The following is a 230,686-nucleotide window of genomic DNA, read 5'->3' on the forward strand; positions in this document are numbered from 1 at the left end:
TGCCGTGAATTTCAACAAATTTCAGACATTTTAGTTTCCCATCGAAAGTTAAACATATGCAAAAACTAACTCCCTTCGTAATTAGTTGCCTTTTAGTTTTTGGTGTTGCGGCTTGTGATAACGCTTCTAAAACAAGTGAATCTGCACCTGCTAATCCTAATGAATCTCCACAAGCACCAAGCGTACAAACAACAGAGGCTTCTCAAAAAGACGCGCAAAGTGAAGTCCGCAGAAGACAACTAAATGAAGATATTCGCGCCCGCGAACAGCGCAATAATGCTACTGGTGGCGATACAAATAGAGCTACAGGTGACCTAGCAAGTGAAGTTCGTTCTAAGTTGGAAGCTAATATACCCAATGGTCAACTAACAGTTGATGCTGCCAAAGATGGGACTGTGACAGTAGGAGGAACCGTAAACAATCAGCAGCAATTAGCTAAGATTGAACCTTTATCTAAACAAATTAAAGGTGTTAAAACTGTAGTTAATAAAGCAACAGTTAAACCAGCAACTAAATGAGGTAGTTATAGCTGAGTAGGCAGCTAAAAGTAGACTTACAGCAGATTTAAATTTTCCTTTTTTTTGAAGTAAACTAGACTCAACTATATCTGGAAATAATTCTGCTGTAAATATTCCTACTCAGTCTGACTAAAACGAGCTTTTTTATCGTAAATCAAAAGATTTAAAGCTCATAGATCTAGAGGTAGATTCAATCTTAGATATGAATTTTAAGCTAGCTAAAGATGTTTTTAATTTTAAATTTTTAATGCTTATTTAATCACTTTTTAGTCACAGTATTAGGCTTAAAAATGAAGACAAATAATTGACAAATTATAAATCTAATAGTTATTATTGACACTCAATCGGTTATAGAAATCCCTGTAATTGCTAAAAACTAAAACTATGGAAACCCAACAACAGCAACTTGAATCCATTAATGTATCTTCATCGCAAGCTACCCTAGCACTTGAAGGTATAGACACTACAAACTTGCCAAAACTACCACCTGCAACCGAAACTGAATCGGAATTGCAGCGAATTAATAGACAAGTTTCTGAATTTTTGGAACAACTGCCCACTTACTTAGGTAGCTTTTTTAAAGATTACAAGCAAGCTCTAATAACTGTTGGTTTAATTTTTGCAGCGATCGTTACACTTAAGATAATACTAGCGGTACTTGATGCAATCCATGATATTCCATTGCTCTCACCAACTTTTGAGTTAATTGGAATTAGTTACGCTACTTGGTTTGTTTCCCGTTATTTAGTTAGGGCTTCCACTCGGCAAGAATTATCCAATGAAATTCACTTGTTGAAAAACGAATTTCTTGGCAGATAAATTTTTAAATTAGTAATAAGCAATATCCCCGACTTCTTTGAAAATTCGGGGATATATGGCTTGTTACAAGTTTAATTTAATTTTACTGTGTCAACTTAGTTACATCTAAAGATAGAGAAAAATGATCCATTGTCTAATTTAAATCACTTCTAAAGATAGTAGATTGGAAATGAAAAAGAACCTAGTCTAGTTTTAGAAGTTATTCAATACATTCTTTAACGAGGACATAATTTATGGCTAATGAAGCTGTTAAAAAAGGTATAGATTCATCCGATCGCGCCGAAGCAGATTCATACGATCGCGGCATTATCCCAGCAGAAACAGCTGCTCGGATGGAAAGAGAAGGAGATAAGTACAAAACACTCCCCACAGAAGAAAGGGAAGCTAGTTCTCCTACCGACGATCAAACCGATCCAGAAAGTATTCGCACCACTGACGGTTACACTGTAGACAAAGAAGGTTTGTTGAATAACTATGCAGTTGAACCCGAAATGTACTACGAAGAACCGGGTGATGCACGCAAACAAGCAGCAGAAGATACGGCAGAACGCATCGAAGAACTTGGAGAAATTAATCAGGACGAGGAAGGCAAATTAACTGATAAGGGTGACAACCGCGGTAGAGGTCCAGGAGTAATTTAATTACAACTACTATCTTTTTGCTGGATGCAATTACACCTAAGAAGGCAAAATAGGCTGTTTTTAGAGGCGCAACGATTGTTGCGCCTCTACTTATACGAGAAAATATAGCTGCAATCTCAGTTAAATTAACTACCTGAAAGGATAAGGCAATATCGTTCAAGACTGGAGGTCGCTGCTTGGATCTAATGCCGCTGGAAATTACATGGAGAGTTAATGGCACTGGTACGGTAACAACTGGGCGAGGCTTTATGTAATCAATACTCTTACCCATTTCAATACCTTAGGATCTTTATCATAACGATAGGTAATGCCGTCTTTATTAGTGATAGTTTCCCCTTTGCTTGCCTTACTTCTAATAGTAGTAACAGAATAGTCGGTTAATTGGTTCATTTCTTTATGAGACAACCCTGTGACTGTGCTTGTTTCTGATGGAATTAGAGATTTATCTTGAGACGAATCATCTATTTTTATTTGAGGATTTGTGGAAGGAAAAGTGACAATTGCTTTTTGAGTCCGATAATCCCGTACAGTTACAATTTGCCAACTGGAATCTTGTGAAAGTTCCAAAACCCATTGATGATAATCAAACAGGCTTTCTCGATGGCCAACACTAATAAATGTTGTTTTCGTCTCTTGTAACTGTTGATATAAACTTCCTTCATTTTTTAAATCTAAAGCACTCGTTGCTTCATCTAATATAGTGAAACTAGGATGAGTAACTATTAGTCGTGCGAAAGCAAGGCGTTGTTGTTCTCCCAATGATAATATGTTCTCCCAAGGAACTTCTGTATCAAAGCCATCGACTCGACTTAGCAAGTTTTGCAGATTAACTTGTTGGAGAACCTCTTCGAGTTCCGCATCACTCATCTGACGATTCGTATTAGGGTAAAGTAACTGTTCGCGCAAAGTTCCCAAAATAATATAAGGACGTTGGGGTAAGAATAAGACTTGTTCTAAAGGAGGTCGCATCAAACGACCAGTCCCCGCGTTCCACAAACCAGCGATCGCTCTTAATAGGGAACTTTTACCTCGACCACTCGGCCCAACAATCAATAAACCTTCTCCCGGCTGAACGGACAATGACAAATCTTCGACGATTACCTGTTCATAGTTGGGCGTTTGTAAGGTGACATTTTCAAAAGCGAAATGATTTTCTTCTATTGTTTTAATGGTACTGACCTTCGCTGGTTGTTTGGTAACATCTTCCAAAGCATCTGAAAACTCAGCTAAGCGCTCAACGTAACTCGAAAAATTTCCCGAAGTGCCAAATGCAGTTATTAGTTCTCCCAAAGCAGTAGCAAACATAAAGCTAGCTACACTAGCTTGTCCAACTTGTCCGAAATCAATTTCACCTTTAATATATAAAGGTGCAAGTATGAATAACATAAAAAGTTCGATGGCAACCTGATATGCTCTGTTAAAAATATCCCTATTTCTCTCCCAATCAATCTTGCGTTTACTGTTTGTTATCAGCTTACTAAATCGGCGCTCAATTATATTTGATTCCTGTTGCTCTCCCTGAAAAAAGGCTATCGATTCAGCGTGATTGCGAACATGAGTTAAGCAATAATTGTAGTCAGCTTTAGATTCTATTTCCGCTTGATTAATACTATTTAATTCCTGATTTAAGTAGACAGCAATGAAATTGCCCATAATCGTATAGATAACCAGAGCAACAGCAATCTGTTGGGAAATTGTCCAGATAATTATTGCAAAAGTTATCATTTCCAGTACTTTCTCTAAGAAAGTAGCTGAAAAATTGAGAGCATTACTAGTAATTGGTTCAATTTCTTGAGATAGTCGTTGATCGGGATTATCAATATCAGTTTTAAAATTAATTTTATAATAAGCACGATTGCTTAAATATTTATCTAAAATTTGATTATTAAGCCATTTGTACCAATCAAGAGCAATTTGTTTTCTAACAAATCTAGAAAATCCTAATAAAAGCGTTACCAAGACAAGTCCAGCAGCATAAAAGTATATACTATTAATAAATTTAGAATAATCTTTTTCTTGAAGGATGATATCGACAAGATAGCGATTAAGAAAACTATTAAAAGCAGTTACACCTACAAATGCGATTATTAGTAATACTAGGAGAATAAGCATTGCCCATGCACGAATTACGTCTGAGAATGCTCTTTGTCCTGGCTTTGTTGGATACCAGTAAGGGCCAGCGATCGTTTTGACATTTTCCCAGAATTGGGTAAAATCTGAAAAAATATTTCTTGAGGGCTGAGCTTGAACAACTTGGGTTGGCATATTTGAGAAATCAATTAAAATCTTTGATCAACTTTAATACTTTTTAGTGCTAAATAATCAGTAATAAGTATCGAATGACTAACCCCACTCAGTGCTAATTTTTCAACTGATATTACCCAATTGTTGAGTGCGGCTCAAAGCAGCAAGCACTGCATTAGAGATGACAGTTCGCATCCCACCTTTTTCTAATTCGTAAAGACCAGCAGCAGTCACTCCCCCAGGACTCGTTACCTTGTTTCGTAAAACTGCTGGATGTTCATGAGTCTGAAACATCAGTTCTACACTACCAGCAATCGTATGCAATGTTAGTTCTTCGGCTTGTGTCCGAGTTAAACCTATTTGAACCCCAGCATCAATCATCGCTTCGATGTACAAAAATACAAATCCCGTCCCCGCGCTACTCAAAGCCGTTGCCATATCGAGGTAATGTTCATTTTGAGTAGCAAATTCCTTACCTAATGCTTGTAAAATGATTTGAGTGTGCGATCGCTGTATTTCTGTCACACTTGATGATGCACTCCACACTGTAGTCCCATGACCAACTTGTACTGCAATATTGGGCATTGTACGGACAACAGCAGGATGATTTAACCCTTGGCACAGAGATGAAATACTCGCTCCACTCACAATACTAATTACTAAAGCATTAGGTGGAATTTTATCCTTAAGCATACCCAGAACCTCTGCCAAAACCTGCGGCTTCACCGCCAATATCACAATAGATGCGCCAAGAATCGCTTCTATATTGGAGGTTGTAGTACGTACTCCATATTCCCTTTCTAAATGAAGGCATCGCGGACAAACTGGATCGCTGACTATAATTAAATCGGCTTTTGGAACAATTTTCGTTGATAACAATCTACTAATTATCATTTCGCCCATCGTACCACCGCCGATAAAGGCAATTTGTAAATCTTCGAGCATATCTTCTCCCTATTATCTAAGTCATTTGATATATTGGCATCAAGATAGATTAGGTTGAATCACAGCTTTTAATACAGAGCCTTGCTCTACATCTGCCAGTGCTTGATTAATTTCTTGTAGTGTGTATGAACGGCTAATTATGCTTGACCAAGCAATATTTCTACTGGGATCGCTATGACGTTTTAGTAATTCAATCATTGTATAAAAATGGCTGAAATCAATTCCCCAAGTTCCGCGAATATCAATATGTTTTAGATTAATTTCTAGGTGGGGATTGATGAGAATTTCACCCGTATTTGTGTAATGTCCGACAATGACATAGCGACCTCCATTTCTCGTCATATTCAAGCCCTCTTTGACGGCAATAGGAATGCCTGTGGCTTCAATAGTGACATCAGCACCGTGTCCGTTTGTCAACTCCAAAACTCGCTCAATATGTTGTCGTGGATCGTCAGCCTTAATTACTAAGGTTTCATCGACACCGAAGGATTTAGCAACCGCTAATCTACTCTCAAATTTATCAATGACAATCACTTTACCCGCACCTGAGAGCAAAGCGAGAATTGCCGCACTCAAACCCACAGGTCCAGAACCCTGAACCACGACAACATCACTAATTTGAATCTGCGCTCGGTCGATAGCGTGTAGTGCAGTTGGTAAAGCACATCCCCCAGCAATGAATTGCTTTGGTGAGACTTCTTCGGGTAAAGTGAGAACTTTCACCCCTGGTTTGAGGTAAATCAGTTGAGACCAACCACCCAGCAACCCATCTTTAGCGGAGTAGGTGACACCATAAACTTTGCGTTGGGGACAGCGAGTGGATGCTTTGGCTACTAGACAATACCAGCAGTTGTAACAGGTTTCGTGGACATCGAGAAAGGTGGCGATCGCTCCAGGCTGAATTAATTTACCATTAACATCACTAACTGCTCCACCTGTTTCCACCACACGACCAACTGAGAAATGTCCAGGGATGATGGGATATGGTACTCCCTCTAAACGCCCATGTAGTAAATGTACGTCAGTTCCACAAACCTCAGAATATAAGGTTTCAAGAATGATTCCACCCTTTTCTAGAATCGGGTCTGGTAATTGTTGGACTTCAACGGGTTGATTAGGTGCAGTCATTACAGCTGCTAAGGGCATGAATTACTTCCTCACTATGTTTACCAAATTGCTTCTTACTGCTAATCTTCAAGACCACAAAATAATTTCACCGTTAGGAAGTAATCCGATCGCAGAGGTGAAAGTTACACGTTGTCCATCCATCGGCTCAACAGTGTGAAAATTGCGTGTATTGAAAACGAACACATCTCCTACATAAGGTTGGAAGGCGATCGCGTCTGCATCTGCAATTACTGTATCACCATAGCCGTAGGAATCGAGTTTGTATTGGTCATCTCCTGGTTGCCACTGGCGATCGTAAATACGTGTTTTGCCATAATTATTGGGAGAAAACTTTAAGTACAAATTCCAGGAAAGCTGAGAAACAACTGTAGCAATTTCCCATTCAGATTGTTCTAACGGAGCATAATCAATATGAAGTTGAGTACCCTGCTCTATTTTTCTGATTAGTCCTGCATAATAACTACCATAGAATGGTTCCGAAGCAATTCGCACAGTCGCGCCTGTACACTCTCGAATTTTCGTCATTAAGCGTTCTAATGGATTGAAAGAGGCTGCCATAATGCAATCTCTTAATTTAGTTGTGCGTTCTACTGCTTGAAAATAAGCGGACTTACTAATGCGATTATACTCAAACACTGTGATCCCAATTCTTTCAATCTTGGGATTCACATTTTGATAGCAGTCAAAGTTGAACAATTCAGCCTGAGCAACTAATCTCTCACACTCTTGGGGTGTGGCAAATTCTTTTAATCGAATTAAAGGAATTCGGTTTTCCAATAGCTTTCTTAAAGACTCTGTAGTTAAGGGATACTCTTGCTTATTGTCCCAAACCTTGGATTTAATTTGGTTAGAAGTAGCAGTCATAATACAGTTCCTCACATTTAAATTTTAACTAAAATGAACTCACTTAATATCTACAGGATATGTGTTAGATAAGAACTTGATAGGCCGAATCTGACGATCTAAATCAGGTTTATATTCATTACCTGTAACTTCTTGTGTTTGCTCAATACAAACTTTCAACTGTTCCGCTAAGACCTGAACGTGGGGCAGATTCATCATTGTCACATGATTACCTGGGACAAAATGGACATCCACTGGTTCGGCAGAAAATTTGCTCCAGCCCCAGTACAAATCCTGCAAAATATCAGAAAGTACTTCACTATTAGATTCATCAATATTGACGACATTCTCCTTGGCGCGTAAGAGAGTAATTTTGGTTGGATAAACCTCTTGTGGTACATAATTAACTACAGCGTTAGCTTTGAGCAATTGCACCATATTATTAAGCTGCATAATTTCATCGTCAGGAGGCAAGATATCAGCATCTTTTAATCTTTCTAAAACATATTTCAACTGATCTTCCCAAACCATAGATTGAAGAGTATCAACAGAACAATCCATGTTTTTGCCGTAAACAACTTCGATTGTGTTTGCTAATTCAGCCAACCATTTAGTGTTATCCAAATCAAAAGCTGATGGATTTTTCTGATGAAATGGTGCTGTAGTATCAAGAATGGCAACTAAAGCAACCTTATGACCTTTACGAAGTAACTGCTGCGCCATTTCAAAGGCTAATTTACCGCCAAAAGAATGCCCTGCTAAAAAATATGGACCCTGTGGTTGAACAACTAAGAGTGTTTGAAGATAATGGGCGGCTACATCCTCAACTTGGGTAATTAGTTCTTCTCCTTCACCAGGAGCAATTGCTTGGAAACTGTAAAATGGTTGGTCTGAACCCAGATAACGGGCTAAATCATACAAGTAAAAGGGATAGCCCGCAGCCCCTGGAAGACAAAACAAAGGTGGCTTAGAACCGTGCGGCTGAAGTGCTACCAAGGGAGATCCGCTCTTAGAATCTGAATCGAATGGTACAATGGTTGCCAATTGTTCAATAGTTGGATTTTGGTAAAGGCTGGCGATCGCAATATTTTTACCAAACTGCTTTTTAATTTGAGCCATTAAGTAAGGAGTTAAAAGAGAGTGACCACCGAGGTCAAAGAAATTATCTTTTACTCCCACCTTGTCAACTTTCAAAATTCTTGACCAGATTTGCGTTAGTTCCAGTTCTACTTGGTTGCGTGGAGCAATATATTTGTCTGAATTACTGCTGTGTAAATCTGGTGCAGGCAATGCACGGCGGTCTACTTTGCCGCTGGGAGTTAGTGGCATTGATTCCAACATTACAAAAGCGCTTGGCACCATGTAGTCTGGTAGCTTTGCTTTCAGGAATTGCCGCAGTTCGCTGATTGTGGGTGTAGAATTCTGATGTGCTACCACGTAAGCAACTAGCCTTTTATCACCCGGAGTATCTTCGCGGGCAATGATACAACATCCCTCCACATCTCCATGCTGGCTCAGTACTGCTTCAACTTCTCCCAATTCAATGCGGAAGCCTCGCACCTTAACCTGATTGTCAATACGTCCCAGGTATTCAATGTTGCCATCTGGTAAATAGCGGGCTAAATCCCCTGTTTTGTAGAGGCGTGAATGCCCGTTAGTGCTAAAGGGGTTGGAGATAAATCTCTCTTGTGTTAACTCTGGCCGGTTGAGGTAGCCTTGCGCCAAAGAGACACCACCAATGTGCAATTCTCCTGCTACACCCACGGGTACAGGCTGTAGGTACTGATCTAGGATGTAAATTTGCGTGTTAGCAATGGGACGACCAATAGGAGGTAGTAGCGGCCAAGTCTCTACTGAGTTATTCAGAGTAAAAGTGATGATTACATGGCTCTCCGATGGCCCGTAATGATTGTGCAAAGTACAATCATTTAATTTGCTTAACCATTGAGAAATCGTGGGAGTAATTTGTAACTGTTCCCCAGCAGTAATGATTTCCCGCAGATGACTATTAACTAATTCACCACCAACAGCGACTTCAGCTAGTTGCTGTAAGGCAACAAAGGGAACAAACAGTCTCTCAACAGCTTTTTCTTGGAGAAAACCTAACAAAGCTGAGGTATCTCGGCGCAATTCCTCCGTAATTAAAAACAATCTACCTCCCGAAAACCAGGTAGAAAACATTTCTTGGAAGGAGACATCAAAGCTAATAGGAGCAAATTGCAGCGTTTTTGCTCCAGTGGAAATTGTATTATTTTGCAGTTGCCACAGAATCAGATTACAAAGAGCAAGCTGACTCAAGGCTACACCTTTAGGCTTACCTGTAGAACCAGAGGTATAAATTACATAAGCTAAATTAGTTGCTTGCACACCAGAGATGAGATTATCCTGACTAGACTGAGAAATCAGTTGCCAGTCAGTATCCAAAAAAACTTGGCTTGCTTGATGCTGAGGTAATCTGTCGAGGAGTGAATGTTGGGTTAGCAACACTGAAACTTGAGCATCTTCTAACATAAAAGCCAAACGCTCTTGAGGGTAGTTTGGATCGAGTGGCACATAAGCTCCACCAGCCTTGAGAATGCCAAGTAGTCCTACTACCATCTCTAGCGATCGCTCTACACAAATGCCTACCAGCACATCTGCTCTCACTCCCAAAGACTTCAGGTAGTGCGCCAACTGGTTAGCACGGCAGTTTAACTGCTGGTAAGTGAGTTGTTGATTGCCAAACTCCACCGCCACTGCATTGGGTGTACGCTCTACTTGCTCCTCAAACAACTGATGGATAGATTTATCACGGGGATAATCCACCTGAGTATTGTTCCATTCAACTAATAACTGCTGTTGCTCTGTCTGTGACAGCAAAGGCAATTGCGAAATCCGCTTCTCTGGGTTAGTAACAATTCCAGAGAGCAATGTCATAAAATGTCCAGTCATCCGTTCAATTGTGCTGGCATCAAATAAGTCAGTGTTATACTCCCATACACCCGCCAGTCCATTACCAGTGTTCTGTATTGATAAAAACAAATCAAACTTGGCAGTTGCGCTTTCTACTGGCAAAGAACTGATAGTTAAATCAGCAAGCTCTATCTCAGATATAGGCACATTCTGGAGGGCAAACATGACTTGGAAAAGTGGTGTATGACTGAGATCCCGTTCTGGCTGCAATACTTCTACTAGCATTTCAAAAGGTAAGTCCTGATGAGCATAAGCATCTATTGCCATCAATCGAACGCGACCAAGTAATTCGTTAAAGCTGCGATCGCCTGATAAGTCAGCACGTAACACTAAAGTATTGACAAAAAAGCCAATTAACCCTTCAATTTCATTACGATTACGGTTTGCAATTGGCGAACCCACCAAAATATCTTCCGTACCTGTGTAGCGGTAAAGTAAGGTATCAAACGCTGCCAACAACGTCATAAAGAGAGTACAACCTTGCTCCTGGCTCAATTTTGTCAGCTTATTGCTTAACTCAACTGAGAGTGCAAACTCTTGATGTCCACCAGCGAAAGTCTGCACAGATCCTCTGGGTCGATCTGTTGGTAGGGACAACAAGGCTGGGGCAGCTTTTAGTTGTTGTTGCCAGTAACTTAGTTGAGTTTGCAGTACCGAGCCTTGCAACCAATTTCTTTGCCAGATAGCAAAATCTGCGTACTGAATCGACAGTGGTGTTAAAGGTGACGGCTCACCTTGAGAGTAAGCGTTGTACAGTGCTGCTAGTTCTTGAATAAACACACCCATTGACCAGGCATCAGAGACAATATGGTGCATACATACACTCAAAACGTGTTCTGTCTCGGATAGCACAATTAATGTTGCCCTAACTAATGCTTGGTTTGCTAAGTCAAACGGTTGACTAGCCTGTTGTTGCACTAATTGCCTTAAAGCTATTTCTTGCTCGTTTGTAAAATCCTTGAAGTCAACAATTGATACAGTCTCCTGTTCCCTGTTCCCTGTTCCCTGTTCCCTTCTCGTTTGAATAAGTTGAGTTGGTTGTCCATTAACGGTTACAAAGTTGGTGCGTAAGGCTTCGTGACGATTAATGATTTCATACAAGCTTTGTTCTAAAGCAACTTGATTAAGTGTTCCGACTAGACGCAAAGCCATAGGAATGTTGTATATGGCACTGTTCGGCTCGAACTGGTCTAAAAACCAAAGACGCTGTTGAGCATAAGACAGTGGTAATTCTGCATTCTCTGCCCTTGGTAAGATGGGTGGAGAAACCAATTCTAAGTCTTGTTGCTGCAATTGCTCAATCGAACGCGCCAATTCGGTAACTGTTGTTCTGGCAAAGAACTCACGCAATGGTAGTTCCACTTTGAAAATGTTGCGGATACGTGAAACTAGTTGCGTTGCTAGCAATGAGTGTCCCCCAAGTTCAAAGAAGTTATCATATATGCCTACTTGGTCTACTTTCAGGGCTTGTGTCCAAATTTGCGTCAGGATTTCTTCAATCGGAGTGCGCGGGGCAACAAAACTTATTTCTAGTCCCTCACGAGAGTCTGGCGCTCTCAATGCGCGACGGTCTACCTTGCCGTTGGGAGTCAGAGGTAAAGACTCTATCATCACAAAAGCATGAGGTATCATGTATTGTGGCAGTTGACTAGAAAGAAACGATCGCAACTGGCTGATTGTAGGTGGATGCTGTTTATGTCCTACCACGTAGGCAACTAAGCGTTTATCACCTGGATGATCTTCACGGGCAATAATACAAGCTGTCTGCACATCGCTATGTTGGTTCAGTAATTCTTCAATTTCTCCCAATTCGATACGGAAGCCGCGGATTTTTACCTGATTGTCGATGCGTCCCAGGTATTCAATGTTGCCATCTGGTAAATAGCGTGCTAAATCTCCGGTTTTATATAATTTACTCCCTTCTGCCTTCTCAAACGGATTAGGAATAAATTTTTCTTTTGTCAACTCTGGACGATTAAGGTAGCCTCGTGCCAACCCCAAACCACCAATGTGCAATTCACCTGGTACACCAATCGGTACTGGTTGCAGATATTCATCTAAAATATAAACCTGGACATTGGCGATCGCCTTACCAATAGATATTTTATTGTCATCTTCAGTGCATTTTGCGATCGTGGCACAGACACTAGCTTCTGTTGGCCCATAGGCATTGAAGAAGTTTCTGCCAGCAGACCATTGTCTGATTAATTCAGCTGAACAAGTTTCTCCCGCTACAATAATTGTTTGCAGTGCCGGAAGTTCCGACCCAGGCATAACTGCTAACGCCGATGGTGGTAGGGTGATATGAGTAATGCAATGACTTTGTAATTGCTCAATTAATGGCTTCCCTGGTAGTAGAGAGTCTTTTGTTCCCACATACAGCGTTGCACCTGAACCCAAAGCCATCAAAATTTCTGAGATGGAAGCATCAAAACTGAAGGAGGCAAACTGAAGAACGCGGCTATCCGAAGTCAAGCCAAAAGTTTGAATCTGAGCTTGGGCTAGGTTGCATAATCCCTTATGCTCAACCATGACACCTTTAGGTTTACCTGTAGAGCCTGAAGTGTAAATCAGATTAGCTAGATGAAAAGCTTTGACTCCACTGATTGGGTTATCTTGATTGTTTTGGGCAATTTGTTGCCAAGCTTCATCTAAACAGATAAGTTTTGCTTGATGCTCAGGAAGTCTTTCAATAAGTCGCTGTTGAGTCAACAGTATAGAAACTTGAGCATTTTCTAACATGAAAGCCAAACGCTCAGTCGGATACTCTGGGTCAAGTGGTACATAAGCTCCGCCTGCCTTGAGAATCCCCAACAGTCCCACCACCATATCTATTGAGCGTTCTACACAAATAGCCACTAGCGTATCTGGTTTTATACCCAGAGACTGCAAGTAATGAGCTAAATAATTAGCGCGACAATTTAATTGTTGGTAAGTCAGTTGTTGATCTTCAAACACCACAGCTATAGCATCAGGTGTACTCAAACATTGCTCCTCAAACAACTGATGAATACACTTATCAACAGGATAATCTGCTTGAGTATTGTTCCATTCAACTAATAACTGCTGTTGCTCTGTTTGTGACAGCAAAGGCAATTGCGAAATCCGCTCCTCTGGATTAGCAACAATTCCAGAGAGCAATGTTACAAAATGCCCACTCATCCGCTCAATTGTGCTGGCATCAAATAAGTCAGTGTTATATTCCCATATCCCCACTAGTCCAGCAGCTGAGTTGTGCATTGATAAAGTTAAATCAAACTTAGCAATTGTGCTTTGGGGTGGCAAAGAACTGATAGTTAAGCCAGCAAGTTCTACTCCAGACATGGGCGTATTCTGGAGGACAAACATCACCTGGAATAGTGGTGGATGGCTGAGATCCCGTTCTGGTTGTAACGCCTCAACTAGCATTTCAAATGGCAAATCTTGATGAGAGTATGCTCCTAGAGCTATTTGCCGAACGCGAGAGAGTAATTCGTTAAAACTGGGATTGCCTGATAAATCAGTACGCAACACTAAAGTATTGACAAAAAAGCCAATTAACCCTTCAATTTCACTGTGTTCGCGGTTTGCAATTGGCGAACCCACCAAAATGTCTAATTGTCCTGTGTAACGGTAAAGTAGGGTATCAAAGGCTGCCAATAACGTCATAAAGAGAGTACAGCCTTGTTTCTGGCTCAGTTGTGTCAGTTGATTACTTAACTCAACTGAGAGTGCAAACTCTTGAATTGCGCCAGCGAAAGTCTGTACAGCAGGTCTTGGTCGGTCTGTGGGTAAGGACAACAAGACTGGTGCATCTTTTAGTTGTTGTTGCCAGTACGAGATTTGATTTTGCAGTACCTCCCCTTGCAACCACTCTCTTTGCCAGATGCCAAAATCTGCGTACTGAATCGGCAGTGGTGTTAAAGGTGACGGTTCACCTTGAGAGTAAGCGTTGTACAGTGCTGCTAGTTCTTGGATAAACACACCCAATGACCAAGCATCAGAGACAATATGGTGCATACACAGTAACAATATGTGTTCTGTCTTGGACAGCACAATTAATGTCGCTCTGATTAATGCTCCCTCTGCCAAGTCAAAAGGCTGAATCGCTTGTTGTTGCGCTAATTGCTGTGTAGCGATTTCTTGTTGGCTTGGTGGCAGATGTTCGCACTCAACTACTGTTACTGTCCAATTAATTTGTGTTTGAATGATTTGAGAAGGTTTTCCATCAATCGTAATGAAATTAGTGCGTAACGCTTCATGGCGATCGATAATCTCTTGGAAGCTTTGTTCTAAAGCAGCCCGATTGAGATTTCCCACTAGACGCAAAGCTAAGGGGATGTTGTATATAGCACTGTTCGGCTCTAACTGGTCTAAAAACCACAAACGCTGTTGAGCATAAGATAGGGGTAATTCTTCAGTCATCATCTTTTGCTCCTTGGTAGAATGCGTGGAACAGTTAGGTCTGAGTTTTGTTGCTGTAACTTGCCGATTGATGGCGCTAATTCAGCGATGGTCGGGGTATTGAACAATTCGTGTAAAGGAAGTTGGACTTTAAAGCGATCGCGGATGCGTGAAAGTACTTGTGTTGCTAGTAGCGAGTGTCCCCCAAGTTCAAAGAAGTTATCGTGTATGCTTACTTGCTCTACTTTCAGCACTTGTGACCAAATTTGTGCCAGCATCTCTTCTATAGGGGTGCGTGGGGCTACATATTTTTCTGTGCGTTCACTATGTAAATCTGGTGCGGGTAAAGCGCGGCGGTCTACTTTGCCGTTGGGAGTGAGTGGCATTGATTCCAACATCACAAAAGCGTTTGGCACCATGTAGTCTGGTAGCTTGGCTTTCAAGAATTGCCGCAGTTCATTGATTGTGGGTGTATGCTGATGCGGCACGACGTAGGCAACTAAGCGTTTATCACCTGGATTGTCTTCGTGGGCGGTGACTACAGATGCCTGCACATCGTCATGTTGGTTCAGTAATGCCTCAATTTCTCCCAACTCGATGCGGAAACCGCGAATTTTTATTTGATTGTCAATGCGTCCCAGGTATTCAAGATTACCATCAGGCAACCATCTGGCTAAATCGCCAGTTTTGTAGATTCGTTCTTTTTTACCAAATAAGTCGAGTTCGATGAATTTTTCAGCTGTGAGTTCAGGACGGTTGAGATAGCCACGGGCTAAACCATCGCCGGCAATACAAAGTTCCCCAGGAATGCCGGGAGGCAGGAGTTGGTTTTGGTTGTCTAAAATGTAAATACGTACATTGGCAATTGGCTGTCCAATTAATAAATCGCCCGCCAGATCCCTTTTTCCAGTTGCTTCGTAAACACAACACCCAACAACCGCTTCTGTCGGCCCATATTCGTTAATCAGGCGGGTATCAGGAGCATGAGTCAACCAGGGAATTATTTGGTTAGCGTGTAATGTCTCACCGCCTAGAACAAAGGCATTGACACGATTCGGCATGGTATCAGGCTCAATTTGCTGATTGAGTATTTCCAGATGCGAAGGTGTGATTTTGACGAGCGATAGATGATTGTTTTGTTTAACAATGTCTGCTAGAAGCTGCAATTCTTGTTTTTCTCTTACCAAGATGGTGGTACGCCCACAAATTAGAGGGAGGTACAGTGATGTAATGGTTGCATCAAAGCTAAGAGAAGACTGCACAGGTGTACCTTGTCCTTCTGCTACTGCGTAGTAGCCTTTAGCCCAGTGTAAATAGTTACTTAAACCCCGATGCAGTAGTTCTACTCCTTTGGGTTGTCCTGTAGAGCCTGATGTATAGATTACATAAGCTAAATCATCGGGTTGACTTTGCCGACTGGGGTTTTCTGTAGATTGGTTGGCAAAGTTATCGCGATCTAAACACAGTATCAAAGGGGATTGAGCAAGAGTTTCTTTGTTGTCAACGCCTTCTGCGATCGCACTCAAGTCTTTGAGTTGACTATGGGTGAGCAAAACCTTTGCCCCACAATCTTGCAGCATGAAACGAATTCGCTCTTGTGGGTAGTTCGGGTCAATTGGCACATAAGCTCCACCCGCCTTGAGAATGCCCAACAATCCGACAACCATTTCTATTGAGCGTTCCACACAAATACCCACCAGCACATCTGCTCTCACTCCCAAAGACTTCAGGTAGTGCGCCAACTGGTTAGCACGACTATTCAATTGCTGGTAAGTGAGTTGTTGATTTTCAAACACAACTGCTACTGCATCGGGTGTTCGCTCTACTTGCTCCTCAAACAACTGATGGAGACACTTATCTAGTGGATAATCTGCCTGAGTATCGTTCCATTCCACTAATAATTGATGCTGTTCGACTTCTGTCAGGAGGGGCAATTGTGAGATTTGCTGTTCTGGGTTAGCAACAATTCCTTCGAGCAATGTCACAAAATGCCCACTCATGCGCTTAATTGTGCTGGCATCAAATAAGTCAGTGTTATATTCCCATACACCCACCAGTCCATTAGGTGTACTGAGCGACTCGTGCCGAGCGGAGCCGAGGTAAGTCGAAGTACCAGTGTTCTGCATTAGTAAGGTAAGATCAAACTTGGCAGTTATGCTTTCTGCCATCAATGGAGTGACACTCAATCCAGGCAACTCTACTTCAGACAAAGGAACATTCTGGAGGGCAAACATCACTTGGAACAATGGTGTATGACTGAGGTCTCTGTGTGGTTGCAATGCTTCCACCAGTATTTCAAAAGGCAAATTCTGATAAGTGTATGCCTCCATTGCCATTTCTCGAACGCGACCCAGTAATTCACTAAAGCTCGGATTCCCTGCTAAGTTGGTACGCATAACTAAGGTGTTGACAAAAAAGCCAATTAACCGTTCTATTTCACTGCGATCGCGGTTAGCAATTGGCGAACCCACCAAAATGTCTTCTGTACCTGTGTAGCGGTAAAACAGGGTATCATAAGCTGCCACCAACGTCATAAAGAGAGTACAACCTTGCTCCTGGCTCAGTTTTGTCAGCTTATTGCTTAACTCAACTGAGAGTGCAAACTCTTGATGTCCACCAGCGAAAGTCTGCACAGATCCTCTGGGTCGATCTGTTGGTAGGGACAACAAGGCTGGTGCATCTTTGAGTTGCTGTTGCCAGTAATTTAGTTGGCTTTGTAGTACGCCTCCTTGCAACCATTGTCTTTGCCACAGTGCAAAATCTGCATACTGAATCGACAGTGGTGTTAAAGGTGACGGCTCCCCTTGAGAGTAAGCGTTGTACAGTGTTGCTAGTTCTTGAATAAACACACCCATTGACCAGGCATCAGAGACAATATGGTGCATACACACTAAAAAGATGTGTTCTGTCTCGGACAGCACAATTAATGTCGCCCTAACTAATGCTTGATTTGCCAGGTCAAAAGGCTCAATAGCTTGTTTTTGCACTAATTGCTGTGTAGCAATTTCTTGTTCAGTTGTTGATAAATGCTTTAAGTCAACTACTGTTACTGTCCAATTCCTTTGTGTTTGAATAAGTTGAGAAGGTTTGCCATCAACTGTAATAAAGTTGGTGCGTAAGGCTTCGTGGCGATTAATGATTTCATACAAGCTTTGTTCTAAGGCAACTTGATTGAGTATTCCGACTAGACGCAAAGCCATAGGAATGTTGTATATGGCACTGTTTGGCTCTAACTGGTCTAAAAACCATAAACGCTGTTGAGCATAAGACAGTGGTAATTCTGCATTCTCTGCCCTTGGTAAGATGGGTGGAGAAACCAATTCTAAGTCTTGTTGCTGCAATTGCTCAATCGAACGCGCCAATTCAAAAACTGTTGCTGAGGTAAACAATTCACGCAATGGTAGTTCCACTTTGAACCAGGTGCGGATACGTGAAACCAGTTGTGTTGCTAGTAGTGAGTGTCCGCCAAGTTCAAAGAAGTTGTCATGAATGCCTACAAGCTCTAGTTTCAGCACTTGCGCCCAAAGGAGTGCCAGCATTTCTTCAATCGGAGTGCATGGGGCGACATATTTTTCTAGTATTGTGGTGTCTAAGTCTGGTTTTGGTAGGGCGCGGCGGTCAACTTTGCCGTTGGGAGTCAGGGGTAAGGATTCCAAGATGACAAAAGCACTTGGCACCATGTACTCTGGCAACTTTGCTTTGAGGAATTGCCGTAGTTCGCTGATTGCGGGTTTACAGTCCTGATGTGCTACCAAGTAAGCAACTAAACGTTTATCACCAGGATTATCTTGACGAGCAATAACACAAGATGCTTGCACATCCTCATGTTGGCTCAGGACTGCTTCAATTTCTCCCAACTCAATGCGGAAACCACGTATTTTTACTTGATTGTCAATTCGTCCCAGGTATTCAATTGTGCCATCGGGTAAATAGCGGGCTAAATCCCCTGTTTTGTAGAGGCGATTAGAATTAAAGGTTTCCCCTCTGCTTCCCTGCTCTCCTGCTCCTCTGCTTCTTCTAAAGGGGTTAGAGATAAATTTCTCTTGTGTCAATTGTGGGCGGTTAAGGTAGCCTTTTGCTAAACCTAAACCACCAATATGCAATTCTCCTGCTACACCTACAGGAACTGGTTGTAAGTGTGAATCTAAAATGTAAAATTGAGTGTTAGCTATGGGACGACCAATGGGTGCGATTGCGCGGAGCGCAGCGCCAGAGGCGATCGCATTTCTAGCTTCTAGTTGCGTTGACTCATTCCTAAGTTGGCAAATACTCGACCAAATTGTTGTTTCTGTCGGCCCATAGAGATTCCATACTTGAGCACCAGTTTCTAGTAATTGATGGGCTAATTGAGGTGGTAAGGCTTCTCCCCCACACAAGAGTTTCATTCCCAACTGTTGAGTAGATAAGCCAGAAGCTACCAGCATTTGCCAAGTCGCTGGAGTCGCTTGCATCACCGTTGTGCTTGAGTGCTGTAACTCTAGTAACAGCCTAGCACCATCCTTAGCGACTTCACGCCCAACTACTACTACCTTTGCTCCTACCACCAGTGGCAGATATAGTTCCAAAGCCGCAATGTCAAAGGATATGGTAGTAACGGCACAGAAAGTATCAGAGTGAGTTAATCCTGGACAATGACTCATGGAAGCTAAAAAGTTGACTACACTGCTGTGGTTAACTTGAACTCCTTTTGGCTGGCCTGTGGAACCTGAAGTATAAATTACATAAGCCAAGTTTTCTGGTTTGCTGCCAGTAAGTGGATTTTCTCGACTGTGTTGCTCAATGAGTTGGCGATCGCTATCCAAACATACTACCTGTGCGGTATGCTCTGGCAAAGATTCCAATAATGATTGCTGAGTTAACAACACTGGCAGCGCCGCATCATCTAATATGAAACTCAAACGTTGTTGGGGATAGTCTGGGTCAAGTGGCACATAAGCCCCACCCGCTTTGAGGATGCCCAGTAATCCCACAACCATTTCTATGGAGCGCTCCACACAAATACCCACCAGCACATTTGCGGATACTCCCAAAGACTGCAAGTAATTTGCCAACTGGTTAGCGCGACAGTTTAATTGGTAGTAAGTAAGTTGTTGGTTTTCAAATATAACCGCTACAGCATCGGGGGTGCGCTGAACTTGCTCTTCAAATAACTGATAGATGCACAAATCTTGGGGATAATCTACCTGAGTATCGTTCCACTCCACTAATAACTGATGCTGCTCAATTTGTGTCAGCAGGGGTAATTGTGAGATTTGCTGTTCTGGGTTAGCAATAATTCCCTCAAGCAATATCTGAAAATGTCCAGTCATCCGCTCAATTGTGCTGGCATCAAATAAGTCAGTGTTATATTCCCATATACCCACTAGTCCAGTAGCAGTATTCTGCATGAATAAATTTAAATCAAACTTTGCAGTTGTGCTTTCTGGCATCAATGGAGTGACGCTTAACCCAGGCAACTCTACTCCAGACAAAGGCATATTCTGAAGTGCAAACATCACTTGGAACAGTGGTGTATGACTGAGGTCTCTTTGTGGTTGCAATGCTTCCACCAGCATTTCAAAAGGCAAATTCTGATAAGTGTATGCCTCCATTGCCATTTCTCGAACACGACCCAGTAATTCACTAAAGCTCGGATTACCTGCTAAATTGGTACGCATCACTAAGGTGTTGACAAAAAAGCCAATCAACCCTTCTATCTCACTGCGATCGCGGTTAGCAATTGGTGAACCCACCAAAATGTCTTCTGTACCTGTGTAGCGGTAAAGCAGGGTATCATAAGCTGCCAACAGCGTCATAAAGAGAGTACAACCTTGCTTTTGACTTAGTTGGATCAATCCTTGACTGAGTGGCTGTGAGAGCGCAAACTCTTGATGTGCGCCAAAGAAAGTCTGTATAGCAGGTCTTGGTCGGTCTGTGGGTAGGGACAACAAGGCTGGTGCATCTTTGAGTTGCTGTTGCCAGTAATTCAGTTGGCTTTGTAGTACGCCTCCTTGCAACCATTGTCTTTGCCAAATGGCAAAATCTGCATACTGAATCGGCAGTTGTGCTAAAGGTGACGGCTCACCTTGAGAATAAGCGTTGTACAGTGCTGCTAGTTCTTGAAGAAACACACCCATTGACCAGCCATCAGAGACAATATGGTGCATACACACTAATAAGATGTGTTCTGTCTCGGACAGCACTAGTAATGTCGCCTTAACTAATGCTTGATTTGTCAGGTCAAAAGGCTCAATAGATTGTTGTCGCGCTAATTGCTGTGTAGCGATTTCTTGTTCAGTTGTTGATAAATGCTTCAAGCCAACTACTGTTACTGTCCAATTCGTTTGTGTTTGAATAATTTGAGAAGGTTTTCCATTAACGGTTACAAAATTAGTGCGTAAGGCTTCGTGGCGAGCAATAATTTCATGTAAGCTTTGTTCTAGGGCAACTTGATTAAGAGTTCCGACTAGACGTAAAGCTAAGGGGATGTTGTATAAGGCACTGTTCGGCTCGAACTGGTCTAAAAACCACAGACGCTGTTGAGCATAAGACAGTGTTAATTGAGCATTCTCTGCCCTTTGTGTGATGAATGGTGTAGAAAGTTCTAAGTCTTGTTGCTGCAATTGCCCAATCGATTGCGCCAATTCCGCAACTGTTGATCTGGCAAACAATTCACGCAATGGTAGTTCCACTTTGAACCAGGTGCGGATACGTGAAACTAGTTGCGTTGCTAGTAGTGAATGTCCTCCAAGTTCAAAGAAGTTATCATGTATGCCTACAATCTCTAGTTTCAGCACTTGCGCCCAAAGGAGTGCCAGCATTTCCTCAATGGGTGTGCGCGGGGCGACAAATTTTTCTAGCAGTGTGGTGTCTAAGCCTGGTTTTGGTAAGGCGCGGCGGTCAACTTTGCCGTTGGGAGTCACGGGTAAGGATTCCAAGATTACAAAAGCACTTGGCACCATGTACTCTGGCAGCTTTGTTTTGAGGAATTGTCGTAGTTCGCTGATTGCGGGTTTACAGTCCTGATGTGCTACCAAGTAGGCGACTAAACGTTTATCACCAGGGGTATCCTCATGAGCGATGACACAAGATAACTGCACATTACTATGTTGGCTCAATACTGCTTCAATTTCGCTCAACTCAATGCGGAAACCACGTATTTTTACTTGGTCGTCAATGCGTCCAACGTATTCTATATTGCCGTCATTTAAATAGCGTGCTTTATCCCCAGTTTTGTAGAGGCGGGAATGTGGTTCATTACTAAAAGGGTGGGGGATGAATTTTTCTTGTGTTAACTCTGGACGGTTAAGGTAGCCTTTTGCTAATCCTGCACCACCAATATGCAATTCTCCTGGTACACCTACAGGTACTGGCTGTAAATAAGAGTCCAATATATAGATTTCAACATTGGCTATAGGGCGACCGATGGGTGGTGAAATATTATCATCCCGCCCATTAGAAACTACTAGTCCTGAAGTTGCGACAACAGTATTTTCAGTTGGGCCATAATTATTCACTACCTGGAAAGGGAGTAAACCTGATGGATATCGATGAAGCTTATCCCCCCCAGTTAACATAGTTCGCAAAGTTGTATTTTCTGGCCATTCCAGAGACAATAATTGCTCTGCCATTGGTGTTGGTAGAAAACTGATAGTGATCTTTTTCGATCGCAACCAATCTTGCAAATCTACTGGGGATAGAAGAATTTCAGGTTTGACTAAATATATACTTGCTCCTGCGGTCAGGTAAGGCCACAACTCCCATACAGCAGCATCAAATGCTGTTCCTGCTAGCTGAGTAGCTTTGTCTAAGGTCGTGATTTTAAAAGTACGTTGATGCCAAAACACCAAATTTAGCAATCCTTGATGGGCAATCAGCACTCCCTTGGGTTGACCTGTAGAACCGGAAGTATAAATCACGTAAGCCAAGTTAGCTGCTTGTGTCTCAGTGATGAGATTATCCTGACTTAACTGAGAAATAAGCTGCCAGTCAGCATCTAAATAAACACGCTGTGCAGTATGCTCAGGCAATCTGTCGAGGAGTTTCTGCTGAGTCAGCAATACTGAAACTTGAGCATCTTCTAACATCAAGCGCAAACGCTCGGTAGGATAGTCTGAAGCAAGTGGCAAATAAGCGCCACCCGCTTTCAGAATCCCTAGCAGTCCCACCACCATTTCTAAGGAACGCTCTACACAAATACCCACTAGCACATCGGCTTTTACACCCAAAGACTTGAGGTAGTGCGCCAACTGGTTTGCGCGACAGTTTAATTCGTGGTATGTAAGATGTTGATTTTCATACACCACTGCTACAGCATCGGGAGTACGTTCAACCTGTTCCTCAAATAACTGATGAATACATTTATCTTGGGGATAATCTACCCCTGTATCATTCCACTTTAGTAATAACTGCTGTTGTTCAATTTCTGTTAGCAGAGGCAATTGTGAAATCTGCTCTTGAGGATTAGCAACAATTCCTTCGAGCAATGTTTGGAAATGTCCCCTCATCCGCTCGATTGTGCTGGCATCAAACAAGTCAGCATTGTATTCCCACACACCCACCAATCCAGTTGCAGTATTCTGCATTGATAAAGTTAAATCAAACTTGGCAGTTGCGCTTTGGGCTGGTAATGAACTGATAGTTAAGCCAGCAAGCTCTACTTCAGATATGGGCGCATTCTGGAGGACAAACATCACCTGAAACAGTGGCGTATAGCTGAGGTCACGTTGTGGCTGCAATGCTTTTACCAACTCCTCAAAGGGCAGGTCTGGATGAGCATAAGCTTGCAGTGTCAGTTGCCGCACTTGACTTAGCAATTGCTGAAAACTGGGGTTGCCAGATAAATCGGTACGTAATACTAAAGTATTGACAAAAAAACCAATTAACCCTTCAAGTTCCAAGCGATCGCGGTTAGCAATGGGCGTACCCACTACAATGTCATCGGAGTCTGTATAGCGATAAAGCAAGGTGGCATAAGCCGCAAACAGCGTCATGAATAGGGTGGCTCCCTCTTGCCTAGTGAAATTAGCGATCGCTTCACTCAGTTCAACTGAAAATTTTCCATATTGAATTTCGCCCCGAAAAGTTTGAATCGCTGGTTTTGGTCTGTCTGTGGGTAATTCTAGTAAGGTAGGAGCGTTTTTGAGTAGTTGCTTCCAGTAATCAAGCTGCGTTTGGAGTACTTCTTTTTGCAACCATTTTCGTTGCCAAATAGCAAAGTCGGCATACTGAATTGGTAGCTCAGGTAGCTCTGGGGACAAGTTATTGCAGATGGCTGAGTAAATGGTTGCTAACTCGCGCATCAATACACCTATTGACCAACCATCTACTACAATGTGGTGTATTGTTAGTACCAAAGCGTGTTCTACTTCTGTGAGTTTAACTACAGCAGCTCGGATTAAAGGAGAACTAGCAAGGTCAAAGGGTCGATTAGCTTCAGTTGTGGCTAATTTTTGGCAAGCTATTTCTCTTTCACTTTCAGGTAGTTCTGATAGGTCTACTATTGGCACACTTAAAGTTAAGCTGTCAGTAATTATCTGGACTGGCTGCTCGTTGATGGTGCGAAAGTTAGTACGTAGGGCTTCGTGGCGATCGATAATTTTGTTGAGGCTTTGCTCTAATGCCACGACGTTCAATTTACCGTGAAGTTTTAGGGCTGCTTGTTCGTTGTAGGAGGGGTTATCTGGTTCCAACTGGTTTAATAACCAGAGTCGTTCTTGGGCAAAAGACAGAGGTAAGTTCTGAGGGCGATCGGCTTTGATCGGGGGAAAATCTGTATCGGTGTCCGCATTTTTGTTGTGCAGCAAGAAGATAAGTTCTGCTTTATTTTTAGCTAATAAGCCACGAGTTTCTAGTGTCAATACCCCTTTTGGAGCATTAACACGCAACTGTTCACCTTCAACCCACAACTTTACACCCTGTTTACTAAGATCAACTACCAATTGTTCGATATTCACAGAAACATTACCTCTACGTCAGCTAATTCGTAATTTAAAATTATTTGTTACTCAAATTGTTATTTCTTCTCTCTCACCTGCGCCAAAGCTTGTATCTGGATCTATTTGTTTTTCTAGCTTTGGTGCTATTTCAGCTATTGTGGGTGACTCAAATAAATTTGCTACAGATAATCGGATATAAAAAGCATTTCGTATTCGTGATAAAACTTGAACGGCTATTAAAGAATCTCCTCCTAATTTAAAAAAGTTGTCATGGATTCCCACCTGTTTAATTCCCAATAATTCTTCCCATATATCGGCAATTTTTTGCTCAATCTCATTACGGGGAGCTAGATAAGAATTAGGCAAATCAGGTCTTGAGTGAAGTGTAGATAATTTTTCTGGATGAAAAATATCCGGCTTTCTTTGTAATGAAATCTCTGATTTATGGTTATTCTGTTCTAGCCTAGATTTTATGCTAAATGCGTCTGATGCAGAAGCTTGAGGCAATGGCAATAATTTGATCACCTGTTCCAAACTTGAGTGCAAAATAGAGTTATAGTAAGTATTTAAGGGAGATTCTGAATATGAACCCTTGTTTTCTTTTTGGTAAACCATTTCATTGAAAATTTCTAAGGGTTCTTGTTCAACAACAATAGCAGCTAAATTTTCACCACAGCGTTGCACTAAATCTAAATCTACTAAAGATGAAGTAGCAAACCTCGCTCTAACTTCTTCTAAATATTCGTTAATATAATCTTGTGAACATGGCAGTAGCCCAGTAAATAACCCCTCCTGTTCTTGTAATTGTCCTTGCTCAACTAATATTTGCAACCATCTAGAAAACAATTGCTGATAGCGAGGAGCAATATGGGATTGCACCAACAAATTCTCCAAAGAATACTTTTCTTCGGCATTGCTAAAAGCCCCTAATTGTCTGAATGCAGAGTTGATGTAGGCTGTACATAAACGATTCAACCACTGTATGTTTTCCTGATATGTTAACTCGTTGAGTTTTGCATTTCTAGTATTTGCTTGATTTTGACCTCCTTGTACAAGCGATGTCCATAATTGTGATGGTGTGGGTAATGCTTGCAACTGTCCCCAAGCTGTTTTTTGTGGCGGGTCAATCCAATAACGTTGGCGCTCAAAGGGATAAGTCGGTAAGGGAAGGCGGTAATGCTCCTGGTGACTATAGAATCCAAACCAATCTATATTGACTCCAGCCAGCCAGAGTTGACCTAATGTAGTCAATAAAACATGATTATCAGATTGTTTTTCTTGAGGATGACGTATCGAAGTCAACACCGTTTGTGCAGCTGCTTTGTCTGGATGTCTTTTGACTAATGTCGTTAGTGTATGTCCTGGCCCCACTTCTAGTAAGACTTGCTCAGGTGTTGCTAATAATTTCTCGACACCTTGGGCAAACAGCACTGTGGAACGCAGATGTTGAGCATAGTAGTCGGGATTTGTGGCTTGGGTAACTGTAATCCAATTACCAGTCAGGTTGGAAATATAAGGAAGTTTTGGGGGATTTAAAGTAACTTTTTTGACTCGTTCTGCAAATGCCTTTAAGATTGGTTCCATCATTTGCGAATGGAAGGCATGGGAAGTATGCAGTTGGCGACATTCAATCCCTTGAGCAGCAAGCTGATTTTGTAGTGTATCTACTGCTGCTGTGGAACCGGAAACTACACACTGGGAGGGTTGATTAATCGCTGCAACAGAAAGTTCTGGCCCTAGTAGGGATTTTATCTTGTCTGCGGGTAGTGGAATTGAAAGCATGGCTCCAGTAGGCAATTGCTGCATCATCTGTCCGCGTGCTGCTACCAGAGATAAGGCATCTTCTAGGGAAAAAACTTCTGCGAGAGTTGCTGCTACATACTCGCCAATACTGTGACCGATCGCAGCTTGTGGCTCCACTCCATAAGACTGCCATAATTTAGCTAGAGCGTACTCAATTACAAAAATAGCAGGTTGAGCAACGGCTGTTTGTTGAAGTTGCTTTGATGCTTCATCAATCGTTTCCTCACTGGGATAAAGTATGTGACGTAAATCTAGCCCTAGTAAGGGTTTAAGAATTTCTGAGCAATAATCAACTTGTTCTTTAAATACTGTCTCAGTTTCATAAATTTCTCGCGCCATGTTCACATACTGAGAACCTTGACCGGGAAACATAAAGACAACAGACCGTTCTGTAATCTCTGTATAATTGGTAGAAACTTGTTGTGCCTCTAAACTACCAAGACTTTTGACAGCATCTTCTAAGTCTTGACAAATCAACATCCGTCGGTAATTAAAACCCCGCCGACCACTATTGAGGGTATAAGCTACATCGCCTAAATTAAGTTCTGGATGCTGTTTTAAATGCGCGATTAAATTAGCTGTTGCTTGCTCAAGCGCACTCGCAGTTTTAGCCGACAGACACAACAGAAAATATTTACTTTTAATTTTTGACTTTTGACTTTTGACTTGTACTGGTGCTTCTTCTAAAATTACATGAGCATTAGTACCCCCGATACCAAAAGAACTAACTCCAGCACGGCGAGGGGTGTTATTTGTTTTCCATTCAGTCAGGGTTGTATTGACGTAAAAAGGACTGTTGGCAAAATCAATTTTGGGATTTGGTGTCTCGAAGTGCAAACTCGGAGGCAGCATTTTATTTTGCAGTGCTAATACAGTTTTAATCAAACCTGCCACACCTGCTGCTGTATCTAAATGTCCTAAGTTGGTTTTTAACGAACCAATAGCGCAAAAACCTTTTTTATCAGTACTTTGACTAAAAGCTTGAGTTAAAGCGGCAATTTCTATTGGGTCTCCTAAAGGTGTAGCAGTACCATGAGCTTCGATGTAGGAAATTGTTTCGGCATCTACACCAGCTATAGCTTGAGCCTCGCCAATCACTGCTGCTTGACCGCTAACACTAGGAGCAGTGAAGCCCACTTTCATTGCACCATCATTATTAATTGCCGAACCTTTAATGATTGCATGGATGTGGTCGCGGTCTGCGATCGCATCCTTTAATCTTTTCAATACCACAATCCCAGCACCGCTACTAGCAATTGTTCCTTGAGCCTTAGCATCAAAAGCACGGCAGTGTCCATCAGGAGAAAGAATCATTCCCTCTTGATGCAAATAACCTATTTTTTGAGGAATGCTGAGAGTAACTCCACCAGCTAAAGCCATATCACATTCATAATTTAATAGACTTTGGCAAGCTAAGTGAACAGCAACCAAAGAAGTAGAACAGGCTGTTTGTACATTCACTGCTGTCCCAGTCAAGTTAAGTTTATATGCAACTCGTGTTGGCAAGAAATCTTTATCGTTGGAGATGATTAATTGCAGTGGGTCAACTGTCTCTAATAATTGATGATGAGGGTAGAGATTGTTGACAAGATACCTGTTCATTCCCACACCAGCATAAACCCCTATTAACCCATTATAGGTATGCGGATCATAACCAGCCTTTTCTATTGCCTCCCACGCCAATTCTAAAAATAAGCGTTGTTGGGGATCTATTAACTCAGCTTCTTTCGCGCTATAAGCGAAAAAATTAGCATCAAACATTTCAATGTCTGATAAAACAGCGCTAGCTTTTACATAATTAGGATTATTCAGTAAATCTAGAGAAACGCCAGAAATTATCAACTCTTCATCCGTCAACCTGGAGATAGATTCTACGCCATCACGCAAATTTTGCCAAAAAGAGTCAATATCTTTGGCTTCTGGGAACCGACCAGCAAGAGAAATTATTGCTATTTCAGAATTATTTAAATCATTAATGTTAACGGGATTTATCATAAATTTTTACCCTTCCTTTGAGAAAGATACTGCTGTCTAAGCTGTAATTGTTGGTTTCTGAGAGCTTTAATTTCACTTGGAGATTGAGGGCGAGAATTATTTTGTTTTAATGTATCTTCTTTATTAAGTTTAGTACTTAAGTGTTGGCTTAATCTATGTATAGTTGGGTAATTAAACATATCAACTATTGACACTTCCAAACCAAATTTTTCCTGCAATTGCTGATTAATTCGTACCAGTAGTAACGAATGACCTCCTAATTCAAAGAAATTATTGTAAATTCCCACCTTTTCTACTTCCAGTGTTTTTTGCCAAATGCCAGCAATGATTCTTTCCACTTCAGTATTTGGCATTACATAATTTGATAGTTCCTGTTGTAAATCTGGAGCAGGTAAAGCGCGACGGTCTACTTTGCCGTTGGGTGTCAGAGGTAAGGACTCCAGTATCACAAAAACACTTGGCACCATATACCCAGGCACCTTATCGGCAAGAAACTGACGCAGTTCGTCCGTTGTGGGTGTCATCTGTAAATGTGGCACTACGTAGGCGACTAAGCGCTTATTACCTGAAGTTTCTTCATGAGCAATGACACAACATATCTGCACATCATCATGTTGTCCCAGTAATGCTTCAATTTCTGCCAACTCGATGCGGAAGCCCCGAATTTTTACTTGATTGTCAATGCGTCCCAGGTATTCAATGTTGCCATCGGGTAGATAACGTGCCAAATCCCCAGTTTTATATAATTTACTTACTCCCTCGTCAAACGGATTGGGGATAAATTTCTCGGTTGTCAGATCGGGACGGTTGAGATAGCCTTTTGCTAACCCGACACCAGCAATATGTAACTCTCCTGGGATACCAATGGGAACTGGTTGCAGATTACTATCTAGAATATAGATTTGAGTGTTGGCGATCGCTCGCCCAATACTCGGTGATATCTGATCTTGCTCCTTGGCAACTACCAGCCCAGAAGTTGTAACAACAGTATTCTCAGTTGGGCCATAATTATTCACTAGTTGGAAGGGGATTAAATGTGATGGATACTGATGAAGCTTATCTCCTCCAGTCAGTATGGAACGCAAAGCCAAATTTTCAGTTGGCCATTCCAAAGACAACAATTCCTGTGCTAATGGTGTTGGCAGAAAACTGATAGTAATCTTCTTGGAAATCAACCAGTCTCGTAGCTTCACTAACGAACTAAGGAACTCAGATTTGACTAAGTAAATACTTGCTCCTGCGGTCAGGTAAGGCCACAACTCCCATACAGCAGCATCAAATGCTGTTCCTGCTAGCTGAGTAGCTTTGTCTAAGGTCGTGATTTTAAAAGTACGTTGATGCCAGAATACCAAATTTAATAATCCTTGATGGGCAATCAGCACTCCCTTGGGTTGACCTGTAGAACCGGAGGTATAAATCACGTAAGCCAAATTAGTTGCTTGTGTCTCAGTGATGAGATTATCCTGACTTGACTGAGAAATAAGCTGCCAGTCAGTATCCAAACAAACTAGTTTTGCTTGATGTTGCGTCAGTCTATCAAGGAGTTTCTGCTGAGTCAGCAACACCGAAACTTGAGCATCTTCTAGCATAAAGTGCAAACGCTCAGTCGGATACTCAGGGTCAAGCGGCAGGTATGCGCCACCCGCCTTAAGAATACCTAGCAGTCCCACCACCATTTCTATTGAGCGTTCCACACAAATACCCACCAGCATATCTGTGGACACTCCCAAAGACTTGAGGTAGTGCGCCAACTGGTTAGCACGACTATTCAACTCGTGGTAGGTGAGTTGTTGATCTTCAAACACAACTGCCACAGCATCAGGTGTACTCAAACACTGCTCTTCAAACAACTGATGAATACATTTATCTAGTGGATAATCTACCTGAGTATTATTCCACTCTATTAAAAGTTGATGTTGCTCAACTTCTGTTAACAGTGACAGTTGAGAAATTCGTTCTTCTGGGTTAGCAATAATACCTTCAAGTAATGTCAGAAAATGACCCGTCATTCGCTCAATGGTGGAGGCATCAAACAAATCAGTGTTGTATTCCCACATCCCAACTAGTCCATTGGCAGTGTTCTCCATTCCTAAAGTCAGATCAAACTTGGTAGTTGTATTTTTTACCACTAGTGGACTAATAGTTAATCCACTTAACTCCAATTGTTGAGATATGGGAGCATTTTGAAGGACAAACATCACTTGGAACAGTGGTGTATGACTGAGATCCCGTTCTGGCTGCAATGCTTCCACTAGCATTTCAAAAGGCAAATTCTGATGAGAGTATGCATCCATCGCCATTTCACGAACACGACCTAGTAATTCGCTAAAGCTAGGATTACCTGCCAAATTGGTACGCATGACTAAAGTGTTGAGAAAAAAGCCAATTAACCCTTCTATCTCACTGCGATCGCGGTTAGCAATTGGCGAACCCACCAAAATGTCTTCTGTACCTGTGTAGCGGTAAAGTAAGGTATCAAACGCTGCTAACAGCGTCATGAACAAAGTAACTCCTTGTTGCTGGCTTAGTTGCGTGAGTTTATCAGTTAATTCCTTTGAGAGCGCAAACTGTTGATATGCTCCTGCAAAAGTCTGCATAGATGGTCTAGGTCGGTCAGTGGGTAGTGACAACAAAGCTGGTGCGTTTGCCAGTTGTTGTTGCCAGTAACTCAATTGACTTTGTAAGACATCTCCTTGCAACCAGTTTCGCTGCCAAATTGCAAAATCTGCGTACTGTATCGGCAGTGGTATTAAAGGTGACGGCTCACCTTGAGAATAAGCATTGTACAACGCTGCTAGCTCTTGAACAAACACACCCATTGACCAGCCATCGCTAACTATGTGATGCATACAGACTAATAAGGTGTGTTCTGTCTGGGACAGCACTACTAATGTTGCCCTAAGTAATGCTTCATTTGCTAAGTCAAAAGGCTGTTGCGCTAATTGCTGTAAAGCTATTTCTTCCTCGGTTGGAGATAAATGCTTGAAGTCAACAACTGAGAGTGGGCAATTTATTTGTGTTTGAATAATTTGAGAAGGTTTTCCATCAACGACGACAAAGTTGGTGCGTAAGGCTTCGTGGCGATGAACAATTTCTTGTAAGCTTTGTTCTAAGGCAGTTCGATTGAGAGTTCCGACTAAACGCAAAGCTATGGGGAAGTTGTAGAAGGCGCTGTTTGGGTTTAACTTGTCTAAAAACCATAGCCGTGTTTGGGCATAAGACAGTGGTAATTCTGCATTCTCTGTCCTTGGTAAAATGGGTGATGCTATTAGTTCTAAATCTTGTTGCTGCAACTGTTGAATGCTTTGGGATAATTCAGCAACGGTTGGTGCAGCAAATAAGCTACGCAATGGTAATTCTACTTTCAAGCTGGTACGCACGCGGGAGATGAGTTGCGTTGCTAGTAACGAGTGTCCTCCAAGTTCAAAGAAGTTATCATGTATACCCACTTGCTCTACTTTCAGAACTTGCGCCCAAATTAGTGACAGAATTTCTTCGATTGGGTTACGTGGGGCAACATATTTGTCAAAAAATTGGCTGTGAAAATCAGGTGCGGGTAAAGCGCGACGGTCTAGTTTACCGTTGGGGGTAAGCGGTAAAGCTTCTAAGATAACGATCGCACTCGGCACCATATATTCTGGTAACTTTGACTTCAGGAAGCTACGCACAAAGCTGACTGTGAGCTTCTGGTCTTTTTGAGGCACAATGTAAGCGACTAAGCGTTTGTTGCCAGGAATGTCTTCACGGGCGATTGCACAAGATGCTTGCACATCAAGTTGGCTCAGTACTGCTTCAATTTCTCCCAACTCGATGCGGAAACCCCGAATTTTCACCTGATTGTCAATACGCCCCAAGTATTCAATATTGCCATCACTTAAATAGCGTGCTAAGTCCCCTGTTTTGTAAAGGCGGGAATTGGAATGAATTTCTGCTCCCTTGCTTAGAGCGAAAGGATTAGGGATGAATTTTTCTTGTGTTAACTCTGGTCGGTTGAAGTAGCCTTGCGATAAAAGGACACCAGCAATGTACAATTCTCCTGGTACACCAACGGGTACAGGCTGTAGATACTTATCTAAAATGTAAATTTGCGCGTTTGCAATGGGACGACCAACGGGAGGAAGTAGCGGCCAAGTCTCTACTGAATTAGTCAGAGTAAAACTGGTAGCTAAATGGCTTTCTGATGGCCCATAGTGATTGTGCAAAGTACAATCAGTTAGTTTGCTTAACCATTGAGAAATCGCGGGAGTAATCTGCAACTGTTCCCCAGCAGTAACGATTTCTCGCAAATGACTATTAACTAATTCACTACCAACAGCGACTTCAGCTAGTTGTTGTAAGGCAACAAAGGGAACAAACAGTCTCTCAACAGCTTTTTGTTGGAGAAAACCTAACAAAGCTGAGGTATCTCGGCGTAATTCCTCCGTAATTAAGAACAATGTGCCTCCAGAACACCAGGTAGTGAAGATTTCTTGGAAGGAGACGTCAAAGCTAATCGAAGCAAATTGTAGGGTTTTTGCTCCACGAGGAATTTTGAGATTTTCCCGATGCCACAAGATCAGATTGCCAAGGGCAAGCTGATTCATCGCTATACCCTTAGGTTGACCTGTAGAACCAGAGGTATAGATTATATAAGCTAAGTTATTTGCTTGTACGTCGGAGATGAGATTGTCCTGACTGCACTGGGAAATCAGTTGAGCGTCAGTATCCAAACAAACAAGCTGTGCTTTATGCTGGGGTAATCTGTCAAGAATTGACTGTTGGGTTAGCAATACTGAAACTTGAGCATCTTCTAAAATAAAACTCAAACGCTCAGTCGGATATTCTGGGTCAAGTGGCACATAAGCAGCACCAGCTTTGAGAATCCCCAGTAATCCTATGACCATCTCTAAAGAACGCTTTACACATAAACCAATCAGAGCATCAGATCCTACACCCAAAGACCGCAAGTAGTTCGCCAACTGGTTAGCGCGGTAGTTTAATTCATAGTAAGTCAGTTGTTGATTTTCATATACAACTGCCACAGCATCGGGTGTACTATCTACCTGCGACTCAAACAACTGATAAATGCACAAATCTTGTGGATAATCCACACCTGTATCGTTCCACTCGACAAGTAACTTTTGTTGTTCCGGTTGTGTCAGCAGTGGTAATTGGGAAATTCGCTCCTCTGGGTTAGCAATAATACCTTCAAGCAATGTCACAAAATGACCAGTCATTCGCTCAATGGTACTAGCATCAAACAAATCAGTGTTGTACTCCCACACCCCTACCAGACCAGTAGGAGAGTTCTGCATTATTAAGGTTAAATCAAACCTTGAAGTTGTACCTTTTATTGGCAATGAACTGATAGTTAACCCAGTCAGTTCTAATCCAGATGTCGGCGCATTCTGGAGGACAAACATTACTTGAAACAGTGGTGTATGGCTAAGATCCCGTTCTGGCTGCAATACTTCTACCAGCATTTCAAAAGGCAAATGCTGATGAGAGTACGCCTCCATTGCCATTTCGCGAACACGAGTTAGTAATTGGCTAAAACTGGGGTTGCCTGCCAAGTTAGAACGCATGACTAAAGTATTGACAAAAAAGCCAATTAACCCTTCAATTTCACTGCGATCGCGGTTAGCAATTGGCGAACCCACCAGAATGTCTTCTGTACCTGTGTAGCGATAAAGCAGCGTATCAAACGCTGCCAACAGCGTCATGAACAGAGTCACCCCTTGCTCTTGGCTGAGTTTTGCCAGCTTACTAGTTAGTTTTTCAGAAAGTGCAAACTCTTGATGTGTCCCTTGGTAAGTTTGCACAGATGGTCTAGGTCGGTCTGTGGGTAGCGACAATAAGGCTGGTGCCGAAGCCAATTTTTGTTGCCAATAACTCAATTGCCTCTGTAGTACTTCTCCTTGCAACCACTGTCTTTGCCACAGTGCAAAATCTGCATATTGAATCGGCAGTGGCGCTAAGGTAGAGCTTTTACCTTGAGAATAAGCATTGTAAAGTGCTGCTAGTTCTTGGAGAAACAAACCGATTGACCAGCCATCTGAGACTATGTGGTGTATACACATTAACAGTATGTGTTCTGTCTCCGATAGCACTACTAATGTCGCTCTCACTAATGCTTGTGTTGCCAACTCAAAGGGAAGAAGTGCTTGTTGTTGCACTAATTGCTGTGAAGCTATTTCTTGCTTATTTGTCAATAAATGCTTCAAATCAACAACTGAAACTGTCCAATTCGTTTCTGTTTGAATGATTTGTGTTGCCTGTCCATCAACCGTAATGAAATTAGTACGTAACGCTTCGTGGCGATGAATAATTTCTTGGAAGCTTTGTTCTAATGCGGCAACTTCCACAGTTCCTACTAAACGCAAGGCTATGGACATATTGTAGAAAGGACTGTTTGGCTCGAATTGGTCTAAAAACCACAGACGCTGTTGAGCATAAGACAGTGCTAATTGTGCATTCTCTGTCCTTGGTAAGATAGGCGGTGCAGACAGTTCTAAATCTTGTTGCTGTAATTGTTCAATTTCTTTTGCTAATTCGGCTAGTGTGGCTCTTGCAAACAACTCTCGCAATGGTAGTTCCACTTTGAAAATGTTGCGGATGCGTGAAACCAATTGTGTTGCTAATAGTGAGTGTCCACCAAGTTCAAAGAAGTTATCATGTATGCCTACCTGTGGCAGTTGCAGCACTTGTGACCAAGCTTGCGCCAGTATTTCTTCAATTGGAGTACGTGGGGCTACATATTTATCTTTGATTTCGCTGTATAAATCTGGTGTGGGTAAAGCGCGACGGTCAACTTTGCCGTTAGAGGTGAGTGGCATTGATTCCAATATTACAAAAGCACTTGGCACCATGTAGTCTGGTAGCTTTGCTTTCAGGAATTGCCGCAGTTCATTAATTGTGGGTTTAGAGTGCTGATGCGGCACTATATAGGCGACTAAGCGTTTATCCCCCGTCATACCTTCGCAAGCAATAACACAAGATGCCTGCACCTCCTCATATTGGTTCAGTAATACCTCAATTTCTCCCAATTCGATGCGGAAACCACGTATTTTTATTTGGTTATCAATTCGTCCGATGTATTCAATTGTGCCATCAGGTAAATAACGTGCTAAATCTCCAGTTTTATATAATTTTGAATTGTCAAAGGGGTTGGAAATGAATTTTTCTTTTGTCAACTCTGGACGATTAAGGTAGCCTCGTGCTAATCCTGCACCACCAATATGCAATTCACCTGGTACACCGATGGGGACTAGTTGCAGATATTCATCTAAAATGTAAATTTGCGTGTTGGCGATCGCACGACCAATCGGTACTGTCCTAAGATTGCCATTTGGAAAGCATTGCCAGTAAGTGACATCAATTGCCGCTTCTGTTGGGCCATAGAGATTGTGCAACTCACACTCTAACCGAGTAAAAAAGCGTTCCTGAAGTTCTACAGGTAAAGCTTCACCACTACAAATAACTCGTTTCAAACTATGGCAGTTTTCGAGACTTGGTTCTTCTAAGAAAACCTGGAGCATAGAAGGAACAAAATGCACATGAGTAACCTGCTGTTCCTGGATTAGGTTGACCAAGTAAGCACTATCTTTATGCCCTCCTGGTTTAGCCACAACTAAACGCGCTCCAGTGATTAATGGCCACAAAAACTCCCAAACTGAAACGTCGAAGCTAAAAGGAGTTTTCTGTAAAATACAATCTATTGCTGTTAATTGATAAGCTTGTTGCATCCACAGCAGGCGATTGCAAATCCCCAAGTGGGTGTTCATTGCTCCTTTGGGCTTGCCAGTGGAACCGGATGTATAAATTACATAAGCCAAGTTACTAGCTTGCACGGTAGTAATTGGATTTTCCTGACTGAACTGAGAAATCAACTCCCAATCAGTATCTAAACATACAACCTGCGCTTGATGCTGAGGTAACTTTTCTTTGAGTTGCTGTTGTGTCAGTAGCACTCTGACTTGAGCATCTTCTAGCATAAAACTCAAGCGGTCTTGTGGATAATCTGGGTCAAGTGGCAAGTATGCCCCACCCGCCTTGAGGATGCCCAGTAATCCCACAACCATTTCTATGGAGCGCTCTACACAAATACCAACAAGCACATCTGCTCCTACTCCCAAAGACTGCAAGTAATGTGCTAACTCATTTGCGCGACAATTCAACTGCTGGTAAGTCAGTTGTTGGTTTACTCTCCGAGAAGCCTCGCTGCGCTCGTCTACAAACACCACCGCTACAGCATCGGGTGTAAGCGCTACTTGTTCCTCAAACAACTCATGGAGACATTTATCCAGGGGATAATCCGCCTGAGTATTGTTCCACTCAACCAATAACTGTTGTTGCTCAACTTCTGTCAACAGGGGCAATTGAGAAATGGACTGTTGTGGGTTAGCAACAACACCTGAGAGCAATGTCACAAAATGACCCGTCATTCGCTCAATTGTGCTGGTATCAAACAAGTCAGTGCTATATTCCCACACACCCACCAGTCCATCAGCAGTATTTTCCATTGACAAGGTAAGATCAAACTTGGCAGTTGTACCTTCTATCAACGTTGAACTGACACTTAACTGATTTAACTCCACGGTCGATATGGGCGCATTCTGAAGTGTAAACATCACCTGGAATAGCGGGGTATGGCTAAGATCCCGCTCTGGTTGCAATGCTTCCACTAGCATTTCAAAAGGCAAATGCTGATGCGAGTATGCTGACATTGCTATTTCGCGGACACGAGTCAATAATTCGCTAAAACTGGGGTTGCCTGTTAAGTCAGTACGCATGACTAAAGTATTGACAAAAAAGCCAATTAACCCTTCAATTTCACTGCGATCGCGGTTTGCAATTGGCGAACCCACCAAAATATCTGCCACACCCGTGTAACGGTAAAGTAAGGTATCAAACGCTGCTAACAGTGTCATGAACAAGGTAACTCCTTGTTGCTGACTCAGTTGTGTCAACTTACCAGTGAGTTCAGCAGAAAGGGCAAACTTTTGATATGCACCAGCAAAAGTCTGCACAGCAGGTCTGGGTCGATCTGTGGGCAGCGACAATAGAGCTGGTGCGTTTGCCAGTTGTTGTTGCCAGTAAGTTAGTTGGTTTTGCAGTACATTTCCTTGCAACCACTCTCTTTGCCAGATAGCAAAATCTGCATACTGAATCGGTAGCGGTGTTAAAGGTGATGGTTGAGCTTGAGCATAAGCATCGTACAGCGCTGCTAGTTCTTGAACAAACACACCCATTGACCAGCCATCACTGACAACATGATGCATACAAACTAACAATATGTGTTCTGTCTCTGATAGCACTAGCAATGTTGTCCTGATTAATGCTCCGTTTGCCAGGTCAAAAGGCTCAATAACTAGTTGTCGCGCTAATTCTTGGCTAGTAATTTCTCGATCGGTTGTAGATAAATACTTTAAGTCAATAACTGAAACTGTCCAATTCGTTTGTGTTTGAATAATTTGAGAAGGTTTTCCATCAACTGTAATAAAGTTGGTGCGTAAGGCTTCGTGGCGATGAATAATCTCTAGTAAGCTTTGTTCTAGGGCTGGCTGATTCAAATTTCCCACTAGACGCAAAGCCATAGGAATGTTGTAAAAGGCGCTGTTCGGCTCTAACTGATCTAAAAACCACAGACGCTGTTGAGCATAAGACAGTGGTAATTCTGCATCTCTCACCTTTGGTAAGATAGGTGGTTCAGAGAGTTCTAAGTCTTGTTGCTGTAACTGCCTAATTGATTGTGCTAATTCGGCTACTGTCGCTCTTGCAAACAACTCACGTAATGCTAATTCCACTTTAAAAATGTTGCGGATGCGTGAAACCAATTGTGTTGCTAGTAGCGAGTGTCCGCCAAGTTCAAAGAAGTTGTCATGAATGCCTAAAAGCTCTACTTTCAGCACTTGTGTCCAAAGGAGTGCCAGCATTTCTTGCATTGGATTACGAGGTGCAACAAATTTATCTTGTTGTTCGCTGTGTAAATCCGGTATGGGTAAGGCACGGCGGTCTACTTTGCCGTTGGGAGTAAGCGGCAGTGACTCCAAGATAACTATTGCATTTGGCACCATGTAATCTGGGAGTTTTGCTTTGAGGAATTGCCGCAGTTCGCTGATTGTGGGTTTACAATCCTGATGTGCTACCACGTAGGCGACTAAACGTTTATCACCAGGGGTATCTTCCCGGACAATGACACAAGATACTTGCACATCACCATGTTGGCTCAGGACTGCTTCGATTTCGCTCAACTCAATGCGGAAACCACGTATTTTTACCTGATTATCAATGCGGTCTAAGTATTCAATATTGCCATCTGGTAAATAGCGTGCCAAATCCCCCGTCTTATATAATTTTGACTTTTGACCTTTGACTTTTGACTTGTCAAAGGGGTTGGGGATGAATTTCTCTTTTGTCAATTCAGGGCGGTTGAAGTAGCCTTGTGCTAATCCTGGTCCACCAAGGTACAGTTCTCCTGGTACACTTACTGGTACAGGCTGTAAGTTTTGGTCAAGGATGTAGATTTGCGTATTAGCGATCGCCCGACCAATAGGAATAGTTGTCGCTGTTGTTGCTAAGTCTTTTACTAAATACCAAGAAGAAAACGTCGTGTTCTCTGTTGGTCCATAGACATGAAGCAAGTGTTGAGGAGCGCCGTTATCTAGTACTTCAAGCACCCATCTGGGATCAACCGCTTCACCACCAAATAGTAGATATCGTAGAGAACTAAATACTTGCGGGACAACACTAGCTAACTGATTGAATAAAGCTGTAGTTAAAAATAAGACACTAACTTGATGGTGGCGGATATTGACAGCAAATTCTTCCGGGATCAGCAATACTGATTTAGTGATAATGACTAGCTTGGCTCCGGAAAGCAATGCTCCCCAAATCTCAAAGGTGGCTGCATCAAAAGCAATATTTGCCGCTTGAGCAACGCATTCATCAGCTGTTAACTGTATATAGTTGGTATTTAACACCAGTCGATTTACGGCCTGATGAGTAACGGCAACTCCTTTAGGTGTGCCTGTAGAACCGGAGGTGTAAATCACATAAGAAAGGTTTTCTGGAGTGACTGTGCTATTGAGATTATCCTGATTTGCTTGGCTAATGATCTGCCAGTGGGTGTCTAAGCATACGACACAGGCTTGATGTTGAGGAAGAGATTCTACTAATTTCTCTTGAGTCAACAGCACTTTTACCTGAGTGTCTGTGAGCATGAAGCTTAAACGTTCAGCAGGATACTCAGGGTCAAGTGGTACATAAGCCCCACCCGCTTTGAGAATCCCCAATAGTCCCACCACCATTTCTAAAGAACGCTCTATACATAAACCTACTAGCACATTTTCACTCACACCCAAAGATTGCAAGTAATAGGCTAACTGGTTAGCGCGACAATTCAACTGCTGGTAAGTCAGTTGTTGATTTTCAAACACAACTGCTACAGCATCGGGAGTACACTCTACTTGCTCCTCAAATAACTGATGGATACATTTATCTTGAAGATAATCTACCCCTGTATCATTCCACTCAACCAATAACTGTTGTTGCTCAAGTTCTGTTAGCAGAGGTAATTGCCAAATCTGCTCTTGAGGATTATCTACAATACCTTCAAGCAAGGTCACAAAATGCCCTGCCATACGCGTGATTGTCGTCGCCTCAAACAAGTCAGTATTGTATTGCCAGCAGAGTTGCAACACTCCCTGAGCTTCCATCACCATTAAATTCAGATCAAAGTCTGCACCCCGTTGATGTCCAAGCAAGTATGGCTCCATCTTAAGCAGTGGACTGTTCAATAAATTTTCTGTTGTTTCACACCAACGGTGTGCTTGCCAAGTAAAACTAACTTGACATAAAGGAGAACGACTGGGATCTCGTTGTGGCTGGAGTTGTTCTGCTAATAGAGAAAAAGGATAATCTTGATGCTTTTGGGCTTCTCTAACTATCCTGCTCACTTGAGTGAGAAATTCTTTGAACGTCGCATTTTTGTGTACAGAAATTCGTAAAACTGTCAGGTTAACGAAGTAACCGACAATCTCTTTAAATTCTTTACTCCACCTACCTCTCATTGGGCTTCCTATGAGGATGTCTGTTTGATTGGTGTAGCGGTAAAGTTGCACGTAAAATGCTGCTAGCAGAATCTGATAAAGGCTTGCTCTAGAGACTACAGCTATATGGTTTAGTTTTTGAATTAACTGTTCATCTAGCTTAAAAATATGTGTTGCTCCTTGAGAAGTCTTTACCAGGGGACGGGGTTTGTCTGCGAGCAAATTCAAAATTGGCAATTCGCCAGCTAATTTTTGTTGCCAGTATTGCCAAAGTTTTTCTCCCCTGGAACTCGAGAGTATTTCTGACTGCCAGCGGACAAATTCTAGATAAGATTTATGCTTGATAAAAGAATCTGCTATGTCTGTATAGTTTTGACTACGTTGCTCAATTTCACTAACATACAAAGTTTTAAATTCACTCAGCAGTAAATCAAAAGACCACATATCACCTGCAATGTGGTGCATTGTTAGCAAGAGAATGTTTTCTTCTGGTGAACGAGTAAATAAATTAACCCTCAAAACTGAATCTTTTTCTAAGTTAAAAGGGCGGTCAGTTATAGAAAATATTTTCTCTTTTAATTGGTCTTCACTCCAATTGCTGGCATCTATTACCTCAAGATTAAATTTATCTTGTTGATTAACTTGCTGAACGGGTTTGCCTTGATGAATGGTATATGTGGTTCGGAGAATAGGATGATATTCAATAATTTTTTCCCATACACGATTGACAGCAGCAATATTTAAATATGAATTAATTTTTACGGTAATAAATATATTATAAGCAACACTCTTTGGAGCAATTTGGTAGATAAACCACATTGCTTCTTGACCAGAAGAGAGTGGATAAGTTGTTTTGATCATTCCATCCATTAGAACTCCTTCAAATACTGATAATTTTGGTTATAACAATACAAATAATGTGCTAAGAGAGTTTTGTTATCTCAAAAAAGTTTCCCAAATTAGATGAATTTAGCTATCTTGTTTGTACTCGCTAATATATAGGTGTTATGAGAAAATAAATTTTTTTCTTATGAGGATGAAATTAGGTAAATATAATTTTTCTCAAACTCAATTGAGATGAATTAAGAAATAGCCATCAAAATAAATTATCAAGAACTTAAACTATTTTCGTAATTAAAGCTCTTGGGTATCACTAAAATTTTCTGGGCTAAGTTCATTTCTCAGTTTGAGTTTTAGCTCCTCTGTAATCGGTAAATCTTTAATTTCTTTGAGGAGAAGTTGAACAGATTCGTTTTTGCTACGTTCTTTATAAATACCCTTAACAATGGATTCAAGCCCATATCCTGCGACAGCATCCCCTACAACTGTTATTAGACCAAGCAGAGTTATACCTCCAACAACACCAAACGGTCCTCCTAATGCTGTAAGAGTAGCAGCAATGGCGGCAGAACTACCTCCTGATGTAACCGTTAAAATCACGAGGATTACACCAGGAAGACCCAGAGCAGCAAGTTTTTTAACAATTTCGTCCATTTCAATCAATCTCAAATTTTTATGTTGTTAGTTATACATCTTGAATTACAGTTAAATATATCTAGTCTAATTTAAAACTAGTCTTATTTAAAAATTACAATTTTTATTTACTTATTGTTTTTTGTAATTATTCAATAAACAAATAATCTCAGTTTTCTCAATAAAATGCAATAGCAGTTAAGACAGTTAAATGGACAGTTAAAACAGTTAAGTAGACAGTTAAGACAGTTAAGTAGACAGTTAAGACAGTTAAGACAGTTAAGACATTTAAACAGATAGTAAAAATATTTAAAACAGTTAATGAAGAATAATTAGCAACCGTATTTTTTGTGTAATTCGCTACTAAATAACACAGATACTTAGAGGTACTTGCTTTGTGCATCGCTAGATGCTGATGATTTGATTCGTTTTCAGTTTAAAAAAGGCGAAGGTAATAGGATGAACCAAACTTGGAAAGGTGGATTTATTTCCAATCTGATGGCTGTAAGTTTAGTTAAGTGTGACCTTAGTTCCGGCTCAAGAAGCAGCAGGGGAGGCAGGGAGAGCAAGAATAGTGATTTATGGGATTTCCAAAGGTATTCAATTACGTTTTTAGAACCCTGATTCATTCGTTCTTTATTCTTAATCAACCGCAGTTTTGGCGATAAGACTAAGCGTAAATTTGTCAAGTATGCCTAAACCATCAGTCTCTAATACCAATTCTTTATGAAGCTGCATAGAATTCGATCCCCCCTAGCCCCCCTTATTAAGGGGGGAACCGGAAAAACATCTATCAAAGTCCCCCTTTTTAAGGGGGATTTAGGGGGATCGAGATATCTGCAACTTCAGATTAAATTGGTATAAGGTAGTTATAAAATCAGGGTTTCAAGATTGTAAAGAAAGATATGTGTAATGTATATTAAGGGGGATTTAGGGGGATATAGAATGTTTTGCTACCAAGAAGAGGACTTTTCAAACATCCCTTCAGCTGGCAAACTTATCTGTTGCTTCAATTAAAGTACTAAGAATTCCTGGTTCACTCATCGAGTGACCAGCATCAGGAATGACAATAAATTCGGCTTCTGGCCAAGCGCGATGTAATTCCCAAGCTGATATCATTGGGCAGACTACATCATAGCGTCCCTGAACAATTACAGCGGGGATATGGCGGATGCGGTCAATATTTAAAAGTAATTGATCTTCTGTTTCAAAAAATCCTTTATTCATAAAGTAATGGCATTCAATGCGAGCAAAAGCTGAGGCAAATTCACTCTCGCCAAACTTTTGCATAAGTTCTGGATCGAAGAAAAGTCTACTTGTACTGGCTTCCCAAATTGACCAAGCACGCGCTGCTGTTAATTGAATTTCTAAATCTGGACTGGTTAAGCGTTTGTAATATGCTGCGATCAGATCGTGACGCTCATCTATGGGAATTGGTTTTAAGTATTCTTCCCAAGCATCAGGAAAAATATAGCTAGTGCCTTCTTGGTAGAACCATCGCAACTCTTTTTGTCTGAGCAGAAAGATACCACGAAGAATTAGCGCCGTGCAGCGAGAGGGATGGGTTTGACTGTAGGCTAATGATAAAGTGCTACCCCAACTACCACCAAAAACCGCCCACTTTTCTATACCTAAATGTTGGCGGAGTTTTTCGATATCGCTGACTAAATCCCAAGTGGTGTTTTCTCGTAATTCAGCATGGGGGGTACTTTGACCACAACCGCGTTGATCGAACATTACCAAGCGCCATTTTTCTGGGTGGAAATATTGACGGTAAAAAGGTGGACATCCTCCACCAGGTCCGCCATGCAGCAAAACGATGGGTTGACCTTGGGGGTTACCTGACTCTTCAAAATGAATGGTATGGAGGTCGGAAACCTGTAAAGTACCTTCTAGGTAAGGCTCGATCGCGGGATAAAGTTCTCGCATTTTAGATATTTTATTAGTAATGTTGTCGTGGCGATCGCTAATTTTTTCAACCAACTTCAGTAATTCGTGTCAGTACGGTTGAATACTATATATATAAAAGCTACCCTACTCTTCCTGTCAAGGGATTTTAACAGATGTGTCCAGTCGGTGTTCGTACTAGTCACTCAACTCATGCCTTAGAAACGGGCTTAGCAAAGCTTTGGCTGATATTGGTGGGAGTAAACCAATATGAGGATGAGCAAATACCCTGTTTACGTTACTCAGCACTAGATTGTCAAAGTTTAGGGGAAGCATTAAACGCCGCAACTGGGGGATTTCCTCAAAAGGATATCAGGATTTACCATGATTTTGCTCAGCAGCCTTCATTTGAAAATATCCGTACTAGTATAAAAGAAGTAGCTGCTACGGCTAAATCAATTGACACCGTTCTGTTTTATTTTTCAGGACATGGGATGGTAGAGCGATCGATTCAGCAGGTAGTATTGTGTCTCAAAGATACTCAAAAAGACAACTTAATTGATACTGGTTTGAAGTTGCAAGAATTATTGCAATTATTAGAAAATTGTCCTGCCGAGCAACAACTTTTATGGCTGGATGCTTGTCATAGCGGTAACATGACATTTTTCGGCGCTAGGGGAGAAACACCAATAGACCCCCAATTCAACCCCGCACAAGAATTAGTAGAAATTCTCCGACAACGCGCCGCTAAAAGAAAAGGATTTTATGCTCTATTATCTTGCGATCGGGGACAACAATCTTGGGAATTTCCGCAATTAAAACATGGAGTATTCACTTACTATTTAATTCGGGGATTGAGGGGAGAAGCTGCTGATTCCCAAGGAGTGATTGAAGCAGATGGGCTTTATCGTTATGTTTATCATCAAACTCTAGCATATATAGATAAAGCTAATCAGCAATTGCGGGTAATTAATCAGTTAAAAAAAGGTCGCGGTGACAACCAAATTCATCCAGAATATCCATCACAAACACCTAAGCGAATTGTAGAAGGAATTGGGGAGGTAATTTTAGGAATTAAACCAGATAAAACTGTGGCTATCAGACATCCACGACAAGCATTAGTTATAGATGGACTTCCTAAGAGCAAGAGTGCTTTGGCTTTGAGTAAAATACTTAATACATCTGGTGGATTTGAGGTAAATTATTGGACTGTTAGCGAAAAAACTTTAGCTTTAGATGTTCGCAAGGCAATTCAAAAGTGTTTGCTATCTGAATCTTTTTCGGAATTACCCACCAGTGCTAATGTTCTAGAAGAAATTGCAACTGTCTTTTTATATTTGCGAGGACAGATTCAAGAAACTGAGCAAGGAGAAGCTGTATTTGTACTTTCTGATAATGTTGTAATTAATCGCTCTTGGTTGAGAAAACAGCTGCGTCGATGTCGATCGCAACAAATTATCATTCTCGATTGTCCTGTAGTAAGCGACAGTTGTGTATCTCTAAGGGATTGGGTGGAAGAACTGCAATTAGGACTAGACGTGGAACAATGTTTAATTGCGGCTGCTGCGCCATCTTCTGAAAGCGAACGCTTTGCTGCTTCGTTAGTAGAGACTCTAAATAAAGCTATTCAAAAATCTGGATTAACCGCAGCAGCTTGGATTACACAATTACAATTAGAATTATCAAGTATCGATATCAAATTATATTTTTGGTTATTCGGCTCTCAAGGTGTGATTGAAGTTTTATCAGAAAAAACTTTGTTTTCTGCTGATACTTCTCAGCAAAAAACTGAGGATGTAGATGATTTGAGTTCAGCAGTGGGTATAGATTACACGAACTTGCGAGATTTACTCAAAGCTGGAAGATGGTTGGAAGCCAATGAAGAAACCACAACTCTGATGTTGAAGATAGCGAATAGAGAAGAAAAACGTTATCTGGATTTAGCAAGTTTAGAAAACTTTTCTTGTAGTGATTTATGTACTATCGATAGACTCTGGGTTAAATATAGTCATGGACGCTTTGGTTTTAGCGTTCAGAAACGGGTTTGGGAGAGTATTAAAGATACTTCTGGCGGCGATCCTGTGTTAGCTTTAATGATTGGTAATGATAATGTTGTTGCTTGCCAAACTTGTATTGATTTTGCCAATCGTGCTGGGTGGCGTTTAAAAGATTCGTGGATTGATTATAGTGACTTAACTATAAATGATGATGCCCCCAATGGCCAGTTACCTTACTTTGGTTTTTTTGAGCAAGCTTGGCGGGTAAAGGTATTGGGTGTTTGGGAATTGCATAGCGCGATCGCTACGGCTTCTTGGTGGCGACTATGTGTTGCTTTATTCTCTCGCCTTGAGACTTGTCAAAAATAAAAATTACACCACTACAAAGCCAAGAGGAATAGAATTTGCAACTAAACAAACAAATTCCGCCTCCGCACAGTAAGAAAAATTGAGAGTTTGAAACCTACCTTCGTGGGGAAAGTCTCATGTAGACTAGGTTTCTAATCATAGATTTCACTATGCCCCTACTGTGTAGTCTATTTATCATTCAGACAAGTTTTTTAATATTCGGAGTGACTCAAGTATGGTTAAACTACCGATATACCGATCGCTTGGGAATACCGCTCAATGCATAAAAATACCAAAAGATTTGCTGCTATTTTTTTATTGGTGTTTTCTCTAATTGTTTCTCTCAACTTTGCTGTCATCGCTCAAGATAGTTCCAGTGTTAATTCTCTGAATTTTGCACCTTCTCGGACTTGTTCGATTCCTGCTAATCTTAAAACTCAACGAGTCATTGCTGATTATGGTGGTCAGCAAGTTCAAATGGGCGATCTTATTAAGGTAAGAGTTGAAGGATTATCAGAAGCTACAAATTCAACTGATAAGTCTAATTCATTTGATCCTCGACAATTAGTCTTGTATTTGAATGGCTATGAAATAAAAGATGTACACGGAGAACCAACCATCATTACAGTTAAGGATATATATGGAAAACAAAGTTTCCTCACGGTTGAGGATAAAGATAAAAAAAGAATTGTTGATGAGAATTGGTTAGCCTTTCGACTCGAACGTAACGACCCGTCTGAACAAGCATGGAGTGCGCTCATTGGTAGAGCTAGTAATTACAGTATTAACGTGATAGTGGGGGTAGGCTGTCCCAATAAAATTGCGATTCCAGTCAGCGATCCTCAGTTACCTCCTCAAATAAGAATAGTTTTGCTATCATGGCGCTTTTGGCTTTGTATTCTTCTACTTCTGGCTGTTGCATTATTATTCACCAGATATTGCCGCAATGCTCTTCGTAGCTCTGGTATAGAAGGTGTGAAAAAAGAAACGATCAATGGTCAGGAAAAGTTGGTCGCAGTTGATATTCAACCTGAAAAACGGAAAAGTAAAATTGCTCAAATTTTTCTCGGAAGAAAAAAAGTAAATCAAAATCCTTTCAGTTTATCGATATCTCAACTTGCTTTCTGGACATTTCTAATTTTCGGTTCTTACCTGATTATCTACGGTATAACAGGAGATTATACTAATGTTTTAACCCAACAATCTCTAGTATTATTGGGAATTAATTCTATAACTGCTTTTGGTAGTTCCTTAATTGATGGGCAGGGTGATGATAAAAATAGAAAAGGTACTCAACGGGTTTCTGAAGGGTTTTTCCTAGATATATTATCAGATATTAATGGAGTTAATTTTCATCGATTCCAAACATTCATTTGGACAGCGGCGATCGGAATGTTTTTTGTTTGGGAAGTTGCTAAAAATCTAGCAATGCCAGAATTTGACGAAACACTTCTGACTCTACAAGGAATAAGTTCTGCTACATATCTTGGACTTAGAGGACAAGAGCAGCATGGAACGATCAAAGCAGCAGAAAAAACTAGATACGAGGAAGATAAATCATCTGTATCTGAGAAAGATAACTCATCTATATCCGAAAAAGATAAATCATTTGAACCACAGTCTACGCCAGAAATAGACAATCCATCTGTAAGTGTACAACAAGAAAATCCATCGTTGATCGATTCTTCGAGTCCAGAGAAGCAAAATAATCCATGATTAATAATTCATAATTACTCGATAAATCACAGGTAATAGACGCGATAAATCACCGTCTCTACAAAGGGCTGATTATTGTAAAGATGGCGATTTATCGCGTATTTGTGATATATAATTTTTATAGAAAACCCGATCTGAACCGTATTGGGGTATCTCTTTGTTCACGAATGATTAAGTAGGACTATATTTGAATTTTGAATTTTGAATAATTAAATGGTAGTTCTACACAGATTTTCAGATTTCATAGACAGCAACTTTGCTATTAACAATTCATTTCCTCGTTATTATTATGAAGGGTGTTGTCCTCAAAGTGCCGCTCGCCTGAAATTACCGCGCACTCCGATATCCGAAGCGATCGCCCACGGATTAATGCAATACCTCGCCAAAGATGACTGTTATGCTCGTGAAGGCAAAATGTATGGGGTATTATTGGTTGAATTGCCCAATGGCGAACAACGGATACTGAAAGCTTTCTCTGGTCTTTTGAATGGTTGTAGTGTAGTTGAGGGCTGGGTGCCACCAATTCCAGGTAGAGACGAAGTTGCTTTAGCAGAAGCTCGGACTTTGACAGAGTTGGACGCTATCAAGCAAGAAATCCTCAGCTTAAAGCAACTGTGCGATCGCCAGCAGTATGAAAGATTGTCTCGTGAGTTTGAGCAGCAATTACGAGCAATGAGCGATCGCCATCGTGATTGCAAACATCAACGACAAGAAAAACGTCAGCAAATCTGCAATACTCTGACTGGAGCAACACTCAATATTGCTCTTGAACAACTTGATGCAGAAAGTCGTCAACAGGGCATTGAACGACGACAACTTAAACGCCAACAAAATGCCATTTTACAGCCTCTTCAAGAGCTGATTGCAGCCGCAGATATACGAATTCGAGAACTAAAACAACAGCGTAAAGTACTGTCCCGGCAATTGCAAGCTCAGATGCACGCAGCTTATAGCCTGAGTAATTTTGCGGGGCAATCGCGATCGTTGCAGCAATTGATGCCAGAAGGTTTACCCACTGGGACAGGAGACTGTTGTGCGCCCAAGCTGCTCCACTATGCCGCAACACATAATCTCAAACCCTTGGCAATGGCAGAATTTTGGTGGGGAGCGTCTTCAGCAAATCAAGATAAAATCCAGGGAGAATTTTATGGCGCCTGTGCGGAACGATGTCAGCCGTTGATGGGGTTTTTGCTGTCTGGTTTGAAACCTAACCCCCCAGCCCCCTTCCCTGCAAGAGAAGGGGGAGTAAGAAGCCGCTCCCCCGATCGGGGAGAGGTGGCTTTTATTTATGAAGACGAATGGCTGATTGCTGTCAACAAACCGGCTGGACTACTTTCGGTGCCTGGGCGTTATCGCGATCGCCAAGATAGTGTTTTGAGTCGCTTGTGTCATCTGTTACCGGATGGAATGGCGATCGCGGCTGTGCATCGCTTAGATCGGGATACTTCTGGTATTTTGTTGTTGGCACGCGATCGCCAAACTCATCGACAACTCAGCCAGCAGTTTCAGCAGCGCCAAGTTCACAAGGTTTATGAGGCTTTACTTTCAGGTTTGCTGAGAGTTGAGCAAGGTACAATTGAATTGCCATTGTGGGGAGATCCGGAAAATCGCCCTTATCAGCAAGTTGATTGGCAGCGCGGTAAACCGAGTTTGACAAAATTCCTGGTAATGGCAAGGGAAGGAGATTATACTCGTGTCGAATTTAGGCCGCTAACGGGACGTAGCCATCAACTAAGAGTTCATGCGGCTGATGCGCGAGGACTAGGAGTAACTATTTTAGGCGATCGCCTTTATGGATGCAGTGCAGTTACCAATCGGCTACATTTACACGCCAGAGAACTTTGTTTACAGCATCCGCGATCGGCACAGACCCTTGAGCTACAAGTAAAGACACCATTCTAAATAATTACTATATGGATACCGTAATTACACGTGAAAAAATCCAGTTACCACCAGGCGCGGTATTGAAACTGTTGGGAAATTGGCAAGATTATCAGCTACTTAGTCAGCAAATTGGCGATCGGGCTTTCCCTCGGATTAAATATCGAACAGGAGAAATTTTGCTAATGGCACCGCTACCTGAGCATGGAAGAGATGCAAGCTTACTAGCAGATATTGCTAAAGTTTTGCTGGATACTTTAGAGCAAAGATACGACTCATTTACGCCCATAACTATGAGTTTGCCAGAGGTGAGCGGTATTGAGCCTGACTTTTGCTTTTACATTGAAAATTGGAGATCCGTAGTAGGTAAGAGTCGTATCGACTGGCAAAACGATCCTCCACCAGATTTGGTAATTGAGGTAGATGTTACTAGTTATACGGATATTAATGATTATCTCCCTTATAAAGTGCCAGAGATTTGGCTGTTAAAAAATAAGCAACTATTAGTTTATAGATTGCAGGGTGAAAATTACATAATTACAGAAAGCAGTTACTTTCCTAACGTTTCAGGAATTGTACAGCAATGTCTCGAAATTGGAAACAATCAAACAACAAGTGAGGCGATTAGGTGGTTAAGAACCTTTTTGCGTGGCTAAACAAGAAAACGCTGATTACCCAAATCTGAAAACCATTCTATAAGTTTGGGGAATTCATCAGCCTTCTATTTACTCAAGTCTCATAATCGCCTTTTTAGTTGGCGATCGTAATCCTAGTAGATTCAACATTAACCTTGCATCTAGGAGCAATGATGCTGTTTTGATACATTACTAAAAGTATAAAATAATCCATCAAAAAGTGCGATCGCTTTCAGCTTTCGGTTAAAATAGCAACACGTTAGATATTAAAACAATGGCTGCAAACAGAATCAGGGTTGCTAAAGATAAGGCTGAGTTGGTGAAATCTCTAGTCGCATCAAAAGATACAACTGGCCCTTTTCAGACTTATGTAGAAGTTATGGTGTTTGCAGCAGCATTGGGCGTTAAATATAAAAAGCGCGTTCCTTTGGGAGAAACTACAAAAAGAGAACCATCTCCAATTCCCCAAGAAAATTTTGCTTCATTGGGATATGACCTAATTATTAAATTATTAGGAATCAATGAAACTAAAGATATCAACATACTTTCATCTAGAGAAGAACAAGATGAAGATAAACGTACTCAAATATTTGAAGAGTATGCTAACGCAGGACTGGAAATTTTACAAAGTGAGTTGCGTGGTTCTGTTGACTACTCAGAGCGACTTCTATTAGTTCTTATTTCTGAAAGAGGAACAAAAGAACAGCTAGAAGAAGAATTTGACCTCAGTAAATTCTTAAAATGATTTTTTTGCTTGCTTAATTAAGTTATTAAATATGAAAAATATAGCATATTATTGTAAACGCTTTGCTGAATTAAATGTGAGTAGTAGCCGGAAGCGTGGTAATGCTCAATATAAACCAATATTACTTTTATCTGTAATTGATTTAATTGCGCGAGGTATCATTACTACTAACGAGATTCGGGTTTCAGACGAATTAGTTCAAACATTTGAGAGGTATTGGAATGTAATCGGTTCTCCATCTTACAAAGGTGGTTTACACTATCCTTTCTTTCATCTGCAAAATGAAGGCTTTTGGTACTTGAAATTTAAGCCTGAATTTAATGGGTTACAGCCAAAAACAATTAACAAGCTAAAGGAGGCTGTTGAATACGCATATCTAGACAGTGAATTATTTAAGTTTTTGCAAGATGAGTTTTGCAGAAAAGAACTAATTGATGCACTTGTGGCAGCTTTATTTTCTGATAATGAAAATGATTTAGAACCTATTTTACAAATAAATCAAACTTTTCAAGATGACGCGGTAGAGATAGAACAATTAATTGAAACAGGAGATTTAGAGACTAATCCAAGGTGGGGCTTGAAACGAGCAGTTATTAGAAATGCTTTTTTTAGGAAAGCAATTGTACACGTTTATGATTACAGATGTGCCTTTTGTGGGTTAAAAGTAACTAAAAAAATCAATCAAAATATTGTGGATGGCGCACACATCAAACCATTTTCACAATTTTATAATAACAAAATCCATAATGGAATTGCTTTTTGCAAAAATCATCATTGGGCATTTGACAGGGGTTGGTTTGCTGTAGATGAACAATACAAAATTATAGTTAGTAATGATTTGGAAGAAGCATCTCCCCATGCTAAACCTATGAAAGATTTTGATGGTGAAACAATACTTCTACCAAATACAGAGCAACATTTTCCAGAACAGGAAGCGCTGCAATGGCATCGCCAAAATATATTTCAAGCATAATTACAGGATAGGTGGAAGTCCTACAGCTTTCGGTTCAACAAACTCCCCATCAAAACCTATTGTTTTATTTTCAACAGTCCTAGCATCAGCCAAAGCTTTACGAAGTTCAGCACGTTCCATCTGTTCCTGAATTGCACCCAGGATGTAAACTAATAACTTCGCCGCCAAATCTCGCCCAGCAACCTGCACTCGCTTTTTATTTGGGTCATATAAAACCCCATACCAGAGAGATTGGGGATATTCCATACCACTAAAACCACCTTGCTGGTCAAACTTCCGCAGTTTCTTAAAAATATCTACGAGGGAAAAACCTTTTTTAAAAACCAAAATTCCCAAAGCTTGCGCTAATGCAACTTGGGCAACTGGACGGAAAAGCATATTTCCTTCACCTCCATCTTTCTCAAAGCTGAAGCGCCGCAAAGCTGGTGTATCCTCGTGTTCTAAAATTTTATAACTAGAAAGACTAGCCAAAGAATCAAATAGCTTTTTAAATTCCTCAATTCCCTGCTCAAGTTCTTCATCCTCTGGACGCATGGGAATTAGACCTTTTTCTAAAGGTTTCCAGTGAGGAAACTTATGAACTAAATATCGCTCAGACATATCTTGTAGAGCTTGCAAAGTGGTCAAAACTGTAGAATTGGAGGCTACTGTTGCACTATTCCAATTAACACGGGGATTGCGCTCTTGTCGTTGTTCTAATAGTGGATGTGTAACTGCAATTTTTCTAGCAACGATCGCAAAACCATCATCTTCATTCAACTGTGTTAACTGACCTTTAGTCAAGGGTGCAGCCATCAGGTTGACATGAACAAAAATCGATCTCACCCTCCGCCTTGCCTCGGTGCGAGTTTCCCCAGCCGCTACCGCACAGATGAACTCAATACCAATTTTTTCCTTGGGTAAATTTTGCAAGTAAGCAAGGTCTACTTGGTACTTTTCTATCAAATCATTAACTGTAATAAAACTGTCATCAGCACCTTTATCTTTTTTATAGCGCTGGAGTTTGCGAGTTTTAATTAACTCCATCAACCCCTGTACACCCATTAATCGGTGTTGACCATCTAGTGCATAAATAGTTACATCATCCTCAGAAATATTTAGCAGACCTACTTTAGCGTCTTTATCTAAAGGTATAAAATCAGTAGTAGACTTTGTGGCGCGTCCTTCGCTATCCCACTCAGCAGCTTTAGGATTATCCACCCACGGTTGATTAATTACTACCAACACTGGCGGAAACTTATGGTTGTGTCGAGCCGCCAAATACTGCACTAGTGGCGCTTGACGTGACCAATCAAGGGGACGCTGTTGAATTTCATCAATACTATCCGCGTCAATCTCGACATTATCAGTCTCAGGATTATACTTTTTTTGAAACAGAGGTAAGCCAGAGGCGAAGTGAACCCGGCCTGCGAACCATTCCAGTGTAACAGAGCTAACATAAGCCTCAGTACCACCCATTTCGGTTTTTTGAACGAGAATCTGATCTTTTCTCCCTAAAAACTTCTCTAGGAGTAAAGCTAGTACTTGTTTTTCCTTGTTTTCGCGTTCCAGGTATTCTCTAGCGATGTCAGCAGTGGGGTCAGATGCACTATCTTTCATGTTAAATTTTAAAAACAGAATAGGATTATGTCGTTTAATTATCCAAAAATTTGGATATTAGTAGTAAAGTTTTTAAAAACTTTTTTCAACGTATTTTGTAAATTCTGTCTGTGTAGCCCGAATATTACGCCAGTGTTTCCAGAGAGAAGGAGAAATGACTACAGCACAACAACCAGAAAAGATAGTTCAGCAAACACGTACTGTAGCAGAGTTAGTGGACTACATCCAAGCTCTCACCATTGAAATTCAAGAATTGTATTGTTTGGATCAGATCCCTTGGGTGGTGGGCTATTCGGGGGGCAAAGATAGTACTGCCACTTTACAGCTTATCTGGAATGCGATCGCAGCCCTACCAGTTGAAAAGCGAAAAAAGACTATTCATGTTATTACAACTGACACACTAGTAGAAAACCCTGTAGTCTCTGTTTGGGTACGCAAATCCTTAGAAAGGATGAAGCTTGCTGCTCAAGAACAGAAAATGCCCATTGAACCCCATTTATTACACCCAGAAATCAAAGAGACATTCTGGGTAAGTTTGATTGGTAAAGGTTATCCAACACCACGAGGAAAATTTCGTTGGTGTACAGACCGTCTAAAAATTCATCCTTCTAACCACTTTATCCGTGATGTGGTTAGAGTAAATGGGGAAGTTATTCTTATTTTAGGTACTCGCAAAGCTGAAAGTATTAAACGTGCTATCTCAATGGAAAAGCATCAAGCAGGTAGCCTAAAAGATCATCTTATTTCTGATTCAACTTCACCGACATCTTTGCTTTACCATAGTGCAAGCTTGCCTAATTCTTTAATTTATAGCCCTATTGAAGATTGGCGTACTGATGAAGTTTGGATTTACCTAAATCAATGGCAAAATCCTTGGGGATATAGCAACAAAGACTTATTCACTATGTATAGAGGTGCCACAGCAGATAATGAATGTCCTCTAGTTGTTGATACTTCTACTGCTAGTTGTGGTGATTCTAGATTTGGCTGTTGGGTTTGCACAATTGTTAGTAAAGATAAATCAATGGAGGCAATGATTCAAAATGATGAAGAAAAAGAATGGATGCAGCCTCTATTAGATATTCGCAATGAATTAGATAATAGAGATGACCGCGATAAAAGAGACTTCCGTCGCATCTGGGGAGAAGTCCAACTTTTTGAACGTCATGTAGATGGTGAAACTTCTATTGAACCAATTCACGGTCCCTATACCAAATATTGGCGGGAACATTGGCTCAGACGATTATTAGAAGCGCAAACAAAAACCCGTCGTACAGCGCCAGAAAATATGCGCGATATCACCCTAATTACTCTAGAAGAAATGAGCGAAATTCGCCGCATTTGGCTAGAAGACAAACATGAATTTGATGATAGCTTACCCCGGATTTATCAAGAAGTGACAGGCGAAGAATTTCAAGATCCCCGTCCTGGTGCTGACTATAGCCTACTAGGTCGTGATGAATGGATAGTATTAGAAGAAATCTGTGAAGGTGACGCGATGCACTTGGAACTCATGGCAAAACTGTTAGACACAGAACGCCAGTATCGCAAAAAAACTCGTCGCGTGGGGATATACGAAACCCTAGAAAAATGTTTTAATACGAGTTCTCGTTCTCCAGAAGATGCGATTAAAAATGCTCGTTTGAAACGTGAATTAAGCGAAGCAGTTAGTCAAGGTGATGTTGCAAAAGTAAAGCAGATGACTTTGGGCGATGTTGCAGCAATCAATGAAATAGATGAAGGTAAAACTGATGAACAGGTAACTTGGGCAAGTATGAAATTTAAAAAGGAAAATTCATAATAATAGAAGACGGGAGTCAACCCAACTACTTAAAGAACGCTTGACAAAGTTTGATTATCTTAAAACAAGCGAGGTTATATGATTCAAGCCACACACAAATTAGTAAATTTTGAAGATTTTGCAGCTTGGCGGCCTGAGGGTGGCAGATACGAATTACATGATGGCGTGATTGTTGAAATGGCTCAACCAGTGGGAGATCATGAGGATGTTGTTGGTTTTTTGGCGCTAAATATATCTATCGAAATTGGGCGACAAAAACTTCCTTACTTCATTCCAAAAACTGTATTAGTCAAGCCATTTGAAAGTGAATCAGCTTATTCACCAGACATATTAATAATCCATCGACCAAATTTAGTAAATGAGCCTTTATGGAAAAAGGAATCAACTGTATCTCAAGCTGCATCTATTCCCTTAGTTATTGAAGTTGTTAGTACTAATTGGCGAGATGATTACTACAAAAAATTAGCTGATTATGAGGCTATAGGTATTCCCGAATATTGGATTATAGATTACGCGGCTATAGGTGCTAGGAAGTTTATTGGCAATCCTAAACTGCCTACTATATCCATTTATCAATTAATTGATGGTGAGTACCAAGTTACTCAATTTAAAGGCGATACCCATATTGTCTCGCCTACTTTCCCAGAATTGAATTTAACCGCCGAACAGATTTTTCAAGCTGGAGGTGTGCAAATCTAGCCACGCTTACCAACACCGAGACAGATACAATCGCATTTCTTAACAGTTAGTGATGGTATTATCTATATTTCATAGACAATATGTCAGACAAAACCATCTAATTAATTTTATCTGATTCCTTTCATCACAAACTTTCTGCTTCTGCGATCGCTGTTGAACTCATGTTAATCTTAAAAATCAATGATATTTCTTGAACTCGTTTTACAAAACTTTGGCCCCTACAGTGGGAAACAAGTAATCAATCTTAACCCAAAAATTGATGAGGAAAGCTCACACCCAATTATCTTATTAGGTGGGATGAATGGCGGCGGGAAAACTACCCTTATGGATGCCATTCGTCTCGCCCTTTATGGCGCTCGTGCCCAATGTTCTACCCGTGGTAATTTAAGTTATAGCGATTTTCTCAATCAATGTGTTAACAACAAAATAGATCCAGTTCTAGATACCCGGATTGAATTACTTTTTGAACATATTGAAAACGATAAGCCAATAAAATACCGTGTTGTTCGTAGCTGGACAAAAAATCCTAAAGACGGTAAAGATACATTAGGTATTTTAGGTGACAGCGATACCTGGCCTGATGCTTTAGTTAATATCTGGGATGAGTATATTGAAAATCTCCTACCATTAGGTATTTCTAACTTATTTCTCTTTGATGGTGAACAAGTTAAAGAACTCGCAGAACAAGAAACACCACCACCAGTTGTAGTAGATGCAATTCGTGGACTTTTAGGTTTAGAGTTAGCAGACCGTTTAGCAGTTGATTTAGATATCTTAGTTAACCGTAAACTTAAAGAAGTTGGTAATAGTAAAGATTTAGCAAATCTAGAAGAAATTGAAACTAGGTTAACCCAACAGCAAGAAGATTATCAAACCACAGAAGAGAAAGTAGAAATTCTCAAAAATCAGGTAGAAGAATTAGAACAAAAGCAGCAAGAAGCCTTTGATAAATTCATTTCTGAAGGTGGGAAGATTGCAGCCGAACGCAATCAGCTAGAATTACAACAGAATACAAAAACTGCGGAAATTGAACAAGTACGTCAGTCAATGTGTGAATTGGCGGCTGATGTTTTACCTCTGGCTTTAATTCCGAATTTGCTTAATCAGGCGCAAACACAGGGAGAAAAAGAATTTCGGCATCAACAGGTACAAATTTCTAAAGATTTATTAATTGAACGAGATCAGCGTTTACTCACTTGGCTAAATCAAGTAGAAATTTCTCCGGTAGAAGTTGAAAAAATCCAATCCTTTTTAATCCAAGATGTAGATAGTTTATATGCAAAGACTATCCAGACAGAAGCACCTTGGCTATTAGCCGATGATGAGACTTTGAGTCAGCTAGATAATCTTATATATCACTTACAAAATTCTAAACTTTCTGCAAAAGAAAAATTAGCTATTCTCAAAAATAAGGAAGAAGAAATTCATACTCTAGAAAGGCAAGTGCAAACAGCAGCAGCACCAGAAGATTATACAAAGCTGCGTCAAGCACTAGAAACGGCACAAAATCAAGTTGTTGAAGCTAAAGCAAATTACGAAACAAGCCGCCGCCGTTTAACTGAATTAGAAACTATTATTGCCAAGTCAAAGAGAGAATTAAGTGATTATACTGTAGAAAATATTAAGCATAAAAATAGCGAACATATTATTACCTCTGCGGCTAAAGTTCAAAACACGCTCAAGATTTTTCGTGAAAAATTAACCTTGAGAAAGCTCAATAAATTAGAGGAAGAAGTTAAAAATTGCTTCCTTTATCTCCTCCATAAATCAGACTTAGTGCATCGTATCACTATTGATACTAAGACTTTTAGCCTTTTGCTTTACGATTTAAATGGTAAACCTGTACCGAAACATCGCCTTTCTGCTGGCGAAAAACAACTACTTGCGATCGCATTCCTCTGGGGTTTAGCCAAAGTATCTGGACACCGCTTACCAGTAGCCATCGATACGCCACTAGGTAGACTAGACTCCTCTCACCGCATTAACTTAGTTGAACGTTACTTTCCATCCGCCAGCCATCAAGTAATTTTGTTATCTACGGATACTGAGATTGGAAAGAAAGAAGTAGAAACACTGCGAGAAAATGAAGCGATCGCTCGTGAATATCTGCTCAAATACGACTCTTCTACCCGCCAAACAACAGTAGTAGAAAATCAATATTTTTGGTAGTAGAGATCGTCTAAAAAAGATATTTACAATATATATAACGATCCTTGGAAAGTAGATAAGCAACTATGAACTCACCACATGTACTAAAAATAGAGCGTGAACTACGTGCTTTGTCATTAGAAGAACTAGAATGGCTCTTAAAACTTATGACAAGACAAGTGCAAGAAAGGAAGCAAATATCAAATAACTTTACTGATGTAAAATATATGAATGAACAACTAGCTGCAATGGCTAGTGATTTAGATATACAGGCAGAAATTGCCTCGATCAATAATGAATTTGGTGTTACAGAAATGGATGGTCTAGAAAATCTGTGAGTATCAATAGAGGAGAAATATATTTTTTCAATCTCAATCCAGTACTGGGTCGAAAACAGGTAGGAACAAGACCGATTTTAGTATTATCTATAGACGTTTGGTTTCCACTTCACTCAATCCAATCAGGTCCTTTGAAGAAACTTCCGTCCTCCCGAAAAGTTTTACATACCAAAACACCTTCTCCGAGAGGAGGGAAATTTTTAGCCCCCCTGAAGTCAGTTTTTATGAATTTGGCAGTACCACCAATCACTGCTCTATAGAGGTTAGCCCCATCAAATATAGCAGCAGTCAAGATAGCATCATTAAGATTGGCATTGGAGAAGTCAGTGTCAATGCAATCAGCACCACTCAAGTCAACTCCTCGCAAATTGGCATAACTGAGATTGGCATTAGTGAGGTTAACACAAAGCATTTTGGCTCCTCTCAAGATGGCATGGCTCAGATTGGAGCCACTCAAATCAACACCTATCAAATCGGCTCCGCTAAAGTCAATTTCCCGCAAATCTTCTCCATCCAGCCCGGACGAACTGATTCTAAGTCCAGCAAAGTCTCTCTCGCCAGCCGCATATCTCTTAAGCAACTTTCGACGATCAATAAACTTTCTTTCATCTTCCATGATTTACCTCTTGCATCAACCGACACATATAAAGATAACTCACTCAATCTCTGGATAGACGCTATCAACTAATTACCTTTGGTTGTAACTGTAGTTGTCGGTACGAAAGGAACAAATATTAAGTATGATTATCCAACTAATATACGAGTATCTCCAAGTGACAGTGGATTGCGACTAGAAACAGTATTTTTATGTTTTCAAATTCGTTCTTTAGATCAAAATCGCTTTCCTGCTGACCCAGTTGGCAAGATTTCTGACTCAAAGATGATTGAAGTCGAAACTGCGGTTCGCTACTGCTTGGGTTTATGAACGAAAACTACCTCAATTTTTAGGAAGATAATGGAATCCCCAATCGAAAGAATAAAACTCTCTCAAACAGCTAAAGACCAACTTACCAAACTTAAGCGCAGCACAAAAATCGACCAATGGAATATCCTATGCCGTTGGGCGTTTTGCCGTTCCCTCGCAGAAGCAACCGCACCCTCCCCCGTCCCAATTCCCCAGGATAGCAATGTCGAAATGACTTGGCGCGTCTTTGGCGGCGAAATGTCCGATATACTCCTCCTCGCCCTAAAGCAACGCTGTCATAATGATGGTTATCCCACCGACAAAGAAACTTTAGCCACCCAATTCCGCTTACATTTGCATCGCGGTATTGGTTATTTAGCAGGCGATCCAAATATCAAGAAAATTGAAGATTTAATTGAACTGGCGGTTAAAAATTGAAAGGATATTAGTTGACTGTTAACTGTTCACTGTTAACTGACAACTAATATTATGCCTGAAGCGCTAGAAATTGAGCGTCATCGAGCTGCGATCGCTCGCATTGATATATCTCGCCCTGTGCGATTGGCTATAGAAGGGTCAATCCTCAATCTCAATCAAGACACAACTTTTTTTGACTACGGCTGCGGCTATGGTGGTGATGTTCAGCGAGTAAAAAACTTAGGCTACACCAGCGCAGGTTGGGACCCTTACTACTATCCTGATGTAGCACGCACCCCCGCCGATGTGGTTAACCTGGGCTATGTCCTCAACGTCATTGAAGACTCAGAGGAACGCCGTCAAAGCCTAATCCAAGCTTGGGAACTCACCGGGAAAGTTTTAATTGTCGCGGCTCAAATCCTGATTAACGCTCCCAGTAAAACCCAACTTGCTTACAATGATGGCATTGTGACGCGCCGCAATACTTTTCAGAAATATTACGAACAGCAAGAACTCAAAACTTATATTGATGAAGTTCTAAATGTCGATGCAGTACCGATCGCACTAGGCGTTTACTTTGTTTTTCGAGATGAAGCTGAAAAAGAAAGTTACAAAGCTATCCGCTTCTTTTCTACCACCTTTACACCGCGAGTCCGCATTCCCGTTAAGCGGTTTGAAGACTATCAAGAACAGCTGCAACCATTAATGGCTTTCTTTACCAAACGCGGTAGATTACCTGTAAAAGGCGAATTGGAAAATGAACAGGAATTACTCAGCGAATTTGGTAACTTTCGCCGCGCCTTTGGTGTAGTTTTGCAAGCGACTGATGAGGCTGAATGGGATGCGATCGCTTATCGTCGTTCTCTGGATATCCAAGTTTATCTCGCCCTGACCCACTTTGATAAACGCCCTGCATGGCAGAAACTAGCCCCAGAAATGCGTCACGATATCAAAGCTTTTTTTAGTAGCTATGAAGAAGCTTGTCAAGTAGCCGACCAAAAACTTTTCAGCTTAGGGAAACCTGGGGTGATTAAAACTGCTTGCGAAAAAAGCAAAATTGGTAAACACACACGCGGTGCCCTTTACGTCCATGTTTCGGCATTAGCAGCACTTGACCCCATACTACGAATTTGTGAAGGTTGTGCTAGCCGCACCATTGGGCGTGTCGATGAAGCTACATTAATCAAATATCACACTGACAAGCCGCAAATATCCTATCTGTCTTACCCCGAATTCGATACCGATCCCCATCCGGCATTAAAAGCCAGCATCGGCATTGATTTAAAAACCCTAGTCGTCATTCATCGAGACTATGCAACTAGAGAAAATCCGCCGATTTTACACCGTAAGGAAACATTTGTTACCAACAACTACCCACGCTACGAAGAATTTGCTAAACTCACCCAACAAGAACAGAAATTAGGAATGCTCAAGGACAAAAGCGACATCGGCACTCGTGAAGGTTGGGAAAAATGCCTCGCTGCCCACAGAGTCGAAATCAGAGGGCATCAGGTTTATTCGATTAAGGAAAATTAAGGAACAATCACACTGTTAGAGTATTGCTGATATGTATCTTGAATAAAGAAAATCTTAGCAGGTTTGTATGCTTACACGAAATTAGACAGCAGTTATGGCAAGATAACTGCAATTCAACTAAATAACAAGGAATCTTCAAGATTGTGGAAGTAAATAAATCGCTGCTACGAATTTTTGGCAGCCCGAAGATGGGAGCTTTGTTATTTCTTGGCTTTTCATCAGGGTTGCCCTTGTATTTAACCAGTCAGACATTACAAGCCTGGTTGACCAAAGAAGGAATTAGCTTGGCAGCGATCGCCGCTTTTAGTTTAGTAAAGCTGCCCTATTCTTTAAAATTTCTCTGGTCGCCCTTACTAGATAGATTTGTACCGCCTTTTTTGGGGCGACGTAGAGGTTGGCTGGTAATTACACAAGTAGCATTACTGTTAAGTATAGCTGTAATGGCTCTACAACACCCATCCCAAGGGCTACAGCCTTTAATAATTGCTGCTGTAGCCGTTGCCTTTTTTAGCGCCAGCCAAGACATTTTAGTTGATGCTTACCGCACTGATGTCGTGGCAGTAGAAGAAAGAGGTGCTGGAGCATCTATTTACTTATTGGGTTATCGCATTGCCATTCTAGTAACCGGTTATGTCACCCTGTTTTTGGCAGATAGGATGCCTTGGCAAGCTGTTTACTTATTGATGTCGCTGTTGATGCTCGTAGGCTTGGTAAGTTCTATTTTTGCACCAGAACCAGTCCTGCGCGATCGCCCGCCTCAGACTTTATCCGCCGCCGTCAAATTACCCTTTATTGAATTTTTCCAGCGTCAGGGATGGTTACAAGGACTTTTAATCTTGGTATTCATTGTGATATACAAGTTGGGGGATTCCTTACTCAAGAATGTATCCACCCCATTTTTGTTAGATAAAGGCTTACATTTCACTCAAAGCGACATCGCATTTCCTGGTGCGCTAGGAATTTTCGCCACTATTATTGGCACCTTGGCAGCAGGAGCAGTTATGACCAAAATTGGTGTTAATCGCGCGCTCTGGATATTTGCCATAATGCAAGCTGTCGGTAACTTGGCTTTCTTTGCCTTAGCAATAGTAGGTAAAAACTTTTATCTAATGTTAGCTGCCGTCAATATAGAACAATTCTGTGCTGGTTTAGAAACAGCTGCTTTTGTCGCATTTTTGATGAGTCTTTGTAACCAAAGCTTTTCAGCTACACAGTACGCTTTGCTTTCCAGTTTACAGGCTTTTAGTAGAGATATTCTCACGGCTCCAGCAGGTGCATGGGCACAAAGTACTGGGTGGTCTACATTCTTTTTACTCACAGCAATAGCTGCTTTGCCAGGATTACTATTATTGCCATTCTTTGCCCCTTGGAATCCAAAGCCAGTGGTAGTATTATCCAGACCAGGATTTGATGATGAAGAAGAGGATATATGGGGAATCAAGTAGTTATTGCTGTCGGCACATTTATTCTCTTACTTACTGGTTTATTACTTGGCTATGTTCTCTCGCAGTTAGTTCTAGGATTCCTAGCATTTAACCTCCTAACTTTTTTTGGAACACTCAGCCTAATTTTAATTTTTGGTACACTTTATTACGTTTTATTTTGGCAGTTGCGAAGAGAGCAGTCTCGTTCATCATCATTGGATGAAGGCATACCAACCCAAGTAGAGGAGGATGTATCTGATAGCTATCTGAAAAACAGGCTCATTGCCAGGTTATCCGGTGATACAGCTGCTGCCGAAAGATTAATTGAACAGGCAAAAGAGAATTATCCTGGGATGCCAGAGAATTGGTATTGCGAGAGAGTGCTTGATGACTTGGAGGGCGATCGCTCATAGTGGGGACTGGGGACACTTCTCTGCGAGAGCCTGCGCCAACGACAAGCTCAGTGCATCGCTGGGGACTGGGGACAAGGAGATAAACAAAACTCTTAACTCAGCACTCTTTTGCCCAATTCCTATGCACAGAAATTGCTAAAATGGATCGAGAATACTTCACAAATCTTCAGCTAAGTTCTCATAAAACTTGGTAGCTCTCCTTGCAATTATAATATGGCTATTTTTCGTCAATACATTGCCCCACTGCTTGTTGTTTTGGTATTTGTCTTTGCCCTAGTCGCAGTCAGCGCCCGCATCTTCTTACCCTCGGATATGGCAGCACCAGCACCAATTGAAGAAGTAGGCATCAGTTATCAACCTACTCCAGCTGATTTACCAGCAGCACCAAACATCAATATCGTAAGTGTCTGAGCAATTTCTACCGGGGTATTCTATTCGCCGTGGCTCAACTTTGGATAGGTCGCTGCTGCTTAAATTCATGCAGCGAACTTACCAAGAGCTTTTTCCTAATCAGGATTTTTCCCACCTAGAGCAAACAGTTAAGCAATACTTTTCTAGCGATACGCCCTTGTGGTGGATCGATTTTTTGGATAAGGGAGAAAATTCTACCTCATCCCCCTCATCCCCTCATCCCCCCATCGGCTGCATCTGGCTAGGCAATGCCATAGATCAAGTACAGGGTAACCGTCACGCTCACATCTTTGTCCTCTATGTTGTGCCAGAACATCGACGGCGAGGTATTGGTACAGCCTTGATGCAATATGTGGAAAATTGGGCTATTCAAAGAGGCGATCGCCAAATCGGATTACAAGTTTTTCAATCAAACAAACCCGCCTTAAATCTTTATAATCAGTTAGGTTATCAAACCCAATCCCTATGGATGGTAAAATTCCTGAGTCCAGAAAAATAAATTAGAGGATACCAATAAGATATTTTAGCCCCTGAATTATGGCGGTTCTCGTTTGCATCAAACTCAACGAGGTAGAACAAAAAGTGTACAATAACGCAACTAATATATATAAAGCTTTAACTTATTGGCGCGGGGGATTATGTGTTAATCCCCAAAAGGGATTGAGATGAAATTATGTATGACGAAGACGATCTAAGCCTACTTGATGCAGAGGAGGAGCTAGAAAGCCCCTTAGATAAAATAGAGCCGCTAACTGCCGAATCAGTTGTGGTTAAGCCCGATCCACAAGTGATGCTAGCCCTGCTGGAAAATCCCCAGCCTAAGCAGCGAATGCTTGCGGCGCGTGCTTTTTGTGATATTGAAGATGCCCGTGCTATCCCCCATCTAATTCGCCTGTTAACTGATACCTGCCCCTTAGTTCGGGTAAGTGCAGCATATGCCGTCGGACGCAATCCCAGTTCCGAAGCAGTGATTCCGTTAATTGCTCAACTCAACAGTGATTGGAATGGCTATGTACGTAAAGGCATTGTTTGGGCTTTAGGAAACTGTCGCGATCGCCGTTCTCTAGCACCTCTAGCAGACGCTTTAAGAACAGACATTTCCGCTGTACGTTTGTGGTCTGCTAGCGCCTTAGCACAGATGGCAGGAGTGGGTTATGAAGCAGTTATAGGGGCAATACCACCATTAATTGAAGCCTTAGTCCAAGATCCAGTAGCAGCAGTCCGAAGTAACTCCGCTTGGGCAATTGGTCAACTTTGCCGTGAACTCCCTTCTAACGTAGTTTATGCCACAGCGATCGATGCTTTAATTCAAGCCTTCGCCGAAGACCAAGATTTGGGAGTACGAGAAGACTCCAAAGCCTCACTCTTGGGAGTGGGCGATCCCCGGGGCTTGCAGCTAATTGAAACCCTGGAACAAGAAGGGTGGTTTTGATTTCTACCCTATGCTACTCGTGACTTCACGTCATACTTAAGCGCTCCACATATTCGCTATCCTGGCGGTGATTGCACTTCAGATATTTGGATTTAATCCAATACTATGAAATTGCATAATTTGGGCGGTCATCTCGCCTACCCTACAAGCAGTAGTAATTTATTTCTTGGTAATCCCTAATTATGAATTATAAATTTTGAATTATTCTATCAAGTAGGTATTGATGAATCAAAATACCACTCATACATTAGGATGCTGGGCGCATGACTACTAAACCTAAAATTTTTATTGATGGGGAATCGGGAACCACAGGCTTACAAATTTACTCACGCCTTAACCAACGAGATGACATCGAGTTAGTTAGCATTGATGCATCTAAACGGAAAGATGCAAGTGAGCGAGCTAAACTTCTTAATGCTGTGGATGTTGTCATTCTTTGCTTGCCTGATGACGCCGCCCTCGAAGCTGTTAGCTTAGTTAGTAGTAATACGGTTAAAATCCTGGATGCTAGTAGTGCCCATCGCACAGCTCAAGGCTGGGTATATGGTTTCCCTGAACTCAATCCAGGACAGCGAGAAAAAATTGCTAGTGCCCAGTTTGTTAGTAATCCAGGCTGTTATCCTACAGGATTCTTGGCTTGCATTCGTCCGTTGATTGCCAAAGGAATTTTAGACAGCAACTTTCCCATTACCATTAATGCAGTCTCAGGGTATTCTGGTGGTGGGAAGAATTTAATTCAGAAATACCATACTTTCCACGAAAAGCAAGCTAAGGGAGAGTCGCTTTATCCCTATGGTATCTACGGTTTGCAGTTTGGGCATAAGCACGTCAAGGAAATGCACAAGTATTCGGGGTTAGCATCGCCGCCGCTGTTTGTCCCCGCAGTCGGAGATTTTGAGCAGGGTATGTTAGTACAAGTCCCTTTACCGCTGGGGATTTTAGACAATCCGCCATCAGGTGAGGTAATCTATGAAGCGATCGCCCAATACTATCAAAGTGAAAAGTTTGTCCAGGTTATTCCATTGGGAGAACCGACTTTTCTCAGAGATGGAACATTTTTGGATGCAACGGCAATGAATGATACCAACTTTGTTCAGGTTTTTGTTTTTGCCAATGATACCACCAAAGAAGTGTTACTAGTTGCTCGTCTTGACAACTTAGGCAAAGGTGCATCGGGAGCTGCAATTCAAAATCTGAACATCATGCTGGGTTTTCCAGAAGAGTTGGGATTGTCATAATGATTAGGGATACTTCTCTGCGAGAGGCTGCGCCAACGACAAGCTCAGTGCATCGCTAGGGATTGGGGAAAACTTGGGTAATCAGACCCCAACCAAATCTGTTCGCGCAGCATCTCCTGATTAATGACCCGATGGAATATGGTTGTTCCATCAGTCATTAGATTTCTCATGAACTGACAGCAACTGCTTATTTGTCCTCAGATACCGAAACTAGTTTAGTTTAGCTTGTTTTGAAATCCGTCTAGTTATTTTAACTTCTTGCTTGATTTTCTCTGCTTGATCTTGAAATTCTTCTGCTAATTCTTCAAGATTATTTGCTATTGACAAAACCTCTAGGGCTAACTGTTTCTTCTGCGCTGATTTCCGATCGTATTTTTGAGAGGCTTCTGTAATTTCAGAAAAAATATTTTTGTATTCTTCAGGTGGATTTTCCAACCACTCCTCAAACTCGCTTTGCAGTTTTTGAAGAATGACAATAGTTTTTTCCCAGGATATTTTAAGACGCATATCTAACGTCTTAATCTCCTGCATTTTTGCCTTTAGTTGTTTGGTATTGTTTACTCCAGCTAACTCATAGACTTTAGCTTTTAGCCCTTGAAGTTTCATGATTACTATCGAACGTCCCCAATTTACAGCATTTTATCGATTTGCTTATTTGAATTTCTGATAAAGTTTTTCATTCTCTTCACGAAGACGCTGACTCTCTTGAAGTAACTTAGCAATTTGCTGTTTCTGCTGTTCAATTAAAACTATTGCTTCGTCCCTTTGCTGCTTATACCGTTTGGTATGGGCAACTTTTCCACCTAAACTCTGATTATTCTTAGCTAATTCTTGTCTTCGTTTCTCAACCGCATTGTACTTCTTTTTAAGCTGCTCTAGTTCTGTAACCAGTTCAGTCTTAGCTTTATTATTTTCAGCTTCAGATCGTAAGGCTTCATTTTCAGCTTCTAGTGAGGAAACTCGTGCTTCTAATCTCTTAATTTCTTTATCTTTACCAAATAGTTTCTCTTGTAATGCTTTGATCAGACTCAGCAGCTTAGATTTTTGTTGATCTTGTTCATGACTAACTGCTTCAAGCTCATTAGCGCGATCGCGCAGACGACCAGCCCGATTCTGTAGAACTTTGGCTGTACATTCGTACTTAATAATCGCAATAATTCTGCTACGCTCTGGTTCATCGAGTTGTTGAACTTCAGGGCTACGCCAAAGATCATCGTAGTTGGTACAATCATGGCGTAGCTCCTGGGTTTTGACGTGTTTAGGATCTGCAATTAACTCAGAGTTTTTCAGCCGAACTCGGTCATGCCAGTAGTCAAACAATGCCTTGCTGTCGTCCATGATTGTGCGATCGCTTGTAAAGTATCTATTTATCCTTAAACATAGAGTAAGTGGAAGCTGACATGTAGCCTTATTTACTTGGAACTACTTTAAGAAATCTTCACTTTGTTACATCATCTGCTATCTTCGCCATAATTTTAGACGGGATTTGATAAATGCTTACCCTGCAATTGAACTAGGAATTCTATTTTTGGGGGAGGAGTTTAGGCAATACCTGCTCAAGGATTCGTTTTTGACCATTAGGGGTGAGAGCAACTTCATCCTCTGCAACAGGTCGAATATCCTTACTTTTGATTAGCCTAGATATAGCAACATTAACATTTTGAGGGTTCTGGCTGACAGCATGTTCGCGTAGTTCAGCCCGACTCAAGCGATTATTGGCTGCATGATACAGCAGCAACAGAACTTCATCCGTTGCATAAATATCCCTTGCCAGAACTAGAGGTTTTCCATCCAATTCATGAATTACTGAATGTTCTAGTTGAACAATTTGGGCAATGGTTTCTGCAACAACCTTTCGATCTCGATTCCAAACTAGGCGGAGAAATTCTGCAAAAATCCATTTGCTTGCATGAAGCACTAGCATTGAATCCATATAGTTTGCAGTGTACTCGGTTGATATGTGAACAGCACCGCGATCGGAGCGAAACCCATATACAACCTCAATCACTTTAGCCAAATGATAACGATCCTTCGAGCCAAGTTGATGAGGAATGTTTTTGTTCAATAAATCCTCACGAATCTTACCAGGCAATTTTCGATGATCAATCTTTCCGGTATCCATTTGAAGCAAGCAACGCGAAATCGCTTCACAAAACCGCCCACCGTCTAGTTCTGCTGGTTGCCAGTCACCAGCTAGAAATCGTTGCTGCATTTCGACATAGCATTCAACCACTGCATGGGCAAAGTGAGAGTCAATAATTGTTGAAAGTTCTTGAATTAATTGCTCAGATGTCCTTCTCATAGTCACACCTCACCAGAATTTTCAGAAGATTCATCAATAGTTCCATTGCTTTGTGTGGAGCTTATCAATCTTTCGACCTCAGCCAAACCAGGAGATAGTAATTGGAAACCATCCTGCACTTTAATTAAGCTTCCTTGTCCTGAAGTTGCTTGTAAGCGTCTTTCTAAATTACGCTCATCTAGCTCGATGCCGAGTCCGAAATACAAGAACTGCTTGAGCTTGTAGCTTGAAACCGCTATCTCAGGATTGCTTGTTGCCTTACCAATTGCCCATAGACTAAACAAGCCCTTCTGCATGACTGTGCAATCTTTAATGGCTGCATAAAAATCAATATTCGAGGCAAATAATTTCCAACTAGCTACCCAAGGCTCCACTTCTTTGGACATTCCATTATTCTTGCGCTTGCCATTCTTGCTGCTGCTTTCTGAATCTTCCTCGTTTTTGACATTAGATTTAGAACTACGTGAGGCTGTACCAGAGGTTAAATCCCACTTGCCTTTTATCTTGTCATCAAATACTTCTGCGAGAACTTTTCGCGCTTCGTCTTTTCCTGAAAGACTTAGCCCAGCCATATTTCTCTCAACAATCAAGTCAGGACTTTTACTAATCCATGTGACGATGTTGTTATCATGGAATCCAACTCTTTTAAGAATTTCATTCAACTCAGCACGAGGAATTTCCTCCCGTTCATTGATATCTAACGAATACAAGAGAACCAGATAGGTCAACCTGCGTGCAGCATCTTTCTTGTTTGCAGCTTTGAGCCTCTTCTTGTCCATTAGCTGTAGTTGTTCGCCGTTGTGCCGGAAAATCTGTTTTAACTTGTCGGTATCGCCTTCATGAGCAGCAGGAATTTGAGCAACTGTATCAATTGTAGATTTATTGTTCTCCTCGCCGGATTCGTCGTTGAATAAGGAAAGTTGTTGAGGTTCGGCATTACTTAAATTACGAATCACAGAACGACCATTAGGTGGTTTTCCAGGTGTCATTTGTCCACCAACGATCGCCGCGATCGCAGCACCACCCCAGCTAATACCTACTTCGTTGCTCAGAGATGCCTGAATCTCTCGTGAGTAGCCTTTGCTGGTTTCAAAAAATTTTAATGTATTCATCACGGTAGGTAGAAGACCATTATTACTGGATGCCGATCCGTTATGGCCTTCACCTATTGGGGTTCCACACATTACACATCCTTTTGCGCCGGGAAGAAGTATTTCATAGCAGTCTTTGTTTTTACATCGAATCTGCTGAGGACAGTTAGAACAGTAAAATCCATTGCTAGACAAGGGATGTTGGCAAGAGGGGCATATTTGCATATTTTTAAGTCTCCAAAACTCTATTTGAACTGCATTTTACAAAGAGGTTCAGATAGAGCGCGACTATTTGGCAGTATTAGAGGCTATAAAATAAAATCTCTAGGAACTATACTTAGCAAAAGTTTTAAACTTTTTATAAATTACAGGTTAATACTTTTATATTATTGACTTTTCAGGGTGAAATATAGTTTATGGCGCATTCTTATGCTGCTCTTCCTGCCTTCGAGCGACTTTTACTATTAATTGCAACCTTTGTCCGATACCCAGGAGTTGGTTGTATTGATCCTATGCAATCTGACTGTAATAATCATGATACATTGCAAATAGTACAATTGTACCTACAAAAAGTAGCAAGCGAATTAAATGTAAAGCTACCGCCATATTCGTGTCATACCATCCAAAAAGATTTGAAGACTCTTCGTCGCTATGGACTTTTGGATAGGCGACCTTACCGCTGGGGTTACTATGTTGGTACAGGTCTAATGAATCGGGAAGAGTTACAAGTTGCGCTCAATGCCCTACACTCTCAGGCAAGATATCAGGAAGAACCTCAAATTAACCGGATCTATCAAAGACTAATGCGGCGATTAGGAGGGTTAAACCTGAAAGATGAGATGCTTTATCCGGTAAGAACCCAATTAGACCGAGTTATCGTCTACACCGATCCGGTGGAAATGATGGCCAAGGGCAAATATCAAAGCCGAGGCACACTATTTGAAAAACTAGATACACTTGAAGCAGCAATTATTAAAGGGCAAGCAGTTGAGCTTTATCGCTGTCGTAATCCTTACAATCCCAACAAAACCAGATATGAGCAAGTTTATCCTTTACAATTGATTTATGCAGACATTGCCTGGTATTTGTTGCTGGAAGATTATAACAACGGTCATCTCGTAGTCTCACGTATTGATCGTTTTAGCGATCACTTCAATGTTCTGGATAGCAAAGGCCGCGGCTTAGATAGCCAATGGAAAAGCTTACATATCGCTCATCGGCTCTTAAAGGCAGGTTGTGGCTTGAAGTTGGGTTTAAGAGAAGAGCAACAAAAGGAGATCCGTGGAGAATTGGAGCTTGTAGAAGTGAAAGTTCGATTTTTCCCTGAAGTAATGGGATTTATCCAAGAGGGAGAAAAGCGACATCTTCACCAAGAAATCAAACCAGGACCTAAGGGAAAAGATGGCAAATTTGCTTATGTAGATTATATTGTGAGATTGCCTGAGCGATCGCTGGAGGAGTTTTGTCGCTGGGTTTATCGCTTTATGGGCAATGCTCAGTTCATATATCCTCAATATCTAGCTGAACAACACCAGAAATTTGCTCGTGTATTAATAGATCGGTATTGTTCCTGATATTTATGTATAGGATTCATATTTGATTCTTGTGAAGCTAAGTACAACTCAAAAAGCCTTCTTTCTCCTTGCCTATTGCAAGAGAGCTTATTGACTATCCCTGTTGTGTCACTTTAGGCAGAGGAAAAATAGAATTCAGGGTGAGCCAGGAAGGTGAAAATTGGATAAGTTAGCCTATAAACAATGGATTGAAGTTGAGAAAAACCCAAAGAAAGCTGAGGAATGGGAAAAACTGTTAACCAGGGATATATGAGGTTAAATAAAACGAAAGGTTGAATAACTAAACGCAGATTGTTGAGAATATTCTTCCAACCTTTACCATTATCCCACCAGGGGTGAGAAGCGAATGCTGATTGAGAATCTGGAGGAGAAGGACGCAGAGATTCTGAATGAAGACTAACCATAAGGTAGGCACTACAAACAATCTCCCACCAGCGTTCAATATCTTCATAGCGAGTAAAACGATAATCAGCCCAACCTAATTCATTCTTACTTTGTTTTAAACCATATTCTACCCATGTTCTTAACCCATAAAAATTCCCAACCTCTCTAGGTGTGATGTCGGGATATTTGCTCATCACATACCAGGTAGAGTTTCCAGGTAAGTTATCCGTGTCTGTAGTAATTTGCCAATACTTATGTTCTCCACGTTTGCCGTGAATTATTTCTCGAATAAACCGATTCTCACTGCTTAAGTCAGAGAACACCCTTTTAAACCTTTGCCACTTTAAGTATTGAGTGTACTGCCCTTTAAGTAAGTCTACAGAATGGTTTGAGCGAATCGCCACTAAATAATTTAAATCAAGTTCATCTAGCACTGATATGAAATTCGTCCCACTCTCTCCATATAAACTATCAGCCAGTACCAAGTTGAATTTGAACCCCATTAACTGTAGCTTTCTGATTAGCATTGCCCCAATTTGAGGCTTAGTCAGATATTTATCTCCTGGCTTTAATTTTTCTCTTGGCTTGTATACTTCAAACAGTAGTGGAAAAGTCATCCCACAGAACACACCATACGCGGTGACTGCCACAACTCCATTCTCTACTTTTCCTAGATTGCCTATATACTGCCGTTTCACATAGTCTGTAGTGTTACCTTTCTTTTTATCTCCTGTTTCATCAATAATTAAAATGATTGGTCTACCTTTTAATACCTCTAAAATTAATTTCAATCGCAAAGCTCTTAACTGTTCTACTGACCATGATGATGTAGTTAAGAAATGGTGTAGTCCTTGATAGTTATCTAGTCCAACAATTTTCGCTATTTCAGGTAGACTTTTCCGTTTTAAATCAGAAATACATCCTATATGTAGATATTTGAAAGCTTCAAAATTCCTAACATCTGAAAACAGGTTTTTATACCACAAGCAATATTCATCCACAAACTTCACGGTTTTAATGGGTGAACGAGGCTCTACCATGCTCTGTGTCTTCGTTCTAGGTTTTGTACATTATTATACTACCGCGATAGTGACACAAGAGGGCTATATATACAGACAAGTTCTGCAAATCAAAGCGGATTCGATTCCAAGACCTTTCATATCTGGGTAGGATAATTGATATTTAAGTCGATGGCGATCGCCTTTTGGGAATTTAGGGAAAAGTGCGATCGCAATCCAATACCAGAAAACAATGATAAGTAGTAGTCTGTCAATAAATAATTGATGGATAAATTCCCTGTAGAGACGGCGATTTATCGCGTCTCTCTAACTGCTTAATGCGAAACGGGCGGTTAGAAACCACGTCTACACTAAACTTTACCCACCGACCTGGGTTTCAAACCCTTAATTTTCGTTAGTCCGAGGAGGCGGACTTTGCCTGTGTACCCGCGAATTCTATTCGCCAGGGCTTAAGTTGACACTATATTTTCTATTCTTCCACAGTTTGTTCAATCCATTGAATAACCTGATGACCGAGCCGAGTACCATCTAGGCGGTCAATCTCACGAATTCCGGTAGGGCTGGTGACGTTAACTTCAGTCAGGTAGCCACCGATAATGTCAATACCCACAAAAATTAAGCCGTCCTGGCGTAAACGTCCGGCTATTTGGGTGCAGATTTCATGCTCTCTAGGAGTAATTTCGGTTTGAGCGACTGTACCACCAGTTGCCATATTATTGCGAAAATCAGTTCCGCTAGAGAGGCGATTAAGCGCGCCAATCGGTTCGCCATTGAGCAAGATAATCCGCTTATCTCCTTCTTTTGCTTGGGGTAAATAGGTCTGCACCATTACTGGTACTTTACCTTGGAGAGTACTGAGTTCAACAATGGAGTTAAAATTGCGATCGCCTGATTGCAAAATCAAAATCCCTTCCCCAGCTTTGTTACCCAATGGTTTGAGAACCGCAGATCCCTTTGCTTCCACAAATTGCCGGATAAACTGCTTATCAGCACTGACAATGGTTTCTGGAATTGCTTTAGTAAACTGAAGGGCGTACATTTTTTCATTAGCCCCTCGGATACCGCTAGGACTGTTAACGACCAAAGTTTTATTTTGGTCAATGTAATCAAGAATATAAGTAGCATAAAGATAGGAATCATTCACTGGTGGATCTGTCCGCATAAATACGGCATCCATTGTTTCTAAAGAGACCAAATAAGACTCGCTTAACTTATACCAAGGATTCGCCGCTACCCAGCGTCCCTCCAGCAATTGCACTGGTATAAGTTCTAATCGCTGTAGGACAGCCCAAGCTTTGCTCTCCAGCACACTCAGCAGATTTGCTTGAGTTACCCAAACTTCATGTCCCAGGATTTGCGCTGCTTCCATCAGAGCAACACTGGTATCATGACACGGGTCAAGCAGATGGATGGGATCAATGATAAAAGCCAGTTTCACCCTTTCTACCTCAATCACCAGAAAATTAAATGGTTATTCAATTATTATCTTTTGACGAGCTTACCAATTGAGGTACATGTGTACTGCTAAGTTCTCGCTTAAAAGCGAAGATTTCTAGGGAAAGAATCCAGAAACAAGGCAGCGCATTGCTTTTCGATAGTGTAGCGACTGCCGTGTATATCTACTGGCTTGTGGCCAGCGACGCAATACCTCCTGAATCTAAACGCTGCTAGAAGTTAGTAGCTCATCCAGCTTTCCTTCACTGTCTAAAGCATGGATATCATCACAACCACCAATATGCTCGTCATTGATGAAAATCTGTGGTAAAGAACGGCGTCCATTGGCTCTTTGAGACATTTTATTTCTCGCTACTTCATCTCCATCAATGCTGTATTCGATAAATTCAACACCCTTGTTATTTAGCAAACTTTTGGCACGAATGCAAAATGGGCAAGTTCTCCAAGTGTAAATTTCTACTTTTGCAGCCATAAAGTCCTCAAATTGATTTAATACTTCTTAATTTTAGAACTTTACCACTAGCTCTAGCGGCTCTATCCTGTTGGAATCTAAGGTAGTAAATAATCAATACCAATTAAGTACTTAATACCTTGGCTGAGATACTTGCCGACTAAAACTTGTGCATCGCCCTTTGATTTTTGTCAATTAAAATTAGTATATATACGGTAACTGTTCGTATATTAACTAGTAATGATAGCAAGCACAGAAATCGTTAGTGAACCTATGGGTTTGACGTAATTAAGGGACTTGCAAATAAAAAAATATCCCTCCGTTCACAGTCAAAACTTCGACTACGCTCAATGACCAACGCTCAAATCGAGCGATTTGCACTGAGGGCGTCGAAGTGAGTCGAGATTCAATGACCACAGCCAACAACTTCAAGCGGCTGTTTTTATTTCTTGGAGTTCTCTAAGTTTGATGTCAGTGCAGCTAAGTCATTGATGGGTTAAATTAATTACTATAAGGCGATCGCATACACAAATCTTGAAGAATAGTAGATTCCACATACCTATCTAGCTGTGGCTAACTTTTAACAAAATATGGAAAACTTAATTGTAATGATAAACTTTTTCAATAATTTTTATATTTTTGTAACTTATTGAGCTGGCTATACTACTTCTAGTGCTTATTTTTAGGACTTTTGCAGCCTAGTCAGTAAAGTCACTTGTTACCTTGACTAATTGAGGAGGTTAAGAGAGACTAACTAAAGACTGATGTGACTGCTAATAAAATTAATAAGTTTTGTAAAGATTCTGAGATATATATGTTGAGAGATGGAACATTAGTTAACAAATGGTAAGTTTGTATCTAAGTAAAAATGTTCCGATAGCTATATTTATAGCCTTTTCTTAAGGCAGTACAATTCAAACGTATTTCATAGTGGTTGGCCAAGAGCATGGAGACATTAGAGTTCATAATTTATCCAGATGGTCGGGTACAAGAAAAAGTCACTGGTATTGTGGGTGCTTCTTGCGCTGAAGTTACAGCCGCAATAGAAGCACAGCTGGGGCTAGTACTTAAGCATGAGCCAACCTCAGAATACTTCGCCGCGAAGGTGCAGCAATCGAATGTGGCGAATACGCAAAGCACTTACAGCGATTGGTAAGTTTTCACGTAGTTTAGTGTCATTTAATTTAAACCACCATGTCACACTTTAGCCAAATTAAGACTCAAATCCGTAACCTTGATTCTTTAAAAGACGCTCTGACTGAATTGGGCATAGACTGGAAACCAGGTCCACGCGAAGTACGCGGCTATCGCGGTCAAACCCATCCTGCGGAAGTTAGTATTGAGCAGGAAAATGGCTATGATATTGGCTTTAGATGGAATGGCAAGGAATATGAACTTGTAGCTGACTTGCAATATTGGCAACAAGATTTATCTGTGGATGGATTTTTGCGCCAGGTAACACAGCGCTATGCTTACCAAACAGTTGTGAAAGAAACTGCTCGTGTTGGCTTTCAAGTCGCTGAACAACAAAAAAATGAAGATGGTTCCATTCGCCTGGTAGTACAGCGCTGGAGTGCGTAATGGCTGATTTTCTGCCGTCGCCAGAAGAACAAGAAGAGAACCGGTCCGGTTTAGAACCAGAATTAGGGGGTTTTTTACGGGATGCCCCAGAGCGTTCTGGTTTAGAACCGGAATTGGGCGGTATGCTTCGCCAAAACGGTGTTTATGTTGACGAAATCACCTGTATTGGTTGTAAGCACTGCGCTCATGTTGCGCGTAACACTTTTTACATTGAACCAGATTATGGGCGATCGCGTGTGGTTCGCCAAGATGGCGACGCCCAGGACATTATCCAAGAAGCGATCGATACTTGTCCGGTTGATTGCATTCACTGGGTTGATTACACTGAACTTAAAAAGTTAGAAGAGGAGCGCAAATATCAGGTAATTCCTGTAGTGGGTTATCCGGTAGAACAGGCGGTTTCTGCTAGCGAACGCCGGCGTAAAAAGCAAAAGTTAAAGACCAAAAAATCCCGTTATTAAGATAAAAAATTTAAATCAATATCATAAAGGACTGCTTCTACCAGTCCTTTTGTTTTTATTTTGTATACGAATAATACCAATTAAATTAATGATTGCAACAGATCCTTGGGTGAAGACGCGATGAATCGCGTCTCTACAGATGATTTATTTGTCGCATTTTTTTTCAAATTGGTAAAACCCTTGGAAATCCCTCTAAATCCCCTGATAAATTGGGGGATATTAATACTCTTATTTCCCCCCTTTTTTAAGGGGGTTAGGGAGAATCAACAAATATTTGATACTTCTCAGAAATCCTCTAAATTATTCATCTGGAAAGGTTTGTACTTTACCATCAGGACTGAGAACAACTCGAATTCTGACATTTTGTCCCCGTTTATTGGCGGAAACGAAGGGTTTACCAACTTCAGGCATTCCAGCGCTATCAACGTATTCTCTTGCTGCCTTATTCAGGGGAAAAATTCGTTCAATTGTGCCGTCAACACCGACTATCAAACTGTATTCTAACGTTTGTCCTAATCCTGTTGGTGGTTGCCAACGCTTTGTAATGTATTCTCTAGCTTCTGCTACTTGAGGTGTATCAAATAATGTACCGGTTGCTACTTCTGTTGATGTGGGAGTTTTGCGTTCGCCCCCTAATTGATCGATAAATGGATTATTTTCAGTTGTTTTAGAAGAGGGAGGTTCTGAGGAGGGTTTATTTGCAGAAGAAGCTGCTTGTAGGGCGCTGATTGTTTCGTCCAGTTGTTGTGAACTTAACGGGGAGCCTTGGACAGGGGTATTGAAACGTCTATTATTTGGTATGGTGGCAATTCGGGGTGGGACTACAGGCGGGATATTGGGTGATAAGCTAGTGGTGCTAGAAGATACACTAGATGGTAAATTCCGTCTCTTAGGGAGAGCATCAGTTTGGGAATTTAATCCTGTGAGATTCTGTCCCAGATTTGGTAGAGTAGCAATTTGCTGGCTGGGTATTTTGCTAGATGATGCGGCTCCATTTCGAGGAAAAGTTGGAGTTTTCCCTTGGGGTATGGTCAGTGGATTATTTGGCAATACAGCTGGTGCTGTAGAGAAACTGGAACCGGGGACTGTTAGCGGTGCTTGGGGCAAAGTAGATGCTGGAGGTGGAGGAGTGGAACCAAGCAAATTATCTGGTGGGGTAGTGAGTCCGGGTTGAGGTGTGGGAAAGCTTAGTGATGGTGAAGGTTCTAGAGCAATCTTGGACTCAGATGAATCTGGTGTTTTAGCTGTCTGCTGTTTTTCCCTGATGTTATTGGCATATTGCCAGGTCACTGGTAAAAAGCCCACAGCTAATACTAAGACTGCGGCAATAGGCGCCCAAGCAGGAAAGCTCATATTTGAACTCCTGTTGTTGAGAGTTGGTAGTGCCATAACATCGGTCGAGTATTCATCTAAAGCACTGGCCAAGTCAAATAGTTGTAACAGACTCAGCTGAATCACTGAACCAGATGTCTGGTTGGCGAGAGAACCAAGAAATAGCTTGTGAGTTAAATAACTGCTGGGTTCTAAATATATATTTGCCCCTGGAATTTGGGTACTAAAAGAATTTAATGTTTTTGTTGATAGCCCTAATTTTGGCTCATCCAGTGCTGTGCTTGATTGTTGGGTACCAGAGAAACTCACCCAAAAGCTTTCGGGAGACTGTTGAAGGAATTCTTGTACATAGCTGGTGACAGCATCAGACAAAGCTTCGAGTTGGTTGCGATCGCCCCGAATGGGAATTCTGTGTTCTTCTGGTAGTCGGGGATCGTCAAAACGCAGTTCAAAGCTGAGCTGCTTGAGGACAGTTTTCCCCATCCAACGGGACAAAGGTGAGCTTTGTGCGAATACTTCTAGCGTACAAGTAGGGGGTGTGTAGCGACGAATCACAGTATTTGATAGAGGCATGGCAGGAACTGCGAGGAAGACTATTTGGGATTTTGCGTTCGCGTAGCGTGTCGGAGACAAAAGTTAAGTCAGTTGCTTGGAAATAAAAGTTGCAACAGTGGATTTCTCTACTCAGAACTTTGTCAGGTTCTTTTTTATCCAAACTGATGTGCAAGGAGGAACCAATGCTGATAGGGTATTTCCCAAGGGTTAAAGACTATCAAAAGGGTTTCTCGACCTAGCAAACAAATCACAAGCGAATTTTGGTTGAGGAATCTCAAATGTCAAATTTAAAATTTTACAGAACGGTCTATAAGTGCTAGCCAGAGACGGCGATGCCCACCAGGGGCACTGTAAAAAAGTATATCTACAAGCAGTTTTAGTGCCAGGTTGCTAAGTAAATCCGTTGAGATTTGCTCATCCTCTTCCATCCGCTCTTGGTAGGTGTTGCAAAATGCATCAATATAATCTCCAAGTAAAGCAGCCTGGTGAGGTTCCCGGTTACTTTCTGCCATTTGTTCTAACAGGCTAACAGCGCGACGAATCAATTCTTGGTGCTGTTTGGCTAGGTAGCAAATGATAAGAACAAGCGATCGCGCTTCTTCTACATCTAGTTTTTTTCGCCCTCCTTGACCTTTGCGTAGGGGATTTGATTGGCGCAGTCGCCATAAAGCTACGCGGTCTGGCACTCTTGACTCTAAATTTAAATCAGTTGCCGCCGAAAGCATAGCCTCAGAACCAATCCCAGTTAAGGTTTCTAGCGCCAACAGCACCAAGTCTAATTGGGTTTTTATATTGTCCCATTGAACTGTGTTTGGGGCTGGAAGCTTGATTAGATCCTCCCACTGGGCATTTGGAGTGGCTGAGTTGGTGGCCGAGTGCATAACTTTTAGCATAGGTGATCAAGCTGATGGGGAATGGTGCTGTTACCCATTTTGAAACCAGACTCTCAATAGTTAAAGTTGGTTTCCTATAGCTATGAGCCAGAGGCTTGATATAGCTTTTGTTTATCTGGTCAACAGCAGGTATCTTTGTCCTACTCTAGATGAAAATTAATTTTCTACAAAGTAGAAAATTATTAATCCCAGTTAAGTTTTACCCGATTTTGGCTACTAGCTCAGTACAAAAGTATAAATAGATAATGCTTTTCTTGAGCCTGTTTGCTAAAACACAATATTTTAGACCTTTGTCATTAAAATACAGACTAAGGAATAATCAATTTAGACACAAAGAAAACTAATATCTTTAAAAAATGGAGCTAAGCGGATTCGAACCGCTGACCCCCTCAATGCCATTGAGGTGCGCTACCAACTGCGCTATAACCCCAGAATCCTCATTAGGTAAGCTAGTTTAAGCTTTCTAATTAGTTCTATAAATTATCTTAGCTTAGATATTATGCAAGTTTATGCAAGTTAAGTCAAGCCGAATATATTAAGTTATGTAAATTATTGAGTAAATATTGACACTATAGGGTCTGAAGCTTATGATTTATGCAGACTATAGTCAAAGAAGTCAATATAAAAAGTTATCTTAGTAAATTTTGACTTAACCCCCACCTGAAGAGAACACAAAGGCTAGTACCTTCAAGTGAATTTAACCCATACCTGAGATGAAAGTAATTGCTAGTAATATCAAGTGAATTGAATACCCCACCTGCCTGGAGAGAAATTCAAAGGTGTGCTTTTCAGTTTATTTCTGCTGAAATTTGGGTATTTTGAGGGTATATAATTTTCTTACAATTACAAAGGCTTCCAACAAAGGCTTCTAAAGAATAAAGTACTTATGCTACCGACTCCGATCCTTGCGATCGCCTGACCTACAGAGCTATTTTATTATTTTTTTAATAATGACTACTATTTAATTACCACCAAACTTTTAATTAACTTGGTGGTAATTTGTTTATAAATGCCGCTAGAAACTCTTTCTAATAGCTTTGAAGCTGATAATTTTACTTTCTACAGTTACTTCTAGAGTAGCAATATAGTGGTTAGAACTTGAGTGAAATAGAGAATATGGGAGGATGAAGAAAATCAACAGCAAAATGCATCTCCAATGAAAGTATACTTCATTGCCATACGCAAAAAATAATTTCTGCATACAATAATCTCCCTTTTGTTGAATATATAATCATACAAAAGATAGAGATGCTAACCGATTTAACTTAATTACTATTAACAAGATATAAAGAAATATTACAGAAAGGAGTCGGCTATTAGCATCCAATTATTAAAGAATGTCGTCATTCCCAAATGGCATAGTTCCGACATTGCTCTGGATCTAAAACGTGCCAGAGAAATTGCGGATTATTGTTTAAACAATGCCACTGCTATAGATTGCAATACTGCTTTTCCCAAGCAAGAGTTTGAGCTAATTGCTAAGGCTGGGTTATTGGCTGCACCATTAGCGAAAGAATTAGGCGGATGGGGTGCAGGAATTGATGCTAATGTTACCTACGAGCTTTTAATGCTATTAAAGCAGATAGGGTATGGCAATCTGGCAGTTGGCCGAATTTATGAAGGACATATCAACGCCCTGCAACTGATTCAGACCTTTGGTTCTATAGAACAAATCACAAGCTGCGCCCATGATGCCCGCGATCGCCACAAAATATTTGGCGTTTGGAATGCTGAAGCCTCTGATGGTGTGAAGATAATTCCTTGTGAGAATGGGCGTTATCGGCTGGAAGGTTCTAAAACGTTTTGTACAGGTACTGGCTATGTTGAACGTCCTTTCGTGAATGGAGTATTGCCAGAAGGCGGTTGGCAAATGTGCATTGTCCCAATGGACGAAGTGACAACAGTTAGCGATCCCGCTTGGTGGCAACCTTCTGGAATGCGAGCTACTGCTAGTTACAAAGTGGATTTTAGCGGTGTCGAGTTGGAGCAGAGCTATTTAATCGGCCAGCCAGGAGATTACTATCGACAGCCTTGGTTATCTGTTGGGGTGATTCGGTTTGCTGCTGTACAACTAGGTGGGGCAGAAGCACTGTTTAACCTAACTCGTCAGTATCTGCAAAAGTTGGAATATACAAACGATCCATATCAACAGGAACGTCTTGGCAGAATGGCGATCGCCATTGAAAGTGGTAATCTCTGGCTGCGAGGGGCTGCGGATCGAGTAGCAGCCTATGCACCAGTGTTTGGTGGCGATCGCACTGTTGTTCACCCGCAAGCAAACCAACTCGTCGCCTATGCCAACATGGTCAGGACAGCAATTGAACAAATTTGCATTGATGTGATGCATTTGTGTCAACGTTCTGTGGGAACTCGCGGCTTACTACCACCAAATCCGATGGAACGAATTATCCGAGATTTGACTCTATATCTGCGTCAACCTGCTTTTGATGCGGCCTTGGCAAATGTCGGGCAATACGTCTTGCATGAAAGTAATCCGGCTTCAATACTTTGGAATGATGAATGAATTCGGCTTGATTGCATTACCACTAGACAATCCTAATGTTTTGCCTTGGCGTTCAGTTGACGAGATTGCCAGTAGTCCGGCATTGATTGTCGCCCCCCATCCTGATGATGAAACATTAGGTTGTGGAGGTGCGATCGCTCTGTTACGGTCTTTAAATTGTCATGTGCAAGTTTTAGTCATCAGTGATGGTACTCTTTCACACCCTCGTTCCCAGAAATATCTCGCAGCTAAACTCCTAGCTCTGCGGGAAGCAGAAACGCTATCAGCATTAAAATTGCTGGGTGTAGAGGTGAATGATGTCACCTTCTGTAGAATGCAGGATGGGTCAATTTCAACACAGTATCAAAGTGCAGTAGCTAGTTGTCGTGCTTACATTACAGAAATCGCCCCACAAATTATCTTTTTACCCTGGCGATATGACCCTCACCCAGACCACCGAGCGACGTGGAAGTTAATTCACACAGTGCTGGATGACTTACCCTTATCCCCCCGATTGATTGAGTATCCGATTTGGGATTGGGACTGTGACCAAAGAGAGAGTCTGCCAGGAGATATTGAGGTGACAACCTGGCGGTTGAATATTAGCGCAGTGGTGGAGTTAAAACAGCAAGCGATCGCTGCTTATCGTTCCCAAACTACAAACTTAATTGATGATGATCCAGAAGGCTTTCGCCTAACTCCCGAAATGTTAGCAAACTTTACTCATCCTTGGGAAGTTTATATAGAGGAAAACCAATGAACCCGTTACAATCTAATTCCCTACCACCCAGCTACTTTGATAAACTCTACAGCGAAGATCCTGACCCGTGGAAGTTTGAGACAAGTGTTTACGAAGCTAACAAATATGCTGCCACAATCGCAGCTTTACCCAAAGAGCGCTATCGGTCTGCCTTTGAAATCGGTGGTTCCATTGGCGTTTTAACTGAAAAACTGCAAGAACGTTGTGACTCACTGCTCTCAGTTGATGTATCAAAATTGGCGCAGGATAGAGCAAAAGAGCGCTGTCAGCATCTCTCCAATGTCAAGTTCCAGATTATGCGTGTCCCAGAGCAATATCCTAATGAAATATTTGATTTGACCCTAGTCTCAGAAGTCGGCTATTACTGGTGCTGGGAAGACCTGAAAAAATCCCAACAGTACATTCTGGAACACCTGGAACCTGGAGGACATCTACTTTTAGTTCATTGGACACTCTATGCCCGTGATTATCCCTTGAGTGGGGATGAAGTTCATGACTCGTTTTTTGAGTTAACCCCAAATAAACTGCGGCATTTAAAAGGTCAACGGGATGAAGAATATCGACTTGATTTATTCGAGCGAGTCTGAGAATTGAAGAAATAGACAAGGGGAATTGTCTCCCAATCTTCTTGTCCTTTTCTATAAAATGAGCCTTATTTTTTGAGATATAGTTTTACCAAAAAAGGCAGTTATTGCGGAGAGTAGTTTGAGCTTACGGAAAACTGCCCTCTGCTGAGGTAAAACGATCAGTGTGATTGGTTGTTCTGTGACGCGCTTAGATCAAGGGTTTAAGACCCCCATTTTCTAGGCTTTTCGTAGGGTAAAGCTCTTTAGTTAGTTCCAAATCATTCTGGGTCGAATTTCCGTGGAGTTTGCTGCAACTGAGCCGTAAACTCTCAAGACGCAAGCGCAAGTCTCCAATTGCTTGTTCAATTTCCACAAATTTCCAGCGCGAAGCCCAAATTTGTTCTGACTGCTGGCGTTCTTCGACTTGTTCAAACAACTGACCAAAGGTATAAGGTTGAGTCAATTTTTCTAAAAGCCATTGGACTGAAACTCCCAGCATCTCTGCCAAGCATACGACGCTCTTACGATCTGGCTGATAGCCATTAAGAACGCACCACCACATCACTCGTAATTGGCGGCGGGCAACAAAACGAGTTTCGATAGCCTCTGCTGGCTCGACTACAAATGTTTGCTGCTGCCGTCCCATTTCTATCCATTCATTCAGCTGATTTGCTAAACCAACATTGGTACGTCCAATTTGTCTGGCCGAAGTTACTACTCGCACTAGAGAACTGTGGCGAAAACGGGCATTTACCCGTACCAAAGCACGGTAAAAAGCTACATCTTCAGGAGTCCGCACTGGTGGTAAGCCTCCCGCCAGTGCATACATTTCTGCTGTTACTGCCAAACTTGCTCCATAGTGTTGATAATGTCCGGGAAATCTATCATAGGGGTCGGGATCGAGATAAGTTTCTAACTTGGTTACTAAATAGCGGTAGCCTACTTCACGCAGATAGCAAGCTCTGGCGTAAGGGTGTAGATCCGCACGCCCAGCGCGTTCAACAAGAATTCGCCCACCTACAGCATCAGCACCACGGTTAATTTCATACAGATTGGCAGCAATCCAGGTTGGGCTTACCTGCGAGTCTCCATCAGTTGAAGCAATTACCCCCCTTGTGCGTCCTAAGCTACACAAACGGCGGTATGCTTCATCCATTAAAATCTGACGCACTCGACCAATATAGGCAAGTGCCGGAGGCAGAGTTTTTTCCACTACATGCAGTGCTATATCTGGATGTTGCTCCGCGAAACTCCGGGCTATAGCTGCTGAATCATCGCTACAATTATTTGCCAACAAAATTATTTCGTAGCGTCTGGGATCTAAAAACTGTCCTTGTAGATCGACTTGATGTATCAAGGCAGTAAGGGTTGCTGCCAACGTCTGAGCTTCATTGCGAACTGGAACAATTACACAAACTTCACAATGCGGTGACGGTGGTATTTGGACTAAAGTTTGAGAAAAGTCTTTCTCGATCTGTACAGATGGAAAGTCAGCAACGAAGAGCAAGCGTTTACTTTCCATAAAAACCATTTTTCCATCTCCAGGAGCAGCTACACAAGATTTCATCCACCATCGGAAACTATTAATATTTGTAACTCTATTTTGGATATTCTCTCATTTGTTTTGGCTCTACCTACAGTATGATTAGTGTTGATTAAAACTCTCCGAACATCAGGTATCAAAAACTAAAGTCTGTTTGTTCTCACTAAAAACTTTACTAATCAAGGTATGTTATTTATATCTTTTTGCTAACGTCAAATTTCCGACTAGAAAATCATACTTAAATCATCTATTTTAGTTAATTTTTTTACTAAAAATCAGTCTTAAGAATGAGATAAATAATGTGTTATCTTATTAAAATTTATATTTTAATAGTAACTAAATCACACCAAAGCAGATTTATGCAAAAACTTAAACGCAAGATTAATAACCTGCTTTTTGGTCGTTATAAACATTGTTTGGATAATTCTAAAAGCACACACATCTGTTCGTAGTTTGGATCGACTCAACCTTTCTTTGGGCGATGTGCGAGATGTTTTTGAACCTTACTTGGCAATTTTCTTAGCAGCAGATCGTCATTGGAATCCAGCCTAAGTAGGTATTGCTCTATCGACCACTAGCATTGCTGGAATTGTGGCACAAACATCAACAGGGGCGCTAGTGGGACTTAGGCAAAAAATACCGATAAAATGACCTCAAACGTATATTCCAAAGGGTTTTGACATCATTTCGCTTGATTTGTTGATATATCTGGGTTTCAGGCGTTTTCGGGCATTTGGTGTATTTCCCTTACCTCGCAATGGTTTGAGGCTTATTTATTTCTCAAAAATGTTTAAGTCCCGTTAACTGCTGCAAAAGCCGAAGAGTTGCTTCTTGTTCTGGAACATCCAGAATTGCCCTTACATAACAATCCTGCGGAACTGGCTGCTAGAACTATGGTGCAGCGACGAAAGATTAGCTATACTACCCAAACCGAACTTGGTACAAAGGTATGGGATATTTTTACGTCCCTTGTTGCAACTACTCGTAAATTGAGTATCAGCTTTTTTGAATATATGCGCGATCGCATTTCTTTGATAGGAAATATCCCATCTTTACTGATTTCTAATATAGCCGTTTAAGGCAACCGCTGTGGAGCATCGGTTTGCAATTTACAACTATTGTGTTTTTTTAGTTCTGACTTTTGAAGAATTTTCAGCTGTTGTATATTTTGCTAACCAACAATTGAAAACTATCATCAAAGCTCCCATAACTACCATTAAAATGGGAATGCTTTCTAGTCCTAAATGTTCAGCAAGCGAGCCAACTAGAGTTAGAGTACTGGCGGCACCTAAAGCGGCAGCACTAGTCATAAATCCAATGGCAGGGGGTACTAAAATTGGAGATACGCGTTGTGGCAATAATCCAATTGTTGCTGGGTACATGACAGCTAGCCCAAAACCAATTAAAGGTAGACTGAATAACTGATTTGGCAACAACCACCAAATTACCAGTCCACTCATCAGAAGCATGAGAGAGAAATTAACAGTGCAAACTGTACCCCATTGCTTGATGAAACGTCCCATAAACAACCGGCCAACTGTAAGCCCTAGCCAATAGGCACTGACACTGTAACCTATAAGTAATTCTGGTATATTCCGAGTCTGGCTTTGAACAGCGTAAGCCCAATTACTTATAGAAACCTCAGTGCCTGTATAAATAAAACACAGTAAAGCAGAGATTAGCACTGCGGGACTGCTAAGAGCTAGATGGAGATTAGCTTTCGGATTAGTCACAAAAGTTGTCACATCTAAACTCATAAGTTTATTGTTATAAACAATTACCCAAATCATTGCGATCGCAAGCATTCCAACAAGACCAGCAGTTTGTAGGTAGACAAATCGCCAGCCCAATCCGATAGCGAGCAAAGTAGTTGCAGATGCGGAACCAAGTAATGCCCCAAATCCGTAGAAAGCATGTAACAAACCGATTAAGTTAGAATTACGTTGAGCATTAGCAATGTAAATATTGATGCCAGCATGAATGAGTCCATTTCCTATACCCAGCAGTATTGAAGATGTAAGCATTACACACCAGTAACTGGTGTATGCATAAATAGTTAAGGCACTAGTGAGCATAACAGAAGCCAACAGTAGCATTCGTGCTAAACCTATTCGCTTGGCTAGCACGCTGCTTGTCAAGGATGCAACTATAGAACCGACCATTTGGCTGAGAAAAAGTATTGTAAGGCTTGTTGGCGTTAATTTGTAAGCTGCCTGAACTGAGGGTAACAAAACTCCAAACTCATTATTGGTCATGCCTATAACGAGATAAGCATAAAATGCTATGGCTACACCAATCTTATTTTTATGAGTCTCTTGTAAAGGAAATGCTGACATAATACACTTTAAATTATTGAATTATTAAGTAAATACCGAATAGTACTAATACTCGATCAAGCTAAAATTGCCTTGTAGGTCAAGAAGAGGGAGAAAGAGAGGCTCTTGAGGAAAAAGCGTTGTTGAAAAATAACTTTTTCTCCCCCTGCTCTGATAACTTGTCACTATGCAAAGATAATTATTTGCTTTGCCACATAGGAAAACGGTTACTGATCGGTAAAAGCACACTAATCGACCGTTAAAGCTAGCTGTACTTTGTGTACAACTGAACCAATTTTTTTGTTCAAAGTCCAAGTTATACGCAAGTGGTCATAACACAGAACACACAAACCTGATACAAACCAGATGAAGTAAGCAATCATTGTTCCGGCCAAACACCCAGCGGGAGTATATGGATGTTGTGAGAGTATATTCAATGCGATAGATGAGCCGTATAATAGCCAACTCCCGTGTATGAAATAGCAGGTCAAAACCCATAGAGGTAGAACGCTAAAATTGTTGTTCCTTGGTGTTGAAACAGGGGGAGAACCCAAATTTATATACGGAGCAACTGCTCCCGCCATGACAAAATAGGCGGCAATTGGAAACATTAAATACTCAACTGGCAGTCTAACTATAGCCTGCCAAAATTTTACGTTAGGAACTGGAATAATTCGGCGGAAAATTTCAAAAGCCAGAACTAAAGTCGGCATCACAGCTAAAAACCAAGAGTCTAAGGTTGGTTCTACAAGTAACTGTAATGTCATAAAGCTAGTAATCAGAGCAACGTTGGCGTAAGTAAACCAACTCATTCCGTGGTAAAATAACACTAATCGACCGTTAAAGCTAAGAGTGCTTTGTGTTAAACTTAAAAGCTTCTTTAGTGTCTGATGAAGAAAAATCCTCACATTTGCTTTTGTCCATCGAGACCACATGGCGAACAAAGCACCTACGTTCCTAGGGGCTTCACCCTTTCCTACTGAAAAGTCCAGCAATCGCGTTTTGAGATATATTAACTTATCACAATATAGAGCGTAGTCTTCAATTCCATATCCTTCCGGAAAAAGTTTCCAGCCATCTAATAACTGTCCTCCAAGAAGTTTGATGTTTTGTTTTTCAAGTAAGTTTGGACTCAGACGAATTGATGCCATTGAGCCAAAGTAACTACATCCAATAACAGGTTGTGAGCGAGTATCTAGCCACCCAGCTTCCCAATGAAACGATGCTGCGTAGTGCGCTTGAAATGCATAACTAAAGAGGCTACCTGACACCGGAAAATCTTGTTTTATTGATTGCACTAGGATAGTGTCGGCTTCTGCCTCAGCAATAGACTGAAGTTTAGAAAATGCTAGTGGTTCAATTTTTTCATCAACATCAACACAGTAGAAATAATCAGGACAGGGTATGGAAACGATTCTTTGCTCTACAGGAACACCATATTCTTTTTGAAGTTTATGGCATTGTTGACGCAATTGTTTGATATTCGATGCGATCGCTATAAACTCTTTTGATTCAAATCTCAGCCATATACACCGCTTACCAGATAACGATAACAGCAAATTCAGGGCTTCAGCTTTCCTTCGAGAACTATATTCCTGGACAGTTAGTGAGGTGGATATAGATTGTACTGGACAGATACAGCGCCAACAACTCTCGATAGACGAAGCGACCTCTTCATTGTCTGCTTCTATCATCGCTGTAACTAAAACTTCCTCGATTTTAGACCAGTTTATTTCAGTAGCAGTTAGAGATTGATGTAAGGATACCCTAATGGCTTTCGGGAGGTCGGTAATTAAATGAGACAATTCACTTTTGATTTTGTGAATCTGAAGACTGCGCCAATGTTGCAATGTTGAAAGCACTTCAGCTTGACAGGTTGACACTGCAACTGTATTTTTCCCGTCTAGTGCCACAATAATACTACTGGGTGGCCGAACAGCAAGTAAAACTTGCTCAATGCAAGATTGCAACATATGGCTTTCGTTGAGTACAGGAATAGCCACCAGCCATTGTTTATTCGGCACTTGCATAGCTTGAATATGCGGTGTTACATTCACACGACGGTTGGCAAATCGTTGTATTGCAGTAGCTAAGAAAAGCAGATAAAACAGTATTTGAAACCCAGTTGTCATAGCCAGTCCTGATGACGTTAACCACCATAAATTGCTCATTCAATAATTACTCCAATCTGACAAAGTAATAAGCAGATACATTTGAACTTTCAGCCCAGATGGCTGAACAGTTGTGTTGCAAAAACTAAGGTTGAACTGGTAAGGTTCTATCGTAGTATGGTGCATTTTCAAGTTTAAATTTAAATTAAGTTTTTATTAATTTTATAAGCTGTTTCAGAAGTGTTGAACGTTAATAAAAATCAGATAAAATAGCCCAAAACATGTTACTTTTTTGGGCTAAGTCTTAAAATATATTAGTTTGATTGTGATTATCAATTCATTTCCCAAAATTGTCAAAGATATCTTGAGAGGACTGCCAAAAAACGATTATCCAGTATTGAACAGTCGTCTATTCTTTGAGTGCTGGCTGCTTCTTTTGCTCTTGATAACAGCTTAACAAGTATGCGAGATTTGTTTAACAGATTAAAGAACACAGAATTTGAGGTAGATATTTCTACTTTTTCTAAAGCAAACTTACATCGAAGCCAAAAACCTTTTCAAGAAATTTACTAAAAATTAAATGAATTAGTACAGAATAAAGTTGGAAAAAAGTTACACGATAAATATGCAATTTGTCCAATAGATTCAACAGTTATTACTCCCACCAGTAAATTCAGGGGAAACGGATCTAAATTATTTTGACAAAATACAATCTTAATGAATCAACAGAGAAGAGAATGCTTAATTTAATTCAAATGCTTATAAAATTTTTGATTAGTGCTTTAAAAGTTTCATAAATTTACAGTAATTATTTATTTTTAAGAATGAATCTATGTTGATAGTTTCTGTATATTAATATTCAAATTTTTAGACATGAAAAATTAAGATTTAATCATAAAATCTGGAAAGAATAAATATAATAAATATATTTTCCTTTATGCTATAGTCTCGATTTTATCAGATAGATTCTAAAATCTTTTTTAAATATTCGTTATCTAATGCTGCACAAAACTGCTTTCTTTTAATTCCCAATTTTTTGCTCTTTTCTTTTCCTAAAGCATTAACTGCTATATGACGCAGAACTGCAAAATTTTGTGGTGCATTCTCTTTTCTTATTCGACAATCATCTTCTGCTATTAACCTACTAATACTTTCCTTTTTCTCCATTCATATAAGTTACATTTTGTCAAAACAAATTAGACGCGTTTCCCCTGATTTAACCATTTCATAAATGCTTTAGCATCTACTAAGGTTTTAATTAGCTTTTTATATTTTCTCAGTGACCCAAGAAGACCAATATCAGCGCTGTTTGTTATATCTGTCCTGTATCCTCTGCTGTAACATTTGTATTATAGGAGGTAACCTGGACTCAGGAGGCTTAACTCTACCACCATTACCACTATAACTTATACCCCGCAAACAAATATTATACTTAGCAAGGGTAGTATCAAATTCATCTATTAAGCAATCTTAGTATATTAATTTACCATAGTAGTATAATCTAGCTTTCTCTTCAGGATTATCCCAGTGTCATCAGGTTAGGGAGTAGTCTTCGTCTTGGTGAGTCCATCTGAAGTAAGCATTTCTTACCATTTTTTCTGACCTGTAGTTCTTTAATCGCCTTATGCAACTTTGCTAAGACAATCTATAGGAAACTAACGTAAGAATAAGGCTTCTAGGTTTTTTGGTCTCAATGGCATTGAAGTAAACTAGCAACCCCACTATAACCCATTAAAATATATCTATATACAGAAGAATCGCTTAATTATTGCTACTTGTCAAGCTTTATGTGGAAAATAAATTTTAAATATATCTTCTAGCGCTCAGACAGCTTTACGATACTTGCAACAAATAGGTCATACAGTGCCCCATTAAAAAGTAAACTACTAACATGGCTGCGGCTGCCAGAGCAACCAATGTACCAGCTAGCATCAGAGAGAATTCTTTACTCTCATAAGCTCTTTCCATGAGGTGCAGCGACCATGCTACTAAGGCTACATCAAAAAGTAAAATAGGAAGTAACATATTTATTAATATTTCTTAATACAATGTAAACCAATATTAACATCCTTTTGAGGAAGTGTGTCCAACTTGCAATAGATGTCATTGATTCATAAATAATCAGTCAGGAATACAATCGTACTGGTATATGGCGATCGCGCAAATAACTTTTGATTTGGGCAACGCTTAATTGTCCGTAATGTAATAGAGATGCCAGTAATGCGGCTTCAGCTTTACCTTCAGTTATAGCTTCATAAATATGTTCGCAATTACCCGCCCCACCAGAAGCAATGACTGGAATTTCTACAGCATTTGCTATTGTCCGTGTTAACTCTAAGTCATACCCTGCTTGGGTTCCATCAGCATCCATACTTGTGATCAGCAGTTCCCCAGCCCCCCGTTTTTCAACTTCCTGTGCCCAAAGTAGAGCATCTAAGCCTGTATTTTCTCTGCCACCGCGCACATACACGTCCCAACCTGGATTTTCCGGGTTAATTCTGCGTCTAGCATCAATAGCAACGACAATGCATTGATTACCAAAGCGATCGCTTGCCCGATTAATCAATTCTGGTTCACGTACTGCCGCAGAATTAATACTAACCTTGTCTGCTCCAGATCGTAACAAAGCTTTAACATTTTCTAAGGATTGAATGCCACCACCTACAGTCAATGGAATAAAGACCTGCTCAGCAGTGCGGTACACCACATCTAAAATAGTAGCTCGGTCTTCATGAGTGGCTGTAATATCCAGAAATACTAACTCATCAGCACCAGCTTCGTTGTAAACCTTTGCCAGTTCTACCGGATCGCCCGCATCTTGCAAGTTGACAAAGTTAACTCCTTTAACAACCCGTCCCGCCTTCACATCTAAGCACGGTAAGATTCTTTTAGATAACATAAATAATTTTTGTACTTATTAGGTAATTGGCCGGAATTTAAATTTTAAATTGGCGCGGGTATTCTCTGACGAAAATTTTCATGGATATTGGGCATTGGGCATGGGCAATTGGGTATGGGAGACGTGGGATGGTGGGATGGTGGGGAGATGGGGTGAAATTCTCTCCCCATCTCCCATCTCCCAGTACCCAGCGATGCACTGAGCTTGTCGTTGGCGCAGCCTCTCGCAGAGAAGTGTCCTCAGTCCCCAGTCCCCAGTCCCTCATCCCCAGTCCCAACTCCCAACTCTCTAGTCCCTTAAAAGTAGATAGCTGAATTATGGCGATAATCTCCTCGAAAAAACAGCCTCCAGAACCTAACGGAGAACCAAAGCAACGTCGGGAATCGGCGAAAGCAGCATCCACAAATAATATTTTGCAACCTGAAGCCGCTATTGATGAGCAAGATAAGCAGGAAGAAAGTATTCGTCCCCAGCGATTTGCCGATTATATTGGGCAAAAAGATTTAAAGGATGTACTGGATATTGCCATCAAAGCAGCCAAATCTCGTGGTGAGGTGCTGGATCACTTGTTGCTCTATGGGCCGCCGGGATTGGGTAAGACCACAATGGCAATGATTTTAGCATCGGAAATGGGGGTAAATTACAAAATTACTAGTGCGCCAGCCCTAGAACGACCACGAGATATTGTTGGGTTACTGGTGAACATGCAACCAGGAGATATTTTATTTGTGGATGAAATTCATCGCCTCTCGCGGATGACAGAAGAAATTTTGTATCCAGCGATGGAAGATTATCGCTTAGATATTACCATTGGTAAGGGTTCAAGCGCTCGGATTAGAAGTTTGCCGTTGTCCAAGTTTACTTTAGTGGGAGCTACAACCCGTGTGGGTGCTTTAACTTCACCACTGCGCGATCGCTTTGGTTTAATTCAAAAACTACGATTTTACGAAGTTGACGAACTGACTAAAATTGTACTCCGAAGTGCTGAATTACTCAAAACCCCTGTCACAGAAGATGGCGCCGCAGAAATTGCCCGACGATCTCGCGGAACGCCACGGATAGCTAATAGGTTACTAAAGCGAGTACGTGATTATGCAGAAGTAAAGGTGTGTGGGAATATTAATGAAAACGTTGCATCAGAAGCATTGCAACTTTTTCAAGTAGACCCATGTGGCTTAGATTGGACAGACCGTCAGATGCTCAGTGTCATCATTGAACAATTTAACGGTGGACCAGTGGGGTTGGAAACAATGGCAGCGACAACAGGTGAAGATACCCAAACAATTGAAGAGGTGTACGAACCTTATCTTATGCAAATTGGGTATTTAACCAGGACTTCCCGTGGGAGAATGGCGACAAAAGCAGCATACAAGCATTTGGGATTTACGCCACCTAGCGAACAGTTGTCATTATTGTAATTGAGCATTGGACATTGGGCATTGGGCATTGGAACAGGCAGAGGTAAAAAACTAACTACAACTTCTACTTATCGCCATGCCCCATGCCCCATTCCGCATTCCCTATATTCAAGTTAAATACAGATAAAACCAGATGATTAAGTTGATTGGTATTTTTCTCAGTTTGTTGGTTGTTTTTGGTTGGGTTACACCAGTCATGGCAGAATCTCAACCGCCAAGTTTTACTCAAGAACAGTTAAAAGAAGGGGATGAGTGGGCAAATCAGGCTTTTGTCGCTACAAATAAGGGTGATTTTGCCACGGCTGAACAGTACTGGACAAAGATTATTGACCAATTTCCTACTAATGCGGGAGCGTGGAGTAACCGAGGAAATTCGCGGGTGAGTCAGAACAAATTAGAAGAGGCGTTGGCAGATTATAACAAAGCTATAGAACTTGCTCCAAATGTCACAGATCCTTATTTGAATCGGGGTGCGGCTTTGGAAGGATTGAAAAAATGGTCAGAGGCGATCGCAGATTATAATCGTGTTCTAGAAATCGATCCTAATGATGCGATGGCATATAACAATCGTGGCAATGCTAAAACTGGTTTAGGAAAATGGTCAGATGCGATCGCTGATTATCAAAAATCTAATGAGATAGCCCCGAATTTTGCCTTTGCTCGTGCTAACTACGCCCTGGCGCTGTATGAAACTGGTAAAACAGACAAAGCAATCCGGGAAATGCGAAATATTGTCCGCAAATATCCCCAATTCGCTGATATGCGTGCTGCACTCACCGCTGCTTACTGGGTGAAGGGAGAACAAGGGGAAGCTGAAAGTAACTGGGTGGCTGCTTATGGACTGGATAACCGTTATAAAGACATCAACTGGGTAACAAACATCCGCCGTTGGCCTCCGAGTATGGTAGCAGGTTTAGATAAGTTCTTAAAACTCAAGTAACATCAGTAGCTCTGAATTTTGATTTGGGAATTTTTAATTAGCGATCGCAATCTCTCCAACCATACCTGCTTCTGTATGTCCGGGTATTGAGCAATGTAAACTATAATTCCCAGATTTCAGAGGCACAAATACCCATTCTGCCTCAGCACCTGGCTTAAGTTCGAGTTCGTGAATTGCTCCTTTAACTTCTACTTTCCCTGCTTCAACTTTTTGTGTCCAGATAGCATCGGCAAAATCTTTAGCAGTAAAATAGTGTTTCAGTTGGCTGGGATTATTCAGGTGTAGTTGATAGCGTTTTCCAGCCAGGAATTCTAAGCGATTTGGCTCAAATTTGAGTTCGTTAGCTGCATTACCCAAGCTAATTGTAATTTCTGTCGCTGGTTGCTTGAGCAAATCACCAGACAAATTCGCCGCCATTGCAGGAGTTGCGCCGAGCAAGTTTAGGCAGATGCAAAAAGTTAATATTACGTAATTACGCTGTAGAGTTTTCAGCCAAGTAGGTAAGAGTGGAACCATAAGGTAAGTAAGAGATGAAATCATAATTTGATATAAAGGTTTGTAATATTTTATCTTAGTTTTTAAAAGGTAATGGTGTTAAAGAGAAACAGTTAATAACCTGAGTTCGATGTAAAAAATTCTTTAAATCAGGCAGAAACGAGGTGATATGGTTCTAGGTTAGAGTAGGGACAGTTCGAGCTTGCCGAATAAAGTCACTTACATTGTGTTATTGCACTTTGATATATCATTATCGAGATTGCAACATTTTTTAATTACTATTTCGATCGCGTCAAAACCAATTGGTTTGCTAATATAATCATCCATCCCAGCATTTAAACATTCTTGGCGGTCTTCTGCACGAGCACTAGCTGTCATGGCAACAATTTTGGGTTGTCTGTTTAGAGATATTTTATTGCGAATATGTCGGGTTGCTTCTAAACCGTCCATTTCTGGCATTTGCACATCCATAAATACCAGATCGTAGAACTGTTGTTGTATGGCTTTGATAGCTTCAACTCCATTATTTGCCACGTCAGCTTTATATCCTAAGCGTTCTATTAATTTCAATGCAATTTTTTGATTAACCAAATTATCTTCAACTAATAATATTTTTAAAGGCAAAACTTGGGCTAGCTTACTATTAGCCACTGGGATATTTGGTGGTGCAGTACGGGAAGAATAAATAGTTTTTATTGAATGAACGTCGCTTTTTTTCGAGCAAATATCACGAATAATTTTTAATAGAGTATTATGCAACTGATAGTGTCGCAAAGGTTTTTCTAAAAACGCAGTAAATTCAGTTGCAATTGGTGTAATTTCTAAATTTTGTTTTTTTTGAGAAGTCAAGATGACTAAAGTTAAATTCTGTTGAAGAGGAAGAGTACTTATTTGCTCGATTAAGTGAATATTTTTAAATTGGGGACTGTCGATATCAATTATTGCCAGATGAAACCTATTTTGCTGCATCGCTTGTAGCATCATACTGCTTGATTCAACTGGTTGTACATCTAATCCCATGTTTTGTAGTTGCCAGGTTAAGCAGTTTCTCAACTTAGTATTCGCTGCGGCTAATAGTAATTGTTTGCCAGCAAATTCTGGTTCAATATGGCTAATCTTGAGAGAAGAAGGATGAACTTGTAGCTTTGCAGTGAAGTAAAGTCTAAAAGTTCACCATAACCTTCTTCGGCTGTGTATGTCACCCAGTATTCTCCAAATGCTTTGAGGATATCTTCTGCTGGCATTCCAAACACCCCACAAGCAGCTTCCACCAAACGATAAGTTATATCATCGGAGTAAGTATCCATACTAATAAAAAAGTCAACATCTTCAAGTCCGGCCTTTTGTTTGATAGTTTCCCAAGTCTCCTCACCATAATTTTTGCAAATCATATCTTGAATTGCTTTGTTGACTAGACCATACATAGATTGATTGCCTTAGTATTTGTACTAATTAAATGTATCTCTTGTTGATTTTCTCAATCAAAAATAGCTCGTAGTTTACAGTTTTGTTACGGATAAATGTAGTATCACGAGTATTGAGTTATGATAGTAAAACTTTGCAAGCTAAGTGTTTTCCTGCTACCTTCAGCACTAATTTATTGAGAAAGGCATTAAGCTTTTTTAGTATTGTAGTTGCTTGACTATAAATTGGGTAGAGATTTTCTCAGAAAATTAGATTTCCATTCTTGACTCTCTTAATGAAATTTTGTGATCCTTTTATTGATGGGCCAGCAGTAACAATTACGATTTGATCTGGGTGAATTAACTCACGAGCCGCTTGGTTGACTTCTTCAAGGCTAACTTTATGGATTTTTTCAGTAAAAGAGTGCAATTCTACTTTATCTAGTCCATACACTTCATTCATCAGAATTCTATCTGTTAGTTCCTCTGGGTTTGCCAGGGAAACATTGTAGTTGCTAATTAGGGTGCGTTTAGCTGTTTCTACTTCTAGCTCGGTGACGCCTGGTTGAACGATTTCCTGTAGTATTTGGCGGGTACTGGCGATCGCTTTGGTGCTATCTTCAGGACTAGTTTGCATTTCGATCAAAAATGTACCTGCATTCTTCCCGACTTGGAAGTAGCTATAAATTCCATAACTCAAACCTTGGCGATCGCGCACTTGGGCACCTAATCTACTAGATAAGGTGTCACCTCCCAAAATTTGATTCAACACTAAGGCTGGATAAAACCGAAGATCGTAACGGTTAATACCCGTGTAACCCATATAAGTCACAGCTTGGGTTTTATCAGGTAATACTGGGTTGATACTGACTATTTTCGCTGGTAGTGAAACTGGAGGATATTTTAATGTTGGTGGTTTACCGCTAACTTGCCAATCATCAAAATTGAGTTTGATGAGCGATCGCACTGACTCTAGATCAAAATCTCCCACTAGCGCTAGTACCGTGGTGTCGGGACGATAATATTTAGCTTTAAAATCAATCAAATCTTGGCGTTTAATCCGTCGTAAAGTGTCTTCTGTGGGAAAAGCGTTTAGGGGATGTTTTTTCGGGTAAATTAACTGAACAAATGTTCTTCTGGCTACTTCTGACGGCTCATCTAACTCCATCTGCAAATCAGTTAAAGTTTGCTGGCGATGCAGTTCTAACTCTTTGCCCGGAAATATACTATTTTTAACAACATCTGCCAAGATTTCCATGAGTATCGGCAAGTCTGGTGATAAACTATCACCTTCTATATGTACACCTTCACCATAGGCTTCAAAGTCCAGACTTACCCCTTTTTCTGCCAAGATTTTGGCAATAGTTAAAACATCCTTACTTTTTGTGCCATTGAGCAAATTTTCTGCCACAAAACTAGCCAGTCCAGCTTGTTTATCTGAATCAAATTCCGTCCCAGCTTGAATATAGCCACTCAGAGTAACGGTGGGAGTACTATTGTCTTTTAGCAGCAATATTCGCAGTCCGTTGGTCAATTGGAATTGCTGTGGTAATATCTGCGCGATGTCTTCTCTACAAGAGGCTGACGCTTGAGGATTCCCTACCGCTTCTCTCGCAGACGCTACGGGAACGCTAATGCCAACAATGGTAAGCAACGCCTCTGTGGCTAAATCTACATTTGGTAAGTACTTCACCACTTCCGAAGGAAGCACAGGTGCTAGAGGAGAAAAATTTTCTGTAGTTTGAGTCGAATCTGGTTTGTCACCAACTGCTGTTGTCTGCTTTTGAGTAGGTTCAAAAAAGCCGACTGTACGTGCTTCTTTTGTCAGGTATTTGTTAATTACAGCCACAATATCTCTCGGTTTTACCAGACGGACATTTGCTAAATAACGATCTGTGTAGCGATAATCGTCAGTAGTTGTCTCATCATTGCCCAATCGCATTGCTTGAGAAGTGATATCACGGTTACTTAAAATTACATCTGCTGCTAATTGAGTTTTGGCTCGTTCTACTTCCTCTGATGTCACACCTTTTTCTGCTACATTGGCGATCGCGCTACTCAATGCTAAATCAATTTTTTTCAAATCTTGTTTAGATGCAGCCGTCACCAACACCTCATACCACCCAGATTCCCGCAAACTGGTAACGGATGCTGTCACTTCATTAGCTAAACCTGATTCCACCAAAGCCTGATAAAGGCGAGAATTCCGTCCTTCAGTCAAAATATAATCCATTACATCCAGCGCCGGAACATCCGGGTGATTCGCATCCGGTAGGGGATAAACCGCCTGTAACAACGGCCCTGTTCCTGGTTCTCGTAACACGATAGGAGTGCTGAGTGATGGAGATGAGGGAGAAATAACTCCTGTCCCCTGCCCCCTGTCCCCTGCCCCCTGCCTTTTCGGTAATTTCCCAAAGACATCTTTAACTATTTCCAAAGTATTTGGAGTTTGAAAATCTCCAACAATTACTAAGACGGCATTATCGGGACTATAAAAATTTCGGTAATATTTTTGTACCTGCTCAACTTCAAATTTTTCAACATCAGCTTTGGTACCACCTACAGGTAAGCCATAGGCATGATTGGGAAACACCACCTGCATGACAGCGCGGTTCAGGCGATATTCTGGGCTATTTTCGTAACCTTGTAACTCGGAAATTACTACTCGCTTCTCACTTGCTAGCTGCTCTGGCTCAATCTGAGAATTTTCCATTCTGTCAGCTTCCAGCACTAAGAGCGCTTTTAGCTTATTTCGTTCTACAGTACCGTAATATGCAGTTTGGTCATAGCTAGTGAAAGCATTGGAGTCACTACCCAAAGCACTAAACAAACGTCCAAATTGAATCGGACGATTTAGAGTGCCTTTAAACATCATGTGTTCCAACTGGTGAGCGATACCATTTACTCCGGGTTCTTCATTACGCGAGCCAACCTTATACCACACCTGCACTGTTACCACTGGTGCAGTATGCACTTCTTTTGTTAGGACAATTAGACCATTCTCCAGCACTGTTTTGCGGACGTTTTCTGTCAGTGTTGAGGGCATTATTGTTTTTGCTAGCAAGGTTGATTGGTATTTTTCTTTGTCGGATGTGGCTGTTATATATTTGCTATGAGCAGGTCGATCGCTCAACAAAAAAACCGCTACTAGCCATAAGCTTAAAAGTAATAACGACTAAGGATATCTATAAAGAATCTAGAAAATCCATAATAATTATTAAAAAACATAAGCGTAACTTAAATTACATAATTATTTTGGGGGATAACCACGGTTTAATTAAATAGAGAAATCTGTCATCTGGGTAACAAGACAGAAAAAGAATATATTAGCAATAAAGTTACTAAAAAAGCTAAATTATGGGATTTTTGCTAAAACTCGAATGAATTCTAAAGGTAAGCCATCAGTATCGGCGATAAAAGCGACTTCGTAAATGCGATCGCCTACTTGCTGTTGTGTCGGTTCTAATAATACCTTCAAGGGTTGTAATTCTGCTGCTTGACTCCCATTTGCCAACAACACACGTTCTTGTAAATTTGTCAACCAGCTAGATAAATCTGGTGTCATCTCAGTTAAATCGAAAGAGAGATGATAGTAGCCCACATAATGTTCATCAGCAAATGCGTCTGGGGCTGGTTTTGGTTCAGGAATTTGGATCAATTCAATTCTGCCCCCCAATCCTTCCATCCAGCAAGCTAGGGTGTAGCCTGTAGTAAAGCGTTCCGAAATTGTAAACCCTAAATGTTCGTAGAAAGCGATCGCTCGATGAATATTGGCTGTCCGAATAGAAGCGTGGTGCATAAGAAATTAGTGCTGAGTGCTAAGTAAACAGTGCTGAGTAAGACCTGACACTTAAATTCTAAGGGTTGAAAACTCTTTAATTGAGTGCAATTACTACTTCTTTCTCCCTCAGCACTCAGCACTCACCATTACTCAAACAATCTGAAATAAGGGTAGCGCACAGGGACACCAGGCTCTTTTTCCAAGTCAAAATTAATGACTTCCCAACAAGGATCTTCCGGGGATTCAGGACTAAACTCTACGGGTAACCCATAAAGCCGCGCAGCTGTTGTTTCTGGCTGTCCAGAACGCCAAGGTGTACTGCGTTCCAAATAGCCACTCATTAATTCCTGATAGCGTCGAGCAATAATCACTCGTGTTGCTCGATAGCCTTGGGTATACAGCTTGTCTAATGCTTCGTGAATTTCAAACCGAATACCATCAGGATGAGTATGCTGCCTATACCATTCATTATTCCACCTACGCCAATGACGTCCCGATTGCAAATGAATTAACTCTCCATTTTTCGGGTTAGCTTCAAAAGCGCCATGACGCGGACATAAATAGGTATCTGTTAGTGTCAGCGCTGGAATGGTCTGACGACAGTGGGGACACTGTATTTCAGGTCCAAACATCGGGTACTGCAAGCCTGGATTCATCATGAAGTGCGTACAAACATAATTTTGTCTTCACTGGCACTAGTGGTTTGAATTATACACTTCGGCTTTGCCAATTTGGGGTATTTACTCACTGCTACCTCAACAAATAAGTCCTGAGTAATGAGTTTTTTCTTAAACTCAGCACTCACTGAGAAGTCAGAGCGGCGGTTTCCGAGAACTCTGAGCGTCTGCTTTTGGTGATAGCGTAGCGTTAGGGAGTCCAAGTTAACACAGCCTCTGGTAGAAAGTGTTTGGCTCTACCATACCGGAGGTTACAGAAGTTGGTTAGCCGATGTAAATTCCGGCAACTCAGCACTCCTCAACCTAGAGGCTTGACGCTGTGATATCCTGGTTGTGCAACCAGCCTCAAAGGTTGGAGTTCCAGTATTTCTGGGTACCATAATTTATATTCTATCGTGTCTACCATATCTTACTGGACATCTCCTGATTTTTCTCAGGCTGCTTTCATCGCAGCCAATGCCGTTGTTATGGGTTCGGTAAACATAGCAGCAGGGGCGAGCATTTGGTATGGAGCAGTAGTTAGGGGAGATGTTGAACGCATTGTGATTGGCGAATGCACGAATATTCAGGATGGGGCAATTTTACATAGCGATCCTGGTTTTCCAACAATCTTAGAAGATCATATTACCGTAGGGCATCGCGCTGTAGTACATTCCGCTTACATTGAGCGTGGAAGTTTGATTGGTATTGGCGCGGTGATTTTAGATGGGGTAAGAGTGGGTACTGGTAGTATTATTGGCGCCGGTGCAGTGGTAACCAAGGATATACCCCCTTTATCTTTGGTTGTTGGTATTCCTGGCAAAGTACAGCGCCAAGTAACAGAAGTTCAAGCCGCTGAACTTATTGAACATGCTAAGCGTTACCAAAAGTTAGCTTTAGTTCATGCAGGAAAAGGTACTGATATTGGCTTTAGCAAGGCTTAGGGAAGGTGGAAGGGGCTGGGGACTGGAGACTGGGGACAAGAAGATAAATAAAACTCTTAAACTCAGCACTAAGCACGGGCTAAACCTTAGCTATCCGCTAACAGCACTCAGCACTCAGAACTGTTTTGCCCAATGCCCCATAATTTAAACATTCTTTACATATGGGTTGGGAAAAATTGCCCACTTCAGCTAAAAATAAAAATGAGACCTGTTGACAAAACTTTAATTTCTACTTAAAAGAGGGGTTCTAGATATGGATATCGATTTTCGCATTGCGATCGTTTTAGCGCCAGTTGCCATTGCTGCCGGCTGGGCAGTGTTTAATATTGGTGCTGCGGCTTTAAGACAAGTTCAAGGCTTTTTAGATAGAGAAGCTTAAATTAGGGTCAATATCCTTACTGTTCAACCGACTGCTTCTCTTTACGGGGACAGTCGGTTTTATTTGTGATTGGTTATTTGTATTCTCCGCATCCCCACTCTCCTACTCCCCCCTTCTGTGGATATCGATTCTGTAATAAAACCCCTTCAACGCTTTGGTGTCCATCTGGGACTCGATCGCATTGTCAATCTATTGGCAAATCTTGGCAATCCCCATCATCATGTCCCGATAATTCACGTTGCTGGGACTAATGGCAAAGGTTCGGTCTGTGCTTACCTTTCCTCAATACTAACTGAGGCTGGTTATCGTACAGGACGCTACACTTCCCCCCATTTAGTCGATTGGACGGAACGTATTTGTTTGAATGAACAGCCAATTTCTTCTGAAGAATTGAGCCAATTATTTGAACAAGTACAAGCCGCGATTCTTCCTAATGACGAATCGCCAACTCAATTTGAAGTAATTACGGCGGCTGCTTGGTTATATTTTGCCCAGCAGCAAGTTGATATAGCTGTGGTAGAAGTTGGATTAGGAGGGCGCTTGGATGCTACCAACGTCTGCTTACAACCCTTGGTGACAATCGTCACTTCCATCAGTCGGGAACACTGGCAACAACTTGGCCCCACTCTCGCTGACATTGCTAGAGAAAAAGCAGGTATTTTAAAACCTGGATGTCCTGTTGTAGTTGGGTCATTGCCAGCAGATGCCCAAGATGTGGTGCGATCGCGTGCTGTAGAATTACAATGCCCGATTTTTACGCCTCAACCCGCCCGTGAAATCGCAACAGGATATGCAGAATATCAAACAATTCAAAATTCAAAATCAATTAAATATCCGTTACCCTTAGCGGGACAAATTCAGTTAACTAATTCTGCTTTGGCTTTAGCTACTGTGGAAATTCTCCAACAAGCAGGTTGGCAAATTTCTGAAGAAGCCATAATTAACGGCATAGCAAAAACTCGATGGCCGGGGCGAATGCAATGGACTACTTGGAACAATCATAAATTATTACTTGATGGCGCTCATAATACCGCTGCCGCCCAAGTACTACGCGATTATGTTGATAGCTTAGAAGCAGTTAAATACAAACCCATTACTTGGGTGATGGGAATGTTGGCGGATAAGGATCATGCTGATATTTTTGCTGCTTTATTGCGGCCAGGCGATCGCCTTTTTTTAGTCCCAATAACAGTAGAGTCTTGGCCAGGAAGAACTTCCGCCGATTTAGAGGAATTAGCAAACCTAGCTTACAACTTCTGTCCAGAATTAGGCGATCGCCAAATACACCCAGATTTATTCACAGCACTACAAACTGCAACCTCAACAGCCACCACAGACGATTTAATTGTTGTGTGTGGTTCCCTTTATTTAGTAGGCGATTTTTTATCAAACACCAACCAACATAATTCGTAACTCATAATTACGAATTACGAATTTATCTATTATTCCACTCTTGCGCCGCATCTTCTACAGCTTTATCTACTGTTTTCTCGCCTAGCATTGCTGCTTGCAAGTTCTCATAAATTGCCTTTTGCAGCTTGTTGAAATCCTTTAAAGTAGGGGTTAATGTTTCTGCGTGTTGTAGTTCCTTAGCAGTTAGAACTCGCGCTTTTTCTATGATTGAAGCATTAGCTGGAATATCTTTAAAGTAACTATCAGACAATGCTTTGATTGTAGAAGGTAGGACATTTGCAGCTTTAGCAAAAGCTAACTGATTTTCGTCATTGGTGACAAATAAAGCAAACTTCACAGCGCCGTCTGGTTGTTTAGTATCGCGGGGAATAACTATGTTCATTACCGCGACATTTTTCTTGCCTGTGTCACCAGTCAGTTGAGGTGCTACTCCCGTCGCTTGAGCAATCTTTGGGGCATTATTTGCGATGGTTTTCAGAAACTCTGGTCCAGAAGCGAGAAGTACAGTCTCACCAGATTGGTATAAATCAATCGCATGGCGATGTCCTTGGGTTAAAGCCTCTTTAGGAAGCAACCCTTTTTTATACAAATCTACCCAATACTGAAATGCGGCTTTTCCTTGTGGTGAATTAAATGCTGCTTTACCATCAGCATCTATGAGATTAACTCCCATTTGCACAAAAGATTCCAGCACTTCCCCGGAATCTTGCGGTACGAAAGTCACAAAAAAGGCATATTTCCCTGTCTTATCTTTAATTTGTTGCGCTGCTTGTGCTAATTCTGCGTAGGTCGCAGGTGGTTTATTGATACCTGCCTGTTTTAATAAATCAGTGTTATAAATGGTTAACCGTGTGGTGAGATACCAAGGAATTCCAAAACTCTTGCCATTAAGTATACTTGCTTTCCAGATATTCGGTAGATAGGAGGAACGGACATCATTTGGAACTTTTGTGTCCAAATCTAACCAAGCATTTCGCCCTGCAAGTTGGGAAGCAAAACCGGGATTGAGGTTAACAACATCTGGTGGCGTTTTTGCTGAGACAGCTGTTAATATTTTGTTCTCCATTGCCGCCCAAGGTACATCAACCCAATTAATCTTTATACCTGGATTTTGAGATTCAAAATTCCCTATTAGGCTTTTGAAGTAGTCAGTAAATTGAGGTTGGAGTTGCATTGTCCAAAACTCAACAGTTGCCGCTCCCGAAGTAGTCTGTTTTGTGTTTGTACTAACATTACCTGTGCTGCAACTTACAATCCAACTGGTTAATAAACCAAGCAATGCTAGAACAGTCAGTTGTTTAAATTTTCGTAATTCAATCATATTACCAGTATTTTTACGCTTGATCAGTGTGAAAAGCTTAGTCAGAATTGTCGAGATTATAGGCTAAATAAATTACTTAGCACCAAGTCAGTCTCTTAGTATCATTTAAATTTTCAATTTACCAGTCCAGCGGGCACAACTGTGGTTAAAAGCTTCAATAGTCTGTTTGGCAAATCAAATAAAGGGGTCGGCATTGAACTTGCTCCCGAACGGGTGAATGTAGTTCAGCTACGCAAGCAGCGTCAAGGCTTGAAACTAGAAACCTTTACATCGGTAGCTGTTCCAGAAGGCATAGTTACCGATGGACAAATCACCGACCCCGCAGCAATGGCGCAATTAATCCAGCAAGCGCTAGCTGAAAGCAAAATCAAAACTTCTCGAGTTGCTACTGGTGTGCCAGGACGAGATTCCATCGTTCGGATAATACCAGTGCCAGCAGAGTTAGATGACAAAGAACTGCGAGAAATGGTGCTAAACCATGAAGCAGGTTTGTATTTACCCTATCCTCGTGAAGAGGCTGATGTAGATTATCAGAAACTTGGGTATTTTGTAGATGAAGATGGCATTGAAAAAGTACATGTACTCCTAGTTGCCACCCGCAAGGAGATAACAGATACCTATATCAGTACATTTGAACAGGCAGGATTACAAATAGATGTTTTAGAAATTAACAGTTTTGCTCTAATTCGGACTATTCGCGATCAATTGCGACAATTTGGCCCGCAAGAAGCAGCAGTACTAGTTGATATCGAGTTCGATAGTACAGAAATTGCCATCATCGTTAACGGAGTGCCACAATTTTCGCGCACAGTCCCAATCGGGACTTATCAAATGCAAACTGCCCTCGCTAGGGCAATGAGCTTACCCACATCACGAGATATGGAACTGTTACAGGGAATGGTTATTACCCCAACTCCCATAGACGGAGGCAAAACCGGTGTCACCGAACTCAATCCTGGTATGGCAGCGGTATTGAGAGTATTGGGAGAACTGACAGATGAATTGCGCCGTTCCATCGATTTTTACCTCAATCAAAGTGAAAATTTGGAGGTGGCGCAGATTTTATTAGCTGGACCCGGAGGTGGACTCCAACAGTTAGATGAATTCTTTACTCAAAGATTGAGCTTGCCAACTAGCCAAATAGATCCAATCGGGGCTTTGTCTTTGGAAGTTGACAGCGAGAAATATCCACAAGTACAACGCTCTGGGTTGGCGATCGTACTTGGTTTAGGAATGCGGGAGGTGTGAGAAAATGTACAGCTTGGATGTCAACTTTCTTAAAGACCGCCCAGCCTACCAAAAAAAGCCTGAGAAAAAGGGAGGCATAGGACTAAGCCTTCCTGGAGGCAATTTAACACCAATGTATATCGGAGTTGCAGTAGGTATAAGTCTTCCAGCTTTATTAGGAGTTGGGTGGTGGTTATTACAAGGGAAGAGTGTTGAATTGGAGGGTAAGGTATCACAACTAGATCAAGAAAGCAAGAGCTTAGATACACAAATCGAAAACCTGAATAAAATCAAGACAGAGACGAGTGCTATTAAGGCGCAAACCCAATCTTTAGTCACTGTATTTGACCAAATTCGTCCTTGGTCTGCAATGTTGCAAGATTTGCGCGATCGCATTCCAGCAGCAGTACAAATTGAAAACTTTAGGCAAATCCCACCGATTACAGTCGCAGAAGGACAGCCACCAAATAATCCCGCTGGAGGATTAGAAATTACCGGATTGGCTCGTTCCTTTAACGATGTCAACGATTTCTTATTGAGTCTACAACAGTCTCAGTTCTTAAAGTCCTCTGAAACTAGAATTCTGACGGCAACCTTAGTAGATGCTCCCATAACATCAGGTTTGGCTTCATCGGCTCCTGGTGTCACAATTAAGCCTCCACAAGTCGTTAAATACACTATTCAATCGATCATGAATAATGTTCCAGCTTCGGAATTAATTCGGGAGTTGGAGAAAAAAGGCACAGTGGGACTAGTAGCTCGAATTCGTACTATGCAACAAACAGGAGTCATTCCAAAATGACGCTGAGTGATGATTTAAATTTTGCCGAACATGCCGGAGAACTTGATGGGGCAACCCCAGCATCCCCTATGCTATTTGGTGTTGCTTTTACACCAAAAATTATTGGCATCTTGGTAGGGGTACTTGGTTTAGCGGGAGCAGGTTATATCTTGTTAAACTTACTGATGCCAGCTTGGGAAAGCTATCAGCAACAACAAACCAAAATCTCGGAACTCCAAGGGCAAATTGAGCAAAAGAAACTTAATATCAAACAGATTGACAAGGTTAAAGAGGAACTAGCACAAGCAAAACAGCAAAAAGTTCAGGTTTTGGGTTTATTTGCTAATGAAAAAACTTTGGATACATTGCTGTTAGATGTGAACCGCTTAGTTGAATCTGGCAATGCTCAAACTCCGATTAGTGGAGTGAAAGCCAAACTGAATAAGTTTGTGCCAATTTCCCCAAAACCAGAACCGATTATTGATGGCAGTCTAGGAAAAGAGGTTGACGGCAAACTGCAACGCAGTATTATTAGTGCCGAAATTACAGGAACTTACGAACAAACACAATCAATAATTCGTAACATTGAGCGGTTACAGCCTTTGTTAATAGTTAAAGATTATCAAGCAATTTTGGCTCCAGCCGAATCAAGATCCCCAGCAGATAAAACATCGGTGCAAGTAGGACCAGCAGCGATTAATACATCATTCCAGTTACAGGTATTGATGCCACTTAGTCCAGAAGAAATAGCAGCAGCGGCAGCTAAAGCTGCCCCGAAAAAGTGAAGATCCTCGGCCAATGCAATTCGCGGTTATATAGGCAAAGTTAGCCACTGTGGACTGAGGAAAAATTCCCGTTTTGAAACCCACAAAGGTAGATTTTGCTTAGTAGGCGCGGTTTCTAACCGCCGATTTAACTACTGAAAATTGTTTGTAAACAAGGTTTTATTTAGGTGAGGAATGAACTGTGAAACAACTTCACGGTAATAGTTTTATATTAGGTACTGCCGCTTTTGTCTTTTTGGCAGCTCAACCAGCTTGGGCACAAATTGCTCAAGTTACTAATGTACAGTTAAATCCAGCTAATGATGGAGTTAGCGTTGTTTTGAAAACTTCTTCAGGGTCACGTCCTCAAGTTTTCACAACAAAAAGAGGTAAAGCTTTAGTTGCAGATATTATTAATACTCAATTACGATTACCACAAGGCAATAGTTTTCGTCAAGATAGTCCAGCCCCTGGAATTGCCTCCGTTGAAGTTAGTCAACTTGATGCTAATAGCGTTCGCGTGACGGTGACTGGCAGCAATAACGTACCTAGCAGTCAACCCTTGGTGCGATCGCAAAATGGAATTACCCTCAGCTTTAGCCCATCGCCAGGCACTATAGCATCAGCACCAACACCAACCACGCCAGCACCCACAGCACCAACATCAACAGCACCCCCTGCTACAACTCCAGCCCAATCTGGTCAAAATTCAGGTGTTCTCGTTCCTAACCCACAAGTCACCATTGACGGACAACCTGCACAAGCCGCTGGACCAGGACAACCTTTGAGTCAGGCTCCACCTTTCTTACCTAGAGCCGTAGCCCCACCGGTCGGAGATATTGCTATTTCCGCTACTGATGCTTCTCCTAGCACCATTGACTTAGGAACTCAAGAACGTGTACCCCGTTTAGTATTGCGAGATGCGCCAGTGCGTGAGGTTTTGTCACTTCTTGCGCGTGCTGCTAATTTGAACTTGGCTTATATCGGAGGCGATCAAGCTGCTGGTGGTGCTAATACACCAGCAGTTTCTCAAACCATATCTTTAGATATAGAAAACGAACCAGTGCAAGATGTGTTTAACTACGTCTTGCGCTTGAGTGGTTTAGAAGCTAACCGCAGTAATCGCACAGTTTTTGTAGGGCCTAAACTACCTAATTCGACTCGTGACATGGTTATGCGTAACCTGCGACTTAATCAGGTAACGGTAGGAGTCGCCCTAAACTTTTTAGTCGGCTTGGGAGCAGAAACTGCTGTTAGCCGAGAACGACAAGTTACTAGCGTTAGCGCCGTAGCTGTGGGTACTGGAGTTGCGCCTGTCACCCAAACTCAGACGACCACGGAAAACAGAGTTGAAACTCAACGCGTTGATTTTAAAGACTCTAGCCCATTACTGAGAGGCTTACAGGCATTAGGAGACGAACGCACTAATTCTCTGACCTTGATCGGTCCTCCCAGACTAGTTGAGATGGCAATGGCTCAATTAACTCAGCTTGATATCCGCCGTCGTCAAGTCGTAGTCAACGTCAAGATTATTGATGTTAATCTTTTGAATACCCAAGATTACAACACCAGCTTTTCTTTTGGAATTGGCAACAACTACTTTAGCAATGATGGTGGTGCCGCATCTCTGAATTTTGGTGGTTCCAGACCAGCTACTAGTACCGAAGTAGCAAACAGTGTGACTAGTACACCTACAACTACTAATCCACTGAGTAGCTCAAATATTTTTATAAACCCAAGTACAGGAACAGCTACTGCTGGTGCAAACTCTAATCCACAACAACCAGGTATTACAGCATTTACACCAGGAACAAGTACAACTCAAATTGTGCCAAGTGCGATTGATCCTAATACTGGTTTACCGACTCAGTATCAGCAGCAAACCACGACAACCCCTTCAACAACAACATACAGCTTACCCACTATATACCAGTTCCCCAAACGTCTTCTTGCTAGCTTACAAGCTCAAGTCACAAATGGTAATGCGAAGATTTTGACCGATCCAACCTTAATTGTGCAAGAAGGTCAACAGGCTAATGTCAAGCTGACCCAAGAAGTGGTAGGAAATATTAAGAGTGAAACCACTCGTGGCGATGGGACCTCTACACAAACAATTACAGCTGAGAAAACAGATGTGGGTTTAACTCTAGCTGTTAAAATCGATCGGATTGACGACAACGGTTTTGTCTCTCTATCGGTAGCTCCTGTCGTCAAAGCACCCCAATCCTCAGCTGTGCTAAATGTTTCAGGTAGTAGCCAAACAATATTTCTGGTATCTGAACGCTCCCTCAATTCTGGGATGATTCGTCTGCGAGACGGTCAAACACTCATTCTTTCAGGGATTATTCAAGACACAGACCGAACAACTGTATCCAAAATTCCCATTTTAGGTGATTTACCGCTAATTGGTTCGCTGTTTAGAAGTACAAACAGACAAAACCAGCGCAATGAGGTAATTGTATTGCTCACACCTCAAATTATGGATGACTCTGAGAACTCCTCCTATGGCTATAACTACAATCCCAGCCCACAGGTGCGGCAAATTCTTGAGCGTCGGGGCTTGAAGCTTCCTACTGGGCAATAAACATAGTTAGGAAGTAATTTACATCTGCTAAAAACTCAACTCCCCGACTTCCTTACAGAAGTCGGGGAGTTTCTTGTTTACAAGTCGGATTATTATAATTTCTGGTAAATTACAAAACCTTGAAAGAGATAGTTTTATTTTAGTTTAACTTAATGCAATTCAATTTGCCAGAATTTATGCACAACGATTAATTATGCACTTTATGACTACTATTTATGTTCAAGATATCAACAACTGTAATTTTTAACAATTGATTTAGAATTGCTATATATAAAATTAAATAGTTAAATAATCTTAGGACAAATCAAAATAACTGGGGTCTATATATAAACCTGGAATAACAGTTATTTGTGATTTGTCATTGGTGATTACTCCTCCGCCTCAGTCTCTACCCCCTTCTCTTCACACATTCATTGGAAAGTAACTCAATGGTTTTTCTATTACCTGGTGTCAAATTTGATCTAGATCTGATTCAAAAGTATGATACTCGCGCACCCAGATATACCAGCTATCCACCCGCTACAGAGTTAAACGAAACATTCACCGAAACTGATTTTAAAGCAGCGATCGCTGCTTCAAATCAACGCAAAACTCCTCTTTCTTTGTATTTCCATATACCCTTTTGTCAAAGTGCTTGCTATTTCTGCGGCTGTAACACGGTAATTTCTAATAACAAGAAAATTGCTGAACCTTACTTAGAGTATTTGGTTCAAGATATCAAAAACACCGCAGCCTTAATTGATTCGGAAAGAAAGGTACTGCAAATTCACTGGGGAGGCGGTACTCCTAATTACTTGGAACGCGATCAAGTAGAAGTTTTATGGAAAAATATCAATCGTTACTTTACTATTGATTCACAAGCAGAAATCTCAATTGAAATTAATCCTCGCTACATCGATAGAAATTACATTTTATTTCTGAGAGAGATTGGATTTAATCGCATTAGTTTTGGCATTCAGGATTTTAATCGTCAAGTTCAGGTAGCTGTAAATCGTGTCCAACCTGAAGAAATGTTGTTTGATGTCATGAGTTGGATCAAAGAAGCTAAGTTTGAAAGTGTGAATGTAGACCTAATTTATGGTTTACCTTATCAAACACGCGATACATTTCAGGAGACGGTGAAAAAGACTATTGAATTAGACCCTGACCGAATTGTTGTTTTTAACTTTGCTTATGTACCCTGGATGAAACCGACTCAAAAAAATATTCCTCAAGAAGCACTACCTCCAGCCCAAGAAAAGTTAGAAATTCTGAAAATGACAATTGAAGAATTGACGAATAACCAATATCTATTTATTGGAATGGATCATTTTGCGAAAACTAATGACGAATTAGCGATCGCTCAACGCAATGGTACTCTGAAGCGCAATTTCCAGGGCTATACTACCCACGCAGAAACAGAACTCTTTGGTTTTGGTGCCACATCCATCAGTATGCTAGAAGACGCATATGCTCAAAACCACAAAGAATTAAAGGATTATTATCAGACACTTGCATCGGGTGCTTTACCTATCAGTAAAGGTATTAAACTTACTCAAAATGATATTATCAGACGGGATGCAATCATGGGTATTATGTCTCATTTCCAACTGCATAAGCAAGACATCGAAAATAAATATCATATCAATTTTGATGAATATTTTTCTGACGAACTAGAGGCTTTACAACCACTAGAAGCAGATGGTTTGGTTAGTTTATCAAAAAATAACATCCAAATCACAGACATTGGTAGATTACTAGTAAGAAATATTGCCGTCATATTTGACACTCATACAAGAAAGCGAGATTCAAAATTCTCTCGCGCCATTTAAAAAAGCTGCAATGTAAAATTATCAGTTATTCAGATACACGACTTCTTTGAGAAATCGTGTATCTCAATTTTCATGCAGATGCAGATATTAAGTGTTAAATGCTCTTTTATTGCTCTGAAAAAATAAAAATAAATGGTTCTGATTTTTATTTCATGGGAGTAGATTCAGTTAGTGATGTTTATTCAAATGCAGTACATATTTTTTATACATCTCTAGAAAGTTAGATAAGATGATTACGTCTTAAGATAGATATAAAAAAGTAGAATTTAATTAAGTTATAGTATTTAATCACTCAGTAATGTAGCTCATAAGTCTAGGGTTAGATTATATATATTTAATAAGGGCAAATTTGTTGATTTAATAAATAAAATTTATTGGCGATTTTTATGATAAAAGGGTTAATAATTAGGCAATCTTGATGTGATTTTTTATCTAACTTTTGGATTGAGCATTTATCCCATGTGGTAGAAATAATTGGGAATCTGAGTTGATAAGTTAGATACAAGTCAGATTTGTGAGGCAACTATTGATTATGAGTATTATTGCTTGGATAGTTTTAGGACTTTTGGCAGGTGCGATCGCTAAAGCTGTTTATCCTGGTTATCAAGGCGGTGGCATTCTTTCCACAATGATTTTAGGTATCATCGGTGCTTTCGTTGGTGGAACTTTGTTTACTTTGCTAAGAACAGGAACCCTGCAATTTACTGCTGCTGGTGCTGGTTTGACTATTCCTGGTATTTTAGTGGCTGTCATTGGTGCAATTGTTGCTATTTATCTCTGGGGATTAATCAGAAGAAATAGCAATGCATAATCGCTTATGGTCAGTTATTAATCATCAGAAGACTACTAAATTTTATTAGTCTTCTAGTCTTATAGCTTAGAAGGTATTGAACCTTAAGATTAGCTAGATGAACCTGTAAAAAGACTAGAAGACAATAAATCAGTTCATCAATTTTGTAACATCATTTTTTGGAAGAGTAAATCTATGTTTTTTCACAAAAAAGACCCTATACACGTAGTAAATGTTAATGAGGCAAACCCTCGTTTTGCTCAGTTACTTCTAGAGCAGTTTGGTGGAGCTACTGGAGAACTTAGCGCAGCTTTGCAATATTGGGTTCAATCTTTCCACGTCGAAAATGCTGGAATTAAAGACATGCTCCAAGATATCGCGATCGAGGAGTTTGGACATTTAGAAATGGTTGGGAAACTTATTGAAGCTCATACTAAGAATAGCGACCAAACCGAGGCCTTTAAAAGTACTCTTTTTGCAATCCGAGGTGTTGGACCTCATTTTCTAGATAGTCAGGGTAACGCTTGGACTGCAAATTACTTGAATGAAGGCGGAGATGTAGTACGTGATTTGAGAGCTAATATTGCAGCTGAAGCCGGCGCTCGTCAGACTTACGAAGAGTTGATTAAGTTAGCAACCGATTCAGGAACTAAAGAGACTTTAGTCCACCTTCTAACACGGGAAATTTCACATACCCAGATGTTTATGAAGGCTCTAGATTCGCTTGGTAAGTTAACAGATCCATTCTTTGGTAACATTAAGCCGGATGAAACTGTCGCTCTCTACTACAACCTATCTACAAATGGTGATGGTAAAGATGAGCGTGGTCCTTGGAATTCTGAGCCAACATTCAAATACATTGCTAATCCATTAGAAAGTCACTCTTAATTCGCTAGGTTGCAGTTAGATATCAGTTAATTTAAGGTAAATATTTTTTGGCAGATTCTTGAAAGCTGAATAATTGCCGAGTAATATTTGCTGATATTAATTTTGATGTAAGACAGTATACAATACTGCTCGGTTAAGCCTAAAAAATAAAAATGTGTAGGTTGGGTTGAGGAACGAAACCCAAAATTTTCAAGGGTTTGTTAGGTTTCGCAAAGCCTCAACCTAACCTACGAATATTCTTAACCGAGCAGTATTGAGACAGTATAGGGGCGCACAGGTGTGCGCCCCTATCAATGGCCATAAATATTCAGCCAGAGAGAAAAAGTCAGAGCGATATTTTTGACTTCAGAAATTAATTCAATTCAAAAATGAAACCTGTGAATCGGGAGATTAATTTGTGGTTGTCAACGCTACGCAAAATGGTTGGGAAATCATCTATCATCGTGCCCATGCTTTGTTAGCTGCTCAATTAGCAGGACAATGGCGACCTAAAGATACACCAGTCAGATTATATGAGACAATAGCTGCAATTTCTCATCATGATGACTTAGAAAAAGAGTGGGAAGAGGATAATCTTACTGAAGGTGGTGCGCCAAGGGACTTCACCCTGATGTCAGACAGCGATCTAGAAGATGGTATTCATAAAAATGCTAATTTGGCAAAGAATGCCCTTTACCGTGGACGGTGGGTGGCTTTATTGATTTCTATGCATATTAGCCGTTTAAATGAGCCAAGCCGAGGTAAGTCTTCAGAACTAGACAAACTTTTAGATGAGCAACTTGAAAATCAGCAACTTTGGCGCAAGGAACTAGGTATTAAAAAGGAAGAAGTTGATGCAGCTTATGCATTTATGCAATGGTGCGATCGCCTTTCTCTGATCCTCTGTCAGCAAGAATTACCTGCTGATGAGCGCTTTTTAGAAATTAGCAAAGGTCCTGACGATCGCCGCTATGACATTATGCAACGCAGCGATCGCTTGGTTGTTGTCAAACTTTGGCCTTTCCAAGACGAGCAATTCACCGTCAATGTCGAAGCTTGCGACCTCTCTCAGGTAAAATTTGAGAGCAATGCCGAACTAACTCAAGCACTACAAAAAGCCCCTATCAAGGTACTAGAGTGGACATTTGTTAAGACTTAGATACTTATAAGCTGATGCGCGTCTAAATTATATAAACACTCTTGATGGTCGTTGACTGTTGACAGTTAACAGTCATCAGTCATCAGGTAAATTGTACAAATTAAATGCTTAACAGCTTACCTTAGTACTATTTCACGAAATACCAAAACTTAGTATTCAATAAAAAAGAGCCAGAGACTTACTTATCTGGCTCAAAGCTGGAGACAAAAGAATCATCAAATAAGGGCTAGCTTAGGTAAGAACCTAAATTCTGCCCAGGTTATGCAGCCCTAAAACAACGCCTACCCCTAAGATATGACCAAAGGCGGTAGTTGCTAATAAGGCAGGTAAACCAAAACCACCAAATAAATTGGCTGATGGTAGTCCTGGTTCTGCATTAGGATACTTGATGGTAGATTTACCAAAGGCAATGGCAACTATGTTGGCGAGAATTATAATCAGCCCAACTGTAGGACTCCATTCCAGGGGGGCGGTTGCAGCAGCGAGTAAGGTTGAAGTAAACACCTGATTTGCTCCTGAAATTTATTAATGATTGAAAATATAATCTGAAAATTTCCGAAGCCAATTCAAGAAAATACTGTATTTTGCATCAATATTTAACACTTATTCTTACTACTTAATATAATCAGCCTCCTTGATGGCTTTTTTGTCGCTAAACCTGATTGAGGCTAAAATAAATAGTAGTACATTTGAACGACTCTAATTAATCAATTAGTTCTGACATTGAGTAGAGTATCCGAACTGGAGAACCACTACAAAATAATTGAAAAACGCTGTAATGTATGTACTCTAGATGACAAATGTTCTTGCATCAAAAGACACATCAGTTTTATACATTCTTCTCACTTACGTAATAGCAAAAAGTCTATATTGATACAGTTGGAACTTCTATAGACTTGCTGTCAAAGCCTAGTAGTTCGCCAAGTGAACTTTGCGGGGTAAAGGGTAAGGGGGAAAGGGGAAAGGGTTTAAATCTCTTACCCCTTTCCCCAGTCCTCACTTAGCATTTTTGGGTTGGTAGACTACTAGTAACACAAGGTGTAATTCGTAATAATGCTCGTTCGCCCTTGGTTGAGAGAAGACTTGCTAACGTAATTAGTAATTATGATTGTGTAAAGGTTCTGTTTATTTCCGCCGTAGTGTACTAGTCAGAAAAAAATGAAGTTTTTGTGATTACACAGATAAAAAAAATTTAATTAATGTTTATGCGATCGCATTTATTGCCTAAATTTGACAACCTCTGGTGAATAATGAATGTTAGGGTTGGGTGATACGCTCAAGGTAAAGTACAGGCGCTTAGGCGCAGCCCACCGTAGGCATCGCTCTAAAGATAATTTACACTCAAGATAATACCGATTATTTCCAGCTTCTGTTATGTCTTCAACTCTAGATTCTTTGCCACCTGCACTCGCTAAAATTGTCCAGCGCTTTCAGCGCGCTTCGGAACCGAAGCGTCGCTACGAACAGCTAATTTGGTATGGTCAAAAGCTGAATGAGTTCCCAGAAGCTGATAAATTACCCGACAATAAAGTTCCTGGTTGCGTTTCTCAAGTTTATATCACAGCAGCCTTAGATGATGGTAAAGTTGTCTTTCAGGGTGATTCTGATTCTCAGTTAACCAAAGGATTAGTAGGGCTTTTGGTTGAAGGTTTGAATGGACTAACGCCAACCGAAATTGTGCAACTTACTCCAGATTTTATTCAAGAAACAGGTTTAAATGTTAGCCTCACACCTTCCCGTGCAAATGGATTTTACAACATTTTTAAAACCATGCAAAAGAAAGCCTTGGAATGTAAGTTAGATGTACCTAACTAAATTTGAAAATGGGGCATAGGGCGTTGGGTATTGGGTAATATAATGACTAATGACTAATGACAAAATACAAGTAACATACAACTAGTAAAATTTCGTCTCATGTCAACCAATTTATTATCTAACTCTACTGCTGTTGGATTTGGTGGAGTAGTTCAAGAATATCTGTGGAGTTGGGAAAATCAGCAGTTGCGGGTTGTTTATGAAACCCTTGGTAAAGGTTCGCCGCTATTGCTATTACCAGCTTTTAGCACTGTTTCGACGCGTTTGGAAATGGGCGAACTAGCTAGATTACTAGCTCCTCATTTTCAAGTTATAGCCTTAGACTGGCCTGGTTTTGGGGAATCTTCTCGCCCTAGTTTAAATTATCGACCCCAAATATATCAGCAATTTCTAGGGGATTTTGTCAAAGCTGTTTTTAATACTCCAATTACTGCGATCGCCGCTGGTCATGCTGCTAGTTACGTCTTACAATTAGCTCTGAAACAGCCTGGTGCTTTCTCGCGAATTGTTTTGTTAGCTCCTACTTGGCGTGGACCTTTGCCAACAATGGGGGCAAGTCAGCAGATAGCTGGTATGGTGAAAGAATTAGTGCGATCGCCCATACTTGGTCAAGCTCTCTACAAACTCAACACTACCCAATCTTTCTTAAATTTTATGTACCGCCGTCATGTCTTCACTGACGCGGCTAAACTTACACCCAATTTCATCGAGAAAAAATGGCAGACGACTCAACAACCAGGAGCGCGATTTGCTTCTGCTGCCTTTGTAACTGGCAATCTCGATGCTGTACGCCAGCAATCCGATTTTCTGAAAATTGTAGAGTCTTTAACCGTACCACTCATGGTAGTAATTGGAGAATCTAGCCCACCAAAATCACGAGAAGAAATGAACGTGTTGGCAGCATTCCCTGGAGTAAAAAGCGTCGTCATTCCTGGTTCTTTGGGACTACATGAAGAATACCCAGCAGTTGTTTTAGAAGTAATTCAAGATTTTTTGTTCTCTCCAGAAAATTAAATCTTCACTTATCCATCAAAGTATAATTTTCTTGTTTGTGCTCATTATTATCACATAGAGCTTATCGTTTGTATGCAATATATTCTGACCTCTCTTCCTTTAAGGAGAGAGGCTTTGAATTTTACAGGGTGATGTAGTAAATGGTGTGCAATATAGCGATCGCAACATTGCACTGCTATATCTGCCCCTATTTCCGTTTGAGTACGGGTCTCAATTTAATCTTCCCGCCACCTAGAAGCACCACTAATTCTTTGAATCAGTGGGGGCAATGACCTTGAAGTACTATGGGGCGACCAGCACTCATTGGCAAAAGATTACCAAATCTAGAACACATATCAGTTGACTTTAAGGGGTGACAATCATCGCTAAACCAAGTTATATAAAGGTTAGAGGGTACATACCCTTTGAAAAAATGGAGAAAAAACAGGGGTTTGGCAAAAAATTGAATGCCAAAGTCTTGTAAAAGTTGATCGGCTAGTTTCAGAGAAACATATCCGCGATACCTTCTCTTGGAGACGCTTGGCGAACGGTAAGCTTCGCGATCTAAACTAAACATAGGATAGGTGCTGGATTTGACGTTATTTTCAGCTTACTACCTGTCCCTTTCCTTATGCCGAACTCAGGTTAATCATCATTCATTTTTCCCGAATGATTAGCTTGTAGTAAGGGCTTCAGCCCTACTTTTATCCAACTTAAATGCCGATTAGTTTGCCCACTCTCCACTTACCTTCTGATTTAGAAGATAGTTTTTTCTGATCGCAGCCTGATTACAGCTAGAAATACATAAATAAAACTTATCGGTATGAGTTAACTAAATTTCATTACTAATCGGGGTCAATTTACGGTCACATCCTTTAATTTTTCTCGTAGTATCAGAATTGAAGCAAATTTAAAAGGGCGGCTAATCCCATAAGAAGAGCCGTAGAATTTGCTTTAGCATAACTTATACTGCCGTTTCAAAAAGAGAGGATTACTAATGGCAACTTTTAAAGTCACACTAATCAACGAGGCTGAAGGGCTGAACAAAACGATTGAAGTTCCTGATGATGAATATATTTTAGACGCTGCCGAAGAAGCCGGTCTTGACTTACCCTACTCTTGCCGCGCTGGTGCTTGTTCGACCTGTGCAGGTAAACTGGTATCAGGTACTGTCGATCAAGGCGATCAGTCATTCTTAGATGACGATCAGATAGAAGCTGGATATGTACTAACCTGTGTTGCTTACCCAACTTCTGATGTCACAATAGAAACTCACAAAGAAGAAGAACTTTACTAAAAGTTAGGCGGCTGAACAATAAACCTCTTGCAAGAGTTAACGATCTTAAAATAATAAAAGCAGCCCATCTAGGACAAATACTCGATCTCCTAACGGTGTGTACCCTTTCTCACAAGAATTTGCTCGGATACTTTGTGGTCTGTAAGCCGCTAGCTATCAGACACAAGGGTAACCCGCAGGTGCTTTTATTCGCCGTCCAAACTTTTCTATGTCTTTGTGCTTCAGTTTTAATATTTTCCCAAGCCGTAGGTGTTAGCACTACGGTTCTTTTACTTTTTACCTCATCATGCAAAATTGGTACATTTTTTAAACGCTTTTTGCTGTTATTTTGAGATATGCGGTATTTGCTAGAGCAAATCTAACAAATGAGTATGTGGGTACTATAACAAACTATCTGAATAAAGTAAGCTAGGCTAAAACCCTCTTCCTTCCTCCTGCTTGATCCCAAAAACAAATTTTTACGCCGGACTACTTAATGATCGGCTTAAAGCTTAATCTCTTTATTGAGAATTTTAATCTCAGTACCCGGATAATAGAATTGCAGAATTTTCTGACTAGACCAACTTAGCTTAGCTAGATTTTGAGCGCCAGTTTGACTCAAGCCGACTCCATGTCCTAATCCACCACCAATAAAGGCGTATCCCCACAGTTCTGTTTTGCCTTTATTCAAAGGTTCTATGTAAAAAAGTGTACTTGTGGGAGCAGCAAAAGCACTGCGAACTTCGTCTTTGTGGAGAACAAAGGTGCTATTGTCAGTTTTCACAGCAAGTTCGAGTATCCGTCCACTCTGGCTTCGCTTCACTACCGCCATAGCCTGAATTGTCTTAAATTTGGCATAAGGACTATTTTTTACCTGCAAAAATTTCTGCAAGTCCTTGATGATGTCCTCTAAACGGGTTTCTTTGCGCCAACGGAACATATCCCATTTACTTTCATTAAATCCTTGTTGCATATTAATAAACTTTTGGAAGTTCTTTTCATTAGCTAAACTTTGCTTAGATAAGTTCCAAAGACTAGTAGGCGCATCAATTACAGGGCGTAGATAAGGACGATCCTCACCATTCCAAACATCGCTGAAGGAGGCGGTAACACCACCAGTGGTAGAAGAATACAAGGCGTCTATCAGTTCGTTTTTATAAGTTAGTACCTCACCTCTGGTTGCAGCGATCGCTCGATCTGTTTTAGTGGCTGCTCCATTTAGCCCATAATAAACTTGACAGTGAGTATCGGCACATAACTGGTAGTTATCAGCAGCAAACCTACGTAAATTTCTCAAGGCATAAGTCCGAGCAAGAATTGCTTGAGCTTCTAGGGCTGATGTTGCTGCATCTGTACCTATTTCATAAGGCACAACCCCACGCAAATAACTTTCTAAGGGTACTTCGTTCACTAAAGTGTATGTACCATAAGCATTTGGCTGTAAATTTAGCCGTCCTGCATAAAGACGAGCATTCTCTGATCTTTCGCTTTTATTCACGCGAATTAAGTTTTTATCAGTGCTAATTTCCACATCATTCTGGCTGTAGCGCTTACCATCCACTACCCAACTCACTTGCGGCACTTGTTTGACAATCTTAGTATCAAGATATACTTTTTCTTGGGTGGTAGCTTGGATGTTCTGCAATAGCAAGCGCCGCAGCAAAGGAGTTCTGTAAACATCCCGTTTCGCCCAAACCTGCCAGCGTTCTGGCTGGGCTATTTCCACTTCCATTCCCTGAGAACGCCATTTATTAGCACTATCTTCCGCATTTTCAAAGGTGCGATATGTGCCTAAAACTAACACTTCCTGAACTGCTGACTGGGGTAAACTTTGGACGACTGTTTCCAGCTTCACAGGGTTATTAGTAACCACAATTTGCTGCTTGTTCCCCGTTTGAAATTTTAGCTTTAAGCGATCGCCTTTTGTCGGTTCCAGTTGCAGCTTCCTTGTTGGTTCGGCACCAAATCGCTGCACAATCCCAATTTTTAGTTCTACATCCTGGATGTTGCTCTCAGGTCCTGATGCAGCAGTCAGTCCCAATAAGCTAAATGTTGCCACCACAGTGTAGGAAAAACGCCAAAACGAAAATTTCATGGCTAACTGATAGCGTTCGTGCAACTTCTCGTAGAGAAACGATAGCAAGTACTCGGGCGTATTCTGCCCCTTAATGCGGCGTTGGAGCTTATTTTCCAATTGTTTTGTAGCGCGGTCTTTTTGTCGCATGAGTGCTTCAATGATACCATTACCAATTTTGCCCCGAATATGCCTTGCAAAGCAAAGTCATAACGATTATGATTTATTTAAAGTCATAAAACAGAACTAGTTGATAAACTCCTTATGGTTAGAGTCCAAGAAATTCCATTAAATCAGATTAAACGCCCTTTGCCCCGTGCAAACGATCCAAATAAAGTACAAGCCTTAATGGAATCGATTGCGGAGATTGGGCAGCAAGAACCAATTGATGTCCTAGAAGTAGATGGACAATATTATGGCTTTTCTGGTTGCCATCGGTATGAAGCTTGCCAGCGTTTAGGCAAAGAAACCGTTTTAGCCAGAGTTCGTAAAGCACCCCGTAGCGTTTTGAAGATGCACTTGGCATAGGGCATGGGCGGGAGGGGCAGGGGAAGCAGGGGGAGAATAACTCCTAACTCCTAACTCCTAACGCGCAATCAATGCCCCATGCCTCATGCACAATGCCCACTCCCCAATTACATATAACCTAATTAGGAGAAAATTATGTCATCGAAAGTAACAGTCAAAAATGTAAATATCGGCATTGACGAGGCGAGTAGGGCTAAAATTGCCGAGGGATTATCTCGGATGTTAGCTGACACCTACACACTGTATCTGAAAACTCATAATTTTCATTGGAATGTGACCGGGCCAATGTTCCAAACATTGCATCTGATGTTTGAGACCCAGTATACAGAATTAGCCTTAGCAGTTGATTTAATTGCTGAGAGAATTAGAGCGCTTGGCTATCCTGCACCAGGAACCTACAGCGAATATGCCAAACTAAGTTCGATTCCAGAAACTCCTGGAGTTCCTAAAGCTGTGGAAATGATCCAGTTACTAGTGGAGGGACAAGAAGCCGTAGTTAGAACTGCACGGTCTATTTTCCCCGTGGTGGACGAAGTTAACGACGAACCTACCGCTGATTTATTGACTCAGCGGATGCAAGTACACGAAAAGACTGCTTGGATGTTGAGAAGTTTGCTGGAAGAATAGGAATAGGGACTGGGGACTGGGGACTGGCGACTAGGAAATAATTCTTTTAACTCTTAATACCCAATACCCAATCCCCAGTACCCAATTCCCAATTTCCCCATGCCCAATATTAATTGCACCCAAAAGTTACAAAATTTAATGCAACGAGTGGGTATTTCTAGTTTTAAAGCGCTGAGTCGGACTGCTGGTGTCTCAGAACGTCAAATTTTGCGGTTACGGCAAGGAAAACTAGAGCAGATGCGGGTAGATGTGCTGCTGAAGTTGTCGCCAGTGCTACAAATATCATTGAATGAATTAATCGAAAATTTTTCATCTGTAGAATTATTACAAAATTCTGTAGCACCTACACAAGAATTGTTACAAGAAATTGCAGATTTTAAAATTGAGTACGATCGCTTGCAAGTTCAACTAGAACAGCAGCGAGAAATATTATTACAAGAACTCCAGCAGTCAACTCTACAACTGCTGGAGTCTTTATTATTGCAATGGCCAACAGCAGCACACAAAGCTCAGGAAAATCCAGAGCTAGCAGCAGTCAAAATAGTCCCGTTGGTGCAGAAACCCCTCGAAAAACTTTTACAGGCGTGGGGAGTAGAAGCGATCGCATCAGTGGGAGCAGAAGTACTTTACGATCCTCAATTACACCAATTGATGGACGGTAGTTCACAACCTGGTGAAAAAGTCAAGGTGCGCTACACTGGTTACCTTCAAGGTGACAAGCTACTTCATAGAGCCAAAGTGAGTCCTGTTTGAGAAAGTCAGGAATTAGAACGTAGGAATGAGGAGTTATAAACATAACTTCTCACTTTTGGTATTATTTGTTGAGAAATAACAGACATAGGGAATACTAAAACAGTAGAGATGATGCCTGTAGGTTCTCGAATCCAGACCTGAATTAGTTCAATTATGTAAGTAAATAAACATAAATAAACCTAGATGCTAGTTATTATCATGATTAGTCAATTGTCAAAAACCAATATATTCAACAATCAATCTGATGTTAAATACCGAAAACTTGAGTAATTGTTAGTGATATTTTTTCTGGACAATTGCTGGAGCAATCGCCGCTTTGGATTCTATCAACAATTAAGCTTAAATAGTTATCCATGACTGAGTTAGAAATTTAAACGAGCGAAAAACCGATCAATATATAAATAATTTTATTTTGCATTTTTTCAGCATCTTAAAATTTTCTATCATCGGTATATAATAGCAAAATCAGAACATCATTTGCACAAATCAACGTGAAATAATTATGACAGAACAAGTGAAAGTTATTAAACTCAGTGGAAATTTGAACGCCACAACATCACAAGAATTTCGGCAAAATATTACTAAAATTCTCGAACTTGGTGTGAAAATTGTATTAGTTGATTTTCAAGATGTAACTTTTATGGATAGTTCAGGTTTGGGAGCTTTAGTGTTAGCGTTCAAAACCTTAAGGGCAGCAGATACTAAACTTGTTATCTGCTCGATTAACGAGCAAGTCAGGATATTATTTGAACTAACTAATATGGATAAAATATTTGAAATATTTCCTAGCCAAGAAGCATTTAATCAGGTTATCTTCTCCAATAATTAATCAATTAATCAAATGTAATTTGCAAGATAGATAAATCATCATCAAAACCATCTTTGGAGTTGAGAGCGATTAAATAACTCAGTACACGGTCGAGTTGGCTATCAACAGAATTTTGTAAGCTAACTAGTAGCTGGATAAAAGCATCTAAACTCCAAAGTGTACCATCTGATTTAGTGATTTCATAAGCTCCGTCACTAAAAATATAGAGGTTTGTGAATTTTTCAATAGTGCAAAATGCATCAATATATTTTGCTTCTGGGAACATGCCAACTGGCATACCTGGAGTTTTCAAAAGTTTAACTTCAGCTTTCCTTGGAGATGGTCCTGTTACTAAAATTGCTGGTGGATGACCTGCGGTAGCATAAATTAACTGGCGATTGATTCGGTTGTAAACTCCGTACCAGATTGTAAAGTATTTGTCATTTTGATAATTCATTTGGAAGGTATCATTCAAAGCCCTTAAGACATCACTAGGCTGATAGTAATTCAGACTTTTAAGCGCACGAGAACGAAGCAAATTCATGACTGAAACAGAGGGGAGAGTGGCTTTTAGTCCATGTCCAGCAGTATCGAGCAAGTAAATTGCCAAATAGTCATCATCAAGCCAGTAATAATCGAAACAGTCACCGCCGAGTTGTCGTGAGGGAATGAATCGAAAATTTATTTTGAAGGGTTCAGTCATCGGAAAAGGCAGGAGCGATCGGACATATTCTGCTGCTTCTGACATTTCTGATTCTAATAGCAACTTTTGAGTCTGCAAATCTCTACTCAATTGATGCAAGCGTAATCCTGCTCTTACCCGTGCTTGTAATTCATTATGCTCAATGGGTTTGGAGATAAAATCATCAGCGCCAGCATCTAAACCTTTAACACAATCGGCAACTGAATCTAAGGATGTTAATAAAATAAAAAATGTCGTGGAAAATTTTGGGTCTGTTTTAATGCGGTGACAGACTTCCAGACCATTCAACCCTGGCATGATCCAATCACAAATAATTAGTGCTGGACGGTAAGCGATCGCCTTTTCTATTCCTTCTTCGCCGTTACTGGCAGCAATTACCTCATAACCCTGTTTTTCCAGCATCCTTTTCAGGAGTGTTTTTATTGAATGGTCGTCATCAATTATTAGTATTTGAAACATAGACAATTGCCGGAACACTAATTAATAATTTGCTGTAAACATAGAAAATAAAAAACTAATAAGTCACCATCTATGAATCAAAATTTATCAGGACTCTAGTTATGATTAGTATATTTATTGATCGAATTTTTCTTCCAAGGTCTGAATACTGACTCCTGAATTTTTATTATAAAAATATCATATAGACTACTAGGTTAGTAATCTTAATATATAAGTACTACTAACTTAGTTTCCGATCAAATTCATGACTTTTTAACACCAGAAAGATTATGGTGGTGCAAGGGGATTCAGCCACAAAAGGATGCTGCTTCTTAGCTGATTTAAGTCACGGTATGCTTCTTGCTTGAACCATTGCCCTAAGGCATCAAAGGGAGTGAAAGATGTTCCAGTTTGCCATTTAATATCTTGACCTAAAGGAGTTGTGTGAGTTCCTGGTAACGTTTGTGCTGTCACCATCTCACCAAAGCGTTCTTGTAATATTTTGGTTAAAGCTGCCGATTGGTCAATGGTGTCATTGCTAAATTTTATTAATAAATTGCGCCGAATATTGTAACTCTCTTGGACAAGCTTATTGGTTTCTAGGGGTGATGGGGTAAACTCTATTTTCAAAGTAGAATTGAACTGTTCTACTAGGGGGATAGCTTCTTTAGCGGCGTAGTTGTTGAAGGATATTAAAATATTGCCTGCGCGTTCTACTTTTAAGAGGCTACCAATTAATAAGTGAAGTTTACAGCCCATACTGTGTCCAACGCCGTAGATGGGGTAGTAAAGCTTAGATAATGCCCTAGAGTCTTGTAAACGTTCGAGAGTGCGCTCAAAATTGAGCAGCACCGACTTGGCGATCGCAGTATGATCCAAAGTATTGACAAATGGTGTAGCAATTATAACATAACCTTTGCTTGCCAGTTGTTCTAGTAGCCAGCGATAAGTGAGGTGTGGTGCAGTAGCAACAAAGGCACCTCCTAAGAAATGTATGATTCCTATGGGATTTCGGGGAATGACTACCCAGTTACCTCTAACTTCTTTCCATTCCATATGGATAAGCGATCGCTCCATGAATATTATTTATGTTAGACCGCAGATCGCAACCGTGGGAAGGATTATGGAAAAAGCTATTTAGCATATGTGGAGACTAGGTTATGTTTTCTTAACCTGCAACAGCCTCTCTGGACTCATTGGAAGAAGTAGACAACAGAATAAAACAAAACTATGTGAATAAAGATAAATGAGGTTAAAATTCTCTTCCTACCCTTAACCATGAGTATTATTTTTAACAATAAAGGCAAGAAGCAGAGGACAGTATTCCTCCTGCCTCCTTCACCGCTGACTCTGTAATTTTTTCATTTCATCTTGCACATCTAAGGCAATTTGTAATGCCTCGTTGAGTAACCTTCCATGTTCAGTAGCCTGTTCGTGTACCTGCATGGCTGTTAAAGTTGCTAAATTGTTGACAAATAGTTCTGTATTACTCAGGATAAAGTGCTTATTTTCTCTCAAAATCCTTTCTGTCTTCAAAGCACGAACTAAATCAGCTTTTGTGAGTCGCAACGCTTCGATCACACTCTCCCTTTCATTGATAACTACTTCTGGGTTACCAGCTTCTTCTATTTGGTCATTAATATCTATTGCTCTAATAACAGTATTATATCTATTAACATCATTTAACAGTATTTGTAGAGAATTATTCATGTTCATTTGGAGAAATTTATTTCTGCTTTTCCAGATAGTATATAAAATAGTTTGGGTCAATCCACCGACCCAAATACCTAAGATTATTAAGAATAACCATGATGGTATTGTTATCCATTCTACAAATACTTTCAGAATTAGATCCAATAAAATATAACTAAAAACAAATGTAGAAAACCCAATAAAAATTACAGTTGCTCCTTCTGAACCTTTCATCTTTTCGATATATACTTTTCCGAATTTCATCAGGATATTTGTAATAATTAAAAGTTCTTCATTAACAGGTAAATTAGTCAGATTTTGTAGTTCATTATGACTAATTTCCAAGCCCTGTAAATCATCCCGCACAGTTTTCAAATCCTTGCCAGAATAGTTATTTACATCAGTTTTCAGGTATTTAAACCACGACTAAGAGCAAAAATGGGGAGTGGTGTAGTTAAATTACTTGAAAAGCGCTGTAATCTACTATAGCAATCAAATTTATTAAATGCTCACCAAGTGGGTATTTTGTCCAAAGTTTTTAATTAAATTAATACTTATAGACAAGTCACATTGTTTTTGTAGAATATGATACTCTTTTGTAGGATGACTAAATGAATGGTGCTTTAACTTACCTTTGGAGAAGATTGTTTCTGTTTTGAAACACCACGTTGAGAATTTAGAAATGGCGGTATAGGACAGTCTAAGGTCATGGCGATGGCTCTTAATAAATCTGCTTCTGAGGGAGTAACTTTGTTATCCAAAAGTACTGTGTGGGCACAGGCATCAATAATCGCTTGCTTGAGTTTGGGAGTGGCCATCTGAAGGCGTTCAATACTTTTCTTAATATCAGAAAAATTACAAGGAACTGGTGTGTCTGGTTTTTCTTGCTCTCCGGCTTTAGGAAGTCGAAAAACTCCAGAACGAAAAGCGTAGTCTATGGCATTGGGTTCGGAGTGTCCTACCCGTGCGAGTGCCGATAATACTAATATACTATCCGGCCAAATCTGTTCGATAGTAGTAAATTCTACCGCTGTCACCGAGGTAGGATTTATACAAGGTTGCAGACGATGCCATAGTATTAACTGCAACACAAAATCCCACAGTAATAAACTACCGCTGGCTTTAACTAAACCGTGGACGCATTTGCACAGCCTTTGGCATTCTTTGGCAGAATTTTGGCGCAATGCGGGTACTGTCAAATCGACAAGCGGCAAACGAATCCTGGGATCTAATTGACTAATTTCGGTACTCAATTGCAGGGTTTTTTCTACCAAATCAGTAGGTTGCACTTCGCGTAACCAGGCAATTTGACGTTCTTGGATTTGGAGATTTTCTGTATCTAAGGCTAACGCAAAAGCGATCGCCATTGCACTTTGTTGCTCTCGCACACCCAAGCGTAGAGATTCTGGCAACTGGGACAACAGCCCTTGAGCATGGGCAAAATGCTCTGGTGCAACACTTCCCACCTGATTGACTACTTGTGCTGGCATAGCGTTGTTACCACCCGCAAAACCCATGACTAGAGACTCTTGGGAACGCGTGTGATTGCGAGATGGCATTGCTGCTAACTTGCTCACATTCAAACCGCCAACGCGGCGGATACGTTCTGCGAGGGGTGGGTGGGTACAAAACATATCTTCCCAGAAAGAAGGGTTGAGGGCATTGCCAAAAAACATATGACTGGCGGCTTCTGCACTCGGCGAAATCAAACGTGAATCCATCTGTTGGAGTTTTTGGAAGACTCCATTTAGGCCGTTGGGGTTACGAGTGAACTGTACCGCTGAAGCATCAGCGAGAAATTCCCGTTGGCGAGAGACTGCGGCTTTAATCAAGCGTCCGCAAAGTAAGCCGATACCGCCAATTGCCATCAGTGCTAAACCAAATCCCCACAGAGGTAAACCCTTGTCTTCGCGGGAACCACTGCGAAGCCGCAACAGCAATTCCCCAGTTAAATAAATGAACAAAATCCCGTGCAGTAGTCCCACCAAACGCAAATTCAGCCGCATATCTCCATTGAGAATGTGACTAAATTCATGGCCGATGACTCCTTGCAACTCATCTCGGTTCAGGTGTTGCAAAGTTCCACGGGTAACTCCAATTACGGCATCATTAGGCGTAAATCCGGCAGCAAAGGCATTAATACTGGTTTCTCTATCGAGGAGATAAACTTCTGGCACAGAAATACCAGAAGCGATCGCCATTTCCTCGACAATATTTAATAGTTGTTGCCCTTGTTCATCGGCTGTTTCTGGTAGCAGGAGTCTTCCCCCCAACTCTTGGGCAATGACGCTTCCTCCTTGACGGAGACAGGCAATTTTATAGAGACTTCCTACTGCGATGGCAATTATTGTCATCCCAGCCACATAGACAAATAATCCTGGATGCCACCAAATACGAGGAGCCATGCGAAACAGAAATAAAGCGGCAATGTAAATCGCCAGAATCATAACTGCGATCGACAGGGAAAATAACCCGATTAATTGTTGCGTATTTTGGCGTGCCCGATCCTGATGTTCAAAGAAATTCATAGACATCTAAAAAGATACGCGGGGAGCATTTCTAATTTCGGGACTAGCTTCGGCGAGCAATTCTGCAACAGTAAAGTTAAAAGTATTTGCGACAAGATTGCTGGGGAAAGATTCGCTTTTGGTGTTGTAAAGTGTTACGGCGTCATTAAAAGCTTGGCGGGCAAAAGCAATCCGGTTTTCCGTGGAAGATAGTTCTTCCATTACCTGAGTCATGGCGCGATCGGCTTTCAATTCTGGATAAGATTCTGAAAGTATCATCAAGTGGCTTAATGCACCTGTCAACGCTGCTTCAGCATTACCCAACTGTTGCATTGCTCGGGGATCGCCAGGATTTTGAACGGCGCGACTGTTAGCATTCATTGCAGAATTTCGAGCAGCAATCACTGCTTCTAAAGTTTCCCGCTCATGTTTCATATATCCCTTTGCAGTTTCCACCAAGTTGGGAATTAAATCATAGCGACGCTGTAATTGCACATCGATTTGAGAGTAAGCATTCTTGTAGCGGTTGCGATACTTGACTAAATCGTTGTAGCTATTAATGATAATTACAGCAACAATGGCGACTAAAGCAACAGAAAATATTAAAATACCCATATTTTTAGGTTATTTCCATCAGGTACTTACTTTTTACAGATTTACCAATCACGGTAATTCTTATATCCAACAAAATTTGTGTGGATATAAAAATGAGTCTACTTTTAGTAAGTTACCTTCGTCGTCTGTAAAATTAGTTACGCAAATGTACTGAGAAAAACAAGATTCCAGATTTATTTAATAAATCTGTAATCTCAGCCAAATAACTTACCTATGAATATGAAGAAATAAAGAATAACCACTAACAGCAAAAATAAAAAGCATAGCAGCAGAAAAAATTACTATATCTCTGACAATAAATAAAATCCAATCTTTTCTCAGTTCTTGTTTAAACTTGATTTCTCGCAGCTTTCGTTCAAATTCTGCGTCTTCTTGTAATTGTAAGTTTACTATTGACATAACCAGTGGCTTGTCGCCTTTGCTGGCAATTATTTTTGCTAAATCTGTTATGTCTGTCATGCTGTTTAGATACCAGTAATTTGAGTTTCCAGGTTTTGGTTCTCGTCTGCAATCCAGATATGTTTGTTTTTTTGCTTGGCTTCTACTGCTATTTCTAGGAGGGCGATCGCCTTTAACAGCACTTCAACACGATCTCCATTCATCTGTTGCGCTAGATTATTTATTGTCTCATAAAGTTTTGGCGATAAATCTAAGTTTATTTGAATACGTTGTTTTTTTTCCTGTGCAGTCATTTCGCAAAGATCCCATTAAAATATTACTGCTGAATTCCTTTAATAAACTCTGTCCTAGCTTCAATTATTGACGGCATTAAAACACAACGTACTAACAAGTTGATATCTAAATCTGGTAGTAATTGGCTTTGAGCAATTTGCTCATAGTTATCATTAGTGAGGTGATATATAGATATCTGATTATTTTCCCAAAACCAGACTTCGGTAATTTTAAACCGCTTGTATTTTTCTAATTTATTTATACTGCCACTAGTAATATTGATTTCAATTGCTAAATCAGGATTTTCTTTCTTTGTACCTAGATAATAAGATTCATCAGGTTCAAAGGAAGTACCTTTTTCTTCTGCTCGACGGGTGGCGCTACCCACAGGAAAAAAGTTGATGTCTTTTTCAAAGAAGTAAAGTGCTAGTAATATAGCAATCACACTTTTAATAGCTTCGTGTTCTTCACCAAGAGTCATAAATTCCACACACCCATCAAGATAAGTTATCCGCAAACCTGGCGCATTTGCTGTTAAGGCTTCAAGTTTCTCAAATTCTTCCCAAGTGTAATGGCCAGGTAAGAGAAACCGCTGTTCTTCGAGGGTAGTGATTTTGTCTATGGTTTGTGGAATCATATGTGTAAAATCTTACTTACATTGCAGTCGGCTGAGACTGTGAGATTGAGAGGGATGAGAATTTAATACTAAGTAGAGCGAGGCAAATAAAGCTAACTATGGGGATCGTCGTTTGTCCTTTGTCCTTCCTCATTAGTAACGGTTTTAAGTGTATTTATCTTTTGTAATATAGTTTGATTTATTCTTGCCGACTTATGTTAGAGGAAGAAATGGGCGATCGCCGCTGATGAATTTATAAAATCTCAACCCATATAGCCAAATAATATTTTAAACTTTAAGTTTTTCAGGGACTGAAAAATAAAAAAATATCCCACTGTTCACAGTCAATACTTCGGCTCATTTCGGCTACGCTCAATGGTATAAACAGCATATACGAGCAGAGGGTCACGGTTGTGGAAACGATAGAGAGTACGGAGATTTACAGGACATAAATCGTACAGCGAGCTTTGCTTGACGGGCAGAACGCTTACTAGTCTGAGGTAATTCGATTTCCTGTTTCAGACTGATAGGTTGGCTTTCCAGTTTTGACCAGAGACGCTCGCTGTTCAGTATTTATACTCGATACTGGACATTTTGCCCTGGAAGAAGAAGGCGATGCATCGCAGACCATATCCGTCGCTTCATTACAACTCACCTTGTAAAGGGGGACATCATGCACCCCCAGGAAATAATCTAAGTATAATTTAGATGCGTTTGCTCCTTTAATTAACTTATTTTTTGATTCAATTTAAATACTTGACTATTGACCCAATTTAAAATTCTTATGAAACTCATCTCTGTAAACGTCGGACTGCCGCGTGAAGTGACCTGGAAAGGGAAAACAGTTAGCACTGGAATTTTTAAAGAACCAGTTAGCGAACGGGTGATGGTGCGATCGCTCAATTTAGACGGTGATGGACAAGCCGATCTAACCGTTCATGGAGGAGAAGATAAAGCAGTCTATGTCTATCCGTTCGAGCATTACGATTACTGGCGAGGTGAATTGCCCGATATAGAACTGCCTCTAGGCATCTTTGGTGAAAATTTCACGACCACTGGACTCAGAGAAGAGGAAGTGAACATTGGCGATCGCTTTCATATCGGTACTGTAAAACTGATGGTGACACAACCTCGCCTACCCTGTTACAAACTTGGGATTCGGTTTGGACGACCTGATATCATTAAACGATTTCTTGCAAGTCGTCGAACCGGATTTTACTTTCGTGTTTTGCAAGAGGGCCAAGTCGGAGCCGGAGACACTTTAGAGTTGGTGAGTCGGGATAGCAACAATATTACTGTTGCTAATATTACTCAGCTTTATACTCGTGAGCAGAACAATCCAGAGTTACTTCACCAAGCTGCTCAACTTGAAGCCTTACCCGAAAGCTGGCGCGACTACTTTCAGGAGCGAATGGCACTAAGTTAAGATGCAGCCCTTGCCCCAAATGATTTCCAGCCTCCAGGCTGGGAAAGCATTCCCTGAGGCTGCGCCTCTTCTTTTTTGACGAGAGACACTAGTACAGCTTTGCATAAGTTCGTAACTTTTTTAAACGCAGAGGCAAAGGCATAGATGGACAGAAAGTCAAAATGATCGTAGCGTTTCGATTCATACCGACGAATTATTGTTAAAAGAACTAAGAGAGCGCCAAAACACACCCCAAGGGAGGGCTAAACTCCGCGAACGTGTTTCCGTCGAACACTATTTAGCTAAAATCGGGCAGTAGCAAGGCGAGCAAGCTCTTTACATTGGTCTACGCAAGAATCTTTTTGATTTACGACGTATGGCGGTTGTTCATAATCTTCATGTTTTGCCTCAAATCCTACTTATCAACCCAATCAGAACAACCCTATAATTATACTTACTTGTCAATAACTTCTACTGGACTGGCTCTCTAGAACCGAATTTCTCTATTACCTCTATTTATTAGGTAATTTTGCACGCAATAATTCTCGAAATTCATTGGCTTGTTCATCACTAATAAAAGCCCGTTTGGGAAACATATTTAAGCAATTGCGAGATTGGTAAACCATAAATAAATTTGGAGTTTCTCGCCAGTGTGTATAACCAGACCATTGCATTTTTGATTCTGATAAGGGTGTAGTGATTTTTAATTCTTCGTCACTCGTTTCAACACTGATTTCGTTTTTCAAATTAGGTTGACTATTCCAAGTACGCTTAATCAAAAAATACCGAATCACATAAGTAGCAAAATATGCGACAACTACTATCAACAAATTAGGTAAAATCGCACTCAGTAAGATTTCTTGGAAAGAGACATGCCCTTGTGATAATAAGGGAAATAGAGATATTAATATTAAAACTCCAGTAAAAATTAAGTAATACTTCATTATTCTTGTTTTTGCATCAACTTCATTTGCTTCTTTCACGTCGTTTATATTGAGGCGATATTCAAATTTCATGGTAGATTCCTCACTTGTTTTTTGGAGAATTAGGCAAATTTGTAGCCTAGTACTTTGTTCTAAAGTATCAAGAGTTTGCCAATTGCTATCTCACACATCCAAAACTGTTGTTGAACGAACATAATCTAGCTTCAAAAAGAAATTAGAAAATGCATATTTTCGTCAAAAATATGTCGACCAATGGAAATAATCATTAACGAACTGTTCGATACTAACAGGCGATTTTTGGAACATCAACGCGGGATGATTTCATGTAGAAACTACACCGATGTTTGTCTTCATATCTGGATGTTCTTGCCTTTGCTGAATGATTTGTTCGGGGTGAAAATCTTAAATTCATCAAAACTTAGGTTTAGTAATGGTTTTAGCCATTCTCCTAAATTTACATTGAACTATCACCCCGCTCTAAAAACTCTATTTTTATGCGATCGCGCAAAGTCAAAAGTATAGTACTTTTATATTGTAAACAAGAACCCTTACTAAATCGTTCAGCTTTTTTCTAACTCCATTTAAAGTGGGCGAACTGGGAGTCATTAATCATGTATACAAGTTACGGAATGTTTATTTTGCCAAATTATTGGGAAATATTAAAGTTATAAACTTCTTGTAAAGATTTTAACTTGACGCTATGACGACACTGGCAGCAATCCCCGATTCAAATCTATTGCCGTATATCCGTGGTTATGCCATTGTTGAGCAGCTCTATGCAGGTTCTCAGACAATAGTTTATCGAGCAGTGCAGGAGTCAAGTCAGCGTCCAGTGGTGATTAAACTATTACGGCAAGACTACCCCACCTTTAGCGAATTATTACAGTTTCGTAACCAGTATACAATTACCAAAAATCTCAATATTCCTGGCATAATCCATCCATTAAGTCTAGAAGCATATGGTAACAGCTATGCCTTAGTAATGGAAGACTTTGGCGGCATTTCCCTACGGGATTATACCCAAAATTATTCTCTATCTTTACGGGAAATTTTAGAAATAGCCCGACAAATTGCTGATATTCTCCATGATGTCTGCCAACATCGAGTCATCCACAAAGATATCAAACCTGCTAATATTCTGATTCATCCAGAATCGCACCAAATCAAGCTGATTGACTTCAGTATTGCCTCTCTCCTCCCGCGCGAAAACCAGGAAATCCAAAATCCAAATGTGTTGGAAGGAACCCTTGCCTATCTTTCGCCAGAGCAAACCGGACGAATGAATCGTGGTATTGATTACCGCAGTGACTTCTATGCTTTAGGTGTGACATTATACGAACTTTTGACCGGACAATTACCGTTTGAGTCCCATGACCCAATGGAGTTAGTACACTGTCATTTAGCCAAGCTCCCACTTGCCGCACACAGCATTAATCCAGAAATACCAGCGATCGCCTCAGAGATAGTATTGAAGTTGATGGCGAAAAATGCTGAAGATCGGTATCAGAGCGCCTTGGGTTTGAAGCATGATTTAGAATGCTGTCTCAATCAATGGAAAGTAACGGGGAGAATAGAAACCTTTGTCCTAGGACAAAGGGATGTGTGCGATCGCTTCATTATCCCCGAAAAACTCTATGGGCGAGAAACAGAAGTTGCAACCTTGCTGAAAGCTTTTGAGCGCGTCGCTAATGGCAGTTCAGAAATGATGCTAGTAGCAGGATTTTCCGGGATTGGTAAAACTGCGGCGATCAATGAAGTCCATAAACCGATTGTCAGACAACGCGGTTACTTCATCAAAGGTAAATACGATCAGTTGCAGCGTAATATTCCGTTCAGTGCCTTTATGCAAGCCTTTCGTGATTTGATGGGACAATTGCTGAGTGAGAGTAATGTCCAATTGGCGGCGTGGAAAGCGAAAATTTTGGCGGCCGTGGGTGAAAACGGACAAGCGATCGTTGATGTGATTCCTGAACTAGAGCGAATTATCGGTCAACAGCCCCCAGTCCCAGAACTATCTGGTAATGCTGTCCAAAATCGTTTCAATTTGCTCTTTCAGCAATTTATCCAGGTTTTCACCACCCCTGAGCATCCGCTAGTGATATTTCTAGATGACTTGCAATGGGCAGATTCGGCTTCTCTGAACTTGCTGCAATTATTGATGAGTGAAGCCAGTTCTGGATCTTTACTTATTCTGGGTGCCTATCGAGATAATGAAGTTTTTCCGACTCATCCCTTGATACTGACGCTGGAGCAGATTCAGCAAGCCCAAGCTATCGTCAATACGATTACCCTGGAACCCTTGGTGGAAATAACAGTGAATCAGTTGGTGGCAGACACCTTGAGTTGTCCCAAGGAACTGGCTCAACCCCTGACGCAATTGGTATACCAGAAAACCCAAGGGAATCCGTTTTTTACAACCCAGTTTCTCAAAGCACTGCACGAGGAAGGTTGGATTCAGTTCCAGCCAGAACTGGGTTACTGGCAATGTGACTTGGTTTCCGTGCGGCAATTGGCATTGACCGATGGAGTGGTAGAGTTCATGGCATTGCAGTTGCAGAAACTTCCAATGGAGACACAGGAGGTTTTGAAACTGGCGGCTTGTATTGGCAACCAATTTGATTTGAAGACCTTGGCAAGGGTCTCTGAAACATCACTTGTTGATATGGCGACTAACCTATGGAGGGCATTACAAGAAGGGCTGATTCTCCCCATTAGTGAAACCTACAAGTTCTTCCAATCAAATGACTCAGACAACATCGATCGCGGTGGTGAGATTGTCGTTTCTTATAAATTCTTGCACGATCGCGTCCAACAAGCTGCCTACGGTCTGATTCCAGAAGATCAAAAACAGTCTACCCACTTTAAAATCGGGCAACAACTGTGGGCAAATACGCCTGAAGCAGAGCGAGAAGGCAAAATTTTTGAAATTGTCAATCAATTGAATTACGGTCTGAGATTGACGGCTCAAAACACTTCTCCCGGATTGTTGAATGCACAAAATGGTGACGAAATCTCCAGATTGCAAGAATTGGATCTAGCTCAACGGAATGAACTGGCTCAAATGAACTTGCAAGCAGGACAAAAAGCCAAGGCAGCAACCGCCTATGAAACGGCAAGTAAATACTTCACAGCAGGGCTGGCAGCGCTCCCCGAAAACGGTTGGGAAAATAGTTATGACCTAACCCTTGCCCTTTATACAGAAGCAGCTGAAATTGAGTACCTAACTGCCCATTTCGAGCAGGCAGAACAGCTTTCAGAAATTGTTCTTCAGCACGCTCAGGATTTGCTGCAAAAGGTGAAGATGTATGAAATCAAAATCTATTTCTACATTGCTCAAAATCAAATGCTGGCAGCGATCGACATCTGTCTACAAGTGCTGAAGTTTTTGGGTGAACCACTGTTTAAAGAACCCCCACAGGAGTTAGCGATCGAGGATTTAATGAACCTGCCAGAGATGGTCGATCCGCACAAGTTGGCAGCCATGCGAATTGCGATCGCAATGGTCACTCCCAGCCTGAACGCTAAACCAGATATGTTACCACTGATTGCTTACACATTAGTGAACCTATCAATTCAATTTGGCAACTCGGCATTTTCGGCATTTGGCTACACCTTTTATGGTCTGGTTTTATGTGGTAGCCCCACTGGAATTGAAAGAGGTTATCGGTTTGGACAATTAGGATTAAAATTGCTGGAGCTATTCAATGACAGGAAATTACATGCAAAAGTGATTAACATTTTTGATGTGTTTGTACGGCACTGGCAAGAACCTGCTCGCAAAACGATCGCTTCTCTACGTGAAGCTATTCAGGTTGGATTAGAAATGGGTGATATAGAATATGCCTGTTACAATGCCGCCTCCTACTGCAACTATCTTTTCTTCGTCGGCGAAACACTGGAACGGGTGAATCAGCAACAGCAAAAATACATCGATATGTTGTTGAAATTCAAACAAGAGTATCAAATTTACTTCGGGCAGATTTGTCGTCAGCTCGTGTTGAATTTGATGGGAGCAGCAGAAGATCCCCTAATACTTGTTGGGGAGAGTTTCGACGAGCGAAAAATGCTGCCGATTTTAATTGAAACTCAAAACGGAACTCTCCTGTTCTTGCTCCATCTGGCAAAGACGATTCTTCTACTCATCTTTCAGGACTATCAGCAGGTACTCATCCATACTGAAGAAGCCGAAAAATACCAAAGAAACATGGTTGGCTTCTTGCAGTTTGCCGAACATAATTTCTACTACTCCCTTGCTCTTTTGGCTAAGTGTTCAAATGGCAATGAAGCAGAGCAACAATCGGCACTAGAAAAAGTTGCAGAAAACCAGAAATTGATGAGTCAGTGGGCACTCCACGCTCCCGCCAATTATCAACACAAATACGATTTAGTTGAAGCAGAGCGGGCAAAAATTTTGGGTCATTTAGACGCAATGACCTACTATGAAAAAGCCATTCAGGGGGCAAAAGAAAACGGTTATATTCAAGAAGAAGCACTCAGCAATGAGCTGGCTGCCAAATTCTACCTTGCTTGGGGCAAAGAGAAGATGGCCGCAGACTATATCGAAGAAGCCTACTACTGCTACACCCATTGGGGTGCAAAGGCGAAAGTCGCCCATTTAGAACAACAATATCCGCAACTATTAACAGCCATTCTCCAACCGACTAATCTTGCCATCACACCTGGGTTAACCATCGCCTCAACTTTGATCAGAAGTGTAACTAAAAGCTCTAGCAAGCAAAATTTATACTTAGATTTGCAAGCAGTGATGAAAGCCGCACAAGCCATCTCTCAAGAAATTGAATTAGAGAAACTGTTGGCAACCTTGATGGAGATTACGATCGCCAATGCTGGCGCACAAATCGGTCATTTAGTTCTTTGCCAAGAGGAACAATGGTTAGTTGTAGCTCAAGGCGATCGACAACTGGTAAAAACCTTAGAAATTCCCCTAGAGCAATACCCAGAAATTCCCCAAAGTTTGATTTATGCAGTCGCAAGAACTCAAGAGACGGCTGTGTTTGAAAACTTGAGTACAACAGTGCAATTTGCCAGCGATCGCTACATCATCACTCACCAGCCCAAATCAGTTTTATGCACTCCCATTAGTCGCCAAGGAAAACTCAGTGGTATTTTGTACTTAGAGAACAACTTAACTTTAGGCGCTTTTACCAGCGATCGCATCGAGATTCTCCAACTTCTAACTAGTCAAGCCGCGATCTCTGTGGAAAATGCCCGTCTGTATCAAAAAACTGAAAACTATTCTTACATCCTAGAAGCAGAGGTAGAACACAAAACCCAAGCTCTTAATCAAAAAGCCCAAGATTTAGAGCAGACCTTGAAAAAATTGCAGCAAACTCAAGGACAATTAATTCATAGCGAAAAAATGTCATCCCTAGGTCAATTGGTAGCTGGTATTGCTCACGAAATTAATAATCCAGTTAATTTTATTAAGGGTAATCTTACCCATACAGAAAATTACATTCAAGACATGATGCGTTTGCTGACACTTTATCAACAGGAATATCCCCAAGCTAATCCAGCTATTCAAGCGATGAAGGAAGAAATTGAGCTTGATTTTCTGTTTAAAGATGCCAATAAAACCTTAGAATCTATGAAGATTGGTAGCGATCGCATCAGCAAAATTGTTCAGAGTTTACGCAACTTTGTTCGCTTAGATGAAGCGGAAATCAAAGCTGTAGATTTACACAGTGGTATTGAAAGCACGCTGTTAATTTTGCAACATCGCTTACAAGCTTCTGAAAATCAACCCGAAGTGCGCGTCATTAAGGAGTATGGCGATCTACCTTTAGTTACTTGCTATCCTAGCCAGTTGAATCAAGTCTTCTTGAATATTATTAACAATGCCATTGATGCGATTCGAGATAATCCCCAAAGCAGCGAACATCCAGAAATTCGGATTTGTACTGGAGTGATAGATCGTGAATGGTTACGAATTGCGATCGCCAATACAGATAGTACGATTCCTGTGAGTCTGCAAGAGCGGATTTTTGAACCGTTTTTTACCACAAAGCCAGTTGGTCGTGGTCAAGGTTTGGGGTTATTTGTGAGCTACTCTATTATCCAACAACATCGCGGCACTTTAACTGTGCGTTCTCAGCCCACCGAGGGAACTGAATTTGAGATTGTTCTCCCTATCTATTGAACATTTACAGCGTTTTTCAGATAAATGAAGTACACACGTAGGGGCACAGCACCCAAGAACAAGCCTGGAAAGGGCTGAAACTGAAAATGCACCAAGGCTTGGAACAGTTTAAAATAATCGTTTCAGATAAAATGCTCTGACCAAAGCTGCTGACGAAGATAAAGTTTTTCGTCTTCTTTGCACTCCCTGAACGGTTACGCCATTTGTCGTGCCATCAGATTAGCAAATAAGCCCTTTTGATTCACTAATTCTTCAAACTTACCTTGCTGAACAACTCGACCAGCTTCAATCACATAAATTCGGTCAGCGTTGCGGATAGTACTAAGGCGATGGGCGATAATTATGCGCGTTACTCCTAACTGGTCTAAGCTGGTACTAACTATCGCTTGAGTACGATTATCTAAAGCACTGGTAGCTTCATCAAAAATTATAATTCTCGGTTTTAAGACTAAAGCACGAGCAATTAGTAGCCTTTGACGTTGCCCACCAGAAAGATTTGTACCCCCCTCCGAAATGACTGTGTGCATCTCCATTGGCATTGACTTAATATCATCGGCAAACCCAGCCATACGTACTGCTTCCCAGGCTTCTTCCATTGTCACCAATGCACCACTAGAAATATTTTCAAAAATTGAGGCGCTATTGATGCGACCATTTTGCAGTACTACACCAATCTGTCTACGCACGGACGATATATCTAACCCTGATAAGTCTTGACCATCATAGTAAATCGTGCCATCTTTTGGCGTTTCAAATCCCAATAACAGCCTAATAATCGTTGATTTGCCACTACCAGAAGGCCCTACCAAAGCAATCAACTCTCCTGGTTCTGCCTGAATTGTTAGATCATCTAAATTAAGGGGACCATCTTCGCGGTAGCGGAAAGTCACACGATCGACTTTTACTTTACCCGTTAATCGTCCTGGATCGCTTTTGCTCTGGTCTATTTCTGGTTGAGCCTGAAAGATGGGCTTGGCACGTTCCCAAAAAATGCTGATATCTAATATGCTGATTATGGTGTTACTTAGCTGAGTTGCCCCAGTGATAAATATGGCAAAAGCAGAATTAAATGCTAAAAATGTACCTGTAGATAATCCTGTTCCGCTTTCAGATGGGGCTTGTGTAATTAACGTAACTGCTAGCCAAAAAATAATTATCGAGCTGACAGTTGGCATGGCAGTGTTAAATATCGCTAAGACATCTTCAATTATCTCTGTACTCAGTTTGAGTTGTAGCTGCTGACTATACTTTTTTGCCCAGTAGGCAAAAGCGCGGTCTTCTGCATTGGTGACTCGAAGTTTGGACACACCAGCAACCATCTGTACAGTAAAACCAAAAATTTCTCCCTCTATTTCTTCTAAAGAACGCAACTTTTGGCGGCTAAGTAAACCTGAGATTGTAGTAAAAACGATCGCCACCAACGCTACTGCTACTACAACTAAAGCTAGACTGGAACTGTAGATAAACAATAGTCCCAGATTTAGTAGAGAGAAGAAACTGGTAAAAACAGTGCGTAGCACTGTGTCGTTGAGTTTTTGGCGGATTTGAGTGATTGCGGAAACACGAGATTGCAAATCCCCAATTGAATATTCACGAAAGAAAGATACGCGCAGATTAAACAATCTATCCCATAAAGCTGCTTGGGAATCTAAACTGGCTTTACTTTCTAATCTCAGACCCGCAAAACCTTGGGCGATTTGAAAAATTATCGTCCCAAAGCTGGCGGCTATTAAACCCAAGCCGATTTGCACTAACAACCCTCTATCTGCATCGGGAATGACGGAATCGATGAGGATAGCAGTTGCTAAGGGGGTTAACATTCCTAACAATGCACCGACAACGCCAGTGAGGAAGATAACAATGAGTTCTCGAATTTTCCCCTTAAAGGCAAACAGAAGTAAGTCGATCGCAGTTAAATTGTTTTCGGGTATGGGACGATAAAATACATAGGCCAAGGGAGCTAGTTGTTGAGCAGTACGATTATTTACAGGTATGCGAAGGTGCTTCTCTGGGTCAAAGATTTCGTACTTTCCTACCCCTGCTGGTAGCAATGCAACAGGACAATTATCTTGATTAGTATATGCTAATAGAGGTCCGCTATCTTTTTGCCACCATCGGTCATTGAGCAATACCCGTCGGATGCGTATTCGGGATGCACGGGCGATCGCTTCTAATGGTTCTTTAATCCGTTTCATGTCTTCAGAACGCACAGGTGGCAGAATTTTAATTCCTAATGCCCTTCCGACTGCACCTGCGGCAATCAGCAACGGTGTCCCTGCCTGCATCAATTCGGCTTGCTTGGGTTTGAGGACTGAGGCTAACTCTCCTAAGGCATTAACTTTGACCTGAGAGTTAAGTTGTTGCCGTGCTTGGAATTGAGTCCATTTTGCTGCCAATTCTTCCTGTTCTATTTGAGTCAGAATTTCGCAGAAATCACTGTGCAGTTGACTTAAAGTAAGTTTGATCGTGTTCCAGTTGGTAAGCTTTTCAGTGTGGGAGAAAACTGGCAGAATAGAAGAACTCTCACCTACACAACTTTGAATATTTTTCTCCCAAATCTGCACTAACTTAATAAAACTTTCTGCCTCATCTTTCTCCTGACTGATCCATTGTTCGCATTTTTGTGCAGATATTTGCAACAACACAGTCTCTTCTATTGATACTGCCAAAAGTTTATGGTTATTAGCAGATATGCCAAACAATGCTTCTCCCGCATTGGCGCTGAATAGATAACGGCGAGTACCCTCAATGCCTTCGTCAATGAGAATAGCAAAAACAGCGATCGCACCGGATTCAATTTGCCAAACTGTTAGCTGATTGTCTAATACTAGGGATTGATTATCTGTGAGCAGTAACTTAGAATCACTCATCTGGAGTTAGAGGTGCAATGGTTCTTTGGCGGAGGCGTAGGGCATTAAATTGCCCCTCTACTTCTGGTGGAATGTTGGTAAAACGAATATAAAAATTATCTGGTGCTGTCGTTTTGTCTAAAACTTTAGCATAGATATCTTCACTAATTTCAGCATTACCCTGCATAAATAAGTTCAGTTTCAGATTAGTAAAGGGCTGTAAAGCTAGAAAATTTACTGTAGAGTCATAACATACTTGCGCCCCCTTAGCTGATAGCTTTACTAACTTTCCCTCAATAACAGTGTTATTTACATCTTTTCCATCCAAAACTGTATATTTTAAGGGAATTGCTTCTGGCAGTTCCAAGAAGACTTTATCTTCGTCTTCAGCAAGATATAAATTGTATTTTCCAGTAATTCCAGCTACATCATAAATTTTTATCGGTTGCTTCACCCCTTTTGCTTGTACTTCTTTGTGTCCAATAATTTTGACAATGGAACCAGTCTCATTAATCGTTGATTGCGAAGCAAAAATTTGTCCGCCGACTGTATACGATTCAATGCGATAGGTTAAATTAACTTGATCGCCGATAATTCCATATTTAGTCCGTTTTTCCGAACCAATATTACCGACAACTACTTCTGCTGTATTAATACCAATCCCCATTTCCAGCTTTGGGAATCCCATTTGCTGGATTTTTTTGTTCACTGCTTCCATTGCTAGTTGCATTGCCACCGCACAAGCGATCGCTCTTGTTGCATCATCTTTTCTAGTGATGGGAGCGCCGAACAAAACTAAAATTCCATCACCCATAAATTCATCAATCGTGCCTTGATACTGAGTGATAACATCTGCCATATATCCTAAATAAAGATTAATTACTTTAATTACTTCCTCAGCAGATAATCTCTCAGATATAGCTGTAAAACCTCTTAAATCAGAAGTGAGAATAGTAATTTTCTTACGTTCACCACCAAGCTTTAAACCTTCAGGATTTTCTAATAAATTAGCAACTACTTCATCGGTGAGATAACGACCAAAGGTTTTACGAATTTGTCCCGCAGTCCTGGCAATATAGGCAGTAACAGCAATTCCCGAACCAATTAATGTAAGTAATGGTGGGACAATAGGAATCCACCAACCTGCTAAAAAGGCTAGATAACTACTACCGACAAGACAGCATCCAGCTAGCAAAATACTAATCAAAGGTAATAATGATTTTCTTTTAGAAGTGGCGCTATATCTCTGTTGCCATCTTAATATTGCACCAACCAGTGACCAAAAAAAAATCCACAACCATTCCTGTAATTTACTCCATGTTCTGATTAACGGGCGGCGATCTAAAGTAGCGCTTAAAATTTGACTGATGGCATTAGCGTGAATAGTTACACCAGCCATTCGTTTAGGTGCTGTTAAGATGGTACTGCTATATGGTGTATAGAATAGGTCTTTGAGACTTTCTGCTGTGGGACCAATCAACACAATGCGCCCTTTTACTAAGTCCTTGGATATATGATTATCTAACACATCCATAATAGATATGTGCTGAAATTTTTCTTTAGAACTACGATAATTTATTAGTACTTGATAACCTTGGTCTTCAGCCCGGATATAACCACCATCATTACCTTGAAATAATGGGTAAACAACATTACCTGTTTTTACCAAATAATCTTTTGTTTGTCCGACATCAATTTGGCGATCGCTCAAATAAAGATAGGCAAGCTTAAAGGCAAAACTAAACACATTTTCGCCATTTTTATCTGCCAAATACATCAAACTGCGGCGAATTTTTCCATCCCCATCTAAGGGAAAATCATTTGCACCCACTTGACCAAGTTTTTTCAGCGCTGGTGGTGGCGCTACTGCCGAGCTATCTTCACTCTCAGCTACTTTTTGTACACCAACTAAATTTGGTGTAGACTCAAACACCTTAACTAATGATTGATGTCCAAAACCTACTGGTAAATCTCGATAAAAATCCAAACCAATCGCACTGGGTTTTTGTTGTTTTAAATTCTTTAAAACTTGTGCTAGCAAGCCGTCAGGCAAAGGCCAATAACCGCGCTTACCAAGTTTTTGCACATCAGATTCATTAATTTCTACAATCACAATCCGCGTATCAACAGGTTCTGGAGAACGTAACAGAAACATTTGATCCAGCGCTGCCAATTCTAACATCTGCAATAATCCACTCAAGCGCAGGATGAATACTAATGCTCCCACACTCGGAGCAGCGATGAAGATACCGCGATACTGCCAAAGTTGTTGCTTGATATGAATCCACATAAATTACTTAGTCTGGGAATTGCAGCTATTTACTAGAGGCTTAGAAACTAAATTGTTTAAACCCACTGACTGTAATAATGCTTGCCAATTAGCCAAAACTGTGCGATCGCTAGGTTCAGTAAGACGTTGCTTTACTAAAGTATCCAGCACTTCGTACCAAATACCAGCTGTAGCATACACTTGAGAAAGTTCTTTGGGATTTGTCCTGGCTATCTGCTTCAATAAATCAGCAGTAGGTTGGATTCGTTCTACCCAACCCTCAACACTGATTTCGTCTGCTAGTTCCTCTGGACTGGAAGCGATCGACATATACCAGTGATATTTTTTACCTACTTCGAGGCTTGGTGCTTTTGTTGGGAGAGTAAAACCAATAATTCCTGATTCATTAGGAAGTTTAAAAGTTGTTTCGTAGAATATACGGTTGTCTTCCAGGATTGAAAAATGAGCAGTTTGTCCTGGCATCTGCGGAACAAACCAATAAAATGTCGGATGTTCTGCAAAGGTTAAACCTAGCTTATTTGGAGGCATTAACGGAATTAAAGTCCCTTGAGAGGAACCACCACGACTTCCCCCACCAGCCGTAGTTTGTGGTGCGTTTCGATTTGGTGGGATAAACCTCTGACTAATTTGCCAGTTCTGTAATCTCTGGAATTTAAGTGCTATTAGTGATTCAGCTCTTACCATTCTGGGCAAACTAGAGATTATTAATACCAGATAGATAGGAAATGCTGTAAATTTTACAAATTTTTGTATCCAAATCATATTAAGTTCTATTAATTTTCAATTATTTAACAAAGACAAATATTTGTGACAGCACGCAAAGGTGATATTTAGTTAAATTAACCACCAATGATATAATCTATATTAACTTTTGTCTAAAAAGCTTTGTTAAAGATTTTGCCAAAAATAATGAAGTAAGTAGAACTTAGCACAGCATTTCATTAATTCGTAGCATATAAACCGAAACAAGCTTTGCGTTCCTATCCTGCTGGAAGGTGTTCGCGTAGCGTCTCGTAGAGAAGCGCCTATGTGTTTCAATTTTACCCCTCAATGACCATAAATTTACGAAATTGTGTACTTAGTATGAGTAATAAGCTAGTTGTGGTAATTCTAGCTTTTCATTAACTTTTTATCACTTATGTAAACTAGCGATATTCAAAACTTACAAAAAACTAAAAAAAAGCTATATTTTGCGGTAATAAATGATTTAATTCCCTTTCTAATCAACTTTAAATCCTATGCTTAAACAAATGCTTCTTAATACTCCAAATTTCGCTGCCTTTAGGAAAATTGATATTGATTGGATGCTCAGTGTAGGCATATTTAAAGAGCATCATCCTCATCAAGTTCTCATTCAAGAAGGTAAAGAAATTAGTGATACACTAGAAATTTTGTTAGAGGGAGCATTAAGTATTTGTGTGTCTCCCACAGGCAAGGTCAAAGACTTACAAGAAATCGATCGCGTATCGCCAGGGGAAATTGTAGAAATTTTATCTTTTATAGATAATCGTCCTCCATCTACTACTTTTATAGCTTTGGAATCTTCACGGGTATTAGCACTGCCAAGAGAATTATTACTTGAAAAACTGGAGCAAGATACAGAATTCGCTGCACATTTTTATCAAATAATATCTGTTTTACTGTCACAGCAGTTGCGGAGAATCACTGATTTTCTTGCCAAGAACAAAGTAGTTCCAGGAGAATCACTGCGAAAGGTTTTGTTTGTGTTTGCTATTTTGAACGGTAGCGATATTGATTGGATGATTTCCCAAGGAGTAAGAACTAAAGTTAATCCAGGTAAAGTCCTAATTGAAGAAGGAAAACCTGTTGAGGCATTATATATATTGTTAGATGGAAAGTTAGGAATTTTTGTTTCCACCCCACAGAATCCAGTTGCCGAAAAAGAAATTGCTCAATCCGTCAAAGGCGAAATTTTAGGGGAAATGTCCTTTGTAGAAGCAACAACTGCCTCTGCTACAGTCAAGGCAGTAGAATCTTCTATATTACTAGCTTTACCACAAGAGAAACTAGCTAAACAATTAAAGCAAAATACAGGATTTACAGCTCGTTTTTATCGAGCGATCGCTGTAGTTTTAGTAGATCGGATTCGCGATCGCCTGTTCCGCCGTGGATTTGGAAAATTGGCTTACCAACTAGATCAACTCTTAGCAGAAGATATGGAAGTTGAAGATGAACTCAACTTAGATACATTAGACAACACCGCCCTAGCAGGTGCTAGATTTGACTGGATGATTAAACGTCTGAATCGGGAATCTTAAAGAAGACAGGAGAAGAGGACGCAAAAACACAGTGAAATAACTCTCTGTGCGCCCCAATCCCCAATCCCTAGCGCGTGGTTATCAAAGTCTTAGATCCCCCCAACCCCCTTAAAAAGGGGGGGCAAAGAGTTTCTTAAAGTCCCCCTTTTTAAGGGGGATTTAGGGGGATCTAAAAAGTTAGAAGGCTAAACGAGTAGTTTGAAAACACGCTCTAGTAGTCCGCCAAGTCAACAATGCTTGGTTCGTAGTGAGCGCTGAAGCGCTCAAGCCAAGGACTAAAGTCCTCGCTACGAACTTATTCATCCATCAAAGTTGGTTTGGTGGACTACTAGTCCCCAATCCCCAGTCCCAAATCCCCATTCCCCAACCCCTCCCTCAAGCGAATGCCTGAAGAGCAAGATAGTATATTTCGCAAGGAATCACTGGAGCGTTTATCTTCTCCAGAAAGATTGGATCAGTTAATGCAGGTAGTCAATCCCATAGATTGGTTACCTTTGGCGACGCTGGGTACTTTTGTGTTGTTGGGATTATTTTGGAGTATTTTTGGACGTATTCCCGTCACAGTCACGGGAAAGGGAATACTTATTCAACCCAATCAAGTTGTCACTTTTGAGTCGCCAATTTCAGGACAGTTAAAAAGTCTGAATGTGAAAACAGGACAATGTATAGATCGAGGATATGTCATAGCAACGATCGATCCGACGGATCTGAAACAGCAATTGCAACTGCAACGCTCAAAACTGGGGCAATTACAAACACAAGAACAAAATTCATCCCTGCTTCAGCGACAACGTACTGCTAAAGAAAAAGAGGCGATCGCTTCTGCTAAAGCTAGTTATATTCAACGTTTGCGGGATACTCAAACTCTTACACCTGCATTTTATGAAAAAGGCTTAAATGCCATTCGCGAACAGCGCCTTAGTTTGCAGCAACGGCTCAATGATGCTGTAACTGTCGTACCGATACTCAAAGATAGATTGGAGAAGCGCCAGCAACTCGTAGATGCGGGAGCCATTGCCAAAGATACATACTTACAAGCAGAGCAAGAATATAAACAAGCAACGCAAACTGTCTCTGATATCAAAGTGCAGCTCAAGCAATTAGATGTACAAGAAACAGAAGCCCAGCAGAGATACTTACAAAATTTGAGTTCTGTAGGCGAACTGCAAGCGCAGTTAAAAGACTTAGAGACTAAGAGCCAACGTATCGATCAAGAAAACGTAGAAACTCTTAATACCAAAATTAATCAGATTCAAGAAGTTAATCGAGCGATCGCTCAACTAGAAAAACAAATATTAGAAAATAGCCAAATCATTAGCCCTAGTAGCGGCTGTGTATTAGAAGTGACTGCTTTTGTTGGACAAGTTACTAGTCCGAAAACTCCGCTTGTCACCTTGAACGTCGGTGACAAAAAGACTTCACTAATTGCCCTCTCCTACTTTCATGTCCAAGATGGCAAACAAATTCAACCAGGAATGATCGTGCAAATCACCCCCACTTCCGTGAAAAGAGAACGTTTTGGCGGTATTGTCGGCAAAGTTACCTCTGTTTCTCCCTTACCTGTGACTAAAGAAGGCGCAAAGTCTGTGATTGGCAATGCCGATGTAGTAACAAACATCTTGTCAACTGGTGGCGGAGACATAGAAGTGCGAACCGAAATGGAACTAGCTCCATCCAACTTTAGCGGTTATCGCTGGTCTTCTTCCCAAGGGCCAAAATTAAAAATTTCTGCCGGAACAACTACCAGTGTTCGGGTTAAAGTAGCAGAGCAAGCACCAATTACTTATGTCTTGCCTATTCTTAGAGAATTTACTGGCATTAACTAAAGTTTTAGGGGAATGGTCTTGTGCAATTGATTCAGCAATTAGTATCCTTAATTCAAAAACTTAATCCCTTACGCCAAAAAGCCCCATTATTAGATTTAGAAACGCCATCAAGTCACATCCCTTCTCGCGTCAAAACTCCCACTCTATTGCAAATGGAAGCGGTGGAATGTGGAGCAGCAGCTTTCGGGATTATTTTGGCCTACCATCGTAAAATTGTGCCTTTAGCAGAACTGCGGCAAAATTGCGGTGTTTCCCGTGATGGTAGCAAAGCCTCTAACATGATCAAAGCTGCGAGAAACTATGGAATGCAAGCCAAGGGTTTTAAAAAGCAATTGGCACAATTACAACAACTTCCTCCGCCATACATTGTGTTTTGGAATTTTAATCATTTCCTAGTAGTAGAGGGATTTAAAAAAGATTGGGTTTATTTGAATGACCCAGCTACCGGACCGAGGCGAGTCTCCTTTAAAGAATTTGATGAAGCCTATACAGGGGTTGTCTTAGTAATGGAACCAGGCCCAGAATTCCAACGTGGGGGTCGCAAACCGAGCTTAATCGGCGCACTCTTTGACCGCTTGCGGGGTTCTTGGGGAGCCATTCTCTATTGTTTCTTAGCAGGATTTTTTCTAGTCATTCCAGGGTTAGTTTTACCAGTCTTTAATCAAATTTTTGTTGATAATATTTTGGTAGAAAATCGCACAGACTGGTTGCGCCCATTGGTTTTGGGAATGACGATCACAGTCATTATTCAGGTGTTACTGACATTACTACAAAGACGTTTTCTGAGAAAACTAAATATCAAATTATCGGTGGAAATGTCTGGGCAATTCATCTACCATATTCTTCGCTTACCAGTGGCATTTTATGCCCAAAGATTTGCCGGAGAAATTAGCAGTCGAATCAATATCAATACTAAAGTTGCAGAAGTGCTATCGGGACAGTTAGCCAGGACTGTAATTGATACCGTCATGGTGGTATTTTATGCCTTAGTCATGTTTGCTTATGATGGAGTGCTGACTGCGATCGCTATCTGTTTTGCGGCAATTAATATCTTGACTTTGCAGTGGATTTCCCGACAGCGCACAGATATTTATATGCGAATCATCCAAGACAGAGGCAAAGTTGCAGGGACAGAAATTGCTGCCCTTCAAAGTATGGAAACCCTCAAAGCATCAGCCTTGGAATCTGATTATTTCTCCCGTTGGTCAGGTTACTATACAAAATTTATCAACGGTCAGCAAGAGTTAGGTATTACCAATCAAGTACTAGGCATTTTACCTGTTTTCTTAATGAGTTTAAGCTCACTATCAGTTTTAGTTATTGGTGGTCTACGAGTCATGGATGGCCATCTCAGTATTGGGATGTTGATTGCTTTCCAAAGTTTAATGATTAGCTTTTTGACTCCAGTCAACTCTCTAGTCAATTTCGGTAGTACTTTACAAGAACTAGAAGGAGACTTAAATCGCCTAGATGATGTGTTGCAAAACGCAACCGATTCAGAATTAGATAGTCATAATTTACATACCTCAATACAGTATGGTTCAGTCTGCGAACTTAAAGGATATGTAGAATTAAAAAATGTTACATTTGGCTATTCACGGACAGATGGGCCTCTAATTCAAGACCTGAGTTTTCAACTTAAACCAGGGCAGAGAGTAGCGCTAGTTGGTAGTAGTGGTTCTGGTAAATCAACAGTTGCCAAATTGGTCGCTGGGCTGTATCAACCTTGGTCGGGAGAAATTCTCTTTGATGGTATTCCCAGAGAGCAAATTACTAGGGCGATACTTTCTAATTCCTTGGGAATGGTAGAACAGGAAATTTTTCTGTTCGCTGGTACTGTCCGAGATAATTTGACCTTGTGGGATGATACAGTGTCTAATTCTCAATTAGTCCGAGCTTGTAAAGATGCTGTTATTCATGAAGTGATTTTAGCTTTACCTGGAGGGTATGAAGGTAACTTACTTGAGGGTGCTGCTAATTTCAGTGGCGGACAGCGCCAGCGTTTAGAAATTGCCCGTGCATTAGTCAACGATCCCACAATTCTGATCATGGACGAAGCAACCAGTGCCTTAGATGCTGATACGGAAAAAATTATTGACCGAAATCTGCGTTATCGAGGCTGTTCTTGCATTATTGTGGCTCACCGTCTCAGTACCATCCGCGACTGTGATGAAATTATTGTTCTAGAAAAGGGTAAAGTAGTGCAACGCGGTACTCATCAAGAAATGTCGCAGCTTGATGGTTCCTATGCACGGTTGATTCGGTCAGAACAGGCGAGTGTTTAGCATCGCTTCACGTCTTCTCAACTCTCGAATATTTTTGATCGGCTCAAGACCAAGATATTGCCCCCGAATTCTTAGGGAAAGGTAGTTTAAAGTGTCCCGGCGATCGCTTTCACTCCCCGACCATGAATCGCTTACAGCCTCTAGTTTATTTAACCATTCTAGATGATGCGATCGCGCTTCTATCTCGTCTTGCAGCAACAGCGATAGGGACTGAACATCAACCGAGGGGGCTGGAAAAAGTTTAGCCAATCGCTGATTATAAGCATTGCGTCCCAAACGATAAGCAATTGACATGGCTGGTTCCAAGTACTCAATGTAGTGCCAGATCATCATCGGCATGAAAATAGTTTCACCAGGATAAAGTACCGCATCATAAGCGTTGGTATATCGGAGAAAATCTGTTTTCTCGGCTTCTGAGAAATTTTCCAGAAAGATACCACTGGTACGGCAGAGATTAGGCCGATCGATCGCATCTAGCTTTTGAGTTTCACGCGGATGAATCAATACAAATCGCTTTGTGCCAAAAACTTGAAACAACAAAACATTACGTTGATCGGCATCATAGTGCAAATGAGCATAATTATTGCTGGCAGCGACGAACATATTGGAGTATAGATCGCTTTCATCATTTAAATGTTGATATGAATTCAGGGGCAATAACTGAAGTAGCTTTTGGGGTGTAGGATACTCAACACAGATATCAAGAGTTGTGGGTTGTGCTTCTAGGAAATCAAGATATGCACCTAAATTCATCATTCGGGGAACATTAGCTGATGTCGAATTTAGCAGATCGGCAATGTAATTTGGACAGATTTCAACTGGGATGTCAGTCAGCCCTGTTTTTACCTTTTCCAGGCTATCCATCGGTCGCAGTGGTGAATTTTCAAAGAGATTGGTGATAATCGCTGGACGCTGGGGCAGAATATACTCTCGGTAAAAGACATCTGCTGGAGGTGCTTCGATACGGTCGATGTTGTCGAGAACCACGTTTTTTTATTGCTAACATGCCGTAATGCTGCTTTAAGCCAGCTTCTATTGTCAACCTTTCTTTTCTTGATTTAACATCAGTGAACTGAGGACTGGGGACTGGGACAATTTTGATGGGGATTCAGGAGTTTCGATGACCGACGAATTAACTTCAACTACACAATGTAGTAGTCAGGACTGGGAAAACGGAGATTGGGTACAACTTAATGTGGGACTCGTCAGGAATAAGGGTAATGCACTATCGAGTGCGCGTGCCCTTTTTGACCAACTCGAACCGTTAGTTACTCACTGGCGGAGTCATGATTTGTTGCCCTGTTTCTTCTTTATGAGAAAACCGCCAGATGTGCGGGCGCGTTTTTTTATAACAGTGGATCGGCAACAAGCGATCGCTGATATCTCCGATCGCATGTATGCACTTGGGCGTGAGAATTTAATTAATTTATTTTTCTTTAGTGACTATGAGCCTGAAACAGACCGATTTGGCGGGTTGCAAGCCATGAAGTTGGTTCATCAGCACTTCGACGCAGACACTTCATTATGGCTCATGCTTGACTATCTCGATCGACATAACCTTGGTGTTGTTTCCAAAGACTTACTTGTGCCAACTGTGTTGCACGATCTCTTTACCCGTACTCTGTCAGATCCGGTAGCTATTCTCGCAACCTGGCAGAGTTTAGCGGCTTTGATTTCCACACCTTCTGAAGCCACAATTCCAACAGTTGAACTGCTTTCTCTCGAAACTTTGTATGAGTCTCCAGAAGCAGAGATATTGCAAAAATATGCCACAGCTAACGACATACTTGCAAAGGAATTACTTAATCTCCAGCATCTTGGTCAATTGACTCAGGATCTAGTTGACATATTGGCCGCAGTTGCGATGTTCAATTTTCATCGCCACGGGTTTGATTCGCATCGTTCAGGAAAGCTGATTGCAGCGATAATCCGAACCCTTGAGGAAAAAAATGCAAAAAGATGAAATTCCTACAATCTATTCATTAGTTAGAAGATTAAAGATTTTTAGACGACGATTATGGAACATTTTAAGGTTCAAGTACGCACTAACTTGTCAATCTCAACGTTAATTTTTGTATATTGCTATACAAAAATAATGTTTTATTAGTTACAAAACTTGACTTAAACGATCTGGACATTAGACTATACTTCAAGCAATTATTGTATTGAACAATACTAGAATTTAAGTGATTGTTCTATAGCCTAGCGATTGGGGAACAATACTTTTGAAGTTAATGACCTGGCTTCAGATTTAGTTGCCTACTTCAAGCTAAAAGCTAAGTATCTTATCTTAAGGAGAGTTCAAAATGTCTCAGGAAAGCTTTGTCGAATACTATGAAACTTTTTTAGCCCAACCAGCCAATTCGCCGCTACGTGAAGCGTTGGATGCTACTGAAGCAGGTGAGTTTGCGAGAATAGCTGTTGAACAAGGTCAGACAAACGGTTTTGATTTTAACGCTGATGACGTAAAAGCGGTGATGGTTTCTGCAGAAAGAAAGGTTCTAGGTTTGTCAACTGCTTCTCCATCTGTGAATATCCGGTCTATTAATAGTGTTAACGGTATTAAAGCAAGACCAACTAACCGAGAATTGTCAGAAAACGAGTTAGAAAGTGTAGCTGGCGGACTGGCTTCATCCACAGTTAAAGAGACAGTTATGTGTTGCTGGTAGCCTTGATTTAATGCTGGCGGTGTCATTACAACTGCACGTTGTGACTTAAGGAAAGGCGTTGCTAAATTGCGACGCCAACCTTTTATTCTAAGAGGTTGTTTTAAAAGTGGTTAGCTGTGATTTTAGGCACTTATTAATCCCCCCTAGCCCACGCCAGTCGCTCATGGGGAAACCCCCTTCTCTACGAGACGCTCCGCGTTCGCATAGCGTTCCGAAGGAAAGGCGCTAGCCTCTCCCTTTGGGAGAAGACCGCGCTGGTTACCCTTAAAAAGGGGGGAAGCGGAGCAAAGTTCCCCTTTTAAAGGGGGATTTAGGGGGATCTAAAACGTTTTCGTACTGATAAGAAGACTTTTAAAACATCCTCTAATGATTTTGATATCGTAATTTTCAAAAGCGCTAATTATAACGTCATGTTTGATGTGCTTAATGTAACACAATAAATATCTTGAGATTCCTTCAAGCGAGAGTATTTATTATTACTCTCATTAACAGTTGAAAAAGAAACAAGCGAATGTGGCAAACTCTGAATGCTCCTAAGCTAAATCTTGACGGCACGTTTCGGACAGAACAACCTAATTCTACTTGGGAGAAGCTACAAGAATTTCTGGCTGCTTTTGGCATCACGCGTGTTGCAGACATTACTGGTCTTGACTGCATTGGTATTCCTGTTGCTCAAGCGATTCGTCCTAACGGAAAAGCTTTTTCTGGTTCTCAAGGCAAGGGAATTTCACTTCTGCTAGCGATGATCTCGGCGGTGATGGAATCTGTGGAGTCTTATCATGCAGAAAACCTGGCACAACCAGAGATGGTTGCCTCTTATGAAGAAGTCTGCCGACATCACCAGGCAATCGATCCTAGCGTTTTAGAACCAGGTAAGCGATCGCAGTCTTATCATCCTGCTCTACCGTTAGATTGGATTTGTGGAACCGATTTATTTACGAGTGAACCTGTTTACGTACCACAGGCGTATCTTGATTTAGACACCACAACTGAAAAACGTGATACTCATCTGTTCAGCACTTCTAGTAATGGACTAGCATCAGGAAACCATTTACTAGAAGCGATCGCTCATGGATTGTTTGAAGTCATTGAGCGCGAAGCTGAGTGGCGTTGGTGGCGCTTACCTCTGGAGGAACGGATTAACTGTTTGGTTGATAGTCAAACTATCCAGTCTCCGCTTTTGCAATCTTTACTCTATCAAGTTGAACTTGCCGGGGCGACAGCCGTGATTACTGATTTAACTTCGACTATAGGAATACCTACTTATAAATGCTTGATTAGCGATCGGGAAAACTGGCATGGACGACCGACAGCAGCAGGGTGGGGATGCCACAGTTCCAAAGAAATTGCTCTAGCGCGGGCGATTACTGAAGCGGCTCAGTCACGAGTAACTGTGATTGCAGGTAGTCGGGATGACATTCATCCAGAGAGTTATGCCCTTGGACACATCAGGATGCCAGGTAGCCCAGCGATGAAGTCTAGCAGCAAAAGACCGATCGCGACCCTAATTGATTTTGAGACCCAGCCTGAGCTAGCTTTTACCCCAACGTTTGCAGAAGAAATTCAACAAATTCTAACTTGTCTGAGTACTCAGGGATTTAAGCAAGCTGTGTTTGTCAATCATACGCGACCAGAGTATGGGATTCCAGTGGTTCATGTGATTGTACCGGGTATGCATCTCCCTTCGTCTTTGTAAAATCCAATATGCACTCGAATTCTTTGGAACCTAGTCAAATTCTCATCTTTCTTGGCCCCACCCTATCCGTTACCCAAGCCAGTCAAATTTTACCAGCCCGTTACCTCGATCCTGTCCGTTGTGGTGATATTCTTGCTTGTCTGCGGTTACAACCGCGTGTAATTGCCATTATTGACGGGTTTTTTGACCGCAGCGCTTCAGTTTGGCATAAAGAAATTCTCTGGGCATTAGAAGCAGGAGTGCGAGTATTTGGGGCAAGTAGTATGGGGGCGCTTCGAGCCGCTGAACTGGAAGCCTTTGGCATGGAGGGATTTGGAGCTATTTTTGCAGCCTACCGAGACAGACAGTACATCGGGGATGATGAAGTGGCAATTTTGCATAGCAACCCTCAATTCCAATACCAACCCTTAACTGATGCCTTAGTAAACATCCGCGCTACAGTTCAACTGGCGGTAGACAAAAATATTATCGATCGGGCGATCGCTAGTTTAATTATCAGTTGTGCCAAACGGCAGTTCTTCACTCAACGACATTTGAGCCAAGCAGTAGCTGATGCTGAGATGCAGGGGGGCGATCGCCAGATTCTAGCCCAGTTTTTGGAATTTGTGCAAAATGGCGGCTATGTGGATCAAAAACAGTCAGATGCCATTGAACTGCTGAAACATCTGGCCGCTATGGTTGGAGAAAGTGGTGGTACTGCTGCTAATCAGCAAGTAAAGTTTCAACTCAACAAGTCCATTTTTATAGAGGAACTTCAGGCTAGAGTTGCTATCCGTCCATTACGGACAGCATATTCCTGGTTGCCTCTGACTGAAAAATTAAGCCAAGAAGCCCGATTTCTCGGCAGGGTTTACATTCAATTGCGTAATCTTGCTGGACTAATTCGTTGGTGTGATGCTGTAGCCCAACAACAGAATCTGCAACCCTTGGAGGCTGATTTAGCTGATGTTTATAGTTCTCAAATATTGAGTGAACTAGAGTTAGATATGGATGCATCAGCAATACCAGTCTTAGTTGAACGTTTGGGTCGTATTCAGGCATTGCTTAAACTTTATAGTGCAGACGATACCTTTACCAAAAAGGTTGAGCAATTGCATCAATTTATCTTGATAATTGTTGGTAAGGATATCTCTTCAGATCGGCAAGAGACAACTAACGCAGATGCCGATATTGTGACTGCATTAGTGAGTTGTGAAGGTAGATTGTATCGTCAGATTGCTATTCTCTGGGCTTTAGCCGAACAGACAAACAGCCAATCGGAAGCGAGTTTGAGAATTAGCATTACTGAAAAAATTACACAACATTTTTTCCAAGAAAGGGGAGTTACTAACGAGGCTGAATTTCCGGCTTGGTTATCGAGCAATTCCTTCACTCCAGGGGAATTTTCTGAGATGATGGAAGCGATCGCGCGGCTAGAAGGATTTGTCAATGTACCCCGATGGTGGGGGCGAGGCATGAGCAACTATTTCTCAGTCACTGAGTGCTTTCTTCCTGATGCCTTAAGGCTGTCTGGATTTTATCCAATTTTAAGTAAAAAAGTTCAGTTATCTGAACAAACACAAAGCTGGGAAACCGATCTGAGAAACTGGTGTCAGGTAAATGCCTTTCCTCAGGCATGTAACATTACCCAAGTGGCTTTTTGGCTAGATTTTAGCGAACCAGAAGAATTTGTGAAAGTGTACAAATCTTGCGAGAAGTCGTAATATTCTGCTTCTCTTGCCGAGAATTGCTTGGGTTAGTAATTTTTCTATTTTCTTCAATCTGTTTATAATGATTTAGCAGAGATTCTTTGACTAAACGACTTTGCCAATAAGCCCACGAAATCTTACTGCGATAACAAAATAATCCCATCCAATCTTTATAAAATTCCGCAGCTTGTTTTGCACTCTCTGCATGAGGATAAATAGCAATAATCACATGACGATCGTTATTATTTAGATAGTTGGTTATATTTTCTGAGTGCCATATTTCAAAAACTTTTCCGTCTAAAAAAGTACCTTTTTCTGGTTGCCATAGCTCTTCGGTCAATAGCGTCGCATTTAGCCCCGATGGCAAGACCATCGTTTCTGCAAGTGATGACAACACCGTCAAACTTTGGAAGGTGTACCTAAATAACCTAGATGATTTAATCGTCTACAGTTGCGCTAGGGTAGGTGGTTATTTACAAAACAATCCCAATGTGAGCGATAAGCACCTTTGCGATGGCATTGGTACTAAGAGCGATTAGAATGTTCCCTTCGACTCCGCTCAGGAAACATTTTGTTTAGGGAAATCAATTACTGCTACTGCGATCGCACTGATTAAAACAGGCGATCGCTTCACTGCTATTTGCCGATCTAAACATTAACTGCTGTTCAAATTTTACAAAAATTATAAAAATTCAGCAAGAGCGTTTCCTGAGCAAAGTTGAAGGGAACACTTTCTTCACGTTTTCGTGTTTTGCACACTCTGTAGCAGCTTCCGTCTTCCTTGCAGCAGCTTCCGCCTTCACGTTTCCGTGTTTCGCGCACTTTGTAGTAGCTTCCGTCTTCCTTGCAGCAGCTTCCGCCTTCACGTTTCCGTGTTTTGCGCACTCTGTAGTAGCTTCCGTCTTCCTTGTAGCAGCTTCCGCTTTCACGTTTTCGTGTTTCGCGCACTTTGTAGCAGCTTCCGCCTTGACGTTATAAGAAACAAACTGGTGTTATACCAATTCTTTATGAAGCTGCATAGAATTTGATCCCCCCTAACCCCCCTTATTAAGGGGGGGAACCAAAAAAATATCTATCAAAGTCCCCCTTTTGAAGGGAGATTTAGGGGGATCGAGATATCTGCAACTTCACATTAAACTTGGTATTACAGCATATTCCCTTAAATAGAATCCGCTTTTGAGGCAAAGCAATGCGGTGCTTAAACAATAAATGTGGCTTTCATTGGTAAAGAGTACTGTGAAATACTTAACTATGTCTGTTTTACTAACCCAGCTCGTCGAAAATGAACAGGATTTAGCAGACTATTCTGAAAAAATTTTGCGTGGGATTGCTTATAAATATGGTAATAATAGCCATGAGTATCAGATGGCTGGAGGTACTCGTAAAAGCGATGTCTCCGACCGGCTACGCCAAGGCAAGCGTGCTGTGCGTCAAACCATAGTTTTGCCGAAGTAAGATTCAAAATTCAAAATTAAAGAAATTTTCATCCATTTTCTAGGGAACTCCAAAAATGTTTAGCACTAACTTTGATTTTGAGAAATTAATTCAACCTATCGATACCGTAACTTTCTTTAAAGAATACTGGGAGCGGCAGTGCCTTGTTGTTTCACGAAAAGAAACAGATTACTATTCAGGTCTGTTTTCCATGAACGATGTTGACTCGCTCATTCGCTTTAGTGGCATTCGCTATTCTGACTTTAATGTATCGAAAGTGGCAGATGATTTGTCCAATCAAGCGAATAAATTAGGGGGGAAAGGCTCTATCGATCCCAATGCATCTCCTAGTATTTATCAATTTTATGATGCCTATAATCAAGGCAATACCTTGTGTATATTTCATCTGCAACAGCATTGGGAAGCGATCGCCACACTTTGCAGAAATCTGGAAAAATATCTCAATCATCCAGCAAATGTCAATCTTTACTTGACCCCTAAAACTGCTCAAGGATTTCCTCCCCACTTTGATACACATGATGTTTTTGTTCTTCAGCTTTCGGGAACTAAACTCTGGCGTACCTATGATTCCTACTGGGATTTGCCAATGCTAGAAGATGCTCGACGATTACCACAAGAAGTATTACGGGATCAACTGAAGGCTCCTAATCATGAAGTTGAACTCAAGCCAGGCGATATGTTATATATCCCGCGTGGTTTTGTGCATGAAGCCAAGACGCTGGATACTTCCTCACTTCATATCACCGTCGGTATCCCTGTTTATCGCTGGATTGACCTGATTCAGGAAGCTCTCACATCAATAGTGCAGCAAAATGTCGAATTTCGCAAAGCAGTTCCCGTTAGCTTTGTGCATGAGGATGATGCCAGGATGCAGACAAAAAATCAATTGAAAGATTTACTCAAAACCTTTGCTAATAGCGTCGATATTGATGATGCGGTTGAACGACTGACTATTAAATTCATTGGCTCACTGTCTCCACTCGCAGATAGCCATTTCAGTAAATTGGACGAGTTGCAACAGATTGACTTGGATACCTATGTTATCAAACGCCAAGGAATGATTTGTACAACTGTCAGGAAAGGGGATGTGGTGATGATTCAATTTCCCCAAAACAGAGTTGAAGGACCAGCATACGTTGAGCCAGCTTTCCGCTTCATTGTTGAGTCGGAAGCCGCATTTGCGATCAAATCGTTGCCCGATTTTGCCAGCGACAATAGCAAGATCGTGTTAGTACGCCGTTTGCTTAAAGAAGGATTGTTAACGATTGTTTGAAAAGAAAATAGTCAAGGACTTACGCTATTGCATTAGACTTCTTGCAGAAGTGGGGAAAAGGGTAAGGGGTAAAGGGAAAAGGGCTAATAAAAACCCTTTTCCCTTTAACATGCATCCCTTTCCCCCCTCTTGCAAAAGTTACTTTTGCAAGAGGTCTATTAGTTCTGAAGGGTAAAAAAGTTCGTAGTAAGGACTTTAGTCCTGGATTTTTAAGCACTGAAGTGCTTACTACAAACTCAGAAATACAGCGTCCTCATATCAACCCCCTAACTTTAGTTATGAAGTTCCCTTTTCCCTTTCCCCTTTAACCTTTTCCCTACCCGAAGGGTTTGACATATACCACTACGCAGGAAGCCAAGTGTGTAACCAACTATCTCGGCGCTTTGCAAAGTCGTAAAGCAAATCTTGCCGTTTCTCGCGCAAGCAGGAGAGGGCTTGATGCTGGGGCATCGCAGTACTAGCCAGCCCTTTGAGGATTGCGAGTTGGCGTTGCCAAGTGGCTAAATCTTCCACGGGTTCCACAAAGCGGGCGGATACCTGTTGCCCAGCTAATAATGTGTCATAGGAGTGATCGTCAGAGAAAAACTCTGGTGGATGCAGTGTATAAAACAGCGAATTTCGATAAGATAAGGGCGCCCGCTCGTTAAACAATGCTAATCGCTCTGCTGCGCCAGAGATATCTGTGTCTCTATTGGCTGCTTGCCAGAAGGGAGTAGATAAACGGTGATTGAACTTGTAGTGAATTCCGAGAAACCAACGCAGAGCATCCCAACGATCGCTAATTTTGCGGTTAAGTACAGATTTCACGCCCTCATCTTGCTTTGATGCTGGAAAGTTGGTAAGTAGGAGTTCCAATTCGAGAACGATCATGTGGATGGCTGTGGATTCTAAGGGTTCGACAAACCCATAAGAATTACCGATCGCCACAACGTTGCCTTTCCAAAAATGCTCATGCCGCCCGGAACGAAACTTCACAAGCCAAGGATCGCCCATCCCCGGATTTTTGCCACGCATTTCCTCTAGGGCTCGATCGGCACTACAAAATGCTGAAGAAAACACATACCCCCGATGATCGGCATCCTCAAAAGGAATATTCCAACACCAACCATTGTTCATGGTTTCGGCGAGAGTGTAAGGTTTAATAGTGCCATTATGAGGGACGGTAGCAGCGATCGCTCGATCGGTGCTGAGGGTATCTTGGTAACTCACGAATTTGGAGCCAAGTTTTTGCTCTAGCAACATCGAGCGAAAGCCGGAACAATCAATATATAAATCGTAAGTTAGTTTACGCCCATCCTCTGTAATTAGATGGCTAATACTTTCACCATCGGCAGATATCTGGGCATCAGAAATTTGCACATCAATATGCTGTATCCCGGCAGCGATCGCTTCCTCTCGTAGATAACGAACAAACCGCCGATTATCGAGGTGATACGCCCAGCGAATCTGGTGAAGTAGAGACAACGGAGTACCATCGCCTCGATCAAAAATGGGAGCGCGATCGCCACTCATCAGCATTGCCCCTAATGACTGATTGTTCAGCGTTGAATCATAGAGAAGCGATTCTAGCAAGCGTCCGCGCTGAAAAGGAAACGTAAATTCATAATCACCGGGCAGTCCCCACTGGAACTTAATCCCCAATTTCCATGTCGGAAGCACGCGCTGATAAAAATCAACGATGTCTAGCCCTAAAAAGCGGGGACTATGGAGAAACTTAACGAGTTCTGGAGTCGTTGCCTCGCCCACACCAATCACCGGGATAGCACTCGATTCTAGCAAAGTTACCTTGATGTCTGGTCTGAGAGCGCGAAAGGCTAAAGCCGTGAGATAACCAGCCGTTCCGCCACCCAAAATGCCTACTGTTTGGTAAGGATCGGCGGCTGCACGGATTGCAGCATTGGGTGAGTTCGGCCAGATCCGACCGATTTCTTGGGCAGCCGCAGCGATCGCACTTCGTTGCAGCACTCCCAACGGTTCATCTAATTGCGATGTACACTGCTGACATTCACCACTAGGAAGCAGCCGCTTGACGGTGCAATCGCCTTGCCGATTAATTTTCACAACGCTGGTGGCGCGAGTTGGCGTTAAGTTCAAACCTAAAATGGAAATCGCTTCTTCAAGACAAACCTGCGCTATGGAGGGCAAAAGTGGACTATCTGCCTGGGCAAGGATGGGGGTTGACAGTTGCGGCAAAATATCCTGTAAAACCGGTGGAATAGCTTCCAAGGTGATGACTCGACAACCAAAACAAGCGGTTCCTTGAATCACTGTTGGGCCGATGAGTGCTGTTTCTGGGGAAGCAGTAACAAATAAACACGGTGTGCCACTAGCTAGGGCTGACTTGTTGACATCGAATAAGGCTTGATAGGGTACACCTTCCAAAGCACAGATTACAAAGTCGAATTTTTGAAAGAGTTCACATAGTCCAGAAACACTCACAGCGTCTAGACTATTTTCAGACACTTTGAAAGAGCCATTGAGAAGTATCCTTTCTTGCTGGAGAGCGAGAAATTCTGGCGTTTGACAGGAAGCAAAATCTGTGAATGAGAAAGTGCGGTGATTTTGAAAACCATTCGTAGTAAAGGTTTGATTGAGAGTATCGAGTAACTGGTGATTGCCTAAAATAGCGATCGCCTTTTGGCGTACTTGCTCAGGGACGATTGGCAATTCCGAGTCATAATTTGGGGGTGCAGTTTCAGTTACTACTTCCTCTAAGACATGCAGCTGACTTAAAGCCAAGACAATCTCATGTAAGTAGTTGCGATCGTAAGAATTTGTAAGTTCAGCATAAATTGCCTCAAGCGATCGCACCCCATCGATCGGTGTCAACAGTTCCCGAATGGTGCTGGGGCTAATGCCTTCGAGTGCGAACACTTCGTTACCTACCCAGCTACAAACCTCACCCGTCTCACTGAGGATTAAATGGGCATTGGGGTTAACGCGAGGCACCTGGGGAATAGTATTTATGAAGTCAGCCATTGACATTTTCTTTCTTTAACAACCTGAATTGCCTCATGAATTGATAAGGCGTTAGTACACTGCTTCTTGAAATAGTTTTGGATTTGTCGCCAATGATCTAAATCCCAGATGTCATTGTGGCTTTGATACTTCGTAGCCACTCTTTGACCCATGAGCAGATTCAGATAACCGTTGTATCCAAAAACACTATTGGGACGGAGCAGAATTTGACCAAGGCTTGATGGACCATTGTGTTGAAAAAAGTCTACTATTGCTTCGGCATCACCAATATCAGTTTGATGCCAGCAGTGTTGCCAGAATTCTGATTCTACTCGGTGATTGAATTTAAAGTGAATCGATAAAAAATCACGAATATCATCCCACTTTTGGGCGATCGCTCGATTCGCAAGATTAATTAAGGCTGGGGTGGGTTGCTGGTCTGAATCAATCAACACATCGCACACACATTTAATGGTTTCGCCAATCATGTGTAATCCTGTTGATTCTAGAGGTTCTACGAAACCGGAAGCGTTGCCCACAGCGACTACATTATTTACCCAAAATCGTTGATGTCGCCCTGACTTAAACCTAATAAGACTATGCTGATCGCTCATCAGAGGATTGTGACGTTTCATCTCTTGCAGAGCATCATTATCATTGATAAAAGCGGATGAATATACATAGCCACGGTTGACTTTATCCGGCAAATCAATTTGCCAACACCATCCACTCTGCATGGTTTGGGCAGTTGTGAAGGGGTTGATTACATCATCTCGCATCCATGTGCCTGTGACAGCAGAATCGCAAAACAAGCTACTGGCAAAACTACAAAAGGGTTCTTGCAGAATCTCTCCTAGCAAAGCCGAGCGAAAACCAGAACAATCGACGAATAGATCGCCAGCTAGCATTGTGCCATCATCAAACTTTAGTTGGCGAATATAGCCATTTTCGACGACTTCAATATTGACAACAGGTTTATCAATAATTTTGATATCAATTTCTGCCGCTCTTCTTTCTAAATAAGAAACGAAACTAACATTTTCAATATGGTAGCCAAAGCGTTCATCAACTACGAAATCCCCATTTTCTCTCCGGAAGCAAGGCGACTTGTACTGCTCCATCAACAGTGAATAAAGGCTGGATTCAGTTGTGGAATCAAGACAATAGTAAGCAGTGCTTTTGCTCAAAACACTGAGTTTATCTGCCAGATGAGTCACAAAAGGATAGTTGAAGTGAGACTGACTAGAATCTCCCCAAATAAACTTAATTCCTAGTTTCCAAATAGGTTGTGTCTCTTCATAGAATTGCTCTCGATTTAATTCTAGATACTTATGCAGAAACCAAGGTATCCAAGCGGTAGTCGCTTCACCCACTCCAATAATCGGAATGGTTGTGGAATGGACGACGACCACGTTCAAAGCTGGCATCTTCACCTTTAACGCTAAGGCAGAAAGAAATCCAGCACTCCCTCCGCCAAAAACTACAACATTGTGTATTGTCTTTTCCACACCGATGACTCAAAAATGTTAATGAAACTATAGCGCTTTCGGGTTGAGTTCAATACAGACCTAACCCCCTATAGGCTACCGTGTATACACAAGTCCAATTACCCCCCTTAATCCCCCCTTAGAAAGGGGGGAAACAGGAATCTAGTTCCCTCCCCAATACATACGGGGAGGGTTAGGGTGGGGTAAAACTGACGCGAAAACCAGTCTAAATCTCAGTAATGCTCTCTATTACAGTATGCAAGCGTAATGGAATTTAGGAATTATTTGCTACCAATCTTAGCAATTGATATTTAGTTCTTAACTTCTTTAAACATTTCCATCTTTTGCTGTTTAAATCAGCTAGGATTTTTTGACAGTACAGCTACGGAAACAATTTTCATGCGTGTCACTATCTGTGGTCATGCTGCTTTATACATCGAAACTACGGATCAACGCATCTTGCTCGATCCATGCTTTTCGGATACACTCGTCGGGGGCACGCTTACGTACTATCCTGGTCGGGTATTTGAGTTAGACAAATTGCCAAACTTAACAGCTTTGGTGGTAACTCATGGACACTTCGATCACTTTCATCTAGAAACGCTTCAGAAACTACCGCGCGAACTGCCCGTAATTACTGCGGATGAACCGGCATTAGTCGAGCAGTTGCAAAAGATTGGGTTCTCAAAAATAATTATCTGTCAGCCTTGGCAAGCGATCGCTCTTGGACAAACTTACTTGCTCCCAACGCCTTCAGACCACGAAGAACCGGAGTTTGGGCTGTTAGTTCGAGATGCAACTGGCACATTTTGGCACATGGCAGATGCAGAAGTGACGGCGGAAATTGGCGAACGAATCACCCAAGAATATGGTGCGATCGATCTAATTTCAACCAAGTATCAACCAGTAGTACGTGCCAGTATGGGCTATCAGCACGGTATGGGAGCAACTTTCGACAGGCAAGGGGTAGTTAGTTGGTTGGAAGCTGCCTGTGCTTGCAACCCTGCGTTGGTTTTCCCTTACGCTTCCGGTCTGTGCTTTAGTGGTCGCCACGCCTGGTTTAACCGCTATGCCTTTCCCTTAAGTTCAGAGGAAACAGTTCGCTTGTTGCAACGTCGGCTTGGTTCCTCAGAGCGAGCAATAACGGTGCGTCCTGGTGATGCGATCGAGCTGCGATCTGGGCAGTCCCCACAGCGACATCAACAGTCATCCGATTTTGTTCGGGCAAAGCCATCTCCTCAGTTGCGTTGGGAACCAATCGATATCAGCACTCTTACGGGATTGTCCACACCTGAAGAGCGGCTTACTTTGCAACAAAAACTGGATACATTGCTGGCAGGATCTTTTATTTCGTGGCTTAAACAAAAGGTCAAACAAGCTGATAGTAGTTGGGCTAGTTTCCCTGCCGAGCAGGTTGTTTGGCAGTTGGTGGTTCATGCTGGACATGGAGAACGGCTAAATTATGCCATTGATTTTCGCTTACAGGATTTTTTCGTATTAGCAGGTGAGCATCCTGAAGCAAACTTCTTTACCCACATCGCCGGACAAGCTCTTGACGATGTAATGACGGGTAAAATGCCAGGGCTAATTTTTTGGCTGGCGGGTGAGGCTCGTAGTTATGAAAAGGTCATTTGTGTACGCAATAATCGTTTCGAGTCCCCTAAGTGGCCCGAAACACCCGAAGATTTCCCATCAGACCCACTTACTTACTATCTCCGTCATTTTGGCACTGGAGAAACTTCTCTCGTTCAGCCGGAATTGGCTGATGGTGAGTTGGAGAAGGCATCAAATTCCCCCGAAAGTACCGATGATATTCAGATTCTCACCCGCTTAGGTGAGAACGAAGAAGTAATGAGTAAAAAAGTCCTACTGGCTTATTTAGCAGTTCAAGAAGCAGAGCGTTTGGGGCTGAAGATTTCTGATGCGGAAATTCAAACAATGTCTGACTCCTTTCGAGAGCAGTTTAATTTGCTCGATGGCGAAGATACAGAGCAATGGTTAAAAGAAGCAGGATTGAGTCTTGAGGGATACTCAGCCGTGATGCGAGATTTCACCGCAGTACTGAAGTTGGAGCAACATTACACTAAGGCGATCGCGCCACTGCTCACCAATCATCGCCGCGTGGCTACAGCGAGATATACCCGTTCACGACGGGATATCAATGATTGATGAATCATCCCAGCAAACAATTTGAGCTTGCCCCTGTTGGTATCTTGCGGGCTGCTGCTTGGCCAATCGAGACTATTCAAAGTTTTGGTAATCAAGAACTTGCAAGCCTAGCGTTAGCAGCCAGCCGTACAAACGATGCTCATATCTGGAAAGAATATGCGATCGCCTATCAGCAGGTGCATGAAGACAATCGCCAGCAGCTTTGGCAGATGACGGCAGCAGACTCATGGTTTATGAAAGCGCTACTGTTATCTAATCCGGCGCTCGTCACGGAGGTGCAGCGTGTAGCTTTCCAAAGGCAGGGAAAACGGACAAAAAAAATTCGCCATCTGGAGACGGCGCTGTATCGTTACCTAGCACGGGCTGCGGGACGAACAACACCTTATGGTTTATGGGCTGGTGTCAGTTTAGTCGAGTTTACCAAGACGGCGCAGCATAATCTGGCAGAAGCTCAGTATTCATTTACACCTGACCTCCGTCCTTTTCAAACAATATTGCGATCGCTAGCTCAACGTTCGATTTATCGTCAACGTGCAAGTTGGCGATTGAATCCTACCTTGAAGCGACAAGCAGATGGTTCCTGGCGCTTTTGGGGACGCACTCCAGATGGGTTAGTTGAGCAGCGGGAAATCGAGTCTCAGGAAATTGTAGACATCCTTTTGGAAGAGCTGACCAAATTGGATCTAGGGACATTAGACGAACTAGCCAAAACAGTGGCAGCCTCACCTCGCTGGAACCATACAGCCGGAATACAGGATATTCTGTATCTCTTCATTGATGGAGGTGTGCTTTTAGGCGGACTTGACCTGCCCCAGCGATTTGAAAATTCTTGGGAAGCATTAGCAGTTGTGGCAGAGAAGCTGATTGAGCCGGATCGCGGTCTTTGGAACAGTGCGATCCAAAAACTGCATTCCCTTTGCGATACTCTGGCGGCAAAGCTTGATTTGATATCTCTGGATGCACTTGCGAACGATCTACAACAAGCAAAGACCTATATTCAAGAACTCGCCCAAGCCCTTGGTGTTTCACTCCTCCAGTTATCCGATTTAGTGTTGCACTGTGATTTAGGGCTACCGTTTCGCATTGGCATCGATGAGGCGCAGCAAAACATTTTGCTGCAAACACTGGCAGACTATGAACGCTGCTGGATTCAGGGTGCAAGTCCAGCTTCGGCAATGCGGATGGCATTTCGTGAGCGGCTGAAACAGGAATTTGCCGAGGGTATTGCACTTGGCGATCTCAAATCTACCCTGGTTTCTGAAATGAGAACAGCTCATTGCCATCCTGAAGTTATCACTCGGTTGGAGGCGTGGGAGCGATCGCTATCGCAAAATCAAGAGGTAGTCGTTCTCGAATCCAGCAGTAATTCGCCAAAGTCCGCTCTGTCCACAGCTCCTTTCGGTTGTTTGTTCGCAGGTGTATTTGAGTCTTTCCAACTGGTAGTTCACGGGATTAGTGACGATCCGGTGCCAATCTTTGCCCGATTTCAAGACTTATTCAATGGAAATAATTTATTATATTCTTGGTTTCAACAGAGGCTTTACTGTTTAGCAAGCCAACATCAAATTCAGGTTGCAGAATTACAAAGTCCCTTTGAGCCAAACCCAAATGTCTTAGCTCGTCCCAATTTTAATATTCTTCCTATTGAGTTGTGGGGCGCGAGTAAAGATAGTTTATCCCTAGTCGATGCAAAAATCTTTCTAGATCCCAAAACACAGCTGCCCTTTTTAAAACTGCGATCGGCTTCGCCTAACCCTGTTGCAGTGTTTTGGTTTTCTATGGCTGCGGTTAATGCCCGTGACCCCATCTCTGAGCAGCTACTTTGGACTACTTTTCAAGATAACCCGATGGCAATCTTTCGCGCTGCTACAGTGCCGATGCCGATTGAACTGACTGTACCTCGTTTCACTCCTCGTATTCAGCTGCCAAAAGAAGCGATCGTCCGTCCTCGGCGGACAGTTTTGAGTGGGCAAGTTTTAGCAGAACTCGCCCAATTGACTGGAATAGAGCGCTTTGCCAGATGGCACCAATTAGCTGCTGAGTATGGCTGGCCGATACTGCTCAATCTGCAAATAGAGGATAAGCCTTCACTGCTTTTACATCGGGATAGCCCTTTAGCTCTGGAGTCTTTTTTCAAAAAGGACTTACATAAACACACGCGATGGCTAATTGTAGAAGAGTTAGTCAATCAACCTTGGCTGGTTGACGCTAAAGGGCAGCATTATATGGCAGAACTTGCTTTACCCTTTGCCCGTACTGAACATGGGTGGTCGCTACGTAGAGATGAAATAATTTTAGATTTTCAATTTTGAATTTTATGAAAACAAGCTTGATACACTACACCCTAAACAGCGCAACATGAAACCATCAAATTTACGTACCAAACTTCTGACAGAAATCAATCTCATTCCCCAAGAAAAGCTGGAATAAGTATATAATTTATTCATTATTTTCGAGTTGGTGTAGAAGCATCTCAAGGTACATCCGAAAAAATTATACAGTTTGCAGGTTGTTGGGATGATATGTTGGATGAAACTTTTTCCGACTTCAATAAAAAAATAATCGCACGTCGCTAAAGAGAAACAATTATGCAGTACCAAATTTTTATTCAAAGTCAAGAAAATAACTTTGTGGCATCAGTGGTTGGTATGCCCAATGTAATGGTTGAAGCAAATACAGAACAAGAAGCAATTGCAAAGGTTAAAACGGCTTTAGAAACGCAATTAGCAACAGGTAAGCTTGTAACTATTGAAGTTAATCCTAAAGAACTACCTCACCCAGAAATAACTCAGATGAAATATGCAGGAATATTTGCTAACGATCCAACATTTGATGATTTCATGGATAAAATAGCTGCTATTCGCAAAGAATCAAATGCAATGCTAGATGAGTGATGATTTATATTTTAGATACAGACCACTTGAGTCTTTATGGACGAAATCACCCCATCTTAATTCCAAAACTATTAGCAGCGAAAACACAACTAACAACAACCGCAATTAATGTTGAAGAACAATTAAGAGGTCGTTTGGCTCAAGTTGCTGATGCCAAAGAGAGAGTTTTGCAATCAAATGCTTATCAGCGATTAGTTGAAACAGTCATACTACTATCTGAATTTAATGTCCTTCAGTATGATGAAAAATCTCAAGGCATTTATCAAAACTTCAGAGCGCAACGTATTCGTATTGGAACTCAAGATTTACGTATCGCTTCAATAGTTCTTGCGAATAAAGGAATTCTCTTAACCAGAAATTTGCGAGATTTTGAGAAAGTTCCTGGACTGAATATAGAAGATTGGTCGATTTAGCCATTGATTTGAGAATACCTATAGGAATCCGGTGTGATTTCTGAAAAAATCTAAGTAGGGTGTGTTAGGAAGAAGTCAGGATTCATATAATATCTGGGTTTCACCGACGCTCTTAGGCAATGGGTATCGTTAAGGGTGTTCCCACCTGAACGGTTACATCTAAAATCCAAAATTGCGTGACTTGATTGCTGGGGTCAATCAAAAATCAAAAATCAAAAATCAAAAATTTAATGATACGTCAAAGATTAAGCAGCAGCATTAAATTCCAACTCATCTATCAAGACGAAACCAAGTTTGGTAGTGCTGTGACTGGAGAATGTGACACTACCATCCGTCGCTACTGTGCCAGCATCACAGCACACCGCAATCAATATGGTCTTGCAAATGTGGTGGCTCATGCGCGTGAATTACTGGCACAGACAATGGTTCCGGGTGGTATGGCGGATTTGTATCAGCGTCCTAATGTCCTTTTAGAAGATTGGCTATATCCCGATCCCAAAGCTGTTAAACCCGTTGCCCTTGAGCTAGAACGCAATATTGGCGAAACTATTGTCATACAAAAATTATCTCCCAATCTCCTATCTGACCTAGCTTTATATCTAGGGGAATGGCAAGAAGGAAGTAATGCTCCAACTACAACCATTGCTTGCGAGTTATGGAACGCATTAGATGATTATGGCGCACTGGTTGAAGTTAATGAAACATCCGTCAAACCGCAACTAGGCCATGCCACTTTTGTTGGTCACTCCACCCTCCGGCTCAGTGATGGCAAGTTTAGCATTCTCTTCGATCCATTTCTGTTGCCCAAGTCGGAAGTTTATCCGCCAAACTACCAACCCCTCAGCTTAGAGGAAATGGGACAACCCGATGCAGTATTTATCACCCATTCTCACCCCGATCATTTTGATTTAGGAACCTTGCTGCGAGTTGTTCCTAACACACCAATCTTCGTTCCCGAAGTGAAGCGAGAATCTGTACTGGCAATTGATATGGCGTTGCGGCTGCGTCAGCTTGGGTTTGAGAATATTCACACACTACGCTGGTTTGACGAAACTCAAATTGGTGGAATGCGAGTGATTGCCCTGCCTTTCTACGGGGAACAGCCAACGGTTGCCCAAGCGCTCCACCCAGAGATTCGCAATGCGGGTAACACTTACCTCATTGAGTATTGCGATCGCCGTGTTGCCCTCACAGCAGATTCAGGGACTGACTGTCTAGGAGATGTCAAAAAACTCGCAGCCGTAGCCTTAGAGCGTTATGGTTCCCTTGATACTTTATTTGGTGGATATCGAGGTTTTGGGCTATATCCGATTCAGTATCTCTTTTCATCAGTCGCTCGCTATCTTCCTTTTGTGCCGGAGAACAGCTGGCAAGTTCGTCAAAAGATGATGTGCGATGCCGATGATTTAATTGATGTAGCGGAAATTTGGAATGCCAAACAAATTGTCCCGTACTCCGATGGCGGTGCGCCTTGGTATTGGCAGCGCGGTCTTGGTCCTTGTCTTGATGGATCGCAAGCACACATCATGGCAGTCGATCCAACCCCAGAGCATGTTTGCCAGGTAGCAACTCAGCGTTCTGGAACCCGCAAAGATGGAGCGATCGCTTCTCCTGTATCAATTTGCTTGCTTCGCCCTGGAGATGCCCTTGGGTTTGCTCAAGAGGATACGCAAGTAATTCAAAACCAATCTTGGCCATACTCTATCGACTTTCGAGAAAAATAATCATGGTTCACCAATCAATATAAAAGCTGCCCAATCTAATGAGTAAGGATAATGTTTTATTGTAGTCAACATGGCTTGACGCAATGCTGCTGCTTTATCATTCTGATGTTGAATGTTGCGATAAAACTCGGTCATCAATAAAGCAGTTGGTTCATCGGGTACTGCCCATAATGAAACTACTACACTAGGAACTCGCGCAGCAACCAACGCACGAGATAATCCTACTACTCCATCTCCAGTAATTTTACCTCGCCCGGTGTTGCAAGCACTGAGAACAACTAGGTCAGCATTTAATTTGAGGTCAACAATCTCGCTGGCAGTCAGGATACCATTTTCTTCTGTGGAGGGTTGCCCTTGGACTGTAGGATCGGGAGCTAGAGCGATCGCCCCTGGTACTCCTAAGCCACGAAAATCGCTTAACAACCCGTGGGTAGCTAAATGAACTAGGGTTGAATTGCTCATTTGTTGAATCACCCTAGATTTGTTAGCATTCGCACCAATCAGGGCTTTTGTCTGGAAAATTTGAGCGATCGCTTTGGCTTCTTGTTCTGCACCAGGGAGGGGGGACAATTCTTCGGCTGGTTCGCCTACTTGAGTGACAATTTTCGGCATAGTTGGATTGCCGACAATCAAGTTTGAGTCAGAATTCTTACTTGCGCCTGACTTTTTTCGTAGTTTATATGTGATATCTAAAACTTGAATGGAAGGTGAAATCGAAATGGTATGCTGTTCAATTAAGAATTTACCTGTGGCATCTTGAAGGGTGGCAAAAGGAACCAGAAAAAGCGATCGCTGAGGGATGAATATTACATGGGCATTTGCATCTTGAGGAAGCAGATCGTTAATCGGTTGAATCAATAATTGATGGAGTTGATGTAAGGGGTTTTGATCGCTTACAGAAGATGTGTTACTACTTCTCTCCAAACTCCGATTTCTCATATTGAGCAACTCACGAGTTTTAGAAACTAAATCTGTTACCCCTTTTGGATAACAAAATTGGGGATTTTGACACTGCCAAAGAGGTTTTAGGTCAACTCGACGGAGAGTAATATTGCCTGTGGGTTGAACAACCCAGATTAAAAGTTCAGATTCGTGAGTTTCTAGCTTTCCCTGAACTAAGAAATTTCCCGGCACGATGGAATACTCTACCAAAGTTGCACGATGATTTTGAGCAACTTTTTTAATCTCTGCAATCGTTGGTGAAGCAAGGGTTGGAGTCGGCGCTTCTTTCTGGGTAGGAACAGCCAAAAGGCGACGAGAGAGTAATTCGGCAAGGGCACGCCCCCGCCCACGCTCAGATACTTCTAAGGCGGTTTCGGGTTGGTTTTGGGCAACTAACACGGATTGCAGATTGCTATAAGGTGCATTCTGGGTTTCAAAGATGGAGATTTTAAAGCCATCATTACTGCCTAACCTAGCTCGCAAGGATTCCCAAATTTCAATTGCTTCTTGGAGGGTTTTGGCTGCCCCTGCTAGGTTTCCGGATTGGAGGCGAACTGCTGCGGCATTAATTTTCGCAATGCCTTCTTCTCGATGGTTATTGCGCGAGGAAGCATACTGAAAATATTTTCCGTAGGACTCTAGGGCTTTGTCAAGGTTGCCCATCTGAAAGTAGACGAGTCCTTGATTACCACGAATCCGATACAGAATATCGGCATCGTGTAGCCTCTCCCAAGAAATTTTCCAGCCTTGCTCGTAAAGTGCGATCGCTTTGTTATAGTCTCCTTGAAAATAAGCTACTCCTCCTAGATTTGCTAGAGCTTCAGCTTCGGAACGCAAGTCTTTAAGTTGACGAGCGATCGCTAAACGTTGCTGGTGATAATCACTAGCCTTTGGATAGTTGCCTTGATTTTGGTAAATAATGCCCAAGTTACCCAAAGCAAAAGATTCTAGGGATTGTTCCTTGATTTGCTGGGCTTGGGTTAATGCTTGCTGTTGATAGTCAATCGCTTTTTTGGCATCTCCCAAAGCTTGATAGACAATCCCCAAGTCGCTCAGTGCTTTGGCTTCCCCTGCTTTATCTTTAATTTTTCGAGATAAAGCCAGACGTTTTTGGTGAAATGCGATCGCTTTGACATACAAGTCTGCTCCATAATAAGCATTGCCTAAATTTCCTAATGCTTGGGCTTCTTGAGTTTGTGCTGTGTTAGTATTTTGTTTGCGATCGTGAATTAATGTCCAATAATCATTTAAATAATCTATCGCCTCAGCATAATAATTTCCTTGTTGGACATGAGCAAGCCCCAAATTTCCTAAAAGGATTACTTCTAATTCTGAATAAGCATTTTGTTTACTAATTTCTAATCCTTCTTTATAGTAATTGATTGCTTTGTCATACTCGCCTTGCAGATGGCGAGATAATCCTAATGCTGCTAAAGTTTTAGCTATTTTATGTGCATCTCCACTAGTCCGTGCTACATCTAAATCAGATTCAGAGATAGACTCATTTAAGAAACCATCTAGAGAAAAGTAGGCAATTCCAGTATTACTAACTCGTTCCCCTTCCCATTGCAGATGCTGAAGAGGTTGATAGAGCGTAAGAATTTGGATTTTTTGAGTAGTATCTGGAATAGAATCGTTTTTTGCCAGTTCTCCCAGCTTTTGAACTTTATTGGGTGTAGCTTTATCTAAAGATTTGGCAGTGATAATTTGCTGCCAAATTAAAGTTATTATAGCCAAGGAAACGGGAATAAAAAGAGTTAAACTAATTTTTTTAAGGAATATTTGCATAAAACTACCCAGGGAAATTTTGATTGTTTAGCTGTGTTAATCAGATCGCTAAGGCTTTCATTACGATGCTTTCCAAATAGTATGTTGTACTGCTTTTTGTACTGTTTTCAGGCTGTAATGATGCCCAGTAGCTGTGACACTTTTATTTGCTCTGAAACTTCTTCCCCTTTTTTTGTGTATCAACTGAGTTGGTACGAAGTATACGTAATTCTTTTTCTGCTTTCATCGCACGCTTTTTCCATTTCTCCCGTAAACCCGTAAATCACTATCGAAACCATTGCATGTCAGCTGGGAAAACTGTGTTGACCCACTTTAATATAGCGCTTCTCAATTGCATGGAATACAGACCTAACCCCCAGCCCTTTAAGAGCAAGGGAAGGGGAGTAAGATTCAAAGCCTCTCTCCTTTTAGGAGAGAGGTTTGGAGAGAGGTCAAAGTGTATTGCATCCAAACGAAAACCGCTATAACCCTCTTCTGTCACTTTCCGGTTATTCTAAATAAAAGAATAAAAAAAGAAAACCCTGAAAGGTAAGTAGGGCAATGGATGTAGAATTACAAATTTTGAAACATTTGGCAAGAGATGCTCACCCAACAGTTGCGACCATAGATGAATATTGTGCAGAGTATAAAGACCTGTTTAAAGAAGTAAGAAATTATGAATGCTTCAAATATTTACATCTGGGAATAATGTCACAAATTAAAAGAAAATCATTACCAGAGATAGCGAAAGTCGTAAGTATAAACTCCGCACAGTCATTACATCATTTTTTAGCCAATTCAGACTGGTCAGTAGATAAATTAAAACAACTAAGATTAAATAAACTTAAAAAAGCACTAAATGGAAATGCGATTACAGTAGTAATAGATGAAACCGGAGATAGAAAAAAAGGTAAAAAGACTGATTATGTAGCCAGGCAATATCTAGGAAGTGTAGGAAAAGTCGATAATGGAATAGTTTCAGTCAATGCCTATGGAGTTTATTCTAATATAACGTTTCCATTAACTGTAAAAGTATTCAAACCCAAAGGAACGTTAAAAGAGGAGGATAAATATAAAACTAAAATAGAGTTAGCGTCAGACATCATTACAGAATTAATTGAATCAGGTTTTAACATTAAACTGGTACTGGCAGATAGTTTATATGGTGAAAGTAGCCAATTTATTAGAAAAGTAGCTGAATATAAATTAGATTATGTCGTAGCAATAAGAAGTAATCATGGAGTCTGGTTGCCAGCAGGACAAAGCGTTAGGGCTAATAAGTGGTGTAAATTTGAAAGAACATTTAGCAATCAAAAATCAGAAACCCGATACATTAGGGAAATAATTTATGGTAAAAAAAGAGCCATAACTTACTGGGAAATAACTACTGACCCAGAAACCATGCCAGAAAATTCTACAACATTTGTGATGACAAATCTTCAAGGAAAACTCAAAAAAACTTTAGGCGATTTATATGGATTAAGAACCTGGGTAGAATATGGATTTCGACAGTGTAAACAGGAACTCGGCTGGACAGATTATCGGTTCACAAATTTTCAACATATAGAAAGGTGGTGGGAAATTATTTTTTGTGTGTACACAATGATTAGTTTAAATTCTCCAGCCTTCTTAAGCTTAAATAAATCTCGTCAAATTGAAGCTGAGGTTCAAAAAAATAGTGATGTTGATTTTTCTAATCATCAACAATGGAACCATGAATGCGGATGGAAAAATACTCTAAATAATCTGCGTCTCATTGCCCAACCACTCTTACTATTTTGGTTAATTTATCCCTGGATACATATTTTCCCAAATTCTAAATTATTGCTGGGATTCAATCAATTAATTAGTGCAATGAATCAATTTAAAACCTGTTATGCTTCTGGATAATTTCACTTTGTTACTACTTGCTTATCTCGGAGAGTGACAGAAGAGGGATAATATGCTTCCACAGTGCTGGACGCGCTCTACCAAATAGTAGTTTCATTAAACAATTTAGCAAGGTAGCACCAACTCCAGCGATGCCCAAGATAGTTGCTTGCCAGCGACGATTATAAAATAACGGACTAATCGCCAACCCCAAAGAATATATCAGCATTACTACTGAATCGCCCATAAAAGTGATACCAATCATGATGCGATCGCGCAGGGGTGTATGCAACATCCGCAGATCAAAAGCACCACCTGTTGACTGTTTTACGCGCTGGTTTAAGTCAACAACCGCAGATGATACGCCTGTTGCTGCCTCGGTGTTACCCTCGGAAACATCGGCAAAAATTGTTCCTAAATCTTTAAGTGTTGCCAGGACATTTTCTAGTAGTCGCAACGGCGGAGAGTTGTAAACCTGGTCAAGATGCCTCTTTTTCGGTTGACGATAAAGATGTAGAGTTTTTGAGAACTACTACCTCACTAGCAGCCTGAATCAAATCGTGAAGGTGCGATCGCATCTTCACATCAGAAACTCGATCGGATTTATAAGTAACTGCAACTGACATTGCCACAGGCTTGACACGGACATTCTTCCGCAATTTCTCCCATATCAAAAGCAAGTTGGAGTGCAAGAAGCTGCTTGCTGAGATTTTCTTTATCATCAATTTCAGTATTCACCTGTTCTAAAATTTTTTCCCCAAGCCACGTTACCCCCATTAATGGGCTAGTAATCGGTAATAGTAAAAAGCGGAGAACCATATTATTTTAAACTTGTGTGGATTTATTAAAACTGTCCTCGCAAGACCGTAATCATGCTGATGACATAGATATTAAACATTACTAGTCTTGTGTTGATGCCAAAATGCGTTGGATTTGAGTCCAGTTCAAGGCTAATTGACATCTGTATTTTATATTTGCAATGTAAAAAAAATTACTCTTACATGACAGATTACTATTGAGGAGGTACTTAGAGTTTGACAACAGTATTAAATGCATCTTCCCAGCGATTTGTCAATACACCTGCTATTGAACGCATCGCTCAACGTGCTTTGACCTATCTACAGTCAGGTTTTTCAATACATTTACGTGGTTCAGCCGGAGTCGGAAAAACCACTCTGGCAATGCATCTAGCTGATTTGCTCAACCAACCTATCATCCTCTTATTTGGAGATGATGAGTTTAAAACCTCAGACTTGATTGGGAATCAATTAGGTTATACCCGTAAAAAAGTTGTTGATAACTTCATTCACAGCGTTGTCAAAGTTGAGGATGAACTCCGACAACATTGGGTTGATGCACGGTTAACCCTAGCTTGTAAAGAAGGATTTACGCTGGTTTACGACGAATTCAATCGATCGCACCCGGAGGTAAATAACGTTTTACTCTCCGTACTTGAAGAGAGGTTGTTAGTATTACCAACAAACCAACATCGAGCCGAGTATATCCGGGTTCATCCTCAGTTTCGGGCAATCTTAACATCAAATCCTCAAGAGTATTGTGGAGTTCATGCAACTCAGGATGCTTTGATGGATCGTGTTATTACCATCGATATGCCTCCACCTGATGAACTGACTCAGCAGGAAATTGTAGTTCATAAAACAGGTATAGATTCTGAGAAAGCAGAAGTAATTGTCCGCATAGTACGGACGTTTTGGAGTCGATCTGGCTCTGGACAGGGCGGTGGATTGCGTTCCTGTCTGATGATTGCCAAAATCTGCCACGAACACGAAATTTCCGTAAACCCTGGAGATCCTAGCTTCCAAGATATTTGTGCCGATATCCTGCTTTCTCGCAGGAATCAACCTCTCATAGAAGCAACTCGGCTACTGGAAGAGGTTTTGAGTGAATTGTATCATAGTATAAATACTCAATCTCAGCCAGCAGAGATAATACCAGACAGCCAAAATCAGGTTGTATTGGAACAACGAGTACCTTACGAGCATGAAGTCTACAACTACCTGTGCAATTCTCCAGGAAGGCGTTTCTCTGAATTAGCAGTAGAACTAGGGATCGATCGCAGTCAAATTGTCGCTGCACTCAAGTCTCTCAGGGAACAGGGAGTATTAGTCCAAATGCAGGGTAATGCCGAGTCGCCGAGCATATCACAAACAGTTGCTTTTGATTCTGGCCATTTAATAAACAAATGAGTACTAATACTAACCGGGGAGCTATCACCACATCAACTCAAGGTTCTACCTTGGCAGATATTCTAGAACGGGTTCTGGATAAAGGCATTGTTATCGCAGGAGATATTTCTATTTCCGTAGGCTCCACAGAACTGCTCAACATCCGAATTCGTTTGTTGATTTCTTCTGTTGATAAAGCCAAAGAGATTGGAATTAACTGGTGGGAGAGCGACCCCTATCTTAATAGTCAAACTCGCACCTTATTAGCAACTAATCAACAACTTCAAGAGCGTCTTGTCAGTCTAGAAACAGAACTGCAATCGCTCAAAGCACTCAATCCTATTAATCATCAGAATGCAGGCGATTAGCAAATCAAAAGGTTCCGATTCAGGTTTAGCACCGTTGTTATTGACGGTTGTTGAACTGATACGCCAACTCATGGAAGCTCAGGTGATTCGGCGCATGGATGCCGGCACCCTCAACGACTATGAGCTAGATCGAGCTGCCGAAAGCCTGCAACAGCTTGAACAACAGGTTGTTAAACTTTGCGAGATATTTGATGTTGACCCAGCCGATCTAAATATTAACTTGGGTGAAATGGGAAATTTACTTCCCCAATCTGGTGGATATTACCCCGGTGAAACCTCTAGTCAACCCTCTATTCTAGAACTCCTCGATCGCCTACTAAATACCGGTGTTGTGGTTGAAGGTGACTTGGACTTAGGACTGGCTCAGTTAAGCTTAGTTCATGCCAAGTTAAGACTAGTACTCACCTCTAAACCCCTGTAACTTTTTTATCTACATTCTTCTTGGTAAGACATTCTTATGAGTTATGGCTTTTACATTTATGGAATTTTGACCTTGCCTGCTCCCCAAAATTTAAATTTAGAGGGCTTAGATCGGCAACCCGTACAAATACAAATTTTGGATGGTTTTGGAGTAATCTACTCGGAAGCACAGCAAGAGCGTTATTTGGCCAGCCGTCGTAACCTGCTCAGTCATGAAAAAGTCCTTGAGGAGATCATGCAAGGAGGCGATGTCTACGACGGGCTACGCCAACGCTATTTACTGCCCGTGCAATTTGGACTTTTGGTTTCCAGCTGGGAAACGGTTTCACAGCAATTAATTCGTCCTCATCAAGAAGAATTGACGCAATTGCTTGCGAAGTTATCGGGTTGCCGAGAAGTTAGTGTCAAAGTTTTTTGGGATATCGAGGCAGAAATTCAGGGACTATTGGCAGAACACCCAAATCTCAAAACCGAAAGGGATAAGCTAGTGGGTCAACCCCTGAGTATGGAGCGGGTAATCCAAATAGGGCAAACTATCGAACAGGGAATGAGCGATCGCAAGCAAAGCATCATAGATGTATTTCAAGGCACGCTCAACTCCATTGCGATCGAGGTGGTGGAAAATACTCCCCAAATGGACACAATGATCTACAATTCAGCCTACCTAATTCCTTGGGAAGCAGAATCACAATTTAGCGAACATGTTGAAGCACTCGATCGTCAATTTGAAAACCGTTTGCGAATTCGTTACAACAATTTCACTGCCCCGTATAACTTTGCTCGTCTTCAATTAACCAGTTCCAACTGATTAATTCCTCTCTCTGTTGAATAGCAATAAAAATTGAGAATCAAAAATTATTGAAACTTTTAATTTTTGGGAACAGGACTTACACAATCGCTTTCTAAAACTCTTATTTCTTTGCGTCCTTGGCGGTTCGTTTTTTAATTATTTTGCGTAAGTCCTATGAAAATAAAATTTTTTCTGCCTTTTATTTAAGTAAAATCAGTGGACGACATATTTAAAGGATTTGAACACCTATTAAGTAGGTCGGGGTAAATAATTATCGTTTGGATAAGGCAGGGGGAAAGAGAGTTTGAGCCTTATTTATTTTTCTTTACACACTTTGGCTTTATTGTGCCGACTTACTTAGTCTCAGTTAACTTTATTTGTCCAGACTTCATTACTTATGTCAATATACGTTTATGCTCTTCTAGTCCCCACCGCATCACCACTTGTTCTACCTTTAGGGATTGAAAGGAATATTGAACTCGTTTACTCTTCTGATTTAGCCGCGATCGTAGAGTCGGAAATCTCACTGGAGGCAATACAGGCAACCGATGAGCGTTTACTTCAAGCTGTATTAAACCACGATCGCGTGATTCGAGAACTTTTTCAACAAACTCCCCTTCTTCCTCTACGCTTTGGCAGGGGTTTTACCTCGCAAGAAAAACTGCTGAATCATTTAGAACAGCACCAAGAACAATATTTAGAAGCCCTAACTCAGCTAGCAGACAAAGTTGAGTACACTTTAAAATTGACACCCTGTGATTTACTTGACGATTCTGACACTATTGATGCCACGGGAAAAGCCTATTTATTAGCTAAAAAACAACGCTACCAAACACAGCAAGCATTTCAAGCACAACAATGCGAACAGTTGGAACTCCTGAACCAGTTAATTCTCAAAAGATATACAAATGTTATCTGTGAAACTCGACAGTCAGATGTGCGGCAAATCCACTTTTTGGCACAGTGCAACGATTCAACGGTCAGTACGCAGCAGTTTTCCCTTTGGCAGGTACAATGCTCGCACTGGCAATTAGCACTTAGCGAACCTCTGCCACCCTATCATTTTCTCAAAAACACTCTCATATAAATTCATAAAAAATCATATTTAAAACTTTCCCAGAAAGAATAAAGATGAGATGATTTTTTCTTGAATTTTTGTCTAAAAAAAATATTGTTAACTTTTTAGTATTTTTTTATTTTCTTATATTTATCTCATATTTTTGGGAACACTAAACTCAGGAAGAATAAAACACATTGTGTAAGTTTTACCTACTGCTCAATTAGAGCAGGATGAAATCAATAATTAGAGTTCTGCAAGGAAAATAAAATGGCTGTTGAAAAAGTTAACTCATCTTCAAGTCTGGCTGAAGTTATTGACCGAATTTTGGACAAAGGAATTGTAGTTGATGCTTGGGTACGTGTTTCTTTAGTTGGTATTGAACTGCTATCAATAGAAGCTCGGATTGTGATTGCTTCAGTTGAAACTTACTTAAGATATGCCGAGGCAGTTGGTTTAACATCTCAGGCTGCTGTTCCATCTGCTGCTTAACACCACATTAGAAAAAGGGAGTCTTTATGGCTTCTAAGCTGATGCGCGTCTAAAGTATATAAACACTCTTGATGGTCGTTGACAGATGACTATTGACTGTTAACAATCATCTGTCATCAGTCATCAGGTAAATGTGCATAAATGCGTAACAGCTTATCTAATATTTCTAGTTAACAAAATAGGAGATTTCAGCTGATGCCTCTCAAGAATTTATGGGAAAAAGAGCGATCGCAGCGATTGCAAATAACTGCTGAACGCCGTCAACAAGTTAACCAGTGGAAACAGCTAACTAAACAAGAATTGCAGCTGCAAGCAGATTTACTTCATCAAGAATTGAGCAGTTTTGTTACCAACCTTGACAACAACAGAAAGTTACAACAGCAGCAATTTCAGCAAGAGATTCTAGAGCGGCAATTGGAAATATTGCAAATAAAAACAGATGTCTGGCAACGTCAACAAGAATACCGCCAACAGCGGACAGCAAAAGCTCAGGCATTATTCCAAAACTTGCAAAATTTCCGGGCAATCTTACATAACAGTGTTTGGGACGATTACAGTCCCGAACAACCAGCTTCCCCGACTCCTGCTAAAGAAGAGAAATCAGTTGTAATTCCAAAATGGTCAATCTCCCGTTCTGCAATTAAAGCCAATGGTTTCCGTCCTTCCGCCAATACGATCGCTAAAAAAGCGCCTGCCTTGAATGCGGATACTGCTAAATCTAAAGTGCAGCAATACATTCAGCAAGCTGAAGGAGCTACTCTGATAGAAATTGAAGAGGTGATAGGCTTAAGCCGGGTGCAAACGATAGATATCCTGCGCTCCTTGATCAAGCAAGGGGTACTAGAACAACGCGATCGCCAATACTTTATTCGGCAACAAGCAATTTCTTGACAAACTTAATTCAAGCTCATTTTTTGTATTTGCAGACTAGCAGTTGGGCGATCGCTTGTGTCTGTTGCCTTAAGCAGCAAAGTACATTGATAAGCATTAAAGCTGGTCTATGTTTTGTAGTATTCAACATTTCCATCTTTTTCCGGTCTGTATTGCAACTACATTTGTACAAGCAATTTGCTCAGTAGATGTAACATGGCAACAAGTTAACCTATTAATAATTAGTTAACCTATTAATAATTAGAAAAAAAGCTTAAATCTTTGTTCAAGCTTCCGGCTTTGAACTTTAAAAATATCCAGATTGGAAAGGGATATAACAAGCTGGTATAGCTCAATTAAAGTTTTGGACTGTGCTATTGGCGATCGCACGATAAAGTTAGTAAGCTGGATTGTTTGAGCAATTCTAATGTAAATGCAAAACTCAAGATATATAAGGAGGTGCGATCCATTGTGAATCAATTGATCGAGCAACTTCAAACTAAATTATTTACAGGCAGGCTGAATCTTGAAGCAAGAGATGGGCCGACTTGGACGCTATATTTTCGTTTAGGACGATTAATTTGGCAGGCTGGCGGTTCTAATGCTGATGAGCGATGGCGACGACATTTGTTGCGGTACTGTTCTAATGTAAATGTGACACAGTTGGAGCAGCTTGTTTCTCCTCAGGAAAATTATCGCGAGTATTCCATTCTTGCTAAGTTGCGAGAACAAAAATTAATCGAACAACAACAACTTGTTAGCCTGATTGCAAGCTCAATCACTGAAGTCCTGTTTGATATAATGCAGTACATTGAAGCCAAAAGAAATGGCGACAATCCAGCAGGGCAGTTGTCACATACTACCGTTGTTGGTGAAGTTCCTGGGGTTCTTTTAGCTGTAATACCAACTGAGGAAGTCTTGAAACGGGCTACACAAGCCTGGAAAGAATGGCGAGATGCCGGACTGGCAACCTACTCGCCCAATTTATTTCCGATAATTCAACAAATTGAGCTACTCCAAGGACAAGCATCCTCTAAACAGATTATTGCTCTAGTTGATGGCACAAAAACTTTACGAGGTCTAGGGCAAAAAAGCGGTCGGGATGTCTTAGCTTTGACTCGGTTATTGATGACATTGGTAAAAACAGGGGCGATCGCTTTTTCACCTACCCCAAAACTCAGGCAGGTTGGGATTAGTAAAGAAACTAGCAATCCGTCCAGTGCAGTTAATAATTCCAATTCTTCACTAAAGATAGAAGAGGATACTGTTATACAAGTTGCACCCAATTTCAACATAGTTGCTCCCCCAGCGACTAGCAAAGAAATTGTCAGTCCGTCCAGTGCAGTTAATAATTCCAATTCTTCACTGAAGACAGAAGAGAAGACTATTTTACAAGTTGCCCCCCCAGCAGCTAGCAAAGCAATTATTGATGTCTCAAGACCTTTAGTAGCCTGTGTGGATGATAGTCCGACGATCTGTCGCAGTTTGGAGGAAATTCTCACCCATCAAGGTTATCGCTTTGTGGGCATTCAAGATTCCTTGACGGCAGTTTTAAACCTAATTAAAAGTAAGCCAGACTTCATTTTTTTGGATCTTTTGATGCCAAAAGTAAATGGCTATGAAATTTGTTCTCAAATCCGTAAAACTCCAAGTCTCAAAAATGTGCCGGTTGTCATCTTAACGGGTAAAGATGGAATAGTAGATCGGATGCGAGCAAAATTAGTAGGGGCAACTGACTTTTTGGGTAAACCTGTAGAAGCAGAGAAAGTACTCAATATGCTTCACAAGTATTTAAGTGTTTAGGTTGAAGCGGTAGTCATATCAGTGGCTCCCTTTCATCCATTTTCAAAACAGATTTTGGATTGTAAATTGCTTTCTATATCTGGGTTGGTGTTAATTCATTTGTCGCCATTATTTTTCAAATTCTGAATTAAATAGTTAGGAAAAAAATGAAAAAAGTTCTTTTAGTTGAAGATAGTCTTACAGAATCTGAAAAGATGACACGTTACCTAGAGCAAGGAGGATATTCAGTTTATGAAGTTCGCAGTGGTGAAGAGGCTCAACTCAGGTTGAAACAACAAAAACCTGACTTGATCTTACTGGATTTGATTTTGCCAGGTCAAAGTGGATTTGAGTTCTGCCGCAAGTTGAAAGCCGATCCGACAACAAAAGGAATCCCGGTAGTGATTTGCTCAACTAAAAACACAGATGTTGATAAAACTTGGGGCACTATGAGTGGTGCCGATGGCTATTTAGTCAAACCTGTAGATGAAAATACCTTGCTCCAGACTGTTAATAAATTTATTCGCTAAAGGAAACTGGGGCAATGCTACAGGGCAATGATAGTTTTAGAGAGCTACCCATTAATAGCCAATTTCGACTTGAAAACTCTCCCCAAGGAAACAACCAGAGGTTTTTAAGATTTCCATTGAATGGAAAGGTAAATGGGTTACTCCCATTAGCTGATTTGCGAGGAGTAATTCAGGTTGCGCTGACCGAGATTTTGCCAGTACCGCAGGTAGCAGAATTCTTGTTAGGCATCATGAATTGGCGGGGAGAAGCGATCTGGATTCTTGATTTAGCAGCTTTATTGGGAGCAACACACTGGTGTCGGCGAGAAGGTGTGCGTAACTCTGGCATGGCGATGCTTGTTCAAGTCCAGAATCAAACCGTCGGGCTGTTGGTGGAGCAAGTCAATACTATTGAAGTTCACGATCCCCAAGAGCGGTTAGCAATTTCGACATCGATGTTACCTGCACGACTAGGCTCATTCTTACAGGGTTACTTTGTGGATTCTCAAGGTAGCCCTTTGATGTTACTTGACACCCAGATTGTGATTCAAGCCCTTCAGCCTCTTTAACACTAGACCTCTTGCAAAAATAGTTTTGCACTCTTGGGGAAAGGGGGAAAGGGGAAGGGGGAAGGGGGAAAGGTAAAAACCTCGCCCCGCACTTCAGACCTCTACGCTAACGTGGGCGACTTGTTCATTCCTTTTCCCTTTTCCCTTTAACCTTTTCCCCTCTTTCTTATCCCTTTTCCCGACTTCTGCAAGAAGTTTACTTCTTAACTCCGACAACCTTCATAGCAAGAAAGATCATGGTAGCGCAACACAATCTTACACCCAGCCAACCTCGCTCAAATTCCAGCAACGGTTATAAGGAAACCGATAACGGGCATACCGTTGATGTACCAGCAAAACAGCAAATCACCTCCGCTCTAGAAGAATTGCGAACAGAACTGGATCAAGCTGATTGGGTGGAAACAGGGCCGTTGCGAGAGAGAATCCGCAAGTTAAAAGAACTGCTAAGTGTGTTGCCATATCAGGACGGAGGAGATGGATTAGAGGTAGAGCAAGTACAGGCGATCGCCAGCAAAATCCGCCAATTTTCCGATCTAGATACCTTGCTGGCTAATGCTGTCATGGAGATACAAAGCTCACTGCAAGCCGATCGCGTGGTGCTGTATGAGTTCACGAATCCGACGCAGGGGATAGTTGTTGCGGAGGCGATGAGGGATGGTTTTACGCCAATGCTGAAGGAAAAACTGCCCGCCGTCACTTTTGGGTTAGGTTCTGCCAAGGTTTATCAACAAGAAAAATTAGTGGCGATCGCGGATACCTACACTGCAAGCTTGTCTCCTTACCAAAAGCAGTTAATGGAGCGGTTTCAGGTAAGAGCTTGTTTGAGTTTGCCGATTTTAGCAAAAGATGGGGTTTGGGGTTTGTTGGTAGTGCAGCAATGCACTGCTGCTCGCCAGTGGCAGAATGCTGAAATTCAGTTACTAAAATTAATCGAGCAGGAATTAGAAGCACAACTACAAGTTGCCACGATCCAGGCTACGTTGCAACAAGAAGTGGAAAAAGACCAAATCCTGGCCGGTGTAGCGAATAAAATTCTCCAATCCAAAGATTTGGATACCATCTTTCGCGTTGCCACCCAAGAAGTGCGACAGTCACTAAAATGCGATCGCGTCGCAATTTATCGTTTCCAGCCAGATTGGAGTGGGGAATTTGTCGCTGAATCTGCTGGATCTGAGTGGGTTTCTCTATTAGAAGAACAGCGAAACAATCCAGCAATTGTCAATAACGTTAATTATTGCAGTGTGAGGAACCTTGCAGACGAAGGGGGATTGGTTGGGACAACAGGGCGATCGCACAGTGCAGATAGCTACATTCAGCACACCCAAGGCAAAAATTTCCATCGCGGACAGATTTATCGAGTCACCAATGATATCTACAGTGCTGGTTTTTCTGACTGCTATATCAAAATTTTAGAAACCTATCAAGCCAAAGCATACATTATTGTTGCCATCTTCCAGGGAGAAAAGTTGTGGGGCTTGCTGGCTGCCTATCAAAATTCTCAGCCTCGTCAGTGGAAAGATAGTGAAGTTCGCCTAATGGTGCAGGTTGCATCTCTATCTAGTATTGCTATTCAACAGGTGCAATATCAGCAACAACTTTATAATCGCTCTGAGGAGTCAGCCAAACTTGTTGAACGAGAACGTACTGTTTTCGGCATCATTGAAAAGATTGGGCAAGCAACGGAGCTTCGCAACCTTTTCCGCATTACCACCCAAGAATTGCGGCGATTTTTAAAATGCGATCGCGTTGTCATTTATCAAGTTTATCCAGACTGGAGTGGAGAAGTTATCGCTGAATCTGTGGCTGCTGGTTGGTCGTCACTGTTGGAGATGCAGGAACAAGAAAGCATTTTAAAAACAGGTCTGATATCTTCAGAACGTTGCAATATTAAGGATTATGGCTCCCCTGTTAAACCTGATGCCGATACCTATCTGAAGGAAACTCAGGGTGGAGTTTACACCAAAGGAACGCGCTTTCGTAAAGTCAACGATATTTATGCTGCTGGTTTTTCACCTTGTTATTTAGAAACATTAGAGAAGTTCCAAGCCAAAGCATACATTAATGTTCCCATCTTCCGCGCTGGTAATCTTTGGGGTTTGTTAGCAGCCTATCAGAATTCTGATGTTCGGAAATGGACTGATGAAGAAACCGGTGCTTTGTTGCAGATCGGCGAACCGTTGAGCATTGCCCTCCAGCAAGCTGAATATATCGAACAGCTACGATTAAAAAATATCGAAATGACCCAAGTAGCTGAAGTAGAACACGCCATCGCCCGAATGACGGAGAGAATGCTTCATTCCCAACACCCAGAAACAATTTACCGCACTACCTTGGCAGAATTGCGGCAGTTGTTCAAATGCGATCGCCTAGCAATATATCGCTTCAACTCTGACTGGAGTGGTGAATTTATGGCTGAATCTGTAGGAAGTGACTGGGTGTCTCTGGTTGGCCCCGATATCAAGACTGTATGGGAAGACGAACACCTACAGCAAACCCAAGGCGGACGCTATCGCAATAATGAAACTTTTGTCGTCAATGATATCTATACTGTTGGTCATGCCCAGTGCCACATCGACCTGTTAGAGCAGTTCCAGGCTAAAGCCTACACCATCGCCCCGATTTTTGCTGGAAACAAACTTTGGGGTTTGCTAGGAGCTTACCAAAATAGCGGCCCGCGCCAGTGGAATTCCGAGGAAGTGCGATTGCTGACCAAATTGGGCATTCAGTTGGGTTTAAGCGTGCAGCAAGCCGAGTACATTGAAGAACTGAAAACGAAGAATGCAGAGTTGGCGCAAGCAGCAGAAGAGGAACAAGTGCTGACAGGGATGGTGGAAAAAATTCGCCAAGCTCAAGAGGCAGATACAATTTTTCTGAATGTGCTGCCAAGTTTACGCAAACAACTACAGTGCGATCGCCTAGCAGTATTTCGCTTTCATCCCGACTGGAGTGTGGAGTTTGTTGCTGAATCCGTAAAAGATAAATGGTTGTCTTTAGCTGATTCCGACATCAAAACGATGTGGATGGACGATCACTTACAAGAAACTCAGGGCGGACGCTATCGCAATCATGAAACCTTTGTTGTCAATGATATCTCCATTGCCGGTCACGTTCAGTGCTACGTAGAGATATTAGAAAAAATCCAGGCCAAAGCTTACGCGATCGCTCCGATCTTTATTGGAAACAAACTCTGGGGCTTTTTAGGAGCATACCAAAATACTGGCCCTCGTGAGTGGAAATCTAAGGATGTGCAACTGTTGCGAAAAGTAGCTGTGCAAATGGGTATAGGCTTGCAACAGGTTAAGTATATCGAACAGCTCAAGAAGAAGAATGCAGAATTAGCCAGAACCGCAGAAGGGGAACGAGCATTAACACGGCTCTCAGAAAAAATTCGCCAAGTTCAAGAGCTAGATACGATTTTCCGCAATGCCTTACCAGAATTGCGATCGCATTTGGAATGCGATCGTCTAGCAGTGTATCGCTTCAATCCAGATTGGGCTGGGGAGTTTGTTGCCGAATCTGTAAGTCGTGAATGGGTGGCTTTGGTTGGTCCCGATATCAGGACTATATGGGAAGACGAACACCTACAACAAACCCAAGGTGGACGCTATCGCAACAACGAGACATTTGTGATTAATGATATTTACACTGCTGGTCATGCCCAGTGCCACTTGAAAATTCTAGAGCAATTCCAGATGAGAGCCTATATCATCACCCCGATTATTGCCGGAAACAAGCTCTGGGGTTTGTTAGGAGCTTACCAAAATAGCGGGCCGCGGCAATGGCAAGATAATGAAGTCAACTTGGTAACGAAAATCGGCACGCAGTTTGGGGTTGCCGTCCAGCAATCGCAATACTTACAGCAAACCTTAACCAAAAATGAGGAATTAATCAAACTAGCAGAACGAGAAGTAGCAAACGCCCGATTTTCCTATCGCCTGCCAAGTCGGTTAACAGAGATGGCCCAAAGTCATAGTAATGTTCTGGAATTTGTCCAGTTTGCCACCCACGAACTTCGGCAACTGCTGAAAGTAGATCGAGTTGGAGTTTACCGTTTTGAGCCTGATTGGTCTGGAGAATTTGTAGTTGAGTCTGTGACTGGGGATTGGCCTAAGCTTGTGGGAACTAGCCTGGCCAGAGTTAGAGATACCTATCTCCAGTACAACCAAGGAGGGCGTTATGTCCGCAAAGAAAGTTTGCGGGTTGACAATATATATAGTGTCGGTCATGACGAATGTCACATTCAATTGTTAGAGATGTGGGGAACTAAAGCCTACATGATTTCTCCGATTTTTCAAGAAAATCGGCTTTGGGGGTTGATGGGAGTTTATCAAAATAGCGCACCGCGCCAGTGGGAGCAATCCGAGGAGGATGTTCTCAACCAAGCCAGCGTCCAGATTGGTCTTGCCCTCAATCTTGCAGATTACCTAACACAGGTGCGTACTCAAGAGCAGCAACTAGCAGAAGCAGCAGAGCGCGAACGCACCGCCCGCGAAAAACTCCAACAAGGAGCAATACGCGTTCTCATGGCTTTGGAACCATCCTTCAGAGGCGATCTTACCGTGCGAGCGCCCCTATCTGAAGATGAAATTGGAACGATCGCCGATGGTTACAATACTACGATCCAAAGTTTGCGAGATTTAGTGCGACAAGTGCAGATTGCTGCTGGCAAGGTGAGTGAAAATTCCAGCAATAACACTACCTCAGTAGTAAAACTATCTGACCAAGCTCAACAGCAGGCAGAACGGCTCGAACACGCTCTGGAACAATTACAAATGATGGTAACTTCCACCCAGATAGTTGCTGCTGATGCTCAAAAAGTCGGACAGGCGGTTCAAAGAGCTAATAACACTGTCCAAGCTGGTGATTCCTTGATGGAAAGAACTGTAGATGGCATTTTGGAGATTCGGGAAACCGTGTCGGAAACAGCGAAGAAGATTAAACGTCTTGGTGAAGCTTCTCAGAAAATCTCGAAAGTAGTAAGTCTGATTGAAAACTTTGCCACTCAAACTAATTTGCTGGCGCTCAATGCTGCGATCGAGGCTACCCGTGCCGGAGAGTATGGCAAAGGCTTTGCGGTGGTTGCAGATGAAGTTCGTTCCCTGGCTTATCAGTCCGCTAGTGCCACCACAGAAATTGAGCGACTCGTGCAAGAAATTCAAACTGGCACCAACGAAGTTACCGAAGCAATGGAAGTAGGGATTACCCAAGTTGTCCAAGGCTCGAACTTAATCGATGAGACTCGTCATTCCCTGAGTGCGATCGTGGTAGCTACCAACGAAATTGGTGGACTGGTACAAGGAATTACCCAAGCAGTTTCCCATCAAAGTCAGCAATCTCAGATGTTGACAGAGGCCATGATGGATGTTTCGGCGATCGCCCGTAAGACTTCAGAAAGTGCCATCCACATTTCCGAGTCTTTTGAGGAACTACGCATGACTTCACAACAACTGGAAACCAGCGTTAGCCAGTTCAAAGTTGACTAATAGTTCGCCAAGGAAACTTGGCGGGGTAAAGGGCAAGGGGGAAAGGGAAAAGATGTTTACTCCTTTAACCTTTAACCTTTCCCCTTTTCCCAGCCCTCACCTAACAATTTTGGGTTGGCAGACTACTAATCTCGCAAAATATGTTATGAACCCCGATCCCAGTAATCAAGAGCAGGCTTTTCTTGCGGAAGCGGCAGAGTTGTTGCAAACCATTGAGCAAAATCTGATCGGTTTACTTGATGAAAAAACAATAGAAAAAGTTCATGCCTTAATGCGAAGCGCCCATACTATCAAAGGGAGTGCTGCCAGTGTTGGGCAAGAAACTATTCAGACAATTGCCCATCATTTGGAAGATGTATTCCAAGCGTTATACGCTCCAGAACTGGAAATCGATCCAGAATTGGGTGCTTTGCTTCTAGATGCTTATGAGTGCCTGCGAACTCCATTGAGTGCAGTCTTGATGGGCTTATCCTGCAATGAGGCAGAAATACTCGATCGCACTGCCTCAATCTTTGCCCAACTCCAACATAAACTAGGCGACTTTTTTGGTCGTGAGGCTCCGCTTCCCAGTTCGGAAGAACTTGGCTTTGATGTGGTAGAGTCAATCTTTTCCGGGAGTGTACCCCAGGATTTGCAACAACTTGAAACTGACATTCAAAGCCAAGATCCGCAACAAATTCAAACAACACTCAACTCTCAAGCAGAATTTTTTGTCGAACTCGCAGCATCTTATGGCTTATCTGGATTGGAAGAAATTGCCCAGGCGACCCTAAACGCGCTCAAAGCACATCCAGACAAAGTACTGCAAATCGCTCAGGTGGCTTTAGAAAATTTTAAAGCGGCTCAAGCAGCAGTACTTACAGGCGATCGCATTCAAGGGGGAGAGATATCTCCACAATTGCGAGAATGGGCACGACTAACTACTCCTGTCCTAGAACCGCAAGAACAGCCAGTTGCGATCGCTGCCCAACCCACACAAACGACTACAACTGAGAATCAGCCATCTCCCCTCCTCAGTGCCAGCGAAGCGGAATCAATTTGGTCGTTTTTCCCGAAGCGGACTGATAACTCCGTACCGAAAACACCGGAGGTACTGGCACCTATTTCTCAGGATTCGGTAGTAGCCCCCTCTGCCATAGATCGGATTTTACAGTCAATCTGGATCGGAGATCCACAGACATCCTGCCGATACTCAGACTCAGATCGGCCAGCCTCTCCACCACCAGCGCCAAGCCTCCAGGCTCAGTCATCGGCATCACTTCCCAGTATCCGAGTAGCGATAGAACAACTCGATCGCCTCAGTCATACAATTGGGGAATTGCTAATCAGCGAAAACCAACAAAACCTGCAATCTAACCACATCCACAAAGCAGCCCAAGACACTCTACTACAGTTTTTGTACTGTCAACAACAACTTAGTAAAGTTTTTACTTGGTCGGATCGACATCTGCTGCTTCCCGAACGCAAGCAGCGACATATACATGGCTCTCCCCGCTCAGTTCCAACTACCGAGGCACAATCCAATTTTGATGCCTTAGAAATGGATAACTATAGCGAGTTGCACATTCTCCTGCAAAATCTTACAGAAGACATGGTGCAATTAGGAGAACGGATTGAGGCTGTTAATGGCTTAGTTCAGCAATCTCGCTTCAGTCTTGGCAAGCGCAAGCAACTGCTTTCAGGAGCGCAGGAAGATTTACTGCAAGCCAGAATGGTTCCACTGGGAACAGTGTTGAATCGATTACCCCGGCTGCTGCAACAGATGGTAGCAACTTATCATAAACCTGTTGAACTCAAGCTTGGCGGTACGAAGGTACTGGTGGATAAAGCCATTTCTGAGCAGTTGTACGATCCCTTGCTGCACATGATTCGTAATGCCTTCGATCACGGCATTGAACCAGTAGAAATCCGCCGCCAGCAGGGTAAACCAGAAACCGGAACGATTACAATTAAAGCCTATCATCAAGGCAACCGCACTACTATTGAGGTACGGGATGATGGTCGAGGCTTTAACTGGGAATCTATTCGTCAGCGCGGTATAGAAAAACATCTACTGACTCCCGAACAAGCCGCCTACGCCTCAGAAGACCAACTGGCAGATTTATTATTTGAACCAGGCTTTTCTACCGCCAAGCAGATTGGTGAGTTATCTGGCCGTGGTATCGGCTTAGATGTGGTTCGCACTCAATTGCAAGCTTTACAAGGTTCGATTGTGGTGCGATCGATTTCAGGGCAGGGAACCACCTTCATCTTGCAATTGCCTCTGAGCTTGACAACGGCACGCTTGCTCGTTTGTCAATCTCAAGGTATTACTTATGGATTGCTGTCTGAAGGAGTTAGCCAGGTTTTATTACCACAGCCAGAGCAAATTCAAGTCCAGCAATCTTTACACGGGCAAGGCAGCCAAAAATTCTGGCAGTGGGGAGAAGGGCAAAGTCTGCAACTAGTTCCCATCTGCTCGCTTGCGAATTTGCTGGATTACAAATATCCTTTATTCACCCAAGACCACAATTTAAACCTAAGTCCTTTTCCAGTCAAACAACGGAACACCGTCGAACCTCTGCTGCTATTGGAAACAGAGCATCAATACCTGTGTTTGCAAGTCGATCAGATTTTAGTCGAGCAGGAATTAGTAATTAAGTCCCTCGGTAGAGTCCTAACTTTACCTAGTTACATCCAAGGCTACAGCGTGTTGGGAAATGGTAGTCTGACCCTAATCGTTGACCCGTTGGAGTTAGTTCGGCAAACCTGGGAGACAGATATGATGCCAACTTCCCCGGCATCAAGTCTTGCAATATTGCCCGCACCTGAGCCTGTTCTTGCTCTAGAGGCGCAGCAATCCGCAACTATAACGCAACCGCAGCAACAGCCGATGGAAGTCAATACAGCCGTTGCTCAACCTAACCGACTGACAGTGTTAGTCGTGGAAGATTCGGTTGTACAAAGACAAAGTTTGGTGCAGACGCTCCAGAAAGCCGATTATCAAGTGTTGCAAGCAGGCGATGGTCGAGAGGCGATCGCTCAATTGGTGCAACACAGTGATGTCGATTTAGTGATTTGTGACATTGAAATGCCGCGTATGAATGGATTTGAGTTTTTAGAACACCATCGCCAAGACGAGCGTTTGTCCGGGATTCCTGTGGTGATGCTGACTACTCGTAGCGGACAGAAGCACCGCCAATTAGCTTTAGCTCTAGGGGCGAAAGCTTACCTGACCAAACCCTATTCAGAACAGAGCTTTCTAGCCGCGATCGCTGAACTGGTTAATGGGTAAGGGGTAAGGGGAAAGGGGAAAGGGTAAAGGGAAGGAATGGAAAGGAAAAAAATTGAAACTTTTGAGGATTTAAAAGTATGGCAAAAAGGTATTGACTTAGTTAAGCAAATATACTTAAGGACTAAGGAAGGTGAACTGAGTAGAGACTTTGGTTTAAGAGATCAGTTAAGACGTGCATCCGTATCAATACCTACAAATATTGCAGAAGGATTTGAACGATATTCTCGCAAAGAATACTTAAACTTTCTAAATATTGCTAAAGGGTCTGCTGGTGAAGTTCGCAGTCTTTTAAGAGTAGCGTTAGAAGTGGGCTATCTAGACCAACCAACTTATACACAACTTTCTAATCAAGCTATAGAGTTGAGCCGTATGCTATCTAATCAAATTCAATCTATAAATCAGTCATCAAAATAATAAAATCTTTCCCCTTTACCCCTTCCCCTTTCCCCTTTACCCTTTCCCCTTTCCCCTTCTTCATGAATTACGAATTACGAATTAGTATTTATGCTTAACACTCCCTTTCCGTTTAAGCGATTATCTGGCGCTGTGAGCGAGCGCGACTCATTACGAGTCGTTGTTTTTGCGATCGCAGACTATTTATTTGCCCTGCCAGTTGGGGCAGTTCTCAAGGTGATGGCTTGTCCCCCTATTAGTAGTACGGTTGAAAGTGGTATCGGGATGGTTGATTTGGGAGCGCAAACCATTACGGTTGTGGACTTGCGTCAGAAGTTCATTCAGCAAGTACAAGGCCAACAGGCGCATCAAGTTCTCCCTGCGGTTGACACTTCAGGGCGCTTCTTACTTCTGACTCAAACCCGGACTGGGGAAATTTGTGGCATTCCTGTGGACAAGCCTCCTGCCTTAATCGATATTCCTTTAGAAAGTGTGCGTCCGGTGCCGTGGTCTTATCGGCAAGTAGCGGAGTTAAGCTGTGTGAGCCACATGGCTGTTTTGCCTGTAGCACCAAACGAGGAACCACTCAAAGTACTTCTTTTTGGTATGAGCCAGATATTGGCTGATAAGTTGGGGTTGCCCGGAACAACCCCAACCTTGGCTCCTGGGCTGATATCAGGCGAACAACGGCAAAAATTTCTCCGTTTTTCTTTGGGGAATCAAGGAAGTGGATTGCTACCATTTGACTCAATACAGGACATTATTCATCTGGCTAGCCAAGAAATTTCCCCAGCCCCGGCCTTACCAAGTTGGATTTTAGGTTTCTATAATTGGCAAGGACAGATGCTGCGCCTGATTGATTTGGAACATTTGCTTGGTTATGCGCCGCTTTTGAAGCGGCAGTCACGACCAGAAAAGCCAATGGTTCTGGTTCTCGAATTGCAAAATCAGGTCATCGGGTTTTTGGTGGCTCATGTCTACGATGTAGAGTGGCAGGATTTACAGCAAGCACAATCGGCACCAACCGACTTTTCCCCAAACAAACTACTAAATTTTGTTCGAGGTATTCTGCCAGGCGATCGCTGGATTTTAGACACCAGAGCGATCGCCCAAACATTGCAATGGCAAACCCACTGATTTAACTTGATGCTGCCAAGGAGTTTTCTGTGACGATCGCAACCTTAGACCCTAATTCTGAAACCCAGCCTGTTGAAAATGAAATCCAGATAGAAGAAATTTTGGCTAATGTGGCTCTAATCAAAGCAGTCTTTCAATCTGCTAAGGGGCCAAAGGTCGCTCAATTGCAGCAGAAGGTAAGTCAAATCGAAGCTTTTATCCAAGCTTTGGCTAAAGATTCGCCCAGTGACAATGATGAAAATGTTCGAGGGGCTTTTCAACTCCAGCAAGAACAACTTGCGGCCATCGATCGGCAAATGCAGCAGACAAAAGATCAAACCGCACTTTTGGAGGTTACAGTCACCGCCCTGCGAGATATTCTTAACGCCGATCGCGTTCTGATTTATCGTTTTGAGGAAGATAATCGCAGTCGAGCGATCGCTGAAGCTATACAAGCGGGTTGGACATCCCTGCTCAACCAATCCCTACCGATAAATGTATTTGTTACTACCAATGCTGGCGACGGACAACACTTGCAGGGCAACCTAACTGAAGTATTAGAATTAACTCCCCGCCAACAGCAGTTTTGGCAACGCTTTCAAGTGCAAGCTAGCCTGTGCTTGCCCTTGATTGTCAAACAACAGCCTTGGGGTTTGTTAGTTATTCATCATTGCCTTCAACCCCGACAATGGCAGGAAGCAGAGCGCAGTTTGCTACAACAAGTAGGAATGATGTTGACAATTAACTTGCGCTGGGCTGAAATAATAGCTCCACCTGCTAAACAGCAAAAGGCTGAATCCGGCGATCGCTCACAGTTACTAGTGCCATTTCAGCAGGTGAGCCAGGCTGTAGAAGAAGGAGTAAGAATCGCCGAACTTGCCAACGAGCATTTAATGTCTATTCAAGATACTGTTGCTATTACTAATAAACAGCTGCAATACCTTGGTGAATTTTGCCAGCAAGCTTCTGGCTTTGTTCATCTTGTGGAAGGCTTGAGTACCAAAATTCAGGTTTTGTCCCTGAATACAGCGATTGAAGCAACAAAAGCTAGCGATCGGGAACAAGGTTTGCTAGCTGCTGCCGAACAGGTGGAAATTCTCGCCCGTCAAGCCCGCGACAGCACCTTAAATATAGAAGAATGGTTCCGGGAACTCCAGGTGGCAGCAACAGACGTTGCTTCTGCTATCGAACCGTGCGATCGCCAAATCAGTGCGGGGCTGGAGTCAATCGCGCAAATCCACGAGCAATTCAAAGCGATCGCTGACATCGCTGCTTGTACCCTCAAATCAATAGACCTATGAGCAAAAGTAACTTTTGCTCATAGGGGGGAAAGGGAAAAGGTTAAAGGGAAAAGGGTTTTTATGAGCAGCTTTCCCCTTTACCCCTTACCCTTTTCCCCACTTCTGGAAGAAGTCTAATAAGGTTAAAGGGAAAAGGGTTTTTATTAGCCTTTCCCCTTTACCCCTTACCCTTTTCCCCACTTCTGTAAGAAGTCTAATGTCGAAGCCATAGAATTTTCACAAACCCCATAGAAACTGAGAGTTGCGTTCATGAGTACCGATTTTGTCCCCCAACCGCAGAACGACGATCGCTTTTTAGAAGAAGCGATCGATTTGTTACTGTTCTTGGAGCAGGAGTTGCCTAACTATACAAAAGACAGTAACCCTGGTACAGCTTTGGCTCTCATGGAAGCTGCTCGCTCTCTGCATTCGATTGCCATAGCAGCTGAGTTAGATGCCATTGCCATAGTTGCGGCTGCACTAGAAGAGATTTTTCAACTTCTGCATCAGTATCGGGCAACTGTCAACGCCCCAATCGCCTCCCTATTGTCGGAAGGATTAGATTGCCTACAGATGCTGTTGATGGCATTTTTAACAGCCTCGCAAATTGACGAAGTAGAAATTCTGGAGCGGATGTCTGTCATTGTTGCTCATCTACAAGCAGAGTTTGGCGATCGCCAACAAAGCGTTATCCCCCAGGAAACAAACCTTGAGACATCCATAGAGCAATTGCAGGAATATCAACCAGTTATTCAGTTTGGCGATCGCTTGGTCAAGGTAGAATCTTCTGCGGCTCTACCAGAGCAAGTTATGGTTAAAGACAAGGAAAGTCTTGACAGGGAACTAATAGATGAAACTAGTCCCCAGTCTGGCAGCCTTCTTCAGGTAGATACCCAGGAGCTTCCCATCAATGTAGGGGAACTAGCAAACCCGAAGGAGTATGGGGAAGAAGATTTTCATCCTTGGTTGGGGGATTTTTCCCAGCCTACTGAAACTTCTGTTGCATCCCTAGTTAAATCTGTTCGCGATCGCCATCCACTCTCTTTGCAAGAATCGATTTCTACCATTCTTGCAACAAGTATTCCAACCACCACACCCATCAATATTAAGCATCTCGAACAACTAAACGCGCTAATTGCAACATTATTAACTACGTATAATCAGCAAGCCTGTCAAGAAGAACAACAGCAACATACGATCGGGCGGTTGCTCCGACAAGTTAAACGATTACAACACCTGCTGGATAATCTACAGGAATGGTCAGGACGTTTAGCAGCAATTTCAGATACCCTTTCTCCTCTAGCTGCTTCTCGTTCTCAGCAATTATACAGTACTCTGCAATCTGTTTTGGCTGAAGCGTCTCAGGTGGCATCAACTGTTCATTCGCTGAATAACAATCATCATCAGCTCAAACAAGAACTCATACAGCAGGAAAAGTTAATTAACCATTCTGCCAATTTAGTCAAAACAGTTACAACTATTCCTTTAAAAGTAGCCTTAGAATCCTTGCATCGGCTTTGGTCTCAGTTACAAGCTCTACAAGATAAGTCTGCTAGACTACATTTACAAGTTAGCGATATCCAAGTCGATCGGGCATTTAGCGATCGCCTCCATGCTCTCCTGTTGCATATAAGTTGCTATTTACTAGAGCAAAGTATTGAATCTTCCCAAATACGCCAACAGCTAGGTAAAAATAGCAACGGTATTATTGAAATTCAGGTTTACCAGCAGGGAAATCAACTGATTATTGATGGCTGTGATGATGGCGCAGGACTTAACTTATCTCAAATCTATCAACAAGCTTCAGCCCAAGGACTCGCCCTGACAAAACCAGGGGATATTTTACAAGAACTGGTACTTGAACCAGAGGTTTCATCTGTTTTATGCGATCGCGCTGCCTTAGAGTTAGGAGTAGAATTAACTGAGGTTTGCAAGCAATTAACGGCTATTCAGGGAAGAATAGTATTGAAGTCTAAAGCTGGACATGGTACAGCCTTCTCGCTCCAAATTCCCCTCGATCAAAAAATTGCTCAACTTATCGTCTGTCAAGTTAACTCCAGAGTCTATGCATTTATTGCCGATTCTATAGAACAGATTTGTCTATCCCAGTCCGAACAAATCATTCAAACTCAAGCGGGACGTATGTTATTTTTGCAGTCTTCTGGCACCAGTGGCTTCCTTGGTTGTACTGATGAGGATCTAACAACAGAAATGCTCGTCCCTATCCACTTATTGACTGATCTGCTGACTTGTCCTAACCAGCTTCCCACCTCAGTTACTACTTACAGCACAGATACACTAAATGCTTTCAAGCAAGATAAGCCTTTATTAGTATTTCGTTACTTAGACAAACGATGTGCTTTAGAAGTAGATTGCATCATTGGCAAACAATCTTCTGCGATCCATCCTCTAGGGGAAGCAATCCCTGTTCCTGCTTATATCCAAGGAACTAGCATTCTTGCCAATGGGCAACTTAGCCTGGTTTTGGATGGTCACCTTCTCACAAAATCTCTAGCTTGAACCAGGTAAAATGCATCTTATTTTATTACAACGGTGAGTTAGCTGTGCAACACACCGGTGGACGCAACACCAAAAGCTGGAATTACTTGATTGGCATCCCGATGCTTTTCTTGAAACAATTCAAGAGAGTGGAGGAAAGTGTCTAAAAAGTCCATCAATCCAAACAAGTTGAGAGTATGACCGCTAGGAGCTATATCTACTACTACTCGATCTACCTGCTGCTCCTGAAAAAGGCGTTGGATCTCTAACAAGCTTTCTGCCTCACTTCTTCTGTCGGAGAGGCTGCGCCAACGACTACGCAAAAATCGAGCGACTTGCACTGAGCGGCGTCGAAGTGAGTCGAGATTCAGTGACCACCTGCCTTCTGCCTTTTTTCGGTAATTAATTTTGTTGAGTTACTTACAAAGATTAGCCGAGGAACTATAACTGAGGTAAAGATTTAGCCAGAGATGTCCAAAAGTAAGGAGATAAGATGGTTAACAGTTCTGAAGGCGATATAAATATTGGGTGTAATGTCCAATGTATTTCTGAATACGACTTTTTTTCTGACAGTAATTTTGAGGACATTCATTGTCGTCCACTTAAAACAGACTCTCCCTACTTAGGACTAAAAACTTTTCAAATTAAAGATAAAGACAAATTTTTTGGTCGGGAGAAGTGGATTGCTAATCTGGGCGATCGCTTAAAAAAAGAGAATGTACTCTTGCTTTTAGGAGCATCAGATAGTGGCAAATCATCATTGATTCGGGCAGGTTTAATTCCTTATTTAGGATCTTATAATAATTCGTTAATTAATATAAGTTTTCACCCAGATGAAAATCCTTTTAAATCTCTTTATCAGTGCCTGGCTTCTACTTATGGGAAAAAATCAAAAATAGCGGATATTGCTAGAGAAATCAGAGAAAATACTCTAATTAAAATTCTTACATTCCTCAAACAAGAATATCAGTGCGTTTTGATTTTTATTGACCAATTTGAAGAACTGTTTACGAAAACTCAAAAGCCGGAACGCGATAAATTTGTTGCTAGTTTATTTCAACTGCTCCAGCAGCAGGATAGCTCTGTCAAAATTGTTTTAACAATGCAATCTGGTTTTTTGGATAGATTTAGTGAGTATCCCCAACTTGCGAAGATTCACGATCGCTATAGTCGTATACTCACTAGAATGAGTCATGGAGAATTAAAGTTAGCGATCGCTGAACCTGCTGCTAGAAATGGCGTTACCTTTGAACAAGGACTAGTTGAGCAAATTATTCATGATTTTCACCAAAAAAATGATTATTTACCACTTCTGGCATACACCTTAGATAGACTATGGCAAAGGGAAAATATTGCAAATTTGGTTTTGAAAACAAAGACTTATCAAGAACTAAAAGAGCAAACGTTTGGTTATTTAGACGAACAAGCTAATCAATTTATCAATGCTAGTATTGGATCGCACGATCGCCAGGAACAAGAGATTCAAAAGTTAAACCTTGCACTGACTGAATTAAAACTGCGCGAGCAATCCGCCAGGGTGTTAAATTTACTTCCTGTCCAACCACTAGAGGGTTTGGTACTGGCAATTCAAACAATGGGTGAGAATCTAGAAAAATACCCAAACCAGCTTCTAGCTCCTGTTTTGGGAAGCTTAAAGGAAGCAATGAACACACCGACAGAGGCAAATAGCTTGCGCGGACACGAGCAAGAGGTTAATTGTGTAGCCTTTAGTCCTGATAGCAAGTTTATTGCTAGTGGCAGTAGCGATTCTACGGTGTGCTTGTGGAATATCATTGACAATCCTACTGCTCAATTTTTGTGTGGGCATGAGCAAGAGGTTAATTGTCTAGCCTTTAGCCCTGATGGCAAGTTTATTGTTAGTGGCAGTATTGACGGAATTTTGTGTTTATGGGATCTACAAGGTAATCTAATTACTCAACCGTGGCAGGGACATGAGGAAGGAGTTATTTCCGTCGCCTTTAGCTCAAATAGCGATTCTATTGTCAGTGTTGGTTTTGACGGAACGGTGTGTTTGTGGAATTTACAAGGTAACGCCATTACTCAACCTTGGTCTGGACACAAAGAAGGAGTTATTTCCGTCACCTTTAGCCCAAATGGGGATTCTATTGTCAGTGTTGGTTTTGACGGAACGGTGTGTTTGTGGGATTTACAAGGTAACACCATCACTCAACCCTGGCACAAACATGAGGCCAAAATTATTTGTGCCGCCTTTAGCCCCGATGGCAAGTTTATTGTCAGTGGTAGCAGTGATTCTACAGTGCGGTTGTGGGACATACAAGGTAATCCCATCGGTCAACCTTGGCACGGGCATGAAGGACATGTAAATTCTGTAGCGTTTAGCCTTGATGGCAATTTTATTATTAGTGGTAGCTGCGATCGGACAATACGCTTGTGGAATATCAATGGCAACCCCATCACTCAACCTTGGCGGGGACATGAAGGACAGGTTAATTCTGTCGCCTTTAGCCCCGATGGCAAGCTGATTGTCAGTGGTGGCGATCAAACTGTGCGTTTGTGGGAGCTATATCAAATACTACAAGATCGGGTCATCGGGCGATCGCAGCGCAAATATGAGAATTGGGTCAATTCTGTCGCCTTTAGCCCTGATGGTCAGTGGATTGTCAGTGCCAGCAATGATTATACAGTGCGCTTATGGGATATTAATGGCAACCCCATTGGTCAACCTTGGCGCGGACATGAAAAAGAAGTTAATTCTGTCGCCTTTAGCCCTGATGGTCAGTGGATTGTCAGTGCCAGCAATGATTATACAGTGCGCTTATGGGATATTAATGGCAACCCCATTGGTCAACCTTGGCGCGGACATGAAAAAGAAGTTAATTCTGTCGCCTTTAGCCCTGATGGTCAGTGGATTGTCAGTGCCAGCAATGATTATACAGTGCGCTTATGGGATATTAATGGCAACCCCATTGGTCAACCTTGGCGCGGACATGAAAAAGAAGTTAATTCTGTCGCCTTTAGCCCTGATGGTCAGTGGATTGTCAGTGCCAGCAATGATTATACAGTGCGCTTATGGGATATTAATGGCAACCCCATTGGTCAACCTTGGCGCGGACATGAAAAAGAAGTTAATTCTGTCGCCTTTAGCCCTGATGGTCAGTGGATTGTCAGTGCCAGCAATGATTATACAGTGCGTTTGTGGGATATTAATGGCAACCCCATTGGTCAACCTTGGCGCGGACATGAAAAAGAAGTTAATTCTGTCGCCTTTAGCCCTGATGGTCAGTGGATTGTCAGTGCCAGCAATGATTATACAGTGCGTTTGTGGGATATTAATGGCAACCCCATTGGTCAACCTTGGCGCGGACATGAGTATTGGGTAAATTCCGCAGCTTTTAGCCCTGATGGTCAGTGGATTGCTAGTGGTAGTATTGATGGAACAGTCCGCTTGTGGCAATGTGGTTGGCAAGAATGGTTGCAAGTTTGCTGCAACAGGTTACATTATCACCCCATCTTTCAAAATCCTGAAAATGGCAGTGATGTAGAAATTGCCCACCAAACTTGTCAAAAATATGTATGGAATCCACAATACCCTAAACAGTTGAACAACGAAGGTGCAGTAAAGCTAAAAGAGAAAGCTTTTTCAGCAGCTTTGGAGGACTTTAAGCAAGCAGTTCAACTTAATTTTACATCGCACTGGAAACATCGTCTTGCTTGGCAATCAGTACCCACAGAGAACCAATAACTAGGCTAGGTCAAACGCATCTAAAATGGAGAAAAGTGCTAAGTAGAGATGTGTTTTGAGTAGTACAAAATAACTATATGTAACTGGTGAAGAGAGCGATCGCTAAAAATGATATTGTCATTCTCAAAGTAGAACGAAGCCAAAGCCTGTGAAACTCAAGCCGATCTGACAAAATTAGTGACGGTGGCGATGAGGTTTATTTTTAGAGCGTTCGTACTCTATCAATAATTGTTTTACTTGAGATGAGATAATCACCTGTTTTAATAAAAAATTGTCTGAAATTTTCCCAGGAGAGTACGCGTATATTCTCCTATAATGCCGTTACTAATAACAAAATTATCAATACGATTTACTCCAATAATTCGTTTGGTTGTGCCCGTTACAAAAATCTCATTAGCTGAGTATAAATCCTCAAGTTTAACTGATTTTATCTCTATACTAAATCCTAAGTTTTCTGCAAGTTCAATCACCTTGTTCCGGGTTACACCAACTAGAATAGAGTCTTTTGGTGTTATCAGTCTTTGCTCTGTAGCCAGGAAAATATTCCAAGATGTTCCCTCCCGAACATAGCCAAAATCATCCACAAACACTGCATCATCAAAACCATCTCTTTGGGAATTTTCATACCCGATAATTGATGGTAAAAAACTAAGATTTTTGACTTGAGGTAAGACACGATGATGGTTAATAGATTTTAAAGAAATTCCCTTTGAGTATGTGCTTTCCTGAGGAAAATCAAGAGGTGTTACAAAAATAATCAAATTTGGCTGGCAGCTATCAAGACAGTAACTGGGTATCTCACCAATTCCACGTGTAATTGTAATACGAATTCGCCCTCTATCTCCTCCTGTTAGACGAAACGTTTCATGAGTAAGCTCTGTTAGCTCACTTTTCGACCAAGGATGTTCTAAAAAGATAGAATTACAACCTTCAAGCAGCCGATTTAAGTGTTCATCAAGCCACCAGATTTGTCCATTAACAGCAGCAATAGTATCAAATACTCCATCACCGTATAAAAGACCGTGATCGAATACAGAAATTTTCGCATCATTAGCATTGAAGAATTCTCCATTGATACAAACACTCATATAACCTTCTCCAAATAATAGGACGCTAAATATTCAGAACCAGAGGATGATAGTAAAATCATTTCCTCAAAATTTGGCTAGAGATTTCTAATTTTATGAATAAAATTTGTAACCTATTTTACAAATGATTAAATACCCTAACTTAAAGATGAATTCTTCAAAAAGGCTTATATTTTTAAATTTTAATTAATTGAGTAGTAAGCATTTCTTTAAGTTGGCTTTCATAGAAAAACTTGTCTTCTTGAAAAGCTGGTGTCAATGATGTTAGCCAAGTTGCTGATGGATCATATTTAGCGAAAAATGGGCGCTTACACCAATTAGAATTGCGAGCTTGCATAAACGAAAGCACAAAAAGTTTTTCATTATTAATTTCAGCTATACCATCAATAATTATTTTACCAGGCAATGCAGACATCACAGGACCTCGAACAGTTCGGCTTAAGCCAGATACTTTTTGAATTGCTTTCTGAAAAATTTCCCAGGCATGAAATAGTGGTATTTCAAAATAATCTTTTGCCCCAGTTTGCCGCTCTACAAACATATAGTAAGGAATACAGCCTAAACGAACTTGTGTTTGCCACATTTTTATCCAAACGTCTTCTCTATCATTAATGTGGCGAACTAAAGGACTCTGAGTACGAATTTGTGCCCCCGTAGACCGAATACGTCGAATAGCCTCTTGGGCAATTGGAGTTTCGAGTTCTTTCCAATGGCTGTAGTGACCCATAATAGCCAAATGCTTGCCCATCTGAACGACCTTTTCAAATAGACGCAAAATTTCATCAGCATCAGGGTCTGTTACAAATCGATAAGGCCAGTAGGCTAACGATTTTGTACCAATACGAATAGTTTGAATATGCTCGAATCCTAGGCCTAATAATGGCTCAATATAAAGAGCCAGTTGCCAAGCTTTCATTGTCATAGGGTCGCCACCAGTAAGAAGAATATCTGTTATCTGTTGATGCTGCTTGATATATTCTTGAAATTGCCCTGATTCACGAGTAGCAAATTTCCAGTTTTCTGTCCCAACAAACTGAGGCCAACGAAAGCAAAATGTGCAGTAAGCATGACAAGTTTGTCCAGCAGTGGGAAAAATTAAAACAGTTTCTGGATACTTATGTTGAATACCAGGTACTGGCTCAGAGTTAAGAGAAGGTACATTGTACTCTTTTTGTCCACCAGGGTGAGGATTTAGGTGGGAGCGAATTTTGTTAGCAGCTTCATTGATGTTTTTTTTCGTAGCACCTTTTTCTAGTAATTTGACTAAATAGTTGAAATCTTCAAATGCTAGCATATCCTGGTGTGGAAATGTTAATCTAAAAATAGGATCGTCAGGGACATTATGCCAATCAATTAGTTCTTCAATTATATAATTATTGGTTCGGAATGGAAGTACTTGAGATACTAATTTGATTGCTAGAATATCACTTGGAGATAAATTCTGAAGTTGAGGTAAAGAGTCGATATTGTTTTCGTTATACAAGCGCAATTCACGAGCAGAAAGATGTGCATTCATAATTAGTTCGTTGAGCGCGAAGAGGGAATTAAAATTGCTGAGCAATTACTTCAAAAGCCGAAAGGTAATTAAGTTAAATAAATTCATGCGAACCTAGCAAATTACTAAAAATATATCGGATTATAAATACTATAAAAATCTGATTCAATTTAGATATATCAATTAGATAGATGGATGCTAACATACTAAATTAATTTGGTGAGTAACTCTGGCGATCGCTCTTGTTTTTGACGCTGACTAAGTATTATCATCTTTAACGAAGCAGGAGGAAAATTTGCACCGCGACGTTCTGGTTTTACTGGCTCTTGTGAAGCTAAAGATAGCTGATAATGCAACAATATTGTTGCCAATACCAGCTTCATTTCAAACATAGCTAAAGCTTCGCCAGGACAGCGACGAGTACCCCCACCAAAAGGTAAAAATTCATAAGCAGAGAATTGTTTTTCTAAGAAGCGTTCTGGCTTAAATTCTTGAGGTTGTGAATACAAGTCTTCACGCTGATGTGTTGAATAAATACAAACTCTTAACAATGTACCTGGATTTAACTCATAACCCATTACTTCAATTGGAGATTCCACTAACCTTGGTAATGTAATTACCTGAGTTGGATAAAGTCGTAGTGCTTCATTGCAGACAGCATTTAAGTAAGGCAATTGAACAATGCTCATAGGATCTGGAGATTCACCAAGGCTATCTAGTTCTTGGAGCAATTTCTCACGGACTGTAGGCAGATGATGAGTCCAGTATAATAACCAAGAAATTGCCGTGGCTGCTGCATCCCGACCACCGAGTAGTAATGTGAGAAAGAGATCCCGCATATCTTGATTTGTTAGCTGTTCACCTGTTTCATCACGAGCCAATATAAGTTCAGAAAGCAGGTTAGTGGGAGGCTGGTCTGATTTTTGGCGGCGTTCGTTAATCTCTGCATACAACAAATCATCCAATTGTCGTTGGAGACTAAGAAAGTATCCCCACGGACTCCACCGACCTAAATCTCGTTGTAATGGGGGTAAAGATGCAAAGATTTCCCATAAAGGAGTTCTGGCGAAATTTAGCAAAGCCGGAATTGCTTGTGTAAGTTGTTGGTAACGTTCTCCTTTATGCAAACCAGACCAAACTTTTATCAATACCTGTAGGGTAATAGTTTGGATAGTAGGGAATAGTAAAAAAGGTTGACCAATAGCTTGTTCTTTGATAACTGTTTTTGTCAGTTCACAGATTTGCTGTCCGTAGGAATGGATACGCGCACCATGAAAAGCAGGCATCATCAGTTTCCGTCGATGTTGGTGGCGTAGTCCATCAAGTAGAAGTAATCCATTGTTCCCTATCAAAGGAGCTACAATTTTTTGTAACTTGCCTGGAGATGTAATCTCCTTCGTTTTGGTAAAAATCTGCTTAATTCCGTTTGGGTTGCTGACTAAAACTGTTGGTGTTTGACCAAAATTTATGGTAAAGATATCACCATAATCCTTGGCAAGACTATTCATATAGCCTAAAGGATCGGAGGCGAATTTAGCATTGATTAATAAAGCTGGAGTTTTTGGCCCTTGAGGTAGTGTCATCGGTATTCTGAATTGGTAATTTTTAGTAAACTAAGCTGGTGCGATGGCATTTGACGCCGGCCAACTCTTGGATATTCAAACTTACAGAGAGAAAGTTAATACTTTGGTGTTCAAAATCAAACTAAAGATAAAGCTAAGTGGTAATAGAAAAATAAATTATCTAGAAGTAAAATTAGAGGTATTAAAATCAGGGTTGGACAAAATCAAACCGAAAGTTTTATAAATTCACATAGATATGCAAAAAATAAATTAGCCCAACTTTTGCAAGTCAATCATAGAAAAATCCTAAAGCCAAGGATGTCAATATTTTTTCTAAAGATATTTTCAGGTGAGAAAATTGGATGAATTATCATAAAATAAAAACCTGAAAATATCACTTCTAGAATACTTCGGAGCTACTTTGCCTACGAATCATAAACCACTCTTCTGCTTTATCCAAATTATAGAAAAGTTCGCAATCACATCCAAATACACGCTTACCAGCTCCTTTCAAGATTATTCGTTTTAAGAATGACTCCAAACTAGGAGAAGTAATCATAGCTATACCCAAGCAATATTTTTCAAGTTCTTTCTTGTGCATACGTAGCCAATCACTTTCCATTTTTTCGCCAGCTTTTGTTTTTCGAGGTTTAGCACCCAGGTATTGAAAAGCAAAGCCTATGCGCTCCTGATGATCGACGAGATGTGTAAATCGAGCAAGATAATTTTGAGTATCTTGTACAGTAACTTCTTCACCAATTTGGATTAAGCAATATGAATGTTCTTGGTTGTCGATGATATTGACCATAAAGTTTTTTACTTTTAGCTTACTGTTGATCGCAGTCTAAGACTCACAGAAAAAATTGTATTCTCAAGCTAATAATTAACGAAATTATCAATTTTAGAAATAACAACTATATGCCCAGTTGTATTAGTCTTAATCAATTCAGTAATATTAGCTCTATGCAACAAAATTAGTTTTGGTTATCACGAGAAAACCTTGACTCAAAAACTTTTACTCTTAATAAATTTGAGTATAATTCAGTCCTCTCTGGTTGAAAAATGATGCCAGCTATACACTGCTTTATCTAACAGCAGTTAGCGATTAGTAGCAAATGTTGGTAATGATTTGCTGATGCTTTCTGAGCGCTGTCCTAGCAAAACCATTTTCAAGCCACTGGCAGGAGGGAAGTTAAGACCATCGCGCTTGGGTCGCTCTGGTTGCTGATTGGCTAATTTTAGTTGATACCGTGAAAGAATCTTTGCCAATACTAGTTTCATTTCTAACATAACTAAACTAGCACCTATGCAGTAACGCTCACCACCACCAAACGGTAAAAATTCGTAGGCAGAGAATTGTTTTTCTATAAATCGCTCTGGTCTAAATTGCTTGGGATCTGGGTATAAATCCTCACGTTGATGAGTCAGATAAATATTGGGAATTACTACTGTACCAGGACTCAATTCATAGCCCATTAACTCAACTGTTGATTCTACTCGTCGTGGAAAAGCAAATACCTGAGTCGGGTAGAGTCTGAGGGCTTCATTGCAGACAGCACTGAGGTAAGGTAAGCGGACGATACTCATAATATCTGGTGACTCTCCAAGAGAGTCGAGTTCTTGGAGCAATTTTTCCCGGACTGCGGGGAGATGATGAGTCCAGTACAAAGCCCAGCAAATGCCTGTTGCAGCTGCATCACTTCCAGCAAATAGAGGTGCAAGCATAAGATCGTGTATCTCTTCATTACTTAAAGGCTCATTTGCTTCATCTCGAGCCGAAACCAGTAATGAAAGGAGATTGTTGCTAGAAAAATCTTCTTGTTGGCGGCAGTTGTCAATTTCGGCATAAAGCAGTTTCTGTAATCGCTGCTTGATGCCAAGAAAATAGCCCCAAGGACTCCATGAACCAAAATCACGTTGCAGAAACGGTATGGATGCAGACAGTTCCAAGAAGGGATATTGCTCAGAATTTAGCAAAGAATGTAGTTCTTTCTCTAGTTGTTCGTATCGTTCTCCTTCAGACAAGCCCAACACAGCTTCCAAAATTACCTTCAAGGTAAAGACTTTCATCGTATCGTAAGCTGAGAAGGGTTTGCCAATTATCTGTTTACTTATGATTTCATCTGTCAGGTCATAAATACGTTGTCCATAAGCTTGGACTTGCGTACTATGAAAAGCTGGCAACATAATCTGACGCCGATGTTTGTGTTTTAAGCCATCGATCTGGAGTATTCCTTTTTCTCCTGAGACATGAGCAGCATTTCTGTTTAACTCTCCTGCGGCTACAATATTTTTATTGGTGTAAATTTCTTTAATTGCCTCTGGATGGCTAACGAAGACTGTGGGTGCATCAAAAATAAATGATAAGGTGAAGATGTCACCATAACGTTTACTTATGGTTTCTAGATACCCAAGAGGGTCAGACATCAATCGAATAATCTGTAATACAGGAGGAGTTTTTGGCCCTTGAAGTGGTTTCATTACTATTATGAATTGGTGATTATTTTTAGATAAAATATTGTCAATATTTTATGTATTTTCAGCAATATGTAAAACTTTTAAAGAGGAATCAATCATTCAAATCATACTAATTATTCTTATTTAATATTTATTTGATTGAGGTTGAAGTAAAAATAATTTTTACTTTTTTACTAAATACTGGAAAATAATGCTTTCGTCAAAAAATTATTATTTAGCCTATATTCTCTAAGCTGAGGTTTAGTTATTTTTAGTAATCCAGTTATTTTCTACTTATATTTAACTGATATACTATAAATTTTCTCAATGAATACATTGCTTTAGGGTAGTTGACTTTATTAGTTACCCTTGAAGTCGGGACAAGTGAATTATATTGGAACTAAGAAAGGAAGCTTTTTTATCTTAGTTGTTGTTTTCACTGAAATAAATTATATCATATGTGTCTTAGTAAAAAACTATTTTTAGATCAGATTTTATTTGAAACTTTGAAAATTTGAGAAAAATTAATAACTCCATCCAATCTTAATAACTTATAAGACTTTGTGTGATTTTACCCCCTGCATAACCAAATTTTCAACTATAGCGAGCGTGACCAAAGTTTAACGTAATTTCAAGGTTTTCAGTCAATCCATCATCTTAGAGGTTGTTTGAAAAGTGGTTGGCTGTGATTTTAGGGGGGTCTAAAACCTTTTGCTACCAAGAAGAGGACTTTTCAAACATCCTCTTATGCTATGAATCAAATTATGACCGTGTGTTTCAAATGTGAACTATAATGCGACCAAAAGTTTTATTTATGCATTTTGTAAAAAAAACAGTTTGAGAATGAAAAAAGTTATTAATGCTTTCAAAGTTTAGAAACATTTAGTTTCCTCGTAAATACAACTACTCAACGACACAGCGATAGCGAAAACTAAATATAAGTTTTATTTAAATACAAGTGGCGATCGCTGTTGAGTTTCAGTACTGGCAAAGACTTTGTTAATTAGTATGATACCAAGGAGAGTAATACTGATACCGATCGCAAATACTCCCTTGTAGCCAACTATCTGGGCTAGCAAACCACTGATACCTGAAGCACCGATAGAACCAAAGTAAATGAATGAGGTTTGAACAGTAAAATCTGTGCCAGCAGTTGCTAATTGACTCTTATCCATCATGATGGTAAACAAAGCAGTAGCTCCTGCATTAAGAGTTATTTGCACACTTATAGCTACTAGGTAAAGTATTGGCAAATTAGTGATACCAAAGGCTGGTAAAAAGTAACTTGTCATGGCAATCGCATTAAGCAAGCCAAATAAAATCAGCGATCGCTTCCGTCCTAAAGGTGCAATCAAAAAACCAGCTGCGATCGCACCAATGAATCCCGCACTGTGGCTCACAACTCCCATTAACCAACCGATGTCTGCTAAAGACAGCCCAATGTCTACCAACAATGGACGAAACATCGTGTTTGCCATATTGCCACCCGCCAAATATAGCGACAGAATCAGCAACCAACTCCATGTTCTCGGATGACGGTAGGGGTTGATAAAAGTCCTGAAATAACTTTTGATAATTCCTGAGGTCTGTGATTCTTTCACATCTCGTATTTGTTTCTCTTGATGTCGCAGTACGGGAATCAGAGCTAACACCACCATTGCCGCTAAAATCAGCAGAGTCGTTCTCCATCCCCAGTAATTGAGTAAGATGAGCATTCCACCACTGCCAATGATTGCACCAAGAGAGTGGCCTGAAATTTGTATTCCATTCCCTAAACCTCGCTCTTCTGGTTCCAATAACCCCACTGCCAAAGCATCTGTAGCAATATCTTGACTTGAAGCAAACAGACATATTAGTAATACACAAACTAACAAAGCAGTAAAGTTTGCCTGAATATCAAAAAAGGCACAAACAACCGTCAGAGCAGCAACTAAGAGTTGAAAGCAGATAATCCAAAATCGGTAATGTCCCCAGCGAGTAAAGCCATAACTATCAATCAGAGGAGACCACAGAAATTTCAGAATCAACGGTAGAGCCAGCAGTGAAAGTAAACCGATAGCATCAAGACTCACTCCTTGCTGACGCAGGAACACTGGCAAAGCTTCCAAAAGAAACATAATCGGAATGTACTGTGATATGTACAAACTCGCGAGTAATCCAAGTTTATTCAGGCTTTGAGTGTTAGTCATTGGAGTGCGATGTATGGTGCGGGCTGGGATGACTATTGCATAGAATTATCTTTAATACATTCTGTTTTTTGAAAATGGCATAGGGGAATGACATTGTTATAACCCAGCATGATAATCTCCTGCGCCTATTTTCAAGACAGGAAAGTAGATGTCTGGCACCCAATGTCTTATGACAGCCAAAATTCAAATTTAGTCAACCTTAAGTAAATATCATACAGCTTAAGCGATTTTATTGATAGCTTTTCTCAATTCTTTACTCAACTGTTGAATATGAGTGTCAGTAAACATCGAAAAATGGTTGCCAGGAACCTCAATCACGTCAATTGGTTGGACAGAACATTTGCCCCAACCTAACAACGGGTCATCACTATACAACTCCGGACTTTGAAAATGGTGTGGAATTGTCTCTTTAGCTTTAAACAAAGTAATTTTACTGGTATATACTTGCGGGACATAATCTCGTATAGCTTGAGCATGACCCTTGAAAAGCCTGTAACTACAAAGGTGTTGCTGTATTTCTGCGTCACTGACGATGTTAAGTTGTTTTAACAATAGCTTGAATTGTTCATCTGGTGACAGTGGTAGGGCTTCTTCATAGGAGATTGCCACATCTATGCCAAATAAGTATTTTATTGACTCGGCTGCACGAACTATATATTTGGCATCATCATCATCAGCTGGTTGGATTGGACTGTCCGGTATTATGGCATCAAACACGGCAAGTAAACTAACTGTCTGACCTTGCCTTTGTAGTTGTTGCGCCATCTCGAAGGCAACGATCCCACCGTAACACCAACCCCCCAAAAGATAAGGCCCTTCTGGCTGTACAGCACGAATTTCCTCTAAATAAGCAGTAGCTGTCTGCTCTATAGAAATAACTTCCGGCTGCTGCTGGATAGGGTTTTGTTCCAGAGCGTAAAATGGCTGTTCTGCATCCAGTTTACTGGCTAAGTTTGGATAGGCGATGATGCTGCCTCCAGCTGGATGTACGCAAAAGAAAGGATTTCTGGTACCTGAAGACCGAATTGCGACTAGAGGAGAACCTGAACCCGAGCTAAATTGTTGTCGGATAGTCTTAGCCAACTGCTCAATTGTCGCACCTTGGAAAAGGGCAGATAAAGAAAGTTGTTGCCCAAAACGCTCGTTAATTTGAGCCATTAAACGTGCTGCTAATAGCGAGTGACCACCCAAGTCAAAAAAGTTGGCTGTGACACCGATCGGATTTGTCTGAAGGAGATTTTCCCAAATCTGCGCCAGAGATAGTTCCCAATGATCGCGGGGAGCAACAAAGGATGCCGTAGAATTGGGTTGAACATCATCTAGGGATAAAAGCGATCGCCTATCTACTTTCCCACTCGGTGTTAGTGGGAGTGCATCTAAAATCGCAAAGGCTGACGGGATCGTGTAATCTGGCAAGTTCTCTTTCAGGTAGCTTTGCAGTGACGGGATTAAGTTTTGTTCACTAGTGACCACATATGCCACAAGATAGTCACCACCTTGAGCATGGTTGCGGACAATGACAGCCGCTTGTTGGACAGCAGGATGTTGAGCGATCGCTGCTTCAATTTCCCCTAGTTCAATCCGGAAGCCTCTAATTTTTACTTGATTGTCCCTGCGTCCTAAATACTCAAGTTCACCATTATTTAGATAACGTACTAAATCACCAGTTTTATAAAGCTTACTTCCTGGTATAAAAGGGTTATCGATAAACTTTTCTTGGTTGAGATCCGGACGCTGCCAATAGCCTCTTGATAAAGGAACTCCACTAATATGTAGTTCGCCAAAAACTCCTACCGGAGTAGGTTGCAAATGACGGTCTAACACATAAACCTGTGTATTATTTATGGGACGACCAATGAAAACGCTAGTTGCTTTCTCTGGTAACAAACTTGTGTCATAGCATATAACATTGGCAGAAACTTCAGATAAGCCATAAAAGTTGAGTAGTTTCGCCGACGGCATCAATTTATAAAAAGTTTGCGTTAAATCCAGAGGCAGTGCTTCTCCACTTGTAGTCCAAATTTTGAGGTGCGATAGATTTTTAGTTTGCTCGCTGTAACTTTCTAAAAGTAGCCGCAGTAATGATGGCACAAGTATGATGCGCGTCACTTTATATTGAGCAAGGGTTTCTAGAAAAAGGCGAGTATCTTTGACAATCGCATCAGGAATAATTACTGCTGGCAACCCTTGCAATAAAGGGCCGAAAATCTCCCAGAGAGAATCTCCGAAGCTAATGGCAGTCTTATGACAACCCATTTCATCAGCTGCGGGTGGGTAAGTTTCCCATAGCCAGTTCAAACCATTGACTGTACCTTTATGATTGCCAAGCACACCTTTGGGAGTTCCTGTAGAACCTGAAGTATAAAGTATGTACGCTAGATTATCTGGTATTGTATTGCTAACAAGATTCTCAAAAGATTCTTGTGCCAGAATATCTTGATAAACATCTAGACAAACAACTCTAGCAGGTAGTGCAGCCGATTTATTCAGCTTTTCTAATATTTTTTGTTGAGTTATTAATAGATGTGCTTGGCAATCAGCCAGCATGAAAGCTAGACGGTTACTAGGATAATTTGGATCGAGAGGAACGTAAACCCCTCCAGCTTTGAAAATCGCTAAAATCCCAATGACGAATTCAATAGAACGTTCTAGAGAAATGGCAACGCGGGTTTCTGTAGTGACTCCTAAGTTTTGTAAGTAATGTGCAAGTTGGTTGGCTCTTTGGTTTAGCTGTTCAAAGGTTATCTGTTCCGAGCGATCGATTAATGCTAAAGCATGAGGTGAGCGTTTAACTTGCTGTTCAAATAATTCATGGAGAGTCGCTTGGGGATAATTTTTTGTAGTATTATTCCACTCTGTTAGTATTTGTTGCTCATCGTTACTTAATAAGGGTAGTTCAGAAATACACTGTTGGGGATTGGTAACAATGCTTGCCAATAAAGTTTGAAAATTATTAACTAATCGGGCAATAGTTGTCGAGTCAAACAAATCTGTATTGTATTCTAAAAAGCCGATTATTTCCCGATCGTATTCACCTATAGACAACAGTATATCAAGCATTGCTGTCCCACTATCGACATCCAAAGGACTCAAGGTTAAACCAGAAACCTCGTGTGCTGGCATTGGGGTATTTTGCAGAACAAACATCACCTGAAACAGGGGATTTATCCTTAAATCTCGCTTTGGTCGTAATTCCTCTACCAGTTTCTCAAAAGGTAAATCTTGATGGCCATAAGCGCCAAGAGTAACATCGCGTACCCGACTTAAAAGTTCACGAAAATTAGGGTTGTTACTTAAGTCTGTACGCATAACTAATGTATTGACAAAAAAGCCAATTATACCTTCTAATTCAGGACGATTACGGTTAGCAATTGGCGTACCGACGAGGATATCTTCTTGTTCTGTATAGCGGTAAAGCAATATGTTAAAAGCTGCCAGTAGAATCATAAACAAAGAAGCTTCTTCTTGTTTAGTAAATTTGTTGAGTGCTTCTGTTAATTTTTTAGGAAATTTAAAGTAGTGTTTTTTGCCTACAAAAGTAGTGACATTAGGTCGTGGACGATCTGTTGGCAACCGAAGTATAGGTAGCTCTCCTCCTAGTTGTTGCTTCCAGTAATTTAGTTGCGTTCTCAACAGTTCGCCTTGCAAGCGATCGCGCTGCCAAATTGCAAAGTCTCCATACTGAATCGGAAGTTCCGGTAACGGTGAGGGTAAACCTTTGGTAAATGCAGCATACAGCGTTGCTAATTCCTGTACAAATACACCAATAGACCATCCATCTGAAACAGTGTGGTGCATATTGAACAGAAAAATATGCTCTTGCTCGCTAACTTGCACTAAAGTTGCTCTGACAAGTGGTAATTTAGTTAAATCAAAAGGTTTTTGAGTTTCTTCAGCTGCTAGCCGTTGAACTTCTGCTTCCCAATCTTTGCCAGATGACTGTTCAAGTTTGATAATAGGTAAATCCCAGGTTAATTTATCTACAATTACCTGTACTACCTCCTCATCTCTTTTGACAAAAATCGTGCGCCATGCTTCATGTCGCCTGAGAATTTCGTTGAGGCTTTGTTGGAAAGCTGTGATATTTAGTTTACCCCTTAAACGAATAGCAGCTATTATATTGTAGAAAGAACTGCCGTGATAAAGTTGGTCAATAAACCATAATCGTTGCTGGGAAAAAGACAATGGAGCAGAGTCTGAGTTTGCTCGTTTAGGAATAGCCTGTGTTTTAAATTGTCCTTCTTTCCATTTTTGCAGAAGGGCTTGTTTGGCAGATGATAAATTAGAGGATTGCTTATCCATATTCTGACTCCTGAATTTTGAATTTTGGATTTAAAAAAGCCTGAATTCAAATTTTTATCTCAATTATGATAAATTAGTTAACTAAAATAGAATTGACTTCTTCTTCAGATAATTCTGCAATTTTTTCGAAAAGAAGCCGATCTAACATTTCTGCTTGTTGAGCTATAGTGGGAGCTTGAAATAATATTTTTCGCATTGATAACTCTACAGGAAAAGTTGTTTGTAAACGCGAAAATAGTCGGGTGGCAATTAAAGAATCTCCTCCTAATTCAAAGAAATTATCATGAATACCAACTTCTTCCATGCCAAGAACTTCTTGCCACATTTGGGCAATTTGTGTTTCTAACTCGTTAGTTGCTGCAACATAAGGATTACCAAGGTTTAATCTGGAGTAGGGTTGGCTAGAAGATGTTTTATCAGTTTCAGCAATATCTGGTTTTTTATCGTTAAGGGCAGATGCAGACAAGGATCGTGGTTTGCTATCAATCCAGTAGCGCTGACGCTCAAAGGGATAAGTAGGTAAAGGGAGGCGGCTACGCTTTTCATGAGCATAAAAACCCGACCAATCTATTTCTACGCCAGCCATCCAAAGTCGCCCCAATGTATTTAATAAAAAAGAGATATCTGAGTGTTGTTCTTTAGGATGATGCAAGGAAGAAAGCACAAGCTGTTTTGCACTAGGCTCTAAATGCCGCTTGGTCAAAGTACTTAGCGATCGCCCCGGGCCAACTTCTACTAAAATGCTGTCAGACTGTTGCAACAATTCTGAAACTCCCAAAGAAAATCTCACTGGTTGGCGCAGATGCTTTGCCCAGTAATCGGGATTGGTGGCTTCATCAGCAGTAATCCACGTACCAGTTAGGTTGGAAATGTAAGGAATTTGCGGTGGCTGGAGATTTACTTGTTGCAAACGCTGTGTAAATTTTTGCACAACTGGCTCCATCATCGCCGAATGGAAAGCGTGAGAGGTGAAAAGAGGCTGAGTATCTATGCCTTGCGCCGCTAATTGCTGTTGTAGCGCTTCAATTGCCGATGTCGGCCCGGAAACAACGCAGGATGATGGTGCGTTCACGGCAGCAATTGATAGTTCTGAGTAAAGTAGTGGTTGTACTTGCTGCTCTGTTAAAGGTACTGCCAACATACTCCCAGTTGGCATCTGTTGCATCAATTTACCTCTGGTGGCGACTACAGCCAAAGCATCTTCTAGGGAAAATACTCCTGCAATGGTGGCGGCAACATATTCCCCGATACTGTGACCAATCATCGCTACAGGACGGATTCCCCATTCTAGCCATAACTGCGCTAGGGAATATTCAATGACAAATAGTGCGGGTTGAGCAAGTGCAGTTTGTTGTAGTTGCTGTGTGGCAAGTTCAGTTTGTTCGCTGTTGGGGTAAAGAATATGACGTAGGTCTAATCCCAAGTGAGGTTGCAGAATCTCTGCACATTTGTCTACCTGCTCCTGGAATGTTGGCTCCAGTTGATAAAGTTCTCGCCCCATATTCACGTACTGCGAACCTTGCCCAGAAAACATAAAGGCGATCGGGTGTAGGGTGGGCTTTTGATGGTGAGTTAATACTCGTTGTGAGTTTGCTGTCAAGGCTGACACAGCATCTTTTATGTCTTGGCAGACTACGAAGCGATGACGATCGAAAGCCCGGCGACCTAGTTGAAGAGTATAAGCCACATCAGCTAAATCTAGGTGAGGATGTTCCTGGAGGTGGCTTTTCAAATTTTCAGTTGCCATTTCTAGGGCTGAGTCGGTTTTGGCTGAAATGACTAACAACTGCCAAGGTCGAGACTTTTCCGACAGCTTTTGTGGTGGAGCCTCTTCCAGAACGACATGAGCATTAGTACCGCCAAAGCCAAAGGAACTAACACCAGCCCGGCGGGGTGTACCATTGGTTTTCCATTCAGAAAGTTTGGTATTGACGTAGAAAGGGCTGTCCTCGAAGTCGATTTCGGGATTGGGTGTTTCAAAGTGGAGATTAGGTGGAATAACTTGATGTTTAAGTGCCAGAACTGTCTTAATTAGACCAGCTACACCCGAAGCTGTATTTAAATGACCAACATTTGTCTTAACTGAACCAATAGCACAAAAACCCTTTTTTTCAGTACTAGCATTAAATACTTTTTTGAGGGCACTAATTTCTATGGGATCGCCCAAGATAGTACCAGTTCCGTGGGTTTCGATATAGCTAATTGTTTCTGGGTTAATATCAGCGATCGCCTGAGCTTCAGCAATGACTTTTGCTTGTCCACTAGTACTAGGAGCCGTAAAGCCTACTTTTGCTGAACCATCATTATTTATAGCTGAACCTTTGATGACAGCATAAATACAGTCTCCCTCTGCTAAAGCATCCTCTAATCTTTTGAGGACAACAATACCTACTCCATTGCCCATAATTGTCCCTTGGGCGTTAGCATCAAAGGCACGGCAGTGACCGTCGGGAGAAGCCATCCCTTCTTTTAGATATAAGTAACCTACTTGATGAGGAACTTGGATCGAAACCCCACCTGCTAGTGCCATATCACACTCATAGTTTAATAATCCTCGGCAGGCTAAGTGAACTGCTACTAATGAGGTAGAGCAAGTTGTATTAACGTTAAGACTCGGCCCTTTAAGATTTAACTTGTAGGAAACTCGTGTAGGTATATAGTCTTTGTCATTACTAGCAGGAAATTGCCTACTTAAAGATTCCAGGGTGTAAAAATTGGTTAATAATAAGTTTTCTATCAAGTATGAACTGAGACTTCCCCCTGCATAAACACCTATCCATCCTTTGTAGGCTTCAGAATCATACCCTGCATTTTCTAGGGCTTCCCAAGCACACTCCAAAAAAATACGTTGTTGTGGATCTGTCACCTCAGCTTCCTTGGGTGAGAAACCGAAAAAGGAAGCATCAAACATTTCAATGTCAGAAATTGGTGCGCCAGCTTTTACATAACTAGGATTATTTAGTAAAGCTTGGTCTACACCTAAAGCGAGTAATTCCTCATCACTGAAGAAGGAAATACACTCCCGCCCAGCGCACAAATTCTGCCAGTATTCATCTACATTTTTAGCTCCTGGAAAACGACCAGCCATGCCAACAATAGCTATGCCTTTGGGATTATTCACGCGCTTTTCTCCTTTTTTCAATCATTTGTGCGTCTTGGGCGAGAGCTTTTTGCAGCTTGTGGGCACGTTCATTAATTGGTTGAGATACTGATTCTTTAATCTGGTCTTTACTAAGATATTGCCCTAAGGCACTAATTGTTGAATGCTCAAACGCATCATTAATGGAAAAGTTGATGTTTAATCTTTTTTGGAGTTTGCTACGAACTTGGACTATCAAAAGAGAATCTCCACCCAATTCAAAGAAATTGTCATAGCGTCCAACTTCATTAATGCCCAGAAGCTCTTGCCAAACTTCAGCGATCGCTTGTTCAATTTCATTTTTTGGTGCTATGTATTCATTTTTTAAATTCGGTCTAGAGTGTGGCGAGGTGGTTGCTACTTTGTTAGCAGATTCAGTATTTTTGAAAGGTTCTGGTTTAACCCATTGGTTAATTCTGGCTTTCAGGTCTGTGGTAGAAACAACTACTTGAGGATATGTATTAGATAAAATACGTTTGAATACTTCAATACCTTCGTCAGGAGCGATGGCTCCCTCAGCTAATGTTGCTCTAAACCTGGCATTTTCTTTTTCTGCTGGGATTCTCCAGCCATCCCAATTCAGGCTGAACCAAGGCAGCAAATTAGCTTGAATACACTTATGAGCAAAGGCATCCATGAACATATTGGCAGCAGAATAAGCCGCAAACCCAAGTCCACCAAGAACAGATGATAAAGATGAAGTCAGCAGGGCAAAATCAAGTGCTTTACCCTGTAATATTTTTTGCAATACGAACAGACCATGTATTTTGGCGTGAAATTGCTGTTCGCACTCAGCTTTCTCTATTTGCTGTATATCCTTAAAGTACTTGTTCTCTACAAGACCGGCTGCATGGATGACACCATTAATTTCGCCAAAAATCTCACATGCACTGGCGATCGCGCTCTGCATTTGTTCTAAATTGGCAACATCAGCACTTTGAACTATAACCTTTGCACCATGAGCCTCTAGAGCTAGTATTTTGCATATTTGCTGGCTAATTTTATCTTGGGTATCATGACTATCTAACCATTGCTGCCATGCAACTCTTGCTGGAAAAGGCGATCGCCCAATCAAAATTAATCTCGCCTGTACAGTTTTTGCTAAATACTCTGCTAGTACTAAGCCAATATTACCTAGTCCGCCAGTAATTAAGTATACCCCTTGTTTTCGCAACTCAGGTCGATCTTGAACAGGCGCTTCTAATCGCACAGGCTCAAAGGTTTGTAACCATCGACGATGACCGCGATAGGCAACAATCGGGTCAGCCGATTTTGTTACAAGTTCCGATAAGATGGAATTTATCAGCTTTTCTTCTTGCCACCCATGTGAAACCGGCATTGTAATATCAATACTTTGGCAGGTAATATGCGGGTATTCTTGGGAAATAACTAGACAAAGCCCCAGTACAGTTGCTTTCTCTGGACAAAGTAATTCTTCGCCTGTAACTAGCTGCATATTACTAGACAAAACACATATTTCTACTGAGTCGTCTAGATGCTGTTTTCCTAACGCCTGTGCCAAAAAGAGTAAGCTGTAAAAGCCTAAATTTTGTGTTTTCTCAAAAAACTCAATTTCTGAAGGTGCGCGATCGTTCTTGGTGATACTCCACAAATGCAGAATTTTGTGGGGAATTTTGTTTAATATCCAAAGTTCATTCAGTAAAGCCTCGTAGTCATTCAGATTTTGAGGGTTGATAGTATACAAGTGTTGTCCTGGTCTGCTGTTGCAACTGAATTTTTCCCCAAGTCTGACGATAACTACGTCTTCTTTTGCTACTGGGAGTCGCTTCAGCAATTCGCTACCTATGCCGCACTCATCAGCAAACACTAACCAGCATCCCGACTGAGAAATTTCTAAGTGAGAAGCTTTAGGTATAACTGAACTTTTCCACGAAGGAATATAAAACCAATCGGCAACATCCAGCTTTTTGTCTAATAGGGCTGGAGTTTTTTGCTCTATTGGTAAGGAAGAGGGGTTTTCTGGCTCAATCCAGTAGCGCTGGCGCTCAAAGGGATATGTGGGTAAGGGAAGGCGATAGCGTTGCTCATGGGCATAAAATCCTGCCCAATCTACTTGTGCCCCATTCAGCCAAAGATGACCTAATGTGTTTAACAATAACTCTAAGTCAGATTGAGGCGCTCGCGGATGGCGTAACGAAGTTAATACCACCTGTTCAGGATCTTTATTTGGATGCTGCTTAGTTAATTTACTTAACGTCCAACCAGGGCCAACCTCTAACAAAATTTGAGCGGGTTCTTGCAATAACTTTTCCAAACCTTCGGCAAAGCGTACAGTTTGCCGCAGATGCTGTGCCCAGTAATCGGGATTGGTGGCTTCATCAGCAGTAATCCACGTACCAGTTAGGTTGGAAATGTAAGGAATTTGCGGTGGCTGGAGATTTACTTGTTGCAAACGCTGTGTAAATTTTTGCACAACTGGCTCCATCATCGCCGAATGGAAAGCATGAGAGGTGAAAAGAGGCTGAGTATCTATGCCTTGTATCGCTAATTGCTGTTGTAGCGCTTCAATTGCCGATGTCGGCCCGGAAATGACGCAGGATGATAAATTGTTGACCGCAGCTAGAGAAAATTGTTGACCCAACAGTGGTTGTACTTGCTGCTCTGTTAAAGGTACTGCCAACATACTCCCAGTTGGCATCTGTTGCATCAATTTACCTCTGGTGGCGACTACAGCCAAAGCATCTTCTAGGGAAAATACTCGTGCAATGGTCGCGGCAACATATTCCCCGATACTGTGACCAATCATCGCTACAGGACGGATTCCCCATTCTAACCATAACTGTGCTAGGGAATATTCAATGACAAATAGTGCGGGTTGAGCAAGTGCAGTTTGTTGTAGTTGCTGTGTGGCAAGTTCAGTTTGTTCGCTGTTGGGGTAAAGAATATGACGTAGGTCTAATCCCAAGTGAGGTTGCAGAATCTCTGCACATTTGTCTACCTGCTCCTGGAATGTTGGCTCCAGTTGATAAAGTTCTCGCCCCATATTCACGTACTGCGAACCTTGCCCAGAAAACATGAAGATTATTGAGCGATCGCCTGATTCATGAAATTCGCTAGCTTCCACCTCACTGAGTAAACGCTGTGTCTGTGCAATATCCTGACAAACAAGCATCCGTCTATAGTCGAAAGCCTTACGACCTTTGCTTAAGGTGTAAGCAACATCAGCTAGGTTCAGTTCGGGGTGCTGCTGCAAGTGTGCAGACAAATTAGCGATCGCCACCTCTAGCGCTGAACTAGTTTTAGCTGAAATGACTAACAATTGGTAGGGACGGCATTTTCCTGATGGTTGTTGGGGTGGGGCTTCTTCCAACACCACATGAGCATTTGTGCCCCCAATGCCAAAAGAACTGACGCCAGCACGGCGGGGTGTACTTTTAGTTTCCCACTCTAAGAGTTCAGTATTGACGTAAAAGGGGCTGTTAGCAAAGTCTATTTTGGGATTAGGGCTTTCAAAGTGCAAGCTTGGGGGGATTTGTTGATGTTTGAGTGCCAAAACGGTTTTAATCAGACCTGCAACACCAGCAGCTACATCTAAATGACCCAGATTGGTCTTAACGGAACCAATGGCGCAAAATCCCTTGTTTTGGGTATTAGTAGAAAAAGCTTGTGTAAGTGCAGTGATTTCGATCGGGTCTCCCAGAGGCGTACCGGTTCCATGTGCCTCCATATAGGTGATTGTTTCCGGAGCAATTCCGGCTACGGTTTGAGCCTCTAAGATAACTGCTGACTGACCATCGACACTGGGCGCTGTGTAACCAACTTTCAGCGCACCGTCATTATTGATAGCAGAACCTTTAATAATCGCATGAATAAAATCGCCATCTGCAATGGCATCTTCTAATCTTTTCAAAACCACAAGACCAACACCACTACCACCAATTGTTCCTGCGGCTTTAGCATCAAAAGCTCGGCAATGTCCATCAGGAGAAAAAATCATTCCCTCTTGATACAGATAGCCTGTCTTTTGTGGCACCCTAACTGCAACACCACCAGCCAAGGCGATATCACACTCACCATTTAGCAAACTTTGGCTAGCTAAGTGTACGGCTACTAACGAAGTAGAACAAGCAGTTTGAACATTAATACTCGGCCCCTTAAGATTTAGTTGATAAGAGACGCGAGTAGATAAAAAATCTTTATCATTGCCAATCAGCAGTCTATATTTGTAATCATCTATTGGTTTAGATGTATCAAACTTTTTATAAAGGTTATTAAGTAAATAAGTATTAATGCCAGAACCAGCGTAGACACCAATCGAACCTTTGTAAGTTTGAGGGTCATAACCTGCATTCTCAATCGCTTCCCAAGCTTGTTCTAGAAATAGCCGATGTTGCGGATCGATCGTTTCAGCTTCTCTAGCGCTGATGTCAAAAAAGAAAGCATCAAACATATCTATGTCTGACAACACGCTATTAGCTCTGACATAGTTGGTGTTATTCAATAACTCAGGATCTACACCAGAGGAAACTAGTTCTTGAGAGTTAAAAAATGAAATACACTCTACACCTTCTCGGAGATTATGCCAGAATTCGTCAATATTTTTTGCTTGCGGTAAACGACAAGATATACCAATAATGGCAATTTCTGAATCATTATCCAAATTAGGTAAAGGCTGTTCATTCATAATTAGTAAAATTTCGTATTAATATTTTAAAGCAATAAATTTAAAGATATTACTGATTATTTGCTCGATGTTGTTGCCTGATTTGCCTTTTTTGGATTGTCATAGCTTTACGAGAGTTGCGATTTTCAACTTTTTCATTTGCTTGCTGAGAATAAGTTAATTCGTTATTGTTTTGAGTTAAAAACTCAGCTAAAGACTTGATGGTTGAATATTTAAATAATTCTACAATAGGTATTTCTTGAGCGAAGATTTCATTTATTTTTGCTTGTACCTTGATAATGAGTAATGAATGTCCTCCTAGATGAAAGAAATTATCTTCAACTCCCACCTTTTCTATTTGCAAGACTTGCTGCCAAATGTTAGTAAGAAGTCGCTCTGCTTGAGTTTGGGGTCTGACATATGTTTTTTCTAACTGACGGCTTTCTGGTACAGGCAAAGCACGATGGTCGATTTTACCGTTGGGGGTTAGTGGCATTGTCTGTAAGAATACGAAAGCTGATGGCATCATATATTCAGGTAGCTTTTCTTTAAGAAAGTTTCGTAGTTCACTTATGGTTACAACTTTCTCCTGATTCAAGATTTCACTTGCTTTGTTATCGGCTACAACGTAAGCTAATAAACGCTTTTCACCGAGTTGGTCTTCTTTCGCTAAAACCACAGCTTCTTTGATTTTTGGATGAGTAACAAGTACGGCTTCAATTTCTCCGAGTTCAATGCGATAGCCACGAATTTTGATTTGATGATCGATACGGCCCAGAAACTCAATGTTGCCATCAGGCAGAAAACGGGCGCGATCGCCAGTTTTGTAAAGACGATCTCCTAATATATCGCTAAAGGGATTACGGATAAATTTATCTGCCGTCAACTCTGGACGATGGAGATAATCTCGTGCCAGTCCAGCACCGCCGATATACAATTCACCCATAACCCCAATAGGTACTGGTTGCAGATGGGAGTCTAAAATATAAACTTGCGTGTTGGCAATAGGACGACCGATATTTGGTGCTTTGTTTAACCCGAATGGCACCAAGGTAAATGTAGAATAGGTGGTTGCTTCTGTGGGGCCGTAAAGATTGAATACTTGTATGCTTGGGTGATGTTGGTATAGTTGTTGCACTAATTGATGAGGAAGAGGTTCGCCAGCTAAGTTAATTGTCTTTACTCCATCTGGTATGCCATTAATTTTTAGTAATTCCGCAATTACCGAAGGCACTGTATTCAGTAAGGTAACATTCAGAACGGCAGGTAAGGTAGGTAAATATAAAGCGTTTTCAACTAAAATAACCCGCCCACCCCAACACAAAGGTACAAATAATTCAAATACCGAAAGGTCAAAGTTAATAGAAGTACAGGCAAGGACACCAGCAAGTTGCTCAGAAGTATATACTTCTCGCGCCCAGTGTAAAAAGTTAATCGTGCTGCGGTGTTCTACCGTTACCCCTTTTGGTTTACCTGTAGAACCGGAGGTGTAGAGAACATAGGCGAGGTTTGTTGGTTTGGTGTTTGTAATTGGGTTGTATTGGTTTTGTTGGCTAATAAGTTTTGAGTCTGTATCTAAGTAGACTACAGATGCTTTATGCTCAGGTAGTTTTGCTGCTAATTTTTCTGTAGTTAATAGCACCTTCACCTGTGAATCTGACAACATGTAGAATAGGCGCTCTTGGGGATAAGCTGAGTCTAGGGGTACATAAGCACCACCAGCTTTCAAAATAGCCAACAATCCTACGATCATCTCTAGGGAGCGTTCAACACAAGTACCCACAAGTACTTCTGGGCTAACTCCTAATGTTTGCAAATGATGTGCTAACTGGTTAGCGCGGCTATTCAGTTCTCGATAGGTTAGTTGCTCATCCTTAAATACCACTGCTACAGCATTTGGTGTTTTTTGTACCTGCTGTTCAAACAGATGATGAATACACAAATTTTTAGAGTAATTTAGTTGAGTCTGATTCCACTCTAAAAACTGCTGTTTTTCTTGCATGGTTAACAGTGGCAAATCATGCAAGCGACGATCGGCATTGAGGACGATCGCAGCTAATAAAGTTTGAAAATGGTTTGCCATTCTGGCGATCGTACTTGGTGCAAACAAGTCAGTGTTGTACTCCCAAGCGCCGATTAATTTCCCGTCTGTCTCTCTGACGGCGAGAGTTAAATCAAACTTGGCTGTATTTGTGTCGGTTTCCCAAAGACTCGTATTCAAGCCCAATGGTTCTAAAGCTGACAATGCTGATGTCAACTCATTTTGCAGAAGAAACAGCACTTGGAATATGGGTGCATGGCTCAAATCTCGATGTGGCTGTAGTTCCTTGACGAGTTGTTCAAAGGGCAAATCTTGATAAGTCTGCGCCTCTAATACCATTTGGCGGACTCGACTTAAGAGTTCCCGAAAAGTGGGATTACCAGAAAAATCTGTTTGCATTGCGATCGTGTTGGCAAAAAATCCCACGATGCCTTCTGTATTTTTGTCTCGGTTGCGGTTGGCGATGGGTGAACCAATTACAATCTTTTCAACCGAAGTGTAGCGGTACAGCAGGGTTTTAAAGGCTGCTAGCAAAGTAATAAAGAGAGTGAGATTCTCCTGTTTGCTCAGATCCTTGAGGGCTTGAGTTAGGTTAGCGCCGAGAGAAAAGTATTGCCTAGCACCGCGAAAGGTTTGCACTGATGGCCGAGGATAATCTGTTGGCAACTGTAGTACAGGTGGATAATTACTTAACTGCTGTTTCCAATAAGTCAGTTGCGACTCTAGCACACTTCCCTGTAACCACTGCCGTTGCCAAAGAGCAAAATCTGCATACTGAAGAGGCAATTCCAGGAGTGGATAAGGTTTGCCTTGAGAAAAAGCTGCATATAATACTGCCAATTCCCGAAATATCACACCCAAGGACCAACCATCAATAATAATGTGGTGCATGGTCAGTAACAACACATAATCCTGTTTCCCTAGCTGTACAAGCGTCCATCGCAGCAGAGGGCCTTGAACAAAGTTGAAGGGGGGTAGGCACTGTTCGGCTGACAACCGTAAAATTTCCAATTTCTGTGCAGCTTGGGGTAATTCACTCAAGTTCACTACAGATAGAGGTACATCCATAGAAGCGGCGATAACTTGTACTGGTTGCCCCACAACTGTGTCGAAGGTAGTACGCAAAGATTCATGACGGCTTACAAGTTCTCGTAAACACTGTTCTAGTATGTCTACGTCAAGCACACCCTGGAGTTGAATAGCTCCATGTTCATTGTAGAAAGCGCTATCGGGGTTCAGCTTATGGAGAAACCATAGACGTTCTTGAGCAAAAGATAAAGGAACAGGGGAGATTGTAGTTCGTCGAGGTACAACGTTTAATTTTTGGTCAGATTGAACTTTACCTTGTAAGCGTTTTGCCAATAGTGCTTGTTTGGCTGGTGAAAGTTGAGATTTGATTTTTAAAATATCTTGCTCTAAAGACATGAATATTATTTCCTATTATTGAATAAGTAAGGTTATTAAATTATTAGTATTTATTAATCGATAATTTCTAGTTTGATATATTCTGGCAGGGGCGGAATTTGGTTAAGCTGATTTTCTAAAATTACTATTTCGCCTTTGCTTTCAATTTCTTTAAAACCTGCAAATTTATAGGAAATATACATCATACGATTGCGATTATTAGAAACAAATTCGGCACACAGACGCACTTTTTTTTCTTGAGCCAGCTTAATGATGTAGTTAAGCATAACTGAACCCACACCTCTCGACATAACGCGACAAGACATTAGTAAAAGTTTGATTGTCCATACATCATCACGGCATTCTACAAGAGCCAAGCCAATTTTTCCATAACTGCCATATTTATCTTCTAAAGTGGCAATTAGTAGTTTATGTTGCTCTGATTGCCGAAATTGATTGAGATCATCATAAGAATAAGTGTAACCTGTAGTATTTAACTGGTTGGTTCTAACTGTTAATTCTTCGGCTCGTTGTAAATCATCTTCTTGGGCTGAAGCTAGAGTAAAGCGCATATTAAGAGTTTTTAAGAACTCTTCTTGAACGCCGACAAATTTTTCTTCTGCTTGTTTGCGCTCTATATCGCTAATATACATTTGTCTTCTTTTTTGAGAATCCTCTGTAATAAAACGAGGATTAAACTCTGGCATATCTAACAAATGCTCTGTTTCACTTGAATTAATACAAAGAACATCGGGAAGGGAAAAATGTACTTCTTCTAGCTCAAATTGCTGATCGTCAATAAACGCGATCGCATCTAAACCAATATTAATTAATTTAGCAACTTCTTGAATAGAAGCAACTTTTGAATTCCAATTAATTTGGGAGTAGATAAAATACTCTGATAACCCTAATTCTTGAAGTTTAGCGATCGCTGTATTGCGATCGTTTTTACTGGCGATCGATTGGAGAATACCTCTAGCATCTAAAATTTTGATAATCTCAACTATATTTTCTTGCAAATCTACGCGATCGTCTTCTAATAATACACCATCCCAGAGAGTATTATCTAAATCCCAAACAACACATTTAATTGTTTTTTTTGTATCTTGGCTGTTTCGGGTTTGCTCCAAATTTAGACCAATCATGTTTTCATATCCTTGTAACTAATTGTTGAGATATTGCCAAGCGATCGCCAGGAAACATATACTCCTGATAACCATATTCAGCAATAGTCATTTGTTGAATTTGAGTACTACCTTCGATGATTTCCATAATTTTGGCATCTCGCAAATACCTTTCAACTGAATACTCACTACTACAACCGTTTGCACCATGAATTTGTACAGCGTCGCTTGCTACTTTAGTCGCTATTGTGGATGCAAAATACTTGGCAATTGAAGTCTCAGCTAGAGAATTAGGATGTCCAAATTTTTTCAAATATCCTGCTTGATAGCATAACAATCTTGCTGCTTTCACATTAACAATCATGTTAGTTATCATTTGCCGAATCAATTGATGTTCTTTTAAATAAACACCAAACTGTTGGCGTTGACTTGTATACTGAATACAAGCTTCTAAACAAGCTTGGGCAATACCTACACATCCCCACGCCACACTGTATCTGCCGTAATCTAATGCAGCAGAAGCAACATAAGAAAAACCAAAACCTAATTTACCTACAATATTTTCTTGGGGAATGCGACAATCCATTAGGTCTAGTTCTGCTAACATCGAAGCTTTAACACCTAACATCCCAACAATCGGTTTTATTGAGAGTCCTGGACTATTTTTTTCAACTAAAAAAGCAGAAGGTTTACCTTCACACAAACCAAAAATTAAGAAAATATCAGCGATTTGTCCATAAGTCATCCATTTCTTTTGCCCATTTAATATATAAGAATCTCCAGCCAGTTTTGCTGTTGTCTCAACACTTTTAGCATCGCTACCTACAGTAGGTTCACTCAAACCAAAAGCAGCAATCACCTCACCAGTTGCCAATTTAGGTATCCAATACTGTTTTTGAGACTTACTGCCCCACTTAAGTAGAGCATGAGTAACCATATTATGTACGGTTAGTAAACTCCGCAGCGAAGAACATCCCCGGCCAATTTCTTCATTTAAGAGTCCATAGGTGATAATATCTATAGCACCACCACCATATTCTTTAGGTATTAAAGCACCTAAATATCCTTTTTGAGCTAGTTTTTCAATTATCTTTTTTGGCGTCGATTGTTGTCGATCCCATTCATTGGCAAAAGGAATAATTTCTTCATCTACAAAGGCTCGAAATATAGCTTGAGCATTTTTTTGCTCAGGAGTTAATTCTATCTGCATTGTGATTACTAAAGTTTAATTTTTTAAAAATGATGACTCCTAAATTATCTGACTAGTATCGCTTCATTCAGCTTGCGTTCAAGAAAACTTGCCATCGCATTGATTGTCCTAAAGTTATCGAAATCTAGGTCTTCATTCTCAATAGTGATTTTAAATTCTTGCTCTAAAAACAAAACAAGTTGCATAGCGAACATAGAATTGACAAAGCCTAAAGTAAAGATATCTTCATCTTCTTGCAAGTCATGGGTTGTAATAAACCGCGAGATAAAATTTTTGATTTGAGTTTTAGCCTGGTTCATTTTTATGTATTTGTTGTAGAGGATCTAATTGAAAATTTTCAATTGTAATTATAAAAACCTTTACCACTTTTACAACCATACAAACCCGCATCTACCATCTTTTTCAGCAAAGAGCATGGTCTGTATTTGCTGTCATTGAAGCTTTCATATAAAACTTCAATTGAAAAAAGAATAGTATCTAAACCAATTAAGTCAGCAGTTTCTAAAGGCCCCATTTTATGACCAAAGCAGGTTTTAAAGATTCTATCTACATCTGATGCTGAAGCGACTTGATCTTGTAGTAAAAAAATAGCTTCGTTGATGGTTAACATGAGTACCCGATTGGAAACAAAACCAGGTGAATCATTAACTATGATGCCTTCTTTGCCCATTTGAGCTAACAGCTTTTTAGCTATCTCAATTGTTTGCTCAGAAGTATGATAACCACGAATTGTTTCTACTACTGGCTTCATTGGTACTGGGTTCATAAAGTGCATTCCAATGACTTGCGCAGCACGTTTTGTTACTGAAGCTATGCGAGTAATGGGAATCGCCGATGTATTGGCAGCAAACACCGTTGCTGGCGGACAAATAACATCTATTTTCTCATAAACTCTCTTTTTAATTTCCCATTTTTCTGTGACATTTTCAATCACAAATTCTGCTGATTCTAATGATTGGTAATCTGTAGAAATCTGTATTTTTTGGAGAACATTTTCAATGTTGTCCGATTTATCAGATTTTTGTAACATTTTTTGAAACCGAAGATTATTTTTAATCTTCTGTTTTGCATCATCCAAAATTTTTTCGGATACATCTAATAAAATGACCTGATGACCAGTTTGGGCTAAATTTTGCGCTAAACCACTGCCCATTACACCAGCCCCAATAACACCAACTACTTGGATGTTCATAATTGATATCTTCAACTAAATGAGCTTTACTATCAGAGAAAAAATATATGATAAGCCAGACATACCACAATGCGGTTTGGTTAAGAATATTTGTAGGTTGGGTTTCGCTGTCGCTCAACCCAACAAAG

157 protein-coding genes, 1 tRNA gene and 4 pseudogenes are annotated in these 230,686 nt (G+C 41.2%); 89 read left to right on the forward strand and 73 right to left on the reverse strand.

The window, feature by feature from the left end:
* Nucleotides 1-56 precede the first annotated feature (56 nt).
* From ACFG4S_RS12595 to ACFG4S_RS12605, 3 genes are all read left to right on the forward strand, one after another.
* Nucleotides 57-518: a BON domain-containing protein gene (locus ACFG4S_RS12595; RefSeq protein WP_392535124.1), complete on the forward strand. Its 462-nt coding sequence runs from the start codon at nt 57-59 to the stop codon at nt 516-518.
* Between the two features lie 384 nt (nt 519-902).
* Nucleotides 903-1,337, forward strand: a complete 435-nt coding sequence (locus ACFG4S_RS12600; protein ID WP_392535125.1) for a CAAD domain-containing protein — start codon at nt 903-905, stop codon at nt 1,335-1,337.
* A gap of 233 nt (nt 1,338-1,570) precedes the next feature.
* Nucleotides 1,571-1,978 (forward strand): hypothetical protein, encoded by a 408-nt coding sequence (locus ACFG4S_RS12605; protein ID WP_392535126.1) that lies wholly within the window; start codon nt 1,571-1,573, stop codon nt 1,976-1,978.
* Nucleotides 1,979-2,224: 246 nt separating this feature from the next.
* Here the strand turns inward: ACFG4S_RS12605 and ACFG4S_RS12610 are convergent, their stop codons facing one another.
* The 10 genes from ACFG4S_RS12610 to pip all read right to left on the reverse strand — a co-directional run bounded on the left by ACFG4S_RS12610 (nt 2,225) and on the right by pip (nt 43,619).
* Nucleotides 2,225-4,243, reverse strand: a complete 2,019-nt coding sequence (locus ACFG4S_RS12610) for an ABC transporter ATP-binding protein/permease (RefSeq protein ID WP_392535127.1) — start codon at nt 4,241-4,243, stop codon at nt 2,225-2,227.
* A gap of 102 nt (nt 4,244-4,345) precedes the next feature.
* Nucleotides 4,346-5,167 carry a pyrroline-5-carboxylate reductase gene (proC, locus tag ACFG4S_RS12615; protein WP_392535128.1) on the reverse strand — a complete coding sequence of 274 codons (822 nt, stop codon included), beginning with the start codon at nt 5,165-5,167 and terminating at the stop codon, nt 4,346-4,348.
* 39 nt (nt 5,168-5,206) lie between these two features.
* Nucleotides 5,207-6,313 (reverse strand): zinc-binding dehydrogenase, encoded by a 1,107-nt coding sequence (locus ACFG4S_RS12620; protein ID WP_392535129.1) that lies wholly within the window; start codon nt 6,311-6,313, stop codon nt 5,207-5,209.
* A 48-nt stretch (nt 6,314-6,361) separates the two neighbouring features.
* A complete protein-coding gene (locus ACFG4S_RS12625; protein WP_392535130.1) occupies nt 6,362-7,159 on the reverse strand; it encodes a hypothetical protein in 798 nt (265 codons plus the stop codon).
* A gap of 39 nt (nt 7,160-7,198) precedes the next feature.
* Nucleotides 7,199-14,497 (reverse strand): amino acid adenylation domain-containing protein, encoded by a 7,299-nt coding sequence (locus tag ACFG4S_RS12630; RefSeq protein ID WP_392535131.1) that lies wholly within the window; start codon nt 14,495-14,497, stop codon nt 7,199-7,201.
* Entirely contained in the window at nt 14,494-24,408 is a 9,915-nt protein-coding gene (locus ACFG4S_RS12635) for an amino acid adenylation domain-containing protein (RefSeq protein ID WP_392535132.1), read from the reverse strand. The genes ACFG4S_RS12630 and ACFG4S_RS12635 overlap by 4 nt, the downstream gene beginning before the upstream one ends.
* Before the next feature lie 51 nt (nt 24,409-24,459).
* Nucleotides 24,460-28,188: a beta-ketoacyl synthase N-terminal-like domain-containing protein gene (locus ACFG4S_RS12640; protein ID WP_392535133.1), complete on the reverse strand. Its 3,729-nt coding sequence runs from the start codon at nt 28,186-28,188 to the stop codon at nt 24,460-24,462.
* Nucleotides 28,185-41,087 (reverse strand): non-ribosomal peptide synthase/polyketide synthase, encoded by a 12,903-nt coding sequence (locus ACFG4S_RS12645; protein WP_392535134.1) that lies wholly within the window; start codon nt 41,085-41,087, stop codon nt 28,185-28,187. The genes ACFG4S_RS12640 and ACFG4S_RS12645 overlap by 4 nt, the downstream gene beginning before the upstream one ends.
* A 264-nt stretch (nt 41,088-41,351) precedes the next feature.
* Nucleotides 41,352-41,711 (reverse strand): hypothetical protein, encoded by a 360-nt coding sequence (locus ACFG4S_RS12650; protein ID WP_392535135.1) that lies wholly within the window; start codon nt 41,709-41,711, stop codon nt 41,352-41,354.
* A gap of 963 nt (nt 41,712-42,674) precedes the next feature.
* Nucleotides 42,675-43,619 carry a prolyl aminopeptidase gene (gene pip / locus ACFG4S_RS12655; protein WP_392535968.1) on the reverse strand — a complete coding sequence of 315 codons (945 nt, stop codon included), beginning with the start codon at nt 43,617-43,619 and terminating at the stop codon, nt 42,675-42,677.
* Between the two features lie 134 nt (nt 43,620-43,753).
* Between pip and ACFG4S_RS12660 the strand changes: the two genes are divergently transcribed.
* From ACFG4S_RS12660 to ACFG4S_RS12685, 6 genes are all read left to right on the forward strand, one after another.
* Nucleotides 43,754-45,943, forward strand: a complete 2,190-nt coding sequence (locus ACFG4S_RS12660; RefSeq protein WP_392535136.1) for a GUN4 domain-containing protein — start codon at nt 43,754-43,756, stop codon at nt 45,941-45,943.
* A gap of 258 nt (nt 45,944-46,201) precedes the next feature.
* Nucleotides 46,202-47,638 (forward strand): hypothetical protein, encoded by a 1,437-nt coding sequence (locus ACFG4S_RS12665; RefSeq protein ID WP_392535137.1) that lies wholly within the window; start codon nt 46,202-46,204, stop codon nt 47,636-47,638.
* 213 nt (nt 47,639-47,851) lie between these two features.
* Nucleotides 47,852-49,540, forward strand: a complete 1,689-nt coding sequence (locus tag ACFG4S_RS12670; RefSeq protein ID WP_392535138.1) for a pseudouridine synthase — start codon at nt 47,852-47,854, stop codon at nt 49,538-49,540.
* 11 nt (nt 49,541-49,551) lie between these two features.
* Nucleotides 49,552-50,175 carry a Uma2 family endonuclease gene (locus ACFG4S_RS12675; RefSeq protein ID WP_392535139.1) on the forward strand — a complete coding sequence of 208 codons (624 nt, stop codon included), beginning with the start codon at nt 49,552-49,554 and terminating at the stop codon, nt 50,173-50,175.
* Nucleotides 50,176-50,428: 253 nt separating this feature from the next.
* Nucleotides 50,429-50,899 (forward strand): DNA phosphorothioation-associated protein 4, encoded by a 471-nt coding sequence (locus tag ACFG4S_RS12680; RefSeq protein ID WP_392535140.1) that lies wholly within the window; start codon nt 50,429-50,431, stop codon nt 50,897-50,899.
* Between the two features lie 31 nt (nt 50,900-50,930).
* On the forward strand, nt 50,931-51,872 hold the full coding sequence (locus ACFG4S_RS12685) for an HNH endonuclease (RefSeq protein WP_392535141.1): 942 nt from the start codon (nt 50,931-50,933) through the stop codon (nt 51,870-51,872).
* Here the strand turns inward: ACFG4S_RS12685 and ACFG4S_RS12690 are convergent, their stop codons facing one another.
* The gene (locus ACFG4S_RS12690) at nt 51,873-53,471 is read right to left on the reverse strand and encodes a DGQHR domain-containing protein (protein WP_392535142.1); all 1,599 of its coding nucleotides are present in this window, start codon (nt 53,469-53,471) and stop codon (nt 51,873-51,875) included.
* 154 nt (nt 53,472-53,625) lie between these two features.
* Between ACFG4S_RS12690 and dndC the strand changes: the two genes are divergently transcribed.
* The 5 genes and pseudogenes from dndC to ACFG4S_RS12715 form a co-directional block, all read left to right on the forward strand.
* Nucleotides 53,626-55,272: a DNA phosphorothioation system sulfurtransferase DndC gene (gene dndC, locus ACFG4S_RS12695; RefSeq protein WP_392535143.1), complete on the forward strand. Its 1,647-nt coding sequence runs from the start codon at nt 53,626-53,628 to the stop codon at nt 55,270-55,272.
* A 78-nt stretch (nt 55,273-55,350) separates the two neighbouring features.
* A complete protein-coding gene (locus tag ACFG4S_RS12700) occupies nt 55,351-55,971 on the forward strand; it encodes a Uma2 family endonuclease (protein WP_392535144.1) in 621 nt (206 codons plus the stop codon).
* Between the two features lie 180 nt (nt 55,972-56,151).
* On the forward strand, nt 56,152-58,140 hold the full coding sequence (gene dndD, locus ACFG4S_RS12705; RefSeq protein WP_392535145.1) for a DNA sulfur modification protein DndD: 1,989 nt from the start codon (nt 56,152-56,154) through the stop codon (nt 58,138-58,140).
* Nucleotides 58,141-58,205: 65 nt separating this feature from the next.
* Entirely contained in the window at nt 58,206-58,457 is a 252-nt protein-coding gene (locus ACFG4S_RS12710; protein WP_392535146.1) for a hypothetical protein, read from the forward strand.
* Nucleotides 58,454-58,513: pseudogene (locus ACFG4S_RS12715) on the forward strand (type II toxin-antitoxin system PemK/MazF family toxin); the annotation flags it as partial. The gene ACFG4S_RS12710 and the pseudogene ACFG4S_RS12715, both read left to right, overlap by 4 nt.
* Nucleotides 58,514-58,566: 53 nt before the next feature.
* Here the strand turns inward: ACFG4S_RS12715 and ACFG4S_RS12720 are convergent.
* Complete coding sequence (locus tag ACFG4S_RS12720; protein WP_392535147.1) at nt 58,567-59,073, reverse strand: pentapeptide repeat-containing protein; 507 nt, start codon at nt 59,071-59,073, stop codon at nt 58,567-58,569.
* A gap of 78 nt (nt 59,074-59,151) precedes the next feature.
* On the opposite strand from ACFG4S_RS12720, the gene ACFG4S_RS12725 reads away from it, so the two are divergent.
* The 9 genes from ACFG4S_RS12725 to argC all read left to right on the forward strand — a co-directional run bounded on the left by ACFG4S_RS12725 (nt 59,152) and on the right by argC (nt 66,232).
* Entirely contained in the window at nt 59,152-59,382 is a 231-nt protein-coding gene (locus tag ACFG4S_RS12725; RefSeq protein WP_392535148.1) for a type II toxin-antitoxin system PemK/MazF family toxin, read from the forward strand.
* A gap of 30 nt (nt 59,383-59,412) precedes the next feature.
* Nucleotides 59,413-59,799 carry a DNA sulfur modification protein DndE gene (gene dndE / locus ACFG4S_RS12730; protein ID WP_392535149.1) on the forward strand — a complete coding sequence of 129 codons (387 nt, stop codon included), beginning with the start codon at nt 59,413-59,415 and terminating at the stop codon, nt 59,797-59,799.
* A gap of 51 nt (nt 59,800-59,850) precedes the next feature.
* A complete protein-coding gene (locus ACFG4S_RS12735) occupies nt 59,851-61,314 on the forward strand; it encodes a DNA phosphorothioation-associated putative methyltransferase (RefSeq protein ID WP_392535150.1) in 1,464 nt (487 codons plus the stop codon).
* A 143-nt stretch (nt 61,315-61,457) separates the two neighbouring features.
* Nucleotides 61,458-62,759 (forward strand): AmpG family muropeptide MFS transporter, encoded by a 1,302-nt coding sequence (locus tag ACFG4S_RS12740; RefSeq protein ID WP_392535151.1) that lies wholly within the window; start codon nt 61,458-61,460, stop codon nt 62,757-62,759.
* Nucleotides 62,744-63,151: an ABC transporter permease gene (locus ACFG4S_RS12745; protein ID WP_392535152.1), complete on the forward strand. Its 408-nt coding sequence runs from the start codon at nt 62,744-62,746 to the stop codon at nt 63,149-63,151. The genes ACFG4S_RS12740 and ACFG4S_RS12745 overlap by 16 nt, the downstream gene beginning before the upstream one ends.
* Before the next feature lie 213 nt (nt 63,152-63,364).
* Entirely contained in the window at nt 63,365-63,562 is a 198-nt protein-coding gene (locus tag ACFG4S_RS12750; protein WP_392535153.1) for a hypothetical protein, read from the forward strand.
* A complete protein-coding gene (locus ACFG4S_RS12755; protein WP_392535154.1) occupies nt 63,555-64,061 on the forward strand; it encodes a GNAT family N-acetyltransferase in 507 nt (168 codons plus the stop codon). The genes ACFG4S_RS12750 and ACFG4S_RS12755 overlap by 8 nt, the downstream gene beginning before the upstream one ends.
* A 174-nt stretch (nt 64,062-64,235) precedes the next feature.
* Complete coding sequence (locus ACFG4S_RS12760; protein WP_392535155.1) at nt 64,236-64,994, forward strand: HEAT repeat domain-containing protein; 759 nt, start codon at nt 64,236-64,238, stop codon at nt 64,992-64,994.
* A gap of 263 nt (nt 64,995-65,257) precedes the next feature.
* On the forward strand, nt 65,258-66,232 hold the full coding sequence (gene argC / locus ACFG4S_RS12765) for an N-acetyl-gamma-glutamyl-phosphate reductase (protein WP_392535156.1): 975 nt from the start codon (nt 65,258-65,260) through the stop codon (nt 66,230-66,232).
* 210 nt (nt 66,233-66,442) lie between these two features.
* On the opposite strand, the gene ACFG4S_RS12770 is transcribed toward argC, so the two are convergent.
* The 4 genes from ACFG4S_RS12770 to ACFG4S_RS12785 form a co-directional block, all read right to left on the reverse strand.
* Nucleotides 66,443-66,838, reverse strand: coding sequence for a hypothetical protein (locus ACFG4S_RS12770; RefSeq protein WP_392535157.1), 396 nt, complete (start codon nt 66,836-66,838; stop codon nt 66,443-66,445).
* A gap of 45 nt (nt 66,839-66,883) precedes the next feature.
* Entirely contained in the window at nt 66,884-67,570 is a 687-nt protein-coding gene (locus ACFG4S_RS12775) for a hypothetical protein (protein WP_392535158.1), read from the reverse strand.
* 184 nt (nt 67,571-67,754) lie between these two features.
* Nucleotides 67,755-68,534 (reverse strand): hypothetical protein, encoded by a 780-nt coding sequence (locus ACFG4S_RS12780; RefSeq protein WP_392535159.1) that lies wholly within the window; start codon nt 68,532-68,534, stop codon nt 67,755-67,757.
* A 2-nt stretch (nt 68,535-68,536) separates the two neighbouring features.
* Complete coding sequence (locus ACFG4S_RS12785; RefSeq protein WP_392535160.1) at nt 68,537-69,718, reverse strand: hypothetical protein; 1,182 nt, start codon at nt 69,716-69,718, stop codon at nt 68,537-68,539.
* Between the two features lie 323 nt (nt 69,719-70,041).
* On the opposite strand from ACFG4S_RS12785, the gene ACFG4S_RS12790 reads away from it, so the two are divergent.
* On the forward strand, nt 70,042-71,199 hold the full coding sequence (locus tag ACFG4S_RS12790) for a helix-turn-helix transcriptional regulator (RefSeq protein WP_392535161.1): 1,158 nt from the start codon (nt 70,042-70,044) through the stop codon (nt 71,197-71,199).
* A 113-nt stretch (nt 71,200-71,312) separates the two neighbouring features.
* Here ACFG4S_RS12790 and ACFG4S_RS12795 read toward each other — a convergent pair whose 3' ends face one another.
* From ACFG4S_RS12795 to grxC, 3 genes are all read right to left on the reverse strand, one after another.
* Complete coding sequence (locus ACFG4S_RS12795; RefSeq protein ID WP_392530234.1) at nt 71,313-72,623, reverse strand: IS701 family transposase; 1,311 nt, start codon at nt 72,621-72,623, stop codon at nt 71,313-71,315.
* Between the two features lie 448 nt (nt 72,624-73,071).
* Complete coding sequence (gene gshB / locus ACFG4S_RS12800) at nt 73,072-74,040, reverse strand: glutathione synthase (RefSeq protein ID WP_392535162.1); 969 nt, start codon at nt 74,038-74,040, stop codon at nt 73,072-73,074.
* 219 nt (nt 74,041-74,259) lie between these two features.
* The gene (gene grxC, locus ACFG4S_RS12805) at nt 74,260-74,529 is read right to left on the reverse strand and encodes a glutaredoxin 3 (protein ID WP_392535163.1); all 270 of its coding nucleotides are present in this window, start codon (nt 74,527-74,529) and stop codon (nt 74,260-74,262) included.
* A 925-nt stretch (nt 74,530-75,454) separates the two neighbouring features.
* Here grxC and ACFG4S_RS12810 point away from each other — a divergent pair.
* From ACFG4S_RS12810 to ACFG4S_RS12820, 3 genes are read left to right on the forward strand one after another with little or no spacing between them, the layout of a single operon-like run.
* The gene (locus tag ACFG4S_RS12810; protein ID WP_392535164.1) at nt 75,455-75,664 is read left to right on the forward strand and encodes a DUF2997 domain-containing protein; all 210 of its coding nucleotides are present in this window, start codon (nt 75,455-75,457) and stop codon (nt 75,662-75,664) included.
* 38 nt (nt 75,665-75,702) lie between these two features.
* The gene (locus ACFG4S_RS12815) at nt 75,703-76,089 is read left to right on the forward strand and encodes a DUF1257 domain-containing protein (RefSeq protein WP_392535165.1); all 387 of its coding nucleotides are present in this window, start codon (nt 75,703-75,705) and stop codon (nt 76,087-76,089) included.
* On the forward strand, nt 76,089-76,550 hold the full coding sequence (locus ACFG4S_RS12820) for a ferredoxin (protein ID WP_392535166.1): 462 nt from the start codon (nt 76,089-76,091) through the stop codon (nt 76,548-76,550). Before ACFG4S_RS12815 ends, ACFG4S_RS12820 begins: the two co-directional genes overlap by 1 nt.
* Before the next feature lie 300 nt (nt 76,551-76,850).
* On the opposite strand, the gene ACFG4S_RS12825 is transcribed toward ACFG4S_RS12820, so the two are convergent.
* The 3 genes from ACFG4S_RS12825 to ACFG4S_RS12835 all read right to left on the reverse strand — a co-directional run bounded on the left by ACFG4S_RS12825 (nt 76,851) and on the right by ACFG4S_RS12835 (nt 79,760).
* The gene (locus ACFG4S_RS12825) at nt 76,851-78,455 is read right to left on the reverse strand and encodes a DUF4335 domain-containing protein (RefSeq protein WP_392535167.1); all 1,605 of its coding nucleotides are present in this window, start codon (nt 78,453-78,455) and stop codon (nt 76,851-76,853) included.
* Between the two features lie 269 nt (nt 78,456-78,724).
* Nucleotides 78,725-79,330, reverse strand: a complete 606-nt coding sequence (locus tag ACFG4S_RS12830) for a DUF3038 domain-containing protein (protein ID WP_392535168.1) — start codon at nt 79,328-79,330, stop codon at nt 78,725-78,727.
* 357 nt (nt 79,331-79,687) lie between these two features.
* Nucleotides 79,688-79,760: transfer RNA gene (locus tag ACFG4S_RS12835), tRNA-Ala, on the reverse strand.
* Nucleotides 79,761-80,762: 1,002 nt separating this feature from the next.
* Between ACFG4S_RS12835 and ACFG4S_RS12840 the strand changes: the two genes are divergently transcribed.
* From ACFG4S_RS12840 to ACFG4S_RS12850, 3 genes are read left to right on the forward strand one after another with little or no spacing between them, the layout of a single operon-like run.
* A complete protein-coding gene (locus ACFG4S_RS12840; RefSeq protein WP_392535969.1) occupies nt 80,763-81,854 on the forward strand; it encodes an acyl-CoA dehydrogenase family protein in 1,092 nt (363 codons plus the stop codon).
* Nucleotides 81,814-82,593, forward strand: coding sequence for a PIG-L deacetylase family protein (locus ACFG4S_RS12845; protein ID WP_392535169.1), 780 nt, complete (start codon nt 81,814-81,816; stop codon nt 82,591-82,593). The genes ACFG4S_RS12840 and ACFG4S_RS12845 overlap by 41 nt, the downstream gene beginning before the upstream one ends.
* Entirely contained in the window at nt 82,590-83,180 is a 591-nt protein-coding gene (locus tag ACFG4S_RS12850) for a class I SAM-dependent DNA methyltransferase (RefSeq protein ID WP_392535170.1), read from the forward strand. Before ACFG4S_RS12845 ends, ACFG4S_RS12850 begins: the two co-directional genes overlap by 4 nt.
* A 187-nt stretch (nt 83,181-83,367) precedes the next feature.
* Here ACFG4S_RS12850 and ACFG4S_RS12855 read toward each other — a convergent pair whose 3' ends face one another.
* Nucleotides 83,368-84,726 carry a glycosyltransferase family A protein gene (locus ACFG4S_RS12855; RefSeq protein WP_392535171.1) on the reverse strand — a complete coding sequence of 453 codons (1,359 nt, stop codon included), beginning with the start codon at nt 84,724-84,726 and terminating at the stop codon, nt 83,368-83,370.
* A gap of 800 nt (nt 84,727-85,526) precedes the next feature.
* Between ACFG4S_RS12855 and ACFG4S_RS12860 the strand changes: the two genes are divergently transcribed.
* Nucleotides 85,527-85,781, forward strand: a complete 255-nt coding sequence (locus tag ACFG4S_RS12860; protein WP_392535172.1) for a hypothetical protein — start codon at nt 85,527-85,529, stop codon at nt 85,779-85,781.
* 36 nt (nt 85,782-85,817) lie between these two features.
* Here the strand turns inward: ACFG4S_RS12860 and ACFG4S_RS12865 are convergent, their stop codons facing one another.
* On the reverse strand, nt 85,818-87,038 hold the full coding sequence (locus ACFG4S_RS12865; protein WP_392535173.1) for an MFS transporter: 1,221 nt from the start codon (nt 87,036-87,038) through the stop codon (nt 85,818-85,820).
* A gap of 227 nt (nt 87,039-87,265) precedes the next feature.
* Nucleotides 87,266-89,188 carry a hypothetical protein gene (locus tag ACFG4S_RS12870; RefSeq protein WP_392535174.1) on the reverse strand — a complete coding sequence of 641 codons (1,923 nt, stop codon included), beginning with the start codon at nt 89,186-89,188 and terminating at the stop codon, nt 87,266-87,268.
* 265 nt (nt 89,189-89,453) lie between these two features.
* Between ACFG4S_RS12870 and ACFG4S_RS12875 the strand changes: the two are divergent.
* Nucleotides 89,454-89,800 (forward strand): annotated as a pseudogene (locus ACFG4S_RS12875) (IS4 family transposase); the annotation flags it as partial.
* 285 nt (nt 89,801-90,085) lie between these two features.
* Here the strand turns inward: ACFG4S_RS12875 and ACFG4S_RS12880 are convergent.
* From ACFG4S_RS12880 to hisF, 3 genes and pseudogenes are all read right to left on the reverse strand, one after another.
* Nucleotides 90,086-90,259, reverse strand: a pseudogene (locus ACFG4S_RS12880) (ISAs1 family transposase); the annotation flags it as partial.
* Nucleotides 90,260-90,961: 702 nt separating this feature from the next.
* Entirely contained in the window at nt 90,962-91,153 is a 192-nt protein-coding gene (locus ACFG4S_RS12885; protein WP_069071057.1) for a hypothetical protein, read from the reverse strand.
* A gap of 100 nt (nt 91,154-91,253) precedes the next feature.
* On the reverse strand, nt 91,254-92,027 hold the full coding sequence (gene hisF / locus ACFG4S_RS12890) for an imidazole glycerol phosphate synthase subunit HisF (RefSeq protein WP_392535175.1): 774 nt from the start codon (nt 92,025-92,027) through the stop codon (nt 91,254-91,256).
* Between the two features lie 80 nt (nt 92,028-92,107).
* Between hisF and ACFG4S_RS12895 the strand changes: the two genes are divergently transcribed.
* The 3 genes from ACFG4S_RS12895 (at nt 92,108) to ACFG4S_RS12905 (ending at nt 94,385) form a co-directional block, all read left to right on the forward strand.
* Nucleotides 92,108-92,341, forward strand: a complete 234-nt coding sequence (locus ACFG4S_RS12895) for a hypothetical protein (RefSeq protein ID WP_392535176.1) — start codon at nt 92,108-92,110, stop codon at nt 92,339-92,341.
* Between the two features lie 3 nt (nt 92,342-92,344).
* On the forward strand, nt 92,345-93,445 hold the full coding sequence (gene ruvB, locus ACFG4S_RS12900; protein WP_392535177.1) for a Holliday junction branch migration DNA helicase RuvB: 1,101 nt from the start codon (nt 92,345-92,347) through the stop codon (nt 93,443-93,445).
* Between the two features lie 133 nt (nt 93,446-93,578).
* On the forward strand, nt 93,579-94,385 hold the full coding sequence (locus ACFG4S_RS12905; protein ID WP_392535178.1) for a tetratricopeptide repeat protein: 807 nt from the start codon (nt 93,579-93,581) through the stop codon (nt 94,383-94,385).
* A 33-nt stretch (nt 94,386-94,418) separates the two neighbouring features.
* Here ACFG4S_RS12905 and ACFG4S_RS12910 read toward each other — a convergent pair whose 3' ends face one another.
* From ACFG4S_RS12910 to ACFG4S_RS12935, 6 genes are all read right to left on the reverse strand, one after another.
* Nucleotides 94,419-94,901, reverse strand: coding sequence for a cupredoxin domain-containing protein (locus ACFG4S_RS12910; protein WP_392535179.1), 483 nt, complete (start codon nt 94,899-94,901; stop codon nt 94,419-94,421).
* A gap of 198 nt (nt 94,902-95,099) precedes the next feature.
* Nucleotides 95,100-95,900: a response regulator gene (locus ACFG4S_RS12915; protein WP_392535180.1), complete on the reverse strand. Its 801-nt coding sequence runs from the start codon at nt 95,898-95,900 to the stop codon at nt 95,100-95,102.
* Nucleotides 95,901-95,950: 50 nt separating this feature from the next.
* Nucleotides 95,951-96,304 carry a heme NO-binding domain-containing protein gene (locus tag ACFG4S_RS12920; RefSeq protein WP_392535181.1) on the reverse strand — a complete coding sequence of 118 codons (354 nt, stop codon included), beginning with the start codon at nt 96,302-96,304 and terminating at the stop codon, nt 95,951-95,953.
* A 241-nt stretch (nt 96,305-96,545) separates the two neighbouring features.
* On the reverse strand, nt 96,546-99,329 hold the full coding sequence (locus ACFG4S_RS12925) for a M16 family metallopeptidase (protein ID WP_392535182.1): 2,784 nt from the start codon (nt 99,327-99,329) through the stop codon (nt 96,546-96,548).
* Between the two features lie 309 nt (nt 99,330-99,638).
* Entirely contained in the window at nt 99,639-100,082 is a 444-nt protein-coding gene (locus tag ACFG4S_RS12930; RefSeq protein ID WP_392535183.1) for a VOC family protein, read from the reverse strand.
* A gap of 128 nt (nt 100,083-100,210) precedes the next feature.
* Complete coding sequence (locus ACFG4S_RS12935) at nt 100,211-100,723, reverse strand: TIGR02652 family protein (protein WP_392535184.1); 513 nt, start codon at nt 100,721-100,723, stop codon at nt 100,211-100,213.
* 413 nt (nt 100,724-101,136) lie between these two features.
* On the opposite strand from ACFG4S_RS12935, the gene ACFG4S_RS12940 reads away from it, so the two are divergent.
* The 3 genes from ACFG4S_RS12940 (at nt 101,137) to ACFG4S_RS12950 (ending at nt 103,456) form a co-directional block, all read left to right on the forward strand.
* On the forward strand, nt 101,137-101,664 hold the full coding sequence (locus ACFG4S_RS12940) for a gamma carbonic anhydrase family protein (RefSeq protein WP_392535185.1): 528 nt from the start codon (nt 101,137-101,139) through the stop codon (nt 101,662-101,664).
* A gap of 253 nt (nt 101,665-101,917) precedes the next feature.
* Complete coding sequence (locus ACFG4S_RS12945) at nt 101,918-102,043, forward strand: photosystem II protein Y (RefSeq protein WP_392535186.1); 126 nt, start codon at nt 101,918-101,920, stop codon at nt 102,041-102,043.
* A gap of 117 nt (nt 102,044-102,160) precedes the next feature.
* Entirely contained in the window at nt 102,161-103,456 is a 1,296-nt protein-coding gene (locus ACFG4S_RS12950) for a bifunctional folylpolyglutamate synthase/dihydrofolate synthase (RefSeq protein WP_392535187.1), read from the forward strand.
* Between the two features lie 22 nt (nt 103,457-103,478).
* Here ACFG4S_RS12950 and ACFG4S_RS12955 read toward each other — a convergent pair whose 3' ends face one another.
* Nucleotides 103,479-104,777: an ABC transporter substrate-binding protein gene (locus tag ACFG4S_RS12955; protein WP_392535188.1), complete on the reverse strand. Its 1,299-nt coding sequence runs from the start codon at nt 104,775-104,777 to the stop codon at nt 103,479-103,481.
* Between the two features lie 141 nt (nt 104,778-104,918).
* Between ACFG4S_RS12955 and pilM the strand changes: the two genes are divergently transcribed.
* From pilM to ACFG4S_RS12995, 8 genes are all read left to right on the forward strand, one after another.
* Entirely contained in the window at nt 104,919-106,025 is a 1,107-nt protein-coding gene (gene pilM, locus ACFG4S_RS12960) for a type IV pilus assembly protein PilM (protein WP_392535189.1), read from the forward strand.
* 4 nt (nt 106,026-106,029) lie between these two features.
* Complete coding sequence (locus ACFG4S_RS12965; RefSeq protein ID WP_392535190.1) at nt 106,030-106,806, forward strand: PilN domain-containing protein; 777 nt, start codon at nt 106,030-106,032, stop codon at nt 106,804-106,806.
* A complete protein-coding gene (locus ACFG4S_RS12970; RefSeq protein ID WP_392535191.1) occupies nt 106,803-107,570 on the forward strand; it encodes a pilus assembly protein PilO in 768 nt (255 codons plus the stop codon). The genes ACFG4S_RS12965 and ACFG4S_RS12970 overlap by 4 nt, the downstream gene beginning before the upstream one ends.
* A gap of 181 nt (nt 107,571-107,751) precedes the next feature.
* Nucleotides 107,752-110,133, forward strand: a complete 2,382-nt coding sequence (locus ACFG4S_RS12975) for an AMIN domain-containing protein (RefSeq protein ID WP_392535192.1) — start codon at nt 107,752-107,754, stop codon at nt 110,131-110,133.
* Between the two features lie 428 nt (nt 110,134-110,561).
* Nucleotides 110,562-111,944, forward strand: a complete 1,383-nt coding sequence (gene hemN / locus ACFG4S_RS12980; protein WP_392535193.1) for an oxygen-independent coproporphyrinogen III oxidase — start codon at nt 110,562-110,564, stop codon at nt 111,942-111,944.
* 532 nt (nt 111,945-112,476) lie between these two features.
* Entirely contained in the window at nt 112,477-112,755 is a 279-nt protein-coding gene (locus ACFG4S_RS12985) for a GlsB/YeaQ/YmgE family stress response membrane protein (RefSeq protein ID WP_392535194.1), read from the forward strand.
* Nucleotides 112,756-112,929: 174 nt separating this feature from the next.
* Entirely contained in the window at nt 112,930-113,622 is a 693-nt protein-coding gene (locus ACFG4S_RS12990; RefSeq protein WP_392535195.1) for a manganese catalase family protein, read from the forward strand.
* Nucleotides 113,623-114,019: 397 nt separating this feature from the next.
* A complete protein-coding gene (locus tag ACFG4S_RS12995) occupies nt 114,020-114,760 on the forward strand; it encodes a DUF3891 family protein (protein ID WP_392535196.1) in 741 nt (246 codons plus the stop codon).
* A gap of 243 nt (nt 114,761-115,003) precedes the next feature.
* Here the strand turns inward: ACFG4S_RS12995 and psaK are convergent, their stop codons facing one another.
* On the reverse strand, nt 115,004-115,264 hold the full coding sequence (gene psaK / locus ACFG4S_RS13000) for a photosystem I reaction center subunit PsaK (RefSeq protein WP_392535197.1): 261 nt from the start codon (nt 115,262-115,264) through the stop codon (nt 115,004-115,006).
* Between the two features lie 870 nt (nt 115,265-116,134).
* Between psaK and ACFG4S_RS13005 the strand changes: the two genes are divergently transcribed.
* Both ACFG4S_RS13005 and ACFG4S_RS13010 read left to right on the forward strand, forming a co-directional pair.
* Complete coding sequence (locus ACFG4S_RS13005) at nt 116,135-116,575, forward strand: SufE family protein (RefSeq protein ID WP_392535198.1); 441 nt, start codon at nt 116,135-116,137, stop codon at nt 116,573-116,575.
* A 99-nt stretch (nt 116,576-116,674) separates the two neighbouring features.
* The gene (locus ACFG4S_RS13010; protein ID WP_392535199.1) at nt 116,675-117,589 is read left to right on the forward strand and encodes an alpha/beta fold hydrolase; all 915 of its coding nucleotides are present in this window, start codon (nt 116,675-116,677) and stop codon (nt 117,587-117,589) included.
* A 256-nt stretch (nt 117,590-117,845) separates the two neighbouring features.
* Here ACFG4S_RS13010 and ACFG4S_RS13015 read toward each other — a convergent pair whose 3' ends face one another.
* Nucleotides 117,846-118,145, reverse strand: a complete 300-nt coding sequence (locus tag ACFG4S_RS13015; protein ID WP_392535200.1) for a hypothetical protein — start codon at nt 118,143-118,145, stop codon at nt 117,846-117,848.
* Nucleotides 118,146-118,565: 420 nt separating this feature from the next.
* Between ACFG4S_RS13015 and ACFG4S_RS13020 the strand changes: the two genes are divergently transcribed.
* Nucleotides 118,566-118,865 carry a ferredoxin gene (locus ACFG4S_RS13020; RefSeq protein ID WP_392535201.1) on the forward strand — a complete coding sequence of 100 codons (300 nt, stop codon included), beginning with the start codon at nt 118,566-118,568 and terminating at the stop codon, nt 118,863-118,865.
* 484 nt (nt 118,866-119,349) lie between these two features.
* On the opposite strand, the gene ACFG4S_RS13025 is transcribed toward ACFG4S_RS13020, so the two are convergent.
* Entirely contained in the window at nt 119,350-121,068 is a 1,719-nt protein-coding gene (locus ACFG4S_RS13025; protein ID WP_392535202.1) for a SpoIID/LytB domain-containing protein, read from the reverse strand.
* A 114-nt stretch (nt 121,069-121,182) separates the two neighbouring features.
* Here ACFG4S_RS13025 and ACFG4S_RS13030 point away from each other — a divergent pair, with 114 nt between their 5' ends.
* From ACFG4S_RS13030 to ACFG4S_RS13045, 4 genes are all read left to right on the forward strand, one after another.
* Nucleotides 121,183-121,446, forward strand: a complete 264-nt coding sequence (locus tag ACFG4S_RS13030) for a ParB N-terminal domain-containing protein (RefSeq protein ID WP_012410090.1) — start codon at nt 121,183-121,185, stop codon at nt 121,444-121,446.
* 135 nt (nt 121,447-121,581) lie between these two features.
* Nucleotides 121,582-122,073, forward strand: a complete 492-nt coding sequence (locus ACFG4S_RS13035) for a Dps family protein (protein WP_392535203.1) — start codon at nt 121,582-121,584, stop codon at nt 122,071-122,073.
* Nucleotides 122,074-122,172: 99 nt separating this feature from the next.
* Nucleotides 122,173-122,826: a nucleotide exchange factor GrpE gene (gene grpE / locus ACFG4S_RS13040; protein ID WP_392535204.1), complete on the forward strand. Its 654-nt coding sequence runs from the start codon at nt 122,173-122,175 to the stop codon at nt 122,824-122,826.
* Between the two features lie 502 nt (nt 122,827-123,328).
* The gene (locus ACFG4S_RS13045; protein ID WP_392535205.1) at nt 123,329-123,655 is read left to right on the forward strand and encodes an STAS domain-containing protein; all 327 of its coding nucleotides are present in this window, start codon (nt 123,329-123,331) and stop codon (nt 123,653-123,655) included.
* Between the two features lie 4 nt (nt 123,656-123,659).
* On the opposite strand, the gene ACFG4S_RS13050 is transcribed toward ACFG4S_RS13045, so the two are convergent.
* The 8 genes from ACFG4S_RS13050 to ACFG4S_RS13085 all read right to left on the reverse strand — a co-directional run bounded on the left by ACFG4S_RS13050 (nt 123,660) and on the right by ACFG4S_RS13085 (nt 130,898).
* Nucleotides 123,660-124,796 carry a PP2C family protein-serine/threonine phosphatase gene (locus tag ACFG4S_RS13050; RefSeq protein WP_392535206.1) on the reverse strand — a complete coding sequence of 379 codons (1,137 nt, stop codon included), beginning with the start codon at nt 124,794-124,796 and terminating at the stop codon, nt 123,660-123,662.
* 267 nt (nt 124,797-125,063) lie between these two features.
* A complete protein-coding gene (locus ACFG4S_RS13055) occupies nt 125,064-125,831 on the reverse strand; it encodes a DUF1350 family protein (protein WP_392535970.1) in 768 nt (255 codons plus the stop codon).
* Between the two features lie 282 nt (nt 125,832-126,113).
* Complete coding sequence (locus tag ACFG4S_RS13060; protein ID WP_392535207.1) at nt 126,114-126,833, reverse strand: hypothetical protein; 720 nt, start codon at nt 126,831-126,833, stop codon at nt 126,114-126,116.
* A gap of 257 nt (nt 126,834-127,090) precedes the next feature.
* Nucleotides 127,091-128,995 carry a M48 family metallopeptidase gene (locus ACFG4S_RS13065; protein WP_392535208.1) on the reverse strand — a complete coding sequence of 635 codons (1,905 nt, stop codon included), beginning with the start codon at nt 128,993-128,995 and terminating at the stop codon, nt 127,091-127,093.
* A 6-nt stretch (nt 128,996-129,001) separates the two neighbouring features.
* Nucleotides 129,002-129,589: a LemA family protein gene (locus tag ACFG4S_RS13070; protein ID WP_392535209.1), complete on the reverse strand. Its 588-nt coding sequence runs from the start codon at nt 129,587-129,589 to the stop codon at nt 129,002-129,004.
* 207 nt (nt 129,590-129,796) lie between these two features.
* A complete protein-coding gene (locus ACFG4S_RS13075; RefSeq protein ID WP_392535210.1) occupies nt 129,797-130,048 on the reverse strand; it encodes a hypothetical protein in 252 nt (83 codons plus the stop codon).
* Nucleotides 130,049-130,053: 5 nt separating this feature from the next.
* Nucleotides 130,054-130,281 (reverse strand): DNA-binding protein, encoded by a 228-nt coding sequence (locus tag ACFG4S_RS13080; RefSeq protein ID WP_392535211.1) that lies wholly within the window; start codon nt 130,279-130,281, stop codon nt 130,054-130,056.
* A 23-nt stretch (nt 130,282-130,304) separates the two neighbouring features.
* Complete coding sequence (locus tag ACFG4S_RS13085) at nt 130,305-130,898, reverse strand: Uma2 family endonuclease (RefSeq protein WP_392535212.1); 594 nt, start codon at nt 130,896-130,898, stop codon at nt 130,305-130,307.
* A gap of 763 nt (nt 130,899-131,661) precedes the next feature.
* On the opposite strand from ACFG4S_RS13085, the gene ACFG4S_RS13090 reads away from it, so the two are divergent.
* Both ACFG4S_RS13090 and ACFG4S_RS13095 read left to right on the forward strand, forming a co-directional pair.
* On the forward strand, nt 131,662-132,303 hold the full coding sequence (locus tag ACFG4S_RS13090) for an MOSC domain-containing protein (protein WP_392535213.1): 642 nt from the start codon (nt 131,662-131,664) through the stop codon (nt 132,301-132,303).
* Nucleotides 132,304-132,457: 154 nt separating this feature from the next.
* Nucleotides 132,458-132,730: pseudogene (locus ACFG4S_RS13095) on the forward strand (transposase); the annotation flags it as partial.
* A 64-nt stretch (nt 132,731-132,794) separates the two neighbouring features.
* Here ACFG4S_RS13095 and ACFG4S_RS13100 read toward each other — a convergent pair.
* Nucleotides 132,795-133,298: a YcxB family protein gene (locus tag ACFG4S_RS13100; protein WP_392535214.1), complete on the reverse strand. Its 504-nt coding sequence runs from the start codon at nt 133,296-133,298 to the stop codon at nt 132,795-132,797.
* A 628-nt stretch (nt 133,299-133,926) separates the two neighbouring features.
* Between ACFG4S_RS13100 and ACFG4S_RS13105 the strand changes: the two genes are divergently transcribed.
* Complete coding sequence (locus tag ACFG4S_RS13105) at nt 133,927-139,386, forward strand: AAA family ATPase (protein WP_392535215.1); 5,460 nt, start codon at nt 133,927-133,929, stop codon at nt 139,384-139,386.
* A 194-nt stretch (nt 139,387-139,580) separates the two neighbouring features.
* On the opposite strand, the gene ACFG4S_RS13110 is transcribed toward ACFG4S_RS13105, so the two are convergent.
* Genes ACFG4S_RS13110 through ACFG4S_RS13120 form a run of 3 tightly spaced genes read right to left on the reverse strand, consistent with a single transcriptional unit; the run spans nt 139,581 to nt 145,287 of the window.
* Nucleotides 139,581-142,256 (reverse strand): NHLP bacteriocin export ABC transporter permease/ATPase subunit, encoded by a 2,676-nt coding sequence (locus ACFG4S_RS13110; RefSeq protein ID WP_392535216.1) that lies wholly within the window; start codon nt 142,254-142,256, stop codon nt 139,581-139,583.
* On the reverse strand, nt 142,249-144,525 hold the full coding sequence (locus ACFG4S_RS13115; RefSeq protein ID WP_392535217.1) for a CHASE2 domain-containing protein: 2,277 nt from the start codon (nt 144,523-144,525) through the stop codon (nt 142,249-142,251). The genes ACFG4S_RS13110 and ACFG4S_RS13115 overlap by 8 nt, the downstream gene beginning before the upstream one ends.
* Before the next feature lie 3 nt (nt 144,526-144,528).
* On the reverse strand, nt 144,529-145,287 hold the full coding sequence (locus ACFG4S_RS13120; RefSeq protein ID WP_392535218.1) for a DUF928 domain-containing protein: 759 nt from the start codon (nt 145,285-145,287) through the stop codon (nt 144,529-144,531).
* Between the two features lie 488 nt (nt 145,288-145,775).
* Here ACFG4S_RS13120 and ACFG4S_RS13125 point away from each other — a divergent pair, with 488 nt between their 5' ends.
* From ACFG4S_RS13125 to ACFG4S_RS13135, 3 genes are all read left to right on the forward strand, one after another.
* A complete protein-coding gene (locus ACFG4S_RS13125) occupies nt 145,776-146,804 on the forward strand; it encodes a cyclic nucleotide-binding domain-containing protein (RefSeq protein WP_392535219.1) in 1,029 nt (342 codons plus the stop codon).
* Between the two features lie 383 nt (nt 146,805-147,187).
* A complete protein-coding gene (locus ACFG4S_RS13130; RefSeq protein ID WP_392535220.1) occupies nt 147,188-148,630 on the forward strand; it encodes an NHLP bacteriocin system secretion protein in 1,443 nt (480 codons plus the stop codon).
* 152 nt (nt 148,631-148,782) lie between these two features.
* Nucleotides 148,783-150,915, forward strand: a complete 2,133-nt coding sequence (locus tag ACFG4S_RS13135) for an NHLP family bacteriocin export ABC transporter peptidase/permease/ATPase subunit (RefSeq protein ID WP_392535971.1) — start codon at nt 148,783-148,785, stop codon at nt 150,913-150,915.
* Here the strand turns inward: ACFG4S_RS13135 and ACFG4S_RS13140 are convergent.
* Nucleotides 150,895-151,902, reverse strand: coding sequence for a cupin-like domain-containing protein (locus ACFG4S_RS13140; RefSeq protein WP_392535221.1), 1,008 nt, complete (start codon nt 151,900-151,902; stop codon nt 150,895-150,897). The genes ACFG4S_RS13135 and ACFG4S_RS13140 overlap by 21 nt on opposite strands.
* Before the next feature lie 133 nt (nt 151,903-152,035).
* Between ACFG4S_RS13140 and ACFG4S_RS13145 the strand changes: the two genes are divergently transcribed.
* The 4 genes from ACFG4S_RS13145 to ACFG4S_RS13160 all read left to right on the forward strand — a co-directional run bounded on the left by ACFG4S_RS13145 (nt 152,036) and on the right by ACFG4S_RS13160 (nt 156,983).
* Nucleotides 152,036-152,878 (forward strand): thiopeptide-type bacteriocin biosynthesis protein, encoded by an 843-nt coding sequence (locus ACFG4S_RS13145; RefSeq protein ID WP_392535222.1) that lies wholly within the window; start codon nt 152,036-152,038, stop codon nt 152,876-152,878.
* Between the two features lie 343 nt (nt 152,879-153,221).
* Nucleotides 153,222-153,584 (forward strand): hypothetical protein, encoded by a 363-nt coding sequence (locus tag ACFG4S_RS13150; RefSeq protein WP_392535223.1) that lies wholly within the window; start codon nt 153,222-153,224, stop codon nt 153,582-153,584.
* Nucleotides 153,585-154,095: 511 nt separating this feature from the next.
* Nucleotides 154,096-155,280 (forward strand): YcaO-like family protein, encoded by a 1,185-nt coding sequence (locus ACFG4S_RS13155; protein WP_392535224.1) that lies wholly within the window; start codon nt 154,096-154,098, stop codon nt 155,278-155,280.
* 8 nt (nt 155,281-155,288) lie between these two features.
* Nucleotides 155,289-156,983, forward strand: a complete 1,695-nt coding sequence (locus tag ACFG4S_RS13160) for a TfuA-like protein (protein WP_392535225.1) — start codon at nt 155,289-155,291, stop codon at nt 156,981-156,983.
* Here ACFG4S_RS13160 and ACFG4S_RS13165 read toward each other — a convergent pair.
* On the reverse strand, nt 156,931-157,365 hold the full coding sequence (locus ACFG4S_RS13165; RefSeq protein ID WP_392536161.1) for a hypothetical protein: 435 nt from the start codon (nt 157,363-157,365) through the stop codon (nt 156,931-156,933). The genes ACFG4S_RS13160 and ACFG4S_RS13165 overlap by 53 nt on opposite strands.
* Between ACFG4S_RS13165 and ACFG4S_RS13170 the strand changes: the two genes are divergently transcribed.
* From ACFG4S_RS13170 to ACFG4S_RS13180, 3 genes are all read left to right on the forward strand, one after another.
* Nucleotides 157,247-157,507 carry a WD40 repeat domain-containing protein gene (locus ACFG4S_RS13170; protein WP_392535972.1) on the forward strand — a complete coding sequence of 87 codons (261 nt, stop codon included), beginning with the start codon at nt 157,247-157,249 and terminating at the stop codon, nt 157,505-157,507. The genes ACFG4S_RS13165 and ACFG4S_RS13170 overlap by 119 nt on opposite strands.
* A gap of 712 nt (nt 157,508-158,219) precedes the next feature.
* Nucleotides 158,220-158,423: a hypothetical protein gene (locus ACFG4S_RS13175; RefSeq protein ID WP_392535226.1), complete on the forward strand. Its 204-nt coding sequence runs from the start codon at nt 158,220-158,222 to the stop codon at nt 158,421-158,423.
* Nucleotides 158,424-158,478: 55 nt separating this feature from the next.
* Entirely contained in the window at nt 158,479-159,696 is a 1,218-nt protein-coding gene (locus ACFG4S_RS13180; RefSeq protein ID WP_392535227.1) for a cupin domain-containing protein, read from the forward strand.
* A 342-nt stretch (nt 159,697-160,038) separates the two neighbouring features.
* Here ACFG4S_RS13180 and ACFG4S_RS13185 read toward each other — a convergent pair whose 3' ends face one another.
* Together ACFG4S_RS13185 and ACFG4S_RS13190 are read right to left on the reverse strand one after the other, a co-directional pair.
* Nucleotides 160,039-162,675 carry a tryptophan halogenase family protein gene (locus ACFG4S_RS13185; protein WP_392535228.1) on the reverse strand — a complete coding sequence of 879 codons (2,637 nt, stop codon included), beginning with the start codon at nt 162,673-162,675 and terminating at the stop codon, nt 160,039-160,041.
* Nucleotides 162,660-164,162, reverse strand: coding sequence for a tryptophan 7-halogenase (locus ACFG4S_RS13190; protein WP_392535229.1), 1,503 nt, complete (start codon nt 164,160-164,162; stop codon nt 162,660-162,662). Before ACFG4S_RS13190 ends, ACFG4S_RS13185 begins: the two co-directional genes overlap by 16 nt.
* A 378-nt stretch (nt 164,163-164,540) precedes the next feature.
* Here ACFG4S_RS13190 and ACFG4S_RS13195 point away from each other — a divergent pair, with 378 nt between their 5' ends.
* The 5 genes from ACFG4S_RS13195 (at nt 164,541) to ACFG4S_RS13215 (ending at nt 171,341) form a co-directional block, all read left to right on the forward strand.
* Nucleotides 164,541-166,310, forward strand: coding sequence for an MBL fold metallo-hydrolase (locus ACFG4S_RS13195; protein ID WP_392535230.1), 1,770 nt, complete (start codon nt 164,541-164,543; stop codon nt 166,308-166,310).
* Nucleotides 166,310-168,622: a lantibiotic dehydratase gene (locus ACFG4S_RS13200; RefSeq protein ID WP_392535231.1), complete on the forward strand. Its 2,313-nt coding sequence runs from the start codon at nt 166,310-166,312 to the stop codon at nt 168,620-168,622. Before ACFG4S_RS13195 ends, ACFG4S_RS13200 begins: the two co-directional genes overlap by 1 nt.
* A 276-nt stretch (nt 168,623-168,898) precedes the next feature.
* Nucleotides 168,899-169,204 (forward strand): type II toxin-antitoxin system HicB family antitoxin, encoded by a 306-nt coding sequence (locus ACFG4S_RS13205; RefSeq protein WP_392535232.1) that lies wholly within the window; start codon nt 168,899-168,901, stop codon nt 169,202-169,204.
* Entirely contained in the window at nt 169,204-169,617 is a 414-nt protein-coding gene (locus ACFG4S_RS13210; protein ID WP_392535233.1) for a type II toxin-antitoxin system VapC family toxin, read from the forward strand. Before ACFG4S_RS13205 ends, ACFG4S_RS13210 begins: the two co-directional genes overlap by 1 nt.
* Nucleotides 169,618-169,847: 230 nt before the next feature.
* A complete protein-coding gene (locus tag ACFG4S_RS13215; protein ID WP_392535234.1) occupies nt 169,848-171,341 on the forward strand; it encodes an MBL fold metallo-hydrolase in 1,494 nt (497 codons plus the stop codon).
* On the opposite strand, the gene ACFG4S_RS13220 is transcribed toward ACFG4S_RS13215, so the two are convergent.
* The gene (locus ACFG4S_RS13220) at nt 171,342-174,071 is read right to left on the reverse strand and encodes a CHAT domain-containing protein (protein WP_392535235.1); all 2,730 of its coding nucleotides are present in this window, start codon (nt 174,069-174,071) and stop codon (nt 171,342-171,344) included.
* 540 nt (nt 174,072-174,611) lie between these two features.
* Between ACFG4S_RS13220 and ACFG4S_RS13225 the strand changes: the two genes are divergently transcribed.
* Nucleotides 174,612-175,940 (forward strand): IS701 family transposase, encoded by a 1,329-nt coding sequence (locus ACFG4S_RS13225; protein ID WP_392530294.1) that lies wholly within the window; start codon nt 174,612-174,614, stop codon nt 175,938-175,940.
* 13 nt (nt 175,941-175,953) lie between these two features.
* On the opposite strand, the gene ACFG4S_RS13230 is transcribed toward ACFG4S_RS13225, so the two are convergent.
* Genes ACFG4S_RS13230 through ACFG4S_RS13240 form a run of 3 tightly spaced genes read right to left on the reverse strand, consistent with a single transcriptional unit; the run spans nt 175,954 to nt 176,738 of the window.
* Nucleotides 175,954-176,376, reverse strand: a complete 423-nt coding sequence (locus ACFG4S_RS13230) for a hypothetical protein (protein ID WP_392535236.1) — start codon at nt 176,374-176,376, stop codon at nt 175,954-175,956.
* 22 nt (nt 176,377-176,398) lie between these two features.
* Nucleotides 176,399-176,545, reverse strand: coding sequence for a hypothetical protein (locus tag ACFG4S_RS13235; RefSeq protein WP_392535237.1), 147 nt, complete (start codon nt 176,543-176,545; stop codon nt 176,399-176,401).
* Nucleotides 176,523-176,738: a gas vesicle protein GvpG gene (locus tag ACFG4S_RS13240; RefSeq protein WP_392535238.1), complete on the reverse strand. Its 216-nt coding sequence runs from the start codon at nt 176,736-176,738 to the stop codon at nt 176,523-176,525. Before ACFG4S_RS13240 ends, ACFG4S_RS13235 begins: the two co-directional genes overlap by 23 nt.
* A gap of 215 nt (nt 176,739-176,953) precedes the next feature.
* On the opposite strand from ACFG4S_RS13240, the gene gvpN reads away from it, so the two are divergent.
* From gvpN to ACFG4S_RS13320, 16 genes are all read left to right on the forward strand, one after another.
* A complete protein-coding gene (gene gvpN / locus ACFG4S_RS13245) occupies nt 176,954-178,126 on the forward strand; it encodes a gas vesicle protein GvpN (protein ID WP_392535239.1) in 1,173 nt (390 codons plus the stop codon).
* Nucleotides 178,123-178,473, forward strand: a complete 351-nt coding sequence (locus tag ACFG4S_RS13250) for a gas vesicle protein (RefSeq protein WP_163932011.1) — start codon at nt 178,123-178,125, stop codon at nt 178,471-178,473. Before gvpN ends, ACFG4S_RS13250 begins: the two co-directional genes overlap by 4 nt.
* A complete protein-coding gene (locus ACFG4S_RS13255; protein WP_392535240.1) occupies nt 178,460-178,894 on the forward strand; it encodes a gas vesicle protein K in 435 nt (144 codons plus the stop codon). Before ACFG4S_RS13250 ends, ACFG4S_RS13255 begins: the two co-directional genes overlap by 14 nt.
* A gap of 36 nt (nt 178,895-178,930) precedes the next feature.
* Nucleotides 178,931-179,701, forward strand: coding sequence for a GvpL/GvpF family gas vesicle protein (locus ACFG4S_RS13260; RefSeq protein ID WP_392535241.1), 771 nt, complete (start codon nt 178,931-178,933; stop codon nt 179,699-179,701).
* A gap of 379 nt (nt 179,702-180,080) precedes the next feature.
* Nucleotides 180,081-180,770, forward strand: a complete 690-nt coding sequence (locus tag ACFG4S_RS13265) for a GvpL/GvpF family gas vesicle protein (protein ID WP_392535242.1) — start codon at nt 180,081-180,083, stop codon at nt 180,768-180,770.
* A 240-nt stretch (nt 180,771-181,010) separates the two neighbouring features.
* Nucleotides 181,011-181,232: a gas vesicle structural protein GvpA gene (gene gvpA / locus ACFG4S_RS13270; RefSeq protein ID WP_163931998.1), complete on the forward strand. Its 222-nt coding sequence runs from the start codon at nt 181,011-181,013 to the stop codon at nt 181,230-181,232.
* 195 nt (nt 181,233-181,427) lie between these two features.
* A complete protein-coding gene (locus tag ACFG4S_RS13275) occupies nt 181,428-182,123 on the forward strand; it encodes a gas vesicle protein GvpC (RefSeq protein ID WP_392535243.1) in 696 nt (231 codons plus the stop codon).
* Nucleotides 182,124-182,573: 450 nt separating this feature from the next.
* On the forward strand, nt 182,574-183,905 hold the full coding sequence (locus ACFG4S_RS13280) for a response regulator (RefSeq protein WP_392535244.1): 1,332 nt from the start codon (nt 182,574-182,576) through the stop codon (nt 183,903-183,905).
* A gap of 146 nt (nt 183,906-184,051) precedes the next feature.
* Nucleotides 184,052-184,414 carry a response regulator transcription factor gene (locus tag ACFG4S_RS13285; protein ID WP_094345744.1) on the forward strand — a complete coding sequence of 121 codons (363 nt, stop codon included), beginning with the start codon at nt 184,052-184,054 and terminating at the stop codon, nt 184,412-184,414.
* A 14-nt stretch (nt 184,415-184,428) separates the two neighbouring features.
* On the forward strand, nt 184,429-184,962 hold the full coding sequence (locus ACFG4S_RS13290; protein ID WP_392535245.1) for a chemotaxis protein CheW: 534 nt from the start codon (nt 184,429-184,431) through the stop codon (nt 184,960-184,962).
* 236 nt (nt 184,963-185,198) lie between these two features.
* Complete coding sequence (locus tag ACFG4S_RS13295; RefSeq protein WP_392535246.1) at nt 185,199-190,445, forward strand: GAF domain-containing protein; 5,247 nt, start codon at nt 185,199-185,201, stop codon at nt 190,443-190,445.
* A 52-nt stretch (nt 190,446-190,497) separates the two neighbouring features.
* Nucleotides 190,498-193,719 (forward strand): response regulator, encoded by a 3,222-nt coding sequence (locus tag ACFG4S_RS13300; protein WP_392535247.1) that lies wholly within the window; start codon nt 190,498-190,500, stop codon nt 193,717-193,719.
* A 36-nt stretch (nt 193,720-193,755) separates the two neighbouring features.
* Nucleotides 193,756-194,133 carry a four helix bundle protein gene (locus ACFG4S_RS13305; RefSeq protein WP_194046080.1) on the forward strand — a complete coding sequence of 126 codons (378 nt, stop codon included), beginning with the start codon at nt 193,756-193,758 and terminating at the stop codon, nt 194,131-194,133.
* 90 nt (nt 194,134-194,223) lie between these two features.
* Nucleotides 194,224-195,249: a chemotaxis protein CheW gene (locus ACFG4S_RS13310; RefSeq protein ID WP_392535248.1), complete on the forward strand. Its 1,026-nt coding sequence runs from the start codon at nt 194,224-194,226 to the stop codon at nt 195,247-195,249.
* 29 nt (nt 195,250-195,278) lie between these two features.
* A complete protein-coding gene (locus tag ACFG4S_RS13315; RefSeq protein WP_392535249.1) occupies nt 195,279-196,529 on the forward strand; it encodes a GAF domain-containing protein in 1,251 nt (416 codons plus the stop codon).
* A gap of 249 nt (nt 196,530-196,778) precedes the next feature.
* Complete coding sequence (locus tag ACFG4S_RS13320; protein WP_392535250.1) at nt 196,779-199,028, forward strand: chemotaxis protein CheW; 2,250 nt, start codon at nt 196,779-196,781, stop codon at nt 199,026-199,028.
* A 38-nt stretch (nt 199,029-199,066) separates the two neighbouring features.
* On the opposite strand, the gene ACFG4S_RS13325 is transcribed toward ACFG4S_RS13320, so the two are convergent.
* Nucleotides 199,067-199,348, reverse strand: a complete 282-nt coding sequence (locus ACFG4S_RS13325) for an ArsA-related P-loop ATPase (RefSeq protein ID WP_392535251.1) — start codon at nt 199,346-199,348, stop codon at nt 199,067-199,069.
* A gap of 152 nt (nt 199,349-199,500) precedes the next feature.
* Between ACFG4S_RS13325 and ACFG4S_RS13330 the strand changes: the two genes are divergently transcribed.
* A complete protein-coding gene (locus tag ACFG4S_RS13330) occupies nt 199,501-202,731 on the forward strand; it encodes a hypothetical protein (RefSeq protein ID WP_392535252.1) in 3,231 nt (1,076 codons plus the stop codon).
* A gap of 260 nt (nt 202,732-202,991) precedes the next feature.
* On the opposite strand, the gene ACFG4S_RS13335 is transcribed toward ACFG4S_RS13330, so the two are convergent.
* The 14 genes from ACFG4S_RS13335 to ACFG4S_RS13400 all read right to left on the reverse strand — a co-directional run bounded on the left by ACFG4S_RS13335 (nt 202,992) and on the right by ACFG4S_RS13400 (nt 230,558).
* Nucleotides 202,992-203,819: an aminotransferase class IV gene (locus ACFG4S_RS13335; RefSeq protein ID WP_392535253.1), complete on the reverse strand. Its 828-nt coding sequence runs from the start codon at nt 203,817-203,819 to the stop codon at nt 202,992-202,994.
* Nucleotides 203,820-203,994: 175 nt separating this feature from the next.
* On the reverse strand, nt 203,995-205,335 hold the full coding sequence (locus ACFG4S_RS13340; protein ID WP_392535254.1) for a KamA family radical SAM protein: 1,341 nt from the start codon (nt 205,333-205,335) through the stop codon (nt 203,995-203,997).
* Between the two features lie 185 nt (nt 205,336-205,520).
* Nucleotides 205,521-206,897 carry a cytochrome P450 gene (locus ACFG4S_RS13345; protein ID WP_392535255.1) on the reverse strand — a complete coding sequence of 459 codons (1,377 nt, stop codon included), beginning with the start codon at nt 206,895-206,897 and terminating at the stop codon, nt 205,521-205,523.
* A 379-nt stretch (nt 206,898-207,276) separates the two neighbouring features.
* A complete protein-coding gene (locus ACFG4S_RS13350; protein ID WP_392535256.1) occupies nt 207,277-207,684 on the reverse strand; it encodes a hypothetical protein in 408 nt (135 codons plus the stop codon).
* A gap of 290 nt (nt 207,685-207,974) precedes the next feature.
* The gene (locus ACFG4S_RS13355; RefSeq protein WP_392535257.1) at nt 207,975-209,357 is read right to left on the reverse strand and encodes a cytochrome P450; all 1,383 of its coding nucleotides are present in this window, start codon (nt 209,355-209,357) and stop codon (nt 207,975-207,977) included.
* Nucleotides 209,358-210,277: 920 nt separating this feature from the next.
* On the reverse strand, nt 210,278-211,450 hold the full coding sequence (locus tag ACFG4S_RS13360; protein WP_392535258.1) for an MFS transporter: 1,173 nt from the start codon (nt 211,448-211,450) through the stop codon (nt 210,278-210,280).
* Between the two features lie 291 nt (nt 211,451-211,741).
* Nucleotides 211,742-215,824, reverse strand: coding sequence for an amino acid adenylation domain-containing protein (locus ACFG4S_RS13365; protein WP_392535259.1), 4,083 nt, complete (start codon nt 215,822-215,824; stop codon nt 211,742-211,744).
* A gap of 73 nt (nt 215,825-215,897) precedes the next feature.
* The gene (locus tag ACFG4S_RS13370) at nt 215,898-218,912 is read right to left on the reverse strand and encodes a beta-ketoacyl synthase N-terminal-like domain-containing protein (protein WP_392535973.1); all 3,015 of its coding nucleotides are present in this window, start codon (nt 218,910-218,912) and stop codon (nt 215,898-215,900) included.
* Between the two features lie 25 nt (nt 218,913-218,937).
* On the reverse strand, nt 218,938-223,608 hold the full coding sequence (locus tag ACFG4S_RS13375; RefSeq protein WP_392535260.1) for an SDR family NAD(P)-dependent oxidoreductase: 4,671 nt from the start codon (nt 223,606-223,608) through the stop codon (nt 218,938-218,940).
* A gap of 49 nt (nt 223,609-223,657) precedes the next feature.
* Complete coding sequence (locus tag ACFG4S_RS13380; protein ID WP_392535261.1) at nt 223,658-227,053, reverse strand: amino acid adenylation domain-containing protein; 3,396 nt, start codon at nt 227,051-227,053, stop codon at nt 223,658-223,660.
* Between the two features lie 53 nt (nt 227,054-227,106).
* Nucleotides 227,107-228,177: an HAD-IIIC family phosphatase gene (locus ACFG4S_RS13385; protein WP_392535262.1), complete on the reverse strand. Its 1,071-nt coding sequence runs from the start codon at nt 228,175-228,177 to the stop codon at nt 227,107-227,109.
* Between the two features lie 4 nt (nt 228,178-228,181).
* Nucleotides 228,182-229,366: an acyl-CoA dehydrogenase family protein gene (locus ACFG4S_RS13390; protein WP_392535263.1), complete on the reverse strand. Its 1,185-nt coding sequence runs from the start codon at nt 229,364-229,366 to the stop codon at nt 228,182-228,184.
* A gap of 44 nt (nt 229,367-229,410) precedes the next feature.
* The gene (locus ACFG4S_RS13395) at nt 229,411-229,665 is read right to left on the reverse strand and encodes an acyl carrier protein (protein ID WP_392535264.1); all 255 of its coding nucleotides are present in this window, start codon (nt 229,663-229,665) and stop codon (nt 229,411-229,413) included.
* Between the two features lie 38 nt (nt 229,666-229,703).
* The gene (locus ACFG4S_RS13400) at nt 229,704-230,558 is read right to left on the reverse strand and encodes a 3-hydroxyacyl-CoA dehydrogenase family protein (protein WP_392535265.1); all 855 of its coding nucleotides are present in this window, start codon (nt 230,556-230,558) and stop codon (nt 229,704-229,706) included.
* Between the last annotated feature and the right edge of the window lie 128 nt (nt 230,559-230,686).

It is taken from the genome of Nostoc sp. C117, assembly GCF_043099735.1.
In the GTDB taxonomy this organism is placed as follows: Bacteria; Cyanobacteriota; Cyanobacteriia; order Cyanobacteriales; family Nostocaceae; genus Nostoc.

Excerpts from the sequence above, each read along its gene's own strand:
- ACFG4S_RS13125 (WP_392535219.1), top strand. The coding sequence starts at position 145,776 with ATGCTTCTTAATACTCCAAATTTCGCTGCCTTTAGGAAAATTGATATT.
- ACFG4S_RS13050 (WP_392535206.1), bottom strand. The coding sequence starts at position 124,796 with ATGTTTCAAATACTAATAATTGATGACGACCATTCAATAAAAACACTC.
- ACFG4S_RS13250 (WP_163932011.1), top strand. The coding sequence starts at position 178,123 with ATGAGTACTAATACTAACCGGGGAGCTATCACCACATCAACTCAAGGT.
- ACFG4S_RS13300 (WP_392535247.1), top strand. The coding sequence starts at position 190,498 with ATGTTTACTCCTTTAACCTTTAACCTTTCCCCTTTTCCCAGCCCTCAC.
- ACFG4S_RS12620 (WP_392535129.1), bottom strand. The coding sequence starts at position 6,313 with ATGCCCTTAGCAGCTGTAATGACTGCACCTAATCAACCCGTTGAAGTC.
- ACFG4S_RS12830 (WP_392535168.1), bottom strand. The coding sequence starts at position 79,330 with ATGCTAAAAGTTATGCACTCGGCCACCAACTCAGCCACTCCAAATGCC.
- ACFG4S_RS12945 (WP_392535186.1), top strand. The coding sequence starts at position 101,918 with ATGGATATCGATTTTCGCATTGCGATCGTTTTAGCGCCAGTTGCCATT.
- ACFG4S_RS12925 (WP_392535182.1), bottom strand. The coding sequence starts at position 99,329 with ATGCCCTCAACACTGACAGAAAACGTCCGCAAAACAGTGCTGGAGAAT.
- ACFG4S_RS12750 (WP_392535153.1), top strand. The coding sequence starts at position 63,365 with ATGGCTATTTTTCGTCAATACATTGCCCCACTGCTTGTTGTTTTGGTA.
- ACFG4S_RS13130 (WP_392535220.1), top strand. The coding sequence starts at position 147,188 with ATGCCTGAAGAGCAAGATAGTATATTTCGCAAGGAATCACTGGAGCGT.
- ACFG4S_RS12670 (WP_392535138.1), top strand. The coding sequence starts at position 47,852 with ATGGTAGTTCTACACAGATTTTCAGATTTCATAGACAGCAACTTTGCT.
- ACFG4S_RS13290 (WP_392535245.1), top strand. The coding sequence starts at position 184,429 with ATGCTACAGGGCAATGATAGTTTTAGAGAGCTACCCATTAATAGCCAA.
- ACFG4S_RS12850 (WP_392535170.1), top strand. The coding sequence starts at position 82,590 with ATGAACCCGTTACAATCTAATTCCCTACCACCCAGCTACTTTGATAAA.
- ACFG4S_RS13045 (WP_392535205.1), top strand. The coding sequence starts at position 123,329 with ATGACAGAACAAGTGAAAGTTATTAAACTCAGTGGAAATTTGAACGCC.
- ACFG4S_RS12845 (WP_392535169.1), top strand. The coding sequence starts at position 81,814 with ATGAAAGTAATCCGGCTTCAATACTTTGGAATGATGAATGAATTCGGC.
- ACFG4S_RS13075 (WP_392535210.1), bottom strand. The coding sequence starts at position 130,048 with ATGACAGACATAACAGATTTAGCAAAAATAATTGCCAGCAAAGGCGAC.
- ACFG4S_RS13365 (WP_392535259.1), bottom strand. The coding sequence starts at position 215,824 with ATGGATAAGCAATCCTCTAATTTATCATCTGCCAAACAAGCCCTTCTG.
- ACFG4S_RS12700 (WP_392535144.1), top strand. The coding sequence starts at position 55,351 with ATGATTCAAGCCACACACAAATTAGTAAATTTTGAAGATTTTGCAGCT.
- ACFG4S_RS12605 (WP_392535126.1), top strand. The coding sequence starts at position 1,571 with ATGGCTAATGAAGCTGTTAAAAAAGGTATAGATTCATCCGATCGCGCC.
- ACFG4S_RS12770 (WP_392535157.1), bottom strand. The coding sequence starts at position 66,838 with ATGAAACTTCAAGGGCTAAAAGCTAAAGTCTATGAGTTAGCTGGAGTA.
- ACFG4S_RS12795 (WP_392530234.1), bottom strand. The coding sequence starts at position 72,623 with ATGGTAGAGCCTCGTTCACCCATTAAAACCGTGAAGTTTGTGGATGAA.
- ACFG4S_RS13105 (WP_392535215.1), top strand. The coding sequence starts at position 133,927 with ATGACGACACTGGCAGCAATCCCCGATTCAAATCTATTGCCGTATATC.
- ACFG4S_RS12665 (WP_392535137.1), top strand. The coding sequence starts at position 46,202 with ATGCATAAAAATACCAAAAGATTTGCTGCTATTTTTTTATTGGTGTTT.
- ACFG4S_RS13295 (WP_392535246.1), top strand. The coding sequence starts at position 185,199 with ATGGTAGCGCAACACAATCTTACACCCAGCCAACCTCGCTCAAATTCC.
- ACFG4S_RS12825 (WP_392535167.1), bottom strand. The coding sequence starts at position 78,455 with ATGCCTCTATCAAATACTGTGATTCGTCGCTACACACCCCCTACTTGT.
- hemN (WP_392535193.1), top strand. The coding sequence starts at position 110,562 with ATGGTTTTTCTATTACCTGGTGTCAAATTTGATCTAGATCTGATTCAA.
- ACFG4S_RS13400 (WP_392535265.1), bottom strand. The coding sequence starts at position 230,558 with ATGAACATCCAAGTAGTTGGTGTTATTGGGGCTGGTGTAATGGGCAGT.
- ruvB (WP_392535177.1), top strand. The coding sequence starts at position 92,345 with ATGGCGATAATCTCCTCGAAAAAACAGCCTCCAGAACCTAACGGAGAA.
- ACFG4S_RS12990 (WP_392535195.1), top strand. The coding sequence starts at position 112,930 with ATGTTTTTTCACAAAAAAGACCCTATACACGTAGTAAATGTTAATGAG.
- ACFG4S_RS12630 (WP_392535131.1), bottom strand. The coding sequence starts at position 14,497 with ATGATGACTGAAGAATTACCCCTATCTTATGCTCAACAGCGTTTGTGG.
- ACFG4S_RS13090 (WP_392535213.1), top strand. The coding sequence starts at position 131,662 with ATGAAACTCATCTCTGTAAACGTCGGACTGCCGCGTGAAGTGACCTGG.
- ACFG4S_RS13350 (WP_392535256.1), bottom strand. The coding sequence starts at position 207,684 with ATGGTCAATATCATCGACAACCAAGAACATTCATATTGCTTAATCCAA.
- ACFG4S_RS13010 (WP_392535199.1), top strand. The coding sequence starts at position 116,675 with ATGTCAACCAATTTATTATCTAACTCTACTGCTGTTGGATTTGGTGGA.
- ACFG4S_RS13375 (WP_392535260.1), bottom strand. The coding sequence starts at position 223,608 with ATGAATGAACAGCCTTTACCTAATTTGGATAATGATTCAGAAATTGCC.
- ACFG4S_RS13005 (WP_392535198.1), top strand. The coding sequence starts at position 116,135 with ATGTCTTCAACTCTAGATTCTTTGCCACCTGCACTCGCTAAAATTGTC.
- ACFG4S_RS13160 (WP_392535225.1), top strand. The coding sequence starts at position 155,289 with ATGCACTCGAATTCTTTGGAACCTAGTCAAATTCTCATCTTTCTTGGC.
- ACFG4S_RS12965 (WP_392535190.1), top strand. The coding sequence starts at position 106,030 with ATGTACAGCTTGGATGTCAACTTTCTTAAAGACCGCCCAGCCTACCAA.
- ACFG4S_RS12600 (WP_392535125.1), top strand. The coding sequence starts at position 903 with ATGGAAACCCAACAACAGCAACTTGAATCCATTAATGTATCTTCATCG.
- ACFG4S_RS12760 (WP_392535155.1), top strand. The coding sequence starts at position 64,236 with ATGTATGACGAAGACGATCTAAGCCTACTTGATGCAGAGGAGGAGCTA.
- pip (WP_392535968.1), bottom strand. The coding sequence starts at position 43,619 with ATGCGAGAACTTTATCCCGCGATCGAGCCTTACCTAGAAGGTACTTTA.
- ACFG4S_RS13120 (WP_392535218.1), bottom strand. The coding sequence starts at position 145,287 with ATGATTTGGATACAAAAATTTGTAAAATTTACAGCATTTCCTATCTAT.
- ACFG4S_RS12930 (WP_392535183.1), bottom strand. The coding sequence starts at position 100,082 with ATGCACCACGCTTCTATTCGGACAGCCAATATTCATCGAGCGATCGCT.
- ACFG4S_RS13185 (WP_392535228.1), bottom strand. The coding sequence starts at position 162,675 with ATGGCTGACTTCATAAATACTATTCCCCAGGTGCCTCGCGTTAACCCC.
- ACFG4S_RS12775 (WP_392535158.1), bottom strand. The coding sequence starts at position 67,570 with ATGGACGACAGCAAGGCATTGTTTGACTACTGGCATGACCGAGTTCGG.
- ACFG4S_RS13275 (WP_392535243.1), top strand. The coding sequence starts at position 181,428 with ATGCCTCTCAAGAATTTATGGGAAAAAGAGCGATCGCAGCGATTGCAA.
- ACFG4S_RS12660 (WP_392535136.1), top strand. The coding sequence starts at position 43,754 with ATGTGTCCAGTCGGTGTTCGTACTAGTCACTCAACTCATGCCTTAGAA.
- ACFG4S_RS13285 (WP_094345744.1), top strand. The coding sequence starts at position 184,052 with ATGAAAAAAGTTCTTTTAGTTGAAGATAGTCTTACAGAATCTGAAAAG.
- ACFG4S_RS13390 (WP_392535263.1), bottom strand. The coding sequence starts at position 229,366 with ATGCAGATAGAATTAACTCCTGAGCAAAAAAATGCTCAAGCTATATTT.
- ACFG4S_RS13330 (WP_392535252.1), top strand. The coding sequence starts at position 199,501 with ATGGTTAACAGTTCTGAAGGCGATATAAATATTGGGTGTAATGTCCAA.
- ACFG4S_RS13035 (WP_392535203.1), top strand. The coding sequence starts at position 121,582 with ATGTCATCGAAAGTAACAGTCAAAAATGTAAATATCGGCATTGACGAG.
- ACFG4S_RS12685 (WP_392535141.1), top strand. The coding sequence starts at position 50,931 with ATGAAAAATATAGCATATTATTGTAAACGCTTTGCTGAATTAAATGTG.
- ACFG4S_RS13310 (WP_392535248.1), top strand. The coding sequence starts at position 194,224 with ATGCTTAACACTCCCTTTCCGTTTAAGCGATTATCTGGCGCTGTGAGC.
- ACFG4S_RS12690 (WP_392535142.1), bottom strand. The coding sequence starts at position 53,471 with ATGAAAGATAGTGCATCTGACCCCACTGCTGACATCGCTAGAGAATAC.
- ACFG4S_RS13100 (WP_392535214.1), bottom strand. The coding sequence starts at position 133,298 with ATGAAATTTGAATATCGCCTCAATATAAACGACGTGAAAGAAGCAAAT.
- ACFG4S_RS12815 (WP_392535165.1), top strand. The coding sequence starts at position 75,703 with ATGTCACACTTTAGCCAAATTAAGACTCAAATCCGTAACCTTGATTCT.
- ACFG4S_RS13240 (WP_392535238.1), bottom strand. The coding sequence starts at position 176,738 with ATGGTTCTCCGCTTTTTACTATTACCGATTACTAGCCCATTAATGGGG.
- ACFG4S_RS12745 (WP_392535152.1), top strand. The coding sequence starts at position 62,744 with ATGGGGAATCAAGTAGTTATTGCTGTCGGCACATTTATTCTCTTACTT.
- ACFG4S_RS12610 (WP_392535127.1), bottom strand. The coding sequence starts at position 4,243 with ATGCCAACCCAAGTTGTTCAAGCTCAGCCCTCAAGAAATATTTTTTCA.
- ACFG4S_RS13370 (WP_392535973.1), bottom strand. The coding sequence starts at position 218,912 with ATGGCTGGTCGTTTTCCAGGAGCTAAAAATGTAGATGAATACTGGCAG.
- ACFG4S_RS13225 (WP_392530294.1), top strand. The coding sequence starts at position 174,612 with ATGGATGTAGAATTACAAATTTTGAAACATTTGGCAAGAGATGCTCAC.
- ACFG4S_RS12910 (WP_392535179.1), bottom strand. The coding sequence starts at position 94,901 with ATGGTTCCACTCTTACCTACTTGGCTGAAAACTCTACAGCGTAATTAC.
- dndD (WP_392535145.1), top strand. The coding sequence starts at position 56,152 with ATGATATTTCTTGAACTCGTTTTACAAAACTTTGGCCCCTACAGTGGG.
- ACFG4S_RS12905 (WP_392535178.1), top strand. The coding sequence starts at position 93,579 with ATGATTAAGTTGATTGGTATTTTTCTCAGTTTGTTGGTTGTTTTTGGT.
- ACFG4S_RS13195 (WP_392535230.1), top strand. The coding sequence starts at position 164,541 with ATGCGTGTCACTATCTGTGGTCATGCTGCTTTATACATCGAAACTACG.
- ACFG4S_RS12955 (WP_392535188.1), bottom strand. The coding sequence starts at position 104,777 with ATGATTGAATTACGAAAATTTAAACAACTGACTGTTCTAGCATTGCTT.
- ACFG4S_RS13265 (WP_392535242.1), top strand. The coding sequence starts at position 180,081 with ATGTCAATATACGTTTATGCTCTTCTAGTCCCCACCGCATCACCACTT.
- ACFG4S_RS13115 (WP_392535217.1), bottom strand. The coding sequence starts at position 144,525 with ATGTGGATTCATATCAAGCAACAACTTTGGCAGTATCGCGGTATCTTC.
- ACFG4S_RS13355 (WP_392535257.1), bottom strand. The coding sequence starts at position 209,357 with ATGAAACCACTTCAAGGGCCAAAAACTCCTCCTGTATTACAGATTATT.
- ACFG4S_RS12970 (WP_392535191.1), top strand. The coding sequence starts at position 106,803 with ATGACGCTGAGTGATGATTTAAATTTTGCCGAACATGCCGGAGAACTT.
- ACFG4S_RS13215 (WP_392535234.1), top strand. The coding sequence starts at position 169,848 with ATGATACGTCAAAGATTAAGCAGCAGCATTAAATTCCAACTCATCTAT.
- ACFG4S_RS13070 (WP_392535209.1), bottom strand. The coding sequence starts at position 129,589 with ATGGGTATTTTAATATTTTCTGTTGCTTTAGTCGCCATTGTTGCTGTA.
- ACFG4S_RS12785 (WP_392535160.1), bottom strand. The coding sequence starts at position 69,718 with ATGTGTGGAACCCCAATAGGTGAAGGCCATAACGGATCGGCATCCAGT.
- ACFG4S_RS13065 (WP_392535208.1), bottom strand. The coding sequence starts at position 128,995 with ATGAATTTCTTTGAACATCAGGATCGGGCACGCCAAAATACGCAACAA.
- ACFG4S_RS12885 (WP_069071057.1), bottom strand. The coding sequence starts at position 91,153 with ATGTTACTTCCTATTTTACTTTTTGATGTAGCCTTAGTAGCATGGTCG.
- hisF (WP_392535175.1), bottom strand. The coding sequence starts at position 92,027 with ATGTTATCTAAAAGAATCTTACCGTGCTTAGATGTGAAGGCGGGACGG.
- ACFG4S_RS13020 (WP_392535201.1), top strand. The coding sequence starts at position 118,566 with ATGGCAACTTTTAAAGTCACACTAATCAACGAGGCTGAAGGGCTGAAC.
- ACFG4S_RS13055 (WP_392535970.1), bottom strand. The coding sequence starts at position 125,831 with ATGGAATGGAAAGAAGTTAGAGGTAACTGGGTAGTCATTCCCCGAAAT.
- ACFG4S_RS13395 (WP_392535264.1), bottom strand. The coding sequence starts at position 229,665 with ATGAACCAGGCTAAAACTCAAATCAAAAATTTTATCTCGCGGTTTATT.
- ACFG4S_RS13305 (WP_194046080.1), top strand. The coding sequence starts at position 193,756 with ATGGAAAGGAAAAAAATTGAAACTTTTGAGGATTTAAAAGTATGGCAA.
- ACFG4S_RS13150 (WP_392535223.1), top strand. The coding sequence starts at position 153,222 with ATGTCTCAGGAAAGCTTTGTCGAATACTATGAAACTTTTTTAGCCCAA.
- ACFG4S_RS13255 (WP_392535240.1), top strand. The coding sequence starts at position 178,460 with ATGCAGGCGATTAGCAAATCAAAAGGTTCCGATTCAGGTTTAGCACCG.
- ACFG4S_RS13220 (WP_392535235.1), bottom strand. The coding sequence starts at position 174,071 with ATGCAAATATTCCTTAAAAAAATTAGTTTAACTCTTTTTATTCCCGTT.
- ACFG4S_RS13360 (WP_392535258.1), bottom strand. The coding sequence starts at position 211,450 with ATGTTTCTTTTGGAAGCTTTGCCAGTGTTCCTGCGTCAGCAAGGAGTG.
- proC (WP_392535128.1), bottom strand. The coding sequence starts at position 5,167 with ATGCTCGAAGATTTACAAATTGCCTTTATCGGCGGTGGTACGATGGGC.
- ACFG4S_RS12625 (WP_392535130.1), bottom strand. The coding sequence starts at position 7,159 with ATGACTGCTACTTCTAACCAAATTAAATCCAAGGTTTGGGACAATAAG.
- ACFG4S_RS13235 (WP_392535237.1), bottom strand. The coding sequence starts at position 176,545 with ATGTCAGTTGCAGTTACTTATAAATCCGATCGAGTTTCTGATGTGAAG.
- ACFG4S_RS13110 (WP_392535216.1), bottom strand. The coding sequence starts at position 142,256 with ATGAGTGATTCTAAGTTACTGCTCACAGATAATCAATCCCTAGTATTA.
- ACFG4S_RS13210 (WP_392535233.1), top strand. The coding sequence starts at position 169,204 with ATGATTTATATTTTAGATACAGACCACTTGAGTCTTTATGGACGAAAT.
- ACFG4S_RS12680 (WP_392535140.1), top strand. The coding sequence starts at position 50,429 with ATGGCTGCAAACAGAATCAGGGTTGCTAAAGATAAGGCTGAGTTGGTG.
- ACFG4S_RS13320 (WP_392535250.1), top strand. The coding sequence starts at position 196,779 with ATGAGTACCGATTTTGTCCCCCAACCGCAGAACGACGATCGCTTTTTA.
- ACFG4S_RS12675 (WP_392535139.1), top strand. The coding sequence starts at position 49,552 with ATGGATACCGTAATTACACGTGAAAAAATCCAGTTACCACCAGGCGCG.
- ACFG4S_RS13015 (WP_392535200.1), bottom strand. The coding sequence starts at position 118,145 with ATGTTTAGTTTAGATCGCGAAGCTTACCGTTCGCCAAGCGTCTCCAAG.
- ACFG4S_RS12915 (WP_392535180.1), bottom strand. The coding sequence starts at position 95,900 with ATGGGATTAGATGTACAACCAGTTGAATCAAGCAGTATGATGCTACAA.
- ACFG4S_RS13260 (WP_392535241.1), top strand. The coding sequence starts at position 178,931 with ATGAGTTATGGCTTTTACATTTATGGAATTTTGACCTTGCCTGCTCCC.
- ACFG4S_RS13080 (WP_392535211.1), bottom strand. The coding sequence starts at position 130,281 with ATGACTGCACAGGAAAAAAAACAACGTATTCAAATAAACTTAGATTTA.
- gvpA (WP_163931998.1), top strand. The coding sequence starts at position 181,011 with ATGGCTGTTGAAAAAGTTAACTCATCTTCAAGTCTGGCTGAAGTTATT.
- ACFG4S_RS13335 (WP_392535253.1), bottom strand. The coding sequence starts at position 203,819 with ATGAGTGTTTGTATCAATGGAGAATTCTTCAATGCTAATGATGCGAAA.
- ACFG4S_RS12985 (WP_392535194.1), top strand. The coding sequence starts at position 112,477 with ATGAGTATTATTGCTTGGATAGTTTTAGGACTTTTGGCAGGTGCGATC.
- ACFG4S_RS12820 (WP_392535166.1), top strand. The coding sequence starts at position 76,089 with ATGGCTGATTTTCTGCCGTCGCCAGAAGAACAAGAAGAGAACCGGTCC.
- ACFG4S_RS12870 (WP_392535174.1), bottom strand. The coding sequence starts at position 89,188 with ATGAGCAATTTATGGTGGTTAACGTCATCAGGACTGGCTATGACAACT.
- ACFG4S_RS13175 (WP_392535226.1), top strand. The coding sequence starts at position 158,220 with ATGTCTGTTTTACTAACCCAGCTCGTCGAAAATGAACAGGATTTAGCA.
- ACFG4S_RS12650 (WP_392535135.1), bottom strand. The coding sequence starts at position 41,711 with ATGGACGAAATTGTTAAAAAACTTGCTGCTCTGGGTCTTCCTGGTGTA.
- ACFG4S_RS12855 (WP_392535171.1), bottom strand. The coding sequence starts at position 84,726 with ATGAAATCTTGTGTAGCTGCTCCTGGAGATGGAAAAATGGTTTTTATG.
- ACFG4S_RS12935 (WP_392535184.1), bottom strand. The coding sequence starts at position 100,723 with ATGATGAATCCAGGCTTGCAGTACCCGATGTTTGGACCTGAAATACAG.
- ACFG4S_RS12735 (WP_392535150.1), top strand. The coding sequence starts at position 59,851 with ATGCCTGAAGCGCTAGAAATTGAGCGTCATCGAGCTGCGATCGCTCGC.
- ACFG4S_RS13155 (WP_392535224.1), top strand. The coding sequence starts at position 154,096 with ATGTGGCAAACTCTGAATGCTCCTAAGCTAAATCTTGACGGCACGTTT.
- ACFG4S_RS13205 (WP_392535232.1), top strand. The coding sequence starts at position 168,899 with ATGCAGTACCAAATTTTTATTCAAAGTCAAGAAAATAACTTTGTGGCA.
- ACFG4S_RS12720 (WP_392535147.1), bottom strand. The coding sequence starts at position 59,073 with ATGGAAGATGAAAGAAAGTTTATTGATCGTCGAAAGTTGCTTAAGAGA.
- ACFG4S_RS13030 (WP_012410090.1), top strand. The coding sequence starts at position 121,183 with ATGGTTAGAGTCCAAGAAATTCCATTAAATCAGATTAAACGCCCTTTG.
- grpE (WP_392535204.1), top strand. The coding sequence starts at position 122,173 with ATGCCCAATATTAATTGCACCCAAAAGTTACAAAATTTAATGCAACGA.
- ACFG4S_RS13085 (WP_392535212.1), bottom strand. The coding sequence starts at position 130,898 with ATGATTCCACAAACCATAGACAAAATCACTACCCTCGAAGAACAGCGG.
- ACFG4S_RS12710 (WP_392535146.1), top strand. The coding sequence starts at position 58,206 with ATGAACTCACCACATGTACTAAAAATAGAGCGTGAACTACGTGCTTTG.
- ACFG4S_RS13025 (WP_392535202.1), bottom strand. The coding sequence starts at position 121,068 with ATGCGACAAAAAGACCGCGCTACAAAACAATTGGAAAATAAGCTCCAA.
- ACFG4S_RS12895 (WP_392535176.1), top strand. The coding sequence starts at position 92,108 with ATGGATATTGGGCATTGGGCATGGGCAATTGGGTATGGGAGACGTGGG.
- ACFG4S_RS12595 (WP_392535124.1), top strand. The coding sequence starts at position 57 with ATGCAAAAACTAACTCCCTTCGTAATTAGTTGCCTTTTAGTTTTTGGT.
- dndC (WP_392535143.1), top strand. The coding sequence starts at position 53,626 with ATGACTACAGCACAACAACCAGAAAAGATAGTTCAGCAAACACGTACT.
- argC (WP_392535156.1), top strand. The coding sequence starts at position 65,258 with ATGACTACTAAACCTAAAATTTTTATTGATGGGGAATCGGGAACCACA.
- ACFG4S_RS13135 (WP_392535971.1), top strand. The coding sequence starts at position 148,783 with ATGGAAGCGGTGGAATGTGGAGCAGCAGCTTTCGGGATTATTTTGGCC.
- ACFG4S_RS13340 (WP_392535254.1), bottom strand. The coding sequence starts at position 205,335 with ATGAATGCACATCTTTCTGCTCGTGAATTGCGCTTGTATAACGAAAAC.
- ACFG4S_RS12810 (WP_392535164.1), top strand. The coding sequence starts at position 75,455 with ATGGAGACATTAGAGTTCATAATTTATCCAGATGGTCGGGTACAAGAA.
- ACFG4S_RS12920 (WP_392535181.1), bottom strand. The coding sequence starts at position 96,304 with ATGTATGGTCTAGTCAACAAAGCAATTCAAGATATGATTTGCAAAAAT.
- ACFG4S_RS13385 (WP_392535262.1), bottom strand. The coding sequence starts at position 228,177 with ATGATTGGTCTAAATTTGGAGCAAACCCGAAACAGCCAAGATACAAAA.
- ACFG4S_RS13180 (WP_392535227.1), top strand. The coding sequence starts at position 158,479 with ATGTTTAGCACTAACTTTGATTTTGAGAAATTAATTCAACCTATCGAT.
- ACFG4S_RS12640 (WP_392535133.1), bottom strand. The coding sequence starts at position 28,188 with ATGATAAATCCCGTTAACATTAATGATTTAAATAATTCTGAAATAGCA.
- dndE (WP_392535149.1), top strand. The coding sequence starts at position 59,413 with ATGGAATCCCCAATCGAAAGAATAAAACTCTCTCAAACAGCTAAAGAC.
- ACFG4S_RS13345 (WP_392535255.1), bottom strand. The coding sequence starts at position 206,897 with ATGACACTACCTCAAGGGCCAAAAACTCCAGCTTTATTAATCAATGCT.
- ACFG4S_RS13200 (WP_392535231.1), top strand. The coding sequence starts at position 166,310 with ATGAATCATCCCAGCAAACAATTTGAGCTTGCCCCTGTTGGTATCTTG.
- ACFG4S_RS13145 (WP_392535222.1), top strand. The coding sequence starts at position 152,036 with ATGACCGACGAATTAACTTCAACTACACAATGTAGTAGTCAGGACTGG.
- ACFG4S_RS12790 (WP_392535161.1), top strand. The coding sequence starts at position 70,042 with ATGGCGCATTCTTATGCTGCTCTTCCTGCCTTCGAGCGACTTTTACTA.
- grxC (WP_392535163.1), bottom strand. The coding sequence starts at position 74,529 with ATGGCTGCAAAAGTAGAAATTTACACTTGGAGAACTTGCCCATTTTGC.
- ACFG4S_RS12865 (WP_392535173.1), bottom strand. The coding sequence starts at position 87,038 with ATGTCAGCATTTCCTTTACAAGAGACTCATAAAAATAAGATTGGTGTA.
- ACFG4S_RS13380 (WP_392535261.1), bottom strand. The coding sequence starts at position 227,053 with ATGTCTTTAGAGCAAGATATTTTAAAAATCAAATCTCAACTTTCACCA.
- ACFG4S_RS12780 (WP_392535159.1), bottom strand. The coding sequence starts at position 68,534 with ATGAGAAGGACATCTGAGCAATTAATTCAAGAACTTTCAACAATTATT.
- ACFG4S_RS12645 (WP_392535134.1), bottom strand. The coding sequence starts at position 41,087 with ATGGATGGAATGATCAAAACAACTTATCCACTCTCTTCTGGTCAAGAA.